This window comes from Bacillus cereus group sp. MYBK30-2 (assembly GCF_051915945.1).
Lineage (GTDB): Bacteria > Bacillota > Bacilli > Bacillales > Bacillaceae_G > Bacillus_A > Bacillus_A paramycoides.
This window is the reverse complement of sequence record NZ_JBQAFR010000003.1, coordinates 1-227494: the sequence shown is the minus strand read 5'-3', so window position 1 is coordinate 227494 and position 227494 is coordinate 1. Positions and strand designations below refer to the sequence as shown.

Sequence of the window (227494 nt, the reverse complement as noted above, 5' to 3'; positions counted from 1 at the left end):
TTGCGGAAATATAGAGCAGCGACTATTTGCGTCATTTTTATGTAAAAGGTGCAATAGGGACTGTACGTATTGCCGAAAGTGCGTAACGATGGGGCGTGTGAGCGAATGTTCTGTACTTGTTCGCGGGATAGCTGAAATAAAAGGAGAAAATTACTTGAATCCGTTACGTTGGAAAGGAGTTTTGTCTGTTGGACAGGAATTGGCTGCGCAAGGTGTCGTTGAAGCTGTTAAGCGGAAAGAATCATTCTTTATTTGGGCTGTGTGCGGGGCTGGGAAGACGGAAATGTTGTTTCATGGAATTGCAGAGGCACTTCAAAAGGGAGAGAGAGTTTGTATTGCAACGCCGAGAACAGATGTTGTACTTGAATTAGCGCCAAGGTTACAAGAAGCGTTTCCCAGTATAAATGTAGCAGCTTTGTACGGAGGGAGTTTAGATCGTGAAAAAGATGCAGTGTTAGTCGTTTCAACTACGCATCAATTGTTACGTTACTATAAATCGTTTCATGTCATGATTGTAGATGAGATAGATGCTTTTCCATATCATGCGGATAAGATGTTACATTACGCAGTAAAACAAGCAATGAAAGAGAAAGCAGCACGTATTTATTTAACAGCAACTCCAGATGAAAAGTGGAAGCGGAAGTTGCGAAGTGGTAAGCAAAAAGGGGTTATTATTTCAGGACGCTATCATCGTCATCCCTTGCCAGTTCCGGTATTTCGGTGGTGTGGAAATTGGAAAAAAGACCTCATGCGTAAAAAGATCCCTCGTGTTTTATTGCAATGGCTAAATATGTACTTATGTAAACAATATCCCATTTTTTTATTTGTTCCCCATGTGCGATACGTAGAAGAAATCAGCTTGTTATTAAAATCAATAAACAGCCAAATTGACGGTGTGCATGCAGAAGATCCGAAGAGAAAAGAAAAGGTAGCGGCTTTTCGAAAGGGAGAAATTCCTTTATTAGTTACAACGACGATTTTGGAACGAGGGGTAACTGTGAAGAATTTACAAGTAGCAGTTTTAGGAGCAGAAGAAGAAATATTTTCAGAAAGTGCTCTCGTTCAAGTTTCAGGGCGTGCTGGTAGAAGTTTTGATGAACCTCATGGAGAGGTCATCTATTTTCATTATGGAAAGACAGAGGCGATGGTACGCGCGAAAAAACATATTCAAAGCATGAATAAAAATGCTAAAGAACAAGGATTGATAGATTAATGCATTGTCTACTTTGTGATGAGCATATTTCATACGCGATTAGTTGGTACACTTTTTTTGTTAAGCTTCATAAAGAGTATATATGTGATAGATGCGAACAAAAACTTTCCTATATTATAGGAGATATTTGTAGAGAGTGTGGTCGGCTTTTAGAACTTGTGCCAGCTGAATATAAAAACGGTGATATTTGCACGGATTGCATAAGATGGATGGACGAGGAGAGGTTTCCGTCTCTCATAAATCGTTCGTTGTGTGTGTACAATGAAGGGATGAAAGAAATATTAGCACAGTTTAAGTTTCGAGGAGATGCTGAATTAGTTCATATTTTCTATCAGTCTTTTCGAAGGCTTTTTCAAAAATATTTTGCGAATGTTTCAGTTGTTATTTCTGTTCCGCTTAGTGAAGAACGAGAATACGAACGTGGTTTTAATCAAGCCGAGTTACTAGCTTCTTGTTTGCCTGTCAAAATGTCTTATACATCATTAAGAAGGATAGAAACAGAAAAGCAAAGTAAGAAGAAGCGCAAAGAAAGGATGTCGGGAAGTAATCCTTTTTATTTTCAGGGAGAAGAGATGTTTCATGGGCAACATGTTTTAATCGTTGATGATGTGTATACGACAGGAATTACAGTTAGGCAAATTGGAAGTCTTTTGTATGATAGAGGAGCGAGGGAGGTTTCTTGTTTGACACTTTGTAGAGGCTAATATGTGAATGTCGAAAGGGGTAATAAAAAGACGACAGGTCTTCTTTGACTTACGATCTTGTCATTCGTTATAGTCAGACTATGGGGCGAATGCCCTGATTTTTAGAGTGAAGGGAATGGAATGAACATGCAAGGAAGAGTAAAATGGTTCAATGCAGAAAAGGGATTTGGGTTTATTGAGCGTGAAAATGGTGACGATGTTTTTGTCCATTTTTCTGCTATTCAACAAGAAGGATATAAGTCGTTAGAAGAAGGGCAACAAGTGCAGTTTGATATTGTTGATGGAGCACGTGGACCACAAGCCGCTAATGTTGTGAAGTTGTAAAAATTACGTTTTTGGAAAAGATAGAGCTGTATTTGTGGCAGCATTTTATAAATTATGGAAGCTCTTGTTTGTAACAAGGGTTTTTTTGTTGTAGGGAGAGTTGTCAAAAAGTTGTTTCTTTTCTGTAACGAATTGTCCACAGTTACATTCGTTATTCACGATGTTAATAGGATAAAATAAAGATAGAAACGATGCATCTTTTCATTTCAACAAAAAATGATAAAAAAATCGCAATTCCACTAATTTTTTAAAAAAAGTTAGAAGGAGTTTTTAAGCCAGTGTCGAAATTATAGTACATAGGCTTGAAAGGAGGAATTCATCTATGAAATTCAACATTCGTGGTGAAAATATTGAAGTAACTCCAGCATTAAAGGAATATGTAGAGAAAAAGCTAAGTAAATTAGAGCGTTATTTTGATACATTCCCAGAGATTAAGGTTAATTTAAAAGTATACTCTGACAAGCAACGTATCGAGGTAACAATTCCATTTACAGATTTATTACTTCGTGCAGAAGAAACAAATAGCGATATGTACGCTGCAATTGATTTAGTAGTTGATAAAATTGAGCGACAAATTCGTAAACATAAAACAAAAGTAAACCGTAAATTACGTGAAAAGGGTTCTGTTAAAAACAACTTTATCCTTCCAGAAGCAGTAGCTGTTCTGGATGAGGTAGAAGAGGATGAATTAGAACTTGTACGTACAAAACGATTCGATTTAAAACCGATGGACGTTGAAGAAGCGATCTTACAAATGGATATGCTAGGACATAATTTCTTCGTCTTCACAAATGCGGATACAAATGAAACTAATGTTGTATATGGCCGTAAAGACGGAAAATATGGTTTAATCGAAACAAAATAATAATTCAAAAGCGCAGCCGAAAGGGGCTGCGCTTTTTTATATATTCTTGTTGTTGTTTTTCGTAATAAGATTTAGAAGTCATGTCTCGTTACTGTCAATTGTATTACTATTCCAAAAGGATCTCGAATAATGGCATAACCAAGGCTGAGGAGTTTTTTTAAAAGGTGTTAAATAAAATAGTAGGGATTGTAGTTAAAAAAATTTCCCTGAAACTAGGCCCGACATTTGGACGATTGTTGTCATAGTTATAAGACAAGTGTTACAATTATCATTAGGTTTATACATTTTAGTTTTTTTAATTAGGAGAAAAATTGGCATAACATAAATTTGATTTTTATAACGACTGATTGTAAAGAGAAAAAGAAAGCAATCGGAAGTTTTATTTTAATAAAAAGAGGAGCGTATTTCCTATGATCGGTATTTTAAAAAAGGTGTTTGATGTCAACCAACGCCAAATTAAACGTATGCAGAAGACAGTGGAGAAAATTGATGCATTAGAATCATCTATTAAGCCACTAACTGATGAGCAATTAAAAGGGAAGACGCTTGAATTTAAAGAACGTCTAACAAAAGGTGAGACAGTAGATGATCTACTTCCTGAAGCTTTTGCAGTTGTTCGTGAAGCCGCAACTCGTGTTCTTGGAATGCGTCCATATGGTGTGCAGCTAATGGGCGGTATTGCCTTACATGAAGGAAATATCTCTGAGATGAAAACGGGTGAAGGTAAAACGTTAACGTCTACTTTACCTGTATATTTAAATGCTTTAACAGGAAAAGGTGTTCACGTTGTTACAGTCAATGAATACTTAGCACAACGTGATGCGAGTGAAATGGGACAGCTTCATGAGTTCCTTGGTTTAACAGTAGGAATTAACTTAAACAGTATGTCACGTGAAGAGAAGCAAGCTGCTTATGCTGCTGATATTACGTATAGCACAAATAATGAGCTTGGATTCGATTACTTACGTGACAACATGGTGTTATATAGAGAGCAGTGCGTTCAGCGTCCGCTTCATTTTGCTATCATCGATGAAGTCGATTCTATTTTAGTCGATGAAGCACGTACGCCGCTTATTATTTCTGGACAAGCTCAAAAGTCAACAGAGCTATACATGTTTGCAAATGCATTCGTTCGTACATTAGAAAATGAAAAAGAGTATTCATTTGACGTGAAAACGAAAAATGTAATGTTAACAGAAGATGGTATTACGAAAGCTGAGAAAGCTTTCCATATTGATAACTTATTCGATTTAAAACATGTCGCACTTCTTCACCATATTAATCAGGGGCTTCGTGCACACGTTGTTATGCATCGTGATACAGATTATGTTGTACAAGAAGGCGAAATCGTAATTGTAGACCAATTCACTGGTCGTCTTATGAAAGGTCGTCGTTATAGCGAAGGTTTACACCAAGCTATTGAAGCAAAAGAAGGCGTAGAAATTCAAAATGAAAGTATGACGCTTGCAACAATTACGTTCCAAAACTACTTCCGTATGTACGAAAAGTTATCTGGTATGACTGGTACTGCGAAAACGGAAGAAGAAGAATTCCGTAATATTTACAATATGAATGTTATCGTAATTCCAACGAATAAAGATATTATTCGTGATGACCGTGCTGATTTAATCTTCAAATCAATGGAAGGTAAATTCAATGCAGTTGTTGAGGATATTGTAAATCGTCACAAACAAGGGCAACCTGTTCTTGTTGGTACAGTTGCAATTGAAACGTCAGAGCTTATTTCAAAAATGTTAACACGTAAAGGTGTACGTCATAACATCTTAAACGCAAAAAATCATGCGCGTGAAGCAGATATCATTGCAGAAGCTGGTATTAAAGGCGCTGTAACAATTGCGACGAATATGGCTGGTCGTGGTACGGATATTAAGTTAGGCGACGATATTAAAAACGTTGGTCTAGCAGTTATCGGTACAGAGCGTCACGAAAGCCGTCGTATTGATAATCAGTTACGTGGTCGTGCTGGTCGTCAAGGGGACCCTGGTGTAACACAGTTCTACTTATCAATGGAAGATGAACTAATGCGCCGCTTCGGTTCTGACAATATGAAAGCGATGATGGATCGTCTTGGTATGGATGATTCACAGCCAATCGAAAGTAAAATGGTTTCTCGTGCCGTAGAATCTGCACAAAAACGTGTAGAAGGAAATAACTATGATGCACGTAAACAACTGCTACAATACGACGATGTACTTCGTCAACAACGTGAAGTAATTTACAAGCAGCGTCAAGAAGTAATGGATTCAGAGAACTTACGTAGCATTATTGAAGGTATGATGAAATCTACGGTAGAACGTGCAGTTGCACTTCATACGCAAGAAGAAATCGAGGAAGACTGGAACATTAAAGGTCTTGTCGATTACTTAAATACAAACCTTCTTGAAGAAGGAGATGTAAAAGAAGAAGAGTTACGTCGCCTTGCTCCAGAAGAAATGAGCGAATTAATCATCGAGAAATTATTAGAGCGTTATAACGAAAGAGAAAAACTTCTACCTGAAGAGCAGACGCGTGAATTCGAAAAGGTTGTTGTATTCCGTGTTGTAGATACGAAATGGACAGATCATATTGATGCAATGGATCACCTTCGTGAAGGTATTCATTTACGTGCTTATGGACAAATCGATCCACTTCGTGAATACCAAATGGAAGGGTTCGCAATGTTTGAATCGATGATTGCTTCTATTGAAGAGGAAATTTCTCGCTATATTATGAAGGCTGAAATTGAGCAAAATCTAGAGCGCCAAGAAGTTGTTCAAGGTGAAGCTATTCATCCATCAAGCGATGGCGAAGAGGCGAAGAAAAAGCCGGTTGTAAAAGGTGATCAAGTAGGCCGTAATGATTTATGTAAGTGCGGTAGTGGCAAGAAATATAAAAACTGCTGTGGTATTGGGAAATAATAAAAAGGATTAAACTCTCTCCGTAATAAGCGGAGAGAGTTTCCCTTGTTTTCATATGAAAGTAACAGCAATTACATAGAGGTGAAGGAAATGGAATTAGTAGAAATTAGACAAGAATTAGAGAAAATGGCTAAGAGATTAGCGGCTTTTAGGGGGTCTCTTTGACCTTCCTAATAAGGAGAAACATATTGCAGAATTAGAAGAAACGATGATGGGCGCAGGATTTTGGGATGACCAACAAGGCGCACAAACTGTAATTAACGAGGCTAATGCGTTAAAAGACATGGTTGGAAAGTTCCGTCAGTTAGATGAGACGTTCGAAAACTTAGAAATAACGCATGAATTACTTAAAGAAGAGTACGATGAAGATTTACATGAGGAACTAGAATCTGAAGTGAAAACTTTAATTCAAGAAATGAATGAGTATGAGCTTCAGTTATTACTAAGCGATCCTTATGATAAAAATAACGCTATTTTAGAATTACACCCAGGTGCAGGTGGAACAGAGTCACAGGACTGGGGTTCTATGTTATTACGTATGTACACGCGCTGGGCTGAAAAACGTGGATTTAAAGTAGAAACGGTTGACTACTTACCGGGCGATGAAGCTGGTATTAAGAGTGTTACACTATTAATTAAAGGGCATAATGCTTACGGTTACTTGAAAGCAGAGAAAGGTGTACATCGTCTTGTACGTATTTCACCGTTCGACTCTTCAGGTCGTCGTCATACATCATTCGTATCTTGTGAAGTTGTACCTGAGTTCAATGATGAAGTTGAAATTGAAGTGCGTACAGAAGATTTAAAAATAGATACGTACCGTGCAAGTGGTGCAGGTGGACAGCACGTTAATACGACAGATTCAGCAGTTCGTATTACGCATACACCGACAAATACGGTTGTAACATGTCAGTCAGAGCGTTCTCAAATTAAAAACCGTGAGCACGCAATGAAAATGTTGAAAGCGAAGTTATATCAAAAGAAACTAGAAGAGCAACAAGCACAATTAGATGAAATCCGCGGGGAGCAAAAAGAAATCGGATGGGGTAGCCAAATCCGTTCTTACGTATTCCACCCGTATTCTCTTGTAAAAGACCACCGTACAAATACAGAGGTGGGTAACGTACAAGCAGTTATGGATGGAGAAATTGATCCATTTATTGATGCTTATTTACGTTCTCGCATTTAATAAGAGAAAAAGCCAACAGAATTGTTGGCGCATGCTGAGGTAAAAGAGGATATAAGAGGTTTATCTTATTTATATTGATGAAATAAAGAGGAAGAGAAGTTGGAAACGACAACTTCTCTTTTTGATGAGATTATATGTAGCATATAATGCCGTATATTGTTTTGTAAAAAGTAGAAAATAGTAAAACAGAGCGGTAATGGAGTAGGACTTTATATGGGATTTCTCTGATTTTGTTTGGAGAAAGAGGTTCTTTATAGAACTTTCTAAGGTGTTCACAGAATTGAAACAATTTGTGAAAGCTTTATTTTATTAGGCTTCTCACTATATTTGTGAAAAATATGAAATATACCTTAGTTTTTCTATATAAAGATAATGCTTATAATGAATAATGAATGTGTATGAAGAATATCAACAATGGGGAGCGATAGAAGTGAAAAAGAAATTGTTGGCTATTGCGTTAGGGACATCAGTCGTTTTTGCTTTAGGGGCATGTGGAAATAAAGAAGAGACTAAGTCTTCAAATCAATCTGCAAGTACAGATAGTGCAGAACAAATTTTCCAAAAAAGTTGTGCAGGTTGTCACGCGAAAGATTTATCAGGAGCAACTGGACCTGATTTAAGAAAAGTAGGCGGTAAGTATGAAGCTGCAGATATCGAAGAAATTATTAAAAAAGGTCGCGGTGCAATGTCACCTGGACTTATTCAAGGTGAGGACGCAAAAAAAGTAGCTGAATGGTTAGCTGAACATAAATAAAAAAGGTGAAATAGACGAGTTGATTATATGATCTTACCTAAAAACGATATAGGTTAAGAACTATGTCAGCTCGTTTCCCTTTATCAGGATGTAACATAACTGTAACAAAAATGTATCCGAACTGGAAACCGATTGATGTTACAATGAGGTTTGTAGAATTTTGATGAAATATATTACATAGAGCAGCGTTGCTAATAAAAGGCATGTAAGGAAGCTGCCTTCAACAAGAATGGTAAACAGAGAATAAAAGTTTTTATTTTATTTTCAAATGCACAGAAAAGTATTTCGAAAAAAAATCATTAAGTATTGGGTGATAAATAATGATAAAAATGACGAATGTTTATAAGGAGTATCCGAATGGTATGAAAGCCATTGCTGGTCTCACAGTTAACATTAAACAAGGTGAATTCGTATACGTAGTTGGACCGAGTGGAGCCGGAAAATCTACATTTATTAAAATGATGTATCGTGAAGAGAAACCATCTACAGGATCAATTAATGTAAATGGACTTGTAATTGAAACATTAGCAGAAAGAGATGTTCCATATTTCCGTCGTCAATTAGGCGTGATTTTCCAAGATTTTAAATTGCTACCTAAATTAACGGTATATGAGAATGTTGCGTTTGCTTTAGAAGTAATTGAAGAAGAACCAGATGCGATTCGTGAACGTGTTACAGAAGTGTTAGGTCTTGTAGGTCTAGATGATCGTGCAGATGCACTTCCAAGTGAACTTTCAGGCGGAGAGCAACAACGTGTGGCGATTGCAAGAGCGATTGTAAATAGACCAAAGGTTGTAATTGCCGATGAGCCAACAGGTAACTTAGATATTGAAACGGCTCTTGATATTATGAAGATTTTCACACGCATTAATGAGCGTGGTACAACGATTGTTATGGCGACACATAACGCAGATATCGTAAATACAATTCGTCATCGTGTAATTGCAATTGAAGGCGGAAAAATTGTTCGAGACGAGATTGAGGGAGGATACGGATATGAAGACTAATACCCTTAGTCGACATTTGCGAGAAGGTGTAAAAAATCTATCCCGTAACGGATGGATGACATTTGCTTCTGTAAGTGCAGTAACAGTTACATTATTACTTGTAGGTGTCTTTTTAACAGCGATTATGAATATGAACCATTTTGCGACGAAAGTAGAGCAAGATGTAGAAATTCGTGTGCATATTGATCCAGCGGCAAAAGAAGCTGATCAAAAGAAATTAGAAGAAGATATGGGTAAGATTTCGAAAGTAGATTCTATTAAATATTCTTCTAAAGAAGAAGAGTTGAAACGTTTAATTAAAAGCTTAGGCGATAGTGGGAAAACGTTCGAGTTATTTGAGCAAGATAACCCATTGAAAGACGTATTTGTTGTAAAGGCGAAAGAACCGACAGATACGGCAACAATTGCGAAAAAGATTGAGAAAATGCAGTTTGTAAGTAATGTTCAATACGGTAAAGGTCAAGTTGAAAAATTATTTGATACTGTAAAAACTGGTCGTAACATCGGGATCCTGTTAATTGCTGGTCTTCTATTCACAGCGATGTTCTTAATCTCTAACACAATTAAAATTACAATTTATGCTCGTAGTACTGAGATTGAAATTATGAAACTTGTTGGTGCAACAAACTGGTTTATTCGTTGGCCGTTCTTGTTAGAGGGATTATTCCTAGGAGTATTAGGATCAATTATTCCAATTGGCGTAATTTTAGTTATATATAATTCACTACAAGGTGTGTTTAATGAAAAACTTGGCGGAACAATTTTCGAGCTTCTACCATACAACCCATTCGTATTCCAATTAGCTGGTTTATTAGTGTTAATCGGCGCATTAATCGGTATGTGGGGAAGCGTAATGTCAATTCGTCGCTTCTTAAAAGTATAAAAAGTTGCAAACATAATTCGTACAAGCTTATCATATAGTAGAAATAGGTAAAGGCATCACACATCGTGTGATGCCTTTTGCTACACCACCTGTGTGTTCTGGAAAGGGGAATTCCGCATTGAAACGTAGAGTTGCAATTATTGGAATGGTTGTTGCATTTTTAATTGGTGCTGGCGGTATGTTTGGCGGTATGTACTTGTTTGGGATAAACCCAGCGTATGTAACGCAAACGGTATCGAATGGCAATGCTGGCACAGCGCAAGGGAATTTGGCAAAGATTAATGAGGCGTATGCACTAATTGATTCACGTTATGTGGAAGACGTGAAAGATGACAAGTTAGTCGAAGGTGCAATACAAGGAATGTTGTCTACGCTGAAGGACCCTTATTCCACGTATATGGATAAAGAAACGGCAAAACAGTTTAGTCAGTCACTGGATCCTGAACTTGAAGGGATTGGAGCTGAAGTGAACAAAACGGACGGTAAGCTTATTATCGTATCACCAATTAAAGGTTCACCAGCAGAAAAGGTAGGAATTAAACCGAATGACCAAATTTTATCTGTAGATGGAAATAGTGTGAAAGACTTATCACGAGAAGAAGCAGTATTAAAAATTCGTGGTAAAAAAGGAACGACTGTTGCAATTGAAATTAAGCGTGCAGGAGTGGCTGATCCGATAGAATTTAAAATTAAGCGTGAAAAGATTCCGATTTTCACTGTATTTAGTTCTGTAAAGCAAGAGAGCGGAAAAGATATCGGCTATATGCAAATTACTTCTTTCGCTGAAAATACTGCGAAAGAATTTAAGGATCAGTTAAAAGGGTTAGAGAAGAAAAATATAAAAGGCTTAGTTATTGACGTGCGTGGTAATCCTGGCGGTTATTTAAATAGCGTAGAAGATATACTAGGGGAAATCATGACGAATAAAAAGCCAATGCTACAAGTAGAAGAGCGAAATGGTCAGAAGAAGAAATTCTCTACGGAACTCAAAGAGAGAAAGCCTTATCCAATTTCGGTATTGATTGATAATGGAAGTGCTTCTGCTTCAGAGATTTTAGCGGGTGCGCTGAAAGAGGGGGAAGGCTACGATTTAATTGGTGAAAAAACGTTTGGTAAAGGTACTGTCCAGCAAGCTGTTCCATTTAAAGATGGCAGTAACATTAAATTAACGATGTTTAAATGGTTAACACCAGACGGCAATTGGATTCATAAAAAAGGAATTGCGCCAACTGTAGAAGTGAAGCAACCAGATTATTATCATGCGACACCAATTCAAATTGAAAAGACACTTTCATACAATTCAAATGATGAGCAAGTAAAACACGCGCAAGAAATGCTTAAGAGCTTAGGATATGTACCAGGCCGTGAAGATGGATACTTTAGTAAAGAGACAGAATCAGCACTGAAAGCATTCCAAAATGCGAATGAGATGGAAGCGACAGGACAACTTGATAAAAAGACAGCTGAAGCGATTCAAACTAAAATTATTGAAAAAATCCGTTCTGGAGAAAATGATTTACAATTACAAACAGCATTGAAATTAATAGTGAAATAAGAAATACAGGCACTTTGGTGCCTGTATTTTTTTATGTGTTAAACACACGTTTCTTTAGTTATGATAAGATAAAAAGAAAGAATGAGATAAATGGTGGTGAATGAATTCGTGGAGGCATGGCTTTTTGAAATACTACGAGCAGTTGGACGTTTTTTCTTACACCCTGCTGTCTATGTATTTTTAATTAGTAGTATCTTCGTTGGATACTTACGTATATTACGAGAACGAAAAGACTTTTCTTTTAAAGTATATGATATTTGGTTTGAACTGCGAACATCTCTGTTTGCAGGAGTTGGATATGGATTAATCGTATCTATTATTACGGTTGGGCTTGGGCTCGTTGTTTCAAAAGCGAGCATATGGATGATTTTAATTTGGACGCTAGTATTCGGATTAACTGCTATGTATCGATATTTATCTGCAGCTTATACGTTCGGAATCGCAATTGTATTCGTTTTATTATCTTCTAAGATGCCAATTTCCTTCTTACAGCTTGGGGAAGGTGAAGAGGGTACGATTGTATCACTTGCTATTCTATTAGGCGTTATGCTCGTTGTAGAGGGTTTATTAATCTCTAAAAATGCAGTACGGTATTCTACGCCAAAAATTAAAAAGGGTAAGCGTGGTTTAAGAATTGGGCTACATGAATCAAATCGCTTGTGGATTGTACCAGTATTTATTCTTATACCAGGAGACGCGGTGACAAATGTTATTTCTTGGTGGCCTGTCATTTCAATTGGTTCGACTACATACTCTTTATTCCTCGTTCCGTTTTTAATTGGATTTATGAGAAAGATTAGAAGTTATGAGCCGACGGAAGCTTTATTATTTACAGGAAGACGTGTCTATGGATTAGCAGGAATCGTACTTGTTTTAGGTATCGCAAGTTACTGGTGGCACGTACTCGCAATTATCGCGATGGGAGTCGCAATGCTTGGACGCTTCACGATCTCGATGCAAGAGAAGATTGCAGACGAGACAAGGCCAGCATACTTTGCCGCACGTAATGATGGACTTGTTGTGTTAGATACAATTCCGAATACAATTGGGGCAGAGATGAATTTAAAGCCTGGAGAAGTTATTACGAAAGTAAATGGAATCATTCCAAGAAGTACCGAAGAGTTTTATGATGCGCTTCAAACGAAGACGACAGGAGCGTTTTGTAAATTAGAAGTGTTAGATACAAATGGTGAGCTTCGTCTTGCTCAAACGGCATTATACGCCGGGGGCCATCATGAATTAGGTGTTGTATTTGTTCAGCAAGAGCACGATTGGGATTCGGAAGCGATATGATAGAAATAAGGGTGTCACCTAGTCAAAAATTTTGACTAGGTGACACCTTTTTTATTTTAGGAACAGCGCGAGAGTAAATGAAATTTATATCAGCGATTATTCGAATATATCGACCGCAACTCGAAATATATCAGCGATTCAACAAGCGATATCGATTTCCCAATAAAAACTGTGGCCTCTATTTTAGTTTCATAGACGGATAACTTGAATAATTATTTGATAATGGTTATCATTTAGGGAGTCTTTTAATTTGGAAAAGGGAGGAAAGATATGCTACGTAAATTTTTTTCTTATTATAAACCGTACAAAGGTTTATTCGTACTTGATTTTTCCTGTGCAGTTATCGCAGGTTTACTCGAACTTGGGTTTCCGCTTATCGTAAACCAATTTATTGATAAGCTATTACCAGGACAAAACTGGACGCTTATTTTATGGGCTTGTTTCGGTTTACTCGCAGTTTATATTTTAAATGCAGGTTTGCAATATGTCGTTACATACTGGGGACATATGCTTGGTGTTAACATTGAAACAGATATGAGGCAGAAATTATTTGATCACATTCAAAAGCTATCATTCAGATTTTTTGATAATAATAAAACAGGCCATTTAATTTCACGCCTTACAAACGATTTAATGGAAATTGGGGAAATTGCTCACCACGGACCAGAAGATTTATTTATTGCCATTATGACTTTAGTCGGAGCATTTTCATTTATGATGATGATTAACTGGAAGTTAGCACTATTAACATTCTTCGTTATTCCGTTCTTATTATGGTTGGCACTTTACTTCAATAAAAAAATGACAGGTACGTTTAGACGTTTATTCTCAGACGTTGCTGATTTCAATGCGTGCATTGAGAACAATGTTGGTGGTATCCGCGTTGTACAAGCATTCGGAAATGAAAAATTTGAGAAAGAGCAATTTGCTGTAAATAATGCTCGTTTTCGTACAACAAAATTAATGGCGTATAAAATTATGGCGTTAAACTCATCTATTAGTTATATGCTAATGCGTCTCGTAACGCTCTTTGTATTAATATGTGGTACATGGTTTGTATTGCAAGGTGAATTAACGTACGGTGGATTTATTGGATTCGTTTTGTTAACGAATATTTTCTTCCGACCAATTGAAAAAATTAATGCGGTTATTGAAAGTTATCCGAAAGGAATCGCTGGTTTTAAACGATATGTAGAACTTCTTGAAACAGAGCCTGACATTGTAGATTCTAAAGATGCAATCGAAGTAAAGCATGTACATGGCGATATTCAATATAACAACATTACGTTCGGATATGAAAATAAAGAACCGATTTTAAAAGATATTAGCTTGAAAATACATGCAGGTGAAACAGTTGCTTTCGTTGGGCCATCAGGGGCAGGAAAAACAACGTTATGTAGTTTATTACCGCGTTTTTACGAACAATCATCTGGATCGATTCAAATTGATGGAATTGATACGAAAGAGATGACGTTATCGTCACTTCGTAAGCAAATCGGAATTGTGCAGCAAGATGTTTTCTTATTCTCTGGAACAATTCGTGAAAATATCGCTTACGGAAACTTAAAAGCTTCAGAAGCTGAAATTTGGCAAGCTGTAAAGCGTGCTCAGTTAGAAGATTTGATTTACTCGCAGCCAGAAGGTTTAGATACAGTTATTGGTGAGCGTGGCGTGAAACTTTCAGGGGGGCAAAAGCAGCGCTTAGCAATTGCTCGTATGTTCTTGAAAAACCCGCCAATTTTAATATTAGATGAAGCAACTTCTGCGCTAGATACAGAGACGGAACTTGCTATTCAAAAATCACTTGCTGAACTATCCGTTGGTCGTACAACGTTAGTTATTGCACATCGACTTGCAACTATTAAAAATGCGGATCGCATCGTCGTTGTAAATAAAGATGGTATTGCAGAACAAGGTTCACATAATGAATTAATCGAGCAGGGCGGGGGGTATAGCCGATTATATGAAGCTCAGTTTAGTTCGTAAATATAATTTCTGCTGAATTAGTGCACCATAAGTAAGTGGAAACCTTATATGGGAGGCTATAAAGCATGATTGTAACAACAACTTCTACAATTCAAGGGAAAGAAATTATTGAGTATATTGATATCGTTAATGGAGAAGCGATCATGGGTGCGAATATCGTTCGTGACCTTTTCGCTTCTGTCCGTGACGTTGTCGGTGGTCGCGCAGGCGCCTACGAAAGTAAATTAAAAGAAGCACGCGACATTGCAATGGAAGAGATGAAAACTCTCGCAAGACAAAAAAATGCGAACGCAATAGTTGGTATCGACGTGGACTACGAAGTAGTCCGCGAAGGGATGCTAATGGTTGCGGTGAGTGGAACTGCTGTCCGTATATAAAGTGAAACTTTAATCAGTGGGGGTTTTGTTCATCTCCCACTGATTATCAGCCCGCACCAATCGGGCTTTTACGGGCAGTTGATCTCCCACCTAACTTCTTTGCTCCAGCCGAATTTTGAGGTGGGAGTCTTACTGCCCACAAATAGCGGGATAAAATGAAAAGCCGTGCTGGTGCACGGCTTTTTGTTATTAGTGATGCGGTTATCGTGTCTAACATTATAGGTAGGTCGATATTCTATGTCGAAACGTCGATATTTCTTGGGAAATGCGAAAGGTTCCGTCGAAATATAGGGAAGACATTAGAGAGCTTCTTGACACTTTCGAATTTGAACTAATAATTGTTCGTATTCTTGTTCGAGAATTGTGATGTCATCGTGATGATTGGGTATAGAAATCCGGCTGATGATTTCTGTTAATTTTGTTTGTAATCGTAATAATTCTTGTTCAGTAACGTTTACAGAAGCTTGAGTTGTTCTTTTTGTGTATTGCTCGTAATTGCCATGGAAGATTCTTGGTTCGTTTTCATCTACTTGTAGAATATGGTCTGCAACAGAACGAATAAAGGCACGGTCATGGCTAATGAAAAGTATAGTGCCAGGATACTCTTGTAACATGCTTTGTAATTCTTCTTGCGTTGTTAAATCTAAATAGTTTGTCGGTTCATCGAGCAGAAGCATATTATAGTTTCCTAAAAATACTTTTGCGAGTGCAACCTTCATCCGTTCACCACCACTTAAGACGTGCACAGGTTTATGAACATCTTCACGGCGGAAAAGAAGGCGAGCAAGTATTGTCCGAACGAACGATTCCGTATAGTTTGTTTCTTCTAGAACATTTTCCAAAATTGTTTTATTCGTTTTTAAAATAGATAATGTTTGTTCGAAGTATCCAATTTTACAACTTTTCGAAAGCTGGATGCCACGCTCATTTGCGAGAAGCATTTTGAACAATGTCGTTTTTCCATTTCCGTTTGCCCCTAAAATAGCAAGCTTTGCGCCGGGAGCGATAGTTCCGCTCATATTTTGGAATAGTGTGCGGTCCTCTATTTTCTTGGTTGCTTTATTAAGCTGTACAACCGCTTTACTATGAATTGGTGTATGGTATTGTACGTCAAACCGGGCTTGAGAAAAATCTTTCGGCTTTTCCTTCTGTTCTAATTTTTCGAGACGTGTTTCTAATGCCTTCGCTGCTTTGCTAACATTTTCTTGGCCATGAGCCCCACTTAATTTATAAAGTTTAGATTCAGATGAACTGAACCGTGTTGGGACTTTTGTCATGCTAGAAGCTCGTTGCTTTCTTTGTAAAATTGATTGTTCTAAACGATTTTTTTCTTGTACATATTGCTCGTATTCTGCTTGTTTTTGTATTCGCTCACGTTCTTTTTGTTTTCGATAGTTTGAATAATTCCCTTTATATTCTTGAATAGTACCGTCTTCAACTTCGATGATTTTGGTACATATGGTATCTAGGAAATCACGATCATGCGATATTAAAACAAGTGCACCTTTATAAGAGCAAAGTGCCTTTTCTAATTGCTCTGTACCGAACATATCTAAGTGGCTTGTTGGTTCATCAGCAAATAGAATGCCTGCATCTTGTTCGAGAGCATGGGCAATCTTTAGGCGCATTCGTTCACCACCGCTCATTGAATCTGCAACGTTTGAAATACTCCATTTTCCTTTTGCGAGAGAAGAAGCGCTTTCCGGTATTTCCGCGCTAAGCTGAGGAATGATGGCGATAGAACTATGATGAGTTACTGTACCTTTGTCAGCTTCTATTTCTTTACTTAATATTTGTAATAACGTAGATTTTCCAGCTCCGTTGACCCCGACAATTCCTATACGATCGTTTGCTTGAATTTCTAATGATGGTAATGTAAATATGGTGCGATCACCAAAGCTCTTTTCGATATTACGTGCGAATAAAATAGTCATAAAAAACCCTCCCTAGTTTCACTAGAGAGGATAAACGTCGCCCTTGAATGTAAAAATCGTACATAAATAAGCGATGCACATATTTTCACATGATCGTTTCGAAAGAAAGTATCGACAAATGGACAGACTAATCCCCTGCTAGTTTTCATCATTTTTGTTCACTATTTGTGATGGATGAAATAAATAAGAGAATTAGAACTTCATTGGTCAAAGTACCTTCCTTTCATAAGATTATTTTTATTGTATGCGCATACAAATGGATTTGTCAAACTTATTTCTGGTTGCTATTTTTGAATTTATTATTATACAATTGTGCTTTTGCGAGTGCTTCAGCATCATTTTGGATTTCGTTTAATCCGTTCGCATCACCAATAACATACCCTTCAAATGAAGAGCCAACAAAATCAAAGATATATTGGAACTGGGCGATAAGTGGCAATGCCTTCAGTTTCGGATTATCTCCACCAACGATGACAACGTACATTTTTTTACCTTTCATTTTTTCTTTGAAATGAAGGGATTTATCGCGCAAGCTTTGTGACCAGCGATCAACGAAGTTCTTCATATGACCGCTCATTCCATACCAGTATAGCGGCGTTGCAAAGATGATTGTATCGTGTTCTAGCATGCGCTCAATTAACTGTTGGTAATCGTCATTTACAGGTTGGAATCCTTCCGCATCATGGCGTTGATCTGTAATAGGATGAACGGTATGGTCGCGCAAATAAATTTGCTCCGCTTCGGTTCCGTCAATCATCATATGTGTTAAGGCTTCCGTATTTCCGTTTTCTCTTGAACTACCGTGTATAACAAACATGTCATCATTCCTTTTCTTTTGCTTGTTTTAGGAGTGAAACGTGTTTTTGCAAGTTGGCTTGAATACTAGAGAGCAATTCGATTTGTTTCGTGACTTCATCTAGTTTATCTTCGTAAAGTGCAAGAATACTACTGCATGGATTTTCGTATAAATGCGGCTCGATTTCAAGGCAGCGCAGCATTCGTGCTGTTTCTTCTAAATTTAGGCCAAGCTGTAAGTACATTTGAATAAGTGCTACCTTTTCGATGGCACTTTTATCAAAATCACGATAACCATTTTCGAGGCGGTTTGAAGGGAGTAATCCCTTTTCTTCGTAATGTCTTAGTGAACGTTCGCTAACCCCGGTTTCTTTTGATAACTCCCCAATTCGCACTGTATTTCACTCCTTTTACATGTATTGTAAACCTTCACACTAATGTGAAGGTCAACTCTGTTTTTTGGCAAAAGAATCTACATGATTTAAAAAGACTTGAATGGCTTTAGAAGGGATGAAATATTTGCCGCGTACGATGGAGAACGGGCGGATTAGCTTTTCGTTAGGCACGGGGACGTGGAATAGTTCTTTTGCTAATAATTCTTTCCGCACGGTCCAATCCGAAAGTATAGCGATGCCAAGCCCAGCAGCGACGGCTTCCTTCACGCTTTGTATACTGCTGAATGTAAAGAAGCGCTTCATTTTTAAGTGATGTTGGTGTATAAAGCGATCGCTATAGGCGCGTGTGCCAGAACCGCTCTCCCTTAATACCCAGACTTGATCTTGGAGAGTATTTTCATTTATTTCCTCGGTATGGAGCAATGGATGGTTTGGCGGGACGACAAGCTTCATCTCATCTTGCATAAAGGTTTCAACATCTACGTCGGCGTATACGACTTGGCCTTCCACTAAGCCGATATCAATTTGATTAGAGCGAATGCTTTGCAAAACTTCTTCTGTATTGGAGATGAATGTATGAACTTCGACGTGCGGGTTTTCATTAGCATAGCGCGCTAATATTTTTGGAAGTAAGTATTCGCCAATTGTAAAGCTAGCGCCGATCCGCAGCGTTCCCGTTACGACGTTGTGCAATTCATTAATTTCTTGTTTCGCATCTTCATAAAGTGAGAGCATTTGCTTTGCGTGTATGTATAAAATATTTCCTGCCTCTGTAACTTGGACGTGCTTTGGGGAGCGCTGAATAAGTGTAGTTCCAAACTCATTTTCTAAGTTGCGAATGTGCATACTAACACCAGGTTGTGAAAGATTTAATAGCTCTGCAGCGCGCGAGAAATGCTTTTGTTCAACAACGGTCACAAAAATCTTTAAAATGTCGACGTTCATCGGATGTGCTCCTTTATTTTTGCTTTCATTTTATCATAAGTTTTTTTAATGATTGAGATTTAATATTGATATTAAACTTATCATTAAAACTCTCTTATAATGTAAATAGAAAGAACATGCATGTTCCAATACGATTATTGGGGTGGTACAAAGTGGAACAAACACTTGTTATACAAAAGAAGAAGCGTCTTGGTTTTTCGCAAGGGGTTGGGATTACGTTATTAATCGCCATTGCTGCGAAATATTTAGCGGAGCTTCCATTTTTAAATATTATGGGACAATTAGTAATCGCTATTCTAATCGGGATGGTTTGGCGAGCGACGATTGGAATCCCTCACGAAGCGATAGCGGGAACGAACTTTGCGAGTAAGAAGTTGCTTCGCTTCGGAATCATCTTACTCGGAATGCGATTAAATCTTGTAGATATTGCGAAGGCGGGGCCGAAAGTATTGGTCATCGCTGCGGTTGTTATTACATTTACAATTTTCGTTGTCTATGGACTAACGAAAGTATTTAAAGTAGAAAAGAAATTAGGAATTTTAACAGCATGCGGGACGGCAATTTGTGGCGCGGCTGCGGTCGTGGCAATTGCACCGCAAGTGAAAGCGAAAGATGAGGAAACAGCAGTTGGGGCAGCGATTATTGCTATTTTAGGTACGATATTTACACTTATATATACGCTATTATATCCAGTGCTTGGCTTTTCTCCGTATGGTTACGGCGTATTCTCAGGTGCGACACTACATGAAATCGCTCATGTTATCGCGGCTGCGGCTCCAGGAGGAAGTACGGCAGTTGATATTGCTGTTATCGTAAAATTAACACGCGTTGCAATGCTTGTACCAGTAGCGATATTAATTGGATTATGGTTTGGTAAGAGCGAGGGAAGCAAAGAAAAAGGATCGTGGCGCGATCTTCCAATTCCTTGGTTCATCTTCGGATTTTTAGCGATGAGTGCGGTGCATTCACTTGGAATTATCCCAGAAGTTGTTGCCGGATATATTGTAGTAATTGCGTACATGCTTATCGCAATGGCGATGGCAGGGCTCGGTTTAAATGTAGAGTTTAAAACGTTCCGTAAATTAGGAAGTAGAGCATTTGTGGCAGGGCTGATTGGCTCGGTTTGTCTTTCGGTGCTTGGATACGTTCTTGTATATGTATTAGGATTTATGTAGTAGCGAAGAAGGAGGCATCTCTTTAGATGCCTCCTTCTTTTTCGTAATGCAATAAATTAAGCATAATTGATAATTGCCTTTCTACTTCAGTAAATTGTTTCTCTCTCACAAGTTTAATGATTTTTTGAGTTCGCCTAAAGCGAAATGGACGTACGACTTGGATAATGAGAGGTAAAGTTTTCATTTCTAGTCTAGAGAGAGGTCTTTCCTTCATATAAGCAGATAAAAATTCGTAAAAACAATCATCTTTATCATCACCCATCAGTTCATAGGCTAAAAAGATTCCTTCTCCGGCAAGGTGATTAATAAATACCTCATCTCCGGCAATATTGAAATCGATTAGTGATTCGAATGCATCGCTATCGTCTAATAAAATATTGTTAGGAGAGAAGTCGCCTTGTACAGCCCCCTTTGGTAAGTCATTCCATACCATTTGTAACTCCTTTCGTTTTTTATAAAAAAGTGTAAATACTTCTTCCACTAATGTTTGATCAATTTCAGCATCTTTTAAACTGTCTTTTAAAAGGTTGGATTCTAATTCTATATCATCATATACGCCAGGTGCATCAGAGGCATTCCCTCCAAACATTCCCCAATATGTGCCGTAATCGAAATGAATATGGTGTTTTTCGGAAATAGCGTGCGTTTTACCTAGCAAACTTCCTAAAGTACGTAGTTGCGATTTATTTATTTCCTCGTCTGCTATCTCTCTTCCCGGCATCCATTCTTCCGCGGTAATAGGAAATGGGATTTCAAATGAATGAGCAGGTAAGTAATATCGCCCATCATTCGTTTTGAATCGTCGTGGTACTGGAATATCATTTTCGATAAGAGCATGGGAAAATTCTCCTTGTATTTGAAGTCCTTCTAGCGTGGTGAAAGGGTCTCTATAAAACCGGATTAATAGTTTGTAATTAGTTGTAGTACAGGTGATGAGTATATCTTTATCTTTAGAAAAGCGTATTACTTCATAGTGAAAGGGTTCTTCTATACAGAATGCTTGTAACAAGCATTGTATTGTAGTGTTTTCAAACATAATAGTTTCCTCCGATATAAGGTACTTAAATGTATATTTCCATACGGCGAAAATTTTACCTTTTTTTGTAAAGATATCTTCACTTGAAACTGGAAAATATTTATAATTAAAGTAAAGATATCTTTACTTTCGAAGGTGGATCCTATGGGTGTGAAAAATATAATTAAAGAATTACGAAAACAAAATCATATAACACAAGTTGAAATGGCAAAGGCGATGCAAGTGACACGGCAGACAATCGTGGCGATTGAGAACCATCACTATAACCCGAGTCTAGAGTTATCCCTAAAAATCGCCAAATATTTTGGAATGAAAGTGGAGGAAATATTTACGCTGGAGTAAGGAGAGAGAAAATGCAAGATGAGTTTGAGAGATTTCAATCGGATAAAGCGTTTAAATATGTAGGGTTATTTTTCGTGATGAGTATGGCATCAACGAGTGTGTTAGCAACAAAGACTAGTAAATAGATAGATAAAGGGGAAGCGGAATGGGATTACCGATATTATGTGTCGCTACGGCTATATTTGCTTTGTTTTGGGGAATACAAAATTTCTCTCGTAATCCAGTGCCAAGTGTATGTATTATGATTGGTACTGTAGGCTTATCGTACTATTTATTAAATTCAGCACATTATCATAAAACGGCAACGAGTGTTGTTATTGGAGCGATTATATTATCGTGTGGGTGCGCTATACAAAAGGTGTTATTTCCATAAAAGCTGTTTATACAAAAAGTATAAACAGCTTTTTGTATTTTTTTTACAAATCACTTGAAAGTTACGTTACGTCACCTTTTATAATGAAAGAGAAGAGGTGATGGCAGTGATTTCGATTCAAGAACTTACGAAGGAAACAGGGGTTACGGTAAGAACGTTACGCTATTATGATCAAATCGATTTATTAAAGCCGAGTGGGAAAACGGATGGGGGACATCGGTTATATAGCGAGAGAGATGTTATTCGTTTGCAGCAAATATTATTTTTAAAAGAAATGGGTTTTTCATTAAAAGAGATTACGAATATGTTAATAACAGGTGAGCTCAATTTAAAAGTATCCCTTGAAAAGCAACTCAAGTTTGTACAAGAGGAACAGAAAAAATTTAATCGAATGGAACGTATTTTACAAGCGGTGGTGCATTCGGTAAATGTGGAAGGTGAATTAGATTGGAAAGTTATGTTTGAACTCATCCACCTTTCTAGACAGTCTCCACGTGTACGTGAAATATTCCAAAATGAAATGTTTTCAAGAGATGAGCAAAAGTTGTTACGTAATTTGCCGAACATGAGTGAAAAAGATCCGAATGTTTTAGAATGGGTAGATTTATTAAAGCAATTACGCACCTTTATGAAAGAAGGTAAGGAAGCATCGTGTGGTGAGGTACAAGGGGCAACAAAGAAATTAATGCAGAAATGTTTAGAGATGGCAAATGGTGATGAAGCATTTTTAGATAAATTGTGGGAAGTAAGAAAGTCAAAAGAAGATGCGCAGAAAATGAGTATGTATCCAATTGAGGAAGAGCTTCTAGTATATATGGATGAGGCTTTTCGTATATATGACGAAAGGGAGAAGAATAAATGAGTATACTCGCAGAATATCGATGGTATTTTTTAATTGGGGCAGAGATTGTATTTTGGTTATCCGCTATCGGATTCTTTTTACTGAGATATGGATTTCGCTTGAAAAAGGCGAGCTTTATTATGGGGATGGTGCTGCTAGTCAATGAAGTATTTATTTTAACTTTAGGGGTAGTGGATTATTATCAAACAGGGAAGTTCTCTAATTTCCAGATCATTACGGTAATCATCTTATTATATGCAGTTTTTTATGGAAAAAAAGATTTAAAGAAATTAGATATATTTGCACAAAAACTAGTTGCGAAATGGCGCAATGAACCGATTCCTTTTATTGAAGAACAAATCGAATTGACAGGTATGGCTTATGCGAAGCAGGAAATGAAAAATTGGGCTTTGCATCTTATTTTGTTTGCTGCTGTTCATATGTTTTTTTTCTTCGTGTATGGGCTTATCCCATTTGAACAATGGGGAAATTGGTTAGAGTCAGGAATCGTTTTAAATAAAGCAGCAAGTCGTGTAAGCCAAGTGTGGGCGATTATTCTTTTAGTGGATACAGTTATTTCATTTTCATATGTGATTTTTCCTAAGAAGGAGAAAGGGAAAGAGAAGCTACTTTCATAGAGGAAAGTAGCTTTTGTAATTTTAGTATAGGTTTCTTTTTAGGGTATACAAACAGTTTGTATAGGAGAGGATGACAATAGGAAAAAGAGTCGCGTGAAGTAGAGGTTGTTTATAGGTTAATAGATTGTACGAGTGAAAATGGACGCAATGGATATGACTTATTATATGTACCTATAAAATAAAATTGATAGAGGAAGGTAGTGTTTACTCCTTCCTTTTTCTATGTATAACTTGTCGAAAACTTTACCGAATATCTGTTCGTTTTTTTAGGTTTTTTATGGGTATTCGTGTTAAAATAATAATACAGATTTTTATGAGGAGGTCGGATTTTACTTGGAACATCAATTTGAAATTATCTCAGAGTATTCCCCACAAGGCGATCAGCCGGAAGCGATAGAGAAGCTTGTAGAGGGAATTAATAGTGGAAAGAAAAAGCAAGTGTTGCTTGGAGCGACAGGAACGGGTAAGACATTTACGATTTCAAATGTCATTAAAGAAGTGCAGAAGCCAACACTTGTAATGGCTCATAATAAAACGTTAGCTGGACAGTTATATAGTGAGTTGAAAGATTTTTTCCCTAACAATTCTGTTGAGTATTTTGTTAGTTATTACGATTATTATCAGCCAGAAGCGTATGTGCCGCAAACAGATACGTTTATTGAAAAAGATGCACAGATTAATGATGAAATCGATAAATTACGCCACTCGGCAACGTCTGCTTTATTTGAACGAGATGATGTTATTATCGTTGCGAGTGTGTCGTGCATATACGGTTTAGGTTCTCCGGAAGAATACCGCGAGTTAGTTGTTTCACTTCGAGTTGGTATGGAAAAGGACCGTAATCAATTGCTTCGTGAACTTGTTGATGTGCAGTATGGACGTAATGATATTGATTTCAAGCGTGGTACATTCCGTGTGCGCGGAGATGTAGTTGAAATCTTCCCGGCATCACTTGACGAGCATTGTATTCGAATTGAATTTTTCGGTGATGAAATAGATCGTATTCGAGAAGTAAATGCATTAACGGGTGAAGTATTAGCAGAACGTGATCATGTAGCAATCTTCCCAGCATCTCACTTCGTTACACGTGAAGAAAAGATGAAGGTCGCTATTGAAAATATTGAAAAAGAATTAGAAGAGCGTTTAAAAGAATTAAATGATAACGGTAAATTGTTAGAAGCGCAGCGCATAGAACAACGTACACGCTATGATTTAGAAATGATGCGTGAGATGGGTTTTTGTTCAGGGATTGAAAACTATTCCCGTCATTTAACACTTCGTCCAGCAGGTTCGACACCATATACACTTTTGGACTATTTTCCAGAAGATTTCTTAATTGTTATGGATGAATCGCATGTATCGGTGCCGCAAGTAAGAGCGATGTATAACGGAGACCAAGCGCGTAAGCAAGTGCTTGTGGATCATGGATTCCGCCTGCCATCAGCGTTGGATAATAGACCGCTTACGTTTGATGAGTTTGAAGAGAAAACAAATCAAGTTATTTACGTTTCGGCAACGCCAGGACCATACGAATTAGAGCAGTCACCGGAAGTAATAGAACAAATTATTCGTCCAACAGGGCTTTTGGATCCACCAATTGATATACGACCAATTGAAGGTCAAATTGACGATTTATTAGGAGAGATTCAAGATCGCATTGCAAAAAATGAACGCGTATTAATTACGACTTTAACGAAAAAAATGTCAGAGGATTTAACAGATTACTTAAAAGATGTAGGAATTAAAGTGAACTATCTTCACTCTGAAATTAAAACGTTAGAACGTATTGAAATCATTCGTGACCTTCGCCTTGGTAAGTTTGATGTACTTGTCGGTATTAACTTATTACGAGAAGGATTAGATATTCCAGAAGTATCACTTGTAGCTATTTTAGATGCTGATAAGGAAGGATTCCTACGTTCAGAGCGTTCGTTAATTCAAACAATTGGTCGTGCAGCACGTAATGAAAACGGCCACGTTATTATGTACGCAGATCGCATAACAAGATCAATGGGAATTGCGATTGAAGAAACGCAGCGTCGTCGCCAGTTGCAAGAAGCTTACAATAAAGAGCATGGTATTACGCCGAAGACGATTCAAAAAGGAGTACGTGACGTTATTCGTGCGACAACAGCAGCTGAGGATACGGAAACATATGAAGCAGCACCAGCTAAGAAGATGACGAAAAAAGAACGTGAAAATACAATTGCGAAGATGGAAGCAGAGATGAAAGAAGCAGCAAAAGCGTTAGATTTCGAGCGTGCAGCTGAATTAAGAGACTTACTATTAGAATTAAAAGCGGAAGGGTGACAAGAGTGAGTAAAGATTTTATTGTTGTAAAAGGTGCTAGAGCGCATAATTTAAAAAATATTGACGTAACCATTCCGAGAAATCAGCTTGTTGTTGTGACGGGATTGTCTGGTTCTGGGAAATCATCGTTAGCATTCGATACGATTTATGCAGAAGGACAGCGCAGATATGTGGAATCTTTATCTGCGTACGCACGCCAGTTTTTAGGACAAATGGATAAGCCGGATGTTGATATGATTGAAGGCTTATCTCCAGCGATTTCAATTGATCAAAAAACGACGAGTCGTAATCCTCGTTCAACTGTCGGAACAGTAACGGAGATTTATGATTATTTACGTTTATTATTCGCGCGAATTGGTACGCCGATTTGTCCGAATCATGGAATTGAAATTACATCACAAACAGTGGAACAGATGGTAGACCGTGTTCTTGAATATCCTGAACGTACGAAGTTGCAAGTGTTAGCGCCTATTGTGTCAGGGCGTAAAGGTGCACACGTGAAAGTACTAGAAGATATTAAGAAGCAAGGTTATGTTCGTGTGCGCGTGGATGGAGAGATGCTGGATGTATCTGAAGAGATTACGTTAGATAAAAATAAGAAGCATTCAATTGAAGTTGTTATTGATCGTATTGTTGTGAAAGAAGGAATTGCAAGCCGACTTGCAGATTCACTTGAAAGTGCATTGAAGCTTGGCGGAGGCCGGGTTTTAATCGACGTAATGGGAGAAGAAGAGCTTCTCTTTAGTGAGCACCATGCTTGTCCACATTGTGGTTTTTCAATCGGAGAATTAGAGCCGCGTATGTTCTCGTTCAATAGTCCTTTCGGCGCGTGTCCTTCTTGTGATGGACTTGGTTCAAAGCTAGAGGTAGATTTAGAACTTGTTATTCCGAACTGGGATTTAACATTAAATGAACATGCGATTGCTCCTTGGGAACCGACAAGTTCGCAATATTACCCGCAATTATTAAAATCTGTGTGCAATCATTACGGCATCGATATGGATATGCCGGTGAAAGATATACCGAAAGATTTATTTGATAAAGTGTTGTACGGAAGCGGTGAAGAGAAGGTTTATTTCCGCTATGTGAATGAATTTGGTCAAGTAAAGGAAAATGAGATTTTATTTGAAGGTGTTATTCCAAATATCGAGCGTCGTTATCGTGAGACGAGTTCTGATTATATTCGCGAACAAATGGAAAAGTATATGGCAGAGCAAGCTTGTCCGAAGTGTAAAGGCGGACGCTTAAAGCCAGAGAGTTTAGCTGTTTTCGTTGGTGATAAAACGATTGCCGATGTAACAAAATATTCCGTTCAAGAAGTACAGGATTTCTTTTCAAATGTTGAATTAACCGAGAAACAACAAAAAATTGCTCATTTAATTTTGAGAGAAATTCAGGAGCGCGTTGGTTTCTTAGTGAACGTCGGTTTAGAATATTTAACGTTAAGTCGTGCCGCAGGAACTTTATCAGGTGGTGAAGCACAGCGTATCCGTTTAGCGACGCAAATCGGTTCTCGTCTTACGGGCGTACTTTACATTCTTGATGAGCCTTCTATCGGTTTGCATCAGCGCGATAATGATCGTCTTATTCGCACGTTGCAGGAAATGCGCGATTTAGGAAATACGTTAATCGTCGTTGAGCATGATGAAGATACGATGATGGCTGCGGATTATTTACTTGATATCGGACCTGGTGCAGGTATTCATGGTGGTCAAGTTGTATCAGCGGGCACACCAGCTGAAGTGATGCAAGATGAGAACTCATTAACAGGGAAATATTTAAGCGGTAAAGAGTTTATTCCAGTACCACTTGAACGACGTAAAGGTGATGGACGTAAAGTGGAGATTGTCGGTGCGAAAGAAAATAACTTAAAGAACGCGAAAATGTCATTCCCTCTAGGTACATTTGTCGCAGTAACAGGCGTATCTGGTTCTGGAAAAAGTACGATGATTAATGAAGTACTATACAAATCGTTAGCTCAGAAGCTATATAAAGCGAAAGCGAAGCCAGGGGCTCATAAAGAAATTAAAGGTCTTGAGCAGTTAGATAAAGTCATTGATATTGATCAATCACCAATCGGGCGTACACCACGTTCCAACCCAGCAACATATACAGGCGTATTCGATGATATTCGTGATGTGTTTGCGCAAACGAATGAAGCGAAAGTGCGTGGATATCAAAAAGGACGTTTCAGCTTTAACGTAAAAGGTGGCCGTTGTGAAGCGTGCCGTGGGGATGGAATTATTAAAATCGAAATGCACTTCTTACCAGATGTGTATGTTCCGTGTGAAGTTTGTCACGGTAAACGTTACAACCGTGAAACGTTAGAAGTGAAATATAAAGATAAGAACATTTCTGAAGTGTTAGAGATGACGATTGAAGATGGGGTAGAATTCTTTGCTAATATCCCGAAAATTAAGCGTAAACTTCAAACACTTGTAGATGTAGGGCTTGGTTATATGAAATTAGGACAACCAGCTACGACATTATCAGGTGGTGAGGCGCAGCGTGTGAAATTAGCTTCTGAATTACACCGTCGTTCTACAGGGCGTACGTTATACATTTTAGATGAGCCAACGACTGGTTTACATGCACATGATATTGCACGTCTTCTGGAAGTGTTGCAGCGTCTTGTTGAAAGTGGCGAGACGGTACTTGTAATCGAGCATAATTTAGATGTTATTAAAACAGCTGATTATATCGTTGATCTTGGGCCAGAAGGTGGAGACAAAGGTGGACAAATCGTTGCTTCCGGAACGCCAGAGCAAGTGGTGAAAGAAGAACGCTCGTATACAGGTAAGTATTTAAAAGAGATTTTAGATCGTGATAAAACAAGAATGAAAGAGAAAATAAAAGAAGTAGAGTTATCACAATAAGTTTGTTAGTGAAAACCGAGTGTAAAGATAAAAAAATACACTCGGTTTTTATTTTATGGGGGAGAAAATGGAATTTATAGAGGTTCTACGAAAGAAAAACACTAAGGGAAATTGGTAAGATTGTTAGTAGGTATACAAGTATAAAAAATAGAATAAGCTGTTATAAGTGTTTGTACGATACTTGCGTTTATTATCTATTAGCGTATGATGAAATATATATGTTAAAAGGATGTGTAAGGAAATGAGATGGATTGTATCACTTCTTGTAAATAGCGTTGTGTTAATCGCTGTATCCGGACTTTTAAAAGGGGTTGCACCAGACGCATTTTACGTAGCAAATATACAAACTGCAATTATTGCGAGTATTATATTGGCGATTTTAAATGTGTTCGTAAAGCCGTTTTTAATTTTAATTACGCTACCAATTACTGTTGTAACTTTCGGCTTCTTCTTAATTGTTATTAATGCGATTACGTTAGAAATAGCAGATTCATTATTAGGGGATGCTTTTAATATATCCGGATTTGGTGTAGCGATTGTCGCGGCAATTTGTATTTCGATTTTTAATATGATAATTGAAAAGGCAATTGTTGAACCCTTATATGAAAAAAAGAGAAAATGACAAAAAGAAAAACATTTCATCATTCGTATGAAATGTTTTTTTCTATTTATTAGAAAGCGTGTTTCTTGTTTTAAGAAAAAAATGGTACAATATCCGTTAGAATGGAATTTCACATCAAATGAGACTGAACCCGCAGCGGAGTGGAGGTTTATACATATGCCGAAAGTAAGGACAAAAGATTTAATTGAACAATTTCAATTGGAGTTAGTAAGTGGTGAAGAAGGAATTCATCGTCCGATTGATACGAGTGATTTATCACGACCTGGAATTGAAATGGCAGGATTTTTTACATATTATCCAGCTGATCGCGTGCAGCTTCTTGGAAAAACGGAGCTTACGTTCTTTGATACGTTAACGACAGAGCAAAAGCAAGAGAGAATGAAAGTGCTTTGTACTGAGGAGACACCTTGTATTATTGTAACTCGTAATCAAGATGTGCCGGATGAGTTATTACAAGCATCACGTGAATCAGGCGTGCCTTTATTACGTTCTTCTCAAACGACAACGAGATTATCAAGTCGTTTAACAAACTATTTAGAAGGTAAGTTAGCACCAACGACAGCTGTTCATGGTGTGTTAGTAGATATTTATGGCGTTGGTGTTTTAATTACAGGTCAAAGTGGTGTCGGGAAAAGTGAGACAGCGCTTGAGCTTGTAAAGCGTGGCCACCGTCTAGTTGCGGATGATAGTGTAGAAATTCGTCAAGAAGATGAAGACACATTAGTAGGAAGCTCACCTGATTTAATTGAACACTTATTAGAAATTCGTGGTCTAGGTATCATTAACGTAATGACGTTATTCGGTGCAGGGGCGGTACGAAATTATAAGCGTATTACACTTGTTATTAATCTTGAAATTTGGGATCAAAAGAAAAACTATGATCGCTTAGGTCTTGATGAAGAGAAGATGAAGATTATTGATACAGAACTTACGAAGATTACACTTCCAGTTCGTCCTGGCCGAAACTTGGCTGTTATTATTGAAGTAGCAGCGATGAACTTCAGATTAAAACGTATGGGAGTCAATGCGGCACAACAGTTCTCTGAACGATTAATGAGTGCGATTGAGTTAGGAAATCAAGAGTAAACTCTGGAGAGGGAGGTCATACATATGCTGTTAGGTTCTGTACCACAGCTTGACCGTGTAGCAATCCAACTTGGACCGTTCCCTGTTTATTGGTATGGGGTTATTATCGGTACAGGCGTACTATTAGGTCTTTGGCTAGCGACTCGCGAGGGAGAAAGGCTAGGTATTCCAAAAGATACATTTATTGATCTTGTATTAATCGCAGTACCAATCGCCATTCTTTTTGCGAGAATGTACTATGTTATTTTTGAATGGGAATATTACTCTCAAAACCCGAGTCAAATTATTAATATTCGTCAAGGTGGTTTGGCGATTCATGGTGGTTTAATCGGGGCTGTTATTACAGGAATTATTTTTGCGAAAAAACGCGGACTTTCGTTTTGGAAGTTAGCGGATATTGCTGCACCGAGTATTTTACTAGGACAAGCAATTGGCCGATGGGGAAACTTTATGAACCAAGAGGCACACGGTGGTGAAGTAACGAGACAGTTTTTAGAAGGGCTTCATTTACCACAGTTTATTATTAATCAAATGTATATCGATGGTGTGTATTATCACCCGACGTTTTTATATGAATCATTATGGAACTTTGCAGGTGTTTTTTTACTACTCGCATTACGAAAAGTGAATTTACGCCGCGGTGAGTTGTTCTTCACATACTTGATTTGGTATTCAGTTGGGCGCTTCTTCGTAGAAGGTTTACGTACAGATAGTTTAATGTTAGGACCACTTCGTATTGCACAAGTAATGTCAATTGGGATTGTTGTTCTTTCTATCATTTTCATTATTGTGAGACGAAAAATGGGGCAAGCTGATAAAAGATATTTAGAAAATTAGAGAAAAGTAGCATCTTATATAAGATGCTGCTTCTTTCATATTCGGGCAGCGAAAGGATCAAGGGCGATGAAAATAAATACAGTGTTATTTGATTTAGATGGAACGTTAATTAATACAAATGAACTTATTATTTCTTCTTTTTTACATACGTTACATACCTATTATCCAAATCAGTATAAGCGAGAAGATGTATTGCCATTTATCGGTCCATCTTTGCACGATACTTTTAGTAAGATTGATGCAAGCAAGGTTGAAGAGATGATTACATGTTATCGCCAATTTAATCACGAGCATCATGATGAATTAGTAGAAGAATATGAAACTGTATATGAAACTGTTCAAGAATTGAAGAAGCAAGGTTATAAAATCGGCATTGTTACAACGAAAGCGAGACAGACGGTTGAAATGGGATTAAAGCTTTCGAAACTTGATCGATTTTTTGATGTGGTCGTGACAATTGATGATGTGGAACATGTAAAACCACATCCAGAACCGCTTCAAAAAGCGTTGAAATTATTAGAGGCAAAACCAGAAGAAACATTGATGGTTGGTGATAATCATCATGATATTGTCGGTGGGCAAAATGCAGGTACGAAAACAGCAGCGGTTTCATGGACATTAAAAGGTAGAGCATATTTAGAAGCGTATAAACCAGATTATGTGCTAGATAAAATGAGTGAGTTACTACCGATTTTGTCCCGCATTAACGGGTAGTAAGGAAGTTATGTGGGAAATTTGCCTGTAAAAGCCAGATTGATGAAGGCTAATAATCAGTGGGGAAAAAAAGCTCCCGCTGATTAAAGTTTCACTTTATCTGAGTAGAGGAGAGAGTTAAGTGCGACGGACAACGCGCTACCCTGTTTCAGGAGAAAATTCATTGTGGAATGTGTATAAAACTGTTTCCTTTTGGAAGGTAATGAAAAACTTTATTATTATCCAAGTCGCACGTTACACGCCATTTTTATCCGTGAAAAATTGGTTGTATCGAACATTTTTACGGATGGAAGTAGGAAAGAAAACATCGTTTGCACTTATGGTAATGCCAGATATTATGTTTCCAGAAAAGATTACTGTGGGAGACAATTCAATTATCGGCTATAATACGACGATTTTAGCACATGAATATTTAATTCGTGAGTATCGGCTTGGAGAAATCGTCATAGGGAATGAAGTTATGATTGGAGCAAATACGACGATTTTACCAGGTGTAACGATTGGAGATGGCGCTATCGTTTCAGCTGGTACACTTGTCCATCGAGATGTACCAGCTGGCTCTTTCGTAGGCGGAAATCCGATGCGTATTATTTATACGAAAGAAGAAATGGCTGCTAGAGAAGGTTGATGTTAAAAATGTAACATTTCCCTTCTCTTTTTATGAATAAAAAGGAAATAATTGATTATAATATACTGTTTTGTTTTTTACGGAATCGTTTATACTTATAGATAAAAGAATGTGTGAACGAAGAAAACAAAAAACTGGAGGATATATGGGGAAAAATCAAAGAATATATAAGGAGAACGGACAAGTTATCTCTTTTAATCAATTAGCGGATTTCTTTTATAAAAAAGGGATGAGGGCTTATAAAGGACAAAAATTGCAAGATGCAATTAAATATTTTCGAAGAGCGGCACAAAGCGAGAAGGAGCCGTTTATTTTATGCCAATTAGCAATAGCGTTATCTGAAGCTGGTGAATATCAAGAGTCGAATCAAACATTTCTAAAGCTTGTTAGATCTAACCCGGAACTTGAACAATGCTATTATTTTATTGCAAATAATTATGCGTATATGGGCTTGTTTCAACAGGCGAAGAAGTATGCAGAGCGTTATTTAGAAGTTGCGGTGGAGAAGGAATTCGTAGAAGATACATTAGAATTGCTTGAGATTATGGAAGAGGAAGCAATGGGTCCGGAAGAGATTGAGGATGAAGATGAGCTAATTGTCATGCAGGAAGAGGCGAATCGATACATTCGTAACGGACAATTAGAAGAGGCCATTGCTACACTAGAAGTTGTTACGAAAGAATATCCAGAATTTTGGTCGGGCCATAATAATTTAGCGATTGCACATTTTCAATCAGGTAATGTAGATCAAGCGCTCAAGTTAACAGAAATGATTTTAGAGAAAAACCCTGGTAATATGCATGCGCTTTGTAATACGCTTATTTTTCTATATTCAATTGGAGAGCATAAGCAAGTAGAGACATTAGCAGGACAGTTAGTTTCGGTATATCCAATTTCATTTGAGCACCGTTTGAAACTTGGAACAACACTTGCAACAATCGGTCATTTCGAACATGCATATAAATGGTTCAAAGTATTAAAGCGTCAAGGATACGAAGGAGACGTTAGTTTCTATTATTGGTTTGCATACTCTGCTTATATGGTGGAAGATCAGCAAGTAGCTGAAAAGATGTGGCAACATGTTGTAGAATTGCATCCTGATAAAAAGGGAAAAGAACCGTGGAATGCACTGAATTTAGCAGATGAGGGGCAAAACCTTTTATTTGAAGAATTACGAAAATCATTTCAGCAAAGTGCGACGCTAGAAGAGCAAATGCTAGCTTTATATTTAATGAATGAATTGTCAACGCCAGAGAAGGTTGGTTTCTTCTTTGATGTAACGCAAGCGAAAAATGGTGTTCCAATCGTATCGCAACTTGCAAAGTATTTCTTTTTACTTAATAGTCATAAAAGCATTCCGGCTGATTTACAGCAATTTGAACAGTGCGTGCGAATCGCGGATGCATTATACAATTATACGAAAAAAGATGATGAATTAATCGAAGAGTGTTTACATTTTTGGTTTTGTACGTTCATACGTTTATATACATCTGGGGCAATCTTTACAAATGTGTACGGTTGGTCAGCAGCAATTGAATATATTGTGCGTGGCGAACAAAGAAATAAGATGACACAGGCGGAGCTTGGAAATGTATATAATGTATCTGTAGCGACTGTACGAAAGTATGTGCAGGCTGTTAAGCGTACGCACACATAAGATAAGCAAATCATTGGGAAAAAAATGATGCTAACAGTATAATGAGGTTAACTTAATGTGTATGAATGAATAGGAGTGAATAGTGTGTCAGAAGAAAAAATTTATGATGTCATTATTATTGGTGCAGGACCAGCTGGTATGACAGCTGCAGTATATACATCTCGTGCGAATTTAAGCACACTGATGCTTGAACGCGGTATTCCAGGCGGACAAATGGCAAATACGGAAGATGTAGAAAACTATCCAGGTTATGGGTCTATTTTAGGACCAGATCTATCAAATAAAATGTTTGAGCACGCGAAGAAATTTGGTGCTGAATATGCATACGGTGATGTGAAAGAAGTCATCGATGGTAAAGAGTACAAAACAATCGTAGCTGGTAAAAAAGAATATAAAGCACGTGCAATTATCGTTGCAAGCGGTGCAGAATATAAAAAAATTGGTGTGCCTGGTGAAAAAGAACTTGGCGGCCGCGGTGTATCATATTGTGCAGTATGTGATGGCGCATTCTTTAAAGGGAAAGAACTTGTTGTAATTGGCGGGGGAGACTCTGCTGTTGAAGAGGGTGTATATTTAACACGCTTCGCATCAAAAGTAACAATCGTTCACCGTCGTGACACTCTTCGTGCACAGAAAATTTTACAAGATCGTGCTTTCCAAAATGAGAAAGTAGATTTCATTTGGAATCACACTATAAAAGAAATTAACGATACAAATGGTAAAGTAGGAAGTGTAACACTTGTAGATGTAAACAGCGGTGAAGAACAAGAAGTCAAAACTGACGGCGTTTTCGTATACATCGGTATGCTACCATTATCAAAACCGTTTGTTGAGCTTGGTATTACAAATGAAAATGGTTATGTTGAAACGAATGAGCGTATGGAAACGAAAGTTCCTGGTATTTTCGCAGCTGGTGATGTTCGCGAAAAAATGCTTCGTCAAATTGTAACTGCAACAGGCGATGGCAGTATTGCAGCACAAAGTGCACAACACTATGTAGAAGAATTATTAGAGGAACTAAAAACTGTAACAGAAAAATAAGGGGTAATATACCTTTTGAGAAGAAAGCTACCGATAGGAGCTTTCTTTTTTTATGTAAAAATGTCAAAATTTCGTCAAAAACAATTAGGATTATAAGCTTTCTTATTGATATACTGGACTTTACGGAAAAAATCACTATAAGAAATGAGGAATTTATTCAGTATGGAATGGCGTAATATATATCGTGGATTTTGTATGGGCGTTAGTGATTTAATTCCTGGTGTGAGCGGCGGAACAATCGCTGTTGTGTTAGGGATTTATGAACAATTGCTTGCAGCAATTAGCGGTTTCTTTAGTCGTGAATGGAAAAAACATTTAGGGTTTTTAATTCCACTTGCAGCTGGTGTGGCGGCAGCGTTCTTGACATTAAGTCATGTTATTAAATACTTACTTGCAAATCATTATGAACCAACCCAGTTCTTCTTCCTCGGTTTAATTATTAGCATTTTACCAATGTTAATGAGAGAAGCTGATGCGAAAGAAACATTTAAAGGAAATCATATCGTCGTATTGGTAATTGCAGCAATTCTTGTAGCTATAACGGCCTTCTTCAAGCCGGATAAAGCGGCAGATCCAATTACGACGTTAACAATTTTAAATACAATTGGTTTATTTTTCGCAGGATGGATGGCTAGTATGGCTATGCTTCTTCCTGGAATTAGTGGATCGTTTATTTTGTTAATTATTGGTGTGTATCCAACAGCAATTAACGCTTTAACTACGTTGAATTTACCATTAATCGTGGTTATCGGTGCCGGAGTTATGGCTGGATTTGTTGTAAGTAGTAAAGGAATTAGTTATCTATTAGAGCGTTATAAGAGTATGACGTTTGCAGCAATTATTGGACTTGTTATCGGATCGATTGTAATTGTGTTCCCTGGCATTCCGACTGGTGGAATGTCAATTGTAAGTTCAATCATTACTTTTATTTTAGGATTTGCGATTGTTACTTATTTCGGTAAGAAATAAGTACTTTAATCCCCTTGATGATAAAAATCGTTAAGGGGATTTTTATGTGTTTTAATGGGAATCAGAGCGTTTAGATTGCTTGTTATAGAAAGCTTTTTTACAATTGTTTCATGTTATGTGTTTAGCGAAAGGGGACTGGCTCCTTCGTTGTAGCAAATTGTTTTTGATAGTATAATGAAATGAGTATGCAGTGAGAAATTTTGCTGCAAGTAGCTGAGGTGAAGAAACATGCAAAGAGTGACAAACTGTGTGTTAATTAGAGATAATGAAGTACTCTTACTTCAAAAACCTCGCCGAAATTGGTGGGTTGCACCAGGTGGAAAGATGGAACGTGGTGAGACGGTAAGAGAATCAGTTGTTCGCGAGTATCGTGAAGAAACAGGTATTTATTTAAAGAACCCAGCGTTAAAGGGGGTCTTCACCTTTGTCATCCAAGAAGGTGATAAGGTTGTTTCTGAATGGATGATGTTCTCCTTTTTAGCAACAGATTTTGCAGGAGAAAACAAATTAGAGAGCGAAGAAGGCATCATTGGTTGGCATACATTTGATAAAATTGATGATTTAGCAATGGCACCAGGAGATTATCACATTATTGATTATTTAATTAAAGGGAATGGTATAATCTACGGTACATTTGTATATACCCCAGATTTTGAGTTGCTTTCATATCGATTAGATCCGAGTTAAACCTTCAAGGAGAGGATACGATGACAGAGAATAATGATATAAAAATGGTAATTATTACAGGGATGTCTGGAGCTGGAAAAACGGTAGCGTTACAAAGTTTTGAAGATTTAGGATATTTTTGTGTAGATAATTTACCACCGATGTTATTGCCGAAGTTTATTGAACTTATGGCAGATTCAAAAGGAAAAATGAATAAAGTTGCACTCGGTATTGATTTACGTGGCCGAGAGTTTTTTGAATATTTATGGGGAGCACTTGACGATTTATCAGAACGCACATGGATTATCCCTCATATTTTATTCTTAGATGCGAAAGATAGCACACTTGTAACTCGTTATAAAGAAACGAGACGTTCGCATCCACTTGCGCCAACTGGCTTGCCGTTAAAGGGAATTGAAGCAGAGCGTAGTTTATTAACTGATATGAAGGCGCGAGCGAATATTGTGCTTGATACATCTGATTTGAAACCGAAAGAATTACGAGAAAAAATTGTTCACTTGTTCTCAACAGAAACTGAGCAAGCATTCCGTGTAAATGTTATGTCGTTTGGATTTAAGTACGGAATTCCAATTGATGCTGATTTAGTATTTGATGTGCGTTTTTTACCAAATCCATATTATATTCCACATATGAAGCCATTAACAGGACTAGATGAAGAAGTTTCGTCATATGTGTTGAAATTTAATGAAACACATAAGTTTTTAGAGAAATTGACGGACCTTATCACTTTCATGCTGCCTCATTATAAAAGAGAAGGTAAGAGTCAACTTGTAATTGCGATTGGATGTACAGGTGGACAACATCGTTCTGTTACGCTTACAGAGTACCTTGGGAAACATTTGAAACCAGAGTATAGCGTTCATGTATCTCATCGTGATGTGGAGAAGAGAAAGGGCCATTAAGGGATGAAAAAAGAGAGAAAACCTAGAATTGTCATCATGGGAGGAGGAACTGGACTTTCTGTTTTATTAAGAGGATTAAAACAATATCCTGTTGATATTACAGCAGTTGTAACGATAGCCGACGATGGAGGCAGTTCAGGTAGACTACGTGATGAGTTAGAAATTCCACCTCCAGGTGATATTCGTAACGTACTTGTTGCGTTATCGGATGTAGAACCATTAGTGGAAGCTTTATTTCAGCACCGTTTTACAACTGGAGACGGACTGAAAGGGCATGCGTTAGGAAATTTACTATTGGCAGGTATGACTTCGATTACAGGAGACTTTTACCACGCGATTACGGAAACGAGTAAAGTGTTAAATGTCAGAGGACGTGTATTGCCAGCAGCGAATCAAAGTGCGGTGCTTCATGCAGAACTAGAAGATGGAGAAATTGTAACAGGTGAATCAAAGATCCCTTATTTCGGGAAGAAGATTAATCGTGTCTTTTTAACTCCAGAAGATGTAGAACCGCTATATGAAACGTTGACTGAAATTAAACGAGCTGATTTGCTTGTTTTCGGTCCAGGAAGTCTGTACACGAGTATATTACCAAATTTAGTTGTTAACAAAATTGGGGACGCTGTTCTTGCTGCAAAAGCGAAGAAGGTATATGTATGTAATGTTATGACGCAAGCGGGTGAAACGATGGGGTATACTGCGTTTGATCATGTGCAGGCGTTGCATGATCATTTAGGTAAACCGTTTATTGATACTGCAATTGTAAATAATCGTGATATCCCTTGTGAATTGCGTAAGTTATATGAGGAAGAAATGTCGGAACCAGTTGTAGTGGATGAAGACCGTTTTGCTGAAAATAGTATTGATGTAATTCAAGATCAATTAGCGAAGTATGATGATCGTGTTGTAAGACATGATACATTAAAGTTAGCTTCTATTTTATATTCACTGTTATAAATGTGCGTTATCTCTTGATGAGGTAACGCTCCTCATTCATATAGGACAAGATTTTTGTTCCACAATAATAGTATAAGGAGGTGTTGACTGTGTCATTTGCATCAGAAACAAAGAAAGAGTTGACCAATCTTGAAGTGAAGGAATGCTGTGAGAAAGCAGAATTATCGGCGTTGCTTCGAATGAACGGATCGCTTTCTTTTTCAAATCGTCGCCTATCTATCGATATTCAAACGGAAAATGCAGCAATTGCAAGAAGGATTTATACGCTTTTGAAAAAAGGATATGATGTGACGGTAGAATTACTTGTTCGTAAAAAAATGCGATTGAAGAAAAATAATGTATATATCGTGCGGCTTGTTGAGAAGTCTCGCGAAATACTAGCAGATCTTCACATTGTTCGAGATGATTTTTCGTTTATTCGAAATATATCACAGGAATTAATTGAGAAGAAATGTTGTAAACGATCGTATTTACGCGGTGCATTTTTAGCAGGTGGTTCAGTAAATAACCCAGAAACATCATCTTATCATTTAGAAATCTTTTCGTTATATAAGGAACATAATGATTCTATATGTGAACTGATGAACGGATTTGATTTAAATAGTAAGACGTTGGAAAGAAGAAAAGGGTACATTACGTATTTGAAAGAAGCTGAGAAAATTACAGAGTTTTTAAATATTATAGGTGCCCATAATGCACTTTTAAGATTTGAAGATATTCGAATTGTTCGCGATATGCGTAATTCAGTAAATCGTTTAGTTAACTGCGAAACGGCCAATTTAAATAAAACAATTGGTGCAGCGTTAAGGCAAATTGAGAATATCCGCTATATTGATGAGACGGTTGGTCTTGATATTTTGCCAGATAAACTAAGAGAAATTGCACAGTTACGGATAGATTATCAAGATGTAACATTGAAAGAGTTAGGCGAGATGGTATCCGGGGGGAAAATTAGTAAATCGGGTATTAATCATCGTTTGCGTAAAATCGATGAGATTGCAGAGAAATTACGCGCGGGAGAAACGGTAGCAAAAAAATAAGAGGTTAAAGGGGAAATGGAGCTGTGGTTAAAAAACGGGTTAAAGTTTCATTAAAAAACGGCTTACAAGCACGTCCGGCTGCGTTGTTTGTACAAGAGGCAAATCGTTTTCATTCTGATATTTTCATCGAGAAAGATGGAAAGGCAGTTAACGCAAAGAGCATAATGGGGATTATGAGCTTAGCAATCGGAACGGGTAGCATGATAACAATTACAACAGAAGGTTCAGATGCAGAAGAAGCTTTAGAAGCATTAGCTGCATATGTGCAATAAAAGGCTATCGCGCGTGCGCGATAGTTTTTTTATCCCGCATTAACGGGCAGTAAGACTCCCACCTCAAAATTCGGCTGTAAAGCAAAGGAGTTAGGTGGGAGATCAACTGCCCGTAAAAGCCCGATTGGTGCGGGCTAATAATCAGTGGGGGATGAACAAAACCCCCACTGATTAAAGTTTCACTTTATTTTGTTATTTTGGGAGTAGTCCGATTGGTGCATGTTAACAATTAGCGGGGTATGTGGATGGTTTGCGTTTGTCGGGAATTTTCGGTAAGTCGATATGTTGTGTCGAAACGTCGATATATTTGTTCGAATACTAGGTTGGGTATGTAAACAGGGGATTACATGATATAAAAAAGCGCCCTGTTGATAGGGCGCTTCCGCTTTTAAATGTATCCAGCTCCAGCGGCTAGAACAGTCGGTCGTTTCGCCCCTTCATTCGAGGCAAAAAGCGCCTCGGAATCAGGGGCTCCAACGCCCTCCTGTTCTAAACGAGCCGCTTCCGCTTTTAAGTATTAACGATTTGTAAAGATCTTATCGATTAAACCGTATTCTAAAGCTCTTTCAGCTGTCATGAAGTTGTCGCGGTCTGTGTCGCGTTGTAAAACTTCAAGTGGTTGACCTGTACGGTCAGCAAGGATTTGGTTTAATTTTTCACGTAAGAATAGGATACGTTTTGCAGCGATTTCGATTTCAGTCGCTTGACCTTGTGCTCCACCAAGTGGTTGGTGAATCATTACTTCACTGTTTGGAAGAGCGAAACGTTTTCCTTTTTCACCTGCTGCAAGTAAGAATGCACCCATAGATGCAGCCATACCGATACAGATTGTTGATACTTGTGGTTTAATAAACTGCATTGTATCGTAAATTGCCATACCTGCTGTGATAGAACCACCAGGGCTGTTGATATAGATGTGAATATCTTTTTCTGGATCTTGAGATTCCAAGAATAAAAGCTGGGAAACGATTGAGTTTGCTACGTTGTCATCAATTGCGCTACCAAGCATAATGATGCGGTCTTTTAATAGTCGAGAGTAAATATCGTAAGCGCGTTCTCCACGATTTGTTTGTTCAATTACTGTAGGAATTAAATTCATCTGTTATTTCCTCCTTTGAAAGCTTTCTTAGTCTTATAATACAATTATGGTCAATAAAGGTCAAACGAAACCACTTTAAATCAAAAAAATATGTAGTTGTACCATGATTTATTCGCTATGTTTTTGAAATTCCCTGCTTTTGTATCTTCAACATCATAACCGAATTACATAAATTTAAACGTGATTAAAGCTGTATAAAAGGCAAAAGAACGCCTTTTATACAGAAGCGTTCTTTCATTACCTATTCTTTTAAAAGATAGGTTACTTTATTTAAGATGTTCTCGATTTGTTCCGCGTTTTTACTATACATATCACTCGCTGATTTTGATTTCGTTTCTAAAGAGAATAATTCAAGATCAGCATGGCATTTTTTTAAAGATGCTAATAATAAAGGTTTGTTTTGAGGGGATGGCATTTGGAGTTTATCATTGTAAATGTCGATAGTAAGTTGTCCGTATGAATCAACTTGAGCGAGAAAGACATTTTCAATGACAACACCAAGTTTTTCTAATTCTGAATGTAACCAAGCGCGGTTATGTCCGCTAGCAGAAAGAGGTTCATCTAGTACATTTCCATCCATAATAACAGTTTGTGTTTCTTTTTCATTTGGTACTTTTAACCCGATGTCTTTTGCTGTAAGTGGTTGGCGATCTTTCTTCAATAATACATTTAATTCTCCGCTCGGTTCCAATACAGCAAATTCAACATCAGCTACGCTGAACGCATCTTTTCCTCGGAGTAGTTCAAGTAATTCGTCACTTGTATATTTTTCTTTCTTTAAGTTATCTTCGAGTATTTTTCCATCTTTTATTAATACGGTAGATTTCCCTTCAAAGAAGTCCCGAGCTGTTTTGTTCTTTAAGGAGAGGATTCCTGTGAAAAAAGGTACCACAGCGAAAATGAGTATCGCAAAGACGCCGTGGAAAAATTTTGAATCGAGCCCTGTAGATACTTGGGCAGCAATATCACCAATCGTCATTCCGGCTATGTATTCGAAAAAAGAGAGTTGGGAGATTTGTCTTTTTCCTAACCATTTTGTAATAGCGAATAAAATAATTAATATGAATACAGAGCGGAGAATGACAAGCGTCCATTCGGGTAGGTGAGACATAGTAAATTCCTCCAGTCTACTTAAAACCCTTTATATTGAGGTTCTTCACGTTCTAATACTGAAATTCTATCCTTTAAATCAGCGATAACGCTGTCCATTTCTAACATACATTCATGAAATACGCGTTTTGCTTCTTCATCTTGTGAATTTAATGAAAGGGAGCTTAAACTTGCTTGAGCGCCCCTTACACTAGCAAGACAAGTTTTTACGCTAGCGATAACAGTCATACAAACACCTCTTATCCTTTCGGTTTAAATAGTAATGCCCCGATGAATCCGAAAATAATAGCTGCGGATATACCAGCACTCGTTACTTTAAACATACCGGTAATGACACCGACGATTCCATGTTTAGCCGCTTCTTCCATCGCACCGTGAACGAGGGCGTTACCGAAGCTTGTAATTGGTACGGTTGCTCCGGCCCCAGCGAAATCAATTAATGGTTCATAAAGATTAAGCCCGTCTAATATTGCGCCGATAACAACGAGTGTTGCCATTGTATGAGCTGGCGTTAACTTACCGACATCAAACATCAGTTGCCCAATTACACATATAAGTCCACCAATGACGAAAGCCCAGAAAAAAATCATTGCGTTGCACCTCCAAATTCAATCGAAACAGCGTGAGCGATACAGGGGATTGTTTCTTCTTGCTGGAATGTCAGCGGAGATAGTAAAGCGCCTGTTGCAACGACAAGTATCTTATTAAATTCTCCCCTTTTCATTCGATTTAATAAATGACCGTACACGACTGTTGCAGAACATCCCGGGCCACTTGCACCAGCTATGACAGGTTGTCCGTCTCTATAAATGATGATTCCGCAATCTTGGAATTGCTCGCTCGTTACTTTTGTTCCATGTTTATGTAGTAGGTCGTAGGCAATTTCGCGACCAACATGTCCAAGGTCACCTGTTACAATTAAGTCGTAGTAAGAGGCGTCAATTTGTCGTTCGCGTAAATGGGCTTCAATCGTATCGACAGCCGCTGGGGCCATCGCGCCACCCATATTAAATGGATCAGTTAATCCCATATCGACAACGCGACCAATTGTTGCGGATGTTACTTGTGGACCATATCCAGTGTCACTTAAAATAGCTGCGCCTGCACCGGTCACTGTCCACTGGGCAGTAGGGGGTTTTTGACCACCGTATTCAGTTGGATATCGGAATTGTTTTTCTACGGCAGCGTTATGGCTTGATGCTCCAGTTAATAAATATTTCGCACCTTTTGCATTTACAATACTTGCCCCAAGTGCTAATCCTTCCATAGAAGTAGAGCAAGCTCCAAATAATCCGAGATAAGGTGTTCCGAGTGTACGACATGCAAAGCTTGTTGGAGTTATTTGATTAATTAAATCTCCTGCGAGTACGAATTGAATATCGTCTTTACGAAGTTTGGCCTTTTCGGTAGCTCGGCTACAAGCTTCTTCAAATAAAATTTTATGTGCCTTTTCGTAAGAATCTTGTCCAAGCCATAAATCTTCATGGAGGGTGTCGAAGTCTTCAGGGATATTTCCCTTTGCTTCAAATGGTCCACCGACTACCCCGGTTGAGATAATGACTGGTTTGTTTTCAAATACCCACGTTCGGTGTCCTTGTAACATTTATAGCCCTCCCCATTGAACGAGAATCGTTTTAATAAGTGCGATGACGAAAGCAGAGAATACACCAAACAAAATAACAGAGCCGGCTAATTTAAACATGTTACCTCCAACACCAAGGACGAACCCTTCAGTCCGGTGTTCAATACAGGCTGCGATTACCGAGTTTCCAAATCCAGTAACAGGTACAGCTGTGCCAGCTCCGGCAAATTGTCCGAGGCGGTCATATACACCGAATCCAGTTAGTAACATCGAGATGAAAATAAGAGTTGCGACTGTTGGATTTCCCGCTGAACGCTCAGTGAAATCAAAATATGTGATGTAAAAAGTAGAAATAAGCTGTCCGATTAAACAAATAAAGCCACCGACAAAAAAAGCTTTTATACAATTTTTCAAGACAGGACGCTTGGGCTCCCGTTCTTGCTCGAATTTTTTATATTCCTGTTGTACAGGGGTTAAGTTTTTATCTTTACTAGACATTTCAATCCTTCCTTTTCTATTAGAAAGCGTTAAGTGTTAGATTCCATTTCTGATCCGATAAGCTTTAACTGTTTTTTGATTTCATCTTTATTTACTTCTTTTCTCTTAATTTTGATTTCAAGCTTTTCGAGTAACATAAAGATCTTTTTATCTGTACTGACACGAACATCGAAAGTAGGATAGTCATCACTTAATTGTTTTTGAATTTTTTTGCGCAGTGGTTTTAGTCCAAACCTTTCATGATGTTCAGGTTTAACCGCTATGTAGAGGTCTAAATTTGAATTAACTGCGGTGCTTTTTATAATTTCATCCATAGCGAGAGCCTTTTTCTTTGCTTCTTGCGATATAGATTGATTAAAGGATTCTGTACTCATCTTCGTTAATTTGGGGCCTTTTTCTTTCTCTGTTCGTTTTGCTTCTTCTTTCTTTACCTTTTTATCTAATGGGCTATTATCACAGCCGGTAAAAGAGCTAAATAGAAGTACAAATAACGCGGTTATGAGGCCGAGTTTTCGCATGATTATCATTCCATTTCTATTGCATTATGTAATGTGAGAGAAAAAGGATGACTGCATATCATCCTTTTTCTATTCCACAGCAATATGTGCTTTTTGTTAATAGGTTATTGCTGTGTGTATTGTGGTTCTTCTTGTTGGACTTCTTCAACACGTGGGTTTAAAGAATCGATAATTGTTTGTGTTTGCTGCGCAGCTGTTTGGAAAAGTTGCTTTGCTTGTTGGTTATCCGTATCAAGAGCGAATCCCTCTAAGCTAGCTTGTGCACTTTTTAATCCAGAAACAGTTTGCTTTAGTTTTGTAATTACAGTCATTGAATGAAGCCCCCTTTGGAATATCAATTCAAAGATTATAATTTGTGAGTTGGGGGGAATTTATGATTGGAAAATTTAGGGGAGGGATATGTATTTATATGCTTCCAGCTAAGGGGCATAAAGGATTAAGGGTATATTTTTATTGCTTTAGATGGATTTTATTGCTATTATTATGAGAAGAAAATGAAGTGTTTTTTTATAATCATGCGCCCATAGCTCAGTCGGATAGAGCGGTGGTTTCCGGTACCACGTCTGCCGGGGGTTCGAATCCCTCTGGGCGCGTCAAAAGGTCCTAACTTACAAATGTAAGTTAGGACCTTTTTTATTTCTCTCTTGTTATATCTGATAATAAGATTTACTATTAGTATGTGGTAATAATTATTATGTATCATTATTTTCTTTCAATATTATTCATTTTTCGGTTGTAAGTTGTAAATCTCATTAATACATATAAATTAATAATATTTTGGAATGGGTGTCTGCGATAGGATTCTCCTTTTACCAAACTTATTGTACAATAGAAACAAGGGGGAGATTAGTTTGAAGGCAAGTCTTTTACAAGAACAAAGCTTACGTTTGGCAATGACACAAGAGTTAAGGCAAGCGATTACAATGCTCCAGTATAATGTACAAGAATTATCGGAGTTTTTGTATGAGCAATCGTTAGAGAATCCCCTTATTGAGTTAGGTGGTTTTGAGAGGGAGAAGAAAAAGAGCTCTAACGCAAGTAAAAGTACCAGCAAACAAGTCGAGAATCGGATGGAAATCTACAGTGTGGATTCAACAACGATTCAGCAACATTTATTAAATCAAATACAGTATTATAAAATAGATGAAGAAGAGCGAAAAGTAGCTTCTTTCATTATTATGAACATGGATGGAAATGGGTATTTACAAGAAACGAATGAAGAGCTATCAGAGCTTCTTTCTGCGTCGATGGATGTAGTAGACCGTTCTGTGGAGCTTGTCCAATCTTTAGAGCCGGCAGGGGTAGGGGCGCGTAATATTCAGGAATGTCTAACCTTGCAATTGAAGCGCTTACAAAGACGTAATGGATTAGCGGAAGAGGTTGTAGAGGAGCACTTTACTTACTTCGTGAAGAAAGATTGGCGAAAGCTCGTTCAAGTGCTGAAGTGTAGTAATGAGGAATTACAGCATGCGGTAAATTGTATTACGTCATTACAACCAAAACCAGGTCTTGCGTTTTCTTCTGATAAACCACTTTATATTGTGCCTGATATGGCGGTGAAAAAAGAAGGTGATCGTCTCGTTTTACAGATGAACGAGAGAAATATGCCGAGAATTGAAATTCATTCTGAGTATAGTGCGCTTCTTAATAATAGTGAAAGTGAAGTTGCTTCTTACGTATCGGAGAAGTATCAGCATGTGCAATGGATTATGCGCAGTTTGAAACAGAGAAAACAAACACTCTTACAAGTGATGACTATTATTATGGAAAAACAGCGTGATTTCTTCTGGAAAGGTCCAGAGTATTTAAAGCCACTTGCTTTAAAAGAGGTAGCGGAAGAGTTAAGTGTGCACGAGTCTACAATTAGTCGTGCAACGCGAAATAAGTATGTGCAAACACCGCACGGTTTATTTGAGATGAAATCCTTCTTTAGTAATGCTGTTTCAACGACAGAGGATGAGGCCGTTTCAACGAAGCGGGTGAAGCGGTTTATTCAAACGCTTGTGGAGGCGGAAAATAAGAAAAAGCCACTTTCGGATCAAAAGATTTCAAAATTATTAGAAGAAGAGCATGAAGTCGTTATTTCTCGAAGAACAGTTGCGAAGTATAGAGAACAAATGCACATTCCTGCTTCGTCTCTAAGAAAAACAATTGGATAGGTGAAGAAGATGAAAGTTGTACTATATACAAAAAAAGATTGTGGTCTTTGTGAAAAGGCGAAACAAGTTTTACAGGAAGTACAATGTGAATATTCTTTTCAAATCGAGGAAATAGATATATATGAAGATAATGACCTTTTAGAAAAATATCATTTAATGATTCCGGTTGTAGAAATAGGCGGAAAACAAGTAGAATATGGTAACATTCACAAAGGTGTCATAATAAACTATATAAACAATGCAGTTAAGAGTTGAATAAGTTTCTATCTCCTGTTACAATAATACACGTAGCAGGGATTATTTTTTTAACCTATGTGGGACATAAAATGTCACTACGGGACACAAAGTGACCACAAGGGAAAATGAACCAATGTAGTGAGGAGAAAAGATATGCGCTCATGGATTCAGAACACAAAAAAATTATTACCTGATCTGCTACCTGTTATGCAAACGAGAATGCAAGTTCTTCAGTACATTAGGCTTATGCAGCCGATTGGAAGAAGAAACTTATCCGCAAGTCTTGGTATGACAGAACGAGTATTGCGAAGTGAAGTTCAAGTTTTGAAAGAACAAAACTTAGTTCACGTCGCTTCTTCTGGAATGACTTTGACAGAAGAAGGAACAGCTTTAGTTCTTGCTTTGGAAGACTTTATGAAAGAAATTTCCGGGTTAAAGGTTTTAGAAAAACAACTTAAGGAAACATTAGATTTGGATGAAGTTTTCGTTGTCCCTGGTGATAGTGATGAATCACCTTGGGTCAAACTGGAGATGGGCCGTGCTTGTGTGACTTGTATAAAAGACCGTCTAACAGCGAATAATATCGTTGCTGTGGCTGGAGGAACTACGCTAGCTGCTGCTGCGGACATGATGCAACTTGATTGCAAAGATTTACATATGCTATTTGTCCCAGCGCGTGGTGGAATTGGAGAAGGTGTTGAGTTAGAAGCCAATACCATTTGTGCCAAAATGGCACAAAATACGATGAGTAATTATCGCTTATTGTATGTTCCAGATCACGTTAGTAGCGAAGCATATGCGTCCATTGTAACAGAGCCATCCGTGAAAGAAGTTCTTGAGTTGATTCGATCTTCCAATATCGTCATTCATGGAATCGGTGATGCGTTAACAATGGCACGTCGCAGAAATACTTCAGAAGCAGATTGGTTAAAGATTCAGGCAAGCGAAGCAGTTGGCGAAGCTTTCGGTTACTACTTTAATGAACAAGGAAATGTTGTTCATAAAGTAAGAACAGTTGGTATGCAACTTGAAGATTTACAACATGTATCTCACGTTGTTGCAGTCGCTGGAGGTTCTTCGAAGGCAAAGGCAATACAGGCTGTAATAAAGCAAGGGCACACTTCAATTCTAATTACAGATGAAGGTGCAGCAAAACAGTTAACAAAGGGTATTACCCTTTAAATATAATCCCCCAAGGAGGAAATTCAAATGACTAAAATTGGTATTAATGGATTTGGACGTATCGGACGTAACGTATTCCGCGCAGCTCTTAACAACTCTGAGGTAGAAGTAGTAGCAATCAACGACTTAACAGATGCTAAAACATTAGCTCACCTTTTAAAATATGACACAGTTCACGGAACTTTAAATGCAGAAGTATCTGCTAACGAAAACAGCATCGTTGTTAACGGTAAAGAAATTAAAGTTATCGCTGAGCGTGACCCAGCTCAATTACCATGGAGCGACTACGGAGTAGAAGTAGTAGTAGAATCTACTGGCCGTTTCACTAAAAAATCAGACGCTGAAAAACACTTAGGTGGATCAGTTAAGAAAGTTATCATCTCAGCTCCAGCTTCTGACGAAGATATCACTGTAGTTATGGGTGTTAACCACGAACAATACGATGCAGCTAACCACAACGTAGTATCTAACGCTTCTTGTACTACAAACTGTCTAGCTCCATTCGCTAAAGTATTAAACGAAAAATTCGGCGTAAAACGCGGAATGATGACAACAATTCACTCTTACACTAACGACCAACAAATCTTAGACTTACCACACAAAGATTTACGTCGTGCTCGTGCAGCAGCTGAAAACATGATCCCAACATCTACTGGTGCTGCTAAAGCTGTAGCATTAGTATTACCAGAACTTAAAGGTAAATTAAACGGTGGCGCTGTACGTGTTCCAACTGCTAACGTTTCTCTTGTTGACTTAGTTGTTGAACTTGACAAAGAAGTAACAGTTGAAGATGTAAACGCAGCATTCAAAGCAGCAGCTGAAGGCGAATTAAAAGGTATCCTTGGATACAGCGAAGAGCCATTAGTATCTATCGACTATAACGGATGCACAGCTTCTTCTACAATCGACGCATTATCTACAATGGTAATGGAAGGTAACATGGTTAAAGTACTTTCTTGGTACGATAACGAAACTGGTTACTCTAACCGCGTAGTAGACCTAGCTGCATACATGACTTCTAAAGGTCTTTAATTCTTAAGTATATAAGCAATCAATGACAAAACGAGGGAGAGGGTTTGTTCCCTCTCTCTCTTCTTTCGTTTTAGAAGCAAATGTGTTAAGCTTTTGAATGGGTTTTGTCAATCCTAACTAGTAGTCGGAGGGAAAACCAATGAACAAAAAATCAATTCGTGACGTAGATTTAAAAGGTAAGCGTGTATTTTGCCGCGTTGATTTCAACGTACCTATGAAAGAAGGCAAAATTACAGATGAAACTCGTATCCGTGCAGCTCTTCCTACAATTCAATATTTAGTAGAGCAAGGTGCGAAAGTTATTTTAGCAAGCCACTTAGGCCGTCCAAAAGGTCAAGCAGTAGAAGAATTACGTCTTACTCCAGTAGCAGCACGTTTAGGCGAGCTTCTTGGTAAAGATGTTAAGAAAGCGGACGAAGCATTCGGACCAGTTGCACAAGAAATGGTTGCAGCAATGAACGAAGGCGACGTATTAGTTCTTGAAAACGTACGTTTCTATGCGGGCGAAGAAAAGAACGATGCAGAACTTGCGAAAGAATTTGCAGCTCTTGCTGATATCTTCGTAAACGATGCATTCGGTGCAGCTCACCGTGCTCACGCTTCTACAGCAGGAATCGCAGACTACCTACCAGCAGTATCTGGTTTACTAATGGAAAAAGAGTTAGATGTATTAGGTAAAGCACTTTCTAACCCAGAACGTCCATTCACAGCTATCATCGGTGGTGCGAAAGTAAAAGATAAAATCGGTGTAATTCGTCATCTATTAGACAAAGTGGATAACTTAATCATCGGTGGCGGACTTGCTTACACATTCGTTAAAGCTTTAGGTCATGAAATTGGTCTATCTCTATGTGAAGATGACAAGATTGAACTAGCTAAAGAATTTATGCAACTTGCAAAAGAAAAAGGCGTAAACTTCTACATGCCAGTTGATGTTGTAATCACAGAGGAATTCTCTGAAACTGCAACAACTAAAATCGTTGGTATCGACTCTATCCCTTCTAACTGGGAAGGCGTGGACATCGGTCCTAAAACACGTGAAATTTATGCAGATGTAATCAAAAACTCTAAGCTTGTTGTATGGAATGGACCAATGGGTGTATTCGAAATGACTCCATTCGCAGAAGGTACAAAAGCAGTAGGACAAGCATTAGCAGATGCAGAAGATACATACTCTGTTATCGGCGGTGGGGACTCTGCAGCAGCTGTTGAAAAATTCGGTATGGCTGATAAAATGAGCCACATTTCTACTGGCGGCGGTGCGTCATTAGAATTCATGGAAGGTAAAGAGCTTCCAGGTGTAGTTTGTCTTAACGACAAATAAGTAGCAGCCAAAGAAAAAGGACGGTGCAAAGCATGCGTAAACCAATTATCGCAGGTAACTGGAAAATGAATAAAACTCTATCTGAAGCAGTTAGCTTCGTAGAGGAAGTTAAAGGTCAAATCCCAGCAGCTTCAGCTGTTGATGCAGTAGTTTGCTCTCCAGCTCTATTCTTAGAGCGTTTAGTAGCAGCGACTGAAGGAACTGACTTACAAGTAGGTGCACAAAACATGCACTTCGAAAAAAATGGTGCATTCACTGGCGAAATTAGCCCAGTAGCACTTAGCGACTTAAAAGTAGGCTACGTAGTACTTGGCCACTCTGAGCGTCGTGAAATGTTTGCTGAAACAGACGAATCAGTAAACAAAAAGACTCTTGCAGCATTTGAACATGGTTTAACACCAATCGTTTGTTGTGGTGAGACTTTAGAAGAGCGCGAAAGCGGAAAAACATTTGATCTAGTAGCAGGTCAAGTGACAAAAGCACTTGCAGGTTTAACAGAAGAGCAAGTTAAAGCAACTGTTATCGCTTATGAGCCAATCTGGGCTATCGGTACAGGTAAATCTTCTTCTTCTGCAGATGCAAACGAAGTATGTGCGCACATCCGTAAAGTTGTTGCAGAAGCTGTTTCTCCAGAAGCTGCAGAAGCTGTTCGTATTCAATACGGCGGTAGCGTAAAACCAGAAAACATCAAAGAGTATATGGCACAATCTGACATCGACGGCGCTTTAGTTGGCGGTGCTAGCTTAGAGCCTGCTTCGTTCTTAGGTCTTCTGGGGGCGGTAAAATGAGAAAGCCAACAGCTTTAATCATTCTTGATGGTTTCGGACTACGTGAAGAAACTTACGGGAATGCTGTAGCACAAGCTAAGAAACCTAATTTTGATGGTTACTGGAACAAATTCCCTCATACAACGCTTACAGCTTGTGGTGAGGAAGTAGGTCTTCCAGAAGGTCAAATGGGTAACTCTGAGGTTGGTCACTTAAATATCGGTGCTGGCCGCATAGTATATCAAAGCTTAACTCGCGTAAACGTTGCAATTCGTGAAGGTGAGTTCGATCAGAACGAAACTTTCCAAAATGCAATTAAAAGCGTAAAAGAAAAAGGTACTGCTCTTCATTTATTCGGTTTACTTTCTGATGGCGGTGTGCATAGTCACATGAACCATATGTTTGCTCTTCTTCGCTTAGCAGCAAAAGAAGGTGTGGAGAAAGTTTATATCCATGCATTCTTAGACGGCCGCGATGTTGGACCACAAACAGCAAAAGGTTATATCGATGCAACAAATGAAGTAATTAAAGAAACAGGAGTAGGACAATTCGCGACTATCTCTGGTCGTTATTACTCCATGGACCGTGACAAGCGTTGGGATCGCGTAGAAAAATGTTACCGTGCTATGGTGAATGGTGAAGGCCCTACTTATAAATCAGCAGAAGAGTGTGTAGAAGACTCTTATGCAAATGGTATCTACGATGAATTCGTATTGCCGTCTGTAATTGTTAACGAAGATGACACGCCAGTTGCAACAATCAATAATGATGATGCAGTTATCTTCTATAACTTCCGTCCAGACCGTGCAATTCAAATTGCTCGTGTATTTACAAACGAAGACTTCCGTGAGTTCGATCGTGGTGAAAAAGTACCTCACATTCCTGAATTCGTTTGTATGACACATTTCAGTGAAACTGTAGATGGTTACGTGGCATTTAAGCCAATGAACCTTGATAACACATTAGGTGAAGTTGTTGCGCAAGCGGGATTAAAGCAACTTCGCATCGCGGAAACTGAAAAGTATCCGCACGTTACATTCTTCTTTAGCGGTGGTCGTGAGGCTGAATTCCCAGGGGAAGAGCGTATCTTAATTAACTCACCGAAGGTTGCAACGTATGACTTGAAACCTGAAATGAGCATTTACGAAGTAACGGACGCTTTAGTAAATGAAATCGAAAATGATAAACATGATGTTATCATTCTTAACTTTGCGAACTGTGATATGGTTGGCCATTCTGGGATGATGGAACCAACAATTAAAGCAGTAGAAGCAACTGACGAATGTTTAGGAAAAGTTGTAGAAGCGATTCTTGCAAAAGATGGTGTAGCACTTATTACTGCTGACCATGGTAATGCTGATCAGGAGTTAACTGCTGATGGTGGACCAATGACAGCTCATACAACTAACCCGGTTCCTTTCATCGTTACAAAAAATGATGTAGAGCTTCGTGAAGGTGGTATTTTAGGAGATATCGCCCCAACAATGCTTACACTTTTAAATGTGGAACAACCGAAAGAAATGACAGGAAAAACAATTATTAAATAATTTGCTTATATAAAAAGGAGAGAATTTATTATGTCAACAATTATTGATGTTTATGCTCGCGAAGTCCTTGACTCTCGTGGTAACCCAACTGTAGAAGTAGAAGTTTACACAGAAAGCGGCGCATTCGGACGCGCTATCGTACCAAGTGGTGCATCTACTGGTGAACACGAAGCAGTAGAATTACGTGACGGTGACAAATCTCGTTACCTTGGTAAAGGTGTTATGAACGCAGTAAACAACGTTAACGAAGCAATCGCTCCAGAAATCGTTGGTTTCGACGTAACTGACCAAGCTGGTATCGACCGTGCTATGATCGAATTAGATGGCACTCCAAACAAAGGTAAACTAGGTGCTAACGCTATCCTTGGTGTATCTATGGCAGTAGCTCACGCAGCAGCTGACTTCGTAGGTCTTCCATTATACCGTTACCTTGGTGGATTCAATGCAAAACAATTACCAACTCCAATGATGAACATCATCAACGGTGGTTCTCACGCTGATAACAACGTTGACTTCCAAGAGTTCATGATCTTACCAGTTGGTGCTCCAACATTCAAAGAATCAATCCGTATGGGTGCTGAAGTATTCCATGCACTTAAAGCTGTATTACATGACAAAGGTCTTAACACTGCAGTAGGTGACGAAGGTGGATTCGCTCCAAACCTTGGTTCTAACCGTGAAGCATTAGAAGTAATCATCGAAGCTATCGAAAAAGCTGGTTACAAAGCTGGCGAGAACGTATTCTTAGGAATGGACGTTGCTTCTTCTGAGTTCTACAACAAAGAAACTGGTAAATATGACCTTGCAGGCGAAGGCCGTACTGGCTTAACTTCTGCAGAAATGGTTGATTTCTACGAAGAGCTTTGCAAAGACTTCCCAATCATCTCTATCGAAGATGGTTTAGACGAAAACGACTGGGATGGTCACAAATTATTAACTGAGCGTATCGGTGATAAAGTACAATTAGTTGGTGACGATTTATTCGTAACTAACACTCAAAAGCTTGCTGAAGGTATCGAAAAAGGAATCTCTAACTCAATCTTAATTAAAGTTAACCAAATCGGTACTTTAACTGAGACTTTCGAAGCAATCGAAATGGCTAAACGTGCTGGTTACACAGCAGTTGTATCTCACCGTTCTGGTGAAACTGAAGATGCTACAATCGCTGACATCGCAGTTGCAACTAACGCTGGCCAAATCAAAACTGGTTCTATGAGCCGTACTGACCGTATTGCTAAGTACAACCAATTATTACGCATCGAAGACGAACTAGGCGAAATCGCTGTTTACGATGGTTTAAAATCTTTCTACAATATCAAACGATAATTGTAGAAAATAACGACAGACCGTGAGAAATCACGGTCTGTTTTTTTATGCTAAAATTGTTCATCTGTCATAAGTGACATGAAGTATTTAAAGAAAAGGCTATAATCAAAATCGATAGCAATTTATTGCGAGGAGGAGAGCTATCATCTTATCATCGATTCCAGGATCGCAAAAAATGAGAACTTTTAAGAAATATGTTCACCACCTATCTTGTTATATATATGTGCGCTAGAGAGAAGACAGAATAAAAATGGAGTGAAGGGTTTTGTTTTATTGAAATAGTAACTGTTAAAATTCAGAAAATATAAACTTTATACATTAGGTCAAGGTTTTTGACATAATTTGAGTTCGGAAATGCAGTCATATCAAGGGTGTAAGCGTATAACATGGCGGTTTTTTGGTGTCGATTTGATAAATTGCAGCTTTTTACAATTTATACTATGATAAAGATATTAACAGAAGATCGTATAAACATGAGGGATGATGAACATGAAATTTACAAAGATTCTTGTCCAAATTGCAGCTCTTTATGTGTTTTATATGGTAGGAAATTGGGTGCAAGAAATGTTGAATATTCCAATTCCAGGAAGTTTGATTGGGATGTTTTTTTTACTTGTTTTACTTAGCCTAAAAGTACTTCCAGTGAAATGGTTTGATTTAGGAGCAGAAACACTCGTTGCCATTATGCCGTTTTTATTAATTCCGCCAACGCTTGGCCTAATGAATTACGGTGCTTTTTTTATGAGTAAAGGAATTTCTCTTTTCATTACAGTTATAGCGAGTACGTTTTTAATTATTATTGTCGCTGGACATACAGGACAATATCTTGCGAATAGAAAGGAAAAAGAGACACAATGAGCCAAATATTAATCGGAATCGGTTGGGTTCTTTTTACGGTGCTATTATATCAATTATCTAAAAAAATCTATAAATTATTTCCAACACCATTTACCATTCCAATGCTTGTAGCAACAGGATTAATGGCTTTCTTATTTATAGTGCTTGATATACCATATCAAAATTACATGGAAAGCGGTGGTGGCTGGATTGCGAAGCTACTTGGACCAGGTGTTGTAGCATTTGCAATCCCGCTTTATAAACAACGTCATGTTTTGCAAAAATATGTTGTACCAATTGCTGGTGGTGTATTAGTAGGTACAACGGTTGCTATTGCAAGTGATTTCGCTATCGCCTCACTTATGGGAACAGATAAAAGCTTAATTTTATCTTCTTTACCAAAATCAGTGACAATGCCAGTTGCAATGAGTGTATCTGAACAAGTTGGTGGTGTCCCGTCCTTAACAGCGGCCTTCGTCGTTATCGCAGGTATTACTGGAACGATTACAGGACCAATTTTATTAAAATGGAGCCGCGTTACAAACTCGGTTGGTAAAGGGATTGGCTTTGGATGTGCTTCTCATATTATGGGTGTTATGAGAGCGATGAAGAATAATGAGCATGAAGGTGTTATTGGATCGGTAACAATGACATTAACAGCAATTTTGACATGTTTGCTCGGACCATTATTTGCAATGATGTTCATGTAATAGAAGAAAAGCGAGAGCGTCTCTATAGCTCTCGCTTTTCTGTAGGATTTATGCTAACATTTAAACTAACTGAATCTTTGTAGGAGGTACGCCAAGTGCATACGTTATTATCAGTTTTACTTATTATTGTATCGATTTTAATGATTGTTATGGTACTTATGCAGTCTAGTAATAGCTCAGGCCTTTCAGGCGCTATTTCAGGCGGTGCAGAGCAATTGTTTGGTAAGCAAAAGGCGCGTGGAATTGAAGCGGTATTAAACCGTATTACAGTTGTTTTAGCTGTATTATTCTTCGTACTAACAATTGGTGTTACGTACTTCAATTTATAGAATTAAAAAGAAGAAGCGTTAGCTGATTTGTGCTAATGGTTCTTCTTTTTTAATTTGTTATTCGAAAAAAGTTTCTAATTAGATTATGGAATTATAAATATGGTACACTAAGAATAGAAAAAATACGACTAGATTACAGAAGAGAAAGAGGAGAAATACATGATGAAATTAGCATCTCCAAAACCATTTACATTTGAAGGTGGAGACCGCGCTGTTTTATTATTACATGGATTTACAGGGAACTCAGCTGATGTACGTATGCTTGGACGTTTTTTAGAGAAGAAAGGCTATACTTGTCATGCACCAATTTATAAAGGACACGGTGTACCACCAGAGCAGCTTGTTCATACAGGTCCTGAAGACTGGTGGAAAGATGTAATGAATGCCTACCAGCATTTAAAAGATCAAGGTTACGAGAAGATTGCTGCGGTTGGATTATCATTAGGCGGAGTATTCTCGTTAAAACTTGCTTATACATTACCGATTTTAGGTGTGGTACCAATGTGTGCACCGATGTATATTAAGAGTGAAGAAATTATGTATCAAGGTATATTGGCATATGCACGCGAATATAAAAAACGCGAACAAAAATCACCAGAGAAAATTGAACAAGAAATGTTTGAATTTAAACAGACACCAATGAATACATTAAAAGCATTACAAGAGTTAATTCGTGACGTGCGCAATAATGTTGATATGATTTATGCTCCAACATTCGTTGTACAAGCACGCCATGATGAGATGATCAATACAGATAGTGCTAACATTATTTATAACGGTGTAGAATCTACGTTAAAAGACATTAAATGGTATGAAGACTCTACGCATGTCATTACACTTGATAAAGAACGTGATGTGCTACATGAGGATGTATATAACTTCTTGGAGCAACTAGATTGGTAAGATCTAGTTGCCTCTTTTTTTCATAAGGGAATTTTTTATCCCGATTGGCGTGGGCTAATAATCAGTTGGGATGGACAAAATCCCAACTAACAAAAGTTTCACTTTATACATCCCCTATCTTTCGGATACACTAAATAATATAAGGGTTTAAAGGAGGTATTTCTACTTGGAAGAAATCATACAAGAACATATTGATAAGTTGTTATTATTTATGAGAGAAGAAGCGTATAAACCGTTAACGATACAAGAATTAGAAGCTGCATTTGGAATCGAAGGCTCTGAGGGCTTTAAAGATTTCGTAAAGGCACTTGTAATGATGGAAGAGAAGGGGCTTGTTGTTCGTACACGTAGCAACCGCTACGGTCTTCCTGAAAAGATGAATTTAGTACGCGGTAAGTTAATTGGACACGCACGTGGCTTTGCTTTCGTCGTTCCAGAGGAGAAGAAAACGGGAGACGATGATCTTTTCATCCCGCCTACAGAATTAAATGGTGCACTTCATGGTGATACAGTATTAGCGCGTGTTAGCTCGCAATCAAGTGGTTCACGTCAAGAAGGTACAATTATTCGCATTTTAGAGCGTGGAACGAAAGAACTAGTTGGTACATATACAGAATCGAAGAACTTTGGGTTTGTAATACCTGATAATAAGCGCTGGACAAGTGATATTTTTATCTTGAAAAGTGCATCTATGGGTGCTGTAGAAGGTCATAAAGTAGTTGTGAAAATTACGAGCTACCCAGAGAACCGTTTAAGTGCGGAAGGTGAAGTTATTCAAATTCTAGGTCATAAAAATGATCCAGGGGTAGATATTTTATCTGTTATTCATAAACATCATTTACCTTTAGCGTTCCCTGAAGAAGTGATGGAACACGCAAACAGTGTACCAGAAACGATTTCAGAAGAAGATTTAAAAGATCGTCGTGATTTGCGCGATCAAATGATTGTTACAATTGACGGTGCAGATGCAAAAGATTTAGATGATGCTGTTACAGTAACGAAGCTTGAGAACGGTAACTATAAGCTTGGCGTTCATATCGCGGATGTAAGTCATTACGTTCAAGAAGGTTCTCCAATTGATGTTGAAGCAGCTGAAAGAGCGACAAGTGTATATCTTGTTGACCGTGTAATCCCAATGATTCCACATCGTTTATCTAACGGTATTTGTTCATTAAATCCGAAAGTAGATCGTCTTACATTATCGTGTGAAATGGAAATCAATAATCTAGGTGATGTTGTAAAGCATGAGATTTTCCAAAGTGTAATTAAAACGACAGAGCGTATGACGTATGCTGATGTTAGAAGCATTTTGGAAGATGAAGACGAAGCGTTAATCGAGCGTTACGAGCCACTAGTGCCAATGTTTAAAGAGATGGGGCAGTTAGCACAAATTTTACGTGAAAAACGTATGCGCCGTGGTGCAATTGACTTTGACTTTAAAGAGGCGAAAGTGCTAGTAGATGAAGAAGGAAAACCGACTGATGTTGTCATGCGTGATCGTTCTGTATCAGAGAAGTTAATTGAAGAGTTTATGCTTGTTGCGAACGAAACAGTAGCAGAGCATTTCCACTGGATGAACGTACCGTTTATGTACCGTGTCCATGAAGATCCGAAAGAAGATAAGTTAGAGCGTTTCTTCGAGTTTGTAACAAACTTCGGATATGCGGTAAAAGGACGTGCGAATGAAATACATCCTCGTGCATTGCAGCAAATTCTTGAAATGGTTCAAGGACAGCCTGAAGAAGTAGTAATTTCAACAGTTATGCTTCGTTCTATGAAGCAAGCACGTTACGATGCGGAAAGCTTAGGACATTTCGGTTTATCAACGGAGTTCTACACGCATTTCACATCACCAATTCGTCGTTACCCAGATACGATTGTTCATAGATTGATTCGTGAATATATCATTAACGGTAAAGTCGACAACGAAACGCAAGCGAAATGGCGTGAAAACTTACCTGAGATTGCAGAGCACTCTTCTAATATGGAACGCCGTGCTGTTGAAGCAGAGCGTGAAACAGACGAACTGAAAAAAGCAGAATATATGCTTGATAAGATCGGTGAAGAGTATGACGGTATGATTAGCTCTGTAACAAACTTCGGTTTATTCGTAGAGCTGCCAAATACAATTGAAGGTCTTGTACACGTTAGCTACTTAACGGATGATTACTACCGTTATGACGAGCAGCATTTCGCAATGATCGGAGAACGTACAGGTAACGTATTCCGCATTGGTGACGAAATTACAATTCGTGTTATTAACGTAAATAAAGACGAGCGTGCAATCGACTTTGAAATCGTTGGCATGAAAGGTACACCTCGTCGTAAGTTCAAAGATCGCCCAGTCGTGATTGAACAACCAAGAACAGGCAGAAAGAAACGCGGTAGCCGTAGCGAGCGTAGTAATGAGCGCGGCGGTGAACGCGGCACAGGAAGAAAGTTTGATCGTGGTGGCAAAGGAAGAGGATCAGCATCCGCGTCCGCTAGTCAGCCAGGGAAAAAAGATGGTAATGGCAAGAAGAAAAAAGCATTCTTTGAAAATGTACCAGGATTCAAAAAGAAAAAGAAAAAGCGTAAGTAAGAAAAGAGTGGCTTCGCTTCGATGAAAAGCGGGGCCATTTTTCTTTTTTGTTGGAATCCAGCTACAGTGGCTAGAATATTCGGTGGCTTCGCTTCTTCCCAAGAGGTAAAGAGCACCTCAAGGTCAGAAGCTCCATCCACCTCACATTCTGAGCGAGCCACTTTCGCTTTTTATGGAATCCAGCTACAGTGGCTAGAATCTATTGGCCATTTCACTCCCTCGAACGAAGCAAAAAACGCTTCTCTGTCGGGAGTTCCAATGTCCAAAGATTCTGAGCGAGCCACTTTCGCTTTTTATTAACATTTGTTACAATAGTAAAAATAGAGGAGGGACGTTATATGCCAAAAGGTACAGGTAAGGTTATTGCACAAAATAAAAAAGCATTTCATGATTATTTCATCGAAGAAACATACGAAGCAGGGCTTGTCCTTCAAGGAACGGAAATTAAGTCGATTCGCGCTGGACGCGTAAACTTGAAAGATGCATTTGCACGTATACATAATGGTGAAGTATGGGTTCATAATATGCATATTAGTACGTATGAACAAGGGAATCGTTTCAATCACGATCCGCTACGTACAAGAAAATTACTTCTTCATAAAAAAGAAATTGATAAGCTGGCAGGTTCTGCGAAAGAAACAGGATATGCATTAGTTCCACTTAGAATCTATTTGAAAAATGGATTTGCAAAAATGGCACTTGGTTTAGCTCGAGGTAAGAAGCAATATGATAAGCGTCACGATTTAAAAGAGAAAGAAGCAAAACGTGAAATTGCACGCGCGTTCCGTGATCGTCAAAAAATGTAATACAGATATTTACATTTGTAAAACGGCGCGCGTATGATATAATAACTTATGTAAGATTGTTGCACATTGAAAAACAGCTCTTAGTAGCTATCACGATATTTCTTCGTATGCTCCATTTCTATCATGGGGACGTTACGGATTCGACAGGGATAGTTCGAGCTTAAGTTGCGAGTCGAGGGGATCGGCCTCGTTAAAACGTCAAAGCCTATAATTGGCAAACAAAACAATCTTTCTTTAGCTGCTTAATTGCACTAAAGGTTCCTCCCTCCATCGTCCATGTGGTAGGGTAAGGGACTCAAACTAAGTGGACTACGCCGGAGTTCGCCGTCTGAGGGCGAAGGAAGAGAACAATCAGACTAGCAACTTGGAAGCCTGTCGATAGGCCGAAGAGTTCGCGAAATGCTAATATATCGACTACACTCGTAGAAGCTTAAGTGCCGATATTTTTGGACGTGGGTTCGACTCCCACCGTCTCCACCAATACATATTTGGTGGTTTTTTTATTTTGTATGTGATATGAACCATAAGTTTGCCGGAACGGCAAGCTTATGGTTCTTTTTGTTTGTGGCAAACTTATGCTTCCAAAAATAAAAGATTTTAAACCGTATCTTTATTATTGTCTACTTGACAGGGAAATGACCACCTTACGTGTATATGATATTCATTGAATTTCCACAATTTAAAAGGACAATTTGTACCCATTGATAAAATTACTAGATTTATACTAAAAACACGCATTTTGATTAAGTTTTTTCAAAATGCGTGTTTCATTTATTTTTATATTTTACAATGATGCAAACAAACCTTCTTAAATTGTTTTTACCTATATTTATTAATTGTATTTTTGAAGAAAGGCTTTTACTTTTTCAAAAGCAAATTGCGTATTCAAGCTACCTGATTTTGCATCAAAAACGTGATCAGCTCCTGGAAGAAGATAGAATTCATGTGAAACGCTATTTTCTCTCAGCTTCCTGTCTAAAGATTTACCTTGTTCATCTGGGACAACTCGGTCACTTGTTCCATAAAATGAAATAGTAGGAGGTGTATTTTCATTAATGTAACTGATCGGAGAGAGTATTTTGTAACGATCAGGGAATTGTGAAGGTGTACCCTTTATATACTTTTTCAATACATCTTCCGCGTAGTCAGGACTTCGTTTATTCTTGTAAAACTCTGTCATATCAGACGGACCGTATATATTAATCACAGTGTTAATAGGTACCGGTGAAACGCTAGTAGAAGGTGGTAACTGTTCATCCCCCATACTATAGGCGGCTAGCATAGCTAGATTCCCCCCTGCTGATTGCCCCATTACATTTATTTTTTTAGGATCAATTTTGTAAGTATCCGCATGTTCTACTACCCATCCTATTGCTGATTTTACATCACCTACTTCATCTTTCCATCCCGCATGAGGTGGCATACGATATTGTACATCAAAAACAGTATATCCTAATTCACTAAGTCTTTGATACCAATGAGGTGAACCACCTTTATCACCTTCAACCCAGCCGCCTCCATGTAACATGATAACTGCGGGGTGAAGTGATTTTTTTGAGTCTCCATGAGCTGGCCACACATCAAGCTTTAATTCCACACCATCAGAGGTTGTACCGTATACAACGTCCTGTGTGACTTTTGATGTTATCTCTGTCTTACCAAAAAAATGAGAACTAAGCGAAACGGAAACATTCTCGTTTTTAGCATAGTTTAACGTCTGAGTAATTGGCGCTATTATTAAAAATAATACTAGTAATAATTGAGGAATCAACAATGCTCGAGCGATTAAAGCTTTTTTCCATACAGCTAATATTAATAGTACAATTATAAATAATGTTAGAATTACTAAAAACATTGGCATTTGCAATGCAAACATTGCCAAAAGACTCATTATATTAGAAATTCTTAATGTGACATTAAAATCTGATGGATTCCAAATATAATATGCCAAACTACCAATAAAAGCTAATGCTAGTACTGTAAGAACTGTCAGAAACCATTGAATAAAACCTCTAGGACGCCAAGAGGTTGATTGTTTTTGTTGTTTCTTTTTCACTTTTTTATATTCCTCCATAACAAAAAATCAATTTTAAAATGTTTAATATAAATTGTATCTGAATATCCCTCCCTATTTATAACTTGAAAAATGGCGGTAAATCCCCAATGGGAGACAAAGGAAATGGCACACATTTACAGCAATCATGTCCTTTTATATATTTACATAATTAGCGAAGGGAAATCTATACTTTCTCTAAAAAACCGCTTCTCTTTTATAGGGAAGCGGTTTTTTTATGAATACAACTATGAATTAACTTTAACTGTTCTGTTTATATATCTTTTCACTTTTGTTTTCCATGTGATGTATAATGCTTTCTCCTTCAACATCAATGTTAGGCAAAATTTTATCCAGCCATTTTGGCAAGTACCAGGCTGACTTACCCATGAGAGCCATGACCGCAGGTACGATTGTCATTCTCACGATGAATGCGTCGAAGAAAACACCGAATGTAAGAGCCATGCCTATGGATTTAATGATGCTATCAGGTGCCAACATGAATCCAATAAATACAGACATCATAATTAATCCTGCTGAGACTACGACTTTACCGCTCTCTCGCATTCCTTCTAAAATAGCTCTCTTCGGGTCGCCTGTATGCGTATATACTTCCCGCATCTTGCTTACTAGGAACACCTCATAGTCCATGGCAAGTCCGAACAGGATGCCAATCAGAATAACAGGCAAGAAAGCTAAGATTGGACTGGCAGCTGGGAAACCAAATAAATTTTGGAAATGCCCATCCTGCACGAAAAATACCACGGCTCCCAACGTAGCACCAAGAGAAAGTAGAAACCCTAATACTGCTTTTAATGGAATGAGTAGAGATCTAAAGACTAGAACTAAGAGTACATATGCGAGTCCCACAATAAGAGCAGCGAAAACTGGCAAGGCATCACTCAGCTTTTGCACAATATCAATATTCATCGCTGCTGTGCCCGTTACCATTAGTTCAATTCCATTTTCTTTCTCGGTCTGGTTTGATTTGTCCCGAATCGCATTTACCAAATCCTTCGTCTTTGTATCGTCAGGTCCTGTTTTTGGTGTGACGGAAATCATATAAATCTTTCCAGAAGGACCAGGGATAGCTGGTGTCACACTTTTCACGTCAGATAGGTTACCCAATTCTTTTGCAATGGTGTTCATAACATTTTGCGTTTCAGCTGTTGCTTCCTCCGATTTTGCCACTACCGCTAAAGAGGCATGAATTCCTTCTCCATATGCTTCCGTCAATAAATCATATGCTCTTCGTTCTGTCGTTTCTGTGGACTTTGATGTTCCATCAGAAAGCAGCCCAAGGTTCATATGGAAAAATGGAATCGTAATCACTGCAAGTAGTCCGATTGCGAAAATCGAAACAATCAGAGGACGTCTTACGACAAATTCCCCCCATTTATTTGAACCAGTGCGTTTCTTACCTGCCCCAGTCATCTTTTGCAAGAATCGATTTTGTTTAGATGGGGCAATCTTATGGCCGATAAGTCCTAATATAGCCGGTAATATGACGACGGAAACCACTACAGCTATGAACACAGTAAAAGCAGCGGATACGCCCATCGCTATTAGGAATGGAATCTTTGTAACAGACAGTCCCAAAAGACCAATAATAACAGTTAATCCTGCAAAGATTACGGCACTTCCCGCTGTTCCCGTTGCAATGGCAACAGATTCTGGAACGGAATCTCCTTGTGCGAGCTGCTGTCTAAAGCGATTGATAATGAAGAGTGCATAGTCAATGCCTACTGCGAGTCCCAGCATGGCAGCTAATGTTAAGGAAACAGATTGGATTTCCACATAATTGGTTCCAATCATGATTCCTAGCATTCCAATCGCTAATCCGATTATCGCAGTGAGAATCGGCAGTCCAGCTGCTAGAAAAGACACAAAAGTAAATGTCAGGACTACGAAGGCAACAAGTACTCCAACAATTTCAGTCATACCTGAAGTCTCTGAGTCGGAAAACTTAATATCGCCTCCTGATAGCTCCGTTTGAATGCCGGCATCCCTTGTTGTTTCAATACTATCTAAAATCTTATCCTTAGAAGCTTCTGTGACCTTTTCCGCTTTCACTTTGTACGTAACAACTGCATATCCGATTTTCTTATTTTCACTAAGGTTCTGCAGTTGCATCGGTGCTGCCACAGAATCAACAGCTGAATCTTTTTTAATCTCACCTAGAACTTCTGCAATTTTCTGTTGTACTTCCGCTGACTCCAAGGTTTCGTTTTTTGGTGCTTGAAATACTACTTTTACTTGTGCACCTGCTGGTTGCATCGCTTTAAACTCTTTTTCAATTACTTTTCCTGCTTTATCTGCCGGTGTATTCGGAATGCTCATCTCATCATTGAAAGAGGAACCCATGTTGACTCCAATAAGCACAAATGCAATCAGAATTGCGAGTGCACTGAATACAACCTTTTTCCTATGATTTACTGCCCAATGTCCTAACTTATACAAATATTTTGCCAATTAAACCTCACCCTATTCTTGTCGAAAATTTTTCTTATTTTTACGTTGTAATCTAGAAACGCACCACCACTAAAACTGCATATTATTCATATAGAAGGATTTTAAAATTTTTATTATAAATTATATCTGAATACCCTCCCTATTTATAGCTTGCAGAATGGCGGAAAATTGCCAGTAGGAAACAAAGAAAATGGTACACATTGACAGCAATAATGTCCTTTTATACAATGACATTATCACTACGCTAACAATTGTACTTACACGTGTAAGTATAACAGTGAATTTTCATCTTTCAAGCATTATGTGATGATTTGCACTTAAAACGAACAGAATGAAGGGATGTGTTAGCTTTGAGGAAGTCAAGAGAAGACAGTATACACTCTCAGAGATACATTATGGAGGCATTGAGCGCACTGTTGCATGAACATAAACTGCAAGATATAACCGTAACAGCTATTTGCAAAAAGGCTGGAGTTGCCAGAGTCACATTCTATAAATACTACCGCAACGTTTACGACGTCGTACAAGTATCTGTGGATGAAATTGTTCAACATTTCTTGAAAGAGGTTGATAGTTTGGATCCATATGAAAGTATGCAGCTAATTATTGAATATATCATAGAGGGATTTGTGTCTGCACAGAAACCGTCAGGAAAGTTAATTGATGCAAATATATCTAGTATGATGCTTGATTATTTGAATTACACAATGGAAAAGGTCTTTCAAGCGGATATTACGCGCAATCATGGCATGAGCAGAATGCAAATCCTGTTTTTAGCAGGCGGTATCTATAATATTGTTAACGATTGGATTAAAAGAGGGGCAAGGGAATCTCCCCAGGCACTTGCTGCAAAAATATACGAGATTCTTCCATATGGGACAACAGATACAAGGAATTCGGCAAATTCATGATGCAACTGTTCTACCTTTGATTACATCTAAAAAATGGGCATCACATAAATAGCTGTGAGTAGTTCATCTAACCATAAACGACCGTTTTTGGTTAAAAGAACAAAACTTTCTTTCATATAAAACTTTCTTAACGTTGTTGAAAGCGGAGGAATCGTCAGGAAAATGGACTTAGCGTTGTAAATCCGTATTTTCCTGATGGTACCCTTTCAAGAAGTTTCTCTAGAGGCGATTACGGGAGCTAGTATGAAAAAATATGCTAAGACATTTATTTCAAAGCGTATTCAATTTGAACGAACAAACTTGCAACTTCTAGTAGAGGGTGATACAAAATGGCTATCTTTTATTGTTGACCAGATTGTGGCGAATGCATTGAAGTATACTGATTCGCATGGAGAAATTAAGTTTATTGGGGAAGAAGACAAAGAGGAAAAGTGCCTCATTATTCAAGATAATGGCATTGGTATTAAGCTTGAAGATATTGGGCGTGTTCATACGAAATCAACAGGATTAGGATTATATTTAGCGGAACGTCTGTCTCACAAATTAGGGCATGATATTTCTATCGAATCGAAAGAGAATGAATATACAAAAGTGACTATACACTTTCCTAAAGGGAGTCAATATCATACGATTGTGAAAGCATAACAAAAGCACTTATTCTAAGGATGAGTGCTTTTGTTATGCTTTCTTTTATTTAGTATGAGCAAAGGTTAATATGGAACTTTGTGCAAGCTTATGGGTTATCGGTATGCAACTTTATGAGTTAAGTCACATTTTATATGATATGAACCATAAGTTTGCCAAAACGGCAAGCTTATGGTTCTTTTTGTTTGCGGCAAACGTATGCTTCCAGGATTTGAAAAATATTTTTAATGTAGCTTTTAAATAAAGTCACGGTGTCTATAAAAAGACGCGATGTTTTGCCCCTTTGGATCTATTTAAAGGGATGTTTTTATAATTGAACAAACTGGAGTGTTGTTTAACATGGTCGGTGAATTATAAAAAGGCTAGCTAAATGACTAGCCTTTTTTCTCGTATTTTGCTACTAAACTTTTCGGGAATTCTCTGGTCATGTAGACAGCAATTTGAGAGAACTGCTCTGGTGTTTCTTCAAAATCGCTTCTAATCCATTCACCAATTAAGTTCGTTAACATCCCCGCCAAAACGGCAAATGCATATCTTTTTGGTATGTTTGAAATGATTACCACTTTTTTATCGATCCAAACTGATTCAAAGACTCCTCCGATTTTACTTAGAAAATTTGGATCTCCTTTATCACTAGTCAACAAACGAATGATCTTTTTATTGTCGAATAAGTAAATTGCCACCTTATTCATCTTCTCTAAACGTGAGTCAGAGGCAGAGTCTTGTTCGACTGTTTTTGTTAATGTTTTATCAGTAATGATATGTCTTAGTCCTTCCAACAGTTCATCTTCGATTTTATTTAACAAGTCGTATTTATCTTGGTAGTGCAGATAAAACGTACTACGATTGACTTCTGCGCGCTCAATGAGCTTCCTAACGTTAACTTTTTCAAAGCCAACTTCCTCTATTAATTGGATAAATGTGTTTTTGATTGCTCTTTGTGTTTTGATAACTCGTAAATCAACTTTATTTTCCATGTAAACCTCCTATTTAATAGACACTTTTAATAAAGTGTTTGATTAAAAACACTTTATTAAAAGTGATGGTTTTATTATTTTTATTCTATTTTATACTATACACATAACCTTTAAGCAACACATGTCTATAAAAATAAAAGGAGTGAAACTTTATATGCAAAAACAAGAACAGCAAACAAAGCCGAATATGTTATTGTTAGCGAATGTAATGATTGGTGCTTTTTTTGCCATTCTTTGTAATACATTAATGAGCAACGCGATTCCAACAATCATGAAAACATTTGATGTTGGCGCGTCAAGTGCAACTTGGTTAACAACAGGCTATATGTTGGTGAGCGGGATTATTATTCCAACTTCGGCATTTTTATTAAATAAGTATTCAATTCGTAATCTATTCTTGTGGAGTATGTCGTTATTTACAATCGGAACGATTATTGGTGGGTTCGCTCCAAGCTTCGGTTTCCTTATAGCAGCACGTATTATTCAAGCGATGGGTGGGGCACTTTTATCACCGTTGTTAATGAACTTGTTGTATACTTCATTTCCACCAGAAAAAAGAGGGAAATCGATGGGGTTCGTCGGGTTAATTTTGGTCTTTGCTCCAGCGATTGGACCTACTATTTCTGGACTTGTATTAAAGGTAACAACGTGGGAATGGTTATTCCACATGATTTGGCCGATTACTCTGATTATTACGCTTATCTCGTTTAAAATCATGAAAAAGGATAAGGAAACACAGCCTGGTTCTCTGGATGTGCTATCTGTTATCCTGAGTGCAATTGGTTTTGGTGGTATCATTTATGGCTTTAGTTCAGCAAGTAAAGAGGGTTGGGATTCAGCAATAGTTATCATCTGTTTAATTGCAGGAGTTCTAGGAGTAGCAGCCTTTGTCATTCGTCAAAACTTCTTAGAGAAACCTATGTTAAACTTTAAGATCTTCTTAAATCCGAAATATACGTTATCGGTTATAGTGCTAATTACAACTATTTTCGGAATGTATTCCGTGATGATTCCAGTACCGTTATTCATGCAAAATATTCAAGGAATGACGGCGCTAAAATCAGGATTAATTATGCTTCCTGGTGCATTGATTATGGGTATACTATCACCGATTAATGGAAAGTTATTTGATCGTTTTGGAATGCGCCCAATGGTATTAATCGGTTTCCCTTTAATGATTATAGCATCTGTGATTTTAGGGAATTTAACATTAGGAACGGCTTCATGGGTTATTTGTATAACATACGCTATACGCTTAATTGGTGTTGGAATGGTTCAAATGCCCCTGCAAACAAATGCACTTAATGCATTAAAAACAGAAGAAGTACCTCATGGTACAGCGATGAACAGTACGTTGAGTCAAACGATTGGAGCACTTACATCGAGTCTGATCATTACTTTAATATCGAATCGTACAGAATTTCATGCAAATGAAATGTTTGCAGAGCATAAAGGTTCGATGATTGGAATGTCTGCGGATGCACTTCAACAGCTGAAACAAACGATATCAATCGATGCCTTTATTGCAGGAAACAATGACACTTTCATGTTTTCAATCGTGATTGCAGTTATTGGTTTAATATTGGGCTTATTCTTGAAAAGTAAAAAAAGAATGGATATTTCTAAATAACCCATAAAGATTAGGTTAGTTTCTGGTTATAAAATATGAGACTGGCTCAAGGAGTCGATGAACAATCAATCGGATTTTTGAGCTCAGTCTCTTTTTCACATCTAACCGCTTATTGAACTAACGCATGCGTTAGTGGAAGAAGAATTAATTGATTTTATGATTAAGGCTAGATTTTAGTTGTTCAATTAAAGGGCGCGATTGTTGAGCAAACACAGGTAGAAAAATGATTAAACTTTTTTATAAAAAATTATTCACTAGCAACAAATAACCCAAGCATTTTGATCAAAGTTTTTTCGAAATGTTTGGGTTTCTTCTGTTGAAAAATCAATTTTTGTAGCGTGCTCTTGATTAAACTTTACTACAAACCAACAGTATTCAAGGCAAGCTTATGGGTTAATAATTAATCCACAGCAAAGATATGCTTCCTTTAGCGGCAACTTTATGGTTTTTTTGTTTATAGGAAAATGAGTTTTCTTTTATGATGAAGGCTGTAATGGGATTTTGCTTGTAGTGGATTTCTGGGGTATGTTGTGTATGTTCGCTGTGACGGTATGTCGAATAGTGTCGGTAAATCGATATGTTTTGAAAACCACTGATATATTTGGTGTTGCTCGAAATGTAATAGCGTGTCTAAAAATGCTCATTTGGATGCTTTACGAGATTATGTGCTTCTGCTTGGAATGACAATTACAAATAACGAATTAAGAGAGTTTCTTAATATACAATCCAGTTCTATGGTCAAAAGACTCCTCCATACAATGAATCTCCCACGCACTGGTAAAAATAAAGGCAGAAAATATGTTTTAACACTCCTATAATTGTAATTTTGCTATAATGAATACGTGCATATACGAAGGGGAGTCTAAAGAGAAAATGAAATCATTTAACATCGATCATTTTATTGCGAGTGTTTTACAGTGGATATTAAATACAGCGTTAATCATATTATCCATTGTCTTATCTATTTTTTTAATTAATGAGACAATCACATTTGTTCAATACATATTTTCAGCGAAGAAGTATACATCCTACAAACTAGTTGAAAGTATTATCGTCTACTTCTTATACTTTGAGTTTATCGCATTAATTATTAAGTATTTCAAATCGAATTATCATTTCCCGTTACGTTATTTTATTTATATCGGAATTACGGCATTAATTCGATTAATTATTGTATCTCATGATGAACCGTTTGAGACGTTATTATATGCGGGATCCATTCTTGTTTTAGTCATTGCTTTATACATATCAAATTTGAGAGATTTAAGAAAAGAGTAGTAGTGCAGGTATAAGTTTGCACTACTTTTTTACGTCTTGACCTTCAAGTAACTTGAAGGTTTACAATGTAATTAGGGCGTTTGAAATCGAAAAAAATAGAGAAATTAAGTGAAGAGGTTTCTTTTACTTGGAGGTTATAGGAATGAGTCAGGAATTGAAGTTACGTCCATTGGAACGAGAAGATTTAAAGTTTGTACACGAACTTAATAATAACGCACATATTATGTCCTATTGGTTTGAAGAACCGTATGAGGCATTTGTGGAGCTGCAGGATTTATATGATAAACATATACATGATCAAAGTGAACGCCGGTTTATCGTTGAAAAAGATAATGAGATGGTTGGATTGGTCGAATTAGTAGAAATCGATTATATTCACCGTAGAACTGAATTCCAAATTATTATTGATCCTAATTATCAAGGACACGGTTATGCAGCTGATGCAACGCGTTTAGCGATGGATTACGCTTTTTCTGTATTAAATATGCATAAAATATATTTAGTTGTCGATAAAGAGAATGAAAAGGCTGTACATGTGTATAAAAAGGTTGGATTTATGGTGGAAGGTGAGTTACAAGACGAGTTTTTCGTTGATGGTACTTACCATAATGCAATAAGAATGTGTATGTTCCAAAAGGCATATTTAGGAGCGAAATGATTGAGTGATAAGGCTATAGACAGTGATTTGTCTATAGTCTTTTTATTATGTTAAACAACAACTTTTTATCGTAAAACGATAAAAAGTTGTTGACTTATAATGTGGTTGGATTTATTGTGATGGTAGTAAGCATAGTGAAAAGGGGAATATATTATGAAAAGTAAATGTTTGGTATCTATAGCTTTAATGCTTTTAGGGGCTACTTGTTTAACAATTCATGCGACAACTAGTAAAGTAGCAGCAAATGGTTTGCTTGTAGAATCATTCTTTTTTCTAGTACCAATAAGTTATTTACTGTTCTTTAGTGGTATTGGTGTGTCGCTATTTGGAATTATTACTTCAAAGTTGAAAAAACAGTAATAGATACACACTGTTAGTTCAGGAGGTTATTTTGTGAAACAAAAAGAATTGTCATTATGGTTAAAGTTGATTATCGTACTTTGTGGATGTTTTGGTTTATTGTTCTGTATATATATTGGGCCAGAAACGGGAAGAGCGGTATTGTTAGCTTCAGAAAGTTTGAAGGGACTATATAAGCCATTGGTAATATTCATTTGGGTCACAGGGGTTCCGTTTTTTACCGCTTTATTTTTAGGATGGAAAATATGTTCAGACATTGGTTCAGACAAAGCCTTTACTGTAAAAAATGCGAATAGATTAAAGATAATTAGCATCTTATCGATGACTGAAGGTGTTTTATATATTGGAGCATTATTATATATTTTCGTAGTGGGAAGTTATCATACGAGCGTTTTAGTTATTCTGTTACTTATTTTGTTCTTCTCGGTCGTTATATCTATTTTTACTTCCTTACTTTCTCATTTAGTTAGAAAAGCAAGTGAAATAAAAGATGATAATGACTTAACGATTTGAGGTGTTCTGTTATGACAATTATAGTAAATCTCGATGTAATGTTAGCGAAAAGAAAAATGAGTGTGACAGAGCTATCTGAGAAATTAGGAATTACAATGGCGAATGTCTCGATATTAAAAAATGGAAAAGCAAAAGCAATGAAATTCTCAACTTTAGAGAAAATATGTGAAGTTTTAGAATGTCAGCCAGGTGATATTTTAGAGTATGAAAAGGAGAAATTATGATGAAGAAAAAGTATTTATTAGCGTCTAGTCCGATATTTTTAGGAGTGTTATGTATAATTATGTTTAATATAATTGGTTCGGAAGTGAAGCCGGATGGAACTTTAGTGGAACCATTTTTCTTAATTCCATTAGCTTATTTATTTGCTTTTAGTGGAGTTATGGCGATATTGTTTGTAGCTATTTTCTCGATGTTTAGAAAAAAACAGGTATAATTTTATCACGTATTCATGGGCAGACCGATTGATGAGGGCTAATAATCAGTGGGGATGAACAAAACTCCCACTGATTAAATTTTCACTTTATATGTAATTGAAAAGACCGTATTTTTACGGTCTTTTATGTTTTTTTTACTTTAGTATGGAGTAGGAAGTGGAGAACCTGGTGGCCTCCACCAAGATTCAACGGTTTTCCAAGCGGTATTATAATCGTAACCTCTTCCAAGTAAGTAACCGATAGCAACAGCTTCGGTTAATGCGTGTTGATAGCCTAGATGAGCAGCTTCACGTAATCCGTGAGAAACAGCAGGACCAATTATAGCGATTGTTTGGTGTTTTAATGGATTCTGGGGATGCCAATGTTGATCTCGATAATAGTTATCTTGAGTAAAAGGCTGTTGTTCGTAGAAACTCATATTTTCACTCCCTTTCATATATTTGTGGGCATTTATATACTCTATGAGGGTGTTTTATGTATGGGTTGGGCTAAAAACATGTTTTATGTAAATTTAAAACATTTGCATCGTATGTAAACATAACATGTAAAAGGAATTTATTCTGTATATAAAGTGAGCTGAATAATGATGAACCATTATTTTTACACTGGAAGACAAGTAGGGCCGGCTATTACACTGGCCGGGGCACAGGAGACAATTCAGGCAGTGCATCAGGCTATTCAAATGCAACAACAAGCACAGATGGAGCAAATGATGCAGAGTCAGTATATGCCGTATACACAGCCTCCGATGCAAATCGTACATTATAATGTGTATCCAGCTGGTTTATTTTCAATTCCTTATGGTGCAACATACTTTTTATGAAAGAAAGCGACTGATAGGAGTCGCTTTCTTTTTTATCCCGCATTAATGGGCAGTAAGACTCCCACCTCAAAATTCGGCTGTAAAGCAAAGGAGTTAGGTGGGAGATCAACTGCCCGTAAAAGCCCGATTGGTGCGGGCTAATAATCAGTGGGGGATGAACAAAACCCCACTGATTAAAGTTTCACTTTATATTCCGCCTAACTTCATCCCAAGGAATGCGAATGTGATACCGATTATATAAGCAGCACTTAAATATAAAAAGAAGGTGCAAAAGTTTTTACGATTAAGCAGCTGGATGGACTCTAATTTAAATGTTGAAAATGTAGTGAAGGCGCCCATGAATCCTGTGCCTAATAATAATTGCCAACTTGTAGTTATCCCTTTGCCAATTATATATCCGAGTAAAAATGCTCCCGTTATATTAATGAGAAATGTAGCAATTGGAAATGAAGTTTTGTTTCTTTCTTTAAACCAATTGCTAATCGCAAATCGTGTGATGGCACCGAAGAATCCGCCGACTGCTACTAATAAAGTACTAATCATGATTTTCCACCTTCCCCAAGGCGTTTTTGTAGTGAAAGGTTGCCAAGTTTATAGCCGAGTCCAGACATAATTAGACCACCTAGCATGCTGCATAATACATATAAAAAGGCGATACCTAACTCAGAATGATTGATTAGTTTTACAGTTTCGACGCTAAATGTTGAAAACGTCGTAAATGAACCGATAAAGCCGGTTCCAATCCCTGTGATAACTTCGGAAGGTAAGATGTTTAACCGAGCGATATAAGTGGTCAACCAAGCTAGTAAGAAACAGCCAATTAAGTTAATCGTTAATGTAGCGAATGGTAATGAATGATGCCAAAACATATCGATAGTAAGGCCTAAATAATAACGGGAAAGGGCGCCTAATATCCCTGCTATGCCAACAATAATATATATCAATTTCTTCACCTCTCTAATAGTTTACTCAAAAAAAATAGACTCCTACCAGTGTACATACTGGTAGGAGTCATTAGCTAAGTAGCGGTTATGGCGAACTCCATCGCCTATAAGTTCTATTTATAGTTTACTAAATATTATTTTGGATTGCCAATAAATATGTTAATGTTAAGTTTTTCTTATGGTAAAATATTTCTTGTGTCTTTAATGTACTTTCGTTTAACTGAAAATACAGAAAAGTTAAATATTATTTTGTAAATAAAGGAGTCATATGTTTTGAAGAAATTTTTAAAGATAGTATTAATATTTATTTTAATAGTGGCTTGTATTCTAGGTGGATTTTTAGCGTATATGACACTTACAAAAAAACAGCCAGCGAATGTTTTAGACGTAAAGGTTGAAAATAATAAAGAGCGCGTATTACAGCCAGGAAATGAATTTAAAGTTACAACATTTAATATTGGATATGCTGGATTAGATAAGGATCAAGATTTCTTTATGGACGGGGGAAAAGGTTCGGGTTCGAGTAGTAAGGAGCAAACCGAGACTAATTTAAAAAATATACTTTCGTTTTTACAAAGTGAGAATAGTGATTTTACATTGTTACAAGAAGTTGATAAAAAATCTCTTCGCTCATTTGATATAAATGAGCATGAATTTTTGAAACAAGGATTATCAGATTATGCTACAACGTTTGGGAAGAATTATGATACAAAGTGGGTTCCTGTCCCGATCACAAAACCGATGGGATATGCTGAGGGAGGACTAAGTACATTTTCTAAATACACAGTTCAAAAAACAACGCGATTCCAACTGCCAGGAATGGAGCCTTGGCCGAAGCGTTTATTCGATTTAGATCGGGCAATTGTCGAACATAAAATCCCAGTTAATAATGGTAAGTATGTTAGGCTCGTAAACGTACATTTATCTGCTTATGATGAAGGCGGAAAAATTAGAAAGCAACAAGTAGAATATTTAAAAGAATATATGAACAAATGTTATCAAAATGGTGATTACGTAATATTAGGTGGAGATTGGAACCAGTTACTTTCTAATGTCCAATTAAGTGATCCTAAGTTTGTAAAAGAGCGTCCCGAATGGTTAGTAGAGTTGCCAAAAGACTTTGCGGACGGAGGATTTCAATGGGCTGTAGACCCTTCTGTTATGACGGTAAGGGATGATGTGAAGAAATATGTGGAAGGTGAAAATTTCGTCACTATTATTGATGGTTTTATCGTTTCGCCTAATGTCGAAATTGTAAATGTACAAGGCAAAGATTTAAAGTTTGAAAATAGTGATCATAACCCAGTGAGTGCAGTATTTAAACTGAAGTAATCGAAACGTATAAGTGTAGGAACAGAGTAGCATAAAGGATGTTACATATGGTTAATCAGCAAGTGGAGTCGTTAGAAAATATTTTAGAAAAACAATTTCACTTTAAAAGAGCACAAATGATGTGCTCTTTTTCATTTAAACGAATACTTGGTAGGAATTTAATTGCTTTTCTCTTCGTTTTCTGCCAAGCTTAAGGAGATAAAATACTTCAAAGAAAGAATTATATAGGTGACGAATATGATTGAAGTTAAGACTTCTGAACTTAGTGATGGAGAATTTAATAGAGGTGTATTTGCAACTCGTGATATTAAAAAGGGTGAGTTGATACACGCAGCACCAGTTATCTCTTATCCGAATGAACAGCATGAACACATTGAGAAAACGTTACTTGCTGACTACGCATTTGAGTATGGGATAAATCATACGGCAATCCTTTTAGGATACGGTATGTTATTTAATCATTCATATACGCCGAATGCAACGTATGATATTGTTTTCGAGAATCATACGTTTAACTTCTTCGCTTATAAAGATATAAAAGCGGGAGAAGAGATTCTAATCAATTATAATGGTGAAGTTGATGACAATGAGCTGTTATGGTTTGATAAAGAAAAAGAAGAGAACGAAAAATAAATTAAAGAGTATAAGAAGGGCACATTCTGTGGGATGTGTTCTTTTTTTTATTGATGAAAATAAAGTAAAGATTACAAAAAAATACCACTTTTCTTTCGTGTGGTATAGTAAGATACTGAAGGATAGTGCTTTGAAAAACCTATATATTTTACAAATTATTGTCTATATGGTTACATGTCAAGTTTAGTAGTCCATTTGGGTTGCTTTATTATGCGATATATATTTTAATATGAGTGGCACCTCTTATAATTTAAGAGGTTTATAGGTGTGTTTTATGTACACTTTATCTACCACTTGAGCTTTTTAATTGTAGTACGTTTTTTATGTGGGGATATTATGGGCCCGTAGATAGCGGGATAAAAAGATTATAGAAATAGAGGAATCGTAAAATGAATATGCAAGAGGTTTATAAATATTTAAGTACAGTATTGCCTGAAGGTCATGTGAAGCAAGATGAAATGTTAAAGAATCATACGCATATTAAAGTAGGAGGAAAAGCGGATGTGTTCGTTGCTCCTACGAATTATGATGAAATTCAAGAAGTTATAAAGTATGCAAATCAATACAATATTCCAGTTACGTTTTTAGGAAATGGCTCTAATGTTATTATTAAAGATGGCGGTCTTCGCGGGATTACAGTAAGTTTAATTCATATTACAAATGTTACTGTAACAGGGACAACAATTGTTGCGCAATGTGGTGCAGCGATTATTGATGTATCACGAATTGCATTAGACCACTGCTTAACAGGACTTGAGTTTGCTTGTGGTATTCCAGGTTCAGTTGGCGGAGCGCTATATATGAATGCTGGGGCGTATGGCGGTGAAGTAGCATTTGTATTGACAGAAGCTGTCGTAATGACGGGTGATGGAGACTTACGTACTTTAACGAAAGATGAATTTGGATTTGGATATCGTAAGAGTGTGTTTGCGAACAATCATTACATTATTCTTGAAGCGAAGTTTGAACTTGAAGAAGGTGTGCGTGAAGAGATTAAAGAAAAGATGGATGATTTAACGTTTAAGCGTGAATCAAAACAACCTTTAGAGTATCCTTCATGTGGTAGTGTATTTAAGCGCCCACCAAATAATTTTGCGGGTAAGCTTATTCAAGAATCAGGATTGCAAGGTAAGCGAATTGGCGGTGTAGAGGTTTCTTTAAAACACGCTGGATTTATGGTGAATGTGGATAACGGAACTGCACAAGATTACATCGATCTAATTCATTTTGTACAAAAAACAGTTGAAGAAAAATTCGGTGTGAAATTAGAGAGAGAAGTAAGGATTATTGGAGAAGATATATAATAATCTTTGAACTAAAAAAGTATGAATTATTTTAAAATAACATTTGGGTATTGTTGACAATTTGTTTTTAATTCAATATAATGGCTAATAATTTAACATATGAAATACGTTGAAAGAGCCCAGTAGCAGTTTGTCACTGTTATCGAGAGAGCTAGGGGTTGCTGGAACCTAGCACAAACAAACTTGTGAATTACACTCTGGAGTATCTTAGGTAATGCTAAGCGGAGTAGCAATCGATATTATTGCTAAGAGTGGTATGAATAGCTATGCTATTTATGCAAGCTGGGTGGTAACACGGTGAATAATCGTCCCTATGTCTATCGTAGACATAGGGACTTTTTTGTTTTTAAAAAAATAAAGGGGATGGCAAGAGATGAATATTATTGATGAATTAGAATGGCGCGGTGCTGTTAATCAACAGACGGATGAAGAAGGATTACGTAAGCTAGTAGAAGAGAAAGAGATTTCGTTATACTGTGGGGTAGATCCGACCGGTGATAGTATGCATATCGGACATTTGATTCCTTTTATGATGATGAAAAGATTTCAATTAGCTGGACATCATCCGGTTATTTTAATTGGCGGAGCGACGGGGACAATTGGTGATCCGAGTGGCCGTCAATCAGAGCGTCAACTGCAAACTTTAGAAGTGGTGCAGCATAACGTAGATGCGTTAACAGCGCAAATGAAAAAGCTATTTGATTTCGGCGGGAATAGCGAAGTGAAGATGGTAAATAACTACGACTGGACACATGAAATAAACATTATCGAGTTTTTACGTGATTACGGCAAAAACTTTAGTATCAATAGCATGTTAGCGAAGGACATTGTAGCAAGTCGTTTAGATACAGGAATTTCTTTCACAGAATTTACGTACCAAATCTTGCAAGCGATGGACTTCCATCATTTATACACAAAAGAAGATGTTCAATTACAAATTGGCGGTAGTGACCAATGGGGAAATATTACGAGCGGTTTAGATTTAATTCGTAAGTTAGAAGGTCATGAAGCGAAAGTATTCGGATTAACGATTCCGTTATTATTGAAATCAGATGGTACGAAATTTGGTAAATCGGCAGGTGGTGCAGTTTGGCTCGATCCTGAAAAAACAACACCGTTTGAATTTTACCAGTTTTGGGTGAATACAGATGACCGTGACGTAATTAAATACTTGAAATACTTTACGTTCTTAACGAAAGAGCGCATTGATGAATTGGCAGTGAAGGTGGAAACAGAACCACATAAACGTGAGGCGCAAAAAGTATTAGCGGAAGAAATGACGAAATTCGTTCACGGAGAAGAGGCTTTTTTGCAAGCTGTGAAAATTACATCGGCATTATTTAGCGGAGATATTAAATCGTTAACAGCTGATGAAATTGAACAAGGATTTAAAGAGATGCCGACATTCCAATCTTCAAAAGAGACGAAAAATGTTGTAGAGTGGCTAGTTGATTTAGGAATTGAACCATCTAGAAGACAAGCACGTGAGGATATTAATAATGGTGCTATATCTATGAACGGTGAAAAAGTAACGGATGTCAGCACGGATGTTACTGTAGAAAATTCTTTTGATGGAAGATTTATTATTATTCGTAAAGGGAAGAAGAACTACAGCTTAGTGAAACTGGGATAATAGTTTTTGTGGAAGAGTGGAAGTAAGGAAGATACTTTCACTCTTTCCTATACACAATTTCGACACAAAAAAGTCAGTATATTTAGATAATTTAAGAGGGTTATAGTATTCCTCTGCCGAATATAAGTAAGTAGAGAAAATTACGGATAAAAATAGCCCGAACCATGCAGGGCATGATTCGGGCTTATATTCAGATTAGTAAGCTAAGCTGAATAGACCTTTAATGTGTGATAAGTAACGAACGTTACTTGCTTCTTTCATTAATGATGCTGGTAGACCTTTAAGTGGAGTATTGCTTGCTCCAATTGTAGCAACAGCATCTTTACGTCCTAGACTTGCAAGTGTTCCAGAGTTTACAGGTGCGAACTCTTCGAATGCTTTGCCTTCTAGTGCTGCGTATAAGTTGTATCCAATTAACTCACCCATTTGCCAAGCGATTTGTGCAGTTGGTGGGTATGGACGGCCGTCTGGAGAGAAGACAACAGCGCTGTCTCCAGCAACGAATACGTCTTTGTGAGAAGTAGATTGTAGGTATGCATCAACTGTTGCACGACCACGGTTTACTTCAAGACCTGATTCACCTATTAATGGGTTACCTTGTACGCCGCCTGTCCAAACGAATGTGTTAGCAACTAGTTTTTGACCGTCTTTTAAGTCGATTTCATTGCCAGCAACGTTTGTTACAGGAAGACCTGTTAAGAATGTAACGCCGCGTGCTTCTAAGCTAGTAGTTGCACGTTCGATTAAGTGGTCTGGTAATACTGGAAGGATTTTTGGACCTGCTTCAACAAGAAGAAGTTTAACTTCTTTTGGATTTACGCCGTGGCTTTTTGCAAGTTTAGGCATAATATCAGCAAGCTCACCAACTAGCTCAACGCCAGTTAATCCGCCACCACCGATTACGATTGTAGCATCAGCTTCGTTTTTCGTTTTAGCGTATTCACGAATACGGTCTTCAACGTGTTTGTAGATTTTGTTTGCATCAGCAGCAGATTTTAATACCATGCTGTTTTCTTCTAGTCCTGGAATACCGAAGTAAGCAGTTTTACTTCCTAAAGCAACTACAAGTGCATCGTAAGATAAAGTAGTGCCACCAGCTAGTTTGATTTCTTTGCTATCAACTGAGAATGACTCAACTGTTGCAATTTTAAGATCGATGTCTTTGCCTTTGAAAAGCTTTGTAAGTGGCATTGCAACTGCTTGCTCAGCAACGTTACCAGCTGCAAGGCGGTGTAGTTCAGTGATGATTTGGTGTGTTGGGTATTGGTTAATCACTGTAACTTGTGCTTCTGATTTGCTGTAATATTTACGTACGTTTAAAGCGGCAAGAAGACCGCCATAACCAGCGCCTAAGATGACAATTTGTTTTGACATAGTATGATATCCCCCGTCTTTACTAATTGTTGTTATAAGTTAAATTATTTATTATTACGTTCTGCACTAACTTGAAGATATGCGTTTACAAAGCGGAACATTTTTTGTGCTTGTGGGTCTTTTAATAATTTTAATAGACCGAACAGGCCGATAACTTCGCTGCTTTCATCAGCGCGATCTTTCGCTTCGATAGCAGTTGCAGCCATGCTTTTCACTGTATCTTTTACAGGTTCTACAATCTCTTGGATTGCGCTAACAGTGTCGCTTTTTAATACTTCGTCAGTAGCAACAGTTTGAGCGAAGTCATAAGACTTAGTTAAAATGTTAACAAGCTCAGTTAATTTTGGAAGCTGCTCCACTAGTGTTGTTAATGATTCTTGTACCTCAGGTTTTAACAACTGATCAAGTACATCAAGTTGTCCTTGGCTAGCAGAAATTTGTACAGTTTCTTGTTCTGGCTTTGTTTGAGTCATAGTTTCTGGCATCTCCAATTCTCCTTTACGATAGCAATACTCTTATTTTTTGGAATTAATATTCCTGGCATAGGTAAGGACAGAAAAAGTTTGCAAAACTTTATACAAAGTTTCACAAAACACAATAAAATGCCTTTAAATTTATGATGGCAAATAAGCCGAAATCATAAATCTAAAACCATAATGTCTTACCTATTATCTATGAACTGTCCGATACATGGCTTGTCCGCATAATGGAAAGTTCCTTTATCGGAAAGTGTATATAATATATAACCTATATTATATACTATATACACGTATGTTAACATAAAAATGATTCCTAATTATTTGATATTGAGCCCGTAGCCTAGTACTGACAAGGCATGAAAGCGCATAAATTATTTTGTCTAGGTTAAAAATGTACATATATATGTAGAAAAAAAGGAAAAAAAGAACAAATTTTTGTTCTTTTTTTCCTTTTTTCTTATTGTTCACCCTCTGTAATTAACATGGATGTGTTGCCGCCTTTTTCAAGGTGGCATTCGCCCCAAGTACAAAGAGAATCAAGAATCGATTCTAAAGACCAACCGTAGTCAGTAAGGGAATATTCTACCTTTGGTGGGACTTGATTGTATACCTTTCTTTGAATAACTCCGTCATCTTCTAATTCACGTAATTGCTGTGTTAACATCTTTTGTGTGATACCAGGCATTAAACGTTTTAGTTCACTTGTTCTCTTTGTACCTTTCGTTAAGTGACAAAGAATAACAACCTTCCATTTTCCGCCGATAACCTCTAAAGTCGCCTCTACAGGAATATTGTATTTCTTCATATGAAAGCCTCCTTTGGTCAATGCAGATTTCAGCTTGTGAGAAAAGTAAGCTAAATAATACAAATGTTACTTTTTAGTACCTATAGCACTTTAAAGTACGTACTTTTTATCATGTTAAATATGTTTCATAATAGCACATGTAAGAGGCAAATGAGTAGTACGGTACTGAAAAGTGACTATGTTACTTTTTAGTGCCTATCGTACTTTAAAGTGCGTTCTTCAAAAAAAGAATGAAACCATTCATAATAGCATTTGTAAGTATGGAATATATTTTTTAGAAGATAAAAGGGCCTTTTTATCACACTATTATGATTGGATTTCTTGTAATAAGGAGGAATTCAATTGAGTTCATATACAATACCATCTTCGGAAGTTCAGACGAATCGAAGAAGTATGTTTGCTTTATTAGCACTAGCAATTAGTGCGTTTGGGATTGGTACAACCGAGTTTATTAGTGTCGGTTTATTACCATCCATTTCGCAAGATTTAAATGTTTCAGTTACAACAGCTGGTTTAACGGTTTCCTTATATGCGTTAGGAGCAGCAGTAGGAGCTCCTATTTTAACAGCGTTAACAGCTAGTATGTCGCGAAAGACATTATTAATGTGGATTATGGTTATTTTCATTATTGGTAACGGAATCGCGGCGGTAGCAACTAGCTTCACTGTGCTAATTATTGCGAGAGTTATTTCTGCGTTTGCGCATGGCGTGTTTATGTCGATAGGATCTACAATTGCGGCTGCGATCGTACCAGAAAATAAACGTGCTAGCGCAATTGCAATTATGTTTACTGGATTAACAGTTGCGACTATTACAGGTGTGCCAATTGGAACATTTATCGGTCAAGAGTTTGGCTGGAGAGCATCGTTTATGGCGATTGTTGTAATTGGAGTTATTGCTTTAATCGCAAACAGTATACTGGTCCCATCTAATTTGAAAAATGGTGTACCTGTATCATTTCGTGATCAATTCAAACTAATTAAGAATGGAAGACTGTTACTTGTCTTCATTATTACTGCACTTGGATACGGCGGAACATTCGTAACATTTACGTATTTATCACCGCTATTACAAGAAGTAACAGGATTTGAAGCAAGTACGGTTACCATCATTTTATTAGTGTATGGAATCGCCATTGCGATAGGGAATATGGTCGGCGGAAAGTTATCGAATCATAATCCGATTCGAGCGCTATTTTACATGTTCTTTATTCAAGCGATTATATTATTTGTTTTAACATTTACAGCACCATTTAAAGTCGCTGGATTAATCACAATTATTTTCATGGGACTATTCGCATTCATGAATGTTCCGGGGCTACAAGTATATGTAGTTATATTGGCGGAGCGCTTCGTTCCAAGTGCGGTTGATGTTGCTTCAGCAATTAATATTGCCGCATTTAACGCAGGGATTGCTCTAGGTTCTTATATAGGTGGCATTGTAACGAACTCGTTAGGATTAATCCATACTGCTTGGGTAGGCGGCATTATGGTAGTAGGAGCTGTTATTTTAACAGCTTGGAGTATGGCATTAGAAAAAAGAGATCAAGCAAAATAAAGGAGAGAAAATAAAATGAAAAACTTACAAAGTAAAACAGTATTGCATAACGGTGTAGAAATGCCTTGGTTCGGTTTAGGTGTATTTAAAGTAGAAGAAGGACCAGAACTTGTAGAAGCTGTAAAATTGGCAATTAAAGCAGGATACCGCAGCATCGATACAGCTGCGATTTATGGAAATGAAAAAGCTGTAGGTGAAGGAATCCGTGCAGGTATTGAAGCAACTGGGATTTCAAGAGAAGAATTATTTATCACTTCAAAAGTATGGAACGCGGATCAAGGATATGAAGCAACAATTGCTGCATATGAAGAGAGCTTAAAAAAATTAGAACTAGATTATTTAGATTTATATCTTGTTCACTGGCCTGTAGAAGGGAAATATAAAGATACGTGGAGAGCGTTAGAAACGCTTTATAAAGAAAATCGTGTACGTGCAATTGGCGTAAGTAATTTCCAAATCCATCACCTGCAAGATGTGATGAAAGATGCGGAAATTAAACCGATGATCAACCAAGTAGAATACCACCCTCGTTTAACACAAAAAGAATTACAAGCTTTCTGTAAAGAGCAAGGTATTCAAATGGAAGCATGGTCACCGCTTATGCAAGGTCAACTATTAGATAATGAAACATTACAAGAAATCGCTAATAAATACGGTAAGACAACAGCTCAAGTTATTTTACGATGGGATCTGCAAAACGAAGTTGTAACAATTCCAAAATCAACGAAAGAACATCGTATTATTGCAAATGCAAGTATATTCGATTTCGAATTAACGAAAGAAGATATGGAGAAAATCGATGCGTTAAACGAAAATCACCGTGTTGGTCCAGACCCTGATAACTTTGATTTCTAAATTTATAGTGGAGAGAAAGAGTGCAAACAGTTAGCACTCTTTTTTTTTGTTTTGCTTATGCATAAAAAAATGTTCTAACTAAATAATAAACAGTAGTAAATTTGTTATTTATAAGGGGTTGTAGACATGAATATAAAACGATCGTTCAAGCTAATGGCTGCTTTTTTGAGTGTTTTATTTGTATTTGCGAACTTATTATTCCCACTTCAAAAAGCATTCGCAGAAGTTATGGATCACACGAAGTATGAAATGGATTGGAGTTATAGTAGGACAAAGAAGAAGCCAATTCGAACAGAACTTATTAAAACTGCAGATGGTAAAATTGCTTTTTGCTTAAATGTAGATTTGAAATCTCCAAGCGGTCAAGATTTACCGGAAATGGGGAAAGTGGATATTGAAGTGTACCGCGTATTATTAAACGGATATCCACAGAAGAGTCCGCAAGAATTAGGTGTTTCTGATTGGAGAGATGCACATTACGCAACGCAGCTTGCGGTGTGGAATGCGTTAAAACAAATTGATATTAACGATTTAGATTTTCGTAATAAAAATGTAGAAAAAGTAACGAAAGATATAGTTGCAAAAGCAAGCGCTAGTGAGGAACTACAAGAAATTACGATGAGTGTAAATCCTACAGAAGAACAAGAAGCAGTATTGAAAGATGAGTTTTTTGAAACTGGTTTATATACAGTGCAAACAAACGCTAAAAGCGGAACGTATAAAGTACAAGCAACAGGCGCACCAGAAGGCGCGAAGTTCGTAAATGAAAAAGGTGAATCGAAAACTGAATTTAATGTAGGAGAGAAATTCCGCATTTTAATTCCGAAACAAACGCCATCTGGTGGATTTAGCTTTAAAGTATCAGGAAATTTAACGAAATTACAAGGAATTGCACATAAAGGTACGCCGACGATTCAAAATGCAGTAGTATTACTTGAGCGTAGTGAAGAAAAAACGAGTCCAGAGTTAGCGGTAAGTTGGAAGAAGGCTGAAGGGCCACATAAACCAAATAAACCGAATCAACATAAAAGATAAAGGAAAAAGCATTGGCATTTGCCAATGCTTTCTCTTATGCACACATCATTAATTATATTAGGGAAATATAATTAATGATGTAATACAAGATGATGTTAAGAAGACAGAAGAAAAGTTCTTTAAAATTACAGAGCAAGGTTTTGAAAGAACAGAAGGTATACAAGAGGTAAATGCTTAAAATAAATAAAAAAGGCTCGTAAACATAATGTTTACGAGCCTTTTTTATTACTCAGCTTCAGAAACTACTGTGAAGCGTTCGTTTACGTGTTTTGGATTTTCGATTTCATCAAGTGCTGCGACTGCGAAGTCTTCGTAACTTACGTAGCTATCGCCTTTTGAGTTAACGAGAAGGTTGTCTTTACCAGCTTTGTAAGAGCCAGTGCGTTTACCTAATGCGAATAGCGCAGAAGGGCTGATGAATGTCCAAGTAATATCGTTTGTTTGCTGTAAGATTTCTAAGTTTTTTCCTTGGTTTTGCGCAGTTGCTAGGTATTCTTTTGGGAATCCTGGTGTGTCGAATACACGTGTTGTTTTCTCTTCGTCTACAAATAAACTTCCAGCGCCGCCAACTACAAGTAATTTTGTATTTGGTGCACCTTTTAGTGCTTCAATTAGTACGTTTCCTGCATCTACGTGAAGGTGCTCTTCACCCGCTGGAGCACCGAATGCATTTACAACAACATCGAATGCTTGTAGGTCATTAGATGTAAGGTTGAATACATCTTTCTCTAAAACTTTTACATTGTCTTCTGTAATTTTTGCGGCGCTTCTTACGATGGCAGTTACTTCATGTCCGCGATCTAATGCTTCTTTTAAAATACGACTTCCTGCTTTTCCGCTTGCTCCGATAATTCCGATTTTCATAATGAATCCCTCCAAAGTGTTTTATTAAAGTGTATATGTGAAAATGAATGAATTTAGTGTAATTAGGTTTGTTACAACCTGATGTAATCATTATAGTTACAGGTTGATGTTTTTGTCAATGGGATTATTTATTGTTTTAGTATGTACATTTTATAAATATAAAGTCATAAAACATAACAAATAACATGGTCATGTTATGAAATCTAACATATGGAAGCAATACCCTGTCGAAAAATGTTGATTTTTGAATATTTTTTAAATATAATTCAATTTATGAGGAAAAAAGGGAGGGGACTAATCGTATGAATATTTTAGAACAATTCGTTTCATCAACGAATACAATTCTTTGGTCATATATTCTTATTGCAATGTTAATTGGTTTAGGGCTTTATTTTTCTATTAAATTGAAATTCGTACAAATTACTCATTTAGGGGAAATGGTTCGACTAATGAGTGATGGATTAACTGGAAAGACACGTAAAAAGGGCAGCGTATCTTCTTTCCAAGCATTTTGTATGAGTTCAGCAGCTCGTATTGGTATCGGAAACTTAGCTGGTGTAGCGCTAGCTATTTCAATGGGCGGACCTGGAGCTGTATTTTGGATGTGGGTTATTGCGATTATCGGAGCGTCTTCAAGCTTCGTAGAAAGTACGCTTGCACAAATTTATAAAATAAAAGATGGCAGTGGCTTCCGTGGTGGTCCTGCTTATTATATGGAAAAAGGTTTAAATAAACGTTGGATGGGAATTTGGTTCTCTATCCTTATCACAATTAGTTACGGTTTAATTTTCAACTCAGTACAAGCGAATACAGTGACATTAGCATTTAAAAATGCTTTCGGTATTGAGCGTTATATTGTAGGGATTGTACTTGCAGTATTAGTCGCGGTTATTATTTTTGGCGGTGTGAAAAGTATTGCACGTATGTCAGAAATGATAGTTCCGCCAATGGCAATTATTTATATTGCAGTAGCTGTTTTCGTAGTTATTAAAAACTTCTATTTAATACCGGATGTTTTCACAGAAATCTTTAAAGGTGCATTCGGTTTAGATTCAGCTGTAGGTGGCGGTATCGGAGCTGCGATGAAATATGGTATTCAGCGCGGATTATTTGCGAATGAAGCAGGTATGGGTAGCGCGCCGAATGCGGCTGCAACAGCGGATGTAACGCATCCAGCGAAACAAGGGTTTATTCAAACAATTGGAGTGTTAGTAGATACATTTTTAGTATGTACATCAACAGCGTTTATCGTACTATGTTCTGGTGCATATAAGGCAACAAACTTAGAAGGAATTGAATTAACACAAAATGCATTAAGTTCACAAATCGGTCCATGGGCAAGTAGCTTCTTAGCGATTATTATCTTCTTATTTGCATTTAGTTCACTTCTAGGAAACTATTATTATGGTGAAACGAATATTGAATTCATTAAACAAAGTAAAACTTGGTTAACGATTTATCGTATTGCGGTAGTGGGAATGGTATTATTCGGTTCTGTTGCGACGCTTCAAGTTGTATGGAATATGGCAGATTTATTTATGGGGCTAATGGTAATCACAAACCTAATTGCGATTACACTTCTTGGCCGATTTGCATATGCTGCATTGGCAGATTATGTGAAGCAAAAGAAACAAGGGAAAGATCCAGTCTTTAGTGCGGATTCAATCCCTGGTTTGAATAATACAGAGTGTTGGGATAAGTCAGCGGTAGCGGATAAAGAAAAAGCTGTATAATAAAAGATGAAACGAGCATCAAAGAAATTTGATGCTCGTTTTTTTATGGTAATAAACTAAGGAGAGAGGTAAAAGACGAACATTAACGTGGTTTTATAATAAAATGTAAATTTTTTTAAAGGGAAATGCAGATGTGAGTTGTAATTTGTGTTAGAATGGTTAATGGCTTTGGAATAAGAGGTTAGACGACTTTTTATATTCATTTCTATGTTTTTAATGATAAATGGAAAGTTCGGATTATTTCTTGTTTCTTGTGGTCAGACGTTCAACATTAAAGAAGAGTTAAATGGAGGATTTTATTAATGAAGTTTGTTATGTTTCTTGTAGGATTACTCGTTGTATTCGTACTCGGTTTTCTTATAAGTGCCGATCGAAAGAAGATTAAGTATAAGCCAATCGCAATCATGCTTGTTATTCAGTTAGCGTTAACGTATTTCTTATTAAATACACAAGTTGGTTATATTTTAGTAAAAGGAATTTCGGATGGATTTGGGGCACTTCTTGGATATGCGGAAGCTGGAATCGTTTTCGTATTTGGAGGCCTTGTTAATAAAGGGGAAGTTTCATTCTTCTTAACGGCATTATTACCAATCGTATTCTTTGCGGTATTAATCGGAATTCTGCAGCATTTTAAAATTTTACCGATATTTATTCGTGCTATTGGTACTTTGTTAAGTAAAGTAAATGGTCTAGGAAAACTAGAATCATATAATGCAGTAGCGGCTGCGATTGTTGGACAAGCAGAAGTATTCATTACAGTAAAAGATCAATTAAGTAAAATCCCGAAACATCGTTTATATACACTATGTGCATCTTCGATGTCGACAGTATCGATGTCAATCGTTGGTTCTTATATGAAAATGATTGAGCCAAAATATGTAGTAACAGCACTTGTATTAAATTTATTTAGTGGTTTCATTATTATTCATATTATTAATCCGTACGATATTACGGAAGAAGAGGATACACTAAAGTTAGAAAATAAGAAAAAGCAATCATTCTTTGAAATGCTGAGCGAATATATTATGCTTGGTTTCACGATTGCGATTACGGTAGCAGCAATGTTACTTGGTTTCGTAGCATTAATTACAGCAATCAATAGCTTGTTTGATTCAGTGTTCGGTATTACATTCCAAGCTATTTTAGGATATATCTTCTCACCATTAGCGTTCGTAATGGGCATCCCGCAAGCGGAAATGGTAACAGCGGGACAAATTATGGCAACAAAATTAGTATCAAACGAATTTGTTGCGATGCTTGATCTAGGAAAAGTAGCTGGTGATTTATCAGCTCGTACAGTTGGTATTCTTTCTGTATTCCTTGTATCATTTGCGAACTTCTCATCTATCGGAATTATCGCAGGTGCAACGAAAGGTATCGATGAAAACCAATCAAATGTTGTATCATCATTTGGTTTACGCCTTGTGTACGGTGCGACGTTAGTAAGTCTTTTATCAGCGATTATCGTTGGTGTTATGTTATAAAAAAGGATAGTCCTAGCTCATAGTTAGGACTATTGTTTTATGGTGATTTTACATAAAAAACCCAATTAGTTAGGAATATATTAACATATAAAAATCTTTTAAAATTTATATTGCATTTCGGCTAGATAACGCTTACAATTTGATTTGTAGGTGGTATCAATTTCAGACTTTCAATACGGTAGGAGAGAAGAGGCTACCTTTTATAAATTGCAATTTATGTAAACGCTTACTGATTTTAGATGACAGTTGAATAGTATTTAGGGGTTTAAAATTTTTTAACATCAATGGTCAGACGTCATTCGTTATACGTTATACGACCAATAACTCGTGGGAGAATTGGAGGATTCACATATGAAACTAGTAATGTTTCTAGTCGGTTTACTTGTAGTGTTTGTACTAGGTTTCCTTATAAGTTCAGATCGTAAGAAAATTAAATATAAACCAATTGCAGTTATGCTTGTTATTCAATTGGTACTTGCGTATTTCTTACTAAATACAAAGGTCGGATTTGTATTAGTAAAAGGGATTGCAGATGGATTTGGCGCTATTTTAAAATTTGCGGAAGCTGGGGTTAATTTCGTATTTGGTGGTTTAGCGAACGATGGACAAGCACCGTTCTTCTTAACAGTATTATTACCGATTATTTTCTTAGCAGTATTAATCGGGATTTTACAACATATTAAAATTTTACCGATTATCATTCGTGCAGTCGGTTTCGTATTAAGTAAAATTAACGGTTTAGGAAAATTAGAATCATATAATGCAGTAGCAGCTGCAATTGTTGGTCAAGGTGAAGTATTCATTACAGTAAAAGACCAACTAAGCAAATTACCGAAAAATCGTTTATACACACTATGTGCATCTTCAATGTCAACAGTATCGATGTCAATCGTCGGTTCTTACATGAAAATGATTGATCCAAAGTATGTAGTAACAGCACTTGTGCTAAACTTATTTAGTGGATTCATTATCATCCATATTATTAATCCATATGACGTGAACGAAGAAGATGACATTTTAGAATTACAAGAAGACAAGAAGCAAACATTCTTTGAAATGTTAGGCGAATATATTATGCTTGGTTTCTCTATCGCTGTAACAGTAGCGGCGATGTTAATCGGTTTCGTAGCATTAATTACAGCAATTAACGGTGTATTCGATTCAATTTTCGGAATCACATTCCAAAGCATTTTAGGATATATCTTCTCACCATTAGCATTCATAATGGGTATTCCAACATCAGAGATGCTACAAGCAGGACAAATTATGGCAACGAAATTAGTAACAAACGAATTTGTTGCGATGCTTGATTTAGGAAAAGTAGCTGGCGACTTATCAGCTCGTACAGTAGGTATTTTATCAATCTTCCTTGTATCATTTGCGAACTTCTCATCTATCGGAATTATCGCAGGTGCAACGAAGAGTATCGATGGAAAACAAGCAAACGTTGTATCTTCTTTCGGATTAAAACTTGTATACGGTGCAACGTTAGTAAGTATATTATCAGCGATTATCGTTGGGGTTATGCTTTAATAAATTAAAAAAAGCAATGAGCGCGGGCTCATTGCTTTTTTTGTTATTCAGCTGGAGGCGTAAATGTACGCTTCTCTAATTCAGCATCTAGCATAAATAGTGCATTTGAATCGTTTGTAATACGCTTTAATTTTTGAATGATGCTATCGAATGAAGCTTCTTCTTCTACTTGCTCGTCAACGAACCATTTTAAGAACGTAATTGTTGCGTGTTCGCGCTCATCCCAAGCGATATCAGATAAGTTATAAATGCGTTTCGTTACTTCACGCTCGTGCTCAAGTGCCACTTCAAAAGCGTTCAATACAGATTCATATTCATTATTAGGATTATCAAACCCAGTAATAATAGCGCGCTCGCCGCGGTCATTAATATAGTTGTATAGCTTCATTGCATGGAAACGCTCTTCTTCAGCTTGGACAAGGAAAAAGTTAGCGAAGCCATCATAGCTTTCGGCTGTACAGTAAGCAGCCATTGCCATGTAAGCGTGGGCAGAGTAAAATTCAAAGTTCATTTGTTCATTTAGTGCGTCGTGCAATTTTTTGGATAACATAAAATCCCCCTTATTATTTTGACAAGAACATTATATCATAATTGATAATATTCTCATTTAGTTACTTCGAACCTTTTCGAAAGCTTTGTGACGTGTGCTTCCATAATGTCTTGTAAATCTAAATCATATTTTTGCGAAAGAATAATAAGATTCGCAAGAACATCCCCAAGTTCTTCTTTTAATTCTAACCTTAATTCCTCTTGTCCTTTCGTTTGTTCATCAGGACGATCACGACCAATTTCAATTGCACGCACAGCGCGTGAAACTTCCCCAACTTCTTCAGTTAAGAAATTTAAGCGAATAAAGGAGTTATACTGAGACCAGCTCCGTTTTTCGTAAAATTCCTCAATCCATCTTTGAAATGCAACAATATCCATTTCTTCCTCATCCCTTCAATATGTTGTACAATATTCATTGTATCATGACAATATATAGTTTCGGGGTGTAGGAATGAGAAAGATTTGTGTGTTTGCAGGTTCAAATTTAGGGGAGAGACCAGAATTTAAAGAGCAGGCAATTCAATTAGGAAAAATGTTTGTTGAGAACGATTATGAACTTGTATACGGTGGTTCATGTGTTGGATTAATGGGAGAAGTAGCAAACGAAGTTCTTCGCTTAGGTGGACGCGTAACGGGTGTTATGCCGCGTGGTTTATTCCGCGGTGAAATTGTTCATACAGGATTAACAGAATTAATTGAAGTAGAAACGATGCATGAGCGTAAGGCGAAAATGGCAGAGCTTGCGGATGCTTTCATTGCATTACCAGGCGGATATGGAACGTTTGAAGAGCTATTTGAAGTTGTGTGTTGGTCACAAATTGGTATACATAATAAACCGGTTGGTTTATTAAACATTAAAGATTTTTACGGACCAATTCTGCAAATGGTTGAACGTGCAGCAGAAGAAGGATTTATGAACCCATCAAATAAAGAGTTGATCGTTTCAGCTGAGACGGCAGACGAATTAATTCATAAGATACAAAATTACGAGCGTCCTGTTTTGGGGACTAAATGGAAACAACTATCATAGTGTATTTTTATAGAAACACATGTCTTTTTTATCGTAAAAAGGCATGTGTTTTTAATTTGGTTAAATATATTAATATTTCAATGTAACATCTGTTGAGAGAGATGAGATAGATGAAGGAATTTATATATTTACAGCCAGTTTTTAAAAGTATTTTAGCGGCATCGGTCCTTGTAATGTTAATCGTTTTAAGACAAAAAAAAGAACTGATTAATGAATTTTCGCTTTGGTTTATTTCAATTATATGTATTGGTGTTTCGGCGATAACACTCTTTATGTCTGGGTTTATCGTTGATGAGTATAATGTAGGCGGAGATCCAAAATCGTTTTATATGTTTATTGGGATTGTTTTTATTAGCGGTTTGAATTTAATTATTTATTTATTATAGACGGCAATAAAAAGAAGGCATTCCATATTACTTTGGAATGCCTTTATCACTTTGATTACTTTGTTTTTTATACAGGTACCAGCCACCCCAGCCGCCACCAATTGCTACAACAACGAGGAAAGGATAGTCTTTAACCTCGACATGTATGTTGAAAATATTAGCTATAAGTAAGAGAACCCCAACTGTTATTAACGCAAAGAATGCTCTAATTAAGTAGTCTTTCAACTGAACCACTCCCGTCATTTAAATCGTAAATGATGAACTTGGAAAAGCTTTTTGGATCTGTTTACTAAAGGGTGTTTTCTATATTTTAACATAAAAGGGATTGTAATATATTGATAAAAGTAGAGGAGGGGAGGCTAACATTGTCGCTATTTGTCGCAAAGTCGATATATCCGAAAAATCGCTGATATAATTCCATGTACCGTCATGTTTGAGCACCGCATAAAAAGAAGCGACTCTGAACGAGCCGCTTCCGCTTTAAGTTGTTATCCAGCTCCAGTGGCTAGAATGTTCGGTGGCTTCGCTTTTTCCTGCGAGGCAAAGAGCGCCTCTACGTCAAAAGCTCCATCCTCCTCACATTCTGAACGAGCCGCTTCCGCTTTTAAGTTATTATCCAGCTCCAGCGGCTAGAACAGTCGGTTGTTTCACTCCTTCATTCGAGGCAAAGAGCGCCTCGGAATCAGGAGTTCCAACACCCTCCTGTTCTGAACGAGCCGCTTCCGCTTTTAAGTTATTATTGATTCAAGAATGCACGTAGCATCCAAGCGTGTTTTTCTAGTTCTGTGTAGATGCCTAGTAGTAAGTCTGATGTCATTTCATCGTCAGAGTCTTGTGCAATTTCCATACCTTTTTTCAATTCGCTTAGCATCATTTCGTAGTCTTTCATGATTGCTTCGACCATCCCTTCTGCAGTTTCTCCGTAAGCCGCTTCTTGAATAGAAGATAGTTCTAAGTATTCTTTCATTGTTGCTACTGGTTTGCCACCAATTGCTAAAATACGTTCTGCAATTTCATCGATGTGAGTAGCTGATTCTGTGTAAAGCTCTTCAAATTTCTCATGTAGTGTGAAGAATTGAGGTCCTTTTACGTACCAATGGAAGTTGTGTAGTTTTGTAAATAAAACGCTCCAGTTTGCTACCTGTTTGTTTAATACTTCGATTACTTGTTTATTCATTATGATCAATCTCCTTTTGAATTGTTATGTTATATCAATTACTAATTTATAATTATTATAATCTAGTAATTTGTATAAATCAACCCTTTTGCTGGAATTAATTTGAACAAATTATGAACTGTTGTAAATAAAAATCCCTATTACTGTGAAGTAATAGGGATTTTGGTAATATCCAGCTCCAGCGGCTAGAACAGTCGGTTGTTTCACTCCTTCATTCGAGGCAAAAAGCGCCTCGGAATCAGGAGTTCCAACATCCTCCTGTTCTGAACGAGCCGTTTCAGCTTTAAGTGTTATCCAGCTCCAGCGGCTAGAATGTTCGGTGGCTTCGCTTTTTCCTGCGAGGCAAAGGGCGCCTCGCAGGAAAAAGCTCCATCCTTCTCACATTCTGAACGAGCTGCTTCCGCTTTTATTTGTTATACAGCCTGCTGTTTTTCTTCTACATCTTGCCCATCCCAGCACTCCGTATTTTTTAAGTCAGGGATAGAACTTGCATAGAAAACAGGATCTTTTCCTTGTTTCTTTTGCTTAATATAGTCTACTAATGCTGCGTAGGCGAACTTGCTAAGGAATGAGATGGCAATTAAGTTTGTAAATACCATTAGTCCCATAAATAAATCAGCTAAACTCCAAACTGTTTGAAGGGCAGCGATTGATCCGAAGAACACCATTCCGACAACTGCAACGCGATAAATCATTAACCATGTTTTGCTTTCTTTAATGAATGCGATATTTGTTTCACCATAATAGTAGTTTCCTAGTAAGGAACTGAAAGCAAATAGGAAAATAATAATCGCTAAGAAAGTGCTTGCCCAAGGTCCGATTTGTGAACTTAATGCTTGTTGTGTTAATTCAATTCCTTGTAAATTTGATCCTTTGTAAAGTCCAGAACATAATACGATAAATGCTGTTGACGTACATACTAAGAATGTATCTACGAAAACACCTAATGCTTGAACAAGCCCTTGTTTTACAGGATGAGATACATCCGATGTTGCAGCTGCGTTAGGAGAGCTACCCATACCTGCTTCTGTAGCGAATAAACCGCGCTGAATTCCGAACTTGATTGCTGCCCCAATACCACCAGCGATGGCTTGATCTAAACCGAATGCACCGTTAAATATTTCCATGAAAATGCTTGGTAACATATTGAAGTTGTTAATAACGACAAAAATAGCCACACCAATATAAACAATTGCCATTGGAGGGACAATCATTTCTGTAATACGTGAAATGCTTTTAATACCGCCAAAAATAATAACTGCAACTAATAAAGCTAATAGAGCTCCTACGACAGTTCGCTCTAGTCCAAAAGCATTTTCAAACGCTATTGTTACTGTATTTGCTTGTACTGAATTGAAAATTAATCCGTACGCAACTGTAATGAGAAGTGAAAACCAGACACCCATCCAGCGTTTGTTTAACCCTTTTTCCATGTAATATGCTGGTCCACCACGGAATCTGCTTCCATCTTTTACTTTATAAATTTGGGCAAGCGTACATTCCACAAAACTAGTAGCTGCTCCAAGAATAGCGATAAACCACATCCAAAATACTGCGCCTGGTCCACCCATGGAAATTGCTAATGCTACACCAGCTAAGTTCCCGATACCAATGCGAGCTGCAGCACTTAAGCAAAATGCTTGGAATGGGGAGATGCTATCTTTTTTCTTTTCTTTTTGACTGAATCCTTTACTAATTAAACTGACCATCTCACCGAAATGCGTAATTTGGACAAATTTCAATTTAAAAGAGAAATAAAGACCGAAGCCGATTAACATTGCAATAAGAATATATGACCACAAAATATTATTCGTTACCTCAAGGAATCTGCTAAAGATATCAACCATATAATACACTTCCTTTTTTTCATAATAAGAAAATTATATGCAAAAAATATACCAGAATCAAATTTTCTAAAAAAACATGTTACTTAAATATGTTTTATGTTATGATTAAGTTACATCGTAATATTTTTAGAATTATTTACATTTTAAAAAACTAAATTTAAAGCGAAAAAGAGGGGATAATTTGAAAGAAGAATCTTTATTGAAAGTAAGTCTTGAGAGTTTGAAAATGAGAAGTAATGTATTTTTTATCATTACGTCTTTAAGTATCTTTTTAGGGGCCACTTATTATTACAATAAAAGATTTCCAAATCACAGGTACCCTGAATGGTTAGAATTTCTAAAATTGATTGGATGAATAAAAGACAGAAAAACAGAAAATTCAAATAAAAATTGTTGTGGAGGAGCTAAATATGAATATTAGAGAAAGTGAACTTCCGGGTATTGGGTATAAGTTTCAAATCGTTACGAAAGGTAACGAAAAGATGGTGATTGTCATTCATGATGATGGGCGTAGAGAAATGTATCATTTTGATTCAGATCATGAAGAAAGTATCTCAAGTATTTCACTGCGTGACTCAGAGGCAAGACAAATTGCAGCAATATTAGGCGGAATGGTGTATAAACCTCGAGCATTAGAAAATGTTGAGATGGTCTTTGAAGGTTTAGCGATTGAGTGGTTCAAAGTGGAGAATACAGCTCCGGCAATTGGAAAAACAATTGGTGATCTTGAAATAAGAAAAACATACAGCGTTACTGTAATAGCTGTTATGAAAAAGAATATGAAAAAGCTATTTAATCCGGGTCCAGAAACAGTAATTGAAGAAGGAGATATGCTTGTAGTTTCAGGTGAGAGAGAAGAAATTAAAAAAATTATTAATGAATTACTTTCGAATAGGGGGACTGACTAGATGGATACTTTAATTTTTGAAGTTGGTACAGCGTTAGTATTAGTTGCAATTGCGGCAGTAATTGCTGGAAAGTTTAAATTCTCAGTAATTCCTTTTCTAATTGTGCTCGGAATGTTAGTAGGGCCGCACGCGCCGACAATAGGTGTTATCGATCTCAAATTTATTGAAAGTGCAAGTGTGATTTCCTTCCTTGGAAGGATTGGTGTTCTATTCCTTCTTTTCTATCTGGGATTAGAGTTTTCAATGAAAAAGTTAATTAAATCGGGACGCTCTATTGCGATTGGTGGAACAATCTATATTTTGATTAACTTTTCACTAGGATTATTATACGGATTTATAATGGGCTTCCCGTTACTTGAAATCTTAATTATTGCGGGTATTATTACGATTTCTTCTAGCGCTATCGTTGCTAAAGTATTAGTTGATTTAAGAAGAACTGGTAATAATGAAACCGAACTAATTTTAGGAATTATTATGTTTGAAGATATATTCCTTGCTGTATATTTATCGGTAGTTTCTGGCTTAGTCCTTGGGGATCACGCTTCATTCTTAGGTGCTCTCACTTCAATCGGAATTGCTTTAGGATATATGCTTCTATTCTTTATTGTAGCTAGAAAGGCTACGCCGTTATTAAATAAACTGTTGAATATTAGTTCAGATGAAATCTTTATTATTGTAGTATTTGCTTCGTTATTCTTTATTGCAGGTTTTTCAGAAACAATTCACGTTGCAGAAGCAATCGGGGCACTTCTTTTAGGACTAGTTTTCTCTGAGACAGAGCATAGTGATCGAATCGAACATCTTGTTGTTCCATTTAGAGACTTTTTCGGAGCTATTTTCTTCTTCAGTTTCGGATTAAGTATCGATCCGTTCTCATTAGGCGGAGCAATATGGTTAACGTTAGGTGCTGTTCTTCTTACAATCATCGGAAACTTTGTAGCAGGAATGATTGCAGGACGACAAGCTGGATTATCCCATAAAGCATCAACAAATATTGGATTAACAATCGTTTCGAGGGGAGAATTCTCCATCATTATGGCCAATATTGGTATCGCCGGTGGTTTAATGTCAGTATTGAAGCCATTTTCAGCACTATACGTGCTTATCCTATCCATATTAGGTCCACTTCTTACGAAGGAATCTAATAATATATATAAATTCTTGAATAAGATCTTTAAGTGGAATACGAAGACTAACTAAATTTTAAAAAATAAAAGTACAAGATATTCACTGCTTGTATTTTTATTTTTGGCAATGAAAACAGTAAAGAGAGGTAAATGATGTTAGGAGATTTAATTCATTCAGTTTTAGTTTTTCTAGAAGGACTCGGTTATTGGGGAATTATGCTTGGATTAATGCTGGAAGTTATCCCGAGTGAAATAGTGTTGTCGTATGCAGGGTATTTAGTATCAACAGGAAGCATTACATTTTGGGGTGCTGTTGCATTCGGTACAATTGGCGGTGTAATCGCGCAACTGTTTATTTATTGGATCGGCCGTTACGGGGGAAGACCAGTTCTGGAACGTTATGGGAAATATATTTTAATTCAAAAGAAACATATTGATTATGCGGAAGCGTGGTTTAATCGTTATGGAACAGGTGTTATCTTTACAGCGCGTTTTATTCCTGTTGTACGTCATGCTATTTCGATACCAGCAGGTATTGCGAAAATGTCGCATGTTAAATTTATTACGCTGACTACACTTGCTGTTATTCCGTGGTCAATTATATTTGTGTATTTAGGCCTAAAATTAGGTAAAGAATGGGAAAGTATCAATAAAGTGGCTGGCCCTTATGTTAAATATTTTGCACTTGCGGCTATAGGGTTTGGTATTTGTTATTTCGTGTTGAAAAAAGTACGAAAACAAAGTAACAAATAGGAATATATTATGTATAAAGCTTTGCTTTGAAAAATTGACATATAAGATCGGATTTTATAAAGATCATTATCGTGAAGGAATCTATTGATAAATAGATTCCTTTTTTACGAGAAATAGATATGACGCCACATTGGTTAGAGAGGGATATGTTTAATATTTACCATATTGTGGCATATATATAAGAAAAGGGAGTTTGGGAAGGGGATTATAGAGAAATGGAACTCCAGTTTCAAAATGTATATCAACAAGTTGAGAATTGGTATGTGTTGGATTCGGAGCTTCCTTGGGATGTCAAAAGGATTAGAAATGATTTGTTTTCTCTTATTGAAGTAAGTAAAACGCCAGTTATTTTTTGTGATACGTGTGATGCAAATAATGTGCTTTTAGCACTAGGGGAAGAAGAAGAGGAGTTTTTATTCCCAGTAGGTGGTTTTTATCATAAGGAAAAACAATTAATTTTCGTTTGTATGTGGGAAGAGTATGAGCAAGTGATTAAAACACTTTTGCATGAATTTCGCCATGCGATGCAGCATAAGAGAGAAGTATTGTATGTTGGAAGTGAATCGTACGAAGAGAGATGGATTGAGAAAGATGCGAGGAAGTTCGCGGAGAGGAAATTGGATGAATATAAAAACAGAAAATTGATGTAAAGCATAGTGGAGAAATAGTGCTGTGCTTTCTTTTCTACTTACTAAAAATAAGTATTTGACTTTTATAAAGTTTAGTTCTAAACTAATAATATCAAACGAGCGAGGTGATGGAATGAAAACAGAAGATAGACTAGGGCTACTATTATGGTTTCGTTTATCACGTTTTTATAATAGAAGTATTCGCGAGACGAATCAGCATTTGAAAAAGTGGAATGTATCTGCTGCTCAGTTTGATGTATTAGTTCAAATTGGAGGCCACGATCGTTTAACGCAGCAAGAACTTGGAAATAAGCTATTTGTTACGAAAGGAAATGTCACTCAGCTTTTAAATAAAATGGAGCAGCTGGAGTGGATTGGGCGTGAACAAGAAGGTACTACGAAATATATTTCGTTGACAGAAAAGGGAAGAGCTTTATATGAGGAAATCGTCCCACCTCAAGAAACGTTCCAAGCGGAGCAGTTTCATAATTTAAATATAGAAGAACAAAATCAATTATTAAAATTACTAAAAAAATTACAGTAAGAAAAATTTTTAAAATAAATCTTGAATTCGAGATAATATGAGGTGAAGGATATGTTTAGAAAAGTTGATCATAAAAATATGGGAAGAGCAAATCACGGCTGGTTAAATACACATTTTCATTTTTCCTTTGCTAATTACTATAATCCAGATAACATGAGCTTTGGAGCATTGCGTGTGATTAACGATGATCTAGTAGCGGCACAAACTGGTTTTGATATGCATCCGCACCGAGATATGGAGATAATTTCTTACGTTGTAGATGGGGCATTAACACACGAAGATAGTATGGGAAATCGCGGGACAATTGAGCGTGGACATGTTCAATATATGAGTGCAGGTACTGGTGTATTTCATAGTGAGCATAATTTAGGAAATGAAACATTACGTCTATTACAAATTTGGATTTTGCCAGACCGCGCTGGTCATAAGCCAAACTATGGTGAGTTTAAATTTGATTGGAGTAAACGTGAAAATGAGTGGTTCCATATGGTATCTCCATTGGAAGGCGATGCACCAATTCAAATTCATCAAGATGCGAATTTATATTCTTTATCGTTAGAAGCTGGAAAAGAAATTCATTTTCCTGTTACAGAAGGACGTCAATTGTACCTTGTACAAATTGAAGGTAGCAGCGTTGTAAACGGTGAAACACTTGTAATGCGTGATGCAGCGGAGGCTGTAGAAGAGGATATTCACATTCAAGCGAAAGAGAAATCACACTATTTAGCAATTGAAATGAAGATGCAATAAAGTGAAACTTTAATCAGTGGGGGTTTTTCAGCATATAAATAACGGAATGAAAAATTAGAAGAAAGAGGACATCGAAAAAAGATGTCCTCTTTTTATGGGTTGAATTATCAGAAAAAACTTTCTCAATTTTTGGAAACAGGTATCGGGAGGGTTATTCAGAATTTTATAAAGGTGTCAAAAACTTTTAGGGGAATGGGGAGTGTTAGATTGAAAAAGCAAGTAATTTCATCAGCATTAGCGTTAACTGTTATCGCAAGTGGGTTTGGGGCATTTGGAGCAACTACGACGAAAGCAGAAGAGCAAAAAATCCAGTATCACCAAGAGTTTAAAACACCAGCTTACATAGGTGAAGAATGGAAAGCACCAGAAGGGCTAGATAAAAAAGAGACAGTATTTCAATATTTAGAGAGCAAAAAGGATATGTTTAAATTAGCAGGAAATATTGAAAAACATTTCAATGTCGTTGGTGAAGAAAAAGACGATGAATCAGGTACGACACATGTGAAGTTAGTTGAAAAGCATAATAATGTCCCTGTGTATGGATCAGATCAAACTGTTACTCTTGATAAAGAGAATAATGTAAAAGCATTTTTCGGACAAGTTATTCCGAATTTAGAAGATAAAAATATTCCAGCGGCAGCAAGCATTAGTGCGGAACAAGCAGAAACGATCGCAAAGGCTGATATTGAGAAAGGAATTGGTAAAGTAAATAATTATGATGGTGTGAAAAAAGATTTATTTGTGTATGAAAAAGATGGAAAGTACTATCTTGCATACCTTGTTAAAGCGTCAGTTTCAAAACCAGCTCCAGGATATTGGCATTATTTTGTTGATGCGACAAATGGAAATATTATTGAGAAATATAATGCTGTAGATCAAATTACTGGATTTGGTTATGGCGTATTAGGCGGTAGACAATCATTTGAAATCGCTCAAGATGCGAAAACAGGAGCGTTCAACTTATTTGATGGTAAACGAGGACAAGGTATCCATACATTTGATGCAGAGAATATGGACGAAAACTGGTTTAATTTATTCTCACAATGGCTTGGATATACAGGAGAAGAAGTTGAAAGTAAATCTAAGTTCTTCGAAGATAAAGCGGCAGTTGATGCGCATGTGAACGCAGGAAAAGTATACGATTACTATAAAAAGACATTTAATCGTAATTCCTTCGATGATAAAGGTGCAAAACTTATTTCTACTGTTCACGTAGGTACAGCATGGAATAATGCGGCTTGGAACGGTGTGCAAATGATGTATGGTGATGGTGATGGAAAGACATTTATTCCATTATCAGCTGGCCTAGACGTTATTGGCCATGAGTTAACGCATGCTGTAACTGAACATACAGCAAATCTTGTTTACAAAAATGAGTCAGGTGCGTTAAATGAATCGTTATCTGATATTATGGGTGTCATGGTTGAGAAGAAGAGCTGGGATTTAGGTGCGGATATTTATACACCTGGAAAACCTGGTGATGCGCTTCGTTCTCTGAAAGATCCAGCATCTATTCCAAATCCATTAAAACCAGGTGAAGGTTACCCAGATCATTACAATAAACGCTATACTGGAACAGCTGATAATGGCGGCGTTCACATTAACAGTAGTATTAACAATAAAGCTGCATACTTAGTATCTGACGGCGGAGAGCATTACGGTGTGAAAGTAACTGGAGTGGGCCGTGAAGCGACAGAGAAAATTTATTACCGTGCTCTTACTAAATATTTAACTGCAAACTCTGACTTTAAAATGATGCGTCAAGCTGCACTTCAATCAGCAGAAGATTTATATGGTAAAAACTCTAAAGCTGTACAAGCTGTAACGAAAGCTTATGACGCTGTAGGAGTAAAATAATAAGAGAAAAAAGACCTGACTGGATTGTCAGGTCTTTTCTTTATTTAATCACGGATACCTAATGCGATTTTTGCCATGCGTGACATACGTTCTTTCGTCCACGGTGGATTCCATACAACGTTTACTTCTATTTCATTTACTTCAGGTACGTTCGTTGATAATACCTTTTTAACGTCTGATACGATTTGGCCAGCCATTGGGCAACCGATAGAAGTCATCGTCATTGTAATGACAACATTATTATTTTCATCGGCTGTAACGTCATAAACTAATCCAAGATTGATAATATCAACACCTAGCTCTGGATCAATAACAGCTTCTAAATTTGCATACAATTTATTTTCAAATGCTTCTTGTGACATGAGTAGCACCTCCTACACATTAATGATATCGATTCTCATTATAACGGAAATACGTGCAATGTGCAGGGAATGAGCTCAAAAAAAATTCCTCCTTGGAAGAGGAATTTTTTTGAAAAGCTATTCAGTTTTAAAGTGAGATACAAGTTGATCTAATTCTTCAACCGTTTGTTTCATTTGTTTTGCAGTTAGAGTCATTTCATTCATAACAACGACTTTCTGTTCAGCCGATTGCGCTGTTGCGGCCGTTTCACTTGATACTTCGTTAGAAATTGAAGCAATGTTATTGAGTGAAGCATTCATTTCTTCAGCACTTGCAGCCATCTCTTCAGCAGTTGCTGATATGTCTTGAATTTGAGTGGACACTTTATTCACTTGATCAACGATTGTTGTGAAAGAAGAGCCGGCCTCACGAATGACGTTAATACCTTCAAATGCTTCGGAACGACCTTGAGACATCATAGAGCTAGCAGTTTCTGTATCATTTTGAATTTGATGCAGCAATTGGTTAATATCTGTTGCAGCTGTTTTTGATTGTTCAGCAAGTTTACGAACTTCATCTGCTACGACAGCAAATCCCTTCCCTTGTTCGCCGGCACGAGCCGCTTCAATAGAAGCATTTAAAGCAAGTAGATTTGTTTGCTCAGCGATATTAGAAATAGATTGTACAGCTGTATCAATATATTTCGTATGAGTGATTAGACGTTCGACTACTTCGGATGTAGCATTTACGGCTTCGTGTATCGTTGTCATTTGTGAAATAGATTTTTGGATTACAGTACTTCCGTCGTTAGCATGTTCAGATGTGACTACAGCTAGTTCGGCTACAGACGAAGCGGATTCTGCAATACGTTGAACACTTATTGACATATCATCCATTGCAGTCGAGCTTTCTTCCATACTAGAAGTTTGCGATTGAATGCTTGCATTTAAATTAGACATCGAGTTTTGAACTTTTATTGTCGCATCAAGCGATGTATTGGTCTTTTCTAGCATATTTTCAGAAGCGTTTTGTACTTCCACAGAAGTTTTTTGAACACGATTAATGATATGTTGCAGATTTTCTAACATTTTATTAAATGATGTTGCAATTGCACCGATTTCATCATTGCTATTTACTTGTAGGCGAGCTGTTAGGTCACCCTCTTGAGAGGATAATTCTTTTAGTTTAGTATCAATTTGCTGAATTGGTTTTACAAGCTTACCAGAGAACCACCATGCAAGAATAATTGCAACGACAATACATATAACAAGTGATAAGAATATAACGTATTCAATTAGTAGTGCTGATTGATCAATTTTTTCAATGGATCGTTCACGTAACTTAGCTTGTTCGTTGCTATAGTTTGTAAAATCACCAATAACTTTATAAACAGTGCCATTTTCTGAAGAAGCGACTTGTAATGCTTCGTCCCACTTTTGTTCTTTTGCAAGAGAGAAAACTTTTTCTTCAATAAATTTTCTCCAAGTAGAGCCTAATTCCATTGTATCTTTCACGGATTGGGATACGTTAGGGTTAGAAAGAAGTTGTGCTTTCTTATCTTCAAGAAGCTTACTCATTTCATGAAACTTGTCTAATTCGACCTGATCGTGTTGCAGTAAATAACCTCTTAAAGCAGAAAGTTGAACTTGATAAGCGTCTCCACGCTCTTTTAATTCTGTTGCAAGGGGGGAAATTTCTTTTTGCAGTGCTTCAGCCTTACGAGTTTGATCAATAGCGAAGAATAGAATAAAAGCTAAGGCGATGCCAAATAAAGCGCAAACCGTTCCCATCATGAACAGCAGTTTTTTTCTAATGCTCATAAAACTCATATGATAAAAAAGCCTCCTTTTAAAATCTTAGTATTAGGATTAATTCATATTAAAAGTTAAAAGAAAGCTTCACTCCTAAAGGAACAAAGCTTTCTTCTTTCCTTTAGGCATTATAGCAGACAGAGGGGGAGAGAGAAAGATATATTTAAAAGTAAAAAAAGAGGGGCTAAAATGAGAAATCCCCCTTTTTTATTTTTATGCATTTGTTTTGAAATGAGAAACGAGACCTTCAAGTTCTTGTACTGCAGTTTTCATTTCTGATGACTTTGTAGCAATGTCTTTCATTACACTTACTTGGTCACCAGCTGAATATGCTGTCTGTGATGTTTCAGCGGCAACTTCGTTTGAAATAGAAGCGATATTATTTAAAGCTGCATTCATCTCTTCAGAACTTGCGGCCATTTCTTCAGCAGTTGCAGACATGTCTTGCATCTGTGTAGCGACTTCGTTAATGTGGTTAACAATTGCTGAGAATGAAGAGCCAGCAGTACGAATGACTGTGATTCCTTGTGAAGCTTCTGATTGACCTTGTGTCATCATTTTATTAGCTATTTTTGTGTCCTCTTGAATTTGATGAAGTAAATGGTTAATGTCGGTTGCAGCTAGTTTAGATTGTTCTGCAAGTTTACGAACTTCATCAGCGACAACAGCGAATCCTTTACCATGTTCACCAGCGCGGGCCGCTTCAATAGAAGCATTTAAAGCAAGTAGATTCGTTTGTTCTGCAACGTTAGAAATGGATTGAAGGGCTGTATCAATATGATTAGTATGTGTAATGAGTCGCTCTACCACTTGTGATGTAGCGTTAACAGCTTCATTAATTGTATTCATTTGTGTAATAGATTTTTCAATTACTTTACTACCATCAGCTGCTTTTTCTGAAGTTGTAACAGCCAAGCCAGCAACAGAAGAGGCAGATTCTGCAATACGCTGAACACTTGTTGCCATATCATCCATTGCAGTTGAGCTTTCTTCGATGCTAGACACTTGTGAACGAATATTATAATCAAGTGCATTCATAGTCTCCTGGATTTTTGCAGTAGTGTCCATAGATGTATTTGTTTCGATAAACATATTTTCTGAAGCTTCTTTTACGCTTGTTGATGTTTGTTGAACTTGCTTTATTATACGTTGTAAGTTGGCGAGCATTTGATTAAAGGAATGTGCAATATCACCGATTTCATCTTTACTAGTTACATTCAATCTCGCAGTCAAATCACCATCTTGAGAAGCTAATTCTTTTAATTTCGCATCAATTTGTCGAATAGGTTTAACAAGTTTACCAGAGAACCACCATGCTAATAAAATAGAAGTTAGTGTGCATGTAATGAGTGAGAAGAAAATAATATATTGGATAAGAGATGAAGAAGATTGGACTTCAGCAATTAATGTGTCACGTTTTTCATTCTCTTCATTTGTATATTTAGTAAATCGACTTAAAAGGTCATTTACGTAATCTGTTTGAGATAAAGCGATTTTTGATGCTTCGTCCCATTTTCCTTCACGTGCAAGAGGGAGGACCTCATTGTCAATGACACTTCGCCATTTCGCACCCATTAAAATGGCCTCTTTCATTCCTTCAGGGAGGTTTTTATCACTTGTTACTTTTTCTCTTGTATCAGCTAATTTCTTTCCTTCTCGGTTGAATTTATCAAATCCTTTTTGATCGTGCGATAGTAAATATTCTTGTAGGCCAGCAACTTGTGCTTGGAACCAATCACCACGTTCTTTTAAAATGGTTGCTCTTTTCGATACATCATTTTTTAATGTTTCGACTTCATTTGCTTGGCTCATAGCGAATGTAAGAATAATAATTAGAGCAATGCTAAATAAGGAACAAATGCTTAAAAGTGTGAAGAGTAGTTTTTTTCGAATACTAACATATTTCATCGTTATCCCTACCTTTAAAACTATTTATTATGATTTAATGATATATGGAACGAAATTAATAAAATCCTTATTACGAAGTTATTAATCTGTTCAATGAAAAGTATAGCAGACAATGGAAAGGGGCAGATGAGTAGGAGTAAATGTTCTTAAAATGTATACATTTATCATTTTCCGACAGAAAACTCCCACCTCAAGGAATGGGTAGGAAATGGTCCAATGAGTAGGTGGGAGATGAATGGCGGTTTAAAGGTTCTTCTTGTTGAAGAATCAGTATAGGTATCGTAATCAGTTCGTTCCTATAGAAAGAAAATGCTACATATCCGAAGCATTCTTACATCTATGGAATTGTTCCATTGTAAAAGTTCTTTCATTTGTATATTTTTTTGAAAGGGAAAGGGGACTTTCGGCAAAAAAAGAAGAAATGATACGTGATTAGTATTTTTTTGCTATATTCTGATATCGTTCTCATATATGTCATGAAAAAGATTGTAAATAAGTAAAAATAAGAAGTGAGGTGAAAAGCGGTGCTCACCCATAAAGCGTATCAGTTTCGGATCTATCCTAATGTAGAACAAAAAATTGGCATTGCAAAAACAATGGGCTGTTCTCGTTTTGTATTCAATTACTTTTTGGAAAAGTGGAATGAGGTATATAAAGAAACAGGAAAAGGATTAACGTATGGCGCCTGTTCTTCGCAATTACCTACTCTCAAAAAAGAATTTGTATGGCTAAAAGAAGTGGACAGCATCGCCCTTCAATCTTCTCTTCATCACCTCGCTGATTCGTATACACGATTCTTCAAAAAACAAAATAAAGCACCCAAATTTAAGTCGAAAAACAATAAAGTCCAATCGTATACAACGAAGTGCACGAATGGGAACATCGCGATTGTAGGTAATAAAATAAAGTTACCGAAACTTGGCCTTGTCAAATTTGCGAAAAGTCGTAAGGTAGAGGGACGGATTTTGAACGCTACTGTCGGAAGGAACCCAAGCGGGAAATATTTTGTCTCGATTCTTGCTGAAGTGGAAGTACAAGGATTACCAAAGACAAGTTCCGCTGTTGGCATAGATGTTGGTGTGAAAAACTTTGCCATTCTTTCAACAGGCGAGGTATTTGGCAATCCAAAATGGTTTCGGATATTAGAGCAGAAGCTCGCTCATGCTCAGCGTATTCTATCTAGACGTACAAAAGGCGGAGCGAACTGGCATAAACAGCGAATTAAAGTCGCTCGTATTCATGAACGAATCAAAAATGCAAGAACGGATTACTTGCAAAAACTCTCTACAAGGATCATCAAAAACCACGATGTGATTGGGATAGAAGATTTGCAAGTAACCAATATGTTGAAAAACGGTAAGTTAGCGAAAGCGATTCAAGAAGTATCATGGTCACAATTCAGAGCGATGCTTTTGTACAAAGCACAATGGTATGAAAAGCAAGTAGTTGTAGTATCGAAAACATTCGCCAGCTCTCAACTTTGTTCACATTGTGGCAATAAAAATAAAGACGTAAAAGATTTGAACCTGCGTGAATGGAAGTGCCCTTCTTGTGGTATGCATCATGATAGGGATGTAAATGCAGGACAAAATCTGAGAAAAGAGGCCGTAAGGCTTCTAACCATAGGGACTACGGGGATCGCCTACTCATATAACTGAGGGATACCTTGGTGTTCGTAGGAATCCCCCACTTCAAACAGTTCGTTAGAGTGTTAAGTGGGGGTAGTTCAAATATCAAAAATTCTTAAATAAAAATAAGAAATACTATTGTAATTCGAAATAACATCATGTATACTTCTAATTAGTTGATAACGATTATCAATATCAACCGAAGCGTTACTCTTCGTTATGTTGGTCATACCCCTTTTTGACGACGTAAGTCAGAGACGAATGTTGAAATATCTTGTGTCCTATTCTACAGAATTATGGTAATCTCCAACCTCAACTTATATGCGTAAGCATGCAAAAAAAAAGGATCCTATCCGTGAAGGGATCCTTTTTTGCATGTTGTCGCAATTAATGTATATAGACCTGGTATACGTTCTTCAATTCCTTCGGGTGCAGTAGGAGGGAAGACCCATCTTTGATGAGGTCCATGTTCTTCAATTAGCTTTTCAACTTTGAAATTTGTTTCTGCCATTGCCGTAATAATTTCTCCAAGTGTCCAGCGCCTAATCTTTGTTCTCGGTAAAGCTTTTTTCTGTGATTCCGTAAGTAGAATACTATAAGCTACGTCATCTTCAATAAGTTCCTCACCAAAATAATTTCCATTTGCTCGAAATGCTGGATGATCTACTCCTAATAATTTTGTATAAACAGGATGATAGTCACGCAGTATAAATGTCCCATCTTGTTTTAATAAGTTAGAGATTATATGAAAGAGTGGCTTTAAGTCTAAAAAGTAATGAAGTACGCCAAGTTCCAGTAATACGATATCAAATGATAGGCATAGATTTAAATCTAGTACGTCGGAAACGATATACTGAATAGAGACTCCAGCAGCTTTTGCTAATTCAGTTGCATATTTTTCATTGCTTGCTGAAATATCTACAACTGTTACATCCGCCCCTAAAAGGGCAAGAGCAACTGCTTTATTTCCTTTTGATCCGAGTAAATTAATAATACGCTTCCCTTTTGGAGAGTGTATGTAAGGTAAATAATAAGCTACTTCATGAACAGGATCTTGCATGAGCTTTTTTGCATATTCTGCCGGTGCACCGTGGCGATTTGTCCAAGCTTCATAGGCAGCTGCATTCCAGCTTTTTTTATTAATAGTACTTAGTTGCTTTTGATTCAAGCTTATCACTCCTTTTGTGAACGTATACTTATTCGGTGGGAGAATGAGATTTCCTGTTCTTTTTGAATAAAAGTTTGATTTTTCTGTTCTTTAGTCGTAAAATACGTGTTATACATAAAAGCGTTGAAAAGGAAAAGTAGAATGAAACCATTCTTTCCAGAGAGCTTCGGTAGCTGAGAAGAAGCAAGAATATTCATTTGAACAATGGCCTTTGAGCTTCGTCCTGAACTTATCAAATGATAATAGTAGGCGACGACGAGAGTTGGTACTCGTTATCAAAACCACAGTATAAGAGCATATAGCTCCGTACTTGTTAAGGTTAGTTATGTGAATGACTGACGAAATAAGGTGGTACCGCGACTGTTTATACAGCCCCGCCCTTATCTTTTTTAAGATAGGGGCGGGGCTTTTTATATTTTTAAGGAGGAATGTAAGATGAGTATTTTTATTGGAGGCGCTTGGCCGTATGCAAATGGTTCGTTACATCTTGGGCATATTGCAGCTTTATTGCCAGGAGATATTTTAGCTCGTTATTACCGGGCTAAAGGTGAGAGTGTGTTGTATGTTTCAGGAAGTGATTGTAATGGAACACCGATTGCAATTAGAGCAAAACAAGAAGGGGTTACAGTAAAGAAAATAGCTGATCAATATCATGAAGAATTCGAGCGATGTTTTCATAATCTTGGTTTTACGTATGATTGCTATACGCGTACAGATAGTGAACACCATCATGAAACTGTTCAAAAAGTTTTTTTGCGACTATTAGAAGAAGGTCATATTTATAAAAAAATAGTCGAACAAGCTTATTGTGAAACGTGTACGCAATTTCTACCTGATCGTTATGTGGAAGGTATTTGTCCGCATTGTCATGAAGGGGCGAGGGGGGATCAATGCGATGCTTGTTCCGCTATTTTAGATCCACTCGATTTGTTAGAAAAGAAATGTAAGTTATGCGGTAGTACGCCATCAGTACAGGAAACCGAGCATTTCTATTTTGCATTGCATAAGTTCCAGCAGCAAATTAAAGCGGCTGTAGAAATTGCAAAGCAGAAAGGAACATGGCGCGACAATGCAATTCAATTAACAGAGAGATATTTAAAGGAAGGCTTACAAGACAGGGCAGTATCACGTGATTTACCAATCGGGGTACCAATTCCAGTGGAAGGATATGAGGATAAGAAAATTTACGTATGGATTGAAGCGGTGACAGGATATTATTCAGCGAGTAAACATTGGGCTGAAGAAACAGGGAAAGATGATCAAGAGTTTTGGGATAGAGATGCGAAAACATATTATGTGCACGGAAAGGATAATATTCCGTTTCATTCAATCATTTGGCCGGCGGTATTACTTGGAACAGGAGAAGAAGCGATCCCTCGTCATATCGTTTCGAATGAGTATTTAACAGTAGAAAAAAGGAAGTTATCTACAAGTAAAAACTGGGCAGTATGGGTACCTGATATATTGGAAAGCTATAATCCAGATTCTATTCGTTACTTTTTAACAGTAAATGCACCAGAAAATCGTGATACTGATTTTTCATGGCGTGAATTCATTTACAGTCATAATAGTGAATTATTAGGTGCATACGGGAACTTTGTGAATCGCACGTTAAAGTTCATTGAAAAGTATTATGATGGCATTGTACCAAAGGGGAGTATTAATATAGAGCTGAAAGATAAGGTTGAAGGATTATATAAAAGTGTAGGAGAGGCGATTGAACAAACTAAATTTAAGGTGGCGCTAGAAACAATATTTGATGCAGTACGCTTTGCAAATAAATACTTTGATGAAAAGCAGCCTTGGAAACAAAGGGAAGACGACCCAGTTTCATGTGAGGAAACAATTTATAATTGTGTTTACCTTATCGCTAATTTTGCAAATCTCCTTGAACCATTTTTACCGTTTTCCAGTGAAAGAGTTAGAAACACATTGTCGATTGTTAAACAAAGTTGGGAACCACAAAATGCGTTGCCGAACCGAATTGATAATGTACAGCCATTATTTGAGCGAATCGATGTAAAACAAATTGGGCATGAGGTAGAGAAGTTATATGGAGCGGTAAAGTGAAATATAAGGAAAAGACCTTTCAAGTAAATGAAAGGTCTTTTGTTATGCTGTATGACTTCTCTCAAAAAGACTTACTTAGCTATAATTATATACCATATATTAACTTTATTTGTACTTTCATACAAGTGTCATGTTCTCTCATGCGCTATGCATTGTATTATGTTTTCTTTCTTTCCTATAATCAAGCAGTTGCGGTGTGAAAATACCAAGCAATATAAAAATAATACCAAGCCACTGCATAGGTGATACGACTTCATGAACGAGTGTAATGGAAGCGATAATTGCTGTTGGTAATTCAGCTGCACCTAATATGGTGCCAAGTCCTGTTCCTACTTTTGGTACGCCAATTGAGAAGCAAATGACAGGTACAATAACTCCGAAAAATCCAAGAAAGAATGCGTATTTCCAAAGGCCAGCTTGCAAGGCACCGTCTGTTAAAAAGGTCGGTGGGAAGAATAAGCATACAATGATTGTAGCACTTGTTGTCATAAGGAAGCTTTTCGTATAAGGCGGAACATCCGTAGCGACTCGCCCGCTTGCGAAAACATAAAATGAAAAAGAGACGGCAGCTAATAGCCCGAAGATAATACCTTTCGTAGAAAAATTTTGTCCAAGACCTTCAAATACTCCACCTGCAAATAGAGTACCAGTAAATAAAATAAGAATAGATATAACTTTCTCACGGCTTGGCAACGTACGATTTGCAATTGCTTCGATAACTACACCAATCCATGTGAACTGGAAGAGTAAAACGACAGCGATAGATGCTGGCAGTTCTTCTACAGAAATAGCATAGAAAATACCAGTCATACTCATTGTTGTGCCGACCGTTAGTAACGAAAAGAATTGTTTTTTTGTCACTTTATGACGCGAAAAGAAAAGAACGAGAAAAAGTAGTCCAATCCAACCGAAGACATATTGTCCACCTAATAGCTGATGGGCTGAAAAGCCATCCATAAAACCGAGCTTAAAAATAGTAGAAAGTACGCCGTAGCTACAGGCGCCGAATAAAACCAATAATGAAAACTTAAACTTCTCCATAAAAGATCCTCCTTATAAAGTGAAACTTTAATCAGTGGGGGTTTTATTCATCCCCCACTGATTATTAGCCCACACCAATCGGGCGTTTACGAGCAGCCCGACTCCCACCTAACTTCTTTGCTCCAGCTGAATTTTGAGGGGGGAGTCTTACTGCCCGCAAATAGCGGGATAAGAAATAAAAAACGCCCGCTATCCAAATAAGGACAACGGGCGAACGAAACAGAGTAAGACACTCTACAAAATTCCGCCACTCATACGAAGTATGAGTTTGGGGTATGAAATTATAGTAGTTTACATTGCTTTTGGAAAAACAATCGAGCATTTTACACCTTGAGGTGTGTTTTGTATTCCATAAGGAAACTGATGTTTATCTAGTATTTGTTTTACAATATATAAGCCAAGACCGCTACCTTGTACTAAGCCATTGTTTCCAGGGTTAGCACGATAGAAAGGCTCAAATAAATGAGCGAGTTTGTCTTCGTCGATTTGTGAACCTGTATTTAACACTTCTAATGCGTAACCGTTTGGTTTTTCATAAAGCTTTATATATACATGCTGATGATCGATTGTATAATGAATTGCATTTGAAATAATGTTAAAAATAGCAGTTTGAATAAACTGAGGATCAGCTAAAATTTGTACATCTTGTTTAATATTAGATTGAACATTTAATTGCTTTACAGATATAAAGTAATCTACTTTTTTCATCACGTCCTCAATGATATTAGATAGTGAAATAACTTCTAAATTCGGTTTAAATTGAGGGTTTTGTATTTTGGATAATTCTGACATTTTTTCCGTTAATACGTTAATATCTTGCATCATCTCGTAGGATCGCTTTAAGTATTTGTCTCTATCTTTGTAAGCACCGATTCCGTGAATCATGCCATCTAGTTGTCCCATAACGGCAGCGATGGGTGTTTTTAATTCATGGGACACCATAGACATAAATTCTTTCCGAGATTGTTCTAATTGTTGTTCTTTCTTGAGTTCATTTCGTAAATCTTTATTTGTTTCATGTAAATTTTTCACAATATGTGGGACCTGTGAAGCGGCTACTTGCAAATTAAAATCTGTTTGATCCGCATTTTTGTTAAGTGATTGTTTATCTGAAAAGTCCAGCTTCATAATGTCCTTTAAAGTATCACTCATATATTGAAAAGGTTTGGCAATTAGTTTTGCATAAACTAAAGAACCGAGCAAAGATAATGCAAGCATTGTTGCACCAATATGCGGGGCTAATTGGTGCAGAGCATCTGCTAAACTTGGATTATCTTGCGATTCACTTGTTTTATTTGTTGCATTTTGCGTATGTAAGACATTATTGTTAGCGGCATTTTTTTCAAGTCCAGTAGGTGAATCCGTTTTGTTACTTTCCCCCGAAATATTTTGCGTATTTTCTTTCGTGTTTGCTTTTGCAGTTTGGCTAGGCTGCAAAAGATGATTGATGGCTGTAGAGAGTGTTTTATAGTCTATACTAGAAGGCTGAAAATTCGAGATGCTACTCTCTGATACAGCTTTATTTTGTTCCTTTTTACTTTGATCGTTTTTCTTATCTGACTCCGCATGTTCTACATTTTGCGTTTCAGGATTTTTCGTATAATGCCCTTTATCGTAGTTTAAGGCTAAAAAATAAATAATTTGATAAAGGCAAAGTGATAAAAGGATACAAAACAATAAGGTTTTGATGAAAATATTCTTGGTGATGTTGTCTTTGCTACGCTTCGATTTTGTAGCCAATGCCTTTCACCGTTTTAATATAATTAATTCCTAATTTTTTTCTTAAGTTTTTAATATGTGTATCTATTACTCTTACATCACCATAGTGTTCATAGCCCCATACCTTATTCAACAAATCACTTCTTGATAATACTTTTCCACGATTTTGTAGCAAAGTATATATAATTTCAAATTCTTTTGTTGTTAATTCAATTTGATTACCATGAACATAAGCTGCGTATGCTGTAGAATTTAACATCAATTCATGGAATTGTAGTATAGTTGCGGTTTCAGCTTCCTTCGTTGTTGTCCTTCTTAATACAGCTTCTACGCGTTTAATAAATACCGCGTAATGGAACGGTTTCGTAATATAGTCATCAATGCCTAACTCAAATCCTTTAATTTCACTTTCTTCATTATGTAAGCCTGTTAACATAATGATTGGTACATCAGATTGTCCTCGCATAATTTTACAAATACTATAGCCATCTATATCTGGTAACATTACATCGAGGAGGACAAGATCGTATGAGTTTTTTTGGAAAAGAAGAATGCCTTCTGTTCCAGCACCAACTACATCAACAGTAAAGTTTTGTGCCATTAGAAATTCACGAATAAGTTCTTGTATATCTGGGTTGTCTTCAATCACCAGTATATGCGTCATAGTAACACCTCCTAAATAACGCTTTTTACTGCAATATTCGAATTCATCATTTTTTGGATGACTCAGATTGTTTATACATATAATAAGCCCCCGCTATAAAATAATCATGAAAGTAGCAAGGGGAATTGTTTAGTGTCACTGAATAGTTCAGAATTACAGTAATTCTATTATAGTATGTATTGTAAAATTTATAAAATATTATAACTGTATAATTTTAATATCTATGTTTATAAATGTTTCGATGTTGTTTAACACAATATATTTTCATTATATATGTAAATACAGTTGTTTTGCTACTGTAAATGAATAAATAAAATAAGCCAAGACATAAAATTCTTGGCTACACGTAAATCTTGTTCTTAGGTTAGTTTACAGTGACAGTAGCTTGTTCATGAATACGCTCAAATAACCAGCGTACATCATTGTTATACATACGAATACAACCAAGTGTTGTTGCTTTTCCAATTGCTTGATTATTGTTAGTTCCATGAATCGCATAAGTTGTTCCGTAAGTTCCTGCCATATTTAATCCGAGCCAACGGTCACCAAGGGGATTACGCGGATCGCCACCTTTAATTTTCCCTGTATAATAAGGACGGTTTTTAATTTTATTTACGATTTGAAAAGTACCTTTAGGTGTAGGTGTTGCTGCTTTTCCAGTAGCGACAGTAAAACTTTTTATGAATTTTCCATCTTGATAATAATCCATTTTATTTAACTGCGTGTTTACGATAAGTTGTTCTTGCGTTGTAGCTGCCTCCGCATTTGCGAATGGAATAGTTAAAAATCCTAATGATAATAGCGCACTGAATAATAGTTTTTTCATTATATTCTCCTTTTACTCATTGTAATAGTCTTACATACAATGAATTTGTAATCCTCGTAATGTTTGATTTATATTTTCATCTAATGTTTCAAAGAAGGTAGTAATCTTTGTATTACATTTGTTGTTTTTATCAATAAGTAATCTTTCATTTAATAAAAGTTCACCATGTAGTCCAAAACTTTGAATTTGAATATTTAGTTCATCTTCAGTTTCAGAAATGATCGGCAAGAAATAGTGAAAAGCTTTCGTTGGAATGATGTAGCTTTTTCCAATCATGCTTTCTTGATTTGAATTAATCCATTTTCTCGTGACAATTTTAATGCTCTTTTTTGAAACGATAAAAGACAGCGTTGTAGATTTTGTTAAACTTACGTCAAATTCATTTGTTTCACAGATATGCAAATTAAAAGCGGTTTCATTTTGATGAGATTCAACATTTGTATTAATAAAATCATGCATTTTATAAGCGTCCATTCTTATTCACCCTTTTGTTCAATTTCGAAAAGCGACTTATATTTATTCAATTTATTGTGTAGTCATATATTGGTTAAATTTTTCAACAAATTCCGATATAATCTTACAATACGTATATGAAGCTAATATGAAGTTCGTATGAGTTTGTGGTGGTTTTTTATAGAGAACAAAATAAGGTGATTTTCGAGTGTTAAAAATTGGATAAAAAATGTATATTAATGGCTTTTCTCCGTACGATAGATAGTTGTTAGCTTGTTTTAAAATGATAATGGATATAAGCAAATAGAGAACAGAAAATTTTAGTGTTAGCCTTACAAAAATGTAATAAAAATGTAAGCTATTGTGATAGTTATTTCGACAATTTTTTTATACAATAATAGTAAGAAGTTGCACGTGATTGAAAGGAGAGATGACATGGAATGGGTTCATGAATTATTTCAGCAGTACGGGTACTACGTTGTACTTGTTGGCTTGCTGTTAGAATATATCGCACTTCCGTTTCCGGGAGAGCCAACATTAGCATATGCGGGATTTTTAGCGCAGAAGGGTGATTTAAGTTTACCGATTTTAATTATCCTATCCTTTATTGGGACAAGTGTAGGAATGACAATTCAATACTTTTTAGGAAATAAATTAGGTATGCCTTTCGTTCAAAGATATGGGAAATACGTATTTTTAACACAAAGAAAAATTGATTTAACGAGAATGTGGTTTGATAAGTATGGATATTTTCTTATCTTTATCGGCTTCTTCATTCCAGGCGTACGCCACTTTACAGGATACTTCGCAGGAATTATTAACCTACCATTCCGGCGCTTTGCAATCACAATTTATTCCGGTGCTTTATTTTGGGTATCATTCTTCTTAATCGGTGGCTACTGGCTAGGTGGTAACTTACATGATATTTTCGGAGCACTGGAAGAGCATATCGGCAAAATCATCTTTGGAGTAGTTGTTATTATAGCAACCACGCTAGGCGTTCGTTTCCGCAAACAGCTAAAACGAGTATTCGTACAAAACGCAAGTTAATATGGAATCCATTCTATGTCATATTTTAGGGAGGCAGTGCTTTTGGGCACTGCCTTTTTATTTTATGTTCCAATCTACTTTCAACTTTCCTTTTAACTTATTTCCACTAACTATAATGTAATAAGTTCCTGTTTTAATTGCCGCGAATTGGTACGTATTAGGACCGTTTGAAGCTAAATAGTTTTCTTCCTCTTGAAATTCACTAGACATTTTTATGTCTCCCATGTAGGCATTCGGATTTTCAGATGGTGATTCAATGGTAAATTCTAATATGTCACCCCGTTTTAGTTCAATTGGGATTTTATGTTCACCACTGAAATGTTGAAAAGATGCTTCGAAAGAGTTTTGGGTTCTTTTCTCAGTCCATTGCTCCTTCTGTGTGACATCAACGAAGTTAATAGTGATGAGTGTAATCAAGATAACAATAGGAATGATATATCCAATCCATATAAATTTTTTCGTTATAAGTGTGCATAGATAGAAAAAAACAGAAAAAATTGCTCCGATAGATCCTGCAAAAAGTACAAAGAGAAAATTTGTTTCTTTAAAAATTAGGAATGGAAGAAAGAATAAATAACCGCAAAGAATGTAAAGACATACTTTTTTTAAGGTGCTATGATTTTTAAATTTTACTTTATCAATGAAAACGGAACAAAGGATTGCATAAGAAACAATAACAAGTGTAGGTAAAGTAAAGAGTAGTTCATGTAATCCGGTCAAAAATTTATATCTTGTTAGCCCGCTACCGCCGGAGAGTGTGAGACTAGTAAGTAATAAAGATAATAAGCAAGCTGCTGTAAGTTTAGTGAGAATATAAGAAAAGATAGATGTTTTATTCATATGTCACCTCGCATGTTTAATATTCCATGTTCATTATATAGGGTATGGATGTAATAATATAGAAGTTGCTTTGTCAATTATTAACGTCAAAATGACAATTATAATTGAAGAAAATAAGGATATTATTTACAATTTTAATTGAATAAATGAAAAAGAGGTAAGACATGAAGCTTCGAAATCGAGTGAGGGAATTTCGAGCAAAGCATCGTTTATCACAAGGGGATTTAGGGAAAGCGATTGGCTCATCACGGCAAACCATTAGTTTAATTGAGCGCGGAGATTATGCGCCATCTATTGTGTTATCGCTAAAAATCGCACAGATTTTTAGGGAGCCGATAGAGGAGATATTTACATTAGTGGAGGGGGAAGATGGAGATGGAGAGTAAAGCGAAGGGGAGAAAAACGTTGGACATTTTAAGAAGACCTGCCTTTTCAATGTTGGTTGCCCTTGTTTGCTCCGTTTTATATGGATTTATTCGAATAGAAAAAGTACAGCAAGTCATTGAAATATGGACGTTTTTTGGAATTGCATTGTTAGTGTTAGCTATCCATGAGTTAGGGCATGTAATATTTGGTTTGATAGGTGGTTTGGAATTTAAATTTATGACAGTAGGCCCCATTACTGTCCAAAAAGAAAAGGGAAAAATACGAATTAGAGAAAATAAAATGTGGATGTATGTTGGAGGCGTTGCAATGCTGGTGCCGCCTTCTCCATACACACCGAACCTTTCAAGAAAATGGGCATGGATGACTTTAAGTGGACCATTAACGAGTTTCGTATTCGGCATTGTATCAGGTTACATATATATGGTGAGTTATTACCACATGCTTTTATACTTTTCTGTGTTACACCTTGCAATCTTTGTCGTCACAGCAATTCCAGTAAAGGGAACGCTATTAAGCGATGGCATGCAATTTCTCATTTTAATTAAAGATGATGAAAAGGCTAAGCAACATTTATATAACATTCAAGTATCGGGCGAGTTATTAAGCTACAAAAGGCCGAAAGATTGGGATGAGAGTTTAATAGAAATAAGCGAAGAAAAATTAAAAGAGGATAAAGATATAAGAGATATCATGAGTGGACTCATGCTCGTCTTTTTTGCTCGATCTGATCAAGAGGGAATGGAAAGAGCGATACCGTATTTAGAACAAATTGTTCAACTACCTGTAACGAAAGAAAATAAATATTTCGTTGGCAGTTTTCATAGTTGGTATCTTTTATATAGAGTACTTTATCAGAAGGAAAGCCTTTCTCTGCAAGAGGCGAAGGAACACGCAAAGGCAATTACAAAAATGGACTTATATGGGTATTACCGCACGCGAGGAATTGTCAAATACTTAGAGGATGATCTAGAAGCTTCACGCATTTATATGAAGAAAGCAGATAAAGAATTGAAGAGCGCTGAGAAGAGTGAAATAGGATATTTACAATTAGAGCGAGAATGGTTCGAGCAGTTGAAGGAAAGGGTATCTTACGATGGATAAGGTATCCTCTTTTTTATATGTCATCTTATGCCGTTCCATAAAAAGTCTGAGGCGAGTAAAATGAGATAAGAAGAGCAAAGCTTGGAGGAAGTAAATATGGAAATTTTAACGATTATTTTGATAGTCTTGCTTATTTATGCTGTTTTTAAAGTAGCATATGTAGCATTAAAGATACTCGCGATCCTATTAGTTATCTTTTTAATCGTAGAGTTCGGCAGTAAGTTACTTGGGGGATAGGGTATGTTGTGCGTTTAGGATGTCGAAGGATATCTGTAAATCGATATCCTGTGTCGAAACGTCGATATAATGAAAAAATCGTTGATATAAGTGGAGAAATGATCGATATATTTGAAAAATCGTTGATATATTTATATGAGTACCGAGTGGGGTATATGGAAAAGAAGTTGCCATAAGTGCAACTTCTTTTTATTTGTTTATAAATTGTTTATTTTTACCGCCTATGCTAGTAGCAAGGAGGAGATGAGAATGAAAAAAGCGGTTTTGGAAGTAAGAGACGTGACGAAGAGGGTAAAAGGGAGAACGTTGTTAAGTCACATGTCTTTTTCTGTTTATAAAAATGAAATTTGTGGTTTTGTTGGGCCGAATGGTTCTGGGAAGACGACACTTATTCGGACGATTATGGGGCTGATTCGACCAAATGAAGGAGAGGTTTTAATTAATGGTATAAGTGTGCAAAAGAATCGGAAAGAGGCTCTTCAGTATGTAGGAGCAATTGTAGAGGCCCCAATTTTCTTTCCTTATATGTCGGGACGAAAAAATTTAAGGAATTTGGGAAGGATTACATTAAATGCGGGTGGAGAGGCTCTAGAAAAGAGAGTCAAGGAAGTTTTGGAGGTTGTTGGTTTAGAAAATCGTGCCGATGATAAAGTAGGTACGTATTCATTAGGAATGAAGCAACGTTTAGGGATTGCTCAAGCGCTTCTCGGAAATCCGGATTTTATTATCTTAGATGAACCATCTAACGGACTAGATCCAGTCGGAATTAAGCAACTTCGTAAAATTGTACTCGACTTACAACGTGAGAAGGGCATTACTTTTTTCATTTCTAGTCATTTAATTCGTGAGTTGGAACTTATGTGTGACTCGTGGGTCATGATTCGGGAAGGATCACTTATTTGGCGTGGAACGACAGAAGAGCTGCAAGGTGAAAATAAAGAGTTAGAAGATATTTTCGTGGAGATGATGAGTTCATGATGAGGTTAGTACGCTCTGAATGGGAGCGTCTTTGGGCGAAGAAAGTGACATGGCTTTGTTTCGCGATGATCCCGGTGATGTTGCTTGGGGCTGCGAAATACTATTTGAAACATAATCAAGAAGTAGAAAGAACAGCAGTTGATTATACATATGCAAATTCATTCCCAGTACTTTCATTGTCTGAAATGCTTATGAGTATATGTAATCTTGTTTTACTCGTTTTGATTGTCCTTGTGTTTGCTCAAGAATATCATAGCGGTCAAATTCGGATGATAATCCAAAGGTCATACACGTATTCTGAGGTTCTTATTGCGAAAATAATTACAATATTGGCAGTAACCCTGCTATTTATAGGTACTTATTTTATTTGTAGTTATTGCATTGGCTATATTTTTTTTGAACATGAGCCAAATATTCTTCTGTTTTATTACACAGAAAAAATGAATGCACTTAGCGTGTTCTTATACAGTATTTCTTATTATGGAATTGCTTACCTTACTTTGATAGCGATGGCGAGTATATTAATTATGCTAGCGGTTATAAGCAAATCGACAACGAGTGCAACACTTCTTGGTATGGGATTTATTATATTTTCTTTTGGATACCCAGTAATGGCTTTAGTTATAGGAAAATCACCGGCTTTTCTTTATATTAATTATTCCTCTTTAATCAAATTACAGCATGAAGGAATTGCTATATCCTTATCTGGTAGTTCATGGATGATCTTTTTTGGATCTGCAATTTTACTCATATACATTACTGTTTGTAGTACTGTAACAGTTTATTGGATAGGAAAAAAAGATAATTTTGTGTGAGGTGTGAAGAATGATGCAAATACTTATAAGTGAATTTGAACGGATTTTTGAAAGAAAAAAGACGAAAGTATTAATCATTATTTTTGGACTGCTACTTATTTTACACAGTGTATGGGTTCATAATTATGGAGTTGCTATTTACGATACAAAAGGGACGGAAGCAATCCTAAGTAATTTGAACTTTCCTATCGCAGTTACACGAGAATGGTATTTTACTCTATTCTTGTTGATTTTTCCAATCTTATTTATCGATAGCTTTAATAGTGAAATTTCATCTGGTGCATACCGTCTTATCATGATCCGTCCGGTAAGGCGTTGGGAATTATTATTGGCAAAATGGATTACTCAAATGAGTATAGTAAGTTTGTTTTTATTAATGGCATTGATTGTGAGTTATGGATATGGAACGTTTTTTATAAGACATGCAGAGGAAACATTCTTTTTGAATAAACAAGTCATTTATGGGACGGGTGCCTCTATTTTATATACTGTAAAATACTATTTAATATTATGGTTTATCGCGAGTGCTTTATTAATGTTGAGTAGCTTTGTAAGTCTATGGGTTCAAAATTCTATCATTACGTATTTTGTGATAGTTGGTTTAATAGTAGCTGGTTTGTATGTTAATGAAGAAATTAGTTATTTTCTAATTGGAAGCGAAGCAATTCTAAGAATATTAAGTGAGGGGAAAGTAACATTTTACCTAATAAATGGTACAATTTTAGGAGGATGTGCAATAGGAGCTATGTTTAGTTGGTGTAAAAAAGATGTATATAATTAGGAGGGACTTACCGTGACGGACAAAATATTACTTGTAGATGATGAACCGGATATTCTTACATTCATTGAGGATAGTCTTGTCATGGAAGGGTATGAAGTAAGAAGCGCATTAAATGGTGAAGAGGCTTTAAAAAAGTTAGATAGTAGTGTAAATCTTATTATTTTAGATGTTATGTTGCCAGATATGAATGGATTTAAAGTATGTGAGAAGATGAGAGAGTCTTATGCATGTCCTATATTATTTTTAAGTGCGGATAGTAGTGAGCAGTCTCGTATAGAAGGTTTATTGATTGGTGGAGACGATTATATTAATAAGCCATTTAGTTTAAAAGAGTTGAAAGCGAGAATCGTTGCTAATTTGCGTCGTACGACAGAATTGCAAATGATGGAGCAAAAGCATCTTCTGCGTTATGGAAGTTTAGTAATAGATTTGCAGAGTTATGAAATAATGTTAGGGAAAGAAAAAATTCACTTTACAAAAAAGGAGTATGAAGTGGTGAAAATATTAGCCCTTCATGCTGGTCAAGTTTTGACGAAAGAACAGCTATTTGAAAAAATTTGGGGATATGATAGTGAAAGTGATGTATCTACTGTTGTTGAGCATATAAAGAAAATAAGGACAAAGCTTAGTGGGTATGACAGAGAATGTACATATATCCAAACTGTATGGGGAATTGGATATAAGTGGAGTGTACAGAAGTGATGCAAAGGTTACGGATTAAACAACAGCTAGTAATTGGTTTTTTAATAGTTTTAATTGGTAGTTTAATATTGACAGTTTTAACGGCGGCTAGTGGCTGGTATTGGCTAACGAAGAGTGGGAAAGTATTTCCCGCGAACTATTATGAGCAGAAAATCCCCATGATAAAAGAATACGTAAAAGGTAAAGGGGCGCTATTGTTAAATGAGAAAGAGCGCCATGAATTAGAGGGAATTATCCCTATGGGGGGAATTCAATATCAAATTGTTAATAAGAAAGGAGATATTTCTTATGGTACATATCAAACAAAATTAATAACAAATGAGAGACAGCTTTTGAATGTTATCAATACGAATATTCATGGAGAAGATGATGATAATGAAGTCACGACCTATTTGCCTTTAGTGGATAGGGAGGGAGATCTACAGGGGGCGATAGGGTTCAATTATCATTTGACGCTGTCTACAGCTTCATCAGCTGATTCTTTTTTGATGATCTTATTTTTAATTTCTCCATTTATATACATTACAATTTTGTCTTATATTGTTTCCAACCGAATGGGAAAGAGAATAAAGAAACCGCTAGCTGAACTATCACAGGCTTCAAAAAGAATTCAAGAGCAGGATCTGAATTTTCAATTAGAGTACAACGCGAAAAATGAAATTGGTGAATTAGTTGGTTCATTTGAAAATATGCGCGCAGCATTAGCTACTAGTTTGTCAAGACAATGGGAGTTAGAAGAAGAAAGAAGAGAATACATTAGAGCTATTTCTCATGATTTGAAAACGCCGCTAACGATTGTGCAAGGTCATACAGAAGGTTTGCAAAGTGGTTTATGGAAAAATGAAGACTTGTTACATCGGTATTTACAAACGATTGAACGAAATACAAACAGAATGACAAAACTTCTTGAGGAGTTTCAAACAGTAAATGAGCTAGAGAGTTTCTCGTTTCAATTGCGTTTAAATAAAGTACATATAAATCCATTTTTTCTTAAAAAACTAGAAGAATATGAATGTATAGCTGGAAAGAAAGAGATTGAATGGGACGTTACATTTGAAAATAATGAGGGCATACAAAGCTTAGTATTTGATCAAGAGCGAATCAGTCAAGTAATGGATAATATCGTAATGAATGCGGTTCGGTTTACACCGGTGTCAGGGAGGATGCTCGTTAAAGTATGTACTTGGCATGACACAATAGAATTCCATGTATATGATTCAGGACCTGGTTTTCAAGAAGGAGACTTGCAAAAAGTATTGCAACGTTTTTATCAGGGAGATCAATCACGTTCAGCAAGTAAGGAGCATTTTGGACTCGGGTTATATATTGCGAAGACAATTATTGAGAAGCATGGCGGCAAAATACAGGTAGAAAATAGCAAGGTGCGAGGCGGGGCACATGTTTCGTTTCGAATTCCAAGTGGGGTATATAGGTAAGAGTTGAGTGTCGAAGGGTATCTGTAAATCGATATCCTGTGTCGAAACGTCGATATAATGAAAAAATCGTTGATATAAGTGGAGAAACGATCGATATATTTGAAAAATCGTTGATATATTTATATGAGTACCAAGTGGGGTATACAAGAGAAGTCAGCAAAAATAAAAAAGCTGGAAGAATATCTTCCAGCTTACGAGTTACTTTCAATTTGGCGACCGTTATCTTCTTCGTGGTCTTGTAATAGGTTGAATACGTCTGCTAGGCAGAATGCAATAAACCAAGTCCAAAGACCGTGGAAGAAAGCTGAGCTTAATTGAAGTGGTAATGTATAGTTTGTCATTGAGTAGGAAATACATCCGCCAACGATTCCGATCATTGTTAATAACATTGTTTTTTGAGCATTTTCTTCTGGATTGAAGAGGAAGAAAATGTATCCACCTAAAATTGAAGCGCTTACAAGTGTTTCGATTCCATTAAAGATGATATTCTCTCCAAGCTGAGTGTTTGTCCAGAAGCAGATTATGCCGCCGATGATGGCAAACAAGATAGCTATTGTATATCGTATATATTGATTCATATGTTCATCTCCCTATGTAATAAGATGATTTGGAAGTCAAAAAGGTAGGTATAGTATATTGAAGTGAATTTTAGTTGTACGTATCTTTTTATAAAAAGATCAGTGAAGAATAACTAAGATGATCGGCTTTTTTAAAACCGTTACGTGTATGGTGTCTGAAATATACCCGACTTCTCGTTTCTTTTTGCTTATAATAATAAGAGAAACTTCCAAGTCTATATACTTTTTTTTGTAAATCTAATTTTATTATAACATATTTAGTGACACAATAATAGAATTATCTGATTTTGTAACAAGTGTAAAAAATAAAAAGCGCAAGGAATTGTAGTTCCTTGCGCCTTTTTATATACGTTTGAAACGTCCAACAATTTCAACGGTTTCAGTAATATTTATAAATGCTCGATTGTCTACTTGGCGAATGATACGTTTCATTTCGCCTAACTCGTAGCGAGTTACGACAGTGTAAATCATTTTTTTCTTATGGTTTGTATAGCCGCCGACAGCATCTACCATTGTTACGCCACGTATGCCGCGATGTAGTAGTGCGCTTTTTATTTCCTCGCCTTTTTCTGTAACTGTCATTATCGTTAATTTAATATGTTTCGTATGCACAGCATCAATTACTTTGCTGACTACAAACCGGCTAATTAACGTATAAAGCGTAATATCCCATCCGAAAATGAATCCTGCTGCAACAAGTAAAATTAAGTTGAATCCAAAGATGATTGCTCCAATTGAAACATCGCGATGTTTCGCTACAATCAATCCAACAACATCAAAACCACCTGTTGAAGAAGCAAATCGGAATATAATTCCTGAGGACGCGCCGCAGATGACACCACCGAATACAGAAGATAATAGAATATCGTCTGAAACTTGATGTACCGGGATAATATTCATCGCTAAAGATGATATAGCTACAAAGTATGCTGTTAAAAAGGTTGTCTTCTTTCCTAAGTAAAAGTAACTTAAAATAAGAAGAGGAATGTTTAGTAAAAAGATAAGTGCACCGATATTGTAGTGCATTAAATAACCGATAATCATCCCTACGCCAGCAAATCCACCGCTAATCATATTATGCGGGATAAAAAACATATTCATAGAAATTGCATACAAAATAGAAGCTATAAAAATAACAATCAACTGTATTATAAATTCTAGGTGAAATGTTTTAGCTGCTGGGAAGGATAAAAAGGCGGTGTCGGGAACGTAATCGGCGTCTCCTAGTTGACCCATAGTATGTTTCATCTCCATATTCATTTTTGATTACAAGAAGAGAATAATGCTTTTTTCAAAAACTGGCAATAGTTTTATTATAATGCAAAAATTTTATAAATTTCTAACAAATTAAACCTATTCAAAGATGTGTGTGAATATACTAAAGAAAGCGAATACATTGATTTTCTAGCATAGTTTTTTTGAGAAAATATGCAAAATTCTTTTTTGAAAATAAAAGGAAATAGAGAATGTTTGTTGAATGTGCTAAAATGACTTTATTAAGGATGTGAAGCGATGGAATTTTTATTGCAGGATGCAATTCTCTATATATCGTTTGTAACGACGGCGCTTTGTTTATTAGAAGTTTTTTTTCTTGCTAACGTTTCTCGTTTCGTACGCCAGCAAGCATCGAGCGGTAGACAGAGAGCTTTTAAACTAGTTGATACATGTGAAGAGGGTATAGGAAATGTACCGCTATTTTCTATTTTTTATAAATATGGAATGATACGTTCTGTTCGCAGACAAGAATCGAGTGGAGAGAGTGACGAGGTAGGTCCGTATACACCAATGTTTCGCTAATTAATTACGAAACATTGGAGGAATGAACATGTTAAAATCATACCGAGCTGCGCTCATTAGTTTATCATTATTACTTGTTTTTGTTTTATCTGGCTGCAGTAATGCAGGCACAATAGATTCACATAGTACGGGAATTTGGAACCATTATTTCGTATATCCAATCTCGTTTATGATTCAATTTGTTGCTCATCATATATCTGGTGGAAGCTTCGGGATTGCTATCATTGTCATTACACTTGTTGTTCGTTCAGCATTGATTCCATTAGCTGTTTCGCAATATCGTAGTCAAATGAAAATGAAAAAGATGCAACCTGAATTACAGAAGCTGAAAAAGAAACACGGTGATGTGAGTAAAGATCTTGAAAAACAAAAGCAGTATCAAAAAGAAATGTCAGAACTAATGAAATCAGGCGGTTGGAATCCGTTAGCTGGGTGCTGGCCAATCTTTATACAAATGCCAATTTTCTCTGCTTTGTATTATGCGATTAGCCGAACTGAAGAGATTCGTACATCTTCGTTTTTATGGGTGAACTTAGGACATGCAGATCCATATCATATATTACCGATTGTTGCAGCGTTCACAACATTTATCCAGATGAAGGTGTTTCAATCTAATATAACGCCTGGAGAGCAAGTACAAATGCTGAAAATACAGCAAATTATGATGCCGGCAATGATTTTATTTATGGGATTTGCGGCACCGTCAGGACTTGTGTTGTATTGGATTACAGGTAACTTATTTACAATGACACAAACAATTGTATTAAGAAAAGTAATGGAACGTGAAGAATTACAATTACAAAAAGCTTAGAAATACGCCGCTCGTGATGAGCGGTGTATTTTTTTTTAGTCGTTAAGGAAATTTTAAGAAATCAACATTACTATTGGCATTGTATACGAAAGTGTACATGCTTTAGAAATATGAAGGAGGAAATTTCCTATGAAGAAGAAAAAAGTTGGGTATTTAGCAATTGCAGGTGCTCTATCATTTGGAATTATAGGAGGAGTTGGTGTACCGGCGTTTGCGGCAACTAATACCCCAGCAGCTGAGCAAGTTACAAAAGGAACTGCGAAGAAGAATTTAGATGAGGTAACGAAACAAAAAGTGAAAACAATTATGGATGATACAAAGAAACAATTAGAGGAACTAGGTGTGAAATTCCCAGAGAAGGATAAGCACAAGGACATGTTTGCGGGATTAGATGAAGCAACAAAAGCAAAAGCGAAGTCAATTTTAGAGCAAGAAAAATCCGGGAAACTAACTCGTGAACAGGCAAAAGAGGAATTGACAAAACTAGGTGTGAAATCCCCAGAAAAGGGTAATCACAAGGATATGTTTGCAGGATTAGATGAAGCGACAAAAGCAAAAGCGAAGTCAATTTTAGAACAAGAAAAATCCGGGAAATTAACTCGTGAACAGGCAAAAGAGGAATTGACAAAACTAGGTGTGAAATCCCCAGAAAAGGGTAATCACAAGGATATGTTTGCAGGATTAGATGAGGCGACAAAAGCAAAAGCGAAGTCAATTTTAGAGCAAGAAAAATCCGGGAAATTAACTCGTGAGCAAGCGAAAGAGGAATTAACAAAATTAGGTGTGAAACTTCCTGAGAAAGAGAAGCATGAAGACATCTTTGCGAACTTAGATGCAGCAACAAAAGAAAAAGCGAAAGCGATTCTAGAAAATGAAAAGAAACAACTAGCGGCATTGAATGTTGATCTGCCACATCATAAGTTTTTTATGAAAAACGAAGATAAATAATTGAACTATGCTGTATCTTTCGTGTGGGCAACCGAAAGGTACATATGCGAGGGGGCTGTCTTTGGAACAGCCTCCTCTTATTATTGTCGTTTTTTGTTGGATAATCGATGTGTTTTGAAAATCGCCGATATATTTTTATGTACCATCTCATGTCGTTCATGGAAGAGGAGATTAGAGAAATGTAGTATCTTCTGTTATAATATAAGGAGAGAAATATTTCTTATGTTATATAAAATATATATTGATTTTTTCTAACAATTCAATATAATGAACAATAACTACAAAATTCGACATCAAGAAGTGATGATGAGGACATGATCAATTTTTTACGATTCTCAGAGAGGGAAGCCTTTGGCTGTGAGCTTCCTAATACGGGGAAATCGATTACCACCTCTGAACTGCAGCAGTGAACGGATACCTAGTAATTGCTTGCCGGCAAAAACCGTTATTTAGACTTGAGAAATTGGTGAAGTGTGTAACTTTACGAATTGAAACAAGGGTGGAACCACGAATATAACACTCGTCCCTTTTTTAGGGAGGAGTGTTTTTTTATTTCATTTTTGCATCACACTAGAATTGGAAGGAGGATACGCAGCATGCATCATGATGAGAAAAATAAAATTGGTTTAACAGTAGCACTTTCTATCGTAGTAGGAACTATTATTGGGTCTGGTGTGTTTATGAAACCAGGGAGCGTATTAGATTACTCAGGGAGTTCTAATATGGCTATTCTTGCTTGGGTAATTGGTGGTTTGTTGACGTTAGCAAGTGGTTTAACAGTAGCCGAAATTGGAGCGCAAATTCCGAAAAATGGTGGGTTGTATACGTATTTAGAGGAGATTTACGGAAGCTTTTGGGGGTATTTATCAGGTTGGATGCAAACGATTGTTTATGGACCAGCTATTATTGGAACATTAGGTTTGTATTTTAGTTCTTTAATGATTAATTTTTTCTATTTAGATAAAGTATGGAATTTACCAATTGCAATTGGAACAGTTGTGTTCCTAGGCGTTGTAAATAGTATGGGAACAAAATATGGGGGTATCGTTCAAACAATCACGACAATTGGGAAGATGATTCCGATTGTATTAATTGTTGTGTTAGGTTTTTGGAAAGGGAATAGTGATATCTTTAACGTAGTTGTGCCGATATCAGAAAATCAAAGTATCGGAATGGCAATTTTAGCAACGTTATTTGCTTATGACGGCTGGATTCTACTAGCTTCGATTGGTGGAGAAATGAAGAATCCAACAAAGTTATTACCGAAAGCAATGACAGTTGGGATTTTAATTGTAACGGCTGCTTACGTGTTAATTAACTTAGCGTTATTAAATGTATTACCAGCAGCGAAAATTGTAGACCTTGGAGAAAACGCAACAGCGACAGCTGCGGGCATGTTACTTGGAGAATATGGTGGGAAAATTATTAGTATCGGTATTATTATTTCTATTTTCGGCTGTTTAAATGGAAAGATTTTAACGTTCCCACGTATTCCGATGTCGATGGCAGAGCGTGAACAACTTCCATTTTCTAAGTTTATTGCAAAAGAAAGTCCGAGATTTAAAACACCAGCAAATGCGATTACTGCTGAAATCATTTTAGGAATTATTTTAATGCTTATTAGTGATCCGAATAAGCTATCTGAGATTTCCGTATTTATTATTTATATTTTCTATGTAATGACGTTTATTGGTGTATTCATTTTACGAAAACGTAACAAGGATAAAGAGCGTGCGTATAGTGTACCGTTATTCCCAATCGTACCAATCGTTGCGATTTTAGGTTCGCTCTTTGTAATTGGTAGTGCGATTATTAATGATCCGATAAGTTGTTTCTTATCAATTGGAATTGTATTTACTGGACTTCCGGTGTATTGGTACTTAAATAAGAAAAAAGAAACTGGAGTTTAATAATTGAAAGGCAGGCGTATGATACGCCTGCCTTTTTATTGTGAAAAAATTATACTTGCGTCCACTTCTTATTTTAGTTACTATAGTCGTAGTAACCAAAATAGAAAGCGTGGAGAAAGACTTGAATTTTCGTGTATATATTTTAGCTATCGCGGCTTTCGTAGTCGGGACGGTTGAGCTAATTATAGGAGGAACGCTTGATTTAGTTGCCAATGATTTAGGTGTGTCGATTAGTGCAGCTGGTCAGCTTATTACAATATTTTCAGTAGTATTCGCTCTATCAGGGCCGGTTTTATTGGCATTAACAGGTAAGGTTGAAAGAAAAAAATTGTATGTTGTGGCATTATCAATTTTCTTAATTGGAAATATCGTTTCGGCATTTAGTGTGAATTACGGGATGCTAATGTTCTCGAGAGTAATTTGTGCAGCGAGTGGATCGCTTATTATTGCACTATCGGTAACACTTGCTTCTAGTGTAGTAGAACCGCATTTTCGTGCGCGTGCGATTGGAATCATTTTCATGGGGATTAGCGGATCACTCGTACTTGGAGTACCGCTCGGTCTTGTACTAGGAAATGCATACGGATGGCGTGCGCCATTTGTATTAATTTCGATATTAACAGTTATGGCAATTGCTTGTATTTCGTTGTTCTTAACGAAAGTACCAGCGACATCAGTATTATCAATAAGAGAACAAATTGCTACTTTAAAAGATAAAAAAGTTGTAAGTGCACAGTTAACATCATTTTTATTTTTGACGGGTCATTTAACACTATATGCATATTTAACGCCGTTTTTAAAAGATGTAATGCACGTTGAAGCAAACTGGATTAGTTTGTTTTACTTCATTTTTGGAATCGCGGCAGTAATTGGAGGCGGCTTCGGTGGATGGCTTGCTGATAAATGGGGATCAAAGAAAAGTATTATTTCCATCATTATCGTATTTGCATGTGCAATCTTTATGTTGCCAATGATGACATTCTCATTCCCACTCTTTATTATTATGATGGGAATTTGGAGTATGCTGAGTTGGGCAATTTCACCCGCACAGCAAAATTATTTAATTGAAATTGCGCCGGAATCAGCTGGTATCCAGCAAGGCTTAAATAACTCCGCACTTCACTTAGGTATTGCGCTCGGTTCAACAGTAGGTGGAGTTGTTATTGAGAAATCATCTGTTATAAATAATGCGTGGGTAGGCGGCGGTTTTATAATATTGGCACTGCTTTGTGCGATTTTCTCGATTACGAGAGGACGCTCGAATCAGTTTGTGAAGGAAGAATCTATCGTTTGATAGGTTCTTTTTTTTGGTTTAAAAAAATTAAAGGATTTAGTAGAAGGATGAAGAAGGATGTAGGTAACGAGGTGATAATCTATGGATTCAAACTTTTCGATAATTGGTTTTCTATTTACTGTTGTACCATTCTTTCTTGTAATTTTTTTATTTAGATGGGTTCGTTTCATCTATCAAAATTCTGAGAAACAAGTTGAGCAAAATGAGAAAATCATTGAGCTGTTGATGGAGATAAAAGAGCAAAATGAAAAGGAGTCTAGGTGAATAACTAGACTCCTTTTTTATATATTGAAGTAAGTATAAATCAAATTCGAGACCTGTTAATTGTTGTTCTGCTAACTATGTAGTTACTGTTAGCTCTCCCCTTGCTAGTACCTCAGCTTCATCAACAAATTCTTAATTTCCTCATCTTCCATAAAGAGATTATGGTGCTTCTCTGTAATCTTCGCAAGTGCAACGTCATGATAGAAGAATTCCGTAAAAAATTTCACGAAAGGCTGCGACATTGTTTTCATCGCTTGCCATGATTCTTGTTCTACACCAGCAAATAAAATTTCGCGATCGTCAACGATGAGCAGTAAGTAGCGCTCTAATGCGTTAGGCTCTTCAGTTGGGATTAGAAAATGCATGTTTTCTAAGTCTGTTTCTACTTTTCCAACTATGAGGGCCTCGATCTGGACATCTTGTTTTGCCTTTTGTTCTAGTAAAGGAAGATATTCTAAAAGGGTATCATTCCATGCGGAGATACGTATGGATTCTTTCGCATCCTCTACAAGTTGTCTACTTTGTACTTTAATAGAAGACTGCATTTTTAAACTCCAAACACGGTCATCCGTAAATGATTTTTTAGAAATATTATTTTCAAGTTCTTTAATATTAGATTGGAATTCTGTCGTTAACTTTTCAATTGCTAGCTTGAGTGGTAATGCTGTATACAATTTTTTCTTTTCTGAAACAGAATCCATTACCATTCCTTTATCAATTAGGCGTGCTAACACTTCATATATTTTTGCTTTTGGAACACCTGAATGTTTAACAATGGTTGTTGCATCTAATGGTTCATTGCTTGATACGACAACTTCATAAGCTTGGCTTTCATATTGTGAGAAACCGAATTTTTGTAACATAGTTCCCTCCGAACGAATGAGATTATATGTTAAGGATAATGAACTATTTGTTTTTACACAAGTACTACGATAATAACTAAGCTGATTGGAATGAGAACAAATTTCAAATTTTTAAACTATATAGATTGAGCTTTCCTATTTATCTATTATACTTAATATAGTGATTAATATGATTAAATTTCATCGAGAAGGGGATGCTTGGGGGAAGATGTTAAGAAGTTTACGTTTAAAAATTGCGGTAGTATTTTCGGTGCTTATTTCTATGATGTTTGTAATATTAGGTACAGCTGTGTATCAGTTACAGAAGGAGAAGGAGACTCGTTCCCTTGATCAGTATTCTCAAAATACGATGGATCTTGTAACAGAGCAGTTAACTGCATTTATGCAGCGGATTGAAGAAGATATGGGCCATTATGGAAGTCATGATGATATTCAAAACATGTTACAAGATGGGGTTACTCCAGAAGAGGAGAGTTTTATTTTAAAAGAATTTTCAAGATTTAAAAAGAATCATCCTGATATTTTAGATGTATATATTGGGACGAAAGATAAAAAAACGTTAAGCGCAAATCTTGCTGACGGAGGAAAAGTACCTGAAGGATATGATCCAACAAGTCGTCCTTGGTATAAAACATCAGAAGCAGATACAAAATCGATTATTTGGGGACAACCACAATATGAAATTGCGACAGGTAAGTTAAGTATTGGAGTTTCAAAAGCCATTGTCGGACAAGATGGTTCTGTGTTAGGGGTTGTAGCAATGGATGTATCATTAGGGACGATTCAAAAGCTACTCCATAATATTCAATATAATAATGGCGGAGAAATGTTTATTGTAAATGATAAAAACATTGCCATTGTGTATCCAGAAAAAGTAGGAAAAGATGTTTCAAAAGAACCACTTGTAAAAAGCTTAAATAAAGATGAAACGAAATTTGCGGTGGCGACATTAGGTGGAAAAGATGTAGTAGCCTATAGTCAAGTGTTTGATAAGATGAAATGGAAAATTGGGATTGTATATCCGAAAGAGTCAATTGATAACTTACTCGTAGAAACAAGAAATACAGTTATTATAATGGCATGTATAAGTTTATTGATTGGAATATTAGCTTCATATTTATTCTCAAGAAGATTAGCAAGACCGTTACAATTGTTAACGAATCATGTTCATAAAGTAGCGGAAGGTGATTTAACACTGCAAATGAAAGTGACAAGTAAAGATGAGGTTGGTACGCTTACGACTCACTTTAATCATATGGTGGAGCAAATGAATGAAATGGTAAGTAAAATTAAAAATAGTGTATCGGCAGTGCAACAATCGACGCATAATCTGCATTATTTAACGAATGAAACTGTAGCAGCTAGTAGAGAGGTTTCAGGTGCAATGGATGATGTGAGCGGAGGAGCGTCTACTCTTGCTAATAGTGTAGATGAGGTTTCAACACAACTTGAAAATATGGTGCAGTCGATGGAACAAATGAATAATTCCGTTGGTGAAATAAAGGGAGTAGCCGGTAAAGCGGAGGAAGCGTCTAAGCAAGGATTAAATACGATGCGGAATTTAGTTCGTACAAAAGGAGAATCATCTTCGATTGTTGTTCATACAGAGGAAGCATCCGGTAAGTTAGAGCAAAGAGTCGGATCGATTCAAAATGTTGTAGAGCTTATAAAAGGTATTTCGGATCAAACGAATTTACTTGCTCTAAATGCTTCGATTGAGGCAGCTCGTGCAGGTGAGCAAGGTAAGGGATTTGCGGTTGTGGCTGAAGAGGTTCGAAAGCTAGCGGAACAATCGAAAGAGGCAACAGGAGAAATCGCAACGATGATTGGCGATGTACAATTAGAGGTAACACGAGTTGTAGAAGTCGTAAGTAAATTGAAAGATATTGCTGATATACAAAATAAAGTTACGACAGAGGCGGAGACTGAATTCCGTACAATTATGTCAGTCGTAAATACAATTAGCGGTTCAGTTGAAAAAATTGTAGCAGAAGTGCAGAATATAGGGCACGAGCAAGGAGAAATTACAGAGGTAATGCAAACAATTGCTGGTACGAGTCAAGAAAGTGCAGCTGTTTCTGAAGAGGTAAATGCTGCAACTGAATCGCAAGTGGATCATTTAGAAAAAGTAGCTCATACGATGGAAAGTTTGACAGAGCATATGAGGGACTTAGGAAGATTAGTTGAGCAGTTTAAAGTAGAGGAATAACAAATTAGTAAAATGATGAGGATTTCGGTAAAATAGACAATGGATATATAAGAAGCAATTATAGGAGGAAGACTACGATGGCAATTGTTGACGTATCGATTATTCCAGTAGGAACAGGTAATCCAAGTGTTAGTGAATATGTTGCAGAAGTACAAAAAGTGTTAGAGAAAAATGCTGATCGCGTGAAGTATCAATTAACACCGATGAATACAGTAATTGAAGGAGATCTTCCTGTTTTATTAGAAGTAATTCAACAAATGCATGAAGTACCGTATACGAAAGGTGCACAGCGCGTTGCGACAACAATTCGTATCGATGATCGTCGTGATAAAGTAAGCACGATGGAGAAGAAGTTAAACTCTGTTCGATCAAAATTATAAGAAAAAGCAGCGATCTTCGCTGCTTTTTTTATAGTGTTACATATAGGAGGAAATGAGATGAGTGAGAAGTTTAATGAGCAATTTGATGGACTTTTAGAAAAGTATACAGAGCTATTGCTAGGAGAAAGTAATGAAGAACGAAAAGAGCAAGTGCAAAAATGGGCACTTTATTCTTACATCGCTAAGACGATGCCAGCTTTAGTGAAGCATTGGAATGAGACGTATCCAGACGCGAAAGAAGAGATGGTACAGTTAATTACGAATATTAAAAAGTTAAATGATGAGAAGCGAAATGAGAAGTGAGAAAGCTTGAGGTAATGTTACCTCAAGTTTTCTTTATTAATATCCTTATATAACTTACATGGAATATAAAGGGTTTTATAAGCATGTCGAATATTTTCAGTATGCTTATTTTTTGCCTAGTAAACCTGTTTTTTCTAAATGTCGAAAAATATTTCCTTCATATTTACAAGCGAGAATATAGGGTTTTAAATATTTTTATAGTATTTTATAAATTATCTAAATAATTATTTGTATCAAATAATTTTAAAGAATGATATAATTTTGAAGAGGGGTAAAAAACAGATAAAGTACAGTCATAGGGGTGAATTACATGGAACAATTAATGCGAAATTCGTTTCTTTTCTTGTCAAAAAATAAAGCGCTAACAAAACTGGCTAAAAAGTACGGTTTGCGCTTTGGTGCAGGTCGCTTCGTCGCAGGGGAGACGATTGAATTAGCGACAGCAGCAATTCAACAATTAAATAAGCAAGGTCTTTGTGTAACAATCGATTATTTAGGTGAATTCGTTGATAATGAAGCCGAAGCAAATGAAATGGCTACCCAATCGATTGAAGCGATTCGTGCAATTGGAAGAGAAGGTCTTGATTCGCAGCTTTCTTTAAAAATGACTTCTATGGGATTAGATATCTCTGATGAGATTGTAATGAATAATATGCGCCGCATTTTAGAAGCTGCAAAAGAAAATGGTGTGTTTGTTACAATTGATATGGAAGACTATACGCGTTGCGGAAAAACAATTGATATCTTTAAACAATTAAAATCTGAATACGATAATATCGGTACTGTTATTCAAGCGTACTTATATCGTACAGAAAAAGATATTGAAGATTTAAATGCTTATAATCCGAATTTACGTCTTGTAAAAGGGGCTTATAAAGAACCTGAAGAAGTAGCGTTCCCGGACAAGAAAGATGTAGATGACAATTATAAAAAAATTATTAAAATGCACTTATTAAATGGAAATTACACTGCAATTGCTTCACATGACGAAGCGATTATTGAATATACGAAAAAACTTGCCGAAGAGCACAATATTTCAAGGGATCAATTTGAATTCCAAATGTTATTTGGTATTCGTACAGAGCGTCAACTTGAGCTAGTAAAAGAAGGTTATAAAATGCGTGTTTACGTGCCTTATGGAAACGACTGGTATGGTTATTTCATGCGCCGTCTAGCAGAGCGCCCAGCAAACGTTGCATTCGTTTTAAAAGGTATGATCAAAAAATAACCAAGGAGAAAATTCTCCTTGGTTATTTTAATTGTTGAAATGCGTAATGTGCCATTTTCTTCGTATCAGGATATAACTGCGTACGAGTAGAAGATAATACGACGTTAATAACACGTTTACCGTCTTTTTCATCAACAGTTACAACTGTATATTTTCCGAGTGCAGATAAACCGCTTTTACTTCCAATCGCATATGGATCGTCATATAGTTCTTCTCGTCCATAGTTTGCAATTTTGGGAGAGCGCTCTGAAGTATGCAGTGTTGTGCGTGTTGAATTCATATATTCTAAAACAATCGGATATTTTAATGCTTCTTTCGTAATAATAGCAATGTCATAAGGTGATACTTTATTTCCAAGTGCATCAGCACCGCTTGCGTTTTTGAAAGTTGCATGTTTTGTACCAAGTTCCTTCGCTCTAGCATTCATCATTTTAACAAACGCTTCTTTTGATCCTGCAATATGTTCTGCAATTGATTCAGCGATTGGGTCTGCACTAATGATCAGCATAAGCTTTAATGCCTCATCACGTTTTAATTTTTCACCCGCGCGTAGCTTAATCTTTGTACTTTGACTTTCTGTTTTAATCGCGTGTTCTGTAATCGTAATTTCTTCATCTTCTTTTACATTCTCTAGTAAGAGAAGGGTCGTCATCATTTTGGCTATACTAGCCGGATAAGAGCGTTCATCTTCACGTTTTCCATACAAAATTTTCCCTGTGTCTGCATCGATTGTAATCCCGTATTGACCAGTAATATCAGGTTGATCTGCTCTTACAACTTGTTGCCTATGTGCATAAGAGAAGAAAATCATCCCTGTAAATAGTGTGGCAATCATTACAATCATAATTATTGTTCGTTTCATCGTCGTTCCCTCTTTTGTTTTCCATATGTACAAATAAATTGGGCAGAAAAAGCAGCCATTAATCATTATGCCACGTTCTCTGCCCAAAAATATAGCGTTATTTTTCGCCCATATTATGCTTCTTATATTGTTGGTTATTACCTTGACGCCCTTTTTCAACGCCACGATCAGTTGGACCGGCGTTTCCTGTCACGCTTGCTGCACTAATTCCAGCTTTTGAAGGGTTCTTCTTAATTTTTGCCATATATATTCCTCCGGTTTCGTCAGATTATAAAAAGGAAAAGTGTATTTGAGTAACGAAAATACACATACATAGCATAGCCAAATGAAAGAAAAGTATTTATTTCAGAAAATTTTATCAATAAATATATTGCGAAAATTCAAACGTTGTCATATATTTATTAGTAGAGGCTCACTCATTGATTGCGACTTATGTCGAAAAATTGAATGAGCATTCATTCAAGAATAGGGGGAGAATTGGATGTTCCAAATTAAAAAGGCTGCTGTTCTAGGTTCAGGCGTAATGGGTTCAGGAATTGCGGCACACTTAGCTAATATTGGTATTCCGACATTATTGCTTGATATTGTACCACCGGCGCTTACGAAAGAAGAAGAAGCGAAGGGACTTACATTAGAACATAAAAGTGTGAGAAATCGTTTTAGTAACACTGCACTACAAAAACTAGTAAAGCAAAAACCAGCTCCTCTGACAGTGAAAGGTAATCTAGCGCTGATTGAAGCAGGTAACTTAGAAGATGATCTTGAGCGTCTTGCTGATGTAGATTGGATTATTGAAGTAGTAGTTGAAAACTTAGATATAAAGAAAAAACTATTTGAAAAAGTAGATGCTGTTCGTAAACCAGGCTCGATTGTGAGCTCAAATACATCAGGCATTTCCGTTGAAAAAATGGCAGAAGGTCGTTCAGACGACTTCCAGAAACACTTCCTAGGCACACACTTTTTTAACCCACCACGATATTTAAAACTTCTAGAGGTAATACCGACGAAAGAAACTGATCCACAAGTATTAAGCTTCATGAAATTATTTGGCGAAGACGTTCTTGGAAAAGGCGTTGTTATCGCGAAAGATACACCAAACTTTATCGGAAACCGCATCGGTACGTACGGCTTGCTTGTAACGCTTCAAGAAATGATTAAGCGTGGCTATAGCGTTGGAGAAGTTGACTCTGTAACAGGTCCATTAATTGGTCGTCCGAAGAGCGCAACGTTCCGTACATTAGATGTTGTTGGTTTAGATACATTTGTACACGTTGCAAATAACGTATATGAAAATGTACAAGAAGAAGAGCGCGATGTATTTAAAGTACCTGCTTTCATGCATGACATGCTTGAGAAAAAATGGCTTGGAAGTAAAACTGGTCAAGGCTTCTTCTTAAAACAAGGAAAAGAAATTTTAGAATTAAATCCTGAAACGATGGAATACGAAGCGCGTAAAAAATTAAAAGCTGCATCCGTAGAGTTAAGTAAGCAAGAAAAAGGATTAGCGAATAAATTGAAAGCGCTTGTATACGCAAAAGATCGCGCAGGAGAGTTGTTATGGAATATTATCACACCAACTCTTTTATACTCTGCAAAACTTCATAAAGAAATTGCTGACGATATTGTTGCAATTGACCAAGCAATGAAATGGGGCTTCGGCTGGGAGCAAGGACCATTTGAAATTTGGGATGCAATCGGTGTTGAAAAGTCCGTTCAAAAGATAGAAGAAAACGGCGCGGTTGTTCCTACTTGGGTGAAAGAAATGTTAGAGAAAGGTTTTACTACTTTCTATAAGTATGATAATGGCGATAGCTACTATTACGATAATGGTGAATATAAGCTAATCGAGCGTAACAAAAAAGCAATTTCTCTTAAACAATTAAAAGAGAAAAACGGCGTGTTAAAGAAAAATAGCGGAGCGAGCTTAATTGATTTAGGTGATGGCATCCTTTGCCTAGAATTCCATTCGAAGAGCAATGCAATCGGTATGGATATTACGCAAATGATTAACTACGCTGTTGATGAAGTAGAAAAGAATTATAAAGGTCTTGTTATTGGAAACCAATCGAAGAACTTCTGCGTTGGTGCGAACCTTGCAATGATCTTAATGGAAGCACAAGATGACAACTACTTTGAAATTGAGTGGGTTGTGAAAAACTTCCAAGATGCAATGACGAAAATTAAGTACTCTTCTAAGCCAGTTGTAGCAGCACCATATGGTATGACGCTTGGCGGCGGTACAGAAGTTTGTTTACCAGCAGCGAGCATTCAAGCTTCTAGCGAAACATATATGGGCTTAGTAGAAGTAGGTGTTGGCTTAATCCCTGGCGGAGGCGGTAACAAAGAGCTATACATTAAACACTTAAACAAAATGGCAAATGGTGTAGAATTCGACTTACAAAAAGTTGCGAATAAAGTATTTGAATCTGTAGCGATGGCGAAAGTTTCTACATCAGCACAAGAAGCTGTATCTAACAACTTCTTAGGCGATAAAGACGGTATTAGTGTGAATGGTGATCACTTACTATATGATGCGAAACAAAAAGCGCTTGCTTTATATGAAGCAGGTTATAAAGCACCGATTCGTAAAAAGATACCAGTTGTTGGCGAAACAGGCTATGCAACGCTTGTACTTGGTGCAGAAGCAATGCATTTATCTGGTTACATTTCTGAGTATGATCTTCACATTGCGAAGAAACTTGCATATGTCATTGCGGGAGGAAAAGTACCGTACGGAACAGAAGTTGACGAGCAATATTTATTAGATGTAGAACGTGAAGCATTTATTAGCTTAGTAAGTGAGATGAAATCACAAGCAAGAATGCAGCACATGCTTGTAAAAGGGAAGCCATTACGTAACTAATAACGAGGGGAGATATCGTTCATGAGAGAAGCTGTCATTGTTGCGGGAGCAAGAACACCAATTGGAAAAGCAAAGAGGGGTTCATTAAAAACAGTTCGTCCTGACGATCTAGGGGCGTTAGTAGTAAAGGAAACGTTAAAACGTGCGAATTATGAAGGACCAATCGATGATTTAATTTTCGGTTGTGCGATGCCAGAAGCAGAGCAAGGTTTAAATATGGCTCGTAATATCGGCGGGCTAGCAGGACTTTCTTACGATGTTCCGGCTATTACAATTAACCGTTACTGTTCTTCAGGTTTACAAAGTATCGCTTACGGAGCAGAGCGCATTATGCTTGGGCACTCTGAAGCTGTATTATCAGGCGGAGCGGAATCGATGAGTTTAGTTCCAATGATGGGACACGTTGTTCGTCCGAATAGTCGCCTTGTAGAAGCGGCTCCAGAATATTATATGGGTATGGGACATACAGCAGAGCAAGTTGCTGTGAAATATGGAATTTCTCGTGAAGAGCAAGATGCATTTGCGGTAAGAAGTCATCAGCGCGCAGCAAAAGCATTAGCTGCAGGGAACTTTGCTGATGAAACAGTATCTGTGGATGTAACGTTACGTACTGTTGGATCAAACAACAAATTGCAAGAAGAAACGATTATTTTCGCACAAGACGAAGGTGTAAGAGCAGAGACGACGCTAGACATTTTAGGTAAATTACGTCCAGCATTTAACGTTCGCGGTTCTGTAACAGCTGGTAACTCTTCACAAATGAGTGACGGCGCAGCATCTGTACTATTAATGGATCGTGAAAAAGCAGTGAGCGATGGCATGAAACCACTTGCGAAATTCCGTTCATTTGCAGTAGCTGGAGTACCACCAGAAGTAATGGGGATCGGCCCAATCGCTGCAATTCCGAAAGCGTTAAAACTAGCTGGTTTAGAGCTATCCGATATCGGCTTATTCGAACTAAATGAAGCATTCGCTTCTCAATCTATCCAAGTTATTCGTGAGCTTGGATTAGATGAAGAAAAAGTAAACGTAAACGGCGGTGCAATCGCACTTGGACATCCACTTGGCTGTACAGGAGCGAAACTAACACTATCTCTTATTCACGAAATGAAACGCCGCAACGAACAATTCGGTATCGTAACAATGTGTATTGGCGGCGGAATGGGAGCTGCGGGAGTGTTTGAATTACTATAAAAAAAGTGGAAGCGGCTCGCTCAGAATGTGAGGGGGATGGAGCTTCAGACGTAGAGGCGCTTTTTGTCTCAGAGGAAGAAGCGAAGCCACCGAACAATCTAGCCGCTGGAACTAGATTATAAAAAAGTGCAGGTGGCTCGCTTAGAACAGGAGGGCGTTGGAAGCCCTGACGAAGAGGCGCTTTTTGCCTCACAGGAAGGGATGAAACGACCGACTGTTCTAGCCAACGGAACTAGATTGAAAAAATGCAGGCGGATCGCTTAGAACAAGAGGACGCTAAAGTAAAGAATGGAAGCAACAAAGGCTTATAAAAAATAAAAGGGAGAGCCAGCTTCTTTCAAAACGAGAGAAGTGGCTTATGAAAATATGAAGGAGGAAATTTTCATGGAAAAAACAGTAGGAAGTGCGGTTAAAGGCGGTAGCTTTTTAGTTGATGAGATTACGATTGATCAAGTGTTTACGCCAGAAGATTTTTCATCTGAGCATAAAATGATTGCAAAAACGACAGAGGACTTTATCGTAAATGAAGTTCTTCCAGAGCTTGAATATTTAGAGCAACACGAATTTGATCGTTCTGTTCGCCTTTTAAAAGAAGCTGGTGAACTTGGTTTATTAGGCGCTGACGTACCAGAAGAGTACGGCGGAATTGGCCTTGATAAAGTAAGTTCAGCGTTAATCGCAGAGAAATTCTCTCGCGCTGGTGGCTTTGCAATTACTCACGGTGCTCACGTTGGTATCGGATCTTTACCAATCGTCTTATTCGGTAACGAAGAGCAAAAGAAAAAATATTTACCACTACTTGCAACTGGTGAAAAATTAGCTGCATATGCATTAACTGAGCCAGGTTCTGGATCTGACGCTTTAGGTGCAAAAACAACTGCACGTTTAAATGCAGAAGGTACACATTACGTATTAAATGGTGAAAAACAATGGATTACAAACTCTGCATTCGCTGATGTATTTGTTGTATATGCAAAAATAGATGGCGAGCATTTCTCAGCATTTATCGTAGAGAAAGAGTATGCTGGCGTATCTACAAGCCCAGAAGAAAAGAAAATGGGTATTAAATGTTCTTCAACTCGTACGTTAATTTTAGAAGATGCATTAGTACCGAAAGAAAACTTACTTGGTGAAATCGGTAAAGGTCATATTATCGCGTTCAACATTTTAAATATCGGCCGTTATAAATTAGGTGTTGGTACAGTTGGATCTGCGAAACGTGCAGTAGAAATTTCAGCACAATATGCAAACCAACGTCAACAGTTCAAACAACCAATCGCTCGCTTCCCATTAATTCAAGAGAAACTTGCGAATATGGCAGCGAAAACATATGCAGCTGAAAGCTCTGTATATCGTACAGTAGGTTTATTCGAAAGCCGTATGAGCACATTATCTGAAGAAGAAGTAAAAGACGGTAAAGCAGTAGCAGCTTCTATCGCTGAATATGCAATCGAGTGCTCTTTAAATAAAGTATTCGGTTCTGAAGTGTTAGATTATACAGTAGATGAAGGTGTTCAAATTCACGGTGGTTATGGATTTATGGCAGAGTACGAGATTGAAAGAATGTACCGCGATTCTCGTATTAACCGTATTTTCGAAGGTACGAACGAAATTAACCGCCTAATCGTACCAGGTACGTTCTTACGTAAAGCGATGAAAGGTGAATTACCATTACTACAAAAAGCACAAAAATTACAAGAAGAGTTAATGATGATGATGCCAGAAGAAGTAGGCGATGAGCCATTAGCACTTCAAAAGTATTTAGTAAATAACGCGAAGAAAATCGGTTTAATGGTAGCTGGGTTAGCTGCTCAAAAATACGGTAAAGCATTAGATAAAGAGCAAGAAATTCTTGTGAATATCGCTGATATCGTAAGCAACCTTTATGCGATGGAATCTGCTGTTCTTCGTACAGAAAAAGCAATTAAAACAACTGGTCTTGAAAAGAATAAACAAAAAGTGTTATACACTGAAGTATTCTGCCAAGAAGCATTCAACGAAATTGAAGCAGACGCGAAAGAAACACTTATCGCAGTTGAAAACGGCGACATGCTGCGCATGATGTTATCATCACTACGCAAACTAACTCGCCACACACCACTTAACGTAATTCCGAAGAAACGTGAAATTGCTGCGAAAATTTTAGAAGATGAGCGTTACACAGTTTAATAGATGAAAGAGAACCAGTGGCCTTATGGCTACTGGTTTTTTTATTGATAGATTCTTGAAAAGGGCTGTTTTACATATGTATTTGTAAACGGCTTTTTTAATGGAGGTAAAGGAGATGAAGTTAATAAGGGGAGAAATAGTTCATCAAATAGCATTTTTACCGCGTCTATTTCCGATTAACTGTTATTTTGTCGAAGAAGAAACAGGATTAACTTTAATTGACGCAGCTTTACCATTTTGTGCAAAGAAGATTTTAGATTCGGCTCGAAAAATAGGGAAACCGATTACGAATATTGTTATTACACATGCACATGATGATCATGTAGGAGCGCTTGATGCTATAAAACAAGAACTGCCGGATATTCCAGTCTATATTTCTAAAAGAGATGCTCGTTTACTTGAAGGAGATTTGTCGCTGCAACTAGGGGAACCAGGCACGCAGGTAAAAGTGAGTGTGTCAAAAAAAATAAAGACGATTCCAGATATTCTTCTTCAAGAGGGAGATAAAATTGGTTCTCTTGTAGCGATTGCAGCTCCAGGTCATACACCAGGATCAATGGCGTTTTTAGACACGAGAAATGATGCACTCATTGTTGGAGATGCATTTCAAACGAGAGGAGGAGTGGCGGTAGCAGGACAATTGAAGTGGCTTTTTCCATTTCCTATGTTTGGTACTTGGGATGCAGAAGTTGCATTAACAAGCGCTCAGAAATTGCTGGAGTATAAGCCGTCTATATTGGCGACAGGTCACGGGAAGATGATTAAAGATCCATTATTGCAAATGCAAAGAGCGATTGAAGAAGCGGAACGGAATTTAACAAGGAAGAGCCTCAAATAATTTAGAGGCTCTTTTTTGTTAGATGATATTATTTTACAGGTTTTAAAAAGGTATATACGGCTAAGAAAAAACAAAGGAAAATAAATACGATAGGATCTTGATATGGATTAGGCTCAGAGTCTTTCTGGATTTCTGTAAGGAAGTCATGTGTTTTCATGTGTATCTCTCCTTTTATTCATAAATTTTATATGCAGTGAGAATCATGATGAATAAGTAAGGTGGTGTAATAATAAATAGTAAGAGGTGCTTTAAATTTTTTTAATTTTCATTTAATAATTATTATATAGTAATTTAATTTCTAAAACTATAGAATGCAAAGCTTTTGTGATATGTAAAATTGCATATTATTCTTTTTAAAAATCTCGTTATATCATCTTTATGTTTACATTAAAGGATTTTAATTATGGAACGGACTTGTGAGTATAAGTATGATTGTATCTCTATAATATCGAATAAATATTCATCTTTTATTTTGTTTATACGCGGGAAAAATTAATGAATACAATCCAAAAAGAACTAAATACTAATATTGAATGAACAAAGAAAGGTAGGAGTATTCTATGCAAAATTTAACAGAGCTTGAAGTGGAGAATTTGCGTCATTTAATTGGTGGACATGCGACGATTATTAACAAATTGGAACAGTATGTACAGGCTTGTACGGACCCGCAGTTAAAGCAAATGCTTGAGAAGGATGCACAAGATGCACGAAATACGAAGCAACAACTAATGACTTTTTTAGGATAGGAGGAAGCGAAAGATGAATGAAAAAGATATGGTAAATGATTATTTAGCAGGATTAAATGCAAGTTTAACAAGTTATGCAAATTATATTGCTCAGTCTGATAATGAACAGTTACATCAAACTTTAATTCAAATTCGTAATCAAGATGAAATGCGTCAACGTAATATGTATGAATACGCAAAGCAAAAAAGTTATTATAAGCCAGCAGCAGCTGCTAATCCGATGATTGTGCAGCAACTAAAAAGTCAATTAAGTGCGGAATAGTGTGCAGAGAAAACGAGCGAATGAAGTCGCTCGTTTTTTTGTTTTGTATATGTCAATAAATATATAATAAATATTTTTACAGTTGTAACAAATATGACGAAAATGTAATATAACAATTCACAAAAAGGACAAAACTTTGTTCAACGTTTCACAAAGTATCCATGGTTTCTATCGTGGGAATCTTTATAATTAAGAGTGTAAAGAACAAAAGAAATAGATTACATGATCAATTGGGGGGGATTTCCATGAATAGAAATACAAGAAAAATTGCAATTATCGGTACTGGATTAGTTGGATCAAGCTGTGCGTACTCCATTGTAAACCAAGGTATTTGCGAAGAGCTATTATTAATTGATATAAATCATGAACGTGCAGTTGGAGAAGCGATGGATTTATCGCACTGCATTAACTTTACAAATACAAGAACAAAAGTATATGCAGGAAGCTATGAAGACTGCAAAGATATGGACATTGTAATTATTACAGCAGGACCAGCACCGAAGCCCGGACAAAGTCGTTTAGATACTTTAGGAGCAAGCGCAAAGATTATGGAAAGTATCGTAAGTGGCGTAATGGAAAGTGGATTTAATGGCATTTTCTTAATCGCATCGAACCCAGTTGACATTATTACATATCAAGTTTGGAAATTATCTGGTGTACCAAGAAATCGCGTGCTTGGTACTGGTACATCATTAGATTCTTCTCGCTTAAGAACTATTTTATCTGAGATGTTAGGGGTAGATCCTCGTAGCATTCATGGATATTCATTAGGAGAACACGGTGATTCTCAAATGGTTGCTTGGTCTCACGTAACTGTTGGTGGAAAGCCAATTCTACAAATTTTAGAGGAACAAAAAGAACGTTTAGGTGAGATAGATTTAGATGAAATTGTTGAGAAGACTGCAAAAGCTGGGTGGGAAATTTATAAACGTAAAGGAACTACTTATTACGGAATTGGAAATTCGTTAGCTTATATTGCTCGTTCAATTTTCAATGATGATCACCGTGTTATCGCTGTTTCAGCTATTTTAGATGGTGAATATGGCGAATACGATATTTGTACAGGAGTACCAGCAATTATTACTAGAGGCGGTGTAAGGGAAGTTGTAGAGCTGAACTTATCAGAAGATGAAGAAAGTCGCTTTGCAAAATCAAACGATGTTTTACGCGATTATATGAAGACAATTGGTTACTAACTTATAGGAGAAGGTGAAACAAATGAAGGAATATATAATGTCTCGTGTGTTTAAAGCATCTGCCGGAATCGCACAGGGTATTTTCGTATCCCTTGGAATTGGTTTACTGATCGAAAATATAGGAAGAATTGTTGATATCTCATTACTTATTACAATCGGGGTTGTTGCAAAATCACTTATGGCACCAGCAATTGGAGCCGGGATTGCTTTTATGCTCGGTGCAAACGGGCTCGTAATCTTTTCGGCGATGGTAGCTGGAGCAATTGGAGCTGGATCAATTTCAATTACTGAAGCTGGTCTTATCATTAAAACAGGTGAACCAATCGGTGCATTATTAACAGCGACTTTAGCAGTTTATATTGGTAAACGATTAAGTGGAAAAACTGCTTTAGATATGATGCTCGTTCCATTTGCAGCGATATTAGGTTCTGGTTTAGTTGGTATTTGGTTAGCTCAAAATATTAGCCCAGTTTTAAATACAGTTGGAGCATTCATTAAAGATAGTTCAGCTGGTAGCCCATTTATCGCTTCTATCGTGATTGCTGTAGTTTGGGGATTGTTACTTATCTCTCCAGCTTCATCAGCTGCTTTAGCGATAGCACTTAGCTTAGATGGTGTTGCAGGAGGTGCAGCACTTGCAGGATGTGTTGCTCAATTTATCGGATTCTCTGTTATTTCAGCGAAAGAAAATAATTTAGGTGGCATATTAGCTCAGGCACTTTGTACTCCAAAAGTACAGTTGCCGAACATTACTAAAAACCCAATGATTCTCGTCCCAACTGTCGTCGCCAGCGCTATAGTCGGCCCGGTATCAGCATTAATTTTCCAACTAGAAGCAGGAAAAGAAATTGCTGGACTTGGATTAAGCTCTCTTATCGCACCAATTAATTTAATTTCCAGCCAAGGGTGGGAGGTTGTCCCAGCGATGGTAATCACTTATATCATCATTCCAGTAGCTGTTTCTTATATACTTTACATTGCTCTTAAAAAAGCAGGTCGTATCCATTCAGGTGATATGACTGTACCGCAATCTTAATTTGAAAATCTCCTTAATATAGATAAAAGCAGACTGAAGAAGCCACAGTCTGCTTTTTTAGTTACATTTTATGATTTTGTTTCACGGGAACTGTCACTGTTTCTTTTGCTAACAAGAGTTGAACACCGAAGTATAGCATACCCGCGAGTAGCATACCCGAAACGGCATCTACGAATGCATGCTGCTTCGTAAATAATGTTGATAAAATGATAAGCGTACCGAAGAACGTAAGGATGTAATATTCAAAAGCATGTTGTTCTCTACGCTTAAAGGCAGCTAACATAATTACAAATGTTGTAAGAACGTGAATGCTAGGGAAACAGTTTACTGGTTGATCAATACTATAGATATAGCGGACTAGTTCGGAAAATACGTCTGTTCCAACGACAGTTGGACGTGGTACAGTTGTCTGCCAAAAATAATAAATAGAAAAACAAGCAAGTTTTCCAAGAATTACACTACTTAAAGTGACGTAATATTGCTTTCGATCAGCAAAACAGTAATAAATAAGTGCACCGTATAAGTATGGAAACCAAAGTAAATAAGGAATAATAAAGGCTTTCACAAATGGAATCCAATTGTCTACTACAGTTGTGACGTTTACTGCGTGAACAGAAGATTTATTTAATACATCGTAAAGGGGGCTTACGAGTACGAGTAGAAGTATATAACTTAACGGAAGAAAAGATGAAAGTTTAAATTTCTTCATGATAATCTCCTATGTTTTAGTAATGTAAGTAAATTCAATTGATTATAATATAGAAAATCCAATTGGGCTATCGAATTCACCTTACATTTTTGTCACTTGACTTAAAAGAGGGAGAGGGTGCTAAATGAAGCGTTCATTTTATTTCTTAGCTTTTATATTGTTATGCCTGGTGGGTGCTGGGTGTGCCAAAGATAAAGAAGGAGAGAAATTAGAATATAACGGGAGAGCACTCGTAATGGGAGTTGTTGGTGAAAAGCCGAAAGATACATTTAGAAATATAAAATTTGAAAGCGTAAAATTAGAAGAGATGCAGGAGAAATCAGCAAAAGTTGATGGTTTTCTCGTCATGAAAGAATATTTTCAAGAAGCATCGAAGGAACAGTATACGGACTTATTTTTATCATTAAAGAAGCCAGTGTTTTTTATCGGTTTACAGGATAGACCATATTTGATTTTTACTAAAAAAGCTTTAGATTATGACAATGCTCCGAAGGATGAAGCAATGATGTATACACAAGGATTTGTAAATATGGGAAGCAGTGAGGGGCAATATTGGGGTATGGGATTATATAATGATACTGTTTCGGATCAAAATATTCATAATATGTATATATTAGTATTTCAAACGATTTCGGATTATTTGAGTAGATGATGAAGGAGCCCATAAATGAGGCTTCTTATTTTTTATTTTAAATAAACGTTTGTTTAAGGGGTATGTTCGGCACGAAAGGATCTATGTATTTCAAAGGTTACTATAGAAAAATGTGAAATTAAATAAACGTTTGTTTAAGGTATATGTTCGGTATGAGAGGATCTATGTTTTCAAAAGGTTGATGTAGAAAATATGAAATTAAATAAACGTTTGTTTAAGATGTATGTTCGGGTTAAGGAGGGGGAAGGGAAGGTGAAGAAAAAATTATATATTTATTTTTTTCTTATAAATGGCGGAAAAATAAGAAAAATTTGCAGGATTATTAAAAATTATCACGAAATAAGTAAAAGTTTAGCGAATAATCGTTTGAAATAATAAAATGTTTTCTATATGATAAGGGTAAAGGTTAGTAAAAAAGTAGGTGAATTTATGACAGTAACATTTTATTCATATCCAAAGTGTGGCACATGTCAAAAAGCAAAAAAATGGTTTGAGGCAAACGATGTAGCATATGAGATGATTCATATTGTTGAAAATCCACCGTCAAAAGAAGATTTATGTAATTTACATGAGAAAAGTGAATTGCCATTAAAAAAATTCTTTAATACAAGTGGAATGCGTTACCGCGAACTTGGCCTAAAAGATAAGTTAAATGATGCGAGCGAAGACGAAATGTACGAGCTTTTAGCATCTGATGGCATGCTAATTAAACGTCCAATTGTAACAGATGGAACGAATGTAACACTTGGTTTTAACGAAGAGCAGTTTGAAAGTGTGTGGAAAAAGTACCAATAAGGTATTTTTACATAATTAATACATTCACTGGAGGTACAGTCATGAGCATTCCAAATAATTTACGTTACTCTGAAGAACACGAATGGGTAAAAACAGAAGGTAATGAGGTTGTTATCGGTATTACTCATTTTGCGCAAGGTGAGTTAGGCGATATCGTATTCGTTGAACTTCCTGAAGTAGGTGCAACAATCGAAGCTGACGAGCCATTCGGAAGCGTAGAATCTGTTAAAACAGTTTCTGAATTATACGCACCTGTAAGTGGTAAAGTTGTAGCAGTAAACGAAGAATTAAGTGACCAACCAGAACTTGTTAACGAATCTCCATACGAGGGTGCATGGATGGTTAAAGTTGAACTTTCTGATGCAAGCCAAGTTGAGAAGTTATTAACTGCAGAAAAATATGCAGAAATGACAAACCAAGACTAATTATAGTCGAGGAGAAAGGACAGCCTTTGTGCTGTCCTTTTTTTTGTGTTACATAATGAGTTTGAAAATACATATATATATTAATTATCATGTAGGAGAACGTTTTTGAAAAAACTTTTTTCGTTGAGGGTTCATGCTGAGCGAGCCGTATGCGCTTTTCATTGTCTAGCTCCACCTCCTAGCCCTTCATGTCTAAGAACCTTCCGCACGAGAAGACAAAAGCGTCTTCTGTGCGAAAGAACCTTAGCCTATAGGGCTAAACAGTCGGTTCCGCTTTTCTTTATGATCTAGCTTCAGCGGCTAGATTGTTCAGTGGCTTCGCTTCTTCCTACGAGGCAAAAAGCGCCTCTACGTCAGAAGCTCCATCCCCTTCACAATCTGAACGAGCCACTTCCGCTTTTCTTTTGCAAAAATAAACAGGAAACAACATGAAAATAACGAATATACTATATACTAAGTTAAAGGTTGTATAGTATATGGTGATCGGGTGATGACATATGATTTATGTGGAAAAAGTCATTATTGTAGAAGGTAAATCGGACAGAAGAAAGATTGAATCTATTATTCGTGAACCGGTGGAAATTGTTTGTACAAATGGTACAATTGGTTTGTCGAAAATGGATGAGCTCATTGATCAGTTTTTTGATAAAGATGTGTATGTGCTAGTGGATGCTGATGATGCAGGAGAAAAGTTAAGAAAACAATTCCGAAAAGAATTTCCGCAAGCAGAGCATATTTATATTGATCGCTCGTATCGCGAGGTGGCGACTGCGCCTTCTTCACATTTAGCAAATGTATTATGGGGAGCTGACATTGACGTTTATACAGAATATTTACGGTAAGGAATGATAGAAGTGATTGACTGGACAGGAACCGAAGCTACAGCCCTAATAGAAAACGAAGAAAAAACAGTGTTATATGTGTATACACCAATGTGTGGAACATGCCAATTAGCAAAGAAGATGTTAACGGTCGTTGAGATGACGATTGAAGATTTGAAAATTGGGATGTTAGATTTAAATTATGCTCCGCATTTTGCGAAAGAGTATGGGATAGAAAGTGTACCTTGTTTACTTATTTTTGAAAATGGGACACTGATGAAGAAGATATATGCATTTCATTCGGTTGAATATTTATATACGGAGTTAAAGTAGGCGGCAAAGTTTTTGCCGCCTCGACATATTTCTTGGGAAATATGTCGAGATGCGTGATGGATACAGTATTTGTCGAGCGAAAGTAACAGGATTGCTCTTTAGTGAGAGGGAATGGTATGTAATAGAAAGTGATATGAAGGATGTGATTTAGGGTGAAATTATATTCTTTGCTTCAATCATTTGTAAATTACGCTAATGGTCAATATCATTTAGAACCACTTTTAAGACAAGGAGAAAGAACCGTTAATTTTCGATTTGGAGATGAATGTTGTTCATTACAAATTTCAAGAGATTATATAGAACTTTTGAAAGAGGCGAGAGGAACGGAACAAATCGTCTGCTTAGAGGAAGAGGATGTTCAAAAATTAGTGACTGGAAATATAAGGTTGCAAACGTTGGTGAGTGATGGAAGAGTACAATATTCAGGAACGTATCGAACGATGCTATTAGTTGAATCAATGTTTCATATATGTAAACCGATGTCAGTGGGAGCTTAAAATTCTGAAGTTTCTTTTTTTGTGAAAATTTCTGTTGACACGGCGTGTAGATGTTGATAGAATTCAATTCATAAAATATAGACAATTTCATAAATTTTAAATCAGACGAAAATTTAATCTGATTTCTCTTATCAAGAGAGGTGGAGGGACTGTGCCCTGTGAAGCCCGGCAACCGTCAACTTATGTTGAAATGGTGCCAATTCCTGCAAAGCAAATGCTTTGAGAGATGAGAGAGAGGGATAATGTTGTTATATACGCATATAAACCTTTCTGCTTCTCTAAAAGCGGAAAGGTTTTTTTGTTGTTTGAATGTGGAGGATATTCAAACAATAAGATGAGCAATAGCGATAGATTACACGCATCAAAAATAAAAAATTGCGGAGTAAATCTAAAAGAGCCGCTTGCGCTTTTTATTAAAAAAAGGGGTGATACACCATGATTCTATTAGAGAATGTAAAGAAAATATATAAGTCAAAAAGCGGTGATGTCACTGCTGTAGATAACGCCAACTTAAAAATAGAGAAAGGTGAGATCTTTGGTGTTATCGGATATAGTGGCGCTGGGAAAAGTTCTTTAATCCGATTGTTTAATCAGTTAGAGAAGCCGACTTCTGGCCAGATTACGATTGCAAATCGTGTGATTTCAGCGATTACTGGAAATGAACTTCGTAAGGCGCGACAGGAAATCGGAATGATTTTTCAACATTTTAACTTACTTTGGTCACGAACTGTTCGTGAAAATATCGCATTCCCACTTGAAATTGCAGGTGTTGATAAGGCGGAGAGAAGAAAACGTGTCGATGAGTTAATTCATCTTGTTGGATTAGAAGGAAGAGGCGATGCGTACCCATCTCAGCTAAGTGGTGGACAAAAGCAGCGCGTCGGGATTGCAAGAGCGTTAGCTAACAATCCACAAGTACTTTTATGTGACGAAGCAACGTCAGCTCTTGATCCGGAAACGACAGATCAAATTTTAGATTTATTGTTAGATATTAATAAGCGTCTCGGTTTAACAATTGTATTGATTACGCATGAGATGCACGTTATTCGAAAGATTTGTAATCGTGTTGCGGTAATGGAGAGAGGAAAGATTGTAGAAAATGGTCCTGTACTTGATGTGTTCCGTAACCCACAGCAAGACATTACAAAACGATTTGTACAGCAGTTAACTGATTCTGAAGATACGAATGAAACGATTGAAAGTTTAATTGAAAAATACCCAGATGGAAAAGTAATTCGCTTGCAGTTTATCGGTGAGGCAGTAGAAAGACCGGTACTTCAAAGGTTAATGCAGCGCAGTGATATAGAAGTTAGCATTTTGCAAGGGAATATCGCACAAACGAATAACGGTTCTTATGGAAGTTTAGTTGTTCATTTAAATGGTGAGGAAACAGCAATCCAGCAAGCGATAGAGGGAATACATCAAGATCAAGTAGAGCTGGAGGTGATTGCTCATGGATAAGTTACTCGCAAATGTTGATTGGAATCAAATGTTAGAAGCAACAGGTGAAACACTATATATGACGGCAATCGCAGCGCTTGCCACATTTGTTTTAGGACTTATTTTAGGACTATTACTCTTTATGACAGCGAAAGATAATTTATGGGAAAACAAAGCAATTAATACGGTGATTGGAGCATTCGTAAACATTTTCCGCTCTATACCATTCATCATTTTAATTATTTTATTAATTCCGTTCACAAAGATTCTTCTTGGAACAATTCTTGGAGCAAGTGCAGCATTGCCAGCTTTAATTATCGGTGCAGCACCGTTTTACGCAAGAATGGTTGAGATTGCACTTCGTGAAATTGATAAAGGTGTAATTGAAGCTTCAAAAGCGATGGGAGCAAAAACAAGTACAATCATTTTGAAAGTATTAATTCCAGAATCGTTACCAGCATTAGTATCTGGTATTACGGTAACGACAATTGCTTTAGTAGGCTATACAGCAATGGCGGGTGTTGTTGGTGCTGGTGGCCTTGGAACACTTGCTTACTTAGAGGGGTTCCAGCGTGGTAATAACGATGTAACAATCGTCGCAACAATTTGTGTATTGCTAGTTGTATTTTTAATTCAGTGGATTGGTGATAACGTAACGACTCGAATAGATAAAAGATAATGAAAACGGGAGGGTATTTTAAATGAAAAAATTATTACTTACAGCACTTATTTCAACTTCAATTTTTGGGTTAGCTGCTTGCGGTGGGAAAGATAAAGATGAAAAGAAACTAGTTGTTGGGGCTTCTAACGTACCGCACGCTGTTATTTTAGAAAAGGCAAAGCCGTTACTTGAGAAAAAAGGAATTGATTTAGAAATAAAAAAATTCCAGGACTACGTGTTGCCAAATAAATCGTTAGCGGATAAGGATATAGATGCAAACTACTTCCAGCACATTCCGTATTTAGAAAAAGAAATTAAAGATAAGAAATATGATTTTGAAATAGCAGGGAAAATTCATTTAGAACCGATTGGTGTATACTCTCAAAAATATAAGAGCTTAAAAGAGCTTCCAGACGGGGCGACAATTATTATGAGTAATTCTGTTACTGACCATGGACGTGGTTTAGCAATTTTACAAAAAGAAGGCATTTTAAAAATTAAAGACGGAATAGATCCTGTTAATGCAACTCCAAAAGATATTGCAGATAATCCGAAAAACTTAAAATTCAAAACAGATATTGAGCCTGGTTTATTACCACAAGTGTATAACAATAAAGAAGGCGACGCTGTTCTAATTAACTCAAACTATGCGATTGATGCGAAGTTAAACCCAGAAAAAGATGCAATTGCAATTGAAGGAAATGATTCACCGTACGCAAACGTAGTAGTTGTTCGTAAAGGTGATAAAGATAAAAAAGAAATTAAAGAGCTAGTGGAAGTACTACATTCAAAAGAAATTCAAGATTTTATTAAGAAAGAATATAAAGGTGCTGTGCTTCCTTTAAGTGAATAAATACAAGGAAAGGACTGGGAAATTACCAGTCCTTTTTTCTTTATATATATAAGAAGAAAGGTGTATCATATAAAGATGCAAAGGAAATACTTATATACATTTGTGAAAAAATTGTTACTTTTTTTAGTTGTTTGCGATATCATTTTATTTGATATAAAATTAGAATGAGAATAAAATGAGAATATGAACGTTTTAGGAACTTTTAAAATGTATATAGAGGATTAATGGAGGTATTGAGATGGCTGGTTCTACATTAACGGTTAAAGACTTACACGTATCAATCGATGGCAAAGAAATTTTAAAAGGTGTAAACCTTGAAGTAAAAGGTGGAGAAATCCACGCAATTATGGGACCTAACGGAACAGGTAAATCAACTTTATCTTCTGCGATTATGGGTCACCCAAAGTATGAAGTAACAGAAGGTAGCATCATCATCGACGGTGAAGATGTATTAGAAATGGAAGTAGATGAGCGCGCACAAGCAGGTCTATTCCTAGCAATGCAATATCCAAGTGAAATTAGCGGAGTAACAAACGCTGACTTCTTACGTTCTGCAATTAATGCACGTCGTGAAGAGGGCGATGAAATTTCTCTTATGAAATTTATCCGTACATTAGATAAAAACATGGAATTCCTAGAAATGGATCCAGAAATGGCACAACGTTACTTAAACGAAGGTTTCTCTGGCGGTGAGAAAAAACGTAACGAAATTCTTCAATTAATGATGATTGAGCCAAAAATCGCAATCTTAGACGAAATCGACTCAGGTCTTGATATCGATGCGTTAAAAGTTGTATCTAAAGGTATTAACGAAATGCGCGGCGAAGAGTTCGGTTGCCTAATGATTACGCATTACCAACGTTTATTAAACTACATCACTCCAGACTTCGTTCACGTTATGATGAACGGTCGTATTGTTAAATCTGGTGGCCCTGAGCTTGCACAACGTCTAGAAGCTGAAGGTTACGACTGGATTAAAAAAGAATTAGGTATTGAAGACGAAACAGCAGAGCAAGAAGCGTAAGAGAGGAGCATAAACATGACAATCGGTACATTACCTTTCGATCAAGAAACAATCCGTCAGCGCGCAAGCGAAGTAAACGAAGCTGCTTGGTTGACTGAGTTCCGCTTACAAGCTCTTGCACAAGCAACTGAACTTCCAATGCCAACGCCTGATAAAACGAAAATTGAAAAATGGGACTTTATCGGAAAAGGCGACGCTGCTAAGCAAGAGCCTGTAAGTTCTTTAACAGAGCTTCCAGAAGCAGTGAAAAACTTAATCGATGAAAATAACAGCGTATTAGTACAACGTACTGGTACAACTGCGTTCGTTTCTTTAGCAGACGAAGCAAAAGAAAAAGGTGTTATCTTTACAGACATCGTAACAGCTGCAACTGAGCATGCTGAGCTAGTACAAAAGTACTTAATGAAAGACGGCGTGAAAGTAGACGAGCATCGTCTAACTGCACTTCATGCTGCATTAATCAACGGCGGTGCATTCGTATATGTTCCGAAAAACGTTGTTCTTGAAACTCCACTTCAAGCTGTATTCTTAGTAGACGGCGAAGAAGCTAACGTATATAACCACGTATTATTCGTAGCTGATGCGAACAGTACTGCAACTTATGTAGAAAACTACGTTGCAAATGAAAATGCTAAAGGTATTGCAAATATCGTAGCAGAAGTAATCGTGGAACAAGGCGCACAAGTGAAATTCGGTGCGGTTGATCTATTAGCAAAAGACGTAACAACTTACGTTAACCGCCGCGGTGTTGTAGGACGCGACGGCCGTGTTGATTGGGCTTTAGGTCTTATGAATGACGGAAACACAATTTCAGAGAACGTAACGAACTTAATGGGCGACGGTTCATTTGCTGATACGAAAACAGTAACAATTGGCCGTGGTAACCAAACACAAAACTTTACAACTAAAGTTGTTCACTTCGGTAAACACTCTGAAGGTTTCATCTTAAAACACGGTGTACAAAAAGATAGTGCAACATCTATCTTTAACGGAATTGGTAAGATTGAACACGGTGCATCTAAATCAAATGCACAACAATCTTCTCGCGTTCTTATGTTAGATGAGAAAGCTCGTGGTGATGCAAACCCAATTCTTTTAATTGACGAAGATGATGTAATGGCAGGTCACGCAGCTTCAGTGGGTCGCGTAGATCCAACCCAACTATACTACTTAATGAGCCGTGGTATTCCAAAACGCGAAGCAGAACGTTTAGTCATCCATGGATTCTTAGCACCTGTAGTAAATGAGCTTCCAATTGAAGGAGTAAAAGCACAGCTTGTTGAGGTAATTGAAAGGAAAGTTCGCTAATGAATATTCATGAAATACGCAAACAGTTTCCAATTCTTGATCAAAAAGTGAACGGCAAACAACTTGTTTATTTCGATAGTGCAGCAACTTCTCAAAAACCAATTCAAGTCATTGAAACGTTAGAACGTTACTATAAAGAATATAATTCTAACGTGCATCGCGGTGTTCATACACTCGGTACGAAAGCTACCGATGCGTATGAAGGTGCACGTGAGAAAGTTCGCAAGTTTATTAACGCGAAATCAATGGAAGAGATTATTTTCACACGCGGGACAACAACTGCATTAAATACAGTAGCAGCGAGCTATGGTCTTGAAAATGTAGAAGAAGGCGACGAAATCGTTATCTCTTACATGGAGCACCATAGTAACATCATTCCGTGGCAACAAGTTGCGAAGAAAACTGGCGCAACTTTAAAATACCTTCCGCTTCAACCAGACGGGACAATCTCAATTGAAGATGCTCGTCAAACAATTACACCGAATACAAAAATCGTTTCAATCATGTATGTATCCAACGTACTTGGAACAATTAACCCTGTAAAAGAAATTGGAGCAATCGCACACGAAAACGGTGCAATTATGGTCGTTGACGGTGCACAAAGTACACCTCATATGAAAGTAGATGTACAAGATTTAAACTGTGATTTCTACGCATTATCTGCTCATAAGATGTGCGGACCTACAGGTATCGGCGTATTATATGGTAAGAAAGAATTGCTGAACAATATGGAGCCAATTGAATTTGGCGGTGAAATGATTGATTTCGTAGATTTACAAGAATCTACTTGGAAAGAGCTTCCGTGGAAGTTTGAAGCAGGTACACCGATTATCGGTAATGCAATCGGGCTTGGTGCAGCAATTGATTTCCTAGAAGAAATCGGTCTTGATAATATTGAAAAGCATGAACATGAATTAGCGCAATACGCTTTAGAAAGACTATCAGAAGTAGATGGCGTTACAATTTATGGTCCAAAGCATCGCGCTGGTCTCGTTACATTTAATATTGAAGACGTACATCCTCACGATGTAGCAACGGTATTAGATGTAGAAGGTATTGCGGTTCGCGCAGGGCATCACTGTGCACAACCGCTTATGAAGTGGCTGAAAGCTTCTTCAACAGCACGTGCGAGCTTCTATTTATATAATACAAAAGAAGAAATTGATACATTTGTTGAATCGCTAATCAAGACAAAGGAGTATTTCACAAATGTCATTTAATAATTTAGATACGTTATATCGTCAAGTTATTATGGATCATTACAAAAATCCTCGTAACCATGGCGTATTAGAAGATAGTGTTACTGTTAACTTGAACAATCCAACTTGCGGCGATCGTATTCAACTTACGATGAAAGTAGCGGAAGGTATTGTACAAGAGGCGAAGTTTGAAGGAGAAGGATGTTCCATCTCAATGTCTTCAGCTTCGATGATGACACAAGCAGTAAAAGGAAAGAAAATTGAAGAGGCACTTCAGCTTTCTAAAATTTTCTCTGACATGATGCTAGGAAAAGAGTATGATGACAGCATTGATTTAGGAGATATTGAAGCATTACAAGGCGTATGCAAGTTCCCAGCACGTATTAAATGTGCAACATTAGCGTGGAAAGCGTTAGAAAAGGGCTTAAACGAAGATAAGTAATGTTAAAGGTTCCTAAAAACGAGGTTATCTAAGGAGGGACACACCAACATGGCGAAGCAACTGCCAGATATCGGCGATTATAAATATGGTTTCAAAGACAAAGACGTTTCGATTTTCCGTGCTGGACGCGGTTTAACAAAAGAGATCGTTGAAGAGATTTCACGTATGAAAGAAGAACCACAGTGGATGTTAGACTTCCGTTTAAAATCACTGGATAAGTTCTATGAAATGCCAATGCCACAATGGGGCGGCGACTTAAACGACTTAGATTTCGATGAAATTACGTACTACGTAAAACCATCTGAGAAATCTGAGAAGTCTTGGGATGAAGTACCTGATGAAATTAAAGCGACATTTGATAAATTAGGTATTCCAGAAGCTGAGCAAAAATATTTAGCTGGTGTATCTGCACAGTACGAATCTGAAGTTGTATACCACAACATGAAAGAAGACCTAGAAGCTCTAGGAATCGTCTTCAAAGATACAGATAGCGCATTAAAAGAGAACGAAGATATTTTCCGTGAGCATTTCGGAAAAGTAATCCCACCAACGGACAACAAATTCTCTGCATTAAACTCTGCAGTTTGGTCTGGTGGATCATTCATCTACGTTCCAAAAGGTATTAAAGTTGATACACCACTTCAAGCGTATTTCCGTATTAACTCTGAAAATATGGGACAATTCGAGCGTACGCTTATCATCGTAGACGAAGGCGCACACGTACACTACGTAGAAGGTTGTACAGCACCTGTTTACACGACTAACTCACTTCATAGTGCGGTAGTAGAAATCATCATTAAGAAAGATGCATATTGCCGTTATACAACAATCCAAAACTGGGCGAACAACGTATACAACCTAGTTACAAAACGTGCGGTTTGTGAAGAAAACGCAACGATGGAATGGATTGACGGTAATATCGGATCTAAATTAACGATGAAATACCCAGCAGTTATCTTAAAAGGCGAAGGCGCTCGTGGTTTAACATTATCTATCGCGATTGCTGGTAAAGGCCAACACCAAGATGCTGGTGCAAAAATGATTCACTTAGCACCAAACACATCTTCAACAATCGTTTCTAAATCGATTGCGAAGCATGGTGGTAAAGTAACTTACCGTGGTATCGTACAATTCGGACCAAAAGCGAAAAACTCTCGCTCTAACATCGAGTGTGACACGTTAATCATGGATAACCAATCTACATCTGATACAATTCCTTACAACGAAATCAAAAACGATTACGTTTCACTTGAGCACGAAGCGAAAGTATCTAAAGTATCAGAAGAACAATTATTCTACCTAATGAGCCGCGGTATTTCTGAGCAAGAAGCTACAGAAATGATCGTAATGGGCTTCATCGAGCCATTCACTCGCGAACTTCCAATGGAATACGCAGTTGAAATGAACCGCCTAATCAAGTTTGAGATGGAAGGTTCTATCGGTTAAATAGAAATGCGGAGCCGACTGTTCAGACCCGTTGGCTAAGGTTCTTTCGCACAGAAGATGCTTTTTATCTTCTGGTGCGGAAGGTTCTTAGACATGAGGGTCTAGGAGGCGAAGCTGGACAATATTTAAAAGTGGAAGCGGCTCGTCCAGAATGTGAGGAAGAAGCGAAGCCACCGAACATTCTAGCCGCTGAAACTGGATAATATATTGAGGAAGCGCCCTGCATAGCAGGGCGCTTTTTTGTATTGTGTGGAGCTGGGCAAGGGATACCCCACTTAGTATTCAGTCAATTATATCAACGATTTTTCAAATATATCGACCACGACTCCGAATATATCAGCGGTCATTCAATATATCGATGTTTCGACAAGGAATATCGACTTATTGCTTCATGGTGGACGTACGCATATACCCTTCAACCTGCAAAAAAAGCCATCAAAAGACGGCTCTAAAACCCAAACACTACAAATATAAAAGGAACGCATATTAAGATAAAAATAACTAATATAAGTAAGACAAAGATACCGACAAATCTCAATTTGCTCGTTTCGTTTTTAGATATTGCAATCATGCTGAATATGAGGCCGAGAATAATGAGTGGGATGCTAATAAATAGAAATAGATTAGGCAAGAAAAGTACGGAAGCGATAAATAAAATGCCTCCTGCTAATGAGGACCATAGTGAGAGAAAGCTATATCGATTAATAGAGAACACCTCCTTATGTAGATAATAATGTAAAATTTTTCATGTTGAAAGGGGAATCTTTTGCTTTTTCTTATAATGCGAGTACAATGTAAAATAGCAAGAAAAGACGAAAAGTATTTACAGGATTATTGCGCGCGCGTAGCGTAAATGGCAGTAAGGAACTGAGAGGAGGTTTTTTCTCTGAATATAAATAAAGAAACAATCATCCACCTATATCATACAAACGATATACATAGTCATTTTGAAAATTGGCCACAAATTTCTCGGTTTGTACTAGGGGAGAAAAAGCGCAGACAGGAAGCAGGAGAGACTGTTTTAACTGTGGATATTGGCGATCATGTGGATCGTTTTCATAGTATTTCGGAAGCGACAAATGGGCTCGGGAATACGAAGTTATTAAATGAGGCGTTATATGATTATGTAACGATTGGAAATAATGAAGGAATTACATTGGCGAAAGAGCATTTGAATCGTCTATATGATGATGCTGGGTTTGAGGTGCTCGTAGCGAATCTATTTGAAAAAGAGGGTGTACGTCCGGCCTGGGCAAAGCCTTATAAATTACATACAACGACAGATGGAGTTACGATTGCCTTTATCGGATTAACGGTAGCTTATCCAGAGTTTTATCATATGTTAGACTGGCATATTGAAGATCCAATCATCCATTTAGAATCTATTTTAGAAGAAGTTAAGGATACGGCTCATATTACTGTTGTGCTTTCTCATCTTGGAAAAAGTATGGATGAGTATATGGCGGAACATTATGATATAGATGTTATTTTAGGTGCACATACGCACCATTTATTTGAGCGTGGTGTTCTTGTAAACGATACTTTGCTTTGCTGTTGTGAAAAATGGGGACATTACGTCGGTCACGTTCAGCTTACTGTGGATAAAGAGACGAAGGTGCTCCTAAAAAAAGACGGTAGAGCGATTAAGACAGAACGGTTAGGTGCTTATAGCGAGCCGTTATCCACAATTGAAATGCTGCAGGAAGAAAGCAAACATATAATGGCTGAGCCTGTCGTTCATTTAAAAGAATCATTACCGGTTGATTGGTTTAAAGAGACGACATTTTCTCATATGTTGGCAAGTGCGCTTAAAGAGTGGTGTGATGCGGATATTGGAATGGTGAATGCTGGTGTACTACTTGAGGGATTAAATGAAGGTGTTGTGACGCGCGGGGACATTCATCGAATTTGTCCACATCCAATTAATCCATGTCTATTAAAAGTACCGGGGAAAACGTTAAGAGAAGTTATTTTGAAAGCTCGTAGGCCGAATATGGAGAACCTTGAAGTGAAAGGATTCGGATTCCGAGGAAAAGTAATGGGGAAAATGATTTACGATGGATTAGAAGTGATTCCAGATACAATTTCAGGGAATAAAATTTTACTAGAAGATGTATTGATTAACGGTGAGTCGCTGGAATTAGAACGTATATATACGGTAGGAACGATTGATATGTTTACATTCGGATACTTATACCCAGAGCTATCCACACTTTCTGACAAACAATATTATATGCCAGAATTACTTAGAGATGTGTTAACAAATATGTTGATAACTTATACATCTTCAGTCAAACTATAGGCTAGTTAACTTGTAACACTCATTTTTCTCTTGTCATACAGATAAGAAAGAGAGGAGTGTGAACTATGGTTAATGTAGAGCCAATTATAATTGATAACTATACGTTCATTGCTGTTAGCGTAAAGCTTCCAAAGACAAATTTGCTAGCTGTAATGAGCGATAAAGGATATATTATGTGCGGTGCTTTAGATGTAGGCCTTTTAAATGAGAAGTTAGGAGATCGAGGAATTATCGCTGGCCGTGCAGTCGGTGTAAGAACGATTGAACAACTTCTTGAAGCACCGCTGGAATCAGTAACGACTGGAGCAGAAGCTTTAGGTATTCCAGTAGGAACAATCGGAAAAGATGCACTATTAAAAATGAGATAAGCATATATCGTCCCTCTTTCTTGCATAGAGATAGTATAAGAAGGAGGGTTTTCTTATGCGTAAATTTCGTTCGAACAATTCGCGGTTTCGAAGGGGGCCGATTTCCTTTCGGTATATACTGCTTATTTCGTTTATTATTTTTATAGTAATGGTCGTACAAGGATTATGGATTGTGAATAAAAGTATCCAGCCAACATTAATTAAGTATGGAGAAACAGAGACACATAAAATGGCAACAGCAGTCATGACGAAGGCGGTAAAAGACCGAATTAATGAAGGATTTGATGTGGATACGTTAATGAAAGTACAAAATGATAAGAACGGAAAAGTATCTACCATTGATTTAAATACAAAACAAGTAAATGAAATATTAACATCGACTACTGCATACATAGAGAAATATTTACAACAAGTAGAAAAAGGGGATATGAAAGCACTTGGTATTTCTGAAGAGAATGGGATATCTATGTCAGTTCCTTTTGGTCGTATAACCGATAATGCGCTTCTTGGTAATATAGGACCAGATATTCCGATTAAATTTACGCCAATTGGTCATGTGAATACGGATATTAAACAGCTAGTTGAGCCGCAAGGAATTAATAATACAGCGATCAAAATTATTATGGAAGTGGAAGTGACGTTGCAAGTTATGATTCCGTTACACACGAAAGAAATTACGGTGAAGCAAAACATTCCGATTGCAACGCGCATCGTTCAAGGTGAGGTGCCTACTTATTATGGAAGTGGCGGAGCTGTTGTACCAGATAAAAAGAAAACGGATAGTTAGTATATCTTTAATGAATATAAAAAATAACCGTAGCAATGCGCTACGGTTATCATTTTGTATTCGCACGTTCTTTTCGTTCCCAAAGGCTCAAATGCATGTATGGATCGAAAGCCCACTCTGTATAGCCGTTGTCTTTATACATTCCAAAATGTAAGTGTGGTGGGAACTTTCCAGCTGTACCAGGAGGACCGTAGCCGGTGCTACCAACAAATCCGATTACTTTTCCTGGTTCGACAACTTGTCCGAGCTGTATTTCTTTTGAGAATCCGCCTAAATGAGCGTAATAATGGTAATTATTATGAAGGTCACGAATACCAATGCGCCATCCACCAAGACGATTCCATCCTTTTGTTTCAATAATGCCATAGCAAGTTGATCTTACTGGTACGCCGTATCTAGCAAAAATATCGGTTCCTTCATGAATCCGCCTTCCGCCGAAGCTTCTTCCAGCACCAAAAGTACTACGGTAGCTATGATCACTGCGAATAGGGAGAGGGAAAGCATTTCCTTCTAAGTTAATACGTCCATAGTGTCTATAAATGCGGGCGTATTCTGTAATTAATTCAACGGTTTTTGCACGTCTATAATATTCCCAAAGCATAATTTTAATACGGTCTTCTGACGTTCCTTGTTTCTTTAAAATAGTTGCTGCCGTATGCAGAAGATCGCGGTCGTTATTTGCATTTGCAAATCCATCTTTGTCACCATCTAAACCCATTCCACCAAATAGAGAAATCGTATGGGGGAGAGTATCGTTACTATTAACAGGTCCAGCCCATAGTTCAGGTTTGAAATAAAGGGAAATGATGGCATCTGGTTTTTTCGGAATATCCTTTCTTACGCTCCGTATATTTCTTTCGTATTGATCCATTGCAGCTAAGTAATACCACGGAATGCCTGAAGATTGCTCGGTTTCTTTATATAGTGCCATGCGCTTTTCATGTATGCTTTGCTGATTATCTTCACCGTAAGCGATGTTTTGGTGGAGAAGAAAGCAAATCGAAAGCAAAAGAGAAATTTTTCGAAGCATGAAATAGACTCCTTTCACAACATCACTCTTTTTAGTGTGGGATATACGGAGTATTTCATTATAGGGAACGATTGGAAAAAATCTTAGAATCTTCATTTGAGCAAATCGCTTTCATACGTTAGAATAGATATGTTACATTGAAAGAAGCGAACACGGTAAACTATTTCATATTGTGCGGAGTTGATAACCATGACAAAACAAACAGAATATAAGCGCAAGCCCGAATGGTTGAAAATTAAGTTAAACACGAATGAAAACTATACAGGCTTAAAGAAAATGATGCGTTCTAAGAATCTTCATACGGTTTGTGAAGAGGCGAAATGTCCGAATATTCATGAATGCTGGGCTGTAAGGAAAACAGCGACATTTATGATTTTAGGTGCGGTTTGTACACGTGCTTGTCGTTTTTGTGCGGTTAAAACAGGCTTGCCAACTGAGCTTGATTTACAAGAACCAGAACGCGTAGCAGATTCTGTAGTACAAATGGGCTTAAAGCACGTTGTTATAACAGCGGTTGCACGTGATGATTTAAAAGATGGTGGAGCAGCTGTTTTCGCTGAAACAGTACGCGCTGTACGTCGTAAAAATCCATTCACGTCTATCGAAGTATTACCATCTGATATGGGTGGGGTAGAAGAAAACTTAAAAATGTTAATGGATGCAAAACCAGATATTTTGAACCATAACATTGAAACAGTACGTCGATTATCTAACCGAGTTCGCGCTAGAGCAAAATATGACCGTTCATTAGAGTTTTTACGTCGAGCAAAAGAAATGCAGCCTGATATTCCAACTAAATCGAGCATTATGGTGGGCTTAGGTGAAACAAGAGAAGATTTAATTGAAGCAATGGATGACTTACGTGCAAACAATGTGGATATTTTAACTCTTGGACAATACCTACAACCATCTAAGAAGCATTTACCAGTTATTAAATATTACCCACCAGCAGAATTTGCAGAGCTTAAAGAAATTGCACTTAGCAAAGGATTTAGCCACTGTGAAGCTGGTCCACTTGTACGTTCTTCTTATCATGCGGACGAGCAAGTACGTTCTGCAAAAGAAAAAGTAGCAGAAGCGAAATAATGAAAAAAGAGAGCTATTATTAGCTCTCTTTTTTCTTATACTCTAAAACTCTATTTTGACATGTTGATAAAATCTTTTTTAATTCCTCTGTGGATAATTCAATTGTAAATTCAGGTACACCAGGTGTGATTAAAATTTTATTGTAAGTATAAATTGAACTGTCCACAATAATCGTTACATCTTGTGAATAACCGAAAGGAGCTACACATCCTGGAGTGCAACCAGTCTCTTCTCTTAGCTCATCAGGAGAACAGAGAGATAAGCTCTCTCCTGTTATTTCTTTCATCTCTCCTCGGTTGAGGCGAGTTCCTTCTAGCGTAAAGAATACGTAATACTCCCCGGATTTTGATTTTAAAAATAGGCTTTTACTTGGAGTACCTTGTAAGCCGAGTCTTTCACGAACGATGCGATCTGTCTCATAGTCGAGTACTGGTTCGTGTTCAAATTTTTCATAAGAAGCATTTGTTTTATGTAGTAAAGAAAGTACGTCTTCGTACATATTGCATGATACCCCTCTCTATGTTTTACTGCAGTCTCGCCATATCTTCTCGCAGTGTCAACTGAATGTACTGGAAAGGGATATTACTTGGATGGCGCTTCCCATAATCGTTTTATGATAGATTGTTCATCGATTGTAATTTCGTAAATATCAGGATTCGTTAAAGCTTTCCATTCACCAAAGCCAATAGTATGATCAAAGTGCTTTAAAATTAGTGTGAGTAAGTTGCCGTGTGTAACGAGTAATGTTGTGTCATGCTCTAGTTTTAAAACTTCTTGGATAAGTGAGATAGCGCGATCCATCGCTTGTTTTGTTGACTCTCCGCCCGAAAAGGCAATATCTATATCGGTAAAAGTGTATTCTAGTTTTTGAAGCCAATCATCCATTGAAACAGTACTTAATATACGCTCTGCTAACCGTTCATCTTCTTGAACAGGTAAATTAGCTTGAAGTGCATATGGCCGAATAGAATCGATAGCGCGGACAAAAGGGCTTGAAATAATGTAATCTATTTGTAGATGATTTTCTATGAGGAATTTAGCAAGGGTGTTTGATTGATCTCTTCCTTCATTTGTTAATTCGGCATTATGCTCTTGTCCAGTTGCTGAACAATGTCGCATTACAATAATTTTCTTCATATTTCATCCCCATCTTTCAAGTTGACGATATATACTTCGACAAATGTGGAAAAAATTCCTTTTTTGTGTACAGAGAAGAGAATAGGGACCGGGGCATGTGGAAAAGTAATGTGGATAATGAAAATTTGGGGTGCTAGCATGAAAAAAATAATAATTATTGCATTCATTGCTTGTTTTCTCACGCAACTGTCCACAACATATGCACAATCAAATCAAAACTTAGAATACCCGAGCAATCAAAATAGGTCATTTGTGAGTGAAGATTTGTTTTATGACCAGTTAGATAAGAAAATCTATAAGGAATACAAAAATGCAACATATAGTGTTCGTAAAAAAATCTTATTTAAAGAAGTACAAGATGCAGAATTTACCTTCCGAAAAAAAACAGATGTCGGCTGTCGCAGTAGAGTGGTGATTCGAGATTCGTTTGTTCATCCTGATCGCCAAGTGTACTTTTTTGCTTCCTTTTCTCAAGATGAAGTAGAGGAGTTTTATAAGTATATCGTTATAGATGCAGAAACAAAGAAGGAGCTTCTAGGCGGAAAAAGTTATCACCATGGCGATAATCCACATAAAAAATAAACCACCAATTTTGGTGGTTTATTTTTCCTCTGAAGCACTCACTAACTTCTCTTTCATTTTGCGAATAAGAACGAAAGCACCAATTGCGAAGAGAAGAGTAGTTCCTTCTGCGACAAAGATGTTAATTATTTTTGTTTGGTAAAGTGCTGCGAAAAAGTCCACAAGTGCGTGGAATAGTATAGCGTATACGAGGAAAATGTATTTCTTTTGTTTTACCGCGTATACGACAAGCATTGTGAAAGCAATTTGCAGAACGAGTGCCATAATTCTTTCTAAGCTACCGAGTAAGTATAAGTAGGCAGGTTGCTGAATTAATATGTCCTGTAAACGGCTGAGCTCAGGCATTTTTTCAACCATTTGAGCGAAACTTCCGTTGTTAATGGAAGTAGCAAAGATTAATGCTTGTAGGGCAGAAAAGCCACCGACTAAAATTGATTCAATACCACCGTGACCAATTCCGTATGCAAGACCGTCTTTATATTCTCGATATTTTTTCAGTAAGTAGTAAAAGGCAACAAAGCGCCCTAATTCTTCAAAAATACCAGCAGTTAACCCACCGTAAATCGCAAAGATAAATGGGTTTTCTAAAACCGCAGCTGTTGCTGGATTTCCTCGCATAAATAGGTGGAATGGTGTTTCGAGAATTTGGGTAAACCCGATAAAGATAAGGACACCAACGCCAACTATTTTCCAATTAATATTATATTTCTTGCGGAAATAAACGAGTACAATAATTGGGATCAAAATCGAGAGAACGAGCTGAATGATGATACTGGCAATTACAGTATTTGAAACCATACTTTCACCGCTTTCTAATATATGTACATATCTATTATGCATGAAATATAGTGAAGATGAAACTTTTAGTAATAAAATGAATTTACTTATTGACTCTAACGTTGCGTCATACTTTATCGTATGTATTAAGGGGGAGATACGCATGACAATGAGGGTAAAAGAAGTAGCTGATTTAGTTGGAATTAGTGTGCGCACACTGCATCATTACGATGAAATTGGGTTGTTAACCCCAGATGAGACAACAGAGTCTGGATATCGTCTGTATTCCGATGAAAATTTAGAAACGTTGCAGCAAATTTTATTTTTTAAAGAGCTTGGCTTCCCTTTGAAGAAGATTAAGGAAATTATCATGAGTCCTTCATTCGACCGTGAAGAGGCTTTACAGCTTCATAAGAAAATGCTTCTTGAAAAGCGAGCTAGACTGGATAAGGTGATTGCGACGATTGATAAAACAATTAAGCATACAAAAGGAGAGATTGAGATGACGAATAAAGAGAAATTTGAAGGATTTGATTTTAGTCATAACCCATATGAAGAAGAAGCACGTGAACGATGGGGAGATACAGCTGTGGATAAAGCGAATGAGACTGCAAAAGGTATGTCTAAAGAGAAACAGGAAGAGTTTAATAATATTTATAGAGGGATAGCGGCGCTTAGACACGGCGCACCTGATTCTAGAGAGGCGCAAGACGCAATTGGAGTATGGTACAATTACTTGCAAAACTTCGGTGAATATTCATTAGAAGCCTTTAAAGGATTAGGTCAAATGTATGTCGCTGATGAGCGCTTTACAAAAAATATTGATAAGTTTGGTGAAGGTTTAGCACAGTTTATGTGTGATGCGATGGAGGTTTATGCGGATCGTAATAAAAAATGAAATAATCGTTAATATAATTTCATTTAAATAGTTATTTGTTCAATGAATTCAAAAAAGGTGGAGGCTTTCTCCACCTTTTTATTTTTTAATCATATTATTCAAAGTTTGATCCCCTGTATTGTTCAAATGAGGATTTTTGCTCATTTCCCGTTTTAGCATATCAAGACTTTGTTCATATTCTTTATCGTTTAATGCACCGGATTGAAGGCCTTGAATTTGAGAAATCAACTTTTGGTTTGTTGATACATATGCTTTATAATAGCGAGGGACGATGGACAAAGCTGTTTTATATACTTGATCTGTTACGAGTGCTGGGTCAGTTGTGTTTGCGCGGTATACAACAAACACTTCATCATCGGTAACGAGTGTAGCCGCATTGGTGACGTCAGGAAGTTTGACTGTCATGCTTGTAATCATTTCAGCGACTTTCTCGCGGTTAATTGCTCCTACTTGTTTGTTAGGTACTTCATGTTTTTGTTTAGAAGAATAACCGACTCTCGTTAATCTTGTATTTGTGTTTTCAGTATGATACATGTCGTTTTTGTTGGAAACGAGAACACGGCTTCCTTCTTCACGCTCCATTTCGGCTTTATTAGTTGTTTGGCAGCCTGCAAATAAGGAAAGAGTGAGAAGAGAGAGTATAATTTGCTTTTTCACGATGTATCACCTCCTTCTCCATAGCATGCACTAATTTTCAATTTTTTGTATTTGAAATTGTTGGTTGTTATGCTTTGTGATACGATAAAAAGAAGAATGCTTAGAGAGGAAGTTAATGATGGAGCAAAAGCAAGAGATTCATGCTACGGTGAGCGTTAATAATGTTCAGTACGAAGTAATTAAAAACTTTCGTGACGGTTTTAGTGAAGAAGCATTTAAAGAGCGTTATGCAGAAATTTTAAATAAATATGATTATATCGTTGGAGATTGGGGTTATGAGCAACTTAGATTGCGTGGATTCTTTGATGATAGTAATCAACGTTCGACATATGATACGAAAATTAGTACTTTATCAGAGTATTTATATGAGTACTGTAACTTCGGTTGTGCACATTTTGTATTACGAAAAGTGAAGAAATAAAAAAATCCTCTTACGATTGTAAGAGGATTTTTTTATAGCAGTTGTACCAATTATGAGGAGGCTGTTTACTTGCAAAATAAACAGCACCGCGGCAAATATAATTGTTTTTTTCGTATAGGCTTAATGAAACGGGATTACCTGTAAAGCAACCGTACTTTTTCTCACCTTTAACATGAGAGCCCCCCTTACAAGCAAATTGAAATATAATCACCTTCAGAAAGTGTTTTGTTTGGCTTTATTTGTTGTCCATTTAATTGAATATGACCACTTTTGATTTTTTCCACAATGATAGTTCGGCTCCAATCTGAAATATATGTGGATAACACCTTATCAATACGGTGGGAACCAAAAACTATGTTTAATACAATCGTTATTTCGGCTATATCACTTTCTTTGTATTGTGTAATGGAAATGGTAGTACTTGTTTTAGTTTGTTCTTGCTGAGTCATATAGACAGTTTCGACATGATCAGTAAATGATTTATAAATGCGGAGTTTTTGATTCCACGTATGATCTTTCGGACATTTATAAATTGCAAACCGGTATATGTTCTTTCCGTTTGCATTATGTCTGCGAATATTCGTATCGGTAAAAAGGGTAGTACATCCGCAATTTTTACAATACTTTTCGATTATGCTTTGCTCGTTTTCATATAAACTCCAAGAAAGTTGTACTTTCTGCATTTTCCTTCACCTCTTATATTAGTTATATTAGTGGCAAAGGAACGTAATACAGCTATTTGGATGTCTTGTAGTATGAAGACATAAGAAGTAGACAAAAATAAAAGGAGGCTCCCCAAAGAGGAACCTCCGTAAACGTCATACTACAGATGCGTCACGTTCCTTTGTAATGGGAATGGGCAGACTACTCCCTTGAAAAAGCACGGTGCTTTTTTGAGAGTAATGCTATCCAATTGCTGGTCCATTACAAAGTAAATGTTGGCATACGTAGATAACGTCCTTTCCATCCAAATAGATTTTCTCATAATTATAACACAAAAGATTGAAAATTCAAAACTATTACAATGAAAAAACACCAGCTAAACTAACTGGTGTATAAGATAAATTATATAAGTTCAAATAAAAATGAGCGTAATTCTTCTGCAATTTCTTCAGACATAGAAAATGCGTGCTCTAAGTAGCCTGGTTCGTTTAAATCGTCAGGACCGATGATAGCAAATTTATTGCGCTGCATATCAAGGACAATCGTTTTACCGTAATGACGATCGGAGTATAAAAGCGCTAAATCATGACGCTCATTTTCCCCCATAAAGCTAACGAAACGAGTTTTTGTAGCGACTGTATCGTCGTACAGAAAGAAACGTTCTTCCATACACATGGCTCCTTTTTAAATATCTAAGTTTAAGTGAGGCTTATGGTCTAAATGGTGATGTGTTTTAATGAATCGTACCGTTCTTGTTTTGTAACGCATAACGATAGAATATGTTTCAGCTAAATCTCCACCTAGGAATTTCACGCCATCTAATAATTCACCAGCAGATACACCTGTTGCTGAGAAGATTGCGTCATCACCAGATACTAAGTCATCTAACATAAGAAGTTGACGAGGATCTTCTAATCCCATTTCACGGCAACGAGCTTCTTCTTCTTCGTTCATTGGAACTAAGCGAGCTTGCATTTCGCCTTCAAGGCATTTTAATGCAGCTGCAGAGATAACGCCTTCTGGAGCGCCGCCAACACCTACGAATAAGTCGATACCTGTTCCAGGTAAAGCTGTTGCGATTGATGCACCAACATCTCCATCACCAAATAGTTTTACGCGTGCACCTTTTGCACGAACACGGTCAATAATATCTTGATGACGTTCACGTTCTTGGACGATAACCGTTAGGTCACGAATTTTTTTATTGTTTGCTTCTGCTACAATTTCAATTGTTTTTTCAATTGGATCATCTAAGCTAATTTTACCAGCTGCTTTTGGACCAACCGCGATTTTTTCCATGTACATATCAGGAGCATGAAGAAGGTTTCCTTTATCTGCGATTGCGATAACTGCCATTGCATTTGCAAGACCTTTTGCAACGATGTTTGTACCTTCCAATGGATCAACGGCGATATCTACTTCTGGACCGTTACCTGTTCCTAGTTCTTCACCAATATACAACATCGGTGCTTCATCAAGTTCTCCTTCACCGATTACAACTGTACCTGCCATGTTTACTGAATCGAACATATCACGCATAGCTGTAGTTGCTGCATCATCTGCTTCGTTTTTCTTTCCGCGGCCCATCCACTGTGCGGATGCTAAGGCTGCTGCTTCTGTTACACGGACAATTTCTAGTGCGAGTTCACGTTCCAAGGTTGCATTCCTCCAATTTCAAAAATCATACAAATATAACTATAACAAATAACGAGGAAAAGGTGAATTCGAAAAATTGTCGATTTTTTCAGAAGAAAGCGTTACAATTAAAATGTAAATGCTTTAATTTCCAGGTAGGTGACATTCATGTACTTTGTAGACAGAAAGAAAATTGAACAAATGCTAGTATGTTTAGAACAGGCAACAAATACATTTCAAGAGAAAAAGACATATGAAACCGAGTTTGAATTTTACGCATTGGAGCGCATGTCGCATCTTATTATTGATTGTATATTAGATGTAGGAAATGCAATGATTGATGGATTTATTATGCGTGATCCAGGAAGTTATGAAGATATTATTGATATTTTAATGGACGAGAGAGTCATAAGTGGAGAAGAGGGAAAAGACATTAAAGAGATTATTCTTCTTCGAAAAATGCTTATGCAAGATTATATTCAAATGAATCATGATGAATTATATAAGACGATTCAAAAACATATCGCAGTGGTAGAGAAATACCCAGCGAATATTCGCAGTTATTTAGAAAAGGAATTAGGACCTGTATCTGCATTTGTACCAGAATAATTGTGCTTATAAGATCCCCAAAAGACCTTTTGGGGATCTTATATTGTATATGAGAAGGAAAAGGGAGAAGGGTGAAATATGGGAGAAGCACGTACTACGAAAGAAGAGATTATACAATTATTGAAGGTAAAGGGCGAGCATACTGTAGCAGACTTAGCTGAAGCTTTAGAGATTACTGAGATGGCGATCCGTCGACATTTAAGTAAACTGGAGAAAGATGAGCTTATCTATTCAAAGATGGTAAGACAGCATGTTGGACGACCAACATATTTGTATGGATTAAGTCAAAAGGGAGAAGATACATTCCCGAAAGAGTATAAGCAATTTGCTATTGATATGCTAGAAGATTTAGCTCGAATGGGCGATGAAAAAATACTTCGATACGTTTTACAAGCGAGAACGAAACGAATGGAAGAACAGTTGCAAAAGAAGATAAGTAATCAAAGTCATTTAGCCTATAAAGTACAGGAAATAGCTGCTATACAAGAGCGAAACGGTTATATGGTTCAAATAAAGAGAGATGGGGAGCATTCTTTCATACTTGAAAAGCAAAACTGTCCGTTAAAGGAAATTGCAGAGAGATTCCCGCAAGTGTGTGAAGATGAAAAAGATATGTATAAGCGGTTGTTTGCAGGTGCAAATGTGAAAACGTTAGCAAATATGTGTGAAGGCGATTGTAATTGCTCGTACCAAATAAAAGAGAAAAAATGAACGTTATGGGACGCTTTAGGGTAAAGCGTTTTTTTCTTTTGAAAAAGGGGTTAATATAAGAGTGGTATGAGAGATGTAGAACTCTAGCATAGAAGGAGAGACATAATAGATGTATAAAGGCTATTTAATTGACTTAGACGGTACGATGTATCGCGGGGAAGAACAAATTGAAGAAGCGAGCGACTTCGTAAAAGCGTTAGGAGAACGCGGCATTCCGTATTTATTTGTTACAAATAACTCAACTCGTAAACCAGAACAAGTCGCAGAAAAACTTGTTCGTTTCGATATTCCAGCGAAAGCGGAACAAGTATTTACAACGAGTATGGCTACAGCAAACTTTATTTATGAGCGCAAACAAGATGCAACTGTATATATGATTGGTGAAGAGGGCTTACATGATGCACTTGTGGAAAAAGGATTTAAACTTGTGGATGAAAATCCTGATTTCGTCGTTGTTGGATTAGATCGCGATATCACATATGAAAAATTAGCGAAAGCATGCCTTGCAGTGCGTAACGGTGCAACGTTTATTTCAACAAATGGGGACATTGCTATTCCGACTGAGCGCGGATTATTACCAGGTAACGGTTCATTAACATCAGTTGTAGCAGTGTCAACAGGTGTGGATCCAATCTTTATTGGAAAACCAGAATCAATCATTATGGAACAAGCGTTAAAAGTGCTTGGTGTAGGAAAAGAAGAAGCATTAATGGTTGGGGATAACTACGATACAGATATTTTAGCGGGGATAAATGCTGGTATGCATACCCTTATTGTCCACACTGGAGTAACAACTGTGGAGAAGTTAACAGAATATGAAGTACAACCGACGCAAGTTGTGCATAACTTGACGGAGTGGATTGAGAAGATGTAATGCAGAAAGCTGTTCCAAAATTTGGAGCAGCTTTCTTTTATTATTAAGTTGCTACTGTTGTGATTTTTTGTCGGTAAATCGATATATATTAAAAATCGCTGATATAATTTGAGTTGCGGTCGATATATTCAAAAATCGCCTTTCTATACTCCACTCATACAAAGAACAAAGAAGACGAATAAAATGATGATAATACCGATACCAAAGTTGAATACAAGAGTAGTATCCATATATGTAACCTCCTTGTTTGAAAGTAAAAAGCACTCTGGCTGGAGTGCTTTTTATTATCCGAATCTGTAGCAATTGACTTCAAAACCTATATAGAGGGATTAATGTGTTTAAAGAGTCATATTACTGTATGCATTTATTTTAATGAATGAGCAAGTCCTGTTAAGAAAGAAATAGTGAAATATAGAAAAAAAGACACTCTTTCGAGTGTCTTTTTCGATGACATAATGTGTCAATTGCTTGAGTTTGATAAGACGCTAATTTCCGTTTAACGCCTTTTCTTTAATCAAGAAGTGTAGCAACAGCGATTCACATAAATTGTAGCACTTTTCAAATGGAAGTGCGTATGTAATTATGCATATTACGATTAGAGGAGAATCAATTGTGAAAAATGAATGAGTAAATATATGTAAATCAGTAGAGTAGTTGATAAGGAGTGAGATGAATGGATATACATAAGTTAACAGGAGAAGAAGCAAACGAAATAAATGCGTGGGTATACGAGGAACCGTATACGTTATATAGCTTTTCAGGAGATGCTGAAGTAATAGAAGAATTATTAGATGGGACATATTACGGTTGTTGTGATGAGAAGGGAGACTTAATCGGCTATTTTTGCTTTGGAGAAAATGCACAAGTGCCAGGCGGAAGAGATGCCAATTTATATGAGGGCGAAGATGTAGTAGATATAGGACTTGGAATGAAGCCGGAGTTAACAGGGAAAGGGATGGGGGAAATGTTTTTTCAAGCAGGGATAGCATTTGCTGCTGAGGAATTCAATTCGAAAATGTTTCGACTGAGTGTGGCGACATTTAATAAAAGAGCGATTAAGCTATATAAAACCATTGGATTTCAACCAGGACCTATTTTTTTGAGTCGGGGAAGAGAGTTTATGCTTATGGAATATGAAAGACCGTCAGTATGAAACTGGCGGCCTAGAAAATGTTATTATCCGGCTAGTGCCGGAGTGATGCGGGCTAATAATCAGTGGAGGAACAAAACCCTACTGATTACAGTTTCACTTTATTCCGAATGCTCAGCTCGGTGCGCTAAACGACTTGAAGCAGCGGCAGCGATTCCGCCAACGATATCATCAAGGAATGTGTGCACCTTTCCAGTTGATTTATCATTTAAGTACTCTAAAATACCCGGTTTTAATTTATCGATATATCCAAAGTTCGTGAAACCGATAGAACCGTACACGTTAACGATTGAAAGTGCGATAACTTCATCAATTCCGTATAAGCCTTCATCACGTTTTACGATATCTTGTAACGGTGCGCTTAACATTCCTTTTTCAGCAAGGACATCAAGTTCAATGCCTGTAATAAGTGCGTTTTGTACTTCACGTTTGGATAGTACACGCTCAACATTATAGCGACATTCTGACATCTCTAATTTTGGATGGTATGTTTTTTGAAGAAAATGAACAAGTTCAGCAATATCGTCAATTGTTACACCGCGTTCTTGTAATAGTTGTAATGCTCTTTCTTGTAGTTGATTTGATTCTTTCATGTTTATCACCTTTTTTTCTTTTTAGTATTTATATACGTTTCGTTGCTTTATCATGTGCATAGGAATGAAAGGCGAGCACAAGCTCATATATATAAAGAAAAACCATAGGTGGCGACTGCGATGATTCAGCATATTTATGAGCATTATCACATGCATGTTAAAGAATTAATCCCCCTTGGCCCCTATAAAAGCTTTTGGATTCGCAACAAAATTTATGTACTTGTTCCAATTGGAGAAATGGAGGAAGAAGTACTTGTAGAGATGAAAAAGCTCAGTGATTATATGAACCAGCAAGGGGATATAACTGTTGCGACTTTCGTTCCGACTATACACGGTTACTATGTGAGTGAGATAGAAGAAAAAAATTATTGCTTACTAAAAGGTATGCGTATGTTAGAGCGACATGCTACATCATTAGGAAGCGAGCTTTCTATATTCCATAAACGTGGTGCATTCTTTCCAGAAGAAGTTGAGCAATTAAGCCGCATTGGTGAATGGAAAGCGTTATGGGAAAAAAGGCTCGATCAATTAGAAAAGTTTTGGCAATCGCAAGTGATGAACCATCCTTCAGATGTATTCGATCAATTGTTTATTGAATCCTTCCCGTATTACTTAGGAGTTGCAGAAAATGCTATTCAATATGTTGTCGATACAGAAATGGATGATACACCACAAATAACTGACGCAGCAACCATTTGCCAAGAACGATTTACACCTTTATTATGGCATCAAACGAAGCGCTTAAAACTTCCTTTTGATTGGGTATATGATCACCCAAGTAGAGATATAGCAGAATGGATTCGCTACATGATGATAGAAAAAAAGCAAGACTGGGAGCAAACGGTAGTTCAATTCATTACAGATTATGAACGTAATTATTCGCTATCCTCATTTGGTTGGCGCTTATTATTCGCAAGGCTCCTGTTTCCACTTCACTATTTTGAAACAGTCGAACGATATTATCAAACAGGAAACGAAGAGCAAAAAAGCATATATAGAGATCGTTTAGAAGCCATTTTACACGATGTGAACCGCTCTGAGCAATTTATGAAGCATTTTTATGAATCCTTTCGCTTACCAGTTGATAAGTTAGGGATTAGGAAATTAGATTGGCTATCTTAAAAGTATAAAAAAGAGACCGATTGAGGTCTCTTTTTTATACCGCAATTTTATGTAATAAATTATGCTCCTACTTTTTGATCTGTACATATATTTAAAATGAGTTGATGTCTTTCAATTTTCTCATTTACCTTATTTAATAATTCTTGCTGAATTTCTTTAAATAAAAATTGATAGCTCGTATTCCATGTCGGTATAACGGGTGAAAGGCTTAATAAATATTCTTTTTTCTGTTCTAATTCTTGAAGTGTAGAAGAGATGTTTATAATTTTTGGCATGTGTCGTCCCCCTGTGTTTTACTTTTCTTTCTGTGAACGATTTACTATATAAATAATTATCGCATTTTTTGAGAAGGATTTCCAATTATGTTTTATGATGTTAAAAGTAGTGAGGTGCGGATTTACTATTTGGAGGAGAAGTACATATGAAAAAAGAGACCAAAATTGGTCTCTTTTTGAGAAGCGGTTCTAAAGATCCGCTTCTGCTTTTAAATGATATCTAGCTCCAGCGGCTAAAATGTTCGGTGGCTTCGCTTCTTCCGCCGAGGCAAAAAGCGCCTCTATGTCAGAAGCTCCATCCCCCTTACATTTTGAACGATCCGCTTCTGCTTTTAATTAAAATACTTGTTCTACTTCAATAACGCCTGGTACTTCTTCAAGTAGTGCGCGCTCGATACCAGCTTTTAGTGTGATTGTAGAACTTGGGCAGCTTCCGCATGCACCCATAAGGCGTAGTTTTACGATACCTTCTTCAATATCTACTAATTCAACGTCACCGCCATCACGAAGTAAGAACGGACGTAATTTATCTAATACTTCTAGTACTTGTTCTTGCATATTTGGGTTTTCCATTTTTATCGACTCCTTTCATCAGTTTTATTATAATCAAGATACAGGGGAAAATCTATTTTTTCTGTTCTTGTTTTATTGTCGAAATATTGTATCATGTTTACAACGTGTTTTTTCAGTATAGGGGTATAGAATGAATTTGTAAAACGATGTGCTTATGTAGTAAGCCATCTGAATATACTGTTAGAACAAAGAATTGGGGGAGAAGAAATGGTTAATGTTCAAGTGTATGGGGCGAAAGTAATTTGTGCAAGCTGCGTTGGAATGCCATCTTCAACAGAAACGTTTGAGTGGTTACAAGCGGCGATTGGTCGTAAATATGAAGGACAAGAAAATAAATTTAAGTTCGAGTATATTGATATTCAAGAAGATCAAGAAGATAAAGATAAAAAAGCATTCGCAGAGCGAGTGGTGGAAGAAGATTTATTTTATCCAGTCGTTCTTGTAAATGGTGAAATCGTTGGAGAAGGAAATCCACGTTTGAAGGATGTCTACGAAGAAATCGAGAAATATTTATAAAGCATGAAGTCTTTGCGAATTTGCAAAGGCTTTTTTATATGGAGGGATAGATATGGGAAATGTAATAAAACATGCTTTGCCAGAAGAAGTAAAGCAGTTAATGAAGCGGTACATAGTAGAATTAAGAGAAATCTTTTCGGATGAAAAGTTAGTCGGCGTATACGTTTATGGATCCATTGCTTTAGGGGCATTTCATATAGAAACGAGCGATGTTGATTTTGTTACGGTAATAAGTGATTCCGTGAATGAAGCTGAAAAACAACAAATTATAGAACTGCATAAAAAACTTAGTAAAAATACGTTAGGTAAAAGAATGGACGGTATGTATATTCCGCTTGCTGACTTAGGAAAATATAATCATGAAATGGACGAGTACGTATATTGCGCAGATGGTAAGGCTGATATTGGCCATTGGGATATTAATGCGGTCACATGGTGGACGTTGAAAAACCAAGGTATTACTGTTATCGGGAAAGAAGCAGATGAACTCCCGTTTCAAATAAAATGGGATGATGTAGTAAATACGATGAAATATAATGTAGAACATTACTGGAGTGAAAAAGCGAAGCGTCCCTATTTATTTTTTATAGAAGAATGGGTAGAATCAGCTGTCGTTACAATGGGGCGTATTTTATATACGTTAGAGCATAAAACGATCGTTTCAAAAGATAGAGGATTACAGTATATGTTAGAGCTTTACCCTCATAAGTGGGAACCTTTATTAAAAGAAGTAGAGCGAATACGACATAATCCAAAAGAAAAGCGAAAGCTCTTAAGTTGGAGAAGGGCTGATATGACGAAGAGGTATTTGCTTAGTGTGATAGAGGAGTGTAGGGGGAAGTGGTAGGAGAGGATAAAATGTTTCCAATTGGTGATCAGCCGAAGATTATGAAAGACTTAGCAAGTATAGCAGGTGATTTAGCAGAACTAGCGATTGATGGGAAAACGAAAAATATAGAACTGTTATAAAGGATTACTAGAAAACGCAATGTGAAATCACATTGCGTTTTCTACTAGTTTTTTCATATACATATCAACTTTATGAAAGAATATCAGCTCTTTTTCCTCGTTATTAAGATGCACAGAGCAATGTAAATATTGCTGTAAGTAGTGATTTGCTTGTTCGTACTGTTTTAGATTGTAGAAAGCGAAACATGTAAGAAGCAAAAATGCTTTTTCTTTTAATATCGGAACGACAGATAGTATTGGAGTAATGGAATGTCTATTTGTTTTTACTAAACTTTTATATGAAGTCCATGTTTGAAACCAATCTGGAATGATAGAAAGGTAATACGGAATATTTGTAGTTTCATGTGAAACATTATGCAATAGATAGTTCTTTTTTGTGTATACAGGTTCTACACTCGTTTGTAGCATACAATCGAATATTGAAATGTTTTCTTTTATTTGTAAACGGTCTGTGATAAGTTGCGGGAGACTGATAGGATGGACGCCGATGTTTATATAGAAATCGTCTCCAAACTGTCTTTTTTGTATGTTAATGAGATTGTAAAATTCGTTTTCAACTTTGAGAAATGTGTGTCTTTTTTTCTTAAAGCCAAGAGGTTTTAAAGCGGTATGTAAATTTGTAATAAAATCTTGTACCATGGTGTACTCCTTTAGGGAGAAATTTGTTTTATTCTTCATCATAGTTGTACGTAGTTAGCCTAAGTGTAAATTTTAAATAGTCATCTTCTACCAAAACTGTAGACTTTATATTTAATCACCTTAAATAATAGTGTTATGAATATTATTTTATATATTATAGTTAGTTAAAATGAAGGGCAATAGAAAGAGGAAAATAATATGGATATAGCTGAATATCTTGAACACGTAAATTCTAAAGAAGATTTGCTGAAGTTCATTATATACCTCCAAAAGGATTTTAAAGAGAATAAGGAAGAATGGGAGAACGTAGAAGTAGAGAATTATTTAGAAGCATTAAACGGTTGGTTAGGTGATTGTGAAGGTTTTTATATGAATTTTGAAGAAAAAATGCCAGAAAATATTCCATGGAAGTTTATTGCTCAAATGTTGCTTGCGGCAGCTTATTATGAATAAAGTTGAATTTTAACGAGGAGATATTTTCAATTTAAAAAGATAGAATGGAGAAAGTTTTATGATTAACCATAATAAAATTAAACAACTTTTAGCATGTGTAGATCGTGCTGAGGATAATGAAATTGAATTAGAGTATGAATTTGAACCAATAACGATGGAATTATTTAAAAGTGAAGAAATAGAAGAAGGACAACTTGGTTATAGCTTTGATGATGAAGGGCAAAGCTTAATCGGGAATGAAGAAGGCGATTGGAAAGAGGGATGGATTGTAATTGGGATAGATTCATATCTCGGAGATCCAATCTTTGTAGATATTAATGATGAGAATTGTCCAGTTTACACCGCTATGCACGGTGAGGGAGATTGGGAGCCGGAATGTATAGCGGAACGTATAGAAGATGTTATTGAGAAAGTGAAGGGAAATGTGAAATAGTTGTGTTGTGGTAAAGGAGGGCTAAATAAAGTCTTTTGAGAAAAGCAGTGATAGAATGTTAATTATTTGTGTGAGTGGAAATATGCTTGAATTAGTAGAAAGATAGTGTGTGTATAAGGAGGCTATAAGTATGAATTTCCCAAAAGATGAAGATGGAAAAGTACTAAAGATGTTATATAAACAAGGGGCAGATTTTAGTAAGAGCCACGAAGTAGAATTTTTTATTGCTATCCCTAATCAAGATAGTGGTGAGAGAATACTATTACAATTAAAAGAAAATGGCTTAAACGGTGAATTGAATTATGATGAAGAGTTTGAAGAGTGGACATGCATCTGTTCTAAAGAAATGATGTTAAATTATGAGGATATAGTAAGAATTCAAGAAGAACTGGATGAATTAAGTAAGCAACTTGGTGGTTATATAGACGGTTGGGGTACAATGGTGGAATAGTAATCTGTAGTTAAAATAGGGAAAAGAACTCTAAAAGGGGTTCTTTTATGTTAAATATATAAAATATTTAACATAGTGTATTAAATGTTTTATATATAAGTATTCTAATATATTTAATGGTGAAATGGAATATAAAATGAGGAATTGTCGGAATATATTCAATTTCTGTTCATTTTCATGAAATATGGCTACTTTTTGTTAGATTCCTTCTTTTTATTTCTTTACAATAAAATTATATAGAAATAAGAGAAGGATGATGTATGTGAAGGAAACTGCTGTAGAGGGAAAAATTTCTTCGCCAGAATTACATAAAGTTGTGCGCAAGAATACGGCGTATTACGACTTTAAATGGGGACAAGTGAAGAATCCTGAGAAAGAAAACACGTGGAATTGGGTAGCATTTATCTTTCCGCATTTTTGGTTAGCTTATCGTAAAATGTATAAGTTATTTATTATACTTACATTAATAGGAGTACCTACTTTAATTACACCTGTTTTTATTGATATGCCAATGTGGATAGATTTTATAATATATGTTGGAACCATGCTATTTACTGGATGGCAAGGAAATCGTTTATATTATAAGCATATCGTTCGTATTTTACATAAGGCAGAAGATGTGCCTGATTATAAGAAAGAGTATTATTTACAATCAAAGGGCGGCGCTCATATCGGAGTTATGCTTGGTTTACAAGCGATAGTAATTGCGGTATTTGGTGCAATTAGTTTTGGCTTATCTTATTTACCAACTGAACCGAATATTAAAAACGTTGTTCGTTTAAGTCTTGAAGGAGATGCTTTAGAAACTATAACGGATAATCCGAATTGGAAGTATGTTAAGAAAGAAAAAGATTATGATGTAGTAGAATTTACTGGCTATGATTTTGAAGAAAAAAAGAATGTGAAAATTAAATTCGCTGTATATTTAAATGATGATTACTTCGAATGGCAAGAAGTGTATTTAAATAATAAGAAATTAAGTGAAGAAGAACAAGAAGAGTATCAAATTTACGTTGAAGAAAATATGTGGTTTTTCTAGAGAAAAACTCGTTTATTTAGAAAAGAAGAATCTTGTGAAGGTTCTTCTTTTTATTTGTAGAAAACCGGAATACTAATTGAAATTTTGTAAAATACAATAAAAAAAGAGAATTTGAGGTAAGCTTGTCAATAACGTGAGACTATGGCAGTATAAAGAAATGCTATACAAATTTTATTTATCGACATGTAAAAATCAGATTTGATTTTTACGTATAAATAATGAACGGAGGAAATGAATTTATGGCTACTTTACCAAATTGTCCAAAATGTAATTCAGAATATACGTATGAGGATGGCGTTCTTTTCGTATGCCCAGAGTGTGCACATGAGTGGGGCAAAGAAGCGGAAGCTGAAAATAATGATGGTGCAAAAGTTGTAAAAGATGCGAACGGAAACGTTCTTCAAGATGGCGATGCTGTTACTGTAATTAAAGATTTAAAAGTAAAGGGAACTTCTTCAGTTGTAAAGATTGGTACGAAAGTAAAGAGTATTCGTCTAGTTGAGGGAGATCACGATATTGATTGTAAAATCGACGGTTTCGGAGCTATGAAATTAAAATCACAGTTCGTTAAGAAGGCGTAAGGTTAGTAAAGAAAAGACATTCCTTTAAGTACATCTGTTACTTATGGAATGTTTTTTTATTTTTAATTTAGGTAAAGGTTAACTTGAAGTAATTTACGGATGATAATAAACTGTGTGATTGGTCTTTGGGAGAATGGATGGAGACATGGGGAAATAGAAGAAAGCAAAGCTAGCTATGATTAGTCAGCTTTACTTTCTTCTATTTTTACGGAATTGCTAAAAAAGTCATTCATAAGTCGATCGTACAATTTTGAGTTTTTGGGTATAGTATATAATTCTTTATCACCGTTTAATTTCATTCGTAAACTACCTGTTTTTGTGTTAAGCCAAAAGCGATAGTTCCCTTCATGGTATAAATTTTCGCTACTTTTCATTGTGCTCCTCCTACTTACAGCCATCTTATTTAATACTAGTTTTTTATGAGTGCCTTTCAACTTCATTCAACTGACACCGCTTATTAAAGAACGTTTTATATCCAAGTTGTAAGAAGATAATGACAGAGAAAGCTGTACTTCCAGAAATGCCAAGTATAATTGCGATTTGATATTGAATAGCTGTAAATGGTGATACACCGGATAAAATTTGTCCTGTCATCATACCTGGAAGGCTTATAATTCCCATTCCGACCATGGAATTAATTGTTGGTAAAATAGCAGAATCAAAAGCGTCTCTTATGAGCGGAGCAACTGCTTGTTTTGGAGTTGCTCCGAGCATAAGTGCACCTTCAATATGATTTCTTTGCGATTTCATATTGTTTAAGAACGTATTTGCTCCGAGAGAAACTCCCGTCATTGCATTCCCGACTAACATTCCGGTAATTGGAACGATATATTGCGGAGCATACCAAGGATCGTGTCCGATAATAACAAAGATAAATAGTAGAAGCGGTCCGATTGATCCAGCAATCATGGAAATAGCGGCTACTCGTTTTAATTCTTTTGACATCGGAATATTAACTCGTTTATAAATGTTAAAAATTGCAAATGTAGTAATAGAAGTAATGAGAGCAATTGTATAAAATGGATTACTGTTTTCAAATACGTATGTAAGAATATATGCAACAAGTACGAGCTGAATGGTCATACGGAATGTTGCAATTGTAATTTGTTTCTCACGCGGTATTCCTTTTAATTTCACAAGTCCGATTAAAATAAGAATGAAAATATATGCAGCGGCAAGTTGCCAAATTTGGAGTTCAATAACGCCCTTCAACTGAGAGCACTTCCTTTCGAGTAGCACCATTTGTTTTACTAATTTCAATAATATCGTCTGCAATTTCTTCTGGAAGTTGTTGCGAATGCGTGATGAAGATAACTGTTTTTTTCTTTTCTCTTGCTAGTTCAGTAAATCGTTTCATTACGCGGCGTTCAGTGTCACTATCTAATGCCGAAGTTGGTTCATCTAATAAATAGACGGGTGGATCCATTAGTATAATGCGAGCGAAAGCAAGTCTTTGCTTTTCACCGCCTGATAAAGAGGAGGCGCTATCTTCTAATTGTTTATCTAGGCTTACAGTCGTTAATGCGCCCTGTAAAGAATCGTCATTTGGAAATGGTTTTTCAGAAAGGCGAAGTCCCATTAATAAATTATCTTTAATCGTCCCATCAAAAATAGGCGGAGTTTGTCCGAGCATGACAACTTCACGGCGTAATTGAATGGGAGGATAATTTAAAATAGATTTTCCGTTATATTCAATTGTGCCGGATGTTGGGGATTGTAAATCATTTAGCATGCGAAGTAACGTGCTTTTTCCGCTACCGCTCTCTCCGATAATACAAGTGATATTTTCTTTATGAATTTGTAAATAAGGAATGTTTAGAATATCTTTATATTTGATGTCTTTTAATATAAACATAATTTACTCCTTTCTGATTCTAGTTATATCGTATCAAAAAGAGAGAAAAATAGAAAAATAAAGTGTATTTAGAAGGAGCATCTTTTTTCTTTGCTTGTGGTGTTAGGGAGTCTTGAGACGGAAGTATTTAGCTTCGTTAATAAGTTTAGCAAACGATCTAAGTCTTGACTGAGAGAAATGACTTTATCGTGAGTAAATCCATATTTTTCAACGAGGTGGATTAATTCTTTCTTTTTCACTTCTATTCGAGTATTTAGTTTTGTTAAGTTCATAAGTGAAACGGAATGCCCCCTATATGTATAGTATTTATAGCATAAAAAATAAGACCGAACGCATTCGGTCCTAAAGAAAATAATAAATTGAAATAACTCTTACATATAGCATACACTTTTTATCGACAGTTTTTAATATAAAAATGGAAAATTTTATGAATCTATATTAAGAAAACTATTTCTGAAAATTATTATTTTTTACAAAAAAATTCTTTTTAGATGAATATAAAAAGACTGTCTACTATGTAGGCAGCCTTTAAAGTATTAACCGTTATGATGTTTGTACATCCAAAGAATACCGGACTTCAATAATCTAGGAACACGTCCCATTAATGGTTGGTTCGCTAGTAAACCAAATCCGTGCTTTTTACCGAGAGAGCCGAGAACTCCTTTTAATTTAATAACAGGCAGTTCATCAGGAAGTGGTTCGTTATTCCAACGTTTTAATAATATTTGGACAATTTGTTCTCCTTGACCCTCAGCAAGTTGAGCAGATGGTGCGTGTGGAAGTGCTGCACAATCCCCTACAACATAAACGTGCTCGTTGTTTGGAATATTGTGATATTTTGTTAAAACAACCCGTCCGCTACCATCTTGTTCAACTGGAAGATTTCGAACAACTTCATTTGCTTGAATACCAGCCGTCCATACGATTGCATCACATTCAAGTGGTTCATCGTGGTTGTATACAATGTTTGGTTCCACTTTTGTAATGTTAGAGTTTCGTATAATGGTAACGTTATGTTTTACAAACCATTCTTCTACGTATCTACTTAACTTCTCTGGGTATGGGAATAAAATCCTATCTTTTCGGTCAAATAAATAGATTTTTAAATCAGAACGGCTCTCGCGAAGTTCACTTGCTACTTCAACGCCGCTTAAACCAGCCCCAACGACAGCTACTGTTGCATTTGGTTCTAAGCTATTTAATTGTTCATATGTTTTGCGTGTTTGTTCAATCGATTGTAGGCTATGTGTATATTCCTTCGCCCCAGGAACGTTATGATATTTATCTTCACAGCCAAGCCCGATAATTAAATCATCATATTGGATTGTTTCGCCGCCATCGAGATGAACAGCTTTTGTTTCAAAATCAATATTTGTTACTGTACCATATTGAATATTGAGACGTGGATGTTCAGGAAACGGTATGCGAATATGCGTTTCTGAAATTGTACCCGCAACTAATGCATAATATTCAGTCTTGAAGCAATGATATGGTACTTTGTCGATTAATGTCACTTGTACATCATCTGGAAGTTGATTGTTTGGAAGTAGCCGCTGAAGAATTCTCATTCCACCGTAGCCGCCACCTAGTAGTACGAGGTGTTTCATGATGGATTACCCCTTTTCTGTTGAAATATCCCCTAATCATACAATTTTATATTGAAAAAATATTTTGACTTTACTCAATCAAATTATATCGAATTTGTGAACAAATAACAATGCATGAATGAATACTCTGTTGTACAATAAGAAGAAAAGTAAAGTAAACTGTTTTCATTTTCTAGTTACTATTTCATTATGAGCAGCATGTTACATAAAAAAGGACATCTATTTTGAAGTGAAACAGTGAAGTAACTAAATAGTTTAGAATGTATAACGAACACAACAAGAAACAGCTTAGTTTTCTTCTTATAAATAAAATGAAATGGGATTAAGTAGATAAGGTTGCTTATCCATTTTCACCAATTAGGCATGTACTTCGTTTTGAGGCATATATGCTATTGCCCGCTAAAGTAAAGGGTAATTTGTTTAGAGATATAGGGGGGAGAGTTTTGATTAAACCATTAATCGAATTTTGTGTAGGTAACCTTGCAAGTGGCTCACAAGCAGCTTTAGAAAAATTAGAAAAGGATCCTAATTTAGACGTAATGGAATATGGTTGTTTAGGATATTGTGGTATTTGTTTTGAAGGTCCATTTGCACTTGTAAATGGTGAAGTTGTACAAGGTACAACAGTAGAAGAACTTGTAAATAATGTATATGATTATTTGGATGAAAATCCAATGTTTTAAGGCGTTGCAAATAGGCAACGTCTTTTTCTTTTGCCATTTATTCCGCTATTTGCGGTAATGTTTGTTTAAACAAAAAAAGACCCTTTTTAGAAGGGCTTTTTTCTTACACGATTTGTGTAAGAATGGCTTATCGCCAAAACGTTGTCAAATATGAGAAACGGGGGACATTCATATTGTGTTCTAAAAGCATGCATTTTATACTTGAAATAATAAATTATTTTGGAGTGAATAAAAATGAGCCAATTTTCTTTTACAAAAATGCATGGTCTTGGCAATAGTTATATATATGTAAATATGTTTGAAGAACAAATTCGAGAAGAAGATTTAGCTCTTGTAGCGGAAAAGGTTTCAAATATTAATACAGGTATTGGAGCAGATGGAATGATTTTAATTTGTCCTTCTGATGTAGCGCCAGTGAAAATGCGCATGTTTAATAATGATGGTTCAGAAGGAAAGAGCTGTGGTAATGGTTTACGCTGCGTAGCGAAATATGCGTATGAGCATAAACTAGTAGAAGGAACAGTTTTCACAATTGAAACGTTAGCTGGGATTGTAACGGCAGAGGTAACGGTAGTAGATGGTGTAGTGACATTAGCAAAAATCGATATGGGAGCACCGCGTTTAACACGTGCAGAAATACCGATGCTTGGTGAAGGTGAAACACCATTCATTCGTGAAAACTTCTTATACAATAATCATCGTTATGCATTTACAGCTGTTTCAATGGGGAATCCGCATGCGGTTATTTTTGTTGATGATGTAGAAAAGGCGCCTCTTACAACACTTGGCCCAGTTCTTGAGACGCATGAAATGTTCCCAGAGCGAGTAAATGTTGAGTTCATCGAGATTTTAAACGATGAAGAGATGAACTTCCGCGTTTGGGAACGTGGATCTGGTGTAACACAAGCTTGCGGGACAGGAGCATGCGCCGCTGTCGTTGCAGCTATTTTAAATGGGAAAATGGAACGTAGTAAGGAAATTACGGTTCATTTAGCTGGCGGCGATTTAATGATCGCATGGACAGAAGAAGGGAATGTGTTAATGAAGGGACCTGCGGAAGTAATTTGCCGCGGAGTGTATGAGTACAAGATAGAAGCGTAAAGATGTATAATAGAATGAGAACAGAAAGGATGGTGTATTTCATGATTGAAGTAACAGAACAAGCAGCTTTTCAAATTAAAGATATGTTAAAAGATGCTGAAAATGGAGAGAAGTACGTGCGCCTTGCTGTACACGGCGGCGGATGTAGTGGTCTTTCTTACGGCTTAGGATTTGAAGTAGAACCAAATGAAGACGACACAGTTCTTGAGTTTTTCGGTGTTGAATTTGTTATCGATAAAGAAAGTGCTCCAATTGTTAAAGGAGTAAAAATTGACTATAAACAATCTATGCTTGGCGGCGGATTCACAATCGACAATCCAAACGCAATTGCATCATGCGGATGTGGATCATCTTTCCGTACAGCATCGAATGCTGGTAAGCCGGAAGAGTGCTAAGTTTTTAGCAGAAATAAAGAAAGACCTTTTTAGCGATGGAATAAAATCGTTTAAAAGGTCTTTTCTTTTGTCGTAAAAGCACGATTGGTACGGGCTGATTAAAGTTTCACTTTACCTTTGCATAGATGCAGGTATCAGTTAGTTGTTTACCGTCAGCTGAAAGATCTTCATTACGTAATATTCCTTCAAGCTCAAAACCTAGCTTTTCAGGTATTGTACGACTTTTCGTGTTATTAGATTCACATCGTATTTCAATCCTTCTAAATTTGAATAACTGAAATCCAAGGTTTGTTAACGCACTTACTGTTTCTGTCATATATCCATTGCCACTAAATTGCGTGTTAATCCAGTATCCAATTTCGCATTTAGAAATATTCCAATTAATTCCGTGAAGGCTAGCAGTGCCAATAAAATCATTAGTCTCTTTATGATAGATAAGATAGCGAAAGCTTTCTCTTTTCAAAAAATCTATATGCGCATTTCTCAGGAGAATTTCCGTTTCTTCAACAGTAGGAATTGACTGGAACAAAAGCAACCATTGCTTTAATTCACTAATTGAATCTTTAATTGCTTCGTGTACTACATTCCCTTCACCTGCTTGAAGTGGTGCTCGAAGAATGAGTCTGTCTGTTTCTATTTGTAATGGAACATCTAATAAAATAGGATTCATATCATTTCTCCTCTCGAAAACTTTAAATTATGACAGAATGAAACTTATATAATAAAAAAACTTTCACCCAAAAGAAATAATTCTTGAGGACGAGAGTTGCAATTTCATGTTACGTTACTATAATAAATGAATTGAAAAATACTTTATCTCACTAATAAGAAATCCCGTCACAGCATCACTATTAGTTATTATAGAACTGTGCGAAGTACAGGAATATAGTAAAGCTTATCTCCCGTAAAGGAACCTCCCAAAAATGAGCAAACAATAAATATATATTCAATTCATCACTTAGAAATCCCTTTTCACATATTGAAAACTAAACTATCAGTTGGTACAAAAAATGGCTACCAAAGCAGCCTTAGGTTGTTAAACTAATGCATATGTTAATTGAATAAGGAATTATTATTTTTTAATCGGCCTTAAATTGAACGTATAATTCATGATTGATTATCTAAACGTAATCGCATCATGCGGATGTGAATCATTTTTCCGTACAGCGACGAATGCTGGTAAGCCAGAAGAGTGCTAAGTTTTTAGCCAAAATAGAAAAGACCTTTTTAGCGATGGAATAAAATCGTTAGGAAGGTCTTTTATTTTTGCGTTAAAACAGAAAATGCATGTAAAGTTACTTTGGAATTTCATTTAAATGTTATTATATATGGAATATATGATAAATATTGTGAATTCGAGTTTCATATTGTTCGTTTAAGACAAGATTATGCAACAGAAATGTAAATGAATAGCAGAAATATACTATTTATTAGTTATATTTAATGTTAATATTTGTAACGAAGATGATTGGCGATTATGTTCGGACTAGCTGTAGCTGCATCGGTTATTACCGATAGGATAGATAGATTTATGCGAAAGAAGAAGGATAAAGAGGATGCATGAAGGTGAAAGCCATATCGAATTGTATAGAACTGAATAGTTCCATATTAATTAAAATACGCTGATTACTAGACTTAAACACTACTGGGGGAATTACTATGAAGTCATTTAAGAAAGTACTTTTATTAGGGATGGCGTTGGCCACAGCATCAATATTTGGAGCATGTTCTAACGATACAGATGCATTAACAAAAGCGGGAGCAAAGCAACAAGTGAAGGCGGAAGCGGAAGTACTAAAAGAACAGAAGGAAACGCCTATGACTACGAGCAAACGTGACAGCATTAAATATGAGGACGCTCCATCGTCACAGAAGCGTTATATTTCTAGTGACGAAGCCAAAAAGATTGAGGAAGGCATGACATATACGGACATTCTTAACGAGATTGACTACGGTGGTGAGAACCTAAAACATTATAATAACAATGAAAAACGCGTATTTTATACTGAAAAGGATACGGATGGTACATATGAAATTATGGTTGAATTAAATACGTATGGCTACGTTGTGAATATTGAACGTACTGCGACAAGGGATGCGGATAAAGAGAATCAGTTATCTACGAAACGTAGTGAAGAGCCTGCGAAGGAATATGAAGAAAAAAACGACCGTGTACCGTGGTATAAAGATGTAAATAACGATTCGGCGGCAGTAGGCTATAAGGACTATTTGAAAATCAAAAAAGGTATGCCTGCGAATCAGGTAAAAGCTGCAATTGGACAGCCACATATCATTGAGAAATATAAATCGTATTCAGTATACAGCTATACTGGTTATGGTGGCGAAGGAACATTACGTGTAATCTTCGAACCGAATGGAACTGTTACGCAGGTAGTGGAAGACGGCTTACCACGATAATAAATTAATTACTGATGCTAATAAAGAGAATTACGAAAACTATTTAACATATTGTATTGAACTTGCGAAGCCAGGTGCAGTAATTGTTACGGATAATGTTCTAGCTGGTGGTAGTGTGGCAGATGCAAATGCGAAGCGGAAACGTTATACAGAAATTATGAAGAAGTTTAATGAAACGGTAGCGAATCATCCGCATTTAGAATCTGTACTCGTTCCGATTGGTGATGGAATGACAATTTCTAGAGTGAAGAAATAACTATACTTGGGTGGTTGTATATACGATTTTTTTACTATCTTACAAAAGTGTAATGTTCATGTCATGTTTTTGAATTTCTTCTTTAGAGCGAAGGCTTTAATATGACAATATAAGAAAACATATGAGGTGAAGGAATTGAAAAGATATATTGCACTTTTTAGTATTTTAGTCGTATTTGCAAGCCTTTTAGTTGGCTGTGATATTAACCGTTTAGGGAAAGATGAGTATTACGTTCAAATTACAGTAGATGGAAAAGAGTATCATGGTAAATTTGATGATGGTAAGCCATATAAAGATTACCAATATAAGCTAACTGGCTTTGATAAAGATGGTAAAGAAAAAGAATTAGAATTTAATGCGCAAAAAAACCTTCGTAAAGAAGCATTTCTACGCGTATACTACTCAGATAAAAAAGGTGTAACGGCTTGGGAAGAAGTGAAGAAAGACGAGCTTCCTGCGAAAGTGAAAGAAAAATTAGGTGTGAAATAAAGAATGAGGAAAAGGAATTGACGAGCGTAGTCAATTCCTTTTTTCATTCTCAAAATCTTCTTCTGAAATGACTTTAAATCCATTTCTTTTAAATAAAGCTGTTGTTACCCCGTAACCAGTTTGTTTATTGCCGTTAAATTCTCCTGTGTAAATAGTAGAACTACCACAAGATGGACTACGCTCTTTTAAAATAATATATTCTGGATTTAAATCTTTTATTTGTTCTAATGCTTTATAAGCACCATGCACGAAAGCCTCCGTGACATCTTGTCCCTCCTTCGTCATCACTTTTGCTTTTCCATCTAAAACGTCATCGCCATTACCACCAATAATTTCAGCTGAAGGACGAGGTGTCGGTAAACCGCCCAACACTTCGGGGCAAACAAGGATAGCATCCTCTCTTTGTAATAATTCCTCTATTTTTGAAACGAGATTGTCGTTGCCGTCATACCGACAAGCAATACCACCTAAACAAGCGCTAATTACAATCATATTTTCATCTCCAATAAAAAAATATTAAATATCACGCCAAATTCCATTTCTGTTTCCTACATATAGATGAGGTGATAAAAATGGGAAACTTATATAACTTAATGAAACCATATAGTGAATTTCGAAGTAAAGAGGAGTTTAATACATATCAAAAACAAGTTTTGAAGTGCTATCAATTTCAACTAAATAAGACAGATTCGTTAGTTATTCATTTTTTAGGAAAGTATGCGGTTAATGAAAAGAACGAAACCGTTGGTGTTGCTTGTCCATTAATGGAGACGATTGCGACGAAAATCGGAAAGAGTATTCGTACTGTACGCCGTTCGATTGCAAAGTTAGAAGAAATGGGAATTATAAAGCGTATTGCGACAAAAGAGAGACATAAGCGCGGCGGATATAGTGCTAACTTATATGTATTTCTTAAATCTACGATTGACCGTATGGATGACCGTATGGAAATGTCCGCATGTGAAAGTGGTGATCGTACAGATGGCTGTAGTGGAAATGAGCAAAAAAATGAGAGGGAAACAATTCTTTCTAAAAACATTCCACAAATAAAAGAGAAAAGAGTAATAACGTATGAGCTTGATGAGACGTACTGTCGCCATGATATACCAAAGCCTTTTATATACGCACTTATACCGATGACGAGTCATCCGAAGAAGATTAATACACTTTGGAGTAAAGTAGAGCTTGCTTATAAAAAAAGCGGATTACTAGAGCAATGTGTTTTATTAGAGCAGATTTTAGCTGATGAAGAAGTGCATGGAAATTTAATTTGGCGGGTGAAAAGTGTTGTGAGGGCGTATAAGTACGGAGAAATTCGTAAAGATGTTGGAGCACTTTTGTATAGTGCGATGCGAGATTTATTTTTAGAAATTGGATTAGAATGGGGAGCGGCTTTGAGGCGGAGTAAGGGGATACCGTTATTCGATCCATTTAAAAAAGAGTCATGCGTATAATACATGACTCTCGGTGACTAATCGAATTTCCTTACAACTGGAACACGAATTGCTACAAATAGTACGAAGACGATAACCGCAATTGCACCGCTTTTCATAACTGTTACAATTGGAATGCCTATCCCAAGTGCAAGCGATGTAAATGCGTAAGAGAGCGGGATGAATCCCATTGATGAAAGCATGAGTAAACTCATAACGCGTCCCATCATTTCTTCTTTTACTGTTGATTGAATCATTGCCATAAGTGGAACGATAGCCATTGCAATTGTAATGCCGTAAAACATTCCAGCTAATAATGCTTGCCAGAGTACGGTGCTAAAGTTGATGGATAGGAAGAATACACCAGACAGTAGCATCATGATAATACAAAATAACCCGCGTCTACGATTAATATTTTTTAATCCGACAATGACAGCGCCTATTGCCATCCCGCCACCAACAGCTGCTTCTAAATAACTAAACTGGAGTGAGTCACCGTGCAGCACGTTTTTGACGAAGAGTGGGAAGCCTACTTGCATCGGGCCGATTAAAAATAAGTTTAAAAAGGCGCTACAAATAAGGAAAGTTGAAAGAAATGGTGATTCTTTTACATATGAAATTCCCTCTTTAATAGAAGTAAGCATGCCTTTATCTGTTTCAGTTTTTTCGGGCACTGTAAATTGTATTTTTTGAACGAGTATTGCAGCGATAATAAGTAGCAGGATTGTAATTGAAAAAATTGTTTCATAGTTCGTAAATTTAATGAGAATTCCGCCAAGTACAGGGCCCAAGATAACCGATCCTTGGTTTGTCATTTGTGTAAGTGAATTTGCTTGTGTTAAACGGCTTTTTTCTACGAGTTCAGGCAGAATAGATCCGTCTGCGGACCAGAAGAAAGCATCAGCAAGTCCGAAGAATAAAGCGAATAAAGCAAATGTATATAGTGTTACATCACCGACGATGAACCATGTGAGAATTGTTGCGACAAGAATAGCACGAATAATATTAGAGTAAAACATAATGTTCTTTTTCGGGAATTTATCAGCTACTGCGCCGCCGACAATCATAAAAATGAGCCTTGGGACACTAAGTGCCACGAAAACAATACCGAGTGAAGCCTCAAGGTTTAATGTTTTTGCTATGTACCATGTTTGTGAAAAAGTAAAAAAGGCTAAAGCAAAACTTGAAAAGAGAGTAGCTGCCCAAAGAAAAAGGAAATTCGTATTTTTCAATAACGGCTTTCCGCTTCCTTCTAAAGCAGATTTATTTTGTTGTAGTTCCTCCATATTGCTTCCTTTCTATGTACCAATTTTAGACTAAAACCTATTAACAATCGTTTTATACAGTTTCTAATATTTCTATACTGCACTTTCTCATTGTAGACAATAATAATGAATTTGCCCAGTGGCTATTTAACGACAAAAAAAGATGCCGAAGGGCACCTTTTTTTAAGCTAATGCAATATAAATATCTACTTGTGCGTTATTTGGATCCATTGCTCTTTCGTCATAAAGCTCAAAGTCTGTTGTGAAAGCACGTTTGTTTTCTTTCGACCATTGCCAAATATATTCCCAAGCTTCACAAATAACTTCGGATACAGGGCCTTTTCTTGTTGTAAATACTGCATACGTTGCGGCAGGTATTGTTAAAGCTGTCATATTTTCAGGAACATCTTCTAATGAAGAAACGGGCATGCCAATTGTAATTTTGTATGTACCAGTTTCATCTGATTCATAGTTTGAATAGAAGGAACATGTTTCTTTTGTTTGTTGATTTGGGATGTGATGCATGATTTGTTCTTGGAAGTAGCGATTCCAAAGCTTTGGAATTTTTCCTTCAGTAGACGCCTCTTCTTCGTTTGTCGTCGTAATAGAAACGCCGATAGCCCGGAAAGCTTCTTTTTTTACGATAATAGGTTCTTTCATTGTAAAACCTCCTTTATCAAATGAGGAACGTTTGTTCTGTTTTATTGTAACATATTTTTGGAAAAAAGTAGTGTTTTTTTAGGAGAGAGTATGAAATGAGGGAGTGCTTTACTATTAGCAGTTTAAAGGATTGAGATAATTTGGATTAAGAATCTTTATAAGAAAGAAAAGAACTCCTTCCATACGTGAAAGGAGTTCTTTTTATTTCTATATTAAAACATACTTGAGCTATGCATTGGTTGAAGTTTTGCGTTTGGATCAAAGTAAGCTTTTGCGTTGTTTACTGCTGTCGGTGCTTCCCCGAAGCCACAAGCAATGAGTTTTACTTTTCCTTCATATGTACAAATGTCACCAGCAGCGTAAATGCCCGGAATATTTGTTTCCATTTTCGAATTCACGAGAATGCTGTTCTTTTGAATGTCTAAGCCCCAGTTTTTAATTGGACCAAGAGAAGAAACGAAGCCGTAGTTTACGATTACATCATCAACATCGATGATAACTTTTTCTTCTGTTTTTACGTGTTGAAGAACGACTTGCTCAATAGTGTCATCACCAATAAGTTCAATTGGAACATACGGTGTGCTTACTTCTGCGCGGGAATTTATTAAGTTTTCTACACTATGTTCATGTGCACGGAATTTATCACGGCGATGGACGATTGTAACTTTGTCTGCAATCGGTTCTAACATCATTGTCCAGTCTACTGCTGAGTCACCGCCGCCAAATACAACGACACGTTTTCCAGCAAATTTATTCATATCATCAACGAAATAATGTAAGTTTTTCTTATCGTATTTTGTTGCGCCTTCTAATTCTAAGCGGCGTGGTTGGAAAGCACCATTACCAGCAGTAATAATGACAGATTTAGAATAGTGAGTTTGTTTATTAGTAACAAGTTTAAATATGCCATCAGCTTGTTTCTCAAGCGTATCAACAGCTTCTTCTAAACAAACAGTTGGATCGAATTTCTTCATTTGTTCTTTTAAGTTATCAACTAAATCTTGTGCGCGTACTTTCGGGAATCCAGCTACATCATAAATGTATTTCTCAGGATATAGTGCGGATAATTGTCCACCAAGTTGAGGTAAGCTTTCAATAATTTTTACACTTGCCTGTCTCATTCCGCCATAAAATGCAGTGAATAGTCCTGTTGGGCCACCACCAATTATTGTTATGTCGTAAACTTTTTGATTTTCTGTCACTTTCATTCCCCCTATAGATGGAAAATTAATATTGATTTCATATATTGTTCATATGTACACGAAAATCCTGCAAATGATGACACTTTCAAAATAAATGATAGCATACTTCAGTTAATAATACTTCTGAAAACGACTGAATTATAAGTAAGTTTGTGCATAGACGTTTTAGAATTGTATAAAATATAGCGAAAGGAAAATACATGAAAAAAAGGATGGAAAACCCTTGAAAACGCTATGTTATTTTAAAATATTGATAATTCCCCAGATGCTTGAATTCTAGAATAAAACCGACTAATATAGGGAAGTATTATGTTAATTTTCTATGACAAATTTCGTACGATTTTTTGACTGCGTTTTGTTACGATATAGAATGTGATAAATTCCACATTCTTGACAAATAGAGATTTTAGTACTTGGTATTATTTTTCATTACTATTATATAAAGAAAAGGGTTGTGATTTGGTGAAGACTCCAAAAATCGTAGTTTTAGGTGCAGGTTATGGTGGGATGATTACGACTGTTCGTCTGCAAAAAACATTATCTGTAAGTGAAGCTGAAATTACGTTAGTAAACAACAACAGCTATCACTACCAAGCAACTTGGTTACATGAAAGTGCAGCTGGTACATTACAGGATGATAAAATTTGTCTAGATATTCAAGACGTTATCGATACAAATAAAGTAAACTTTGTACAAGATACAGTAGTAGAAATTAAAGCTGCTGAAAAACGTATTATCTTACAAAATGGTGAATTAGAGTATGATTACTTAGTAATCGGACTTGGTTTCGAATCAGAAACGTTCGGAATTAAAGGATTAAAAGAGCATGCATTCTCAATCACTAACATTAATGCAACTCGTCAAATTCGTGAGCATATGGAAGAAAAATTCGCTCAATATGCGACTGAAAAACGCGATGAGTTAATAACAATCGTTGTTGGTGGTGCTGGATTTACTGGTATCGAGTACGTAGGTGAGCTTGCAAATCGTATTCCTGAACTTTGCAAAAAGTACGATATTCCACGTGAAAAAGCACGCATCATCTGTGTAGAGGCTGCTCCAACGGCACTTCCTGGTTTTGATCCAGAACTAGTAGAATACGCCGTAAAACAACTTGAGAAAAAAGGTGTAGAATTCCGCATTGGTACAGCAATTAAAGAAGCAACTGAAGAAGGTATTATCGTTGCAAACGGTGATGATTCTGAACTTCTTAAATCTGAAACTGTAGTTTGGGCTGCAGGTGTTCGTGGTAACGGTATTGTAGAAGAGTCTGGATTCGAAGCAATGCGCGGACGTATTAAAGTGGATGAGTTTATGCATGCTCCAGGTCATGAAGATGTATTCATGGTTGGTGACGCAGCGTTAATCATCAATGAAGAGATTAACCGTCCATACCCACCAACAGCACAAATTGCAATTCAACAAGGTTATAACATCGCACACAACTTAACTGTATTAGTTCGTGGCAAAGGTGAAATGAAAAAATTCGCATTTGATAATAAAGGATCTGTATGTTCATTAGGTCATGACGATGCAATGGGCGTTGTTATGGGTAAAAAGTTAACAGGTTGGAAAGCTTCTTTCATGAAGAAAGTAATCGATAACCGTTACCTATTCTTACTTGGTGGACCTTTATTAGTTCTTAAAAAAGGTAAATTAAAGTTCTTTTAATATATAGTAGAAAAAGCAGAAACGGCTATGAGCTGTTTCTGCTTTTTTTGTATAATACACGTTTTCGATATAGTAATAAAAAGAGGGTGAAAAGTGAAAGAAATTACATATAGAATAATTGCGTTTCCGAAGAAAGAAAATGCAGATTCGCGAGGCCACTGTTTCGTTTTCTTCATACTTACTTTTCCTTCCATATAGTTCTTTAGCAAATAGTTGTAATTCATCAGATACAGAAATAGACATACAAAAACGCCATCCTTTCTTATGATTCTACAGAAAGAATAGCGTATTTTTTCATTTTAGGGGGATTTTGTTCAACTGGAAAAGATACCCGAAATATTAAAGCATCTTTCGCTAGATAACCACCTTTACACTGATTTCGCCATCGCTCTACTGAATATCAAGTTCACTGCAATCACGATGACTGCACCGATAAGGGTTGCAAATACACGGTCGAACAGAATGATAAGCTGGAACGGCTTGCCGGCTTCCATGATCAAAATAATGAGCGGGATCATGGTTGCAGAGTATACAAGATAATTTCGAACCTTTAGAAGAGGTCGAACACCTGCGAATAGCCCGATACTTATAACTAACCCCCAAATTGGTAGAGTAGTTGCGAGAAGCAAGCTCGCAACAATCACGCCGATTACTGTACCAAGCACTCGTTGTGTTGTTTTGATTGGAAAGAGTTCTATTTTCCGCTGAGTAAGAATCGCTACGGTAATTGCAATCCAATAGAAGTGGTGCTCGGGCCAAAGTATTCGCAATCCCTCAGCTATAACTAGACATAATGCGAGCCTGATTGGGAATTGCCAACCGGATAGGTGTGCAAGAGAATTCCGCCATAGAATGATTTTTTTCGATGTTGGCCCTTTCATAACTCCATCCAGCGATGATTTAAAACACCGGTGTACCCAGATGCCTAGCACCAAGCTGATACTGACGGTCCAAATCGCCCCTGCTAAGATTGAAAAAATTAGTTTCATCCGGTACTCCGTCTGGTCGACCATGTTGAGGATGATGATCAGGAATATGACAAAGCGTGTTGTTGCCACCGCCAAGGCACGACTATATCCGCCAATTAACGCAGCAAGGCTTACCAGCAGGATCAAGACTCCGAATGTCAGATAGCCATGTCCGAAAGAGAGAACAGCAGCAATCGCAGCGAGCACTACTGATATCAGCGCTGATGCCAACTTTTTCCCGTGATTTATAAAACTCGAACCGACTTTCACGCTACTGACTGCCAAACTGCCGACCGATGCAGCAAAACCAAGAGCGGGATAGCCTAGAACTGTGGCGAACAGAACAGGTCCGGCCATACCTATGCCGGCGGAAATGAGTTCTACTATTTCTACCTTGGCCTTCTTAGACCAAGAAAACACTTGAGCCCTATATGTCTTTATATTCATCTATAGCACCTCTTCCGACCCAAAGAGTAGGGCACAGTTTAATAATAGGCTCTTTCTTTAATCCATGGACATGTGGTGATACCTATGTCCATCAGGCTAATATTTTGAAGTATCCCCAAAATGAAAACTTTATCTTTCCAGAGTTATTTATAATAATTCAGCTCATTTTTTTCGATATGGGGAAATGCCAATTTTTTAAGTTGATGGCAATGGGGCATTACCCTAAGAAAGGAAAAGTCACAGTATATTTAAAAATATAGTATAATATATAAAAAAGAAAGAATATTCTGTCCGTTTTGGCAGAGGAGGTTACATCATGGGGAAGCGAGGAAAAGTGTGGTTAGCTGTCAGTGGCTTAGTAGCTACAAAAGATGGGAGATGGCTATTCGTTAAGAAGAAATACGGTGGATTGAAAGGGCAATGGTCTTTACCAGCTGGTTTTGTTAATGAAGGTGAGACTGTTGATGAAGCTGTGAAACGTGAAATTTTAGAAGAGACAGGCATTGTTGCTCATGTAAAGGGGATTATCGGTATTCGTTCGGGTGTTATTCGTAATGAAATTAGCGATAATATGATTATTTTTCTTTTAGAGCCAGAGGGAGAAGACGTTATTGTACAGGAGAAAGAATTGTCGGAAGTAGCTTTTTTACGTCCAGAAAATATTGCAGATGATCAAAATACTTCTGTACTCATTAAATATTTATTAGAAGGAAGAGCAGAGTCGCATCTTGAGATGGATAAAACATTAAATCCAGGAGAGCAATTTGGTTACACGGCTTATCATGTGTTTACGGCGTATGCGAAGGAGAGGGAGAAAGAGTGAGTATACCGGTACTACTTATTTCAATGATGTTATTCTTTATTTTGTTTTTTGGAATTGGATTTTTGCTCAACATGATTTTGCGAGCTACATGGGTAATGGTTATTGTATATCCGATTGTTTGTATGCTTATTATTAATAAAGCAAGTGTATGGGATTATTTTTCAAAACCAAAAGAAACATTTTCTTCATTTGGAACGAGTGTATCGCATTTAGGACAAGCAGATATGTTTATTTTATCTACTGGATTAGTAGGAGCAGCTTTAGCGGGAGTTGTAATAAAGAAACTTCGGAAAAGTGGGTATCAAATGTTTTAATCTCCAATTTCATTGGGGATTTTCTTTTGCATATTTCTTTATCGTATAGGGAATGATTAACGATGAAGGAGTGTGGAATATAAAAATGTTAAAACGATATTGTATTCGCATTATGATGACTTGTTTACTTGCATTCGCATTATGCGTAACATGGAAGGCTTTCACAGGAGTTTCTTTATTAGAAATTATAAAATCATATGAGGAAACGAGTGCAAAAGAAGTACATGCAGCAGAAATTGAGAAAAAAGTTGCTCCGAGTAAAGAAGTGATAAATGCTTTAGAACAGGCAAATGACTGGTCTAAATATCGTGTTATAGAAATGACTGCAACCGGCTATACATCAGGTGTTGAATCGACTGGTAAGAGGCCGGGGCATCCAGAGTATGGTATTACATATTCAGGTGTCAAAGCGAAAAGAGATTTATATTCTACGATAGCTGCTGATCTACGTGTATTCCCAATTGGAACAATTTTATTTGTACCAGGTTACGGATATGGAGTTGTAGCGGATAAAGGCGGCGCTATTAAAGGAAATAGGCTTGATTTGTATTACGATACGGTTCAAGATGTGTATAGTCAATGGGGCAAGAAAAAAGTAAACGTATATGTAGTGAAAGTCGGAGATGGCAAGTTTACAGAAGAACAGTTAACGATGTTAAACCAAGATGAAACGATGCAGGTGTTTCGTGGTCAATATTTAAAACAAAGATAGTCTAGTGGCAATAACACTAGACTTTTTTTCTTGTCTTATTTTACCATAGAATATATTGGAGGTAGCATCTTTATATGAGATGATAGAAGTTAGAATTGTCGCATTTTATCGAAAATATAGTTATAATAGACGTAGAGAAATTTAGGGGGTCTGAACATGTTTCAAGTACAAAAAGAATTAGCAAGTCATGAAGCAGTAATTGTTGCTTTATTTGAAGAAGATAAAATGAGCAGTTTTGTACAAGAGCTGGACAAAGCGTTTGAGGGACAATTACAAGTTTTATTAGAAGAAAAAGAACTTTCTACTAAGAAGAAAGCCATTTCAAAAGTACATAGCTTAGGAAAGACAAATGTTAAACGTTATTATTTTGTTGGTTTAGGTAAGAAAGAGTCATACACAACAGAAACGTTACGTGCAGCTCTTAGTAAAGCATTTAAATCGTTACAAGTGGCAAAAGTACAAGATGCAGCAATCTTACTTGATTCTTTCGTAACGGAGAAATTAGACGCGATTGATGTAGCTCATATTGCATCTGAAGTATATTGCCTTGGCACATACGGATTACAAACATATAAAACGGATAAAAAAGAAAGTGTAGAGCTAGAAAAGCTTACTGCTATTACAGCAGAAGATGCGCAAGAAATTGAAGCAGCATTAACAGTTGGATATGTGCATGGACGTGCAACGAATTCAGCTCGTACACTTGTAAATATGCCGCCAAACGTATTAACAGCGACAAAGCTTGCTGAGTATGCAGTTGAATTAGCTGAAAAATACGATATGGACTATAAAGTTCTTGAGAAAGAAGAGATGGAAGAGCTTGGTATGGGTGCATTACTTGCAGTAAACCAAGGTTCTACAGAGCCGCCAAAAATGATCGCTCTTATTTATAAAGGAAAAGAAGAGTGGACGGATGTAATTGGATTCGTTGGAAAAGGGATTACATATGATACAGGCGGCTACTCTTTAAAACCTCGTGAAAGCATGGTTGGTATGAAGGGAGATATGGGTGGTGCAGCAGCAGTTCTTGGTGCGATGGAAATCATCGGTGAACTTCGCCCTGAGCAAAATGTAATTGCTGTGATTCCATCAACTGATAATGTTGTAAGTGGTACAGCATTTAAGCCAGATGATGTTATTACATCTATGAGCGGAAAAACAATTGAAGTATTAAATACGGATGCAGAAGGTCGTCTAGCATTAGCTGATGGCATTACGTATGCGAAGAAACTTGGTGCAAATTACCTTGTTGATGTTGCAACGTTAACAGGTGGTGTAATTGTTGCACTTGGAAATCATACAACAGGTGCAATGACGAACGATGAAGAGTTGTTTGAACAAGTGTTAGAAGCATCAATGGAAACGGATGAGCCGATTTGGCAATTACCGATTTTTGAGCGTGATAAAGAACGTGTTCGAAACAGTAAATTTGCTGATCTAAATAACTCACCAGGTCGTGAAGGACATGCGGTTATGGCAGGTACATTCCTAGGTGAATTTGCAGAAGAGACACCATGGGTGCACTTAGACATCGCTGGAACATCTGAAACAACAGGTGCACATGATTTAGGCCCGGCTGGAGCAACAGGTGCGATGGTTCGTACACTTGCAACACTTGTTGAACGTTTCGGAGAAGAATAAAGAGTATGAAAAAAGCTGTTCGCAAAGGTCATGACATAATTGATCTTTGCGGAACAGTTTTTTTATTTTATAGGTACATATAGTGTTCTGCATTTTTTATAAAGAAATCGTATATAAAGTTCCATTTAAAGCGAATGAAGTACGCCCTGTTTCCTCAGAGACAACTAATATAAGGGAATCGCTTTTCTCTGATAAACCAATTGCGGCCCGGTGGCGTGTTCCTAGCTCAGAATCAATCTCTGTACTTTTTGTTAACGGAAGAATATTAGCAGCTGAGACAATATGATTATTTTTAATAAGAACGGCTCCGTCATGAAGAGGATTACCTGGATAAAAAATCGATTCGAGTAGTGGAGCGGTTAAGTGTGCGTTTAGTGTCGTTCCAGTTTGAATGAAAGAATCAAGAATATCGTTTCGTTCCACAACAATAAGAGCACCGTGTTTTCGGGTACTTAAATGTTGAACAGCTGTTGTGATAAAATGCGAACTTTCCGTATAAGGTGATAAGTATGCTTGAATATAATATGTAGCCGCTAACGTCTGTACGTTCGTTAACATATGATGAATATCTTCCATTTTACATAAAATACATTCATCTTCTTTATCGATTGCTTGTCTCATATTTGATAATTCTTTTTCGGCAATTTCGATCATCTGCTTTGTTTTTATTTTGAGCTCTTCTGACAAGCCCCATTCATGCATAATCCTCATTCCCTTTGGTGGAGTATTTAACCATAGTGTATACAAATATTTATAGTAAAATCCTGCTAGATTTTAAAAAATATTGAGATACAGGTTGTTTTTTTCATATAATGAAGTTATGACACGTGAGAGGAGATAGAAGGATGAATTGGGAACAAGAATTTAGTCGATGGCTTTCATATGCAGAATTAGATGTAGAATTAAAAGAACAGCTAGAGAACATGAGACAAGATGAGAAGAAGATTGAAGATAGCTTCTATAAAAACTTAGAGTTTGGTACAGGTGGTATGCGCGGTGAACTTGGTGCTGGTACGAATCGTTTAAATGTATATACAGTTCGTAAAGCAACAAAAGGATTAGCAAGATTTATTGAAAAATTAGGTGAGGAGGCGAAAAAACGCGGTGTTGTTGTAGCGTATGATTCTCGTCATAAATCACCTGAATTTGCAATGGAAGTAGCTGCTACACTTGGTGCACACGGTATTACAACATATGTATTTGAAAGCTTACGTCCAACGCCAGTGCTTTCTTTCGCAGTTCGTCATTTACATACAGTAAGTGGAATCGTTCTTACGGCGAGTCATAATCCACCTGAATATAACGGTTATAAAGTATATGGTGAAGATGGTGGGCAGTTGCCTCCAAAAGAAGCTGATGAGTTAATTAGCTACGTAAATGCAGTGAAAGATGAATTAACAGTTGAAGTTGCTGATGTGGAGCAATTAAAAGCTGACGGTTTATTACATATAATTGGACAAGAAGTAGATGATGCATATGCAGCAGAATTGAACAATGTCATTATTAATAAAGAAATGGTACAAAAAGTTGGTAAAGATTTAAAAATCGTCTTTACTCCCTTACACGGAACGTCAAATATTTCTGTACGCCGTGGCCTAGAAGAAGTTGGATTTACAGATGTAACGGTTGTGAAAGAGCAAGAGTTACCAGATCCAAACTTCTCTACAGTAAAATCGCCGAATCCAGAAGAGCATGCAGCGTTTGAGTATGCAATTCGTGACGGTGAAAAAGTTGGCGCAGACGTATTAATCGCAACTGATCCTGACGCAGACCGTTTAGGCGTAGCAGTTCGTAATCACGATGGTGAGTTCCAAGTATTAACTGGTAACCAAACAGGTGCATTAATGCTCGATTACTTATTATCACAAAAGAAAGAAAATGGAACTCTTCCGGCAAACGGTGTTGTTCTAAAAACAATCGTAACGTCTGAAATTGGCCGCACAATCGCAAAAGCATACGGTTTGGATACAGTTGATACGTTAACTGGATTTAAATTTATTGGTGAGAAAATTAAGCAGTATGAAGAAAGTGGGCAATATGAATTCCAATTTGGTTATGAGGAAAGCTATGGTTATTTAATTCGTCCATTCTGCCGTGATAAAGATGCGGTACAATCTGTCTTATTTGCATGTGAAGTAGCTGCATACTACAAAGCGCAAGGGAAAACGTTATATAATGGTCTATTAGAAGTATTCGAGAAGTATGGTTTCTTCCGTGAAGGTCTTGTATCGTTAACGTTAAAAGGAAAAGACGGTGCTGAACAGATTCAAGAGATGATGGCAACATTCCGTGAAAATCCTCCGAAGGAAGTAGCTGGCTTCACAGTCGTTGCGGTTGAGGATTATAAGGCAAGCATTATTACAACTTTACAAGATGGAAATAAGGAAGAGATTCACTTACCGAAATCAAATGTGTTAAAATATCAATTAGAAGATGGTTCTTGGTTCTGCTTACGTCCATCTGGCACAGAGCCAAAAATTAAATTCTACTTTGGTGTACAAGATGATTCCTTACAAAATAGTGAACAAAAGTTACTTACTATTAAAGAAGACATTATGAATCGTTTATAATAGAATAGAGTGCTACTGATAGGAAAAGAGGAGAACGGAGAACGACCTCCTCTTTTCTTATAGTTTTGTATGATGTAAAGGATTATTAAGAGTTGATGTTATAAATTTGCACCTTACTAAGAGAATTAGAATGAAAAGCGAGGGTATTTGTCATGAAAAAAGTGAGAAAAGCAATTATCCCGGCAGCGGGATTAGGAACACGTTTTTTACCAGCAACAAAAGCAATGCCAAAAGAAATGTTACCGATAGTAGATAAACCAACTATCCAATACATTGTAGAAGAAGCAGTGAAATCAGGCATCGAAGATATTATTATCGTTACTGGTAAAACAAAGCGCTCTATTGAAGATCACTTTGATAATGCATTTGAGCTAGAGCAAAACTTATTAGAAAAGAAAAAGTATGAGTTACTTGAAAAAGTACAGGCTTCTTCAAAAATGGTAGATATTCATTATATCCGTCAAAAAGAACCGAAAGGGCTAGGACATGCTGTTTGGTGTGCACGTAAATTCATCGGTGATGAGCCATTTGCAGTATTATTAGGTGATGATATCGTTGAAGCTGAAACACCATGTTTACGTCAATTAATGGACGAGTATGACAAAACACTTTCTTCTGTTATTGGTGTACAAACTGTTCCTGAGGCAGAAACACATCGCTACGGAATTATCGATCCGTTAGAGCAAGAGGGACGTCGTTATCAAGTTCGTAATTTCGTTGAAAAACCAGCGCAAGGTACTGCACCTTCAAACTTAGCGATCATGGGACGTTACGTTTTAACTCCTGAAATCTTTATGTTCTTGGAACAGCAACAAGTTGGAGCGGGTGGCGAAATTCAGTTAACGGATGCAATTCAAAGCTTAAATGAAATTCAACGTGTATTTGCGTATGATTTCGAAGGAAAGCGTTATGACGTTGGTGAAAAATTAGGATTTGTTCAAACAACAATTGAAATGGCATTGCAGCACGAAGAATTACGTGATGATATGCTTGTCATGATGAAGAAAATTCTAGATGAGCAAACGAAGCAAGAGTCTTAATATAATAAAAAGGAGTTGTTCCTATGGGAACAACTCCTTTTTATTATGAAATCGTCGAATGAGAATGTTGATAGGCTGAACGGCGTACAGCATAGTATATGCGAGGTGCGATAATAGCACCGATAATTGTAAATGCAATATCTTTTACTGCAAACCACATCATAATCATCCAAGCTGCTTTATAACTCATATTACCGCCCATGAAAATATTGACCGCTCCGTACATATAAGTAGTACCGATAATATACGTTAAAATGATTCCGGCGAAAGAAGCAATTGCAAAGGTGCTGAATGTTGGTCTTTCTTTTCGCTCCACTAGTTTTCCTGATACGTAAGCAACGATAATAAATGCGATAATAAAACCACCAGTAGGATCTAAAAGTGCTCCAAATCCAGCTTTGAAGTTAGCGAAGATTGGCGCACCTGCTACTCCAACAAGCATATAAACAGTCATTGATAATGCCCCTAGTCTACTTCCAAGAAGAAGCCCTGCTAAAATTGCGAAAAATGGTTGCATAGATAATGGAACGCCCGCTATTTGTAGGAATGGTGCCCAAGATACAATATTTGCACCAATAGCCATAAGAGCGACGAACATGGCAGCCAATGCTAGATCTAAAACATGAAATCTCCTCATATTGTTAACCCTCCGTTGTGTTTAGGTTAACAATATCGTAGCGAAAATATTTACTTGTTGTCAATCAAAATATTTTGATAAGAAGACTTTAAATAGTCTCTCAGCAATGTATATGGAATACGAAATTGCGGGATTCCGCTTGAATAAGGAGCAATTTCATATAAAGGGAAATAAATAACGAGATTATCTGGTTCTAAAAAGTAGTGGAACTTTTTAGCGCTCATTACCTTTTCGGCTGCGTCAGGAAAATAAATGCTTTCATTTTGTTTAATTTGTCTTACAATCTCTGTACGAATTATTTCTTTATATTTATCCTCTTGTTGAAATAGATCGTCTAAGTGTAATAATTTTTTTTCGTTCAAATCAAATGTATTTGCCTTCCACGTATAAAGTCCGTGCGCTCCGCCTGTATATTGATAGTAATTCACATATAGGCTGAGAAAAGGTGGTTTGTTTAAAGCTACTTTATAGTCAACATTTGCAACGTATGGATGAAAAGGTGTGCTAGATCCTTCTGTTTCTTTATAATATTTCTTCGCTTCTTTCTCTAACTTACTTTTAAATTTATCAGTAGAATTTTTGTAATAGGAATTCAGCTTATTTTGAAATTGTGAATCAGAAAAATTGTGAAAAGAAGGCCTATTAATTTGATATTCTATATAAGGTTTCTTACCTTTTTGTGTTACAGTCTTAACATCAATTGTCAGGTTGGATGCTTTGGCTGCATGCATACAATTTGGTACAATAGTCAGCAAGGAGAACATAAGCAGTAGTATACAAAATTTTTGTTTCATTTAGGTGAAACCTCCTTATATAAGTGTTATAGGTAGTTTGAAAGTAAATAGGTAAAAATATACATTTAATTAAAAGTGAGAGAAGGGGGAAACGATATGTCAAAAACTTTAATGGATTCGCTTGGAATTGAGTTGTTAGAAATGACAGAAGATAAGGTAGTTGCTACGATGCCGGTGGATGGACGTACGCATCAGCCGTTTGGCTTTTTACATGGCGGTGCATCTGTTGCTTTAGCAGAAACTGTGGCAAGTGTTGGTTCATACAATTTAATTGATCAAGAAAAATGTATTTGTTTCGGATTAGAAATTAACGCAAATCATATTCGTTCAAAGCAAGATGGAATTGTAACAGCGATTGGAACACCGATACATAGAGGACAAACAACGATGGTTTGGGATATTCGTATCATTGATGAAAATGACGATTTATTATGTATTTCAAGATGTACAGTAGCAATTAAAGAAAAACGTGAAAAATAGAAAAGAGGCGGCTCTTATGAGCCGCCTCTTTTTTATAATTAGAACTGAATTTTCTTCTCTAAGAAACCTTTTAGTTCGCTAATTGGCATACGAACTTGTTCCATTGTGTCACGGTCACGTACTGTAACAGCTTTGTCTTCAACTGAGTCGAAGTCATATGTGATACAGAATGGTGTACCGATTTCGTCTTGACGACGGTAACGTTTACCGATAGAGCCAGTTTCGTCAAAGTCTACCATGAAGTCTTTAGCTAGTTCTGCGAATACTTCAGTAGCACCTTCAGATAGCTTTTTAGATAATGGTAAGATCGCTGCTTTGTATGGTGCTAAAGCAGGGTGGAAACGAAGAACTGTACGAGAATCATTTTCTAATTGCTCTTCTTCATATGCATCACATAAGAATGCTAATGTTACACGGTCTGCACCTAGAGATGGCTCGATGCAATATGGTACGTAACGCTCATTCGTTTGTGGATCAATATAGTTAAAGTCTTCGTTAGAGTGTTCCATGTGACGTTTTAAATCGAAATCTGTACGAGATGCAACGCCCCAAAGTTCGCCCCAACCGAATGGGAATCTGAATTCAATATCAGTTGTTGCATTACTGTAGTGAGATAACTCTTCTTCACCGTGGTCACGAAGACGCATGCTTTCTTCAGTCATACCAAGTGAAAGTAACCAGTTTTTACAAGTTTCACGCCAGAATGCGAACCACTCTAAATCTTCACCAGGTTTACAGAAGAATTCAAGTTCCATTTGTTCGAATTCACGTGTACGGAATGTGAAGTTACCAGGTGTAATTTCGTTACGGAAACTTTTACCGATTTGGCCAATACCAAATGGAAGTTTTTTACGCATAGAGCGTTGTACGTTTTTAAAGTTTACGAAAATACCTTGTGCTGTTTCAGGACGAAGGAAGATTTCGTTTGTGCTAGACTCTGTAACACCTTGGAATGTTTTGAACATTAAGTTGAACTGACGGATTTCCGTGAATTCTTGACTACCGCAATCTGGGCATTTTACTTCATGTTCTTTCATTAAGTCAGCCATTTGGTCGAAAGTAAGACCGTCAACGACCATTTCGATGCCTTTTGCATCTAATGCATCTTCAATTAATTTGTCAGCACGGTGACGAGCTTTACATTTTTTACAGTCGATCATTGGGTCATTAAAGTTACCAACGTGACCAGAAGCGATCCAAGTTTTTGGGTTCATTAAGATAGCAGCATCTAACCCAACGTTGTATGGAGATTCTTGAATGAATTTTTTCCACCAAGCTTTTTTAACGTTATTTTTTAATTCGATTCCAAGTGGACCGTAATCCCAAGTGTTTGCAAGACCACCGTAAATTTCAGAACCAGGGAAAACAAAACCGCGATGTTTCGCTAAGTTTACAACTTGTTCCATTGAATACATAATAAAATCCTCCTTTTGAAAGTTAACGTATTGGCGATGACGTGATGGGTACTTGTGAAACGAGCTATTTCCGCCTCACATTTTGAACGAGCCGCTTCCGCTTTTAGGTATATCCAGCTCCGGTGACTAGAACAGTTGGTCATTTCGCGCCTTCCTGTGAGGCAAAAAGCGCCTCTTCGTCAGGAGCTCCAATGCCCTCCTGTTCTGAGCAAGTCACCTCCGCTTTTAAACATAAAAAAGCTCGTCTCTAGGCAATTTTGCCTAGGGACGAGCTTGTATATACCCGCGGTTCCACCCTAGTTGATGCGCATTTCGCACATCCACTTTCATCACGTATTGCTCGAGACTGCCGTTTCCTTGCGGTTTCAGGCTTTCACTATCCCTGAATCGCTTTTGTGCAAGTACTTATAAGTCCGTCATCGCTACTTATATTAATAATAATGAACATATTCTATCACGTTCTTTTTTAAATCACAATAGAGGAACCTGCCTATCTATGATAGAGTCTCGCCTATTTTTTCGTTATTTATTCCGTAAGTTTGTTTAATGTGCTTAATTGCTTCGCGTTTACTTAACGGAGCGAGTTTGTTAGTTTGAACGTATTCCCAAACTACATCAGGCTTTGTTTTTGCGTATTCACGAAGGACCCAGCCGATCGCTTTTTGAATGAAAAATTCTTTTGATGAGTTCAGTTGTCCGATAATCCAGAAAAGGAGTTCTTCATCCATCTTTTGTTTATATTTCAGCTGGAATAAAATAGCGGCACGTTGTAGCCATATGTTTTCTGATGCAATCCATTTTGGAATATATGCGGAAATTAATTCTGGATGTTTTAAAAAGATATCACCTAAAAATGTAGGGATGATGCCGTCGACAGTATCCCACCAAGATTTTGTAACAATAAGTTCTTCTAAAAAGGGGATATGAGTTTCATTTATATGTTTTCTATATTTTTGTAGTATGTCGAGTGCGGCAGCTTGAAATTCACGTTCTGGTAAGTCCCAAAGCTCACGTATGATAATTTGAAAGTCCTTTTTATCTGGGAGAGTATGTATTTGAATGACGTCTTTCAATAATTGTCTTCGCTCGGGAGTTTGAATACCGAGAAATGGGAAGTGATTTTTCATATAACGTGCCATCGGTTCTGCTTTTTCAGGATTTTTATGAGCTGTAAAATGCTCTTGTAATGCTTTTACAAACGGATGCATAAGTACGTTCTCCTCTCTTATTATCTTTCTCATATTATTATACAGAGAGTTTGGATGAATTTTAAAACATAACTTGTAGGTTAATGAAATATGTTGAGAAGAGAGAGGAGAGGATAAGATGGAAGATCAAGGCGTACTAGCAGGTTTCTTTGCTCTTAGTTTTGCGTTCGTTCTTGTCGTTTTAATTTGGGCCATTATTTCGTATTTGTTAACGGCTTTTGCACTTTATACGATGGCGAAAAATGATGGTGCAACTGATGGTGTTCTTGCGTTTATTCCTTTTTTAAATAGTAAGACATGGGGTGACTTAGCGAAAGATAAATTGCCAGATTTCTTGAAAGAAGAAGCAGGATGGAAAGTATTCGGTATATATGTCGCATGTTTCATCTTTAATTATGTACCAGTTATAAGTTTGCTAGCAGCGGCTGTGTCGATTGTGCTGTCTATTTATCTCATCTACGCTATTTTAGATAGATACGGAACGAATGCCATACTATTTACTATCATTCATACAATCACATTTTCGGTTTTCTTGCCGATTCATTTGTTTATTATTCGGAATGAACCGGTGAGATATAACGAGTAGATTTGCCGTTTTTTGTTGATAAGTCGATATAATGAGAAAACCGTCGATATATTTGAAATTGCGCTTATATATTGAGCTTTGTTCCAGAAAAAAAGCGCCCTGCTTGGCAGGGCGCTTTTTCTACTACATAAGGTAGCGTAAGTAAATGTAAATGTGAGAAATGATTAATGAAACAATCATAATTGGGAAGCCAACTTTTAGGAATTCCATGTAGCTAAATTTATGTCCTTCACGACTTGCGATTCCGGCTACGATTACGTTAGCAGAAGCACCGATTAATGTTCCATTTCCACCTAGGCAAGCACCTAATGCTAATGCCCACCATAGTACGTCGATTTGCGCGTCAGAAGGTGATAAACCTAGTCCGACTGCCATATCGTTAATAAGTGGGATCATTGTTGCAACGAATGGAATGTTATCGATTGTTGCAGAGGCGATACCAGATACCCATAGAATAAGAATAGATGCGTAAGAAATATCTCCGCCTGTTATTCCAATTACTTTTTGAGCTAACATTTTGATAAGACCGATGTCGATAAGTCCTCCAACGAGTACGAATAGTCCCGCGAAGAAGAAGATTGTTACCCACTCTACACTAGCGAATACCTCTTCAATTTCATGTTCTTTCACACCGATTAGCATAAGTACAGTAGCGCCAGTTAAGGCAATGATAGCTGCATCAATATGGAAAATGGAATGAGTCATGAAACCTACAATAGTAAGTCCAAGTACTGTTAAAGATTTCTTCATTAATACTGGATCTTTAATGTATTGTTTTTCATCTAAGCTCATTAATTTTTTAACTTGTACAGGATCAGCAATTAATTGCTTACGGTACATGAAGTAAAGCATTGTCGCTGTAACAGCAATGATAATAATTACGATAGGTGCTAAGTTTAATAAGAAAGCATTGAAATCTAAATGCTTATTTGCAGAGCCAATCATAATATTTGGTGGATCACCAATTAATGTTGCTGTTCCTCCGATGTTTGAAAAAATAATTTCAGAAAGTAAATATGGAACAGGATTTACTTGCAGTATGCGCGTAATAGATAAAGTAACTGGAACAACAAGAAGTACTGTTGTAACGTTATCTAAAAATGCGGAGCCAAGCGCGGTAAGTAAGGAAAGTGAAATTAAAATTTTAATTGGATTTCCTTGTGCTCCTTTTGCAGCTTTAATGGCAACGTATTGGAAGACCCCTGACTTACTTGTAATGTTTACTAGAATCATCATACCGATGAGTAACGTAATAGTTCCCCATTCGATATGTTTCGTAAAGGCGTTGTGTAAGTCAACGACACCCACAATTACCATGAGTGCTGCACCAAGAAGTGCGATGACAGCGCGGTTAATTTTTTCAGAAATAATAATGGCATATGTAATTAAAAAGACTGCGATAGCAAAATAATACTGCCAGTTTGCGAGCTCTTGCGTTGTTTCGTGCAAAACTCTCAGCTCCTTTCATTCACTTTTCTTAGTGTGTCAAAAATATTCTAGAAGAAACACACATAACGTCATTATAAAGTAGGAAAATGGCGGATGTAAATGAAAGGGGCTATTTTGTCATATTTTCTGCATAGGTCATTTTTTCTTATTTTTTAAAATATTTGCGGGCATTTGACATATATATAAGATACATCCAATCCGAATATTTAAAATGGAATCAGCGTTCGAGCTTGTTCGTGTAGGAGTGCCAAATAGAAAGGAATGACAAAAATGACAAGGAAGGGATCGTATGGATGAACAACGATTTTTATTTTTAGACTTTGAGTTTACGATGCCCCAGCATAGAAAAAAACCAAAAGGTTTTTTTCCAGAAATTATTGAGGTAGGACTCGTTTCAGTTGTTGGTTGTAAGGTGGAAGATACGTATTCGTCACATGTCAGGCCAAAAACATTTCCGTCCTTAACGGATCGATGTAAAAAATTTTTAGGAATTAAACAAGAAGTAGTGGACAAAGGAATTTCTTTTCATGAACTTGTTGAGAAACTTGCCGAATATGAAAAGAGATGCAAACCGACAATTGTAACGTGGGGAAATATGGATATGAAAGTATTGAAGCATAACTGCGAAATGGCGGGAGTAGCATTTCCGTTCTTCGGACAGTTCCGTGATTTATCGCTTGAGTATAAGAAGTTTTTTGGGGAGCGAAATCAAACAGGGTTGTGGAAAGCGATTGAGGCGTATGGAAAAGTAGGAACAGGAAAGCATCATTGTGCGCTTGATGATGCGATGACGACATATAATATTTTTAAGTTAGTAGAAAAAGATAAAGAGTATTTAGTCAAACCAGCACCTCCAACATTAGGGGAGCTTGTTGATTTTTCGAAAGTGTTAAAGAAAGTGAGTACACAGTAACGACCAAATTGCACAATATGTAATTTGGTCGTTTTGTTTTTTTTAGAGTTTGTAATCTTGCTTCAATTGCTGAAGTGTTTCTAGACTACGCCCTGCAAAAGGTGAATCATCTTCAGAAAATGAATTCATTTGAGTTTCTAATGCTAATTTTAGTGACTCTCTATAATCCGGGATTTCTCCTTCATATTTTTTCACCATTTGCTCTGGAATGTTCGTCTGTTCACGGAAAGCTAAAGCGCGTCTTTCATGGAAAAATGGTACATCAGCTTGTTTTACATTATGTAAATCACCCTGCACTGGATGTTTTAAAACAGCTAATACTTTTACGACGTAACTGCCAGGGCGGCTATTTGTAATTTCGCCGATATATTTTCCAGTTTTATAAATACCAGTAACGATTTCACCAATTTCAAATGTTTCTCTCATATTTTTCACCTCAAATTAATAGTAAGGAAAGTGCGTGAAGGAGTCAAAGAAATCATTCGTTCACGGAATGTCCTTGAGAATATGAATGGGTTCAACTATAATTTAAAATAATATAACAGAAAATTCTGATGTTTATTTTTATGAATCCCCTGATAAGGAGTGTTCCATATGATGCCTTTATATTTTCCGGAAGATAAAACAGAATATATTATTCCAGGTATTGTTTGCGTTCTATTTATCATCGGTGCGATTGCTACGTGGCGTATGTTCATTCGTGTATCAAAACGAGAAGCAGAGCGATTACAGAAAGTAGAAGAGAAGCTTTTAGCTGAGAAGAAACACTAATTCATTTTTGTATGTTTCCCTCTATGCTCGGACAATCTAAGGGCAGAATGTATTTTGGAGGGAATAGAATGAAAAGACGGCTTTTTTTCAGTTGTTGTTTGTTATTTCTGATGGCGGGTTGTGACCAAGGAAAGCCGAAAGAAATTGATGTGAAATTACATAATGCTTCAGGTGATGAAGTTGGGACTGCAAAAGTCGTTCAACAAACAAGTGGAGTGAAGATTAAGATTAAAGCGGAAGGTTTTACACCAGGCCCGCATGGAATACATGTACACGAAATTGGAGAGTGTAAAGCACCTCGTTTTGAATCATCGGGGAATCATTTTAATCCAGATAAGAAAAAGCACGGACTCCTCAATCCGAAAGGTGCAGAAAACGGTGATTTACCGAACGTAGTTGCAGACGGTTCTGGAAAGATTAAAGCGGAAATCGACGCGCCGCATATAACACTTGAAGAAGGGAAAACGACGATTCATAGAAAAGATGGAGCGTCTATTATAATTACAGAAAAACCTGATGATGGTATGACACAACCGACAGGAAAATCTGGTGATCGAATTGCTTGCGGTGTTATTGTTAAAAAAGCGTCAGAGATGAAGAAAAAATAGAAGCTACCATTGAAGGTAGCTTCTGTTATATTACGATGAAAATGTATTGCGAAGTCTGTTTAAAATCTCTTCTAAGACGGACCTTGGACAGCCGATGTTGATTCGAATATGCTCAGTTCCACCCGATCCATATTTCTCACCAGGTTCAACGATGATTTTCCCTTTCTCTTCGAGTAATGTTGTTCGCTCATTTTGAGAAAGGTTCAAGCGTGAACAATCAATCCACAGTAAAAAACTACCTTCTGGTTTAATTACAGAAAGAGTTGGTATGTGGTTTTGAATATACTCACAAGCAAATCGAGCGTTCTCTTCAACGTATAATCGAATTTCACTTAGCCAATCATTACATTCTGCATATGCACTTTGCATTGCTGTATAAGCAAATATATTTAATCCGTGGAATCCTTGTCTATATTGAATAGACGTAAAGGCATTACGGAGTTTTTCATCCGGAATAATAATGATAGATGCTTGTAACCCGGCGATATTAAATGTTTTGCTCGGAGCCATACAAGTAATTGTGCGCGCTGCTAATTCTTCAGATAAAGAGGCAAACGGTGTATGGGTATGACCTGCGTAAATAATATCAGCGTGAATTTCATCCGCGACAACGGTTACATTATATTTTGTACATAACGTACCGAGCTTTGTTAGTTCCTCTTTCGTCCAAACGCGTCCGATAGGATTGTGAGGGCTACAAAGAAGCATCAGTTTTACACCTTGTTGAAATTGCGTTTCTAAATGCTCGAAGTCTATCGCATATGTGCCATTTTGTTTCTGTAATGGACTTTCACATAATTTCCTGTTATTCGTTGTGACCATTTCAAAAAATGGTGGATAAATAGGAGGTTGTACGAGTACGGATTCTCCTTCTTTCGTTAAAGCTTGTATGCTTGTACTAAGAGCTGGAACGATGCCTGCGCTAAATACAATCCACTCTTTTTGTATATCCCAATTGTATTGGCTTTGTGCCCAATCACAAATAATATCTCCAATATTTTCGGGAGGAAGTGTATAGCCGAAAATAGGATGTTCTATCCGTTTTTGTAATGCAGCTTGAATTGGTTTTGGTACTTCAAAATCCATATCGGCAATCCAAGCATGAATGAGTTCTTCGTTTTTATATGTATCCCATTTTGTACTATGTGTTCCGCGACGATTTACCGTTTTATGAAATAGCTGCATATGTTTTCCCCTTTCTTCTGTAAAACCGTTAAGTTATGAAAGTTCTCTCTCTTCTTATAGAATAGCTGATGTGATACGATAAAGAAAAGCACTAAAAAGTGAAAAGGCGGGAAGTAGATGGGTGCATATGAAAAGATGATAGAGGTTGTGAAAAATTGGGACCCGTTTCAAATGGGACCAGAGTTTTACGAAACAGAAGCGAGCGATGTTGTGAACGTTGTAAGTGTGTTTGACGATCCAAAATATATCGCAAAGAAGATTCAACATATATACTTTATGTCTTTTGAGGAAGTGCCTGCGCTTGAAAAATGTGAGAAGTTAGCTGTGGAATTACTTGTACTAAAAGAAGGTGGAAGTTGTTCATTATAGGCTGTCGGAATTTTCGACAGCCTTTTTGTTTATTTTAGTTCGTTCGGATTAATTAAAGTTTCACTTTATCCCGCTTTATCGCGCGGAAAATGCCATGATTTCTTCATAAACATGTTCGGGTTTTTCTTCAGGTAGTAAGTGACCTGTATTTTCGTAAGAGATAAATGTTGAATTAGGTAAATCTTTGTGTAAGCGACGTCCTACCTGTAAAGGGACGACGCGATCTTTTTCACCCCAAATGAGTAATATTGGCGTTTCGATTTTTTGTAATTCAGTTGAAGATAAGTCACCTTCACGATCTCTTATCATTCGAGTTAAGGCAGGGAATATACGATTATCATAAAAAGGAGCAGCGTAGCCTTCCATCATTTCATTATCAATTAATGAATGGTCATGAACGACATTCATTAAGTTATGAACGATGCCTCTTCGAATAATCCAGTTCTTCACGTATAAATGGAAGAACGGTAAATAAGAAGAGTACAGTAAAGGCAAATTTGCGCGTGCTAAATAACTAGAACTGCATAGTAAAATCGTCTTTGAAATTAATTCAGGGCGTAGGCGGTTTACATAGAGTGAAATTTGTCCACCCATAGAGTGACCAACTAATACAATATCCGAGAGAGCTAGATGTTCTATCAGATCGATAATAATAGCCGCTAAATTGTGATAAGAATACTTAAAGAGATGAGATTTATCACTTTTTCCGAATGGAGGTAAATCCAGGGCAATTACTGTACCTTCTTTCATTAATAAAGGAATGAGGCGTCGATAGCTAAATGAGGAAGATAGGAAGCCGTGAACGAGTACGAAAGTAGGTCGCCCTTTATTAATATTATTATGTTCATACAATTCGTAATGAATAGTAGTGCCGCGAGTGGAAAAAGTGAAGTAAGGACATTTGCATTCATGATTCATTTTTTGTCACTCCATTGATTTTTGTTCATATCATCTCCAAGTAAGAAAAAGATATGTTAACAAAAAAAGGCAAGATGACTATGCCATCTTGCCTTACGCTTATTTATCCCGCTATTTGTGGGAGTCAGGCTGCCCGTAAAAGCCTGATTGGTGAGGACTAATAATCAGTGGGGGATGGATATCCCCCACTGATTAAAGTTTCACTTTATTATCCACGCACAATATTAGGTGGTGTTTTTCCTTGTAATCCTGCTACTAAATTTTCAGCAGCTGTCATTGCCATTTGCTGTCTCGTTTTTAATGTTGCAGATCCGATGTGCGGTAAAGTCACAACGTTTTGCAATGATAAGAGCGGATTATCTTTTTGGATAGGCTCTTGTGTAAATGTATCGATACCAGCTGCAAATATTTTCTTTTCTGTTAATGCATGAATTAATGCAGTTTCATCTACTGTTTTCCCTCGAGAGGCATTAATGAAGATTGCTGTTTCTTTCATTAATGAAAATTCTTTTTCTCCGATAAGATGATACGTTTCATCTGTTAATGGAGTAAGAAGAATAATAAAATCAGATTGTTTGATTAGCGTTTGTAAATCACAATATGTAGCGTCAAATTTTTGCTCAGCGTCTTCCTTACGACGACGATTATAGTAAAGAATGTTCATATCAAATCCAAATTTCGCACGTTTTGCGACCGCTTCCCCGATTCGCCCCATTCCAATAATACCGATTGTACTATGGTGCACATCTAGTCCGAAGTGTTCTTTTCCGATTTCAGCATTCCATTCACCGTTTTTTACATATGAATCGAGTTCACACACGCGGCGACCAGCAGATAACATAAGGGCGAAAACAAGGTCAGCTACCGTATCATCTAATACGTATGGTGTATTCGTTCCGATGACATTTCGACTTTGCATTGCTTTTAAATCAAAATTATCGTAACCAACAGAAATGTTGCTCACTACTTTTAAGTTAGGAGCGGCTTGTAATAACTCTTCATTTATGGCTGAGCCGAAATTAAGTAATCCATCTTTATCTTTTATTTTTTCTAATAAAACATCACGAGGTACTTTCTCATTTTGATCCCATGTTTCGTAATCGCAGTGTTCCGATAAATAAGTTTCTACAAATGTTGGAACTGGCTCAGCAATATATACTTTTGGTTTCACGGTTCCATCCCCTTTCATCTTTAACCCGATTGGTGCGGGATAATAATCAGTGGGAATGAACCTCCCACTGATTAAAGTTTCACTTTATTTTTACATAATTCTCTAAAAAAATCTTCTTTTCAAACAGGGAAGGCTATTTGTATAATTTAGACAAAAACAAAAGAGAGGATGAGTTATATGATGACTGAAAAGGAATTAGAATTGTTAGCTTGCCTTGAAAAAAATAGTCGTTTATCTGTAGAAGTATTAGCGAAGCTGTTAAGTATAGATGTAGAAGAAGCGAAAAAGATGGTTGCGAAATTAGAAAGTGAAAAAATTATCGTGGACTATGTAACACATATCGATTGGACAAAAGTGAAAGAACATACTGGTTTAACAGCAATGATTGATGTGAAAGTTACACCGAAGCGTGGCGTTGGTTTTGATGCAGTTGCTGAACAAATTTATCGCTATTCAGAAGTGAAATCAGTTTATTTAATGTCTGGTACATATGATCTTTCTATTACGTTAGAAGGAAAAACGATGGGCGAAGTAGCGATGTTTGTTTCTGAGAAATTAGCAACAATTGAATCCGTTGTTTCTACGACAACTCATTTTATTTTGAAGAAGTATAAACATGAGGGCATTATTTATGAAAAAACTGATGATGATAAGAGAATTGTGGTGACACCATGAAGCAATTTGAACTATCTAGAGTAGCAGAATCTTTACAACCATCCGGCATTCGAAAGTTTTTCGATTTAGCGGCGAGTATGAAAGGTGTTATTTCACTCGGAGTGGGAGAGCCTGACTTTGTTACACCTTGGAATGTAAGGCAAGCATGTATTCGTTCTTTAGAGCAAGGATATACAGCATATACAGCAAATGCAGGATTATTAGAGCTCCGTCAAGAAATAGCAAAGTATCTAAAAAAACAATTTGCAGTATCTTATGATCCAAATGATGAAATCATTGTTACAGTTGGAGCGAGCCAAGCGCTAGATGTAGCGATGCGCGCTATTGTAAATCCTGATGATGAAGTGCTTATTATTGAACCAAGCTTCGTTTCGTATGCACCGCTTGTTACGTTGGCTGGCGGAGTCCCGGTTCCAGTAGCGACTTCATTAGAAGATGAATTTAAAGTACAACCAGATCAAATTGAAGCAGCTATTACAGCAAAAACAAAGGCGATTTTACTTTGTTCTCCAAATAACCCAACAGGTGCAATGTTAAATAAATCCGAATTAGAAAAGCTAGCAGTCATTGTGGAGAAATATAATTTAATCGTATTATCTGATGAAATTTATGCAGAGCTCGTATATGACGAAGTATATACAAGTTTCGCGAGTATTAAAAATATGCGTGACCATACGATTTTAATTTCAGGATTTTCAAAAGGATTTGCGATGACGGGATGGCGTCTTGGTATGATTGCAGCCCCTGTTCAATTTTCAGAATTAATGCTTAAAATTCATCAATATTCAATGATGTGTGCACCGACGATGTCTCAATTTGCAGCACTTGAAGCATTGCGTGCAGGAAATGATGAAGTAATTCGAATGAGAGATAGTTATAAAAAGCGTCGCAACTTTATGACGACATCTTTCAATGAAATGGGCTTAACATGTCATGTACCGGGCGGAGCATTTTATGTCTTTCCTTCCATTGCTTCAACTGGACTATCTTCAGCAGAATTCGCAGAACAGTTATTATTAGAAGAAAAAGTGGCTGTTGTCCCCGGAAGTGTATTTGGAGACAGTGGTGAAGGATTCATTCGTTGTTCATATGCGACATCGCTTGAGCAACTTATGGAAGCAATGAAGAGAATGGAACGGTTCGTAGAGAATAAAAAAAGGACAAAACACAATACGTTTTGTCCATAAAAGGGGGGGAATACTAGAAAGCCATGTGTTAGTATTCTATCCCAATATTGGAGAATTATACGTATTATAGGAAATTTCTTCGTGAATTTTGAATGAGTTCTATCATAGTGGTATAATTTACTAATATAAGGTGTACTTATTCTAGATAGCTTTACTGAGGATAAGTACTAACCAATCGGATATTTAACAATAAATACATCTGCTTTGCTATCTACAATTGTAGAGAAAATGGTAAACGTATGGGAGTGTTTCATATGTCAGAACAATATACAACAGGAGTGGTTGTAACAGGGAAAGTGACTGGAATTCAAGATTACGGTGCATTTGTAGCGTTAGATGCAGAAACACAAGGACTTGTGCATATATCTGAAATTACAAATGGATATGTAAAGGATATTCATGACTTTTTAAAGGTCGGCGATACAGTAGAAGTAAAAGTACTTTCAATTGATGAAGAGCACAGAAAAATGAGTTTATCGTTAAAAGCGGCGAAAAGAAAACAAGGAAGGGTTCTTATACCGAAGCCAACCGATAAAGGGTTCAATACGCTGCGTGAAAAGCTAACGGAATGGATTGAAGAATCAGAGTTAACAAAGTAAAAGAGGAGCGCATATGAGCGTTCCTCTTTTACTTTGTCTTATGATATATATTTGCAAATATGATTGCATGCAATCATATTCGTATGTCGGAGATGAAAAAGACATACTGACTATCGAATTTCATGTGTTTCTGGGTGAGTACCAAGATTTTCGGATGGTTTAAATAGTAAACCAAGATTGATAAGCCCAGAAATACCAACGATGCCATAAATAATACGTGCGAGAGCTGAACTTTGTCCACCGAAAATGGCAGCCACTAAGTCAAACTGGAAGAACCCGATCAGTCCCCAGTTAACAGCACCGATTACAGTGAAGACTAATGCGATACGTTGCAGAGTACTCATGAAAAAGCCCCCCTTAATGTGAAGCATGAGCAAGCGAAGAGTTAATAAGAAAATGTAACTCCTTTATAGAATGGTGTAGTTTTGGTGTTTTTATACATAAATAATGTACGAAAAAGGATGTATATACATCTATACCGAAAAATGCGAATTTTTATGCGAAAAATGAACTTTTTCTAAAAAATAAATAATGGTTACGTTTACAATTGTTGAATCGCTTGATTTACAACTTTAGTTTCGCTAAAGTGAATACAGAAATACATATACATAATTGGAGGGAAAAAGATGAGTACACATGTAACGTTCGACTATTCTAAAGCGTTATCCTTCATCAGTGAACATGAACTAACTTATTTACGTGATGCAGTAAAAGTATCACACCATGCAATCCACGAAAAAACTGGAGCTGGGAACGATTTCCTTGGGTGGGTAGAGCTTCCGCTTCAATATGACAAAGAAGAATTTGCTCGCATTCAAAAATGCGCAGAAAAAATTAAAAATGACTCTGACATTTTACTTGTTGTAGGTATCGGTGGTTCTTACCTAGGAGCACGTGCAGCAATCGAAATGTTAAACCATTCTTTCTACAACACGCTTTCTAAAGAACAACGTAAAACTCCACAAGTGCTATTTGTTGGACAAAACATTAGCTCCACTTACATGAAAGATTTAATGGACGTACTAGAAGGTAAAGACTTCTCTATTAACGTTATTTCCAAATCAGGTACAACAACAGAGCCTGCAATCGCATTCCGTATTTTCCGTAAATTATTAGAAGAGAAATACGGCAAAGAGGAAGCTCGCAAACGTATTTATGCAACTACAGATAAAGCGCGTGGTGCTTTAAAAACATTAGCTGATAACGAAGGTTACGAAACATTCGTTATTCCAGATGATGTTGGCGGTCGTTTCTCTGTATTAACACCAGTAGGTTTATTACCGATCGCAGTAAGTGGCCTAAACATTGAAGAAATGATGAAAGGTGCAGCTGCTGGTCATGATGACTTCGCGACATCAGAACTTGAAGAAAACCCAGCTTACCAATACGCAGTAGTTCGTAATGCTCTATACAATAAAGGGAAAACAATTGAAATGCTTGTTAACTACGAGCCAGCACTTCAATACTTCTCTGAGTGGTGGAAACAGTTATTTGGTGAAAGTGAAGGAAAAGATCAAAAAGGTATTTTCCCATCTTCAGCAAACTTCTCAACTGACTTACACTCATTAGGTCAATACATTCAAGAAGGTCGCCGTGATCTATTCGAAACAGTTCTTAAAGTAGGTAAATCTACACATGAACTAAAAATCGAATTAGATGACAACGATTTAGATGGATTAAACTACCTTGCTGGTGAAACTGTAGACTTCGTAAACACAAAAGCATACGAAGGTACATTACTTGCACATAGCGACGGCGGAGTACCAAACTTAATCGTAAATATTCCAGAACTAAACGAGTATACATTCGGTTACCTTGTATACTTCTTCGAAAAAGCATGTGCGATGAGCGGCTACCTATTAGGCGTAAATCCATTTGACCAACCGGGAGTAGAAGCATACAAGAAAAACATGTTCGCTCTACTTGGAAAACCAGGATTCGAAGAACTAAAAGCAGAATTAGAAGAGCGTTTAAAATAAAAAAACTGTTGGGGACGAGCCCCAACAGTTTTTTTTATGGGATTTTTTGACGAGTAGCCGACATTCCGGATTGAATCTCATATATATTCAGAATGGAATGGGTATGCTAAAGGAAAGGTCTAGGAGGGATTGATTTGATTCCGATTCAATCAAATTTAGTAGGGTGTACATATGCGTTATATAAGTTAGAAGAGGTTATGAAGCCACTTGGATATAGTATTGGTGGCAATTGGGATTATGATAAAGGATGCTTTGATTACAAAATTGACGAAGAAGATGGTTACCAATTTTTACGAGTGCCATTTACGGCTGTGGATGGAGAGCTAGATGTGCCTGGTGTAGTAGTTCGTCTTGAAACACCGTATATTATTTCGCACGTATATCAAGACGAACTAGATAATGAAGTAAATACGTTAGCTGCTGGGACGAGCTTAGATCAGTTTGCTGAACCGAAAGATCCAGATGGAGATGTGAAAAGAAAGTATATCGATATTGGTAAAGTGCTAGTGCAAGAACTAGAAAAGCATTTTTTTAATGGCGAATAACAATGAGTACGTCACTTTCAATGATAATAAAAGAATGAACTGGATTAATCATATATTGTTCATCACGCTTTATACCCAATAAGAGGATATTTTGTTTTAAAAGAGTGTAGCTGCAATTAGCGAAAGTTTGTCCTATACATGATGGAGCTAGTTCCATCAGTTGTAATTTGTTATCAGAGATTTCATCGTAGAGCGAAAATAATACACCAGAAATAGAAGGGAATAAAAGGGAGGCGGTAAATACATAGCTTGTCAATTTATTTCCTTCTATAATTTCTGATGCCCCTGCTCTCGTTGCATTTTGTATTTGCTCTGAAGTAAGTAGTTCAGCAATACAGTGAATGTTTGGATTAAGTCCCTTTGCAGTTAAAATATTTAAAATGGACTGTGTATCTGCTAAGCTTTCATTTTTTTCTTTATCAGCCGTTATTAATATTGTGTGTGCTGTTGTAATGTTTGCTTTTTGTAAAGTTTGATCGTGGTGTGGACAGCCTTTTATAAATTCTAAATGATGAAATGGTTTTGGAAGTAAAGAGAGTGTTTCATCAATTAAAACGATATCAAGATTTGGTTGTAATACATGCATTTGTTTCACAACGTGTTTGGCACGTTCATTCCAACCAACGATAATCATATGTCCGCTAGAAGTAGCCGCTTCTTCTCCTTTAATCTTCATATATTGTTTACTAATCATTTCGGTAGCAAATAGAACCATATAATAAGAACAAAATCCAGTTCCTAATAAAATAATGCCTATTCCAATAAGTTTCCCTATCGTTGTATGCGGGGCAAAGTCACCATAGCCAACGGTGAAGATTGTAACGATTGACCACCAAATCCCATCGAACCATGTAATAAAGTGAGTGGGTTCTAGTGTATGTATAAGAAAACCAGAGAAAGTAGTAAGTACAATAATAAAACAAATTAAACGAAAAATAATGGAATCACGAAATGTATCTACTAAGTTCGGGCGCGATTTCAATTTTGTATTCCTCCTTACTTTGCAGGACTACATTCATTGTTACCATTATAGAAAAAAGAAAAACTCCCTAATTAAAAAGAGAGCTTGTTTCATGTTACATACTTTCGACTTCAGTTTGTTGAACACTTTCGAGGTGTTGCAGGGCGTAGTAAACATCAGCGGTATGTCTTTTTTGATCGATAGACAATTTAAGATGTAAATAGTGAGAACCACTTTCTAATGTTTTGAGCTTCATATTTTTAACCTTTATATCCATTGCTTTTATTTCCTCAATGACAATAGGGATATTGTCCATATCTCGTACAACAAGTTTGACGGCAATATCGCGTTGGCGTAATGACCTGGGGCCTAAAAAATTCATAGCTAATGGGATGAGTTCTACACTAATCATAAGGAAACACATCCCGAAAATGGCTTCGAGATAAAAGCCAGCTCCGACGGCAATGCCGATACCAGAAGCACCCCAAATCATAGCTGCGGTAGTTAGTCCTGCAATACTATCATTTCCTCTTCGTAAAATAACACCAGCACCTAAAAAACCGATTCCTGACACAATTTGAGCCGCCAGTCGAAGTGGATCCATATTCATATGGTCAGTGTGTGGTAAATTGTAAGCTGCTTTAATAGAAACAATAGTTAAGAGGCAGCTAATAATAGAAATAACTAAACAAGTTTTTAAACCGAGTGGTTTACGTTTTAATTCGCGTTCTAAACCGATAGCGAATCCTAAAATAGCTGAGAGACCTAGTTTTATTAATAAATCGGTGTAGTCCATGTATATTCCTCCTTGTATGATATGGTATATGAATAAAACGTTTATATAGAAAGAAACGTTTTTGGACAGAGTGACTTTCTATAGAATATATGTAGGAATTACTTAGAAATGAAAGAGATATTTCGTTTAAGTATATGATATTAAAAAAGAAATGTAGTTGTTTTAAAAAAGTTTTCAAAAGGTGTTGCATTTCGTTTTTCTGCATGCTATATTAATAAACGTCGCTGATGCAGAAACGCAGAAAACGACAAAAAAGAAATTGAAAAACTTAGTTGACATCGAAAAACGAAGATGTTAACATAAGGAAGTCGCAAATGAGCGACTAAGTAGTTCTTTGAAAACTGAACGAAACAAACAACGTGAAACGTCAATTTTTATTTTAGATGCTAGACAAACTAACTTTATTGGAGAGTTTGATCCTGGCTCAGGATGAACGCTGGCGGCGTGCCTAATACATGCAAGTCGAGCGAATGGATTAAGAGCTTGCT

At 36.8% G+C, this 227494-nt stretch carries 243 protein-coding genes, 1 tRNA gene, 1 rRNA gene, 1 other RNA gene, 10 pseudogenes, 2 riboswitches and 3 other annotated features (1 of these 261 cut by a window edge); of the genes and pseudogenes, 172 read left to right on the top strand and 84 right to left on the bottom strand.

From position 1 onward, the window contains the following. From comFA to hpf, 4 genes are all read left to right on the top strand, one after another. Positions 1–1213, top strand: partial view of an ATP-dependent helicase ComFA gene (gene comFA, locus ACTFQM_RS20600; RefSeq protein WP_440036052.1) — the 3' portion only. Its footprint begins 134 nt before the window's first position; only the last 1213 of its 1347 coding nucleotides appear in the window; the start codon falls outside the window, past its left edge; the stop codon is at positions 1211–1213. After that, positions 1213–1917, top strand: a complete 705-nt coding sequence (locus ACTFQM_RS20595) for a ComF family protein (protein ID WP_440036051.1) — start codon at positions 1213–1215, stop codon at positions 1915–1917. Before comFA ends, ACTFQM_RS20595 begins: the two co-directional genes overlap by 1 nt. Positions 1918–2043: 126 nt before the next feature. After that, complete coding sequence (gene cspC, locus ACTFQM_RS20590) at positions 2044–2241, top strand: cold shock protein CspC (protein WP_033719670.1); 198 nt, start codon at positions 2044–2046, stop codon at positions 2239–2241. A gap of 322 nt (positions 2242–2563) precedes the next feature. Next, complete coding sequence (gene hpf / locus ACTFQM_RS20585; RefSeq protein ID WP_002174210.1) at positions 2564–3106, top strand: ribosome hibernation-promoting factor, HPF/YfiA family; 543 nt, start codon at positions 2564–2566, stop codon at positions 3104–3106. A 71-nt stretch (positions 3107–3177) separates the two neighbouring features. Here hpf and ACTFQM_RS20580 read toward each other — a convergent pair. Beyond that, positions 3178–3286: pseudogene (locus ACTFQM_RS20580) on the bottom strand (VOC family protein); the annotation flags it as partial. Between the two features lie 230 nt (positions 3287–3516). Here ACTFQM_RS20580 and secA point away from each other — a divergent pair. From secA to ACTFQM_RS20535, 9 genes are all read left to right on the top strand, one after another. Next, positions 3517–6024, top strand: coding sequence for a preprotein translocase subunit SecA (gene secA / locus ACTFQM_RS20575; RefSeq protein ID WP_440036050.1), 2508 nt, complete (start codon positions 3517–3519; stop codon positions 6022–6024). A gap of 90 nt (positions 6025–6114) precedes the next feature. Further along, a protein-coding gene (gene prfB / locus ACTFQM_RS20570; protein ID WP_400530222.1) for a peptide chain release factor 2 occupies positions 6115–7213 on the top strand; the annotation gives its coding sequence in 2 pieces (ribosomal slippage) (positions 6115–6186 and positions 6188–7213; 1098 coding nt in all). Positions 7214–7643: 430 nt separating this feature from the next. After that, a complete protein-coding gene (cccB, locus tag ACTFQM_RS20565; RefSeq protein ID WP_025148195.1) occupies positions 7644–7967 on the top strand; it encodes a cytochrome c551 in 324 nt (107 codons plus the stop codon). A gap of 320 nt (positions 7968–8287) precedes the next feature. Further along, positions 8288–8974 carry a cell division ATP-binding protein FtsE gene (gene ftsE / locus ACTFQM_RS20560; protein WP_033795390.1) on the top strand — a complete coding sequence of 229 codons (687 nt, stop codon included), beginning with the start codon at positions 8288–8290 and terminating at the stop codon, positions 8972–8974. Next, entirely contained in the window at positions 8964–9857 is an 894-nt protein-coding gene (gene ftsX, locus ACTFQM_RS20555) for a permease-like cell division protein FtsX (RefSeq protein ID WP_002174205.1), read from the top strand. The genes ftsE and ftsX overlap by 11 nt, the downstream gene beginning before the upstream one ends. A gap of 118 nt (positions 9858–9975) precedes the next feature. Further along, positions 9976–11412 carry a S41 family peptidase gene (locus ACTFQM_RS20550; RefSeq protein ID WP_440036048.1) on the top strand — a complete coding sequence of 479 codons (1437 nt, stop codon included), beginning with the start codon at positions 9976–9978 and terminating at the stop codon, positions 11410–11412. Positions 11413–11520: 108 nt separating this feature from the next. After that, on the top strand, positions 11521–12705 hold the full coding sequence (locus tag ACTFQM_RS20545) for a PDZ domain-containing protein (RefSeq protein ID WP_440036047.1): 1185 nt from the start codon (positions 11521–11523) through the stop codon (positions 12703–12705). A gap of 270 nt (positions 12706–12975) precedes the next feature. Next, the gene (locus ACTFQM_RS20540) at positions 12976–14691 is read left to right on the top strand and encodes an ABC transporter ATP-binding protein (protein WP_327907988.1); all 1716 of its coding nucleotides are present in this window, start codon (positions 12976–12978) and stop codon (positions 14689–14691) included. 65 nt (positions 14692–14756) lie between these two features. Further along, positions 14757–15068 (top strand): heavy metal-binding domain-containing protein, encoded by a 312-nt coding sequence (locus ACTFQM_RS20535; RefSeq protein ID WP_002068307.1) that lies wholly within the window; start codon positions 14757–14759, stop codon positions 15066–15068. A 299-nt stretch (positions 15069–15367) separates the two neighbouring features. On the opposite strand, the gene abc-f is transcribed toward ACTFQM_RS20535, so the two are convergent. The 4 genes from abc-f to ACTFQM_RS20515 form a co-directional block, all read right to left on the bottom strand. After that, a complete protein-coding gene (abc-f, locus tag ACTFQM_RS20530) occupies positions 15368–17002 on the bottom strand; it encodes a ribosomal protection-like ABC-F family protein (protein WP_440036046.1) in 1635 nt (544 codons plus the stop codon). 271 nt (positions 17003–17273) lie between these two features. After that, complete coding sequence (locus ACTFQM_RS20525; RefSeq protein WP_440036044.1) at positions 17274–17819, bottom strand: flavodoxin family protein; 546 nt, start codon at positions 17817–17819, stop codon at positions 17274–17276. Positions 17820–17823: 4 nt separating this feature from the next. Beyond that, entirely contained in the window at positions 17824–18192 is a 369-nt protein-coding gene (locus tag ACTFQM_RS20520) for a MerR family transcriptional regulator (protein ID WP_440036042.1), read from the bottom strand. Between the two features lie 51 nt (positions 18193–18243). Beyond that, a complete protein-coding gene (locus tag ACTFQM_RS20515) occupies positions 18244–19137 on the bottom strand; it encodes a LysR family transcriptional regulator (protein WP_071717446.1) in 894 nt (297 codons plus the stop codon). 152 nt (positions 19138–19289) lie between these two features. On the opposite strand from ACTFQM_RS20515, the gene ACTFQM_RS20510 reads away from it, so the two are divergent. Beyond that, the gene (locus ACTFQM_RS20510) at positions 19290–20312 is read left to right on the top strand and encodes a YeiH family protein (protein WP_440036041.1); all 1023 of its coding nucleotides are present in this window, start codon (positions 19290–19292) and stop codon (positions 20310–20312) included. A 22-nt stretch (positions 20313–20334) separates the two neighbouring features. Here ACTFQM_RS20510 and ACTFQM_RS20505 read toward each other — a convergent pair whose 3' ends face one another. Further along, entirely contained in the window at positions 20335–21348 is a 1014-nt protein-coding gene (locus ACTFQM_RS20505; RefSeq protein ID WP_440036040.1) for a phosphotransferase enzyme family protein, read from the bottom strand. Positions 21349–21492: 144 nt separating this feature from the next. On the opposite strand from ACTFQM_RS20505, the gene ACTFQM_RS20500 reads away from it, so the two are divergent. The 20 genes and pseudogenes from ACTFQM_RS20500 to ACTFQM_RS20405 all read left to right on the top strand — a co-directional run bounded on the left by ACTFQM_RS20500 (position 21493) and on the right by ACTFQM_RS20405 (position 40140). Then, positions 21493–21690, top strand: coding sequence for a helix-turn-helix transcriptional regulator (locus tag ACTFQM_RS20500; RefSeq protein WP_440036039.1), 198 nt, complete (start codon positions 21493–21495; stop codon positions 21688–21690). A 145-nt stretch (positions 21691–21835) separates the two neighbouring features. Then, on the top strand, positions 21836–22063 hold the full coding sequence (locus tag ACTFQM_RS20495; protein ID WP_440036038.1) for a hypothetical protein: 228 nt from the start codon (positions 21836–21838) through the stop codon (positions 22061–22063). Between the two features lie 100 nt (positions 22064–22163). Beyond that, positions 22164–22925: a MerR family transcriptional regulator gene (locus tag ACTFQM_RS20490; protein WP_440036037.1), complete on the top strand. Its 762-nt coding sequence runs from the start codon at positions 22164–22166 to the stop codon at positions 22923–22925. After that, positions 22922–23542 carry a hypothetical protein gene (locus tag ACTFQM_RS20485; RefSeq protein WP_440036036.1) on the top strand — a complete coding sequence of 207 codons (621 nt, stop codon included), beginning with the start codon at positions 22922–22924 and terminating at the stop codon, positions 23540–23542. Before ACTFQM_RS20490 ends, ACTFQM_RS20485 begins: the two co-directional genes overlap by 4 nt. An 83-nt stretch (positions 23543–23625) precedes the next feature. Beyond that, positions 23626–23724, top strand: a pseudogene (locus ACTFQM_RS20480) (DUF4362 domain-containing protein); the annotation flags it as partial. Positions 23725–23875: 151 nt separating this feature from the next. Continuing rightward, the gene (uvrB, locus tag ACTFQM_RS20475) at positions 23876–25852 is read left to right on the top strand and encodes an excinuclease ABC subunit B (RefSeq protein WP_440036035.1); all 1977 of its coding nucleotides are present in this window, start codon (positions 23876–23878) and stop codon (positions 25850–25852) included. Between the two features lie 5 nt (positions 25853–25857). Next, positions 25858–28728: an excinuclease ABC subunit UvrA gene (gene uvrA / locus ACTFQM_RS20470; protein ID WP_440036034.1), complete on the top strand. Its 2871-nt coding sequence runs from the start codon at positions 25858–25860 to the stop codon at positions 28726–28728. A gap of 241 nt (positions 28729–28969) precedes the next feature. Then, positions 28970–29350 (top strand): phage holin family protein, encoded by a 381-nt coding sequence (locus tag ACTFQM_RS20465; RefSeq protein ID WP_002174188.1) that lies wholly within the window; start codon positions 28970–28972, stop codon positions 29348–29350. A 156-nt stretch (positions 29351–29506) separates the two neighbouring features. After that, complete coding sequence (gene hprK, locus ACTFQM_RS20460) at positions 29507–30436, top strand: HPr(Ser) kinase/phosphatase (RefSeq protein WP_002174187.1); 930 nt, start codon at positions 29507–29509, stop codon at positions 30434–30436. A 24-nt stretch (positions 30437–30460) separates the two neighbouring features. Further along, entirely contained in the window at positions 30461–31273 is an 813-nt protein-coding gene (gene lgt, locus ACTFQM_RS20455; protein WP_440036032.1) for a prolipoprotein diacylglyceryl transferase, read from the top strand. 66 nt (positions 31274–31339) lie between these two features. Continuing rightward, positions 31340–31987, top strand: coding sequence for a pyrophosphatase PpaX (ppaX, locus tag ACTFQM_RS20450; RefSeq protein ID WP_440036031.1), 648 nt, complete (start codon positions 31340–31342; stop codon positions 31985–31987). 121 nt (positions 31988–32108) lie between these two features. Next, positions 32109–32615, top strand: coding sequence for an acyltransferase (locus tag ACTFQM_RS20445; RefSeq protein WP_048370296.1), 507 nt, complete (start codon positions 32109–32111; stop codon positions 32613–32615). 145 nt (positions 32616–32760) lie between these two features. Next, positions 32761–34272: a tetratricopeptide repeat protein gene (locus ACTFQM_RS20440; protein ID WP_048370300.1), complete on the top strand. Its 1512-nt coding sequence runs from the start codon at positions 32761–32763 to the stop codon at positions 34270–34272. Positions 34273–34356: 84 nt separating this feature from the next. Then, complete coding sequence (gene trxB, locus ACTFQM_RS20435) at positions 34357–35313, top strand: thioredoxin-disulfide reductase (RefSeq protein WP_440036030.1); 957 nt, start codon at positions 34357–34359, stop codon at positions 35311–35313. Between the two features lie 162 nt (positions 35314–35475). Continuing rightward, positions 35476–36282 (top strand): DUF368 domain-containing protein, encoded by an 807-nt coding sequence (locus tag ACTFQM_RS20430; protein ID WP_048370302.1) that lies wholly within the window; start codon positions 35476–35478, stop codon positions 36280–36282. Between the two features lie 228 nt (positions 36283–36510). Next, positions 36511–36969, top strand: a complete 459-nt coding sequence (locus tag ACTFQM_RS20425; RefSeq protein WP_001190083.1) for an NUDIX hydrolase — start codon at positions 36511–36513, stop codon at positions 36967–36969. A 20-nt stretch (positions 36970–36989) separates the two neighbouring features. After that, positions 36990–37871, top strand: a complete 882-nt coding sequence (rapZ, locus tag ACTFQM_RS20420; protein ID WP_025148220.1) for an RNase adapter RapZ — start codon at positions 36990–36992, stop codon at positions 37869–37871. 3 nt (positions 37872–37874) lie between these two features. Then, positions 37875–38828, top strand: coding sequence for a gluconeogenesis factor YvcK family protein (locus tag ACTFQM_RS20415; protein ID WP_440036029.1), 954 nt, complete (start codon positions 37875–37877; stop codon positions 38826–38828). Positions 38829–38917: 89 nt separating this feature from the next. Continuing rightward, on the top strand, positions 38918–39868 hold the full coding sequence (whiA, locus tag ACTFQM_RS20410; protein WP_002174179.1) for a DNA-binding protein WhiA: 951 nt from the start codon (positions 38918–38920) through the stop codon (positions 39866–39868). 23 nt (positions 39869–39891) lie between these two features. Then, a complete protein-coding gene (locus ACTFQM_RS20405; RefSeq protein WP_002174178.1) occupies positions 39892–40140 on the top strand; it encodes an HPr family phosphocarrier protein in 249 nt (82 codons plus the stop codon). A gap of 517 nt (positions 40141–40657) precedes the next feature. Here the strand turns inward: ACTFQM_RS20405 and clpP are convergent. The 8 genes from clpP to ACTFQM_RS20365 form a co-directional block, all read right to left on the bottom strand. After that, on the bottom strand, positions 40658–41239 hold the full coding sequence (gene clpP, locus ACTFQM_RS20400; protein WP_001049156.1) for an ATP-dependent Clp endopeptidase proteolytic subunit ClpP: 582 nt from the start codon (positions 41237–41239) through the stop codon (positions 40658–40660). A 241-nt stretch (positions 41240–41480) separates the two neighbouring features. Continuing rightward, the gene (locus ACTFQM_RS20395) at positions 41481–42350 is read right to left on the bottom strand and encodes a DUF421 domain-containing protein (protein WP_025148223.1); all 870 of its coding nucleotides are present in this window, start codon (positions 42348–42350) and stop codon (positions 41481–41483) included. 20 nt (positions 42351–42370) lie between these two features. Continuing rightward, entirely contained in the window at positions 42371–42577 is a 207-nt protein-coding gene (locus tag ACTFQM_RS20390; protein WP_002174176.1) for a DUF1657 domain-containing protein, read from the bottom strand. 11 nt (positions 42578–42588) lie between these two features. Then, the gene (spoVAE, locus tag ACTFQM_RS20385) at positions 42589–42939 is read right to left on the bottom strand and encodes a stage V sporulation protein AE (protein WP_002174175.1); all 351 of its coding nucleotides are present in this window, start codon (positions 42937–42939) and stop codon (positions 42589–42591) included. Beyond that, positions 42936–43952, bottom strand: a complete 1017-nt coding sequence (spoVAD, locus tag ACTFQM_RS20380) for a stage V sporulation protein AD (RefSeq protein WP_002174174.1) — start codon at positions 43950–43952, stop codon at positions 42936–42938. The genes spoVAE and spoVAD overlap by 4 nt, the downstream gene beginning before the upstream one ends. Beyond that, the gene (gene spoVAC, locus ACTFQM_RS20375; RefSeq protein WP_016099831.1) at positions 43953–44429 is read right to left on the bottom strand and encodes a stage V sporulation protein AC; all 477 of its coding nucleotides are present in this window, start codon (positions 44427–44429) and stop codon (positions 43953–43955) included. A 29-nt stretch (positions 44430–44458) separates the two neighbouring features. After that, positions 44459–44947, bottom strand: a complete 489-nt coding sequence (locus tag ACTFQM_RS20370) for a YhcN/YlaJ family sporulation lipoprotein (protein ID WP_440036026.1) — start codon at positions 44945–44947, stop codon at positions 44459–44461. A gap of 104 nt (positions 44948–45051) precedes the next feature. Then, positions 45052–45258, bottom strand: a complete 207-nt coding sequence (locus tag ACTFQM_RS20365; protein WP_000216167.1) for a DUF1657 domain-containing protein — start codon at positions 45256–45258, stop codon at positions 45052–45054. Between the two features lie 206 nt (positions 45259–45464). Between ACTFQM_RS20365 and ACTFQM_RS20360 the strand changes: the two genes are divergently transcribed. The 9 genes from ACTFQM_RS20360 to eno all read left to right on the top strand — a co-directional run bounded on the left by ACTFQM_RS20360 (position 45465) and on the right by eno (position 54521). Next, positions 45465–45540 (top strand) — tRNA-Arg (locus ACTFQM_RS20360). A 258-nt stretch (positions 45541–45798) separates the two neighbouring features. Continuing rightward, complete coding sequence (rpoN, locus tag ACTFQM_RS20355) at positions 45799–47106, top strand: RNA polymerase factor sigma-54 (protein ID WP_440036024.1); 1308 nt, start codon at positions 45799–45801, stop codon at positions 47104–47106. A gap of 9 nt (positions 47107–47115) precedes the next feature. Then, positions 47116–47361 (top strand): glutaredoxin family protein, encoded by a 246-nt coding sequence (locus tag ACTFQM_RS20350; protein WP_002174170.1) that lies wholly within the window; start codon positions 47116–47118, stop codon positions 47359–47361. Positions 47362–47496: 135 nt separating this feature from the next. Then, positions 47497–48525 (top strand): gapA transcriptional regulator CggR, encoded by a 1029-nt coding sequence (gene cggR, locus ACTFQM_RS20345; protein ID WP_002174169.1) that lies wholly within the window; start codon positions 47497–47499, stop codon positions 48523–48525. A 27-nt stretch (positions 48526–48552) separates the two neighbouring features. Continuing rightward, positions 48553–49557: a type I glyceraldehyde-3-phosphate dehydrogenase gene (gap, locus tag ACTFQM_RS20340; protein WP_000161234.1), complete on the top strand. Its 1005-nt coding sequence runs from the start codon at positions 48553–48555 to the stop codon at positions 49555–49557. A 139-nt stretch (positions 49558–49696) separates the two neighbouring features. Continuing rightward, entirely contained in the window at positions 49697–50881 is a 1185-nt protein-coding gene (locus tag ACTFQM_RS20335; protein ID WP_001036331.1) for a phosphoglycerate kinase, read from the top strand. Between the two features lie 32 nt (positions 50882–50913). Next, entirely contained in the window at positions 50914–51669 is a 756-nt protein-coding gene (gene tpiA / locus ACTFQM_RS20330) for a triose-phosphate isomerase (RefSeq protein WP_001231042.1), read from the top strand. Beyond that, positions 51666–53195, top strand: a complete 1530-nt coding sequence (gene gpmI, locus ACTFQM_RS20325; RefSeq protein WP_001231161.1) for a 2,3-bisphosphoglycerate-independent phosphoglycerate mutase — start codon at positions 51666–51668, stop codon at positions 53193–53195. Before tpiA ends, gpmI begins: the two co-directional genes overlap by 4 nt. A 30-nt stretch (positions 53196–53225) precedes the next feature. Beyond that, positions 53226–54521: a phosphopyruvate hydratase gene (eno, locus tag ACTFQM_RS20320; RefSeq protein ID WP_002124088.1), complete on the top strand. Its 1296-nt coding sequence runs from the start codon at positions 53226–53228 to the stop codon at positions 54519–54521. Between the two features lie 50 nt (positions 54522–54571). Here the strand turns inward: eno and ACTFQM_RS20315 are convergent. Beyond that, positions 54572–54643, bottom strand: a pseudogene (locus ACTFQM_RS20315) (nucleoside hydrolase); the annotation flags it as partial. Between the two features lie 358 nt (positions 54644–55001). Between ACTFQM_RS20315 and ACTFQM_RS20310 the strand changes: the two are divergent. The 7 genes from ACTFQM_RS20310 to ssrA all read left to right on the top strand — a co-directional run bounded on the left by ACTFQM_RS20310 (position 55002) and on the right by ssrA (position 61167). Next, positions 55002–55379, top strand: coding sequence for a CidA/LrgA family holin-like protein (locus ACTFQM_RS20310; RefSeq protein ID WP_175546533.1), 378 nt, complete (start codon positions 55002–55004; stop codon positions 55377–55379). After that, entirely contained in the window at positions 55376–56068 is a 693-nt protein-coding gene (locus ACTFQM_RS20305) for an LrgB family protein (protein WP_002174165.1), read from the top strand. Before ACTFQM_RS20310 ends, ACTFQM_RS20305 begins: the two co-directional genes overlap by 4 nt. Positions 56069–56163: 95 nt before the next feature. Then, positions 56164–56397: a preprotein translocase subunit SecG gene (secG, locus tag ACTFQM_RS20300; protein ID WP_002174164.1), complete on the top strand. Its 234-nt coding sequence runs from the start codon at positions 56164–56166 to the stop codon at positions 56395–56397. Between the two features lie 162 nt (positions 56398–56559). After that, on the top strand, positions 56560–57300 hold the full coding sequence (locus tag ACTFQM_RS20295) for an alpha/beta hydrolase (protein WP_198284905.1): 741 nt from the start codon (positions 56560–56562) through the stop codon (positions 57298–57300). Positions 57301–57466: 166 nt separating this feature from the next. After that, positions 57467–59881 (top strand): ribonuclease R, encoded by a 2415-nt coding sequence (gene rnr, locus ACTFQM_RS20290; protein ID WP_440036021.1) that lies wholly within the window; start codon positions 57467–57469, stop codon positions 59879–59881. Between the two features lie 338 nt (positions 59882–60219). Further along, a complete protein-coding gene (smpB, locus tag ACTFQM_RS20285; RefSeq protein ID WP_002174160.1) occupies positions 60220–60687 on the top strand; it encodes an SsrA-binding protein in 468 nt (155 codons plus the stop codon). Between the two features lie 125 nt (positions 60688–60812). Beyond that, positions 60813–61167, top strand: a transfer-messenger RNA (tmRNA) gene (gene ssrA, locus ACTFQM_RS20280). Positions 61168–61519: 352 nt separating this feature from the next. Here the strand turns inward: ssrA and ACTFQM_RS20275 are convergent. Then, positions 61520–62743, bottom strand: coding sequence for an alpha/beta hydrolase fold domain-containing protein (locus tag ACTFQM_RS20275; RefSeq protein ID WP_440036019.1), 1224 nt, complete (start codon positions 62741–62743; stop codon positions 61520–61522). A 258-nt stretch (positions 62744–63001) separates the two neighbouring features. Continuing rightward, a complete protein-coding gene (locus tag ACTFQM_RS20270; RefSeq protein WP_440036017.1) occupies positions 63002–65212 on the bottom strand; it encodes an MMPL family transporter in 2211 nt (736 codons plus the stop codon). Between the two features lie 395 nt (positions 65213–65607). On the opposite strand from ACTFQM_RS20270, the gene ACTFQM_RS20265 reads away from it, so the two are divergent. Together ACTFQM_RS20265 and ACTFQM_RS20260 are read left to right on the top strand one after the other, a co-directional pair. Beyond that, positions 65608–66123 (top strand): TetR/AcrR family transcriptional regulator, encoded by a 516-nt coding sequence (locus ACTFQM_RS20265; protein ID WP_440036016.1) that lies wholly within the window; start codon positions 65608–65610, stop codon positions 66121–66123. A 207-nt stretch (positions 66124–66330) separates the two neighbouring features. After that, a pseudogene (locus tag ACTFQM_RS20260) lies at positions 66331–66768 on the top strand (ATP-binding protein); the annotation flags it as partial. Positions 66769–67142: 374 nt separating this feature from the next. On the opposite strand, the gene ACTFQM_RS20255 reads toward ACTFQM_RS20260, so the two are convergent. Continuing rightward, entirely contained in the window at positions 67143–67745 is a 603-nt protein-coding gene (locus ACTFQM_RS20255; protein ID WP_440036015.1) for a TetR/AcrR family transcriptional regulator, read from the bottom strand. Between the two features lie 154 nt (positions 67746–67899). Here ACTFQM_RS20255 and ACTFQM_RS20250 point away from each other — a divergent pair, with 154 nt between their 5' ends. The 8 genes and pseudogenes from ACTFQM_RS20250 (at position 67900) to ACTFQM_RS20215 (ending at position 72620) form a co-directional block, all read left to right on the top strand. Continuing rightward, positions 67900–69375, top strand: coding sequence for a DHA2 family efflux MFS transporter permease subunit (locus ACTFQM_RS20250; RefSeq protein WP_440036013.1), 1476 nt, complete (start codon positions 67900–67902; stop codon positions 69373–69375). A gap of 602 nt (positions 69376–69977) precedes the next feature. Continuing rightward, positions 69978–70193 (top strand): annotated as a pseudogene (locus tag ACTFQM_RS20245) (nuclease-related domain-containing protein); the annotation flags it as partial. Between the two features lie 55 nt (positions 70194–70248). After that, entirely contained in the window at positions 70249–70653 is a 405-nt protein-coding gene (gene psiE, locus ACTFQM_RS20240; RefSeq protein ID WP_002174154.1) for a phosphate-starvation-inducible protein PsiE, read from the top strand. Positions 70654–70795: 142 nt separating this feature from the next. Continuing rightward, on the top strand, positions 70796–71311 hold the full coding sequence (gene speG, locus ACTFQM_RS20235) for a spermidine N1-acetyltransferase (RefSeq protein WP_025148241.1): 516 nt from the start codon (positions 70796–70798) through the stop codon (positions 71309–71311). A 153-nt stretch (positions 71312–71464) separates the two neighbouring features. Beyond that, a complete protein-coding gene (locus ACTFQM_RS20230; RefSeq protein WP_440036012.1) occupies positions 71465–71671 on the top strand; it encodes a DUF3955 domain-containing protein in 207 nt (68 codons plus the stop codon). Between the two features lie 33 nt (positions 71672–71704). After that, positions 71705–72184 carry a DUF2975 domain-containing protein gene (locus tag ACTFQM_RS20225; protein WP_440036011.1) on the top strand — a complete coding sequence of 160 codons (480 nt, stop codon included), beginning with the start codon at positions 71705–71707 and terminating at the stop codon, positions 72182–72184. 11 nt (positions 72185–72195) lie between these two features. Next, a complete protein-coding gene (locus tag ACTFQM_RS20220; protein WP_440036010.1) occupies positions 72196–72408 on the top strand; it encodes a helix-turn-helix domain-containing protein in 213 nt (70 codons plus the stop codon). After that, a complete protein-coding gene (locus ACTFQM_RS20215; protein WP_033719598.1) occupies positions 72408–72620 on the top strand; it encodes a DUF3955 domain-containing protein in 213 nt (70 codons plus the stop codon). The genes ACTFQM_RS20220 and ACTFQM_RS20215 overlap by 1 nt, the downstream gene beginning before the upstream one ends. Before the next feature lie 140 nt (positions 72621–72760). Here the strand turns inward: ACTFQM_RS20215 and ACTFQM_RS20210 are convergent, their stop codons facing one another. Beyond that, the gene (locus ACTFQM_RS20210; protein ID WP_002144954.1) at positions 72761–73039 is read right to left on the bottom strand and encodes a hypothetical protein; all 279 of its coding nucleotides are present in this window, start codon (positions 73037–73039) and stop codon (positions 72761–72763) included. Between the two features lie 165 nt (positions 73040–73204). On the opposite strand from ACTFQM_RS20210, the gene ACTFQM_RS20205 reads away from it, so the two are divergent. Further along, positions 73205–73444 carry a DUF3947 family protein gene (locus ACTFQM_RS20205; protein WP_440036009.1) on the top strand — a complete coding sequence of 80 codons (240 nt, stop codon included), beginning with the start codon at positions 73205–73207 and terminating at the stop codon, positions 73442–73444. 186 nt (positions 73445–73630) lie between these two features. On the opposite strand, the gene crcB (ACTFQM_RS20200) is transcribed toward ACTFQM_RS20205, so the two are convergent. Both crcB (ACTFQM_RS20200) and crcB (ACTFQM_RS20195) read right to left on the bottom strand, forming a co-directional pair. Further along, complete coding sequence (gene crcB / locus ACTFQM_RS20200) at positions 73631–73987, bottom strand: fluoride efflux transporter CrcB (protein WP_025148247.1); 357 nt, start codon at positions 73985–73987, stop codon at positions 73631–73633. Further along, a complete protein-coding gene (gene crcB, locus ACTFQM_RS20195; protein ID WP_048370354.1) occupies positions 73984–74388 on the bottom strand; it encodes a fluoride efflux transporter CrcB in 405 nt (134 codons plus the stop codon). The genes crcB (ACTFQM_RS20200) and crcB (ACTFQM_RS20195) overlap by 4 nt, the downstream gene beginning before the upstream one ends. A gap of 54 nt (positions 74389–74442) precedes the next feature. After that, positions 74443–74502, bottom strand: a riboswitch (Fluoride riboswitch). A 159-nt stretch (positions 74503–74661) separates the two neighbouring features. On the opposite strand from crcB (ACTFQM_RS20195), the gene ACTFQM_RS20190 reads away from it, so the two are divergent. The 4 genes from ACTFQM_RS20190 to tyrS all read left to right on the top strand — a co-directional run bounded on the left by ACTFQM_RS20190 (position 74662) and on the right by tyrS (position 79290). Next, complete coding sequence (locus ACTFQM_RS20190; RefSeq protein WP_440036007.1) at positions 74662–75720, top strand: endonuclease/exonuclease/phosphatase family protein; 1059 nt, start codon at positions 74662–74664, stop codon at positions 75718–75720. Between the two features lie 237 nt (positions 75721–75957). Further along, positions 75958–76353 (top strand): SET domain-containing protein, encoded by a 396-nt coding sequence (locus ACTFQM_RS20185; RefSeq protein ID WP_002174143.1) that lies wholly within the window; start codon positions 75958–75960, stop codon positions 76351–76353. 389 nt (positions 76354–76742) lie between these two features. Beyond that, a complete protein-coding gene (murB, locus tag ACTFQM_RS20180) occupies positions 76743–77657 on the top strand; it encodes a UDP-N-acetylmuramate dehydrogenase (protein WP_002174142.1) in 915 nt (304 codons plus the stop codon). A 100-nt stretch (positions 77658–77757) separates the two neighbouring features. Next, positions 77758–77973, top strand: a binding site (T-box leader). A 57-nt stretch (positions 77974–78030) separates the two neighbouring features. After that, complete coding sequence (tyrS, locus tag ACTFQM_RS20175) at positions 78031–79290, top strand: tyrosine--tRNA ligase (RefSeq protein WP_002174141.1); 1260 nt, start codon at positions 78031–78033, stop codon at positions 79288–79290. Positions 79291–79485: 195 nt separating this feature from the next. Here tyrS and ACTFQM_RS20170 read toward each other — a convergent pair whose 3' ends face one another. From ACTFQM_RS20170 to ACTFQM_RS20160, 3 genes are all read right to left on the bottom strand, one after another. Beyond that, positions 79486–80664, bottom strand: coding sequence for an NAD(P)/FAD-dependent oxidoreductase (locus tag ACTFQM_RS20170; RefSeq protein ID WP_002174140.1), 1179 nt, complete (start codon positions 80662–80664; stop codon positions 79486–79488). Between the two features lie 44 nt (positions 80665–80708). Next, a complete protein-coding gene (locus ACTFQM_RS20165) occupies positions 80709–81149 on the bottom strand; it encodes a DUF1641 domain-containing protein (protein WP_002174139.1) in 441 nt (146 codons plus the stop codon). 451 nt (positions 81150–81600) lie between these two features. Then, positions 81601–81948, bottom strand: coding sequence for a winged helix-turn-helix transcriptional regulator (locus ACTFQM_RS20160; RefSeq protein WP_071717473.1), 348 nt, complete (start codon positions 81946–81948; stop codon positions 81601–81603). A 393-nt stretch (positions 81949–82341) separates the two neighbouring features. Between ACTFQM_RS20160 and ACTFQM_RS20155 the strand changes: the two genes are divergently transcribed. The 3 genes from ACTFQM_RS20155 to ACTFQM_RS20145 all read left to right on the top strand — a co-directional run bounded on the left by ACTFQM_RS20155 (position 82342) and on the right by ACTFQM_RS20145 (position 85395). After that, the gene (locus ACTFQM_RS20155; RefSeq protein WP_165615141.1) at positions 82342–83505 is read left to right on the top strand and encodes an MFS transporter; all 1164 of its coding nucleotides are present in this window, start codon (positions 82342–82344) and stop codon (positions 83503–83505) included. A 15-nt stretch (positions 83506–83520) separates the two neighbouring features. Next, a complete protein-coding gene (locus ACTFQM_RS20150) occupies positions 83521–84360 on the top strand; it encodes an aldo/keto reductase (RefSeq protein ID WP_440036005.1) in 840 nt (279 codons plus the stop codon). Between the two features lie 126 nt (positions 84361–84486). Continuing rightward, the gene (locus ACTFQM_RS20145; RefSeq protein ID WP_440036003.1) at positions 84487–85395 is read left to right on the top strand and encodes a thioester domain-containing protein; all 909 of its coding nucleotides are present in this window, start codon (positions 84487–84489) and stop codon (positions 85393–85395) included. A gap of 225 nt (positions 85396–85620) precedes the next feature. Here ACTFQM_RS20145 and ACTFQM_RS20140 read toward each other — a convergent pair whose 3' ends face one another. Beyond that, positions 85621–86259, bottom strand: a complete 639-nt coding sequence (locus ACTFQM_RS20140; protein ID WP_400487820.1) for an NAD(P)-dependent oxidoreductase — start codon at positions 86257–86259, stop codon at positions 85621–85623. 302 nt (positions 86260–86561) lie between these two features. Here ACTFQM_RS20140 and ACTFQM_RS20135 point away from each other — a divergent pair, with 302 nt between their 5' ends. From ACTFQM_RS20135 to ACTFQM_RS20125, 3 genes are all read left to right on the top strand, one after another. Further along, positions 86562–87992 (top strand): alanine/glycine:cation symporter family protein, encoded by a 1431-nt coding sequence (locus tag ACTFQM_RS20135; protein ID WP_440036001.1) that lies wholly within the window; start codon positions 86562–86564, stop codon positions 87990–87992. A gap of 302 nt (positions 87993–88294) precedes the next feature. Further along, on the top strand, positions 88295–89476 hold the full coding sequence (locus tag ACTFQM_RS20130) for a NupC/NupG family nucleoside CNT transporter (protein WP_440036000.1): 1182 nt from the start codon (positions 88295–88297) through the stop codon (positions 89474–89476). A 351-nt stretch (positions 89477–89827) separates the two neighbouring features. Next, complete coding sequence (locus tag ACTFQM_RS20125; RefSeq protein ID WP_002174130.1) at positions 89828–91009, top strand: NupC/NupG family nucleoside CNT transporter; 1182 nt, start codon at positions 89828–89830, stop codon at positions 91007–91009. 43 nt (positions 91010–91052) lie between these two features. Here the strand turns inward: ACTFQM_RS20125 and ACTFQM_RS20120 are convergent, their stop codons facing one another. Beyond that, the gene (locus ACTFQM_RS20120; protein WP_002174129.1) at positions 91053–91559 is read right to left on the bottom strand and encodes a ferritin; all 507 of its coding nucleotides are present in this window, start codon (positions 91557–91559) and stop codon (positions 91053–91055) included. A gap of 53 nt (positions 91560–91612) precedes the next feature. Beyond that, positions 91613–91936, bottom strand: a complete 324-nt coding sequence (locus ACTFQM_RS20115) for a MazG nucleotide pyrophosphohydrolase domain-containing protein (RefSeq protein WP_440035998.1) — start codon at positions 91934–91936, stop codon at positions 91613–91615. 88 nt (positions 91937–92024) lie between these two features. Between ACTFQM_RS20115 and ACTFQM_RS20110 the strand changes: the two genes are divergently transcribed. Both ACTFQM_RS20110 and ACTFQM_RS20105 read left to right on the top strand, forming a co-directional pair. Further along, complete coding sequence (locus ACTFQM_RS20110) at positions 92025–92588, top strand: TIGR00730 family Rossman fold protein (protein ID WP_002174127.1); 564 nt, start codon at positions 92025–92027, stop codon at positions 92586–92588. A 110-nt stretch (positions 92589–92698) separates the two neighbouring features. Next, entirely contained in the window at positions 92699–92974 is a 276-nt protein-coding gene (locus ACTFQM_RS20105) for a hypothetical protein (RefSeq protein WP_440035997.1), read from the top strand. Positions 92975–93001: 27 nt separating this feature from the next. Here the strand turns inward: ACTFQM_RS20105 and ACTFQM_RS20100 are convergent, their stop codons facing one another. The 3 genes from ACTFQM_RS20100 to ACTFQM_RS20090 all read right to left on the bottom strand — a co-directional run bounded on the left by ACTFQM_RS20100 (position 93002) and on the right by ACTFQM_RS20090 (position 95998). Continuing rightward, the gene (locus ACTFQM_RS20100; protein WP_002174125.1) at positions 93002–93199 is read right to left on the bottom strand and encodes a hypothetical protein; all 198 of its coding nucleotides are present in this window, start codon (positions 93197–93199) and stop codon (positions 93002–93004) included. 511 nt (positions 93200–93710) lie between these two features. After that, entirely contained in the window at positions 93711–94151 is a 441-nt protein-coding gene (locus tag ACTFQM_RS20095; protein ID WP_440035995.1) for a Dps family protein, read from the bottom strand. Positions 94152–94564: 413 nt separating this feature from the next. Beyond that, on the bottom strand, positions 94565–95998 hold the full coding sequence (locus ACTFQM_RS20090) for an alanine/glycine:cation symporter family protein (protein WP_440035994.1): 1434 nt from the start codon (positions 95996–95998) through the stop codon (positions 94565–94567). Between the two features lie 410 nt (positions 95999–96408). Here ACTFQM_RS20090 and ACTFQM_RS20085 point away from each other — a divergent pair, with 410 nt between their 5' ends. From ACTFQM_RS20085 to nprB, 7 genes are all read left to right on the top strand, one after another. Beyond that, positions 96409–96906 carry a cation:proton antiporter regulatory subunit gene (locus ACTFQM_RS20085; RefSeq protein WP_002174121.1) on the top strand — a complete coding sequence of 166 codons (498 nt, stop codon included), beginning with the start codon at positions 96409–96411 and terminating at the stop codon, positions 96904–96906. After that, entirely contained in the window at positions 96907–98106 is a 1200-nt protein-coding gene (locus tag ACTFQM_RS20080; RefSeq protein ID WP_440035992.1) for a cation:proton antiporter, read from the top strand. It abuts the gene before it with no gap. Positions 98107–98186: 80 nt separating this feature from the next. Next, positions 98187–98786, top strand: coding sequence for a DedA family protein (locus ACTFQM_RS20075; protein ID WP_440036181.1), 600 nt, complete (start codon positions 98187–98189; stop codon positions 98784–98786). A 215-nt stretch (positions 98787–99001) separates the two neighbouring features. After that, on the top strand, positions 99002–99436 hold the full coding sequence (locus ACTFQM_RS20070) for a DUF3920 family protein (protein WP_400487806.1): 435 nt from the start codon (positions 99002–99004) through the stop codon (positions 99434–99436). A gap of 112 nt (positions 99437–99548) precedes the next feature. Then, positions 99549–99959 (top strand): MarR family winged helix-turn-helix transcriptional regulator, encoded by a 411-nt coding sequence (locus ACTFQM_RS20065; protein WP_002174117.1) that lies wholly within the window; start codon positions 99549–99551, stop codon positions 99957–99959. 51 nt (positions 99960–100010) lie between these two features. Next, complete coding sequence (locus ACTFQM_RS20060) at positions 100011–100709, top strand: pirin family protein (RefSeq protein WP_098307713.1); 699 nt, start codon at positions 100011–100013, stop codon at positions 100707–100709. 207 nt (positions 100710–100916) lie between these two features. Beyond that, positions 100917–102566, top strand: a complete 1650-nt coding sequence (gene nprB / locus ACTFQM_RS20055; protein ID WP_440035990.1) for a neutral protease NprB — start codon at positions 100917–100919, stop codon at positions 102564–102566. A 44-nt stretch (positions 102567–102610) separates the two neighbouring features. On the opposite strand, the gene ACTFQM_RS20050 is transcribed toward nprB, so the two are convergent. From ACTFQM_RS20050 to ACTFQM_RS20040, 3 genes are all read right to left on the bottom strand, one after another. Then, a complete protein-coding gene (locus ACTFQM_RS20050) occupies positions 102611–102928 on the bottom strand; it encodes a metal-sulfur cluster assembly factor (RefSeq protein ID WP_002174114.1) in 318 nt (105 codons plus the stop codon). Between the two features lie 117 nt (positions 102929–103045). After that, entirely contained in the window at positions 103046–104737 is a 1692-nt protein-coding gene (locus tag ACTFQM_RS20045; RefSeq protein ID WP_440035988.1) for a methyl-accepting chemotaxis protein, read from the bottom strand. A 195-nt stretch (positions 104738–104932) separates the two neighbouring features. After that, positions 104933–106627: a methyl-accepting chemotaxis protein gene (locus ACTFQM_RS20040; protein ID WP_440035986.1), complete on the bottom strand. Its 1695-nt coding sequence runs from the start codon at positions 106625–106627 to the stop codon at positions 104933–104935. A gap of 524 nt (positions 106628–107151) precedes the next feature. On the opposite strand from ACTFQM_RS20040, the gene tnpB reads away from it, so the two are divergent. Continuing rightward, positions 107152–108285, top strand: coding sequence for an IS200/IS605 family element RNA-guided endonuclease TnpB (gene tnpB, locus ACTFQM_RS20035; RefSeq protein ID WP_440035985.1), 1134 nt, complete (start codon positions 107152–107154; stop codon positions 108283–108285). 319 nt (positions 108286–108604) lie between these two features. Here the strand turns inward: tnpB and ACTFQM_RS20030 are convergent, their stop codons facing one another. Continuing rightward, on the bottom strand, positions 108605–109423 hold the full coding sequence (locus ACTFQM_RS20030) for a class I SAM-dependent methyltransferase (protein WP_440035983.1): 819 nt from the start codon (positions 109421–109423) through the stop codon (positions 108605–108607). Between the two features lie 114 nt (positions 109424–109537). Further along, positions 109538–109808 (top strand) — a binding site (T-box leader). Positions 109809–109858: 50 nt separating this feature from the next. Between ACTFQM_RS20030 and metG the strand changes: the two genes are divergently transcribed. After that, positions 109859–111493 (top strand): methionine--tRNA ligase, encoded by a 1635-nt coding sequence (metG, locus tag ACTFQM_RS20025; protein WP_440035981.1) that lies wholly within the window; start codon positions 109859–109861, stop codon positions 111491–111493. A gap of 138 nt (positions 111494–111631) precedes the next feature. On the opposite strand, the gene ACTFQM_RS20020 is transcribed toward metG, so the two are convergent. The 5 genes from ACTFQM_RS20020 to ACTFQM_RS20000 form a co-directional block, all read right to left on the bottom strand. Next, complete coding sequence (locus ACTFQM_RS20020; RefSeq protein ID WP_400531234.1) at positions 111632–112534, bottom strand: EamA family transporter; 903 nt, start codon at positions 112532–112534, stop codon at positions 111632–111634. Positions 112535–112825: 291 nt separating this feature from the next. Then, positions 112826–114274 carry a sensor histidine kinase gene (locus ACTFQM_RS20015; RefSeq protein WP_400560467.1) on the bottom strand — a complete coding sequence of 483 codons (1449 nt, stop codon included), beginning with the start codon at positions 114272–114274 and terminating at the stop codon, positions 112826–112828. Continuing rightward, positions 114252–114917 (bottom strand): response regulator transcription factor, encoded by a 666-nt coding sequence (locus ACTFQM_RS20010; protein WP_002174104.1) that lies wholly within the window; start codon positions 114915–114917, stop codon positions 114252–114254. The genes ACTFQM_RS20015 and ACTFQM_RS20010 overlap by 23 nt, the downstream gene beginning before the upstream one ends. Positions 114918–115281: 364 nt before the next feature. Next, positions 115282–115743: a L,D-transpeptidase gene (locus ACTFQM_RS20005; protein ID WP_440035978.1), complete on the bottom strand. Its 462-nt coding sequence runs from the start codon at positions 115741–115743 to the stop codon at positions 115282–115284. Between the two features lie 30 nt (positions 115744–115773). Next, on the bottom strand, positions 115774–116217 hold the full coding sequence (locus ACTFQM_RS20000; protein WP_400531228.1) for a DUF3978 family protein: 444 nt from the start codon (positions 116215–116217) through the stop codon (positions 115774–115776). Positions 116218–116631: 414 nt separating this feature from the next. On the opposite strand from ACTFQM_RS20000, the gene ACTFQM_RS19995 reads away from it, so the two are divergent. Beyond that, positions 116632–117246: a DedA family protein gene (locus ACTFQM_RS19995; RefSeq protein WP_440035976.1), complete on the top strand. Its 615-nt coding sequence runs from the start codon at positions 116632–116634 to the stop codon at positions 117244–117246. 57 nt (positions 117247–117303) lie between these two features. Here ACTFQM_RS19995 and ACTFQM_RS19990 read toward each other — a convergent pair whose 3' ends face one another. Next, positions 117304–118086 (bottom strand): hypothetical protein, encoded by a 783-nt coding sequence (locus ACTFQM_RS19990; protein ID WP_265622951.1) that lies wholly within the window; start codon positions 118084–118086, stop codon positions 117304–117306. 164 nt (positions 118087–118250) lie between these two features. Between ACTFQM_RS19990 and ACTFQM_RS19985 the strand changes: the two genes are divergently transcribed. From ACTFQM_RS19985 to ACTFQM_RS19950, 8 genes are all read left to right on the top strand, one after another. Beyond that, on the top strand, positions 118251–118472 hold the full coding sequence (locus ACTFQM_RS19985; RefSeq protein WP_440035974.1) for a helix-turn-helix transcriptional regulator: 222 nt from the start codon (positions 118251–118253) through the stop codon (positions 118470–118472). Between the two features lie 19 nt (positions 118473–118491). Next, entirely contained in the window at positions 118492–119574 is a 1083-nt protein-coding gene (locus ACTFQM_RS19980) for a M50 family metallopeptidase (RefSeq protein WP_440036179.1), read from the top strand. A gap of 96 nt (positions 119575–119670) precedes the next feature. Continuing rightward, positions 119671–119811, top strand: a complete 141-nt coding sequence (locus ACTFQM_RS19975) for a DUF3985 family protein (protein ID WP_000404783.1) — start codon at positions 119671–119673, stop codon at positions 119809–119811. A gap of 249 nt (positions 119812–120060) precedes the next feature. Further along, positions 120061–120789, top strand: coding sequence for an ABC transporter ATP-binding protein (locus tag ACTFQM_RS19970; RefSeq protein ID WP_440035973.1), 729 nt, complete (start codon positions 120061–120063; stop codon positions 120787–120789). After that, positions 120786–121604, top strand: coding sequence for an ABC transporter permease subunit (locus ACTFQM_RS19965; RefSeq protein ID WP_440035972.1), 819 nt, complete (start codon positions 120786–120788; stop codon positions 121602–121604). The genes ACTFQM_RS19970 and ACTFQM_RS19965 overlap by 4 nt, the downstream gene beginning before the upstream one ends. 10 nt (positions 121605–121614) lie before the next feature. Next, positions 121615–122385, top strand: a complete 771-nt coding sequence (locus ACTFQM_RS19960; RefSeq protein WP_440035971.1) for an ABC transporter permease — start codon at positions 121615–121617, stop codon at positions 122383–122385. Between the two features lie 12 nt (positions 122386–122397). Beyond that, a complete protein-coding gene (locus ACTFQM_RS19955) occupies positions 122398–123087 on the top strand; it encodes a response regulator transcription factor (RefSeq protein WP_440035970.1) in 690 nt (229 codons plus the stop codon). After that, positions 123087–124523, top strand: a complete 1437-nt coding sequence (locus ACTFQM_RS19950; protein ID WP_440036178.1) for a sensor histidine kinase — start codon at positions 123087–123089, stop codon at positions 124521–124523. Before ACTFQM_RS19955 ends, ACTFQM_RS19950 begins: the two co-directional genes overlap by 1 nt. A 191-nt stretch (positions 124524–124714) precedes the next feature. On the opposite strand, the gene ACTFQM_RS19945 is transcribed toward ACTFQM_RS19950, so the two are convergent. Then, entirely contained in the window at positions 124715–125101 is a 387-nt protein-coding gene (locus ACTFQM_RS19945; protein ID WP_440035968.1) for a DUF3938 domain-containing protein, read from the bottom strand. A gap of 342 nt (positions 125102–125443) precedes the next feature. After that, positions 125444–126337, bottom strand: a complete 894-nt coding sequence (locus ACTFQM_RS19940; RefSeq protein ID WP_440035967.1) for a YitT family protein — start codon at positions 126335–126337, stop codon at positions 125444–125446. 276 nt (positions 126338–126613) lie between these two features. Between ACTFQM_RS19940 and ACTFQM_RS19935 the strand changes: the two genes are divergently transcribed. The 6 genes from ACTFQM_RS19935 (at position 126614) to ACTFQM_RS19910 (ending at position 132125) form a co-directional block, all read left to right on the top strand. Further along, positions 126614–126898 carry a hypothetical protein gene (locus ACTFQM_RS19935; RefSeq protein ID WP_025148284.1) on the top strand — a complete coding sequence of 95 codons (285 nt, stop codon included), beginning with the start codon at positions 126614–126616 and terminating at the stop codon, positions 126896–126898. A gap of 28 nt (positions 126899–126926) precedes the next feature. Continuing rightward, a complete protein-coding gene (locus ACTFQM_RS19930; RefSeq protein WP_440035965.1) occupies positions 126927–127709 on the top strand; it encodes a membrane protein insertase YidC in 783 nt (260 codons plus the stop codon). A 129-nt stretch (positions 127710–127838) separates the two neighbouring features. After that, positions 127839–128657, top strand: coding sequence for a hypothetical protein (locus ACTFQM_RS19925; RefSeq protein WP_440035964.1), 819 nt, complete (start codon positions 127839–127841; stop codon positions 128655–128657). A gap of 294 nt (positions 128658–128951) precedes the next feature. After that, positions 128952–129188: a binding site (T-box leader), on the top strand. Between the two features lie 65 nt (positions 129189–129253). Further along, the gene (locus ACTFQM_RS19920; RefSeq protein WP_440035963.1) at positions 129254–130567 is read left to right on the top strand and encodes an APC family permease; all 1314 of its coding nucleotides are present in this window, start codon (positions 129254–129256) and stop codon (positions 130565–130567) included. A gap of 40 nt (positions 130568–130607) precedes the next feature. Beyond that, positions 130608–131861 carry an MFS transporter gene (locus tag ACTFQM_RS19915; RefSeq protein ID WP_440035961.1) on the top strand — a complete coding sequence of 418 codons (1254 nt, stop codon included), beginning with the start codon at positions 130608–130610 and terminating at the stop codon, positions 131859–131861. 81 nt (positions 131862–131942) lie between these two features. Continuing rightward, entirely contained in the window at positions 131943–132125 is a 183-nt protein-coding gene (locus tag ACTFQM_RS19910; protein WP_048375398.1) for a hypothetical protein, read from the top strand. A 104-nt stretch (positions 132126–132229) separates the two neighbouring features. Here ACTFQM_RS19910 and ACTFQM_RS19905 read toward each other — a convergent pair whose 3' ends face one another. Then, a complete protein-coding gene (locus ACTFQM_RS19905; RefSeq protein WP_440035959.1) occupies positions 132230–132988 on the bottom strand; it encodes a TrmB family transcriptional regulator in 759 nt (252 codons plus the stop codon). Between the two features lie 169 nt (positions 132989–133157). Between ACTFQM_RS19905 and ACTFQM_RS19900 the strand changes: the two are divergent. The 5 genes and pseudogenes from ACTFQM_RS19900 to ACTFQM_RS19880 form a co-directional block, all read left to right on the top strand. Further along, positions 133158–134201: pseudogene (locus tag ACTFQM_RS19900) on the top strand (cache domain-containing protein); the annotation flags it as partial. Further along, on the top strand, positions 134190–135197 hold the full coding sequence (locus ACTFQM_RS19895) for a methyl-accepting chemotaxis protein (protein WP_440036176.1): 1008 nt from the start codon (positions 134190–134192) through the stop codon (positions 135195–135197). The pseudogene ACTFQM_RS19900 and the gene ACTFQM_RS19895, both read left to right, overlap by 12 nt. A 77-nt stretch (positions 135198–135274) precedes the next feature. Then, entirely contained in the window at positions 135275–135577 is a 303-nt protein-coding gene (locus tag ACTFQM_RS19890) for an MTH1187 family thiamine-binding protein (RefSeq protein WP_002174081.1), read from the top strand. Positions 135578–135634: 57 nt separating this feature from the next. Beyond that, on the top strand, positions 135635–135880 hold the full coding sequence (locus tag ACTFQM_RS19885) for a YusU family protein (protein ID WP_002145027.1): 246 nt from the start codon (positions 135635–135637) through the stop codon (positions 135878–135880). A 310-nt stretch (positions 135881–136190) separates the two neighbouring features. Next, positions 136191–137108 carry a proline dehydrogenase family protein gene (locus ACTFQM_RS19880; protein ID WP_002174080.1) on the top strand — a complete coding sequence of 306 codons (918 nt, stop codon included), beginning with the start codon at positions 136191–136193 and terminating at the stop codon, positions 137106–137108. Positions 137109–137130: 22 nt separating this feature from the next. Here the strand turns inward: ACTFQM_RS19880 and ACTFQM_RS19875 are convergent, their stop codons facing one another. Both ACTFQM_RS19875 and ACTFQM_RS19870 read right to left on the bottom strand, forming a co-directional pair. Further along, positions 137131–137970, bottom strand: coding sequence for a D-alanyl-D-alanine carboxypeptidase family protein (locus ACTFQM_RS19875; protein WP_328046633.1), 840 nt, complete (start codon positions 137968–137970; stop codon positions 137131–137133). A 97-nt stretch (positions 137971–138067) separates the two neighbouring features. Further along, the gene (locus tag ACTFQM_RS19870; protein WP_087968598.1) at positions 138068–138214 is read right to left on the bottom strand and encodes a YuzL family protein; all 147 of its coding nucleotides are present in this window, start codon (positions 138212–138214) and stop codon (positions 138068–138070) included. A 237-nt stretch (positions 138215–138451) separates the two neighbouring features. Here ACTFQM_RS19870 and ACTFQM_RS19865 point away from each other — a divergent pair, with 237 nt between their 5' ends. The 4 genes from ACTFQM_RS19865 (at position 138452) to ACTFQM_RS19850 (ending at position 145034) form a co-directional block, all read left to right on the top strand. After that, a complete protein-coding gene (locus tag ACTFQM_RS19865) occupies positions 138452–140833 on the top strand; it encodes a 3-hydroxyacyl-CoA dehydrogenase NAD-binding domain-containing protein (protein WP_440035957.1) in 2382 nt (793 codons plus the stop codon). A 21-nt stretch (positions 140834–140854) separates the two neighbouring features. Further along, a complete protein-coding gene (locus tag ACTFQM_RS19860; protein ID WP_001206342.1) occupies positions 140855–142027 on the top strand; it encodes an acetyl-CoA C-acetyltransferase in 1173 nt (390 codons plus the stop codon). 384 nt (positions 142028–142411) lie between these two features. Further along, complete coding sequence (locus tag ACTFQM_RS19855) at positions 142412–144196, top strand: acyl-CoA dehydrogenase family protein (protein ID WP_002174076.1); 1785 nt, start codon at positions 142412–142414, stop codon at positions 144194–144196. A gap of 115 nt (positions 144197–144311) precedes the next feature. Beyond that, positions 144312–145034, top strand: coding sequence for an MBL fold metallo-hydrolase (locus ACTFQM_RS19850; RefSeq protein ID WP_440035955.1), 723 nt, complete (start codon positions 144312–144314; stop codon positions 145032–145034). A gap of 28 nt (positions 145035–145062) precedes the next feature. Here the strand turns inward: ACTFQM_RS19850 and ACTFQM_RS19845 are convergent, their stop codons facing one another. Then, a complete protein-coding gene (locus ACTFQM_RS19845) occupies positions 145063–145191 on the bottom strand; it encodes a hypothetical protein (protein WP_440035954.1) in 129 nt (42 codons plus the stop codon). 403 nt (positions 145192–145594) lie between these two features. Here ACTFQM_RS19845 and ACTFQM_RS19840 point away from each other — a divergent pair, with 403 nt between their 5' ends. The 4 genes from ACTFQM_RS19840 to ACTFQM_RS19825 all read left to right on the top strand — a co-directional run bounded on the left by ACTFQM_RS19840 (position 145595) and on the right by ACTFQM_RS19825 (position 148274). Then, on the top strand, positions 145595–145780 hold the full coding sequence (locus ACTFQM_RS19840; RefSeq protein WP_440035953.1) for a hypothetical protein: 186 nt from the start codon (positions 145595–145597) through the stop codon (positions 145778–145780). A gap of 13 nt (positions 145781–145793) precedes the next feature. Beyond that, a complete protein-coding gene (locus tag ACTFQM_RS19835) occupies positions 145794–146042 on the top strand; it encodes a spore coat protein (protein ID WP_193412904.1) in 249 nt (82 codons plus the stop codon). Between the two features lie 245 nt (positions 146043–146287). Further along, the gene (locus ACTFQM_RS19830; protein ID WP_440035952.1) at positions 146288–147238 is read left to right on the top strand and encodes an L-lactate dehydrogenase; all 951 of its coding nucleotides are present in this window, start codon (positions 146288–146290) and stop codon (positions 147236–147238) included. A gap of 22 nt (positions 147239–147260) precedes the next feature. Next, positions 147261–148274: a PTS transporter subunit IIC gene (locus ACTFQM_RS19825; RefSeq protein WP_440035950.1), complete on the top strand. Its 1014-nt coding sequence runs from the start codon at positions 147261–147263 to the stop codon at positions 148272–148274. 61 nt (positions 148275–148335) lie between these two features. On the opposite strand, the gene ACTFQM_RS19820 is transcribed toward ACTFQM_RS19825, so the two are convergent. After that, the gene (locus tag ACTFQM_RS19820) at positions 148336–148983 is read right to left on the bottom strand and encodes a phosphatase PAP2 family protein (protein WP_440035949.1); all 648 of its coding nucleotides are present in this window, start codon (positions 148981–148983) and stop codon (positions 148336–148338) included. Positions 148984–149107: 124 nt separating this feature from the next. Here ACTFQM_RS19820 and ACTFQM_RS19815 point away from each other — a divergent pair, with 124 nt between their 5' ends. The 18 genes from ACTFQM_RS19815 to yunB all read left to right on the top strand — a co-directional run bounded on the left by ACTFQM_RS19815 (position 149108) and on the right by yunB (position 164336). Beyond that, complete coding sequence (locus ACTFQM_RS19815; protein ID WP_440035948.1) at positions 149108–149635, top strand: hypothetical protein; 528 nt, start codon at positions 149108–149110, stop codon at positions 149633–149635. A gap of 429 nt (positions 149636–150064) precedes the next feature. After that, positions 150065–150430 (top strand): arsenate reductase family protein, encoded by a 366-nt coding sequence (locus ACTFQM_RS19810; protein ID WP_048375379.1) that lies wholly within the window; start codon positions 150065–150067, stop codon positions 150428–150430. Positions 150431–150471: 41 nt separating this feature from the next. Then, a complete protein-coding gene (gcvH, locus tag ACTFQM_RS19805; protein WP_000026896.1) occupies positions 150472–150855 on the top strand; it encodes a glycine cleavage system protein GcvH in 384 nt (127 codons plus the stop codon). Positions 150856–151352: 497 nt separating this feature from the next. Then, the gene (locus ACTFQM_RS19800) at positions 151353–151697 is read left to right on the top strand and encodes a toprim domain-containing protein (protein ID WP_000640865.1); all 345 of its coding nucleotides are present in this window, start codon (positions 151353–151355) and stop codon (positions 151695–151697) included. 3 nt (positions 151698–151700) lie between these two features. After that, positions 151701–152009 (top strand): thioredoxin family protein, encoded by a 309-nt coding sequence (locus ACTFQM_RS19795; RefSeq protein ID WP_440035946.1) that lies wholly within the window; start codon positions 151701–151703, stop codon positions 152007–152009. A 152-nt stretch (positions 152010–152161) separates the two neighbouring features. Next, positions 152162–152506 carry a hypothetical protein gene (locus ACTFQM_RS19790; RefSeq protein WP_440035944.1) on the top strand — a complete coding sequence of 115 codons (345 nt, stop codon included), beginning with the start codon at positions 152162–152164 and terminating at the stop codon, positions 152504–152506. A 125-nt stretch (positions 152507–152631) separates the two neighbouring features. After that, positions 152632–152739, top strand: a riboswitch (SAM riboswitch). Between the two features lie 202 nt (positions 152740–152941). After that, positions 152942–153967 carry a methionine ABC transporter ATP-binding protein gene (locus ACTFQM_RS19785; protein WP_440035942.1) on the top strand — a complete coding sequence of 342 codons (1026 nt, stop codon included), beginning with the start codon at positions 152942–152944 and terminating at the stop codon, positions 153965–153967. Then, complete coding sequence (locus ACTFQM_RS19780) at positions 153960–154625, top strand: methionine ABC transporter permease (protein ID WP_002174064.1); 666 nt, start codon at positions 153960–153962, stop codon at positions 154623–154625. The genes ACTFQM_RS19785 and ACTFQM_RS19780 overlap by 8 nt, the downstream gene beginning before the upstream one ends. 22 nt (positions 154626–154647) lie before the next feature. Beyond that, a complete protein-coding gene (gene metQ, locus ACTFQM_RS19775; RefSeq protein ID WP_440035939.1) occupies positions 154648–155460 on the top strand; it encodes a methionine ABC transporter substrate-binding lipoprotein MetQ in 813 nt (270 codons plus the stop codon). A gap of 238 nt (positions 155461–155698) precedes the next feature. Continuing rightward, positions 155699–156484 (top strand): Fe-S cluster assembly ATPase SufC, encoded by a 786-nt coding sequence (gene sufC / locus ACTFQM_RS19770; protein WP_000929159.1) that lies wholly within the window; start codon positions 155699–155701, stop codon positions 156482–156484. A gap of 15 nt (positions 156485–156499) precedes the next feature. Next, positions 156500–157792, top strand: coding sequence for a Fe-S cluster assembly protein SufD (gene sufD / locus ACTFQM_RS19765; RefSeq protein ID WP_440035937.1), 1293 nt, complete (start codon positions 156500–156502; stop codon positions 157790–157792). Then, the gene (gene sufS / locus ACTFQM_RS19760; protein ID WP_002174061.1) at positions 157792–159012 is read left to right on the top strand and encodes a cysteine desulfurase SufS; all 1221 of its coding nucleotides are present in this window, start codon (positions 157792–157794) and stop codon (positions 159010–159012) included. Before sufD ends, sufS begins: the two co-directional genes overlap by 1 nt. Further along, positions 159002–159433, top strand: a complete 432-nt coding sequence (gene sufU, locus ACTFQM_RS19755) for a Fe-S cluster assembly sulfur transfer protein SufU (protein WP_000009521.1) — start codon at positions 159002–159004, stop codon at positions 159431–159433. The genes sufS and sufU overlap by 11 nt, the downstream gene beginning before the upstream one ends. A gap of 48 nt (positions 159434–159481) precedes the next feature. Then, positions 159482–160879 carry a Fe-S cluster assembly protein SufB gene (gene sufB / locus ACTFQM_RS19750; RefSeq protein WP_002174060.1) on the top strand — a complete coding sequence of 466 codons (1398 nt, stop codon included), beginning with the start codon at positions 159482–159484 and terminating at the stop codon, positions 160877–160879. Positions 160880–160953: 74 nt separating this feature from the next. Then, positions 160954–161082: a hypothetical protein gene (locus ACTFQM_RS19745; RefSeq protein WP_265622980.1), complete on the top strand. Its 129-nt coding sequence runs from the start codon at positions 160954–160956 to the stop codon at positions 161080–161082. A gap of 683 nt (positions 161083–161765) precedes the next feature. Continuing rightward, a complete protein-coding gene (locus ACTFQM_RS19740; RefSeq protein ID WP_327915283.1) occupies positions 161766–163181 on the top strand; it encodes a bifunctional metallophosphatase/5'-nucleotidase in 1416 nt (471 codons plus the stop codon). A 65-nt stretch (positions 163182–163246) separates the two neighbouring features. Further along, the gene (locus ACTFQM_RS19735) at positions 163247–163549 is read left to right on the top strand and encodes a YunC family protein (RefSeq protein ID WP_002015926.1); all 303 of its coding nucleotides are present in this window, start codon (positions 163247–163249) and stop codon (positions 163547–163549) included. A gap of 55 nt (positions 163550–163604) precedes the next feature. After that, entirely contained in the window at positions 163605–164336 is a 732-nt protein-coding gene (yunB, locus tag ACTFQM_RS19730; protein WP_440035931.1) for a sporulation protein YunB, read from the top strand. A 49-nt stretch (positions 164337–164385) separates the two neighbouring features. Here yunB and ACTFQM_RS19725 read toward each other — a convergent pair whose 3' ends face one another. After that, on the bottom strand, positions 164386–165366 hold the full coding sequence (locus tag ACTFQM_RS19725; RefSeq protein ID WP_440035928.1) for a M23 family metallopeptidase: 981 nt from the start codon (positions 165364–165366) through the stop codon (positions 164386–164388). A gap of 189 nt (positions 165367–165555) precedes the next feature. On the opposite strand from ACTFQM_RS19725, the gene lipA reads away from it, so the two are divergent. Further along, positions 165556–166452 carry a lipoyl synthase gene (lipA, locus tag ACTFQM_RS19720; protein ID WP_105585505.1) on the top strand — a complete coding sequence of 299 codons (897 nt, stop codon included), beginning with the start codon at positions 165556–165558 and terminating at the stop codon, positions 166450–166452. 19 nt (positions 166453–166471) lie between these two features. Here lipA and ACTFQM_RS19715 read toward each other — a convergent pair whose 3' ends face one another. Beyond that, the gene (locus ACTFQM_RS19715) at positions 166472–166951 is read right to left on the bottom strand and encodes a YbaK/EbsC family protein (RefSeq protein ID WP_071718362.1); all 480 of its coding nucleotides are present in this window, start codon (positions 166949–166951) and stop codon (positions 166472–166474) included. 83 nt (positions 166952–167034) lie between these two features. Beyond that, positions 167035–167589, bottom strand: coding sequence for a histidine phosphatase family protein (locus ACTFQM_RS19710; protein ID WP_427289355.1), 555 nt, complete (start codon positions 167587–167589; stop codon positions 167035–167037). A 138-nt stretch (positions 167590–167727) separates the two neighbouring features. On the opposite strand from ACTFQM_RS19710, the gene ACTFQM_RS19705 reads away from it, so the two are divergent. Further along, on the top strand, positions 167728–168171 hold the full coding sequence (locus ACTFQM_RS19705; RefSeq protein WP_440035925.1) for a hypothetical protein: 444 nt from the start codon (positions 167728–167730) through the stop codon (positions 168169–168171). 18 nt (positions 168172–168189) lie between these two features. Here ACTFQM_RS19705 and ACTFQM_RS19700 read toward each other — a convergent pair whose 3' ends face one another. After that, on the bottom strand, positions 168190–169011 hold the full coding sequence (locus ACTFQM_RS19700; RefSeq protein ID WP_440035923.1) for a YhfC family intramembrane metalloprotease: 822 nt from the start codon (positions 169009–169011) through the stop codon (positions 168190–168192). A 100-nt stretch (positions 169012–169111) separates the two neighbouring features. Between ACTFQM_RS19700 and ACTFQM_RS19695 the strand changes: the two genes are divergently transcribed. After that, the gene (locus ACTFQM_RS19695; protein WP_440035921.1) at positions 169112–169846 is read left to right on the top strand and encodes a MerR family transcriptional regulator; all 735 of its coding nucleotides are present in this window, start codon (positions 169112–169114) and stop codon (positions 169844–169846) included. Positions 169847–169924: 78 nt separating this feature from the next. Here ACTFQM_RS19695 and ACTFQM_RS19690 read toward each other — a convergent pair whose 3' ends face one another. Beyond that, entirely contained in the window at positions 169925–170503 is a 579-nt protein-coding gene (locus tag ACTFQM_RS19690; RefSeq protein WP_265622987.1) for a YhcN/YlaJ family sporulation lipoprotein, read from the bottom strand. Positions 170504–170621: 118 nt separating this feature from the next. Between ACTFQM_RS19690 and ACTFQM_RS19685 the strand changes: the two genes are divergently transcribed. Then, the gene (locus ACTFQM_RS19685; protein ID WP_002174050.1) at positions 170622–170924 is read left to right on the top strand and encodes a YutD family protein; all 303 of its coding nucleotides are present in this window, start codon (positions 170622–170624) and stop codon (positions 170922–170924) included. Between the two features lie 10 nt (positions 170925–170934). On the opposite strand, the pseudogene ACTFQM_RS19680 reads toward ACTFQM_RS19685, so the two are convergent. The 4 genes and pseudogenes from ACTFQM_RS19680 to glpX all read right to left on the bottom strand — a co-directional run. Beyond that, a pseudogene (locus tag ACTFQM_RS19680) lies at positions 170935–171069 on the bottom strand (GNAT family N-acetyltransferase); the annotation flags it as partial. A gap of 40 nt (positions 171070–171109) precedes the next feature. Further along, the gene (locus ACTFQM_RS19675; RefSeq protein ID WP_440035918.1) at positions 171110–171607 is read right to left on the bottom strand and encodes a S4 domain-containing protein; all 498 of its coding nucleotides are present in this window, start codon (positions 171605–171607) and stop codon (positions 171110–171112) included. A gap of 382 nt (positions 171608–171989) precedes the next feature. After that, positions 171990–172256 (bottom strand): DUF3055 domain-containing protein, encoded by a 267-nt coding sequence (locus ACTFQM_RS19670; RefSeq protein WP_000392608.1) that lies wholly within the window; start codon positions 172254–172256, stop codon positions 171990–171992. A gap of 15 nt (positions 172257–172271) precedes the next feature. After that, positions 172272–173243: a class II fructose-bisphosphatase gene (gene glpX / locus ACTFQM_RS19665; protein WP_000439096.1), complete on the bottom strand. Its 972-nt coding sequence runs from the start codon at positions 173241–173243 to the stop codon at positions 172272–172274. Positions 173244–173390: 147 nt separating this feature from the next. On the opposite strand from glpX, the gene ACTFQM_RS19660 reads away from it, so the two are divergent. From ACTFQM_RS19660 to ACTFQM_RS19645, 4 genes are all read left to right on the top strand, one after another. After that, a complete protein-coding gene (locus tag ACTFQM_RS19660; protein ID WP_025149589.1) occupies positions 173391–173831 on the top strand; it encodes a DUF86 domain-containing protein in 441 nt (146 codons plus the stop codon). A 78-nt stretch (positions 173832–173909) separates the two neighbouring features. Further along, positions 173910–174542 (top strand): helix-turn-helix transcriptional regulator, encoded by a 633-nt coding sequence (locus tag ACTFQM_RS19655; RefSeq protein ID WP_071718355.1) that lies wholly within the window; start codon positions 173910–173912, stop codon positions 174540–174542. 109 nt (positions 174543–174651) lie between these two features. After that, a complete protein-coding gene (locus tag ACTFQM_RS19650; RefSeq protein ID WP_002174045.1) occupies positions 174652–175416 on the top strand; it encodes a TIGR01457 family HAD-type hydrolase in 765 nt (254 codons plus the stop codon). Positions 175417–176089: 673 nt separating this feature from the next. Then, positions 176090–176569: a GNAT family N-acetyltransferase gene (locus tag ACTFQM_RS19645; protein ID WP_440035914.1), complete on the top strand. Its 480-nt coding sequence runs from the start codon at positions 176090–176092 to the stop codon at positions 176567–176569. Between the two features lie 98 nt (positions 176570–176667). Here the strand turns inward: ACTFQM_RS19645 and ACTFQM_RS19640 are convergent, their stop codons facing one another. Beyond that, positions 176668–177159 (bottom strand): phosphatidylglycerophosphatase A family protein, encoded by a 492-nt coding sequence (locus ACTFQM_RS19640; RefSeq protein WP_048375346.1) that lies wholly within the window; start codon positions 177157–177159, stop codon positions 176668–176670. A gap of 120 nt (positions 177160–177279) precedes the next feature. On the opposite strand from ACTFQM_RS19640, the gene yutH reads away from it, so the two are divergent. Continuing rightward, positions 177280–178281, top strand: coding sequence for a spore coat putative kinase YutH (gene yutH, locus ACTFQM_RS19635; RefSeq protein WP_002174041.1), 1002 nt, complete (start codon positions 177280–177282; stop codon positions 178279–178281). A 59-nt stretch (positions 178282–178340) separates the two neighbouring features. Here the strand turns inward: yutH and ACTFQM_RS19630 are convergent, their stop codons facing one another. Continuing rightward, positions 178341–178556: a hypothetical protein gene (locus ACTFQM_RS19630; protein WP_048375342.1), complete on the bottom strand. Its 216-nt coding sequence runs from the start codon at positions 178554–178556 to the stop codon at positions 178341–178343. A 336-nt stretch (positions 178557–178892) separates the two neighbouring features. Next, positions 178893–179129 carry a NifU family protein gene (locus ACTFQM_RS19625; RefSeq protein WP_000431179.1) on the bottom strand — a complete coding sequence of 79 codons (237 nt, stop codon included), beginning with the start codon at positions 179127–179129 and terminating at the stop codon, positions 178893–178895. 207 nt (positions 179130–179336) lie between these two features. Between ACTFQM_RS19625 and ACTFQM_RS19620 the strand changes: the two genes are divergently transcribed. The 3 genes and pseudogenes from ACTFQM_RS19620 to ACTFQM_RS19610 form a co-directional block, all read left to right on the top strand. Then, positions 179337–179645, top strand: a complete 309-nt coding sequence (locus ACTFQM_RS19620) for a YuzD family protein (RefSeq protein WP_071718347.1) — start codon at positions 179337–179339, stop codon at positions 179643–179645. Positions 179646–179697: 52 nt separating this feature from the next. Next, on the top strand, positions 179698–180492 hold the full coding sequence (locus ACTFQM_RS19615; RefSeq protein ID WP_440035909.1) for an aminoglycoside adenylyltransferase domain-containing protein: 795 nt from the start codon (positions 179698–179700) through the stop codon (positions 180490–180492). An 11-nt stretch (positions 180493–180503) separates the two neighbouring features. After that, a pseudogene (locus tag ACTFQM_RS19610) lies at positions 180504–180611 on the top strand (leucine-rich repeat domain-containing protein); the annotation flags it as partial. Positions 180612–180641: 30 nt separating this feature from the next. On the opposite strand, the gene ACTFQM_RS19605 reads toward ACTFQM_RS19610, so the two are convergent. Beyond that, positions 180642–181295 carry a DUF4304 domain-containing protein gene (locus tag ACTFQM_RS19605; protein ID WP_440035907.1) on the bottom strand — a complete coding sequence of 218 codons (654 nt, stop codon included), beginning with the start codon at positions 181293–181295 and terminating at the stop codon, positions 180642–180644. 156 nt (positions 181296–181451) lie between these two features. On the opposite strand from ACTFQM_RS19605, the gene ACTFQM_RS19600 reads away from it, so the two are divergent. The 5 genes from ACTFQM_RS19600 to phnA all read left to right on the top strand — a co-directional run bounded on the left by ACTFQM_RS19600 (position 181452) and on the right by phnA (position 184210). Then, positions 181452–181706 (top strand): DUF7660 family protein, encoded by a 255-nt coding sequence (locus ACTFQM_RS19600; protein ID WP_440035905.1) that lies wholly within the window; start codon positions 181452–181454, stop codon positions 181704–181706. A 58-nt stretch (positions 181707–181764) separates the two neighbouring features. Beyond that, positions 181765–182139, top strand: coding sequence for a hypothetical protein (locus ACTFQM_RS19595; RefSeq protein ID WP_440035902.1), 375 nt, complete (start codon positions 181765–181767; stop codon positions 182137–182139). A gap of 130 nt (positions 182140–182269) precedes the next feature. After that, positions 182270–182590, top strand: a complete 321-nt coding sequence (locus ACTFQM_RS19590) for a ribonuclease E inhibitor RraB (protein WP_440035900.1) — start codon at positions 182270–182272, stop codon at positions 182588–182590. 253 nt (positions 182591–182843) lie between these two features. After that, positions 182844–183629, top strand: a complete 786-nt coding sequence (locus ACTFQM_RS19585; RefSeq protein WP_276561276.1) for a DUF2628 domain-containing protein — start codon at positions 182844–182846, stop codon at positions 183627–183629. A gap of 239 nt (positions 183630–183868) precedes the next feature. Next, the gene (gene phnA / locus ACTFQM_RS19580) at positions 183869–184210 is read left to right on the top strand and encodes an alkylphosphonate utilization operon protein PhnA (RefSeq protein ID WP_400531177.1); all 342 of its coding nucleotides are present in this window, start codon (positions 183869–183871) and stop codon (positions 184208–184210) included. 179 nt (positions 184211–184389) lie between these two features. Here the strand turns inward: phnA and ACTFQM_RS19575 are convergent, their stop codons facing one another. The 5 genes from ACTFQM_RS19575 to ACTFQM_RS19555 all read right to left on the bottom strand — a co-directional run bounded on the left by ACTFQM_RS19575 (position 184390) and on the right by ACTFQM_RS19555 (position 187672). Then, positions 184390–184584 carry a hypothetical protein gene (locus tag ACTFQM_RS19575; RefSeq protein ID WP_002174030.1) on the bottom strand — a complete coding sequence of 65 codons (195 nt, stop codon included), beginning with the start codon at positions 184582–184584 and terminating at the stop codon, positions 184390–184392. A 43-nt stretch (positions 184585–184627) separates the two neighbouring features. After that, positions 184628–185422 (bottom strand): ABC transporter permease, encoded by a 795-nt coding sequence (locus ACTFQM_RS19570; RefSeq protein ID WP_048375332.1) that lies wholly within the window; start codon positions 185420–185422, stop codon positions 184628–184630. Continuing rightward, a complete protein-coding gene (locus tag ACTFQM_RS19565) occupies positions 185406–186065 on the bottom strand; it encodes an ABC transporter ATP-binding protein (RefSeq protein ID WP_071718345.1) in 660 nt (219 codons plus the stop codon). Before ACTFQM_RS19565 ends, ACTFQM_RS19570 begins: the two co-directional genes overlap by 17 nt. Positions 186066–186133: 68 nt before the next feature. After that, positions 186134–186337, bottom strand: a complete 204-nt coding sequence (locus ACTFQM_RS19560; RefSeq protein WP_082183223.1) for an aspartyl-phosphate phosphatase Spo0E family protein — start codon at positions 186335–186337, stop codon at positions 186134–186136. A gap of 264 nt (positions 186338–186601) precedes the next feature. Next, a complete protein-coding gene (locus ACTFQM_RS19555; RefSeq protein WP_440035896.1) occupies positions 186602–187672 on the bottom strand; it encodes an NAD(P)/FAD-dependent oxidoreductase in 1071 nt (356 codons plus the stop codon). Positions 187673–188115: 443 nt separating this feature from the next. Between ACTFQM_RS19555 and ACTFQM_RS19550 the strand changes: the two genes are divergently transcribed. The 3 genes from ACTFQM_RS19550 to ACTFQM_RS19540 all read left to right on the top strand — a co-directional run bounded on the left by ACTFQM_RS19550 (position 188116) and on the right by ACTFQM_RS19540 (position 189851). Beyond that, positions 188116–188355 (top strand): YuzB family protein, encoded by a 240-nt coding sequence (locus tag ACTFQM_RS19550; RefSeq protein ID WP_025149573.1) that lies wholly within the window; start codon positions 188116–188118, stop codon positions 188353–188355. Positions 188356–188589: 234 nt separating this feature from the next. Continuing rightward, positions 188590–189456 carry a diaminopimelate epimerase gene (dapF, locus tag ACTFQM_RS19545; RefSeq protein WP_440035894.1) on the top strand — a complete coding sequence of 289 codons (867 nt, stop codon included), beginning with the start codon at positions 188590–188592 and terminating at the stop codon, positions 189454–189456. Positions 189457–189497: 41 nt separating this feature from the next. After that, a complete protein-coding gene (locus tag ACTFQM_RS19540; RefSeq protein WP_098305444.1) occupies positions 189498–189851 on the top strand; it encodes a HesB/IscA family protein in 354 nt (117 codons plus the stop codon). Between the two features lie 106 nt (positions 189852–189957). On the opposite strand, the gene ACTFQM_RS19535 is transcribed toward ACTFQM_RS19540, so the two are convergent. After that, positions 189958–190521, bottom strand: coding sequence for a GNAT family N-acetyltransferase (locus ACTFQM_RS19535; protein WP_440035893.1), 564 nt, complete (start codon positions 190519–190521; stop codon positions 189958–189960). 436 nt (positions 190522–190957) lie between these two features. Between ACTFQM_RS19535 and ACTFQM_RS19530 the strand changes: the two are divergent. From ACTFQM_RS19530 to ACTFQM_RS19515, 4 genes and pseudogenes are all read left to right on the top strand, one after another. Then, positions 190958–191050: pseudogene (locus tag ACTFQM_RS19530) on the top strand (iron-sulfur cluster assembly accessory protein); the annotation flags it as partial. A gap of 460 nt (positions 191051–191510) precedes the next feature. After that, a complete protein-coding gene (locus ACTFQM_RS19525; protein WP_440035891.1) occupies positions 191511–192269 on the top strand; it encodes a hypothetical protein in 759 nt (252 codons plus the stop codon). 13 nt (positions 192270–192282) lie between these two features. Then, positions 192283–192525 (top strand): annotated as a pseudogene (locus ACTFQM_RS19520) (O-methyltransferase); the annotation flags it as partial. A 135-nt stretch (positions 192526–192660) separates the two neighbouring features. Then, positions 192661–193014, top strand: coding sequence for a YxeA family protein (locus ACTFQM_RS19515; RefSeq protein ID WP_440035890.1), 354 nt, complete (start codon positions 192661–192663; stop codon positions 193012–193014). 30 nt (positions 193015–193044) lie between these two features. Here the strand turns inward: ACTFQM_RS19515 and ACTFQM_RS19510 are convergent, their stop codons facing one another. Beyond that, positions 193045–193506: a DUF523 domain-containing protein gene (locus ACTFQM_RS19510; RefSeq protein WP_440035888.1), complete on the bottom strand. Its 462-nt coding sequence runs from the start codon at positions 193504–193506 to the stop codon at positions 193045–193047. Positions 193507–193586: 80 nt separating this feature from the next. On the opposite strand from ACTFQM_RS19510, the gene ACTFQM_RS19505 reads away from it, so the two are divergent. After that, entirely contained in the window at positions 193587–194468 is an 882-nt protein-coding gene (locus ACTFQM_RS19505; protein WP_440035887.1) for a helix-turn-helix domain-containing protein, read from the top strand. A 17-nt stretch (positions 194469–194485) separates the two neighbouring features. Here ACTFQM_RS19505 and ACTFQM_RS19500 read toward each other — a convergent pair whose 3' ends face one another. From ACTFQM_RS19500 to ACTFQM_RS19490, 3 genes are all read right to left on the bottom strand, one after another. Continuing rightward, positions 194486–195733 carry an MFS transporter gene (locus ACTFQM_RS19500; RefSeq protein ID WP_440035885.1) on the bottom strand — a complete coding sequence of 416 codons (1248 nt, stop codon included), beginning with the start codon at positions 195731–195733 and terminating at the stop codon, positions 194486–194488. Between the two features lie 162 nt (positions 195734–195895). Beyond that, complete coding sequence (locus tag ACTFQM_RS19495; protein ID WP_440035883.1) at positions 195896–196372, bottom strand: GyrI-like domain-containing protein; 477 nt, start codon at positions 196370–196372, stop codon at positions 195896–195898. A 212-nt stretch (positions 196373–196584) separates the two neighbouring features. After that, entirely contained in the window at positions 196585–197574 is a 990-nt protein-coding gene (locus ACTFQM_RS19490) for an NAD(P)/FAD-dependent oxidoreductase (protein WP_440035882.1), read from the bottom strand. A 462-nt stretch (positions 197575–198036) separates the two neighbouring features. On the opposite strand from ACTFQM_RS19490, the gene ACTFQM_RS19485 reads away from it, so the two are divergent. Then, positions 198037–199245, top strand: coding sequence for an NAD(P)/FAD-dependent oxidoreductase (locus ACTFQM_RS19485; RefSeq protein WP_002174015.1), 1209 nt, complete (start codon positions 198037–198039; stop codon positions 199243–199245). 368 nt (positions 199246–199613) lie between these two features. Here the strand turns inward: ACTFQM_RS19485 and ACTFQM_RS19480 are convergent, their stop codons facing one another. Then, positions 199614–200660: an FUSC family protein gene (locus ACTFQM_RS19480; RefSeq protein WP_440035880.1), complete on the bottom strand. Its 1047-nt coding sequence runs from the start codon at positions 200658–200660 to the stop codon at positions 199614–199616. A gap of 316 nt (positions 200661–200976) precedes the next feature. On the opposite strand from ACTFQM_RS19480, the gene ACTFQM_RS19475 reads away from it, so the two are divergent. From ACTFQM_RS19475 to pepA, 4 genes are all read left to right on the top strand, one after another. After that, complete coding sequence (locus tag ACTFQM_RS19475; protein ID WP_440035878.1) at positions 200977–201483, top strand: NUDIX hydrolase; 507 nt, start codon at positions 200977–200979, stop codon at positions 201481–201483. Next, positions 201480–201797, top strand: a complete 318-nt coding sequence (locus ACTFQM_RS19470; RefSeq protein ID WP_440035876.1) for a YuiB family protein — start codon at positions 201480–201482, stop codon at positions 201795–201797. Before ACTFQM_RS19475 ends, ACTFQM_RS19470 begins: the two co-directional genes overlap by 4 nt. Before the next feature lie 85 nt (positions 201798–201882). Further along, complete coding sequence (locus ACTFQM_RS19465; protein ID WP_002174011.1) at positions 201883–202509, top strand: 3D domain-containing protein; 627 nt, start codon at positions 201883–201885, stop codon at positions 202507–202509. A gap of 156 nt (positions 202510–202665) precedes the next feature. Next, on the top strand, positions 202666–204150 hold the full coding sequence (gene pepA, locus ACTFQM_RS19460; protein WP_002174010.1) for a cytosol aminopeptidase: 1485 nt from the start codon (positions 202666–202668) through the stop codon (positions 204148–204150). 96 nt (positions 204151–204246) lie between these two features. Here the strand turns inward: pepA and cdaS are convergent, their stop codons facing one another. Next, the gene (gene cdaS / locus ACTFQM_RS19455; RefSeq protein ID WP_400487727.1) at positions 204247–204852 is read right to left on the bottom strand and encodes a sporulation-specific diadenylate cyclase CdaS; all 606 of its coding nucleotides are present in this window, start codon (positions 204850–204852) and stop codon (positions 204247–204249) included. 143 nt (positions 204853–204995) lie between these two features. Here cdaS and ACTFQM_RS19450 point away from each other — a divergent pair, with 143 nt between their 5' ends. Beyond that, a complete protein-coding gene (locus ACTFQM_RS19450) occupies positions 204996–206720 on the top strand; it encodes a phospho-sugar mutase (protein WP_440035871.1) in 1725 nt (574 codons plus the stop codon). Between the two features lie 152 nt (positions 206721–206872). Next, the gene (galU, locus tag ACTFQM_RS19445; RefSeq protein ID WP_440035869.1) at positions 206873–207760 is read left to right on the top strand and encodes a UTP--glucose-1-phosphate uridylyltransferase GalU; all 888 of its coding nucleotides are present in this window, start codon (positions 206873–206875) and stop codon (positions 207758–207760) included. Positions 207761–207803: 43 nt separating this feature from the next. Here galU and ACTFQM_RS19440 read toward each other — a convergent pair whose 3' ends face one another. Together ACTFQM_RS19440 and ACTFQM_RS19435 are read right to left on the bottom strand one after the other, a co-directional pair. After that, complete coding sequence (locus tag ACTFQM_RS19440) at positions 207804–208397, bottom strand: biotin transporter BioY (protein ID WP_002174006.1); 594 nt, start codon at positions 208395–208397, stop codon at positions 207804–207806. 50 nt (positions 208398–208447) lie between these two features. Continuing rightward, positions 208448–209191: a DUF3298 and DUF4163 domain-containing protein gene (locus tag ACTFQM_RS19435; RefSeq protein ID WP_400531152.1), complete on the bottom strand. Its 744-nt coding sequence runs from the start codon at positions 209189–209191 to the stop codon at positions 208448–208450. A 96-nt stretch (positions 209192–209287) separates the two neighbouring features. Here ACTFQM_RS19435 and ACTFQM_RS19430 point away from each other — a divergent pair, with 96 nt between their 5' ends. After that, positions 209288–209671: a hotdog fold thioesterase gene (locus ACTFQM_RS19430; protein WP_002174004.1), complete on the top strand. Its 384-nt coding sequence runs from the start codon at positions 209288–209290 to the stop codon at positions 209669–209671. Between the two features lie 38 nt (positions 209672–209709). Here ACTFQM_RS19430 and ACTFQM_RS19425 read toward each other — a convergent pair whose 3' ends face one another. Beyond that, positions 209710–211086, bottom strand: a complete 1377-nt coding sequence (locus tag ACTFQM_RS19425) for a glycine--tRNA ligase (protein WP_000287156.1) — start codon at positions 211084–211086, stop codon at positions 209710–209712. A gap of 494 nt (positions 211087–211580) precedes the next feature. Next, the gene (locus ACTFQM_RS19420) at positions 211581–212294 is read right to left on the bottom strand and encodes a DNA alkylation repair protein (protein WP_440035865.1); all 714 of its coding nucleotides are present in this window, start codon (positions 212292–212294) and stop codon (positions 211581–211583) included. A 118-nt stretch (positions 212295–212412) separates the two neighbouring features. On the opposite strand from ACTFQM_RS19420, the gene ACTFQM_RS19415 reads away from it, so the two are divergent. Next, positions 212413–212880 carry a hypothetical protein gene (locus ACTFQM_RS19415; RefSeq protein ID WP_440035862.1) on the top strand — a complete coding sequence of 156 codons (468 nt, stop codon included), beginning with the start codon at positions 212413–212415 and terminating at the stop codon, positions 212878–212880. Between the two features lie 123 nt (positions 212881–213003). Here the strand turns inward: ACTFQM_RS19415 and ACTFQM_RS19410 are convergent, their stop codons facing one another. Further along, on the bottom strand, positions 213004–214329 hold the full coding sequence (locus ACTFQM_RS19410) for an ArsB/NhaD family transporter (RefSeq protein WP_440035859.1): 1326 nt from the start codon (positions 214327–214329) through the stop codon (positions 213004–213006). 289 nt (positions 214330–214618) lie between these two features. Here ACTFQM_RS19410 and kapD point away from each other — a divergent pair, with 289 nt between their 5' ends. Next, positions 214619–215242 (top strand): 3'-5' exonuclease KapD, encoded by a 624-nt coding sequence (kapD, locus tag ACTFQM_RS19405; RefSeq protein ID WP_048375290.1) that lies wholly within the window; start codon positions 214619–214621, stop codon positions 215240–215242. A 42-nt stretch (positions 215243–215284) separates the two neighbouring features. On the opposite strand, the gene ACTFQM_RS19400 is transcribed toward kapD, so the two are convergent. After that, positions 215285–215668, bottom strand: coding sequence for a kinase-associated lipoprotein B (locus ACTFQM_RS19400; protein ID WP_002173999.1), 384 nt, complete (start codon positions 215666–215668; stop codon positions 215285–215287). Between the two features lie 168 nt (positions 215669–215836). Here ACTFQM_RS19400 and ACTFQM_RS19395 point away from each other — a divergent pair, with 168 nt between their 5' ends. Then, on the top strand, positions 215837–216013 hold the full coding sequence (locus ACTFQM_RS19395; RefSeq protein WP_176547726.1) for a hypothetical protein: 177 nt from the start codon (positions 215837–215839) through the stop codon (positions 216011–216013). A 68-nt stretch (positions 216014–216081) separates the two neighbouring features. Next, entirely contained in the window at positions 216082–216621 is a 540-nt protein-coding gene (locus ACTFQM_RS19390) for a superoxide dismutase family protein (protein ID WP_440035856.1), read from the top strand. Positions 216622–216651: 30 nt separating this feature from the next. On the opposite strand, the gene ACTFQM_RS19385 is transcribed toward ACTFQM_RS19390, so the two are convergent. Next, positions 216652–217806, bottom strand: coding sequence for a MalY/PatB family protein (locus ACTFQM_RS19385; protein WP_440035853.1), 1155 nt, complete (start codon positions 217804–217806; stop codon positions 216652–216654). Positions 217807–217923: 117 nt separating this feature from the next. On the opposite strand from ACTFQM_RS19385, the gene ACTFQM_RS19380 reads away from it, so the two are divergent. Further along, a complete protein-coding gene (locus ACTFQM_RS19380; protein WP_002173995.1) occupies positions 217924–218175 on the top strand; it encodes a YugE family protein in 252 nt (83 codons plus the stop codon). Between the two features lie 75 nt (positions 218176–218250). Here the strand turns inward: ACTFQM_RS19380 and ACTFQM_RS19375 are convergent, their stop codons facing one another. Both ACTFQM_RS19375 and ACTFQM_RS19370 read right to left on the bottom strand, forming a co-directional pair. Next, complete coding sequence (locus ACTFQM_RS19375; protein ID WP_327916485.1) at positions 218251–219093, bottom strand: alpha/beta fold hydrolase; 843 nt, start codon at positions 219091–219093, stop codon at positions 218251–218253. A gap of 208 nt (positions 219094–219301) precedes the next feature. After that, positions 219302–220282: a 2-hydroxyacid dehydrogenase gene (locus ACTFQM_RS19370; protein ID WP_440035849.1), complete on the bottom strand. Its 981-nt coding sequence runs from the start codon at positions 220280–220282 to the stop codon at positions 219302–219304. A gap of 159 nt (positions 220283–220441) precedes the next feature. Here ACTFQM_RS19370 and ACTFQM_RS19365 point away from each other — a divergent pair, with 159 nt between their 5' ends. The 3 genes from ACTFQM_RS19365 (at position 220442) to yugI (ending at position 222725) form a co-directional block, all read left to right on the top strand. After that, positions 220442–220939, top strand: a complete 498-nt coding sequence (locus ACTFQM_RS19365) for an Lrp/AsnC family transcriptional regulator (RefSeq protein WP_002173992.1) — start codon at positions 220442–220444, stop codon at positions 220937–220939. Further along, positions 220936–222126, top strand: coding sequence for an aminotransferase (locus ACTFQM_RS19360; RefSeq protein WP_440035846.1), 1191 nt, complete (start codon positions 220936–220938; stop codon positions 222124–222126). Before ACTFQM_RS19365 ends, ACTFQM_RS19360 begins: the two co-directional genes overlap by 4 nt. Before the next feature lie 254 nt (positions 222127–222380). After that, positions 222381–222725, top strand: coding sequence for a S1 domain-containing post-transcriptional regulator GSP13 (yugI, locus tag ACTFQM_RS19355; RefSeq protein WP_002173990.1), 345 nt, complete (start codon positions 222381–222383; stop codon positions 222723–222725). Between the two features lie 110 nt (positions 222726–222835). On the opposite strand, the gene ACTFQM_RS19350 is transcribed toward yugI, so the two are convergent. Beyond that, on the bottom strand, positions 222836–223069 hold the full coding sequence (locus tag ACTFQM_RS19350; RefSeq protein WP_002173987.1) for a DUF378 domain-containing protein: 234 nt from the start codon (positions 223067–223069) through the stop codon (positions 222836–222838). Positions 223070–223351: 282 nt separating this feature from the next. Here ACTFQM_RS19350 and ACTFQM_RS19345 point away from each other — a divergent pair, with 282 nt between their 5' ends. Beyond that, complete coding sequence (locus ACTFQM_RS19345; RefSeq protein ID WP_002173986.1) at positions 223352–224704, top strand: glucose-6-phosphate isomerase; 1353 nt, start codon at positions 223352–223354, stop codon at positions 224702–224704. Positions 224705–224838: 134 nt separating this feature from the next. Next, positions 224839–225249, top strand: coding sequence for a YugN-like family protein (locus tag ACTFQM_RS19340; RefSeq protein ID WP_440035842.1), 411 nt, complete (start codon positions 224839–224841; stop codon positions 225247–225249). Here the strand turns inward: ACTFQM_RS19340 and ACTFQM_RS19335 are convergent. Continuing rightward, positions 225236–226231, bottom strand: a complete 996-nt coding sequence (locus tag ACTFQM_RS19335) for a potassium channel family protein (protein ID WP_002173984.1) — start codon at positions 226229–226231, stop codon at positions 225236–225238. The two genes, ACTFQM_RS19340 and ACTFQM_RS19335, sit on opposite strands and share 14 nt — an antisense overlap. A gap of 94 nt (positions 226232–226325) precedes the next feature. After that, entirely contained in the window at positions 226326–227006 is a 681-nt protein-coding gene (locus ACTFQM_RS19330) for an MgtC/SapB family protein (protein WP_002173983.1), read from the bottom strand. 401 nt (positions 227007–227407) lie between these two features. On the opposite strand from ACTFQM_RS19330, the gene ACTFQM_RS19325 reads away from it, so the two are divergent. Next, positions 227408–227494, top strand: a 16S ribosomal RNA gene (locus ACTFQM_RS19325); the annotation flags it as partial.

What these genes read in the sequence shown, in the direction of transcription:
- ACTFQM_RS19700 (WP_440035923.1), bottom strand. Translation starts at nt 169,011, where the DNA reads ATGCATAATAGATATGTACATATATTAGAAAGCGGTGAAAGTATGGTT.
- ACTFQM_RS20390 (WP_002174176.1), bottom strand. Translation starts at nt 42,577, where the DNA reads ATGACTGTTATCGCTAGCGTAAAAACTTGTCTTGCTAGTGTAAGGGGC.
- ACTFQM_RS19990 (WP_265622951.1), bottom strand. Translation starts at nt 118,086, where the DNA reads ATGAATAAAACATCTATCTTTTCTTATATTCTCACTAAACTTACAGCA.
- phnA (WP_400531177.1), top strand. Translation starts at nt 183,869, where the DNA reads ATGGCTACTTTACCAAATTGTCCAAAATGTAATTCAGAATATACGTAT.
- ACTFQM_RS19885 (WP_002145027.1), top strand. Translation starts at nt 135,635, where the DNA reads ATGAGTGAGAAGTTTAATGAGCAATTTGATGGACTTTTAGAAAAGTAT.
- yunB (WP_440035931.1), top strand. Translation starts at nt 163,605, where the DNA reads ATGCGTAAATTTCGTTCGAACAATTCGCGGTTTCGAAGGGGGCCGATT.
- ACTFQM_RS19840 (WP_440035953.1), top strand. Translation starts at nt 145,595, where the DNA reads ATGCAAAATTTAACAGAGCTTGAAGTGGAGAATTTGCGTCATTTAATT.
- ACTFQM_RS20040 (WP_440035986.1), bottom strand. Translation starts at nt 106,627, where the DNA reads ATGAAATATGTTAGTATTCGAAAAAAACTACTCTTCACACTTTTAAGC.
- ACTFQM_RS19985 (WP_440035974.1), top strand. Translation starts at nt 118,251, where the DNA reads ATGAAGCTTCGAAATCGAGTGAGGGAATTTCGAGCAAAGCATCGTTTA.
- ACTFQM_RS19865 (WP_440035957.1), top strand. Translation starts at nt 138,452, where the DNA reads ATGTTCCAAATTAAAAAGGCTGCTGTTCTAGGTTCAGGCGTAATGGGT.
- ACTFQM_RS20115 (WP_440035998.1), bottom strand. Translation starts at nt 91,936, where the DNA reads ATGGATATTGTTGCATTTCAAAGATGGATTGAGGAATTTTACGAAAAA.
- ACTFQM_RS19565 (WP_071718345.1), bottom strand. Translation starts at nt 186,065, where the DNA reads ATGTTTATATTAAAAGACATCAAATATAAAGATATTCTAAACATTCCT.
- rapZ (WP_025148220.1), top strand. Translation starts at nt 36,990, where the DNA reads ATGACAGAGAATAATGATATAAAAATGGTAATTATTACAGGGATGTCT.
- cdaS (WP_400487727.1), bottom strand. Translation starts at nt 204,852, where the DNA reads ATGCATGAATGGGGCTTGTCAGAAGAGCTCAAAATAAAAACAAAGCAG.
- ACTFQM_RS19830 (WP_440035952.1), top strand. Translation starts at nt 146,288, where the DNA reads ATGAATAGAAATACAAGAAAAATTGCAATTATCGGTACTGGATTAGTT.
- ACTFQM_RS19845 (WP_440035954.1), bottom strand. Translation starts at nt 145,191, where the DNA reads ATGAAAACACATGACTTCCTTACAGAAATCCAGAAAGACTCTGAGCCT.
- ACTFQM_RS20065 (WP_002174117.1), top strand. Translation starts at nt 99,549, where the DNA reads ATGAAAACAGAAGATAGACTAGGGCTACTATTATGGTTTCGTTTATCA.
- ACTFQM_RS19715 (WP_071718362.1), bottom strand. Translation starts at nt 166,951, where the DNA reads ATGTACGAAGACGTACTTTCTTTACTACATAAAACAAATGCTTCTTAT.
- ACTFQM_RS19725 (WP_440035928.1), bottom strand. Translation starts at nt 165,366, where the DNA reads ATGCTTCGAAAAATTTCTCTTTTGCTTTCGATTTGCTTTCTTCTCCAC.
- ACTFQM_RS20540 (WP_327907988.1), top strand. Translation starts at nt 12,976, where the DNA reads ATGCTACGTAAATTTTTTTCTTATTATAAACCGTACAAAGGTTTATTC.
- gcvH (WP_000026896.1), top strand. Translation starts at nt 150,472, where the DNA reads ATGAGCATTCCAAATAATTTACGTTACTCTGAAGAACACGAATGGGTA.
- ACTFQM_RS20215 (WP_033719598.1), top strand. Translation starts at nt 72,408, where the DNA reads ATGAAGAAAAAGTATTTATTAGCGTCTAGTCCGATATTTTTAGGAGTG.
- ACTFQM_RS19975 (WP_000404783.1), top strand. Translation starts at nt 119,671, where the DNA reads ATGGAAATTTTAACGATTATTTTGATAGTCTTGCTTATTTATGCTGTT.
- ppaX (WP_440036031.1), top strand. Translation starts at nt 31,340, where the DNA reads ATGAAAATAAATACAGTGTTATTTGATTTAGATGGAACGTTAATTAAT.
- ACTFQM_RS20465 (WP_002174188.1), top strand. Translation starts at nt 28,970, where the DNA reads ATGAGATGGATTGTATCACTTCTTGTAAATAGCGTTGTGTTAATCGCT.
- ACTFQM_RS20020 (WP_400531234.1), bottom strand. Translation starts at nt 112,534, where the DNA reads ATGGAGAAGTTTAAGTTTTCATTATTGGTTTTATTCGGCGCCTGTAGC.
- ACTFQM_RS19425 (WP_000287156.1), bottom strand. Translation starts at nt 211,086, where the DNA reads ATGTATTCAATGGAACAAGTTGTAAACTTAGCGAAACATCGCGGTTTT.
- ACTFQM_RS20140 (WP_400487820.1), bottom strand. Translation starts at nt 86,259, where the DNA reads ATGAAAATCGGAATTATCGGAGCAAGCGGAAAAGCAGGAAGTCGTATT.
- ACTFQM_RS20050 (WP_002174114.1), bottom strand. Translation starts at nt 102,928, where the DNA reads ATGTCACAAGAAGCATTTGAAAATAAATTGTATGCAAATTTAGAAGCT.
- ACTFQM_RS19820 (WP_440035949.1), bottom strand. Translation starts at nt 148,983, where the DNA reads ATGAAGAAATTTAAACTTTCATCTTTTCTTCCGTTAAGTTATATACTT.
- ACTFQM_RS19595 (WP_440035902.1), top strand. Translation starts at nt 181,765, where the DNA reads ATGATTAACCATAATAAAATTAAACAACTTTTAGCATGTGTAGATCGT.
- ACTFQM_RS19555 (WP_440035896.1), bottom strand. Translation starts at nt 187,672, where the DNA reads ATGAAACACCTCGTACTACTAGGTGGCGGCTACGGTGGAATGAGAATT.
- spoVAD (WP_002174174.1), bottom strand. Translation starts at nt 43,952, where the DNA reads ATGTTACAAGGACACCGAACGTGGGTATTTGAAAACAAACCAGTCATT.
- ACTFQM_RS19375 (WP_327916485.1), bottom strand. Translation starts at nt 219,093, where the DNA reads ATGAATCATGAATGCAAATGTCCTTACTTCACTTTTTCCACTCGCGGC.
- ACTFQM_RS20350 (WP_002174170.1), top strand. Translation starts at nt 47,116, where the DNA reads ATGAAAGTTGTACTATATACAAAAAAAGATTGTGGTCTTTGTGAAAAG.
- ACTFQM_RS19505 (WP_440035887.1), top strand. Translation starts at nt 193,587, where the DNA reads ATGGGAAACTTATATAACTTAATGAAACCATATAGTGAATTTCGAAGT.
- ACTFQM_RS20310 (WP_175546533.1), top strand. Translation starts at nt 55,002, where the DNA reads ATGATGAACATGAAATTTACAAAGATTCTTGTCCAAATTGCAGCTCTT.
- psiE (WP_002174154.1), top strand. Translation starts at nt 70,249, where the DNA reads ATGAAATCATTTAACATCGATCATTTTATTGCGAGTGTTTTACAGTGG.
- ACTFQM_RS19390 (WP_440035856.1), top strand. Translation starts at nt 216,082, where the DNA reads ATGAAAAGACGGCTTTTTTTCAGTTGTTGTTTGTTATTTCTGATGGCG.
- ACTFQM_RS20230 (WP_440036012.1), top strand. Translation starts at nt 71,465, where the DNA reads ATGAAAAGTAAATGTTTGGTATCTATAGCTTTAATGCTTTTAGGGGCT.
- ACTFQM_RS19435 (WP_400531152.1), bottom strand. Translation starts at nt 209,191, where the DNA reads ATGAAACAAAAATTTTGTATACTACTGCTTATGTTCTCCTTGCTGACT.
- ACTFQM_RS19585 (WP_276561276.1), top strand. Translation starts at nt 182,844, where the DNA reads ATGATGTATGTGAAGGAAACTGCTGTAGAGGGAAAAATTTCTTCGCCA.
- ACTFQM_RS20500 (WP_440036039.1), top strand. Translation starts at nt 21,493, where the DNA reads ATGGGTGTGAAAAATATAATTAAAGAATTACGAAAACAAAATCATATA.
- ACTFQM_RS19560 (WP_082183223.1), bottom strand. Translation starts at nt 186,337, where the DNA reads ATGAACTTAACAAAACTAAATACTCGAATAGAAGTGAAAAAGAAAGAA.
- ACTFQM_RS19835 (WP_193412904.1), top strand. Translation starts at nt 145,794, where the DNA reads ATGAATGAAAAAGATATGGTAAATGATTATTTAGCAGGATTAAATGCA.
- ACTFQM_RS19630 (WP_048375342.1), bottom strand. Translation starts at nt 178,556, where the DNA reads ATGCCAAAAATTATAAACATCTCTTCTACACTTCAAGAATTAGAACAG.
- ACTFQM_RS20440 (WP_048370300.1), top strand. Translation starts at nt 32,761, where the DNA reads ATGGGGAAAAATCAAAGAATATATAAGGAGAACGGACAAGTTATCTCT.
- metG (WP_440035981.1), top strand. Translation starts at nt 109,859, where the DNA reads ATGAGTATTTTTATTGGAGGCGCTTGGCCGTATGCAAATGGTTCGTTA.
- speG (WP_025148241.1), top strand. Translation starts at nt 70,796, where the DNA reads ATGAGTCAGGAATTGAAGTTACGTCCATTGGAACGAGAAGATTTAAAG.
- ACTFQM_RS19510 (WP_440035888.1), bottom strand. Translation starts at nt 193,506, where the DNA reads ATGATTGTAATTAGCGCTTGTTTAGGTGGTATTGCTTGTCGGTATGAC.
- ACTFQM_RS20370 (WP_440036026.1), bottom strand. Translation starts at nt 44,947, where the DNA reads ATGCGAAAACTCGGCCTCATAACCGCGTTATTTGTACTTCTATTTAGC.
- ACTFQM_RS20295 (WP_198284905.1), top strand. Translation starts at nt 56,560, where the DNA reads ATGAAATTAGCATCTCCAAAACCATTTACATTTGAAGGTGGAGACCGC.
- ACTFQM_RS19365 (WP_002173992.1), top strand. Translation starts at nt 220,442, where the DNA reads ATGATGACTGAAAAGGAATTAGAATTGTTAGCTTGCCTTGAAAAAAAT.
- ACTFQM_RS19685 (WP_002174050.1), top strand. Translation starts at nt 170,622, where the DNA reads ATGGAGCAAAAGCAAGAGATTCATGCTACGGTGAGCGTTAATAATGTT.
- ftsE (WP_033795390.1), top strand. Translation starts at nt 8,288, where the DNA reads ATGATAAAAATGACGAATGTTTATAAGGAGTATCCGAATGGTATGAAA.
- crcB (WP_025148247.1), bottom strand. Translation starts at nt 73,987, where the DNA reads ATGATTAGTACTTTATTAGTAGCAGTCGGCGGATTCTTCGGTGCCATC.
- ACTFQM_RS20095 (WP_440035995.1), bottom strand. Translation starts at nt 94,151, where the DNA reads ATGAATAAACAAGTAATCGAAGTATTAAACAAACAGGTAGCAAACTGG.
- cspC (WP_033719670.1), top strand. Translation starts at nt 2,044, where the DNA reads ATGCAAGGAAGAGTAAAATGGTTCAATGCAGAAAAGGGATTTGGGTTT.
- ACTFQM_RS20265 (WP_440036016.1), top strand. Translation starts at nt 65,608, where the DNA reads ATGGAGGCATTGAGCGCACTGTTGCATGAACATAAACTGCAAGATATA.
- ACTFQM_RS19785 (WP_440035942.1), top strand. Translation starts at nt 152,942, where the DNA reads ATGATTCTATTAGAGAATGTAAAGAAAATATATAAGTCAAAAAGCGGT.
- ACTFQM_RS19735 (WP_002015926.1), top strand. Translation starts at nt 163,247, where the DNA reads ATGGTTAATGTAGAGCCAATTATAATTGATAACTATACGTTCATTGCT.
- ACTFQM_RS19615 (WP_440035909.1), top strand. Translation starts at nt 179,698, where the DNA reads ATGGGAAATGTAATAAAACATGCTTTGCCAGAAGAAGTAAAGCAGTTA.
- ACTFQM_RS19660 (WP_025149589.1), top strand. Translation starts at nt 173,391, where the DNA reads ATGTACTTTGTAGACAGAAAGAAAATTGAACAAATGCTAGTATGTTTA.
- hprK (WP_002174187.1), top strand. Translation starts at nt 29,507, where the DNA reads ATGCCGAAAGTAAGGACAAAAGATTTAATTGAACAATTTCAATTGGAG.
- ACTFQM_RS19430 (WP_002174004.1), top strand. Translation starts at nt 209,288, where the DNA reads ATGTCAAAAACTTTAATGGATTCGCTTGGAATTGAGTTGTTAGAAATG.
- ACTFQM_RS19950 (WP_440036178.1), top strand. Translation starts at nt 123,087, where the DNA reads ATGCAAAGGTTACGGATTAAACAACAGCTAGTAATTGGTTTTTTAATA.
- ACTFQM_RS19780 (WP_002174064.1), top strand. Translation starts at nt 153,960, where the DNA reads ATGGATAAGTTACTCGCAAATGTTGATTGGAATCAAATGTTAGAAGCA.
- ACTFQM_RS19495 (WP_440035883.1), bottom strand. Translation starts at nt 196,372, where the DNA reads ATGAAAGAACCTATTATCGTAAAAAAAGAAGCTTTCCGGGCTATCGGC.
- ACTFQM_RS19350 (WP_002173987.1), bottom strand. Translation starts at nt 223,069, where the DNA reads ATGAGTACTCTGCAACGTATCGCATTAGTCTTCACTGTAATCGGTGCT.
- ACTFQM_RS19935 (WP_025148284.1), top strand. Translation starts at nt 126,614, where the DNA reads ATGGAATTTTTATTGCAGGATGCAATTCTCTATATATCGTTTGTAACG.
- ACTFQM_RS20150 (WP_440036005.1), top strand. Translation starts at nt 83,521, where the DNA reads ATGAAAAACTTACAAAGTAAAACAGTATTGCATAACGGTGTAGAAATG.
- ACTFQM_RS19860 (WP_001206342.1), top strand. Translation starts at nt 140,855, where the DNA reads ATGAGAGAAGCTGTCATTGTTGCGGGAGCAAGAACACCAATTGGAAAA.
- ACTFQM_RS20145 (WP_440036003.1), top strand. Translation starts at nt 84,487, where the DNA reads ATGAATATAAAACGATCGTTCAAGCTAATGGCTGCTTTTTTGAGTGTT.
- ACTFQM_RS20075 (WP_440036181.1), top strand. Translation starts at nt 98,187, where the DNA reads ATGTTAGGAGATTTAATTCATTCAGTTTTAGTTTTTCTAGAAGGACTC.
- ACTFQM_RS19360 (WP_440035846.1), top strand. Translation starts at nt 220,936, where the DNA reads ATGAAGCAATTTGAACTATCTAGAGTAGCAGAATCTTTACAACCATCC.
- sufS (WP_002174061.1), top strand. Translation starts at nt 157,792, where the DNA reads ATGAATATTCATGAAATACGCAAACAGTTTCCAATTCTTGATCAAAAA.
- ACTFQM_RS20170 (WP_002174140.1), bottom strand. Translation starts at nt 80,664, where the DNA reads ATGTCAAAACAAATTGTCATCTTAGGCGCTGGTTATGGCGGTCTTCTT.
- ACTFQM_RS19345 (WP_002173986.1), top strand. Translation starts at nt 223,352, where the DNA reads ATGAGTACACATGTAACGTTCGACTATTCTAAAGCGTTATCCTTCATC.
- ACTFQM_RS19590 (WP_440035900.1), top strand. Translation starts at nt 182,270, where the DNA reads ATGAATTTCCCAAAAGATGAAGATGGAAAAGTACTAAAGATGTTATAT.
- ACTFQM_RS20515 (WP_071717446.1), bottom strand. Translation starts at nt 19,137, where the DNA reads ATGAACGTCGACATTTTAAAGATTTTTGTGACCGTTGTTGAACAAAAG.
- ACTFQM_RS19970 (WP_440035973.1), top strand. Translation starts at nt 120,061, where the DNA reads ATGAAAAAAGCGGTTTTGGAAGTAAGAGACGTGACGAAGAGGGTAAAA.
- secA (WP_440036050.1), top strand. Translation starts at nt 3,517, where the DNA reads ATGATCGGTATTTTAAAAAAGGTGTTTGATGTCAACCAACGCCAAATT.
- ACTFQM_RS20085 (WP_002174121.1), top strand. Translation starts at nt 96,409, where the DNA reads ATGAATATTAGAGAAAGTGAACTTCCGGGTATTGGGTATAAGTTTCAA.
- metQ (WP_440035939.1), top strand. Translation starts at nt 154,648, where the DNA reads ATGAAAAAATTATTACTTACAGCACTTATTTCAACTTCAATTTTTGGG.
- ACTFQM_RS19400 (WP_002173999.1), bottom strand. Translation starts at nt 215,668, where the DNA reads ATGAGAGAAACATTTGAAATTGGTGAAATCGTTACTGGTATTTATAAA.
- ACTFQM_RS19800 (WP_000640865.1), top strand. Translation starts at nt 151,353, where the DNA reads ATGATTTATGTGGAAAAAGTCATTATTGTAGAAGGTAAATCGGACAGA.
- ACTFQM_RS19795 (WP_440035946.1), top strand. Translation starts at nt 151,701, where the DNA reads ATGATAGAAGTGATTGACTGGACAGGAACCGAAGCTACAGCCCTAATA.
- ACTFQM_RS20205 (WP_440036009.1), top strand. Translation starts at nt 73,205, where the DNA reads ATGATGAACCATTATTTTTACACTGGAAGACAAGTAGGGCCGGCTATT.
- ACTFQM_RS20135 (WP_440036001.1), top strand. Translation starts at nt 86,562, where the DNA reads ATGAATATTTTAGAACAATTCGTTTCATCAACGAATACAATTCTTTGG.
- ACTFQM_RS19655 (WP_071718355.1), top strand. Translation starts at nt 173,910, where the DNA reads ATGGGAGAAGCACGTACTACGAAAGAAGAGATTATACAATTATTGAAG.
- ACTFQM_RS19525 (WP_440035891.1), top strand. Translation starts at nt 191,511, where the DNA reads ATGAAGTCATTTAAGAAAGTACTTTTATTAGGGATGGCGTTGGCCACA.
- ACTFQM_RS19825 (WP_440035950.1), top strand. Translation starts at nt 147,261, where the DNA reads ATGAAGGAATATATAATGTCTCGTGTGTTTAAAGCATCTGCCGGAATC.
- ACTFQM_RS19920 (WP_440035963.1), top strand. Translation starts at nt 129,254, where the DNA reads ATGCATCATGATGAGAAAAATAAAATTGGTTTAACAGTAGCACTTTCT.
- hpf (WP_002174210.1), top strand. Translation starts at nt 2,564, where the DNA reads ATGAAATTCAACATTCGTGGTGAAAATATTGAAGTAACTCCAGCATTA.
- ACTFQM_RS19385 (WP_440035853.1), bottom strand. Translation starts at nt 217,806, where the DNA reads ATGCAGCTATTTCATAAAACGGTAAATCGTCGCGGAACACATAGTACA.
- yutH (WP_002174041.1), top strand. Translation starts at nt 177,280, where the DNA reads ATGATTCAGCATATTTATGAGCATTATCACATGCATGTTAAAGAATTA.
- ACTFQM_RS19480 (WP_440035880.1), bottom strand. Translation starts at nt 200,660, where the DNA reads ATGAATATAAAGACATATAGGGCTCAAGTGTTTTCTTGGTCTAAGAAG.
- ACTFQM_RS19965 (WP_440035972.1), top strand. Translation starts at nt 120,786, where the DNA reads ATGATGAGGTTAGTACGCTCTGAATGGGAGCGTCTTTGGGCGAAGAAA.
- ACTFQM_RS20535 (WP_002068307.1), top strand. Translation starts at nt 14,757, where the DNA reads ATGATTGTAACAACAACTTCTACAATTCAAGGGAAAGAAATTATTGAG.
- ACTFQM_RS19645 (WP_440035914.1), top strand. Translation starts at nt 176,090, where the DNA reads ATGGATATACATAAGTTAACAGGAGAAGAAGCAAACGAAATAAATGCG.
- lgt (WP_440036032.1), top strand. Translation starts at nt 30,461, where the DNA reads ATGCTGTTAGGTTCTGTACCACAGCTTGACCGTGTAGCAATCCAACTT.
- ACTFQM_RS19625 (WP_000431179.1), bottom strand. Translation starts at nt 179,129, where the DNA reads ATGGAAAACCCAAATATGCAAGAACAAGTACTAGAAGTATTAGATAAA.
- dapF (WP_440035894.1), top strand. Translation starts at nt 188,590, where the DNA reads ATGAGCCAATTTTCTTTTACAAAAATGCATGGTCTTGGCAATAGTTAT.
- tyrS (WP_002174141.1), top strand. Translation starts at nt 78,031, where the DNA reads ATGAATATTATTGATGAATTAGAATGGCGCGGTGCTGTTAATCAACAG.
- ACTFQM_RS19875 (WP_328046633.1), bottom strand. Translation starts at nt 137,970, where the DNA reads ATGAAACGAACAATAATTATGATTGTAATGATTGCCACACTATTTACA.
- ACTFQM_RS19945 (WP_440035968.1), bottom strand. Translation starts at nt 125,101, where the DNA reads ATGAATCAATATATACGATATACAATAGCTATCTTGTTTGCCATCATC.
- ACTFQM_RS19925 (WP_440035964.1), top strand. Translation starts at nt 127,839, where the DNA reads ATGAAGAAGAAAAAAGTTGGGTATTTAGCAATTGCAGGTGCTCTATCA.
- ACTFQM_RS20250 (WP_440036013.1), top strand. Translation starts at nt 67,900, where the DNA reads ATGCAAAAACAAGAACAGCAAACAAAGCCGAATATGTTATTGTTAGCG.
- ACTFQM_RS19930 (WP_440035965.1), top strand. Translation starts at nt 126,927, where the DNA reads ATGTTAAAATCATACCGAGCTGCGCTCATTAGTTTATCATTATTACTT.
- ACTFQM_RS19475 (WP_440035878.1), top strand. Translation starts at nt 200,977, where the DNA reads ATGGGGAAGCGAGGAAAAGTGTGGTTAGCTGTCAGTGGCTTAGTAGCT.
- eno (WP_002124088.1), top strand. Translation starts at nt 53,226, where the DNA reads ATGTCAACAATTATTGATGTTTATGCTCGCGAAGTCCTTGACTCTCGT.
- ACTFQM_RS19450 (WP_440035871.1), top strand. Translation starts at nt 204,996, where the DNA reads ATGAATTGGGAACAAGAATTTAGTCGATGGCTTTCATATGCAGAATTA.
- ACTFQM_RS19995 (WP_440035976.1), top strand. Translation starts at nt 116,632, where the DNA reads ATGGAATGGGTTCATGAATTATTTCAGCAGTACGGGTACTACGTTGTA.
- sufD (WP_440035937.1), top strand. Translation starts at nt 156,500, where the DNA reads ATGACAATCGGTACATTACCTTTCGATCAAGAAACAATCCGTCAGCGC.
- spoVAE (WP_002174175.1), bottom strand. Translation starts at nt 42,939, where the DNA reads ATGATTTTTTTCTGGGCTTTCGTCATTGGTGGACTTATATGTGTAATT.
- ACTFQM_RS19870 (WP_087968598.1), bottom strand. Translation starts at nt 138,214, where the DNA reads ATGGCAAAAATTAAGAAGAACCCTTCAAAAGCTGGAATTAGTGCAGCA.
- ACTFQM_RS19710 (WP_427289355.1), bottom strand. Translation starts at nt 167,589, where the DNA reads ATGAAGAAAATTATTGTAATGCGACATTGTTCAGCAACTGGACAAGAG.
- ACTFQM_RS20395 (WP_025148223.1), bottom strand. Translation starts at nt 42,350, where the DNA reads ATGTCTCACCTACCCGAATGGACGCTTGTCATTCTCCGCTCTGTATTC.
- ACTFQM_RS19905 (WP_440035959.1), bottom strand. Translation starts at nt 132,988, where the DNA reads ATGTTACAAAAATTCGGTTTCTCACAATATGAAAGCCAAGCTTATGAA.
- ACTFQM_RS20210 (WP_002144954.1), bottom strand. Translation starts at nt 73,039, where the DNA reads ATGAGTTTCTACGAACAACAGCCTTTTACTCAAGATAACTATTATCGA.
- ACTFQM_RS20005 (WP_440035978.1), bottom strand. Translation starts at nt 115,743, where the DNA reads ATGAAAAAACTATTATTCAGTGCGCTATTATCATTAGGATTTTTAACT.
- ACTFQM_RS20495 (WP_440036038.1), top strand. Translation starts at nt 21,836, where the DNA reads ATGGGATTACCGATATTATGTGTCGCTACGGCTATATTTGCTTTGTTT.
- ACTFQM_RS19880 (WP_002174080.1), top strand. Translation starts at nt 136,191, where the DNA reads ATGGAACAATTAATGCGAAATTCGTTTCTTTTCTTGTCAAAAAATAAA.
- ACTFQM_RS19705 (WP_440035925.1), top strand. Translation starts at nt 167,728, where the DNA reads ATGAAAAAAATAATAATTATTGCATTCATTGCTTGTTTTCTCACGCAA.
- ACTFQM_RS20505 (WP_440036040.1), bottom strand. Translation starts at nt 21,348, where the DNA reads ATGTTTGAAAACACTACAATACAATGCTTGTTACAAGCATTCTGTATA.
- ACTFQM_RS20425 (WP_001190083.1), top strand. Translation starts at nt 36,511, where the DNA reads ATGCAAAGAGTGACAAACTGTGTGTTAATTAGAGATAATGAAGTACTC.
- ACTFQM_RS20125 (WP_002174130.1), top strand. Translation starts at nt 89,828, where the DNA reads ATGAAACTAGTAATGTTTCTAGTCGGTTTACTTGTAGTGTTTGTACTA.
- galU (WP_440035869.1), top strand. Translation starts at nt 206,873, where the DNA reads ATGAAAAAAGTGAGAAAAGCAATTATCCCGGCAGCGGGATTAGGAACA.
- ACTFQM_RS19380 (WP_002173995.1), top strand. Translation starts at nt 217,924, where the DNA reads ATGGGTGCATATGAAAAGATGATAGAGGTTGTGAAAAATTGGGACCCG.
- ACTFQM_RS19695 (WP_440035921.1), top strand. Translation starts at nt 169,112, where the DNA reads ATGACAATGAGGGTAAAAGAAGTAGCTGATTTAGTTGGAATTAGTGTG.
- ACTFQM_RS20335 (WP_001036331.1), top strand. Translation starts at nt 49,697, where the DNA reads ATGAACAAAAAATCAATTCGTGACGTAGATTTAAAAGGTAAGCGTGTA.
- ftsX (WP_002174205.1), top strand. Translation starts at nt 8,964, where the DNA reads ATGAAGACTAATACCCTTAGTCGACATTTGCGAGAAGGTGTAAAAAAT.
- ACTFQM_RS20070 (WP_400487806.1), top strand. Translation starts at nt 99,002, where the DNA reads ATGGAACTCCAGTTTCAAAATGTATATCAACAAGTTGAGAATTGGTAT.
- ACTFQM_RS20430 (WP_048370302.1), top strand. Translation starts at nt 35,476, where the DNA reads ATGGAATGGCGTAATATATATCGTGGATTTTGTATGGGCGTTAGTGAT.
- pepA (WP_002174010.1), top strand. Translation starts at nt 202,666, where the DNA reads ATGTTTCAAGTACAAAAAGAATTAGCAAGTCATGAAGCAGTAATTGTT.
- ACTFQM_RS19890 (WP_002174081.1), top strand. Translation starts at nt 135,275, where the DNA reads ATGGCAATTGTTGACGTATCGATTATTCCAGTAGGAACAGGTAATCCA.
- sufC (WP_000929159.1), top strand. Translation starts at nt 155,699, where the DNA reads ATGGCTGGTTCTACATTAACGGTTAAAGACTTACACGTATCAATCGAT.
- ACTFQM_RS20220 (WP_440036010.1), top strand. Translation starts at nt 72,196, where the DNA reads ATGACAATTATAGTAAATCTCGATGTAATGTTAGCGAAAAGAAAAATG.
- ACTFQM_RS19940 (WP_440035967.1), bottom strand. Translation starts at nt 126,337, where the DNA reads ATGGGTCAACTAGGAGACGCCGATTACGTTCCCGACACCGCCTTTTTA.
- ACTFQM_RS20525 (WP_440036044.1), bottom strand. Translation starts at nt 17,819, where the DNA reads ATGTTTGTTATACACGGTAGTTCAAGAGAAAACGGAAATACGGAAGCC.
- ACTFQM_RS20010 (WP_002174104.1), bottom strand. Translation starts at nt 114,917, where the DNA reads ATGACGCATATACTGGTGATTGAAGACAACCCAGATATACAAGAACTT.
- ACTFQM_RS20155 (WP_165615141.1), top strand. Translation starts at nt 82,342, where the DNA reads ATGTTTGCTTTATTAGCACTAGCAATTAGTGCGTTTGGGATTGGTACA.
- ACTFQM_RS20105 (WP_440035997.1), top strand. Translation starts at nt 92,699, where the DNA reads ATGAAGGAATTTATATATTTACAGCCAGTTTTTAAAAGTATTTTAGCG.
- ACTFQM_RS19650 (WP_002174045.1), top strand. Translation starts at nt 174,652, where the DNA reads ATGTATAAAGGCTATTTAATTGACTTAGACGGTACGATGTATCGCGGG.
- ACTFQM_RS20415 (WP_440036029.1), top strand. Translation starts at nt 37,875, where the DNA reads ATGAAAAAAGAGAGAAAACCTAGAATTGTCATCATGGGAGGAGGAACT.
- kapD (WP_048375290.1), top strand. Translation starts at nt 214,619, where the DNA reads ATGGATGAACAACGATTTTTATTTTTAGACTTTGAGTTTACGATGCCC.
- yugI (WP_002173990.1), top strand. Translation starts at nt 222,381, where the DNA reads ATGTCAGAACAATATACAACAGGAGTGGTTGTAACAGGGAAAGTGACT.
- lipA (WP_105585505.1), top strand. Translation starts at nt 165,556, where the DNA reads ATGACAAAACAAACAGAATATAAGCGCAAGCCCGAATGGTTGAAAATT.
- ACTFQM_RS19605 (WP_440035907.1), bottom strand. Translation starts at nt 181,295, where the DNA reads ATGATGAAGAATAAAACAAATTTCTCCCTAAAGGAGTACACCATGGTA.
- ACTFQM_RS20060 (WP_098307713.1), top strand. Translation starts at nt 100,011, where the DNA reads ATGTTTAGAAAAGTTGATCATAAAAATATGGGAAGAGCAAATCACGGC.
- ACTFQM_RS20305 (WP_002174165.1), top strand. Translation starts at nt 55,376, where the DNA reads ATGAGCCAAATATTAATCGGAATCGGTTGGGTTCTTTTTACGGTGCTA.
- gap (WP_000161234.1), top strand. Translation starts at nt 48,553, where the DNA reads ATGACTAAAATTGGTATTAATGGATTTGGACGTATCGGACGTAACGTA.
- murB (WP_002174142.1), top strand. Translation starts at nt 76,743, where the DNA reads ATGAATATGCAAGAGGTTTATAAATATTTAAGTACAGTATTGCCTGAA.
- ACTFQM_RS19810 (WP_048375379.1), top strand. Translation starts at nt 150,065, where the DNA reads ATGACAGTAACATTTTATTCATATCCAAAGTGTGGCACATGTCAAAAA.
- ACTFQM_RS19500 (WP_440035885.1), bottom strand. Translation starts at nt 195,733, where the DNA reads ATGGAGGAACTACAACAAAATAAATCTGCTTTAGAAGGAAGCGGAAAG.
- ACTFQM_RS20185 (WP_002174143.1), top strand. Translation starts at nt 75,958, where the DNA reads ATGATTGAAGTTAAGACTTCTGAACTTAGTGATGGAGAATTTAATAGA.
- ACTFQM_RS20490 (WP_440036037.1), top strand. Translation starts at nt 22,164, where the DNA reads ATGGCAGTGATTTCGATTCAAGAACTTACGAAGGAAACAGGGGTTACG.
- ACTFQM_RS19910 (WP_048375398.1), top strand. Translation starts at nt 131,943, where the DNA reads ATGGATTCAAACTTTTCGATAATTGGTTTTCTATTTACTGTTGTACCA.
- ACTFQM_RS19600 (WP_440035905.1), top strand. Translation starts at nt 181,452, where the DNA reads ATGGATATAGCTGAATATCTTGAACACGTAAATTCTAAAGAAGATTTG.
- ACTFQM_RS20165 (WP_002174139.1), bottom strand. Translation starts at nt 81,149, where the DNA reads ATGCCAGAAACTATGACTCAAACAAAGCCAGAACAAGAAACTGTACAA.
- ACTFQM_RS19895 (WP_440036176.1), top strand. Translation starts at nt 134,190, where the DNA reads ATGAAAGTGACAAGTAAAGATGAGGTTGGTACGCTTACGACTCACTTT.
- ACTFQM_RS20080 (WP_440035992.1), top strand. Translation starts at nt 96,907, where the DNA reads ATGGATACTTTAATTTTTGAAGTTGGTACAGCGTTAGTATTAGTTGCA.
- ACTFQM_RS19640 (WP_048375346.1), bottom strand. Translation starts at nt 177,159, where the DNA reads ATGAAAGAATCAAATCAACTACAAGAAAGAGCATTACAACTATTACAA.
- ACTFQM_RS19415 (WP_440035862.1), top strand. Translation starts at nt 212,413, where the DNA reads ATGGAAGATCAAGGCGTACTAGCAGGTTTCTTTGCTCTTAGTTTTGCG.
- ACTFQM_RS19960 (WP_440035971.1), top strand. Translation starts at nt 121,615, where the DNA reads ATGATGCAAATACTTATAAGTGAATTTGAACGGATTTTTGAAAGAAAA.
- cggR (WP_002174169.1), top strand. Translation starts at nt 47,497, where the DNA reads ATGCGCTCATGGATTCAGAACACAAAAAAATTATTACCTGATCTGCTA.
- ACTFQM_RS19620 (WP_071718347.1), top strand. Translation starts at nt 179,337, where the DNA reads ATGGTTAATGTTCAAGTGTATGGGGCGAAAGTAATTTGTGCAAGCTGC.
- smpB (WP_002174160.1), top strand. Translation starts at nt 60,220, where the DNA reads ATGCCAAAAGGTACAGGTAAGGTTATTGCACAAAATAAAAAAGCATTT.
- ACTFQM_RS19330 (WP_002173983.1), bottom strand. Translation starts at nt 227,006, where the DNA reads ATGGACTACACCGATTTATTAATAAAACTAGGTCTCTCAGCTATTTTA.
- clpP (WP_001049156.1), bottom strand. Translation starts at nt 41,239, where the DNA reads ATGAATTTAATTCCTACAGTAATTGAACAAACAAATCGTGGAGAACGC.
- ACTFQM_RS19670 (WP_000392608.1), bottom strand. Translation starts at nt 172,256, where the DNA reads ATGGAAGAACGTTTCTTTCTGTACGACGATACAGTCGCTACAAAAACT.
- ACTFQM_RS20160 (WP_071717473.1), bottom strand. Translation starts at nt 81,948, where the DNA reads ATGAAGAAATACAATATTCCTGTAGAGGCGACTTTAGAGGTTATCGGC.
- ACTFQM_RS19535 (WP_440035893.1), bottom strand. Translation starts at nt 190,521, where the DNA reads ATGAATCCTATTTTATTAGATGTTCCATTACAAATAGAAACAGACAGA.
- ACTFQM_RS19465 (WP_002174011.1), top strand. Translation starts at nt 201,883, where the DNA reads ATGTTAAAACGATATTGTATTCGCATTATGATGACTTGTTTACTTGCA.
- ACTFQM_RS20595 (WP_440036051.1), top strand. Translation starts at nt 1,213, where the DNA reads ATGCATTGTCTACTTTGTGATGAGCATATTTCATACGCGATTAGTTGG.
- ACTFQM_RS20045 (WP_440035988.1), bottom strand. Translation starts at nt 104,737, where the DNA reads ATGAGTTTTATGAGCATTAGAAAAAAACTGCTGTTCATGATGGGAACG.
- gpmI (WP_001231161.1), top strand. Translation starts at nt 51,666, where the DNA reads ATGAGAAAGCCAACAGCTTTAATCATTCTTGATGGTTTCGGACTACGT.
- ACTFQM_RS19575 (WP_002174030.1), bottom strand. Translation starts at nt 184,584, where the DNA reads ATGAAAAGTAGCGAAAATTTATACCATGAAGGGAACTATCGCTTTTGG.
- ACTFQM_RS19815 (WP_440035948.1), top strand. Translation starts at nt 149,108, where the DNA reads ATGAAGCGTTCATTTTATTTCTTAGCTTTTATATTGTTATGCCTGGTG.
- ACTFQM_RS19370 (WP_440035849.1), bottom strand. Translation starts at nt 220,282, where the DNA reads ATGAAAGGGGATGGAACCGTGAAACCAAAAGTATATATTGCTGAGCCA.
- ACTFQM_RS20485 (WP_440036036.1), top strand. Translation starts at nt 22,922, where the DNA reads ATGAGTATACTCGCAGAATATCGATGGTATTTTTTAATTGGGGCAGAG.
- ACTFQM_RS19850 (WP_440035955.1), top strand. Translation starts at nt 144,312, where the DNA reads ATGAAGTTAATAAGGGGAGAAATAGTTCATCAAATAGCATTTTTACCG.
- ACTFQM_RS20000 (WP_400531228.1), bottom strand. Translation starts at nt 116,217, where the DNA reads ATGGACGCTTATAAAATGCATGATTTTATTAATACAAATGTTGAATCT.
- ACTFQM_RS19540 (WP_098305444.1), top strand. Translation starts at nt 189,498, where the DNA reads ATGATTGAAGTAACAGAACAAGCAGCTTTTCAAATTAAAGATATGTTA.
- sufU (WP_000009521.1), top strand. Translation starts at nt 159,002, where the DNA reads ATGTCATTTAATAATTTAGATACGTTATATCGTCAAGTTATTATGGAT.
- ACTFQM_RS19675 (WP_440035918.1), bottom strand. Translation starts at nt 171,607, where the DNA reads ATGCAGAAAGTACAACTTTCTTGGAGTTTATATGAAAACGAGCAAAGC.
- ACTFQM_RS19395 (WP_176547726.1), top strand. Translation starts at nt 215,837, where the DNA reads ATGATGCCTTTATATTTTCCGGAAGATAAAACAGAATATATTATTCCA.
- ACTFQM_RS20255 (WP_440036015.1), bottom strand. Translation starts at nt 67,745, where the DNA reads ATGGAAAATAAAGTTGATTTACGAGTTATCAAAACACAAAGAGCAATC.
- ACTFQM_RS20090 (WP_440035994.1), bottom strand. Translation starts at nt 95,998, where the DNA reads ATGGTTGATATCTTTAGCAGATTCCTTGAGGTAACGAATAATATTTTG.
- ACTFQM_RS20130 (WP_440036000.1), top strand. Translation starts at nt 88,295, where the DNA reads ATGAAGTTTGTTATGTTTCTTGTAGGATTACTCGTTGTATTCGTACTC.
- ACTFQM_RS19440 (WP_002174006.1), bottom strand. Translation starts at nt 208,397, where the DNA reads ATGAGGAGATTTCATGTTTTAGATCTAGCATTGGCTGCCATGTTCGTC.
- spoVAC (WP_016099831.1), bottom strand. Translation starts at nt 44,429, where the DNA reads ATGTCTAGTAAAGATAAAAACTTAACCCCTGTACAACAGGAATATAAA.
- ACTFQM_RS20120 (WP_002174129.1), bottom strand. Translation starts at nt 91,559, where the DNA reads ATGTTATCCAAAAAATTGCACGACGCACTAAATGAACAAATGAACTTT.
- ACTFQM_RS20365 (WP_000216167.1), bottom strand. Translation starts at nt 45,258, where the DNA reads ATGACTGTAATTACAAAACTAAAGCAAACTGTTTCTGGATTAAAAAGT.
- sufB (WP_002174060.1), top strand. Translation starts at nt 159,482, where the DNA reads ATGGCGAAGCAACTGCCAGATATCGGCGATTATAAATATGGTTTCAAA.
- ACTFQM_RS19855 (WP_002174076.1), top strand. Translation starts at nt 142,412, where the DNA reads ATGGAAAAAACAGTAGGAAGTGCGGTTAAAGGCGGTAGCTTTTTAGTT.
- tpiA (WP_001231042.1), top strand. Translation starts at nt 50,914, where the DNA reads ATGCGTAAACCAATTATCGCAGGTAACTGGAAAATGAATAAAACTCTA.
- abc-f (WP_440036046.1), bottom strand. Translation starts at nt 17,002, where the DNA reads ATGACTATTTTATTCGCACGTAATATCGAAAAGAGCTTTGGTGATCGC.
- ACTFQM_RS19420 (WP_440035865.1), bottom strand. Translation starts at nt 212,294, where the DNA reads ATGCATCCGTTTGTAAAAGCATTACAAGAGCATTTTACAGCTCATAAA.